Raw genomic sequence first — 230,686 nt, forward strand, 5'->3', positions numbered from 1 at the left:
ACCGATGAATCCTAAAGAATATGGCCGACTACTGGGCCTTAGAAGGGAAAAACTTAAAATTCAGGATGTCTCAGCATTTTTTAACGTAAGTTTAATGGCGAAGGAATATCAAACGAACCCGGAGTTTAAACGGATGTGGGACAGTGGTGAAGATTGCAGTAAAAAAACATATGTTCATAATGCACTTAAGACATACGGTGTAAGTGAGCGACTTAAAGAATTCATTGCCCCATTAAACCGTAAATAACCCCTCTTGAGAGGGGCTGAACTTTAAACTGTGTATCCATCGAGCTCAATGGTCGGCATTCTTACTGGTTCAGGTGGTGTTTGCTGCTCTTTATTGCGGTCGAACCATTCCTCGTATAGAGCTTTGACTTGTCGAACTTTCATTGAGACCAGTTCTTTCAGGCCATTTTCTAACGTTTCTGCATACTCATTAAGGTCAGGCAAATCTTTGCGCCATTTGCTTAACTTAGTGCGCTCAGCGCCTGTCAGTGCTTCATTACCAGACTGGCGGCGACCAGAGGGCTTAGATTCAAAATAAGCTTTCAGAGCGTCACTATCAAGGTAACTCACTTTCTCTTCGATGAGTTGCCTTTCATCAGTCCCCCAGAGCCCTTCAACTCTATCTAAGAAGTATTCAATCGAGCTCTTATCAGGAAACACTAACGTATTTGACCCTGTGCCATTAGCGATACGAAGGTCACACCGGAAAACGTTCTGCATGTGGACGTTGTGTTCATACCAGCGAGTTAACTCTTCACGGCTAATTCTAAGTTGCGACATGAGTGCTGAATAGACGGGTGATGGCTTTAAGCTGTACATCATGATTAGCGTGTCATAGTGCGTTAAGTCATTGCGTCCGTGCGTCATCGGGTTTAAGTCATCAACATTGTAACCCAGCACTTTTAGCTTGTTTATTGCATCACTGTTTTCCCGGCTTTCATTATTCAGGAGCCAGAGAGAGGCAAATAGGTTGCAATGTGAGGTTAACTCTTCAGCAATCGCATTTGAGAGCTCTGGTCGAGTATCCATTTTGTGCTTACTGAATACTTGGTCGGTAATTCCGATAATTTGGGTAATTCGGTGAGCAATTCCGCGTTCATGCCGCGTTGGAAGCCGTTCGATGTTCATTTCGACACCCTGAATGCGTTCCAGTAGCAGAGCAAAGATACTGTTCTCACAATCATCCGATAGCATGCGAACGTCCGCGAATTTGTCAAATACCTCAGCATTAAACAGTTCACATTTCGTAATAGTGACTCTGGGGGCAATGCTCAATGTCGAGCTGATATATGGGCTTTCACCTTCCACCAGTGTTTCTATATCGACATCTAGATATTGCGCAACCTCTGCATAGGCCCCGGTGCCTTTCTCTATAATAAGAAAATTCGTGTGATTGGCGTTACGCAATGTCTGGTCTATAAACGACCAGTAGCTCTTAACAGCTAGGTCGTATTTGTTCGACTTGTTATAGTAAAATCTGCGACCGGTTTCATTCAAATCATTAAGGTTGACGATGTAATAATCGCCGACCTCTTTAGATTCTGCATTGAAGTGGCCCAATAATATGCCTAAGTTGTCAGCTTGCATCTTTTCACTGTGAGTTTGAAATGCGTCGGGCACTTCATCGATGACTAGACGCGCATCAAGCCCATCCAACTCAAAGTTAAGCATGCTCAAAGCTCTGTGGGTAATGAAAATAACCCAATTCTTATCCTCATCGTCACATGACCGGTACTCTTCAACCGCTTTTTCAAACTGAAGCTTAATGGTTTCTGCAGCATCTTCGCTCTTAACTGTTCGAATTTCAGGTAGAGGTGCAGACTCATAGCGAGCCAATTCTCGGAGCATGGTTACTCGACTGTCATTGTGCTGATTCATCGCTTGCTTGTTGTGCACAGCATAAACGGTGAGCCCAGTATTACGTAAGATGCGCAAGCTCTCATGGTGAGACTTACCAGAGCCGGGAGGTGCTGAGACGAGCGTCATAGAGCGCTGTGAGTCGCACAGTAACGGCGCTCTATCTTGTTCTATCCGCTCAATTTCGGCCTCTAGAAAGGCTTTGGCAGCATCGATACCGATATCCTGTCGCATCTCATCAATATCTTTGTGGCTAATCGGGAAAAGTGCGTCAAGGCCGGATTGCTCAGCACTTTTGCGTCCGGCGTCATCATTGTCACCGATAAGAATAAGCTCCGGTCGGTTAACGGCAATGTTTTTAATGTTTTGCGCATTTAATCCAATGGCAACAGGTCGGTCTAAGCACATATTTGCCGAGATGGCATCTGCAAATCCCTCAACGATAAACTCGGGCTCTCCATTACCGACTGTTGCAAAGGCTCCCTTCAGAGCTCCCGATTCTCTAATGATATTGAACTTATCTTGACGTTTACCGTTCAGTGTCAGCTTATCTGGTGTGATGACCTGATAGGCATCATCACTAAGTTTATAAATGAGCAGTTCTAACGGTTTGTCTGTTTGGAATAGAAGAGCATGAACAACTCGGTATTCAATTTGAACAGACTCTGGTTCGATACCTTTACGCTCTAGATAAGGATGAGCAGCATTTGGTGTGCCCGTTTGATAAGCCTTTTCAATCCTAAGGAAGCGCTCTAGGCTTTGTTCTTTCTTGCGTTGTTGCTTGACTTGGCGCTCTGTACGAATGCGCTCTCGGCGTTCCTGAGCAGCTTCGTAGTCATACTCACCATCAACGGCTGAAAACCCAGATTCATAGTCAGAAAAGCTAAAGTAAGTCTTAAGGTCATCACAGTCCATGTCGTATGCTACCGAATTTAGCTTGAAGCCATCAGTGGTGCGATACACTCGAACAACTGGTCTGTCATCGGTATCGTGAAGCTGTTCGAATTCTTCAGGGTCTAACGTTAATACGATATCAAGGATTTCATCGGCTTGCTCAAGAATCCATGCGTCATCCACGGTTTGCTGTAAGTCATTCAGTAATTCTTCGTTTTGTAGCAGTTGTGTCATTAATCAGTTCCTTTGATTTGGTAGTAGCCAACTCATCCAGTGTGGCCAGTAGGTGTTTAGAGTAAGAAAGGCCGAGTTCGTCGGCTTCTTTCTGTAGTGCGTCGGTGATAGAGCGAGGCAGCTTTAGTGTCATTTCATGCATGTCTGCCGTACTCCGTTAGTAGGCTCATGGCTATCCTTGCCATTGAGCAGTTAGAGTGACGGGCAAGCCTTTCTAAGTGCTTGCGCGTCCGTTTGTTCGGTCGTATCAATATGCGCATGGAAATACATCCCTCGTGATGAATTTCATAGTACGAATAGACAACGGCTTCGCTTCCATAAAACGCTGAATATCTTCAAGTTCCCAGTACTCAAAGAGCTTGCGAATCATACGGTCTCTACGCTTACGCGATTCGCTCTTTAGGATTTTATTCAGTGTGCGAGTAGACAAAGATTTCAGTCCCATGAAATGCTGAATTTGGTCTAACTCCCAATAGTCATACAATGTACGAATCATTCGGTTGCGGCGTAGTTTGGTTAATCTGCGTAGTGGTTGTGTCATTGTTGCTTCTCCTTTAAACGAGTGAAATGAGCCGTTTGGGTGGCTCTAATCTTATTTTAAGGTGATGGCAAAGATGACGATGGTTTTAGGAAGAAAGCTGCTGTTTATCCCTTATGTAGTAAGGGATTGAAGATGAAAAATAATGGAAATATTTACGCAAAGTTTAGGTAAAGAGAGGAAGTGACTTTAGATTAGAAGGTATGGATTTTAGTTACCACTATAGGGTCAGCTAGAGAAAGGTAACGTTTGGTTTCCCATTCCCTTTTAATGTGAACGTTACCTTTTTTGAGGTAGATGAGCTTTGAGGGGAAGAGTTGGTAATTTGGTAATTAAGCTGTTGCGAATAACTATATGAATCTGTTGGTTATTACATGGATTACCGAAATTACCAAGAATAATGGTGCGGATAACATTCAGGTGCGGATAACATTCTGAAACTCAGAAGTGGACAGAAGCATGTTAGTGCTAATAATCTAGTTCAGTTCCGTCAGATTAGGAAAAGTATCTTGAAGCCTTAAATGAGAAAGATGGTTGTGATCTTAAATTCGATGTTCAGAGACGGTGTAATGTGGGATAACAATAGCGCCAGAAATTAACTATTGACGCCATAGTCTCTTGTTAGAAGAACACTTGCGACAGTAATAATTTATCTATGATGCTAAGTGGAAAAATATCATGATTTCTCGTCATAATATCGTTTGTATGCTCATCAAGACTAGCACTAAAATGGTGAGAAAAAACAAAGTGTTCTTTGTGGTTAAGCATCATTTCACTTAACAACCATAGCTCATGATTCCCTTTTGGCTCAAGATCAGAAGACAAAGTTCTACTTATATCATTTTTTATATGTGCAAGAACAAACTTGGACATTTGGTCATGTTCTAGTTTTATAATAAATAAAACTGCGAATTCTTCGTCTGAATCTAGAGTAAAGTCGAACATTTTGCTAAAGCAATATCCTGCCTTTTTCACGTCGAATTCATGAAACTCTAAGTAAGACTTTTGGTTTTCGATAGAGTCAAAAAGCTCATTATAAATAGCAAGAGCACGTTCTTTTCTCTTTAAGTTAAGCTCTTTTTTCTGTTCAATTTGATTTATGAATAGCTTAGTTTCGTCGTTCTCAACCCCACAAACATTGCTAATCAACTCATTGCACATTTTAATTTTTCTGTCTAGTTCAAACAAGTCACGTCGAATCAACCTGAGACAATATTTAGCATAAAAATGTTCTGTAAAGCCCGGAAAAGGCGCTTCAATATCTTCAAAAATGCTTCTATCATGTTCTCGACAATATCCAGGGAAATTAGTCGCGTTTCCTTTATGAACTGGCTTAAACCACGACTTTAGTGCATTTTTTTTAAAATCAGGTGTCAGTTCAAGGACCATGCCTTGATTATCAGCCAATTGCGTCAAGAAAACACTTTCTGTCATTTCATGGGAAAATATAGACTTATCTGTGCAACCTTGATGACCACATACGTATAGCGATTTATTCTTTGTTTTAAACATTTCGTTCAGAGCATTTCGAACCTCATTATTAACTTGATTAGAAGGAAAATTAAACATATGCTCAGTCAGAAAGCCTCTGCCTAAATCATCATCTTCGGTCTTTTCGAGAATATCCAATAAAGTATCAACAAACTCCATGCTACCTCCGTTTTTCTAACAGTATCTTTAACTAGGTACATTCCTTATAAATGCAGAGAGAAACGCCGAATGCAATCACTTATCTTATTGTTTTATTGAATTAACAATAAATCCAAAATGAAGACGGTGTCGGTATAACCCCTCATACAGAAGTGACTACATAGTTAGTTATTAGAAAAAATAGGTCAAATCATGATAAAGGAAGTGTGTCCTAAATCTTAGGTTTACACACAATGGGGCAAAAGTGTTTTTGCTAAAGTTAAAAACTTTAGGCTGGTTATTGGTAATCAGGTAATTTCACACCCGATTACCAAATTACCAAATTACCCAATTACCATTCATCAAGCAGACTTTCTTTCTCGCCTAACTAGATTCAGTGGCACTCTCAATCGCTGACTTATTACTTCCTCCGACACACCAGAGCTAACAGCTTGGCTAATTAAAGCATGTTGTTCATTACTCAGTTTGCATCTTGGATTATTAGGCCCAGAAAAGTCGTACTGAACCGTTCCCACCTCTCGGCTTAAACTATTCATCTCACGCAACCGCATACTATGAACGTACAGAGGCCTGTCACCACCTAAGATATCGAGCAAGTTCAGTATCTGAAGCATGGCGACTTTCACTTTATTGCCGGAGAGGTCTTCACCCATGAGATTCAAGCGAGATACAGCACTGGCACCACCATCAAGGAACGTCTGGTGGATATAAGCGAGAGTGAGTGAGCCACTGCCCATGCAGATATCAGCGAAGTCTTCTAAGCGAGAGCTTCCGCCCATCATCTTTGCCATTAACAAGCTAACCGATGGCGGGGTTCGGAAGAATGACAAGTGGCCTGAACCACCAGACTCTTCAATGACATGCCCAAGGAAATCCTCTCCGGGAGCAGCTTCCCAAGCTGCTCTTATTGTGTGTGAAAGGTTACTTGCAATAGTCTCAACCTCTTCTCTGAGTGGTCTGGAGGGCTCATGTAACCCTGTTTGACGGTACGCCCAGTCATCAATGAAGTCGGCAAAGAAGCGCCCATGTCCGTAGTACCGATCGCCATCTTGAATCAGTGATACGGCTTTCTTTAAGTAATCCATTTTCTTTTCTCCGGATATGAAAAAGGCTCCCGAAGGAGCCTTGTAGGTAGGTGGGTTAGTGTTAAAGTAGGTCGGCTAATGCTGAGTACTGGTGATAGCAGAACTCGATACAATCCGCCTTGTTGAGCCAGAGCACATGACGGCCCTCAATGAAATCTTTGTCATAATCCATTGAGTCATCGATAAACTCTTCGACAGCGTCTTGGCAAATCCAAACGAAGTGCTCGGCAAATTTGGCAAGTTGAAGTAGGTCGTATCGTCCTCTCTGGTCAATCCGAAAGTTTTCAGCAAAGCCGTCAAGTTCGATATATCGATGTCGAGCTACTTTGGATGGCGGTTGTTCAAACCATCGTGAACGTCGTTTGGTTTCTATCGGTTGTGGTTGGTAAGTTGCAGGAATTGGTGAAGATGAAGAGGTCGCTCCGGCTGGAACGACTTCTTCGATAATCTCAAACAGAGACCAGAGTTCTTTGGCCCATCGAATGAGCGTGTTGAGTAGTTTTCGAAACATGGTGCACCTTTTTGTTGTAGTGGATACCCATGTCTCTTATGCCAGATTTATAGCGGGTTATTGATTAGCTAAACCATTCTTTGAGCTTGTTTTTAGCTTTTTCTTTTACTTCTTCATCAATACACATAGAAACCGCGGCGAGAGCAGCCGCAACAACGCCCATATCGTCGGTGTAGCCTAGTACGGGAGTTAAGTCGGGAATGGCATCAATAGGAGACACCAAGTACGCTAAGGCACCATAGATAATTGTTTTATGTTTAGCAGAGCATTTATCCGATTCAAGTGCGTAATAAAGCTGAAGTACTTTCTCAACCAACTCTTCGCCAATGGTTTTTGCGTATTTCTTCAGTTTTCCCCAAAAGCCACTTTCTGAGTAGCCTTCAATATGTATCTGTTCTGACATGCTATTTATCCATGAAGCTAAAAAGAAGCAAGCAAGTGCTTCTTTGGTGTAAGTAGTATTGAGTAAGCGCTAATATGTGCCTAATTGGTAATGTTCATATTGCATCTCGCAAAATTTTAACGCGTCAGAGCCATTTGTGATTTTTGAATTGAGTTCGGTTTGTATTGCCTCCCCCATATCAATAGCTTGCATACGGGACGTATAAGGCATTGCTTCTACTTTATCCAAAAGCATATCTCGCCCCCATTTAAATCCTTCAGCGTAATTATGCCAACCGTTGAGTTTTACATAACAAACGTCGAATGTAGCTAATGTCACGCCCACTTGCTCAGCATTGGTTAGAGCTTTTGCTGGTGAGGCAGCAAAAGCTATCGAAAGCACTAACAAAAGTTTTTTCATATGAAATGCCATACTTAGGGATGTGAAATATCATTTATACAAGATTGAGATCTATCCACATTTGAGTTATCCCACTCGTTAGATAATTCTTCTGCGGATTGAATAAGGGCTGCTCGTCTATATTGAACTGGGTATTCCTTAATTACTTCCTCAATAACTTGCTTTCCTTTAGTCGATAGAGTTTCTTTTTGTTCTTCACTAAGATTACTTTTAATAACGCAATAATGATAGAACGCCAGTTTTTCTATGTACTTTTCTCTTTTTGCTTCTGCTAATGCTTCCGCTTTAGCTTCTCGCTCATCTTTATCTTGTTCGCAAAAGTATTTCTTTAGCAGATATCCATGAACCTTTATCTCATTGTCGACTTCTCGATAAAATGCATTGTGATATGAAGTGTTGCAATCTTCAAAATTCATACTGGTAGTTGCCCAGTAATAACCATATGAAAATGCGTAGATACAATACAAAGTGGCAGCACTAATAAATATCAGGATAGTTTTTTTCCTGCTCGGTAGCTTTGGTTTGTTAAATTCTATTGTGAATTTCATTCTGAATCCTTACTTCGGCACGCGGAATTTACTTTCGTTCATACATTCGAACGTGTAGTAGCGCTCGGATTCATGAAATCGCTTAAACCCCGTCTGTTCGCAATAGCTTGCGTTAAGCTCTTGGCTGATATCGACACGTTGGTACACGACGTTAGTGTCAGGATTTGGCATGGAATCGGCATATTCAGGCTCTGATGAACAACCTGCGAGTAGGGCTACTGGTAGTAGCATGACAACCATTTTATTCATTGTAATTTCCCTTAGAACTGAGTTGTAGTTTTAAAGCCATCACGGCAAGTGAATGTTGCTTGCTTTGTGTTGGTGAGTTTGGCGGTAAGAGACGCAAAGCCAGAGTAATCGCAGTGCAAAGCGTTTAAATCAGCTACGTCATCGGGCGTAATGCCTTTTGGGATGCTGTATTTGGCATCACCGCAGGTGAACTTGTAAGTTATGTTTCGTGGAGACTTTCGTGTGATATTAATTAGCTTGAAAGGCTCATCCTCACAGTAGTCTTCTAGGCCTAGACTGGTTTCCACCTGCTTTTCTATATCATCAAAGAAGCTGGTTTCAACCATAAAGCGCCCCGACACCTTGCAGGCCACGTTGTATTGAAGTCCTTGCTTGTTGCGGGTAATGATTAATGTACTTACCGAGTCTTCCGCGCCTGGACAGCTGCTCTCTTCAATCAGTAAAAGCTCATCGTAGTATTTGCTAATGTACTCTTCATCGGATTGGAAGATGGTTTGACTTGGAAGGTTAACGGATAGTCCGTTCTTACAACTAAACCAAGTGGGTTGGCCCGCTCTGGTAGCAGGGTTGAAGCGATTCAAGCCACTACCGTCGCAGAAAGTCATATCAATGGCCGTTCTCATGTCGACTTGACTGTCAATGCCATTGCTCTGGCAACCAGCCAACAGGCTCATTAATGCAATAGTGCAATACTTCTTCATTTGCAGTCCTTGTTTGCCCTGAGTATCCGATAAACACTCGTTCGGCTGATGTTCAGCATTTCTGCTATTTCCTGTTTGGAGTGACCTTCCGCGTCAAGTGATGCAATCTCTTCCGATTTTTCCTGAGCTGTTGCTTTGCGTCCTGTGTAGCGTCCTTTGGCTTTTGCCAGAGCAATCCCTTCAGCCTGCCGTTCAAGTAGCAATGAACGTTCAAAAGCAGCGACAGCACCGATAAGCGTTAGCATTAGACGACCTGTTGAAGTCTTAGTGTCAATGCCAAGATTCAGTATCTTTAGGCTCACTTCTTGTTCGTCAAAATACTCGACAATCTCTAGTAAGTGCCGCGTGTTCCTTGCCAAGCGACAGAGTTTGGTAACAACTACGACATCGCCGGGATGAAGGCTTTCAAGTAAGTTGTCCAGTTCAGGTCTGGATTTAGAAGCTCCGGAGACTTTCTCTCGGAAGATATGGTCACAGTCAGAAAGCGCTTTGAGCTGAACGTCTAGGTTTTGCCCGGTCGTACTGACGCGCGCATATCCATAAACGGCCATAAGACCTCCGCTAATTGTGATGTGCCAAAAGGTGTAATTGGTGGCACAGTTGGTAAAATCGTTAAAACAACGGGATTATGAAGTGATTTGAAGTGAACTTGCGTGTGCCAATAGGGTACAAGCTATTGATACGCAATAAGTATGATGTGTGACTAGGCTGATATTCGGTAGTTAGGTAGTCCTGTGATTAATGGTCTTACCTAACTTATAACCGGTGTGAACTTAGATGTTGGAAGTTCGACTTACCAAGTCGGCTCCCTAGTTGACATGCGGATTGAACTTATTCATATTAATGGCTCTTCTGCGTGTACAAAAAAGGTGTACAAATCAAGCATAAAGAGGTTGTTTAACTAATTGATTTTGCTTGGTTTTGTGGTGGTTCTCCTTGAATCGAGAGTTCGAATCTCTTGCTCACCGCCACATTCATGTCAAGAGACGCCCAAGGGCGTCTTTTTTCTTTTCTAACTTTTAAGAAAATCAGACAGTTAGTATCAACACTTGTCCACTCGTATCAATTTCTAACCATTTCCTTATGTAATGCTAAAAGTAATGCTTTTAAAATAGATCAAAATTCAGCATTACTTTTGGGAAAGAAATCGGCATTACTTGTAATCGAAGGAGAAGGATTGAAGTCGGCTCCTGAATCTTGTAACTGATTGATATCTATCAGTCCTGTGAAAAAGCATTACTCGAAAAACGAGGAGCAGGATTGGCCCAAAAAAAGCATTACTTTTGGGATCAGAATGGCCAAGCTAACCGCTAAAGAAGTTTCTAACGCAAAACCTAAAGATAAACCTTACCGCCTTGGTGATGGTGGGGGACTATTTTTGTACGTTCGTAAGAGTGGTGCAAAGTCTTGGGAGTGCCGTTACCTTAAACCAGCTACGGGTAAACCGACATATACAGGTATAGGTTCATTTCCTGATGTATCGTTAGCTGAAGCTCGGTTAAAAGCAACTGAAGTAAGAAAGCTGGTGGCAGATGGAATTGATCCACAGTTAGTGAAAGCAGAACAAAAAGCAAAAACCACCAGCGAACAAAACAACACATTTAGAGCTGTCGCTACGCTTTGGATGGACACAAAGCGAAATAGAATCAAAGAAAAGACAATCGAAGGGAACTGGCGCAAGCTGGAGCTATATGCTTTTCCTGAAATTGGCTCGATTCCCGTAACAATGCTTACAGCACCTATGGCGATTGCAGCTCTAAAACCAGTAGAGAAAAAAGGGCAGCTCGAAACCGTAAGGCGCACAGCACAACTTATCAATGAAGTAATGACCTATGCGGTCAACGCTGGTCTTATCCACTCAAATCCGTTAAGCGGTATCAAAGAAGTATTCCGTAAGCCGAAAGTACAGCATATGTTGGCGTTAGCCCCTCAGGAGCTTCCAGAGCTAGTACAAACTGTCGCGCGTGCAAGTAACAACCAAATGCCTAATTGAATGGCAGCTCAATACAATGACTCGTCCTAATGAAGCGGCAGGTACTCGCTGGTCTGAAATTGATATTGAAAACGCAGTCTGGACGATTCCAGCTGATCGAATGAAGATGAACCGAGAGCATCAAATACCGCTTACCGAGCAAACTCTAGCGATTCTCGAAGCTGTGAAACCTGTCAGCGGACATAGAGAGTTTGTTTTCCCATCTATACGCGATCCGAAGAAACCTACCGATGCAGAGAGTATCAACAAAGCATTAAGCAGAATTGGCTTTAAAGGACGCACAACCGCTCATGGGTTACGTTCTCTTGCCTCACAACGCTAAATGAGCAGGGCTTCAATGCTGACGTGATAGAGGCGGCACTTGCTCATACGGATAAGAACGCCATTCGCAAAGCATATAACCGCACAAGCTATTTTGAGCAACGCCGACCGTTGATGAAATGGTGGAGCGATCATATCGAACAGGCTAGCTATGGTTCTTTGTCTGTTACTGGCTTTCGTCAGTTAAAGGTGGTGAATAATGAATAAAAGACAATTAATACTTAACGGGGAACATTTTTCTATTGAGCAATCAGCTGAGGCTTTGGGATGTTCAATCGAGGATATAGAACATTATTTGGAAATAAGAACGATAGGAGCTTACGTTAGCTTACTTGGTTACGAAGCCCGAAGTGACATTGCGATTACAAGCTTAGATAAAGTGCAGATAGAAGGGGCATCTGTACCTGAAGAATTAATTCAAAAAATTATTAATTCGGATTTATCGGTTGTAAATGGTATTAAATTGCTCGAAAACGATAGTGAAATAATGTTAACCGTTCAGGCAAACTTGGAAGGATTGTGGGCTTTAGACCACAGGTCTACGGTCTTACTTTTACGGGAAATACCGTTATGTCAACCCAGATTACATTCAGCGAAAAGAACACCTAATCCAATAAACTACCTTGGGGGGACATTACCCTTTGTATACGGCTTTAGTGCCCCTAAAGGCATAACAAAGCACGATATTAGGATTTTAAAAAAGGACCTGTTTAACCTCTATGAATCGCTTCATACTAAGAAGAAACCGTTACCTAATATCTATAGCATCCAATCAGATACAGAATTTACTTCCCAGAATCTAAAATCGCGGATAGAAGCGGGCCAAACAGATATGATTTCTGCACTCATCCATTGCTTACCCGATTTAAAAGCTCTGTTGGACAAAACGCCATCTAATGCGCCCGATATCATAGATGATTATCTCCAAGCTAGGGGACTACCTCCAGTTAGGGTTGGTAGGAATACTTACGAAAACTGGATGAAGAAAGAAAAATACTCAAAAAAATTAAATGCAAAAAAACAAAGTTAGCTCAACAAATACAAAGTTAGCGTAATTTTGTAGCGCTTTATTATCCGGTTTCTTAAATTTCCCCTTGTCCAACGGAACAAATACACGACAAGGGGCAACCATGACTCAAATCGAAACCAATCAAGCTTTAAATATTGATCCTGTTTTGCGCTTTCCTGAAGTTCTTGCGCTAACAGGAGCACGCTCACGTCAAACTATCTACAACTGGGTAGAACGAGGCACATTTCCTAAACCGATTAAAATCGGTCCCAGTGCTATCGGGTGGCTAAAGTCTGAATGTGATTTATGGAAACAGCAGTTACTTGGCGCAAGAGAGGTTCGGACATGAAAAATAATGTTACGACCTTGCGAAAGGGTCAACCTCATAAACAAAACGCTCCTAGAAATTTTAAAGCTGAGCAATGGGCTTATTATGACAAAGCAAAAATATTTCTTACGAAGGGGCGTCAGAATAATTTCTTACGGGCGCTCATTACTTTTGCCAATAGGGATAACTGTTGCTGGAAGTCAATAGCAACGTTTGCGAGGGAGATGGGGGTAAGTGAAAAAACGGTAAGTCGCGCAATTAGGGAGTTAGAAGAACTTGATCTAATAGTGGTTTTCCGTAACCGAAAAACAAGCAGCAGGTCTCATCCTAATACGTACTATCTTAATTTTGGGTGTGAACTTTTTGATACGGTTAATAACATTGATGCGTGTGGACAAGCTAGGAAAAATTACGGTGACACCTCATTAGATGCGGTCAATTTGTCATCTGAGATACGGTCAGATTGTCCTCAAGATACGGTCAATATGACCCCCGAATATAAAGGGATTATTCATACAAATACAAAAACAGGGGAAGAACCTGATTTAATGAAGATGTGGTCACATTTGAAAGGTTTCGTAAAATGGAAAAATGACCGATCTTTGCCAAGTTTACCTAGTGAAGATGATCTTAACGCTATGCTATGGACTATTGATAATTTTTCTGTGAATCCTAAAAGCCAAAAGGATTGTTTAGCGATATTTGAATTTGTCATAAATGAATTAGGAGAGTCACAGGCAGTGTTGAATCCATTAGTTAGGCTAAAAAAGGCTAATAAAGAAAACTCGCAAGGAAAAAATCCATTTATTGGTCGTTTTAAAGAATGGCGAAAAAACCGATTTTAACGCGAGTTTTTCAAAATATCAGAAATTTGTCTTTTTAGGTTGTATGTCAGGTACAACCAAAGCGAAATTTTTATCTATTACAATTCATTGAGTTAAACGGTTTTAGGGTTTTTAGTTGTATCTATTACTGAAAAATGAAACAGAAATGGCAAATTTTGGCTTTTTTACGAGGTTTTTCGGTTGATTTTTAAGCCAGCAATTAAGTAGAAATTTGCTAGCGTTCATATTTTCTATAATCGATGGTTTAGGGTTTGGATTAATTTGTTCAGTTCAATTAATATGAAATAATGTGTTTATTAAGCTGGTGGAATATTTTTGTTCACGTTCCAGACCTGTTTTAGGTTAATTGCATTGAGAGATATTTTTTGATTGAGAGTCTGAGAATAAGGGTGGTTTCTAAGCTACAGTTTTGGAAGTTTCGCTCAAGGTGGGGAAGGGTTCGCTTTGTTCTCGAACGTAACGCTTATAAAAGAAATTCTATAGTTGCTAAATTGTATTAGTTCCGACTAGATCTGACACTTCAATTTGAAAAGAAGAGAGTTACCCACTTTGATTAAAGGTGCTTAATCACTAATCAAAGACAAAAAGAGGTAACTCTCATGCTTCATACTAGCAATCCAATTATCAAACACAAAGCGGGCCTTCTCAATCTTGCAGAAGAACTCGGTAATGTATCTAGAGCCTGTAAGGTTATGGGGGTATCAAGAGATACTTTCTACCGTTATCAAGAGTTGGTTGAGACGGGGGGTATTGATGCTCTGATTAACCGTAGCCGAAGAGCACCGAATTTGAAGAACCGTGTTGATAGTGAAACTGAGCAAGCCGTTATCAAATACGCCATCGACTTCCCAGCTCATGGACAAGTTAGAACGAGTAATGAATTACGTAAATTGGGAGTGTTTATCTCTCCAAGTGGCGTACGCTCAATCTGGCTTCGCAATGACCTAGAGAACTTCAAGAAACGTCTTATCGCACTGGAGAAACAGGTCGCAGAGAACGGTATTATCCTAACAGACGAGCAAGTTGCGGCTCTTGAGCGTAAGAAGCACGATGATGAGGCTTGTGGTGAGATAGAAACAGCGCATCCAGGTTATCTCGGCTCTCAAGACACATTCTATGTTGGCAACTTGAAAGGTGTTGGTCGCATCTATCAACAAACCTTCGTTGATACCTACAGTAAAGTCGCCTTTGCCAAGCTCTACACAACGAAAACACCAATCACCGCAGCGGATATATTGAATGATAAGGTTCTACCGTTCTTTGAGGCGCATGAACTGCCAATGCTGCGAATCTTGACTGACCGAGGCACTGAATACTGTGGTCGTGTTGAGCAGCACGATTACCAGCTCTACCTAGCCATTAATGATATCGACCACACGAAAACTAAAGCGATGTCACCACAAACAAATGGTATCTGCGAGCGCTTCCACAAGACCATATTGAATGAGTTCTACCAAGTGACATTCAGAAAGAAACTGTATGGTTCTATCGAAGAGTTGCAGAAAGATCTGGACGAATGGATGGACTACTACAACAATCACCGTACTCATCAAGGAAAAATGTGCTGTGGCAGAACGCCGATAGAAACATTAGAGGATGGGAAATCAATCTGGGCTGAAAAGAATCTAGCCCAGATATAATCTGACAGGCACCAAGTCGAAAAGTGGGTAACTGTCAGATCAGGTCTGAATTAGTACAGCTAAATCGAAGGACAGTATTCACATTTTAAGCTCTTTCACTTGGATAGGTGTAAAAAGCTTAATATGGGTCTTGTTATTGATAGCGACTCTGATTTTTGTCGAAACTTATGTTCGTACTAACTTATCTTGGCTGCCAGCACTGAAGACAAACGAGAAAACTTTTAACATTGAACAGCTCAGGTTGTACGCTCAGATACTAACCACAGTATTCTCCATCTATTTTGCAACAATTGGTATCATACTGAGTGCAGGTTATACAAAACTTCGTCGTGATATAATTCAGATGCTTACCAACGAACAGGTCGGGAGCGTTTATTCACGAGTTTTGGTGTTCGCCGCAATGTTTTGTTTGACAGCAACTGCATTACCATTATTTGGATATGACCCCGGTTTGTTTGTATATGCCGCTGGATCAATTCTAACTTTATTAAGTGCCTTTACCCTGTTTCCATTAGGTCAGAGATTATTTAATTTTTTTGATCTTAACTTACTCGTTAGCAGTGAGATTCTTCCTATTATTGCGCGCCATATAGATGGTGCTGCAAACCATAAGAATTCAGTATCATTATCCAATCATCATTCAAAGATTGCACGACTATCTTTAGAACAGCTTTTTTATATAGATGACCGAATAAAAGAAAATAAAGTAGATTTGGAAGATAATTTACCTGCGTTAACTCGTCAATATACAGGCTTGCTTCTTCACTACATGCAGAGTAAGCTGCGTATTCCGGAGCAATCCAGCCACCGTTTCCGGGATTCCCCGGACACCCATTCCGTTTTAATCCGGACACTATTTCCGGCATAAACCAGCCATTTTTCCACTAACTCCGGAATCACTGTCCGGTTAAGCGGAAACCCTGTCCGGTTACTCCGGAATATCCCTCTTTTCTCTTTTAAATCAATCACTCACTATTCTTGTTATGCATATTAACGTAGCAAGGAAGTGATAATGCCGAAAAAGAGAACATCTATGACAAACATCAAAGAGGTATTACGCCTTAAATATGAGTGCCATCTGTCGACCAGAAAGATCGCTTCCTGCACGAAAGTAAGTCGTTCAACCATCTCAGAAATACTGACCCGTTTTGAGCAAAGCGCAATGAGTTGGCCTCTCCCTGAAAGCTGCTCTGATACTGAACTGGCTCAGACTCTCTATCGTGACAAAACAATCAGCGACACAAAGGTGATGCCGGACTTCGCCCAGTGCTTTGTCGAACTGAAACGTAAGGGCATGAGCAAACATCTGCTGTGGGAAGAGTATCTGGCTGAATATCAGGAGAGAGCTTATCGTTACAGCCAGTTCTGCGAGCATTACACTCGTTGGTTAAAGAAGCAGAAACGCAGTATGCGTCAGAGCCACCTGGCCGGTGACAAACTGTTCATCGACTACTGTGGACCAACCATCCCGGTGGTAAACCCTGAAACCGGAGAAATCCGCAACGCTCAGATCTTCGTGGCGACGTTAGGTGCGTCCAACTACACCTATGTTGAAGCCTGTGAAAGCCAGCGACTTGAGCACTGGCTGGAAGCTCATGCCAATGCCTTTGAACACTTCGGCGGCGTTCCGGCGTTGCTTGTACCTGATAACCTAAAATCCGCGGTGACCAAAACGGACCGCTACGAACCCAAGCTCAACGATAGTTACCGCAAGTTGGCGTACCATTACCGCACGGCCGTTATGCCAGCACGCCCTTATAAACCCAAAGATAAAGCCAAGGCTGAGAATGCCGTCCTTATCGTTGAGCGTTGGATCATGATGCGGCTTCGTCACCGAACCTTCCATACCTTCAAAGAGCTAAACCTCTCTATCCGGGAGTTAATGGACTCACTGAACCAAAGACAGATGAAACAACTGGGAGCCAGCCGAAAGGAGCTGTTCGATACTCTGGATAAGCCGGCACTAAAACCTCTCCCCGTACAACGTTATCTCTACACAGAAATCAAACGCGCCAAAGTGGGGCCGGATTATCACATCGAATACAAAAGGCATTATTACTCTGTTCCCCATCAGTTAGTGGGCCAATACGTTGAGCTTGAAGCCACTTCCAGGCTGATACAGATATACCATCAGGGTAATCTGATCTCTCAGCACCCAGCCAGTAAAAAAGAGCATGGGATCAGTACTTATCCGGAGCATATGCCCAGCAATCATCAATATCAAAAATGGTCACCAGAGCGGTTACTTAACTGGGGAGGCCGGATCGGCGCAGCGACACAAGAAGTGGTCAACCGATTACTCATGTCGAAAGCGCATCCTGCGCAAGCCAATCGCAGTTGCCTTGGGCTTCTCAACCTGACGAAAAAATACGGTGACGCTCGCTTAGAGCAGGCATGTAAAGATGCTCTGATGGTGAACAAACCCTATCTCAGGTTCATCAGAAACTTGCTTGAAAATCACCGGGAAGGCCTGTTGTCTTCGACTCCGGAATCCACCCCTGACATCCAACACAGCAATGTGCGCGGACCCAACAGTTATCACTAGGAGAGAATGATGAACACAATAAGCGAACAACTCAAATCACTGCGTCTGAGCCATGCCGCCTCGGCTCTGGAGCAACAACAAGAGCAGTTATCGACCTATGCAGAGCTGAGCTTCGAAGAGCGGTTAAGCCTGCTGCTTGAAAGCGAAGTGTTGGGACGAAATCAGGCCAAAATCCAACGCCTGAAGTGGCAAGCTAAACTCCGGGTCGATGCTCTGCCAAGTCAGATTATCTACAAAGAAGGACGAGGACTTAAGCGTACTCAAATGAGTGAGCTATTAACCGGGAGCTACTTGCACAAAAAACAAAACGTTCTGATCACCGGACCGACGGGAGCAGGAAAAACCTACGTTGCCTGTGCGCTTGCAGCTCAAGCTTGCGACCAGCTCTACAGTGTCCGTTATCACAGGCTCAGCCGTTTACTTGATGACCTGAGTTCAGGTCGCCTTGACGGGACTTACCAAAAGCAACTTCTGGCTCTGTCGAGAAAACAACTTCTGATCTTGGATGACTGGGGAATGGAAAAGTTGAGTCCGGATCATGCGGGTCACTTGCTGGAGCTTCTGGAGGATCGTTATCAAACCAGCAGCACCATTATGATAAGCCAGCTTCCGGTTAAAGAATGGTACAACATGATAGGCAATGCCACGGTTGCTGACGCCTTATTGGATAGGTTAATCCACAACAGTCACCGAATAGAACTCGGAGGAGAATCAATGAGAAAACTGGCGCAATCCGGACAGGTAGAGTAAAAATAGGGTTAGAGAAAAGTTAGGGATATGAGGCGTCCGGTTAAACCGGAGCCGGTGTCCGGAATCACCGGAATACGCAGTAAGCCAAGAATACGGCAAGATAGCTACTGGTTCCCTAGAAGAAACTCTCATAAACAGTGGTTTTTGGCTGGTGACACAAAAACGTCTTCTGCTTTGGACATGAGTAGCCAACAATTATTAGTTGAAGAAAAGATAGACCACCAATGGTTTGAAAATGAATTAGCTGATAGGTTGGCTGCCCACTTTGAGCTAGCATTCCAAGAGAAAGACCTTAAGCTCGTACTCAAATTGCTTAGTAATTTATCTAGCCGTATTTCCATTTACGCAGAGCAGTTTCAGTCTGAAGCCGGTATAAAAGAGCTCAAAAGGTTTAAAGAGATTATTGAGAATTCTTTAACTTCTTCGAAGGCGGATGACCGCGAAACGCTGAAGCTGATGGTTGGAATTGCAGATGCTTGGGCTGCGATGGCAAGCAACCTTTGTCTAGAGTCTTTACGTCGAACAATGACTTTTGAAGCAGAACTGAAGGATTTCTTTAACAGTGACAAGTGGGACAAGAAATCAATAAGTAAGCTACCTCCTTTTTTGCAAGTCGATTTAGATTTTATTGTTGAGCGGATTGAGTTTGAAAAGGAAATTGAGGGGCGACGCCTATCTAAGCCCAAATACGTTCAGCAGTTAGCCGTTTTAAAATTGTTGCAACACTACGCTAAATTATTACCTTTGATTTGCGAAACTCAGAAAGATTTAATTCCTGCTTTTGTTGATTCATTGACAGAATATAAGATGTCGGAGGCTGCTACTCAGGTTGTTCTTGCTAGTTTGCATAGTCATTGGAAGTTACCAAGATGGTGTGATGAATTTGGCGATCTTATTCAGCGGTATAATAAGTATGAGCATTACACTGAAAAGCAATACAAATTTCCTGATATAGATGTTGATGGCATGGGAGAGCTAATTGGTTCTGTAAGAGATGACGCAATTTCTTGGCTTGGTAATAGAGAAAAAGTAACACATATTTTTGAGGCCAAACACAATGATGAACTTCCTGACCATTTTGGCCAGATATACTTCGAGCTGGCTGAAGCATGCATTAGCGCTTTAGAAAAAAATGACGAAAATAAGCTGAATAAGGTTCTTCCATTATTTATGCATTTGACTTTTTTAGCTGCAGATTTGAAATTTATCGATCCAACACTTGATGTTAATCATGAGTATAGATTGCACCTTATTTCAAGTGTAATTAATGACTTAGCTTCTGTTTTAGGTTTTGCCATCTTGTATGGGGAGTACTTTGATAATAAAAATTTGTCGGAGAAACCATTAGCACTTTTCAATAGATGGATTGACCTAATGCCTGACAAGCAGCAGTATTTTAAGCGAATGATTGTACTGTCGAATCCATACAGTTTTAGTATGAGTTCATCACCACGTGGAATGATCCGTATTAAGTGGAAAATGTCTTTTGAGCATAGGGCTAGACAAGATGGTTATGGTGATCAAATGGGACTCGAAAGGCGGAGGACCACACACCCAAATAAAATTGTTCGTGAGTTCCTTAGGTCAATTAGCGATGCGTCGCATTTGTTCTTTGCGCAAGTTATCATGCCGCAACTTACTTCTAATGATTTTGATATCGACCATCATATAGAGAGCCTCTCTCGTAGGTTGAATAACGGCGATGAGAGGTAATAGCATGATAATTTTTGGTGGTGAACCTCTATTTAGACACTATAACCAAGATGTAAACCTAAAGTTGATTGACCGACTTATACTGAAAACCGAAGGAGGATTTGATTTTAACCTTCAGATGTTTAATGAGGACTTCACACTATTGTTTCGCTCAGTCGATCGCCGAGGAGGGAACCTTTTTGACATCGAATCTAATGATAATGCTTTGTTACAGGTATTGCTTGGAAATGTGAGGGCTCTCTATAGTGAGCATACGATTGACTCAACAATATGTGAATTAGTAAAGGATATAGCCAAGTCTCTAATCTGGTCTGGAAGAGCGTATTACTTCGTAAAAAAGGATATAGATAATGGTAAGGTCTATGTTGTCCCGCTAAGCTCCGTGGGTGTATTTCAGCTATTAGGAAAGTACATCCAATGGATACCAGAGCGCTTGGAAAGGCATTGGAATAAGGATGATGAGGAATTACCGCGCGAAATCCGCATATTGGAAACAACTCAAATAATGCGCTTTGATTTGCCCAAATCGATGAAACGTTTATTATCAGCACAAAACAAAATCTTGTCTGTTATTGACCAATATAGGCATGCAGGAATCAATTTCTTACCTCATGCTACTTATGAGAACCCATCCCCAACAAACTTTTTCGATTTTGGAGCTTGGAATAATATTCAAGAGCACATTTTCTATCGGGCCACACAGGAAACTGGGTGGAATGGCAGACAATATGATTCATCAAAGCGGTCTGACTTTTTTGATTGTTTTAGGTTAATTCGATTTCGTCGAAACCAACTTAAGTTACGAGATCACATTCTGCATCAGGTTAGTAGTGAGTTAACTAAGATAGGTAAAATTTATAAACCTGATTTTTTTGTTGAGATATCGGGATCAGATGATTTACTTAGCATAGCTGAATTGAATGAGCTAGAGTCGAGACTTGAAAATGAGGAAGTCGGATTTAGCGAAATCATAGACTACTGCTACAAACGTTAAGTTACGTACTAATGATAGTGGTTTTAGGTTTTTTGGATTGAATATACTCTTGATTTAAAGTAATGCTTTTTGTAATGCTTTTGATACTCTACTTGGTAAGTTTTTATAAATTTCATTATGTTATAAATTAAGGTCGGATTCCTTGCTCCGCCATATTAATGTTAAAAGACGCCTGATGGCGTCTTTTTTCTTATCTGAAAAAGAAAGGTACGCATTGCGTACCTTTCTTTGTATCTAGCCTTTAGGTCTGCTTAACCTAAAAACGATATGTAGCCCTGCAGTATGATCAGGTTAACAATGTCGATGAAGAATGCGCCGACAATCGGAACCACCATGAACGCCTGGGGTGATGGTCCAAAACGGTTAACGATAGAACCCATATTCATCACCGCTGTAGGCGTTGCTCCTAAACCGAAACCGCAGTGTCCCCCCGAAATAACCGCCGCGTCATAGTTGCTGCCCATGACTTTAAACGTCACATAATAGGTAAATACCGCAAGCATGGCTGACTGAACCGCCAAAATGACTAAGAATGGAATAGCAAGGTCGAAAATGTTCCACAGTTTAAGGCTCATTAGCGCCATGGCTAGGAACAAGGCTAAAGATACTGTACCCAACATATCGATGGTTTCAGCGTCTAATTTTCGGATTTTAGTGACTTCTAAGAAGTTGGTAATGATGACACCAATAAACAAAGCGTAGACAAAGTCGGGAATCATCAGCCATGAGATTTCATAAGAGCTGACCCAAAGTTCCAAATACTTTGCTCCAGTCACGCAGATAAGTAGAAAGAACAGCTTCTCAATGACTTTCTTTGCTGTCACTTTATCTTCTTCATACTCATTGTAGGTAACCAATTCTGGGAATTTCTCGTGTGTTTTAGAACCTCTGCCGTACTCAGACTCAATGTTATTCTTTTCCACCAGACGTTGTGCAACAGGGCTGCCGATAATGCCGCCGATGATCAGACCAAAAGTAGCCGATGCCATTGCGATTTCGAGAACGTTATTCATGCCATAGACGTCTTGGAAAGTCTGAGACCAAGCCGCTCCTGTGCCGTGGCCGCCAGACAACGTAATTGAACCTGCTATTAAGCCCATTAGTGGCTCTAAACCCAAGGCCGTTGCCAGTGACACCCCCACGGCGTTTTGGATGATGATATAGACGGATGCGATAGCTAAGAAAATAAACACTTTTGCTCCGCCTTTCATCAGCTGTGTATAGTTGGCCGCAAGACCCACCGTGGCGAAGAACATCAACATGAATGTGTTTTGTAGTGGTAAATCAAACTCTAAATCAACGCCATAAAAATGCAGTACTGTAATAGCGCAGGCGATAATCAAGCCGCCAACAATTGGCTCTGGAATGTTAAATTTGTTGAGAATTGGCAACTTGGCATTAATGAAATGCCCTAGGAAAAGTACACTGATTGCAACTAAAAATGACTCAAGTGCACTTACTGATATCAAATGATTCATATTGCCCCTTATTCGTGGTTATATTCATCGTTCTTGAGGTGAGAGTGTTATGCGTCTTGTAGGGTAATAGCAAGCCCTTACCAGCATTTTCCGAAAAAATTGATGGCAAATGTAAGACTTTCATCGGTTTTATCATCAGATGAGAAGAAAGGAATCAATAAATGACCAGAGAAGAGCTTTTAAATGAACTCACGAACGCTGAATGCCTAGACTTGGTAAAGCTCTATCAAGCTAACCCTTCCCAACATTTTTACACTCTGGTCGAACAGCTATATACATTACGTGATGAATACGATTTAACTACTCGAATTTCGAGATTTAAAACAGACGTTGAGAAGCTAACCCAATCACTTGAAGATTTCAATATTGCTCCAGAGCAGTTTAAGCAGATTGCTCAGTCGCTCGATCTTAATCAACGTACTCAAAAGGTGATCCGATTTATGCAAACCCAAGATAACCACATAGCTTTTGCTAAACCTGTCGAACTGGTGATGTATGGTGATTCCATAACAGAATGGGGGCCTTGGCACGATGGTATTCAAGGCGTGACGTTAGCAAACCGTGGTTTGAGTGGCGATACAACGGATGGAATGAAGTATCGAATCGAAAGCACCACCGCCTGTCAGCCAAAACTCATCTGCATGATGGCTGGAATTAACGATTTGTCTCAAGGCTATCGAGTTGACGAAATTATGGAGAACTATAGCCAGATGCTGAACTACTGGCATGAGAGAGATATCGAGGTATGGGTACAATCGACGTTATTTGTTGGTGAGCGATTAAACGAGTTAAATCCTCTGGTGGCACAGTTAAACCAAGAACTCATCAAACTGTGTAACAACACTGGAGCAAAGTACATCGATTTGAATGCAGTAATATGCCCGCAAGGTGTCTTGCCATTAACATGCAGTGCAGACGACCTTCACCTTAATTCGTATGCGTATGGAAAGTGGCTATCACTATTAACGCCAATGTTGGACAAGTATTTCAAGCATGTTTAGCAATGAATTCAGAATGAAGTTATCTCTGTGTTGAAAGTGGATAGAAGGTATTAGCTAATTGAAAATTTGCAGCAGTCTCTAACTTCGGTGACTCGGCTTTATCACAATTGAGTAATCAAAGATTTCATCGATTTTTCGGTTAATGCTCTGTGTAATTATCCGGCTTTTCTATTAGTGAACAGGGATAAACAATGAAAAAAACGCTAGTGGCTGCTGCAATGATTCTTGCTTCAATGAGCCAAGTTCAAGCTTCTGATTGGGGATATCACGGGGAGCATGCGCCTGAGCATTGGGGTAAGGTTTCAGCGATATGTGCTCAAGGGCAAAACCAAAGTCCTATCGACATCAGCGCTGTAACAAAAGCAGAACTGAAAAACCTTAAGTTTGATTATTCGGGGCAGGCAGTGTCTATCACTAACAATGGTCACACTCTGCAAGCATCTGTTTCTGAGCAGAATACATTGTGGGTTGATAATAAGGCTTTTGAGCTAAAGCAGTTCCATTTTCATACCCCTTCAGAAAACCACATCGATGGGCAGTCTTATCCGTTAGAAGCGCATTATGTTCATGCAGATAAAGACGGTCACTTAGCGGTTGTTTCTCTGTTTTTTAAACTGGGTGAGCAGAATGCTGAGTTGGCAAAATTACTGGCTGTAGCGCCGAAAGAAGAAGCAAAAGCGGATCTGTCGAAACCGTTTGACGTGACGTCTCTGTTACCAAAAGAAAAGCAGTACTACCGTTTTAATGGCTCATTAACTACGCCGCCGTGTTCTGAAGGTGTGCGTTGGTTGGTATTAAAGCAGCCATTAACCATTTCAGCCGATCAGGTCGAGAAGTTTGAACAGTTGATGGGACATAACAACCGTCCGATTCAAGCAATTAATGCTCGTGTAGTCATGGGGCAATAATTATCTAGAAGCCTACTTTGATCGGTTTGGTATCGAGTAGGCTTCTTCATTTCACACATTAATCACTCTTTGTGAGACTTCTTTTCATTGTTGAGTTGAACCCACTTTAACTGCCCGTTAGTTTCAAAGTTGTTTGCTGCTTGGCAAATCATGTATAGCTCTCCGACCTGCAATAGTGCGCCTTCTGAATATGCTTGGTCTTGATAGTAGCAAACGCGTTTACCTACATTGCCATCGACAACCACAGGGACGGGAGTTGCCGGAGTTGAGATCGTTTTAGCCATCGAGATAGGGCTAACAAGTACCAACAATAGGGCAAAATATTTAGGCATAAAGCTGTTCCTTATAGGTCAAATAGACGTTGGTAACGAGGAAGCATGCTCTCATTACCTAACAGACCACCCTGATGAATATAGATGAGTGCAGGGCGTTTTTCAGTTTGTATATCAGCGTTTGCAAATGACTCTTTTTGCAGCCAAGAGATTAAGCAGCGCCACATTAGAGGGTCATAGAGCAAATCAAACTCTACATGAGTTTGTTCATGAAGCTGTTGCCAGATATCAAAATCTTCACGATAGAGATGGCCAAAGTAGTGTTTGCTATCAAGTTGCAGTATCTCTGGATGGCTTGTTTCACCCAGCTCGTGGAACTGTTCTGTAAGGTATTCGGCACCACCGACACAAGGGCAGGTGACAACCTGGACCCCATGAGGTTGAAGTGCTTTGTGCAAAAAGAGCGCCGTAGTGCCTGTTCCCGAAGGCAGTGCGACACACCACTCTTGTTTAGGTTGCATGCGAATCCATTCCAGTATCTCTGATGCCAGTTGTTTAACACCGGCTTCGGCTAATTTTGAACGTCCACCTTCAGGCACAGACAAACAGCTTTCATCTGGCTGTCGAATCTGTTCAATATACTCTCTTGGATGCAGACCAAATGGACGGGTCTCTATGATGTTAGCGTTAAGTTCCAGAGCGCCACGGTAGTTGCCAATTGGGCGCTGTTTTAGCCATGCAGGAATATGGTCAACATAAAACTCTAGCTGCCAGCCACGAATGCGAGCTAAAGCTGCCATAGAGTACAACGAGTTAGCCTGCGCAGAGCCATAGCCAATCAGTGTTGTTACTAGAGGCAAATCAGCGTCCAGTAGAGACATGAATTTTCTGGCTTTATTACCACTAAACTGTGAGTGCAACTGGTCATCACGTTTGAGATAAAAATGATGACCGTTGAAATGGTGCTCAGTAATAGGGCTGTTTGCGAGTTTCATAACTCTTCCTGTTGCAATGAAATAGCCAAGGGAAGCGCATTATAACCTTAACAACTTCGCTCAGACGTAAGTTTATTGCCCAAAACTGATTAAGGCTTCGCAGCCTGTAGTAGGACGATTCTTAATCGAAAAATGCCAGTGATATCGGCGACATAAGTCTTCTACTATCAGCAAACCTAAGCCATGCCCGTCTTGATTTTTTGCCTGATTAAGACCGGGGCCATTGTCTCTGACGCACAAAGAGTCAGCAGAGACTTCCAGCGTGATCTCTCCTTGATGTGTGGCGGCTATGGCGTTTCGCAGCAGGTTTCCTACCACCATATTTAAAACAGCGGGTGCCGCTTTGAGCTGAGGCATTTGGTGGAAAACCAAAGCAATGTCGATATCTTTGTCTTTAGCCTGAGCACTGTTGAGTTCAATAATGGTTTCAAATTCAGTTTTACTCACTTCTCTGACAACGGCTTCCTCTTCACTGCGTTCATAGCGCACAAGGCCAAGCAAAGCGTCAACCATGGTACTCATCTGAGCGGTGGCTTCATTGATACGCACGATTTGACGTTTCTGGAAATCATCAGAGGCATTGCGTTCCAACAATTTGCTAGCACCTTTTACTATGGTTAACGGTGTTCTTAGCTCGTGGCTGGCATAACGGGCAAACGCTTGTTCACGCTTAATTAGACTGTGAATTTCATGGCGATATTGATTGAGCTCGTCGGCTAGAATTTTAAATTCACTCGCACCGCCGCTAGGTATTTCAAATACGTGAGCAGCGTTGCCACTGTGTTCTGTCAGTTGCTGTGTGAGGTTATTAATTGGTTCAATCAAACGTTGCGAGAGTCGTAACAATAGGCCGCCAAAGATAAGCAGAAGTCCCGCGACACTGGTAACAACAATAAGACCTGAGAATAAGGTTTCATTTTTCCCAAACTCTATCTGGTTGATATCCGACAGCAAGATGACGGGTTTTCTTGAACCATCTTTATAGTAGTAGCTGAAAAACACCATACGTGAATCTGGGTCGCTGCCGACTTCACCAACAAAGCTATCTCTGCCTTCAAAATATTTATGGTATTCGGCTGGAACTAGGCTGATATCGTTATAGGCAGTGGTAAGGACATCAATGGTGATTTTGCCTTCTTCACCATTCATAAAGCGAGCGATGGCTTCGTTCTTATCTATTTCGATACGTCTTTCACCCACTTTGTCTTCTGACCAGTGCAGGGCGGTATAAAAAATAATGTAACTGGCTAAGCCCATAACCAAAGCGACACCAGTAAAAAATAGGGCTAATTGACCAGTAAGAGTACGGGTATTGGCAAAACTTATGGTGTTCATTATACCTTCTCCAAACGGAAGCCAATTTTAGGCACGGTGACCAGCATAGGAGACTCGAAAGGTTTATCTAACTGGTTACGGAGTTGGTAAATATGGCTACGCAGTACATCGTTGTTTGGCTCGTTATCCTGCCAAAGCATATCCGTAATTTCTTCGCGAGTGACCACATCGGGAGCACGTTGGCAAAGCAGTTCCAAAATGGAATAGGTGGTTGGATTTAATGAAAGCTTGATGCCGTCTCGATACGCTTGATGTGTCTTTTGATCGATGCGTAGGCTAGCGAATTCGAAAGACGTTTCAGTTACTGTCCTTCTATAACGCTTAATTAACGCGTGCAGGCGAGCTTCAAGAATTTCGAGATCAAAAGGTTTGGTCAGGTAGTCATCGGCGCCGTATTTAAATCCGCTCAGCATATCTTCACGGCTATCCAGAGCAGTCAGCATTAGCACTGGTGTGGTATTACCGGCCTCTCTGAGTTTCTCACAGACGGTTAATCCATCCATACGCGGTAGCATCAGATCTAAAATGATGGCGTCAAACGGGGTTTCTAAAGCCAGCTTGAGGCCTAGCTCGCCATTGTCGGCATAGTCGAGCTCCATCCCTTCACTTTCAAAGTAATCAAACAATATTCCCGCCACTTCTCGATTATCTTCAACCAGCAATATTTTTTTCATTTCAACGCTCGTTCATTTGCATCGCTTACCGCCTAAAGCAACAAGCCTAGACCTATTTGGTTCTATCTTGCATCTATTCATCGTCGAAGAAAAGTCATATCCCTTAGTGCATTTAACCCGTGGGTGTTTGAAATGAATAAAAAAAAAGCCCAGAACATAAGCGATCTGGGCGGATACAAAAATGGAGTTAAATATGAAAAGCAGTGGTGTTCGTGTTGTTAGAAGAAAAACAGTTTGACGGCCTGTGAAACTCTTAATGCGCTAACAACGGACACTAATTAGGACTATGCATTTTGGGTTTAGTTCCTTGGGGAATGAAAAAAAGATTAAGTTTTTTGTTTTTCTCTATCGATGACAAGGGGATGCAAGGAAATGGCAAAGTAAGATCAAGAAGTGTGATGTTAATCTGTTGTTAATTTTGTGTATCAGAAGTATATTTCAAACAGGTGTTTGATTTAAGTGTTTCCTGTGAGTGATGAATGGCGTCGAGAAGTAGTACCAAAGAAAAAATACTGGATGTAGCTGAAGGACTTTTCGCTGAACAAGGTTTTAATGATACCTCGTTAAGAACGATTACCGGCAAAGCCGGAGTCAATTTGGCTTCAGTGAATTATCACTTCGGTGATAAGAAAACTTTGGTTCGCGCAGTGCTGAACCGTTACTTAGAGGCGTTTATGCCCGAAGTACATAAAGCTCTTATTGCGTTGAATCAACGTGAGTCTTACTCAATGGAGGAAGTGTTTGAATCGTTGCGTGAACCTTTGAAGAACCTCAACAAGGTCAGTACACACGGTACCAGCCGCTTTATGCTGTTGATCGGAAGAGGTTATACCGATGTGCAGGGGCATCTGCGCTGGTTTATCACCACTCGTTACCAAGATGTATTGAAATTGTTTACAGACTCGGTAATGAAAGCGAACCCTGAATTAACACGCGAAACTCTGTTTTGGCGTCTGCACTTTACCTTAGGCACATGTGTTTTCACTATGGCTTCAAGTAAGGCGCTGGCAGAAATCGCAGAAAATGATTTTGGAAGTAAGGTCGATGCAAAAGTCGTTGTTGACCAGATCATTCCATATCTTGCTGCTGGCGTTGCAGCGAAAATATAAGCTAAAAATAATAATAAAGTCCCGTGAACAAAAGGATCTGAACAATGAGCTCTCTACGACAAAAATGGATAAGTGACCCTGCCTTTAAGTTGTTTAAGAAGGTATTGCCACCGCTGTCTAGTACTGAAAAAGAAGCAATGGAAGCGGGCAGTGTTTGGTGGGATGGTGAGCTGTTTTCTGGTCAGCCAGATTTTCAAAAGCTTCACCATTACCCAAAACCGTCGTTTACTGCTGAAGAACAGTCATTTATGGATAACGAGCTGGAAACCCTGCTTGAAATGCTTGATGACCATAAAATAGTAAAAGAAGACCGCGACTTGCCAGAGGATGTCTGGACATTCATGCGCAAAGAGCGTTTCTTCTCTCTAAACATCTCTGCTGAATATGGCGGTCGTGAGTTCTCTGCTTTAGCAAATTCAACCATCGTTTCACGCATTGCGACACGTTCAATCAGTGCAGCAGTAACCGTCATGGTTCCCAACTCTTTAGGTCCAGGTGAGTTACTTTCTCACTACGGCACTCAAGAGCAAAAAGACTACTGGTTGCCGCGCCTTGCTGACGGTACAGACATTCCATGTTTCGCACTAACAGGACCAGAAGCTGGTTCTGATGCGGGTGGTATTCCTGACCAAGGCGTAGTGTGTTACGGCAAACACGAAGGTAAAGAAGTTCTGGGTATTCGTTTAAGCTGGAACAAACGCTATATCACGCTTGCACCCGTGGCAACAGTGGTTGGCTTGGCATTCAAACTGAGCGACCCTGAAAAGTTACTCGGTGACAAAGAAGATATCGGTATTACCTGTGCGTTGATTCCTGCGAGTCACGAAGGGGTAGAGATTGGTGAACGTCATGATCCGCTCGGACTTGCGTTTATGAATGGACCAACACGCGGTAACGATGTGTTTATCCCTATGGATTGGCTGATTGGCGGCTCAGATTACGCAGGTAAAGGTTGGCGTATGCTGGTGGAATGCCTGTCAGCAGGTCGCGGTATCTCGCTTCCTGCATTAGGTACAGCGATTGGTCATCTAACAGCTCGTACTACAGGTGCTTATGCCTACGTTCGTAAGCAGTTTGGTATGCCGATTGGTAAATTTGAAGGTGTTGCTGAATCTCTAGGCCGAATTGGTGGTTTAACTTATCTGCTAGAGGCGACTCGAACACTGACGACCACTTCTCTGGATCTGAAAGAGAAACCGGGTATTGTTACTGCAATTGCAAAGTACCACATGACCGAAATCGCTCGTACTATTCTGAATGACTCTATGGACATTCATTCTGGTCGCGCAATTCAAGACGGCCCGATGAACTATCTGGCGAGCCATTACTTAGGTATTCCGGTCGCAATTACCGTAGAAGGTGCAAACATTCTTACTCGTAACCTGATGATTTTCGGTCAAGGTGCGACGCGCTGTCACCCATATGTATTGAAAGAGATGGAAGCGGCGGCGAACTCTGATGAAAAAGAAGGGGCGAAAGAGTTTGATAAGTTGCTGTTCAAGCATATCGGTCATGCAACGAAAAACTCAATTGGTGCACTTACTGCGGCGTTAACAGGTTCTGCATTTGTTAAAGTGCATATGAGTGGCCCAACAAAAACCTACTACAAACAACTTACTCGCCTAAGCCGCGTTTTGGCAGTGAGTGCTGATATGGCGATGTTAACGCTTGGCGGTGAACTGAAACGTAAAGAGATGATCTCTGCCCGCTTGGGTGACGGCTTGAGCTACTTATACATGGCGTCAGCGGTACTGAAGAAATACGAAGATGACGGTCGTCAGCAGTCTGACCTAAACTATGTTCATTACGCAATGCAACACTGTTTGTACCATGCTGCGAAGTCTATGAACGAAGTGTACCGAAACTACCCGACTAAAGCGGTAGGTAAGCTGCTGAAAGGTCTACTGTTCCCGCTGGGTAATCATTATCAAGCGCCTAGCAACGATTTAACGCTTGCTGTGGCTGAAAGCTTAATGATTCCAGGCGCTCATCGTGATCGTCTGACACATCTTTGCTATATCGGAAAGAGTGAGGATGACAGTGTTGGCTTGATGGAAAAAGCATTCCTGTCGCTTTACGCTATTCAAGGCCTTGAGAAGAAACTCTATCGCGGCGTGAAAGAGGGTAAAGTGGCTCGTAAAGGTTTACTCGCAGACCGTTTAATTCAAGCCAAAGAAGCGGGTGTGCTCACTGCTGATGAAATTGATGCCATTTTGGCGGCTGAAAAACTGCGTTATAAGGCGATTCAAGTGGATCACTTTAGCCATGATTTTTCAAAAGTTTTGACCAATCAGACAGTGAAACCTAAGCTAAACAACGTAGCTTAAGGATAAGAGTGATCACTATATAAAGGCTTCCATAGTGAAGCCTTTTTTATGTCGCTTGGAAAATGTTGATGGAAAGTGATCCAACCACTTGCTAAATCGGACTATTTTTACAGAAATAGGGTGCGAATTGTGGTTGAACCTTTTATCCTAGCGAAGATTTTTGAAGGAAGTTGAATATGATCATCAAACCTAAAATTCGCGGATTTATCTGTACAACAACGCACCCAGTGGGTTGTGAAGCTAATGTAAAAGAACAAATTGCTTACACTAAAGCACAAGGTCCAATCAAGAATGCGCCTAAGCGCGTGCTTGTTGTCGGTTCTTCTAGTGGCTACGGTATGTCTTCTCGTATTGCTGCTGCGTTTGGCGGCGGTGCTGCAACTATCGGTGTTTTCTTTGAAAAACCGGGTTCAGAGAAGAAGACTGGTACTGCAGGTTTCTACAATGCAGCTGCATTTGACAAACTTGCTCACGAAGAAGGTCTATATGCGAAAAGCCTGAACGGCGATGCATTCTCAAACGAAGCTAAACAAAAAGCTGTAGAGCTTATTAAGCAAGACCTAGGTCAAATTGACTTAGTTGTTTACTCTCTTGCGTCTCCAGTTCGTAAAATGCCTGAAACAGGCGAAGTGGTTCGTTCTTCACTAAAACCAATTGGTGAGACTTACACCTCAACAGCGGTTGACACCAATAAAGATGTCATCATTGAAGCAAGCGTTGAGCCTGCAACTGAAGAAGAAATCCAAGACACGATTACTGTAATGGGTGGTCAGGATTGGGAACTTTGGATGCAAGCGCTTGAAGAAGGTGGTGTTCTAGCTGAAGGCTGTAAAACAGTTGCCTATAGCTACATCGGTACTGAACTAACTTGGCCAATCTATTGGGATGGTGCGTTAGGTCGTGCGAAGATGGACTTAGATCGTGCAGCAGCAGCTCTGAACGAGAAGCTATCTGCAACAGGCGGTACTGCAAACGTAGCGGTTCTTAAATCTGTTGTGACTCAAGCAAGTTCTGCAATTCCGGTAATGCCTCTGTACATTGCGATGGTATTCAAGAAAATGCGTGAAGAAGGCATCCATGAAGGCTGTATGGAGCAAATCTACCGCATGTTCAGCCAGCGTCTATATAAAGAAGACGGCACAGCGCCAGAAACAGACGAGAAAAACCGTCTGCGTCTAGATGACTGGGAACTTCGTGAAGATATCCAAAAACACTGTAGCGACCTATGGCCTCAAATTACTACTGAGAACCTAAAAGAGCTGACAGACTACGAACTCTACAAAGAAGAGTTCCTAAAACTGTTTGGTTTCGGTGTTGAAGGTGTGGATTACGATGCAGACGTTAACCCAGAAGTGGCATTTGACGTTATCGATATATAATCCCTCGGATTCGAAATAAACAAAAGGCGCTTATTAAAAGCGCCTTTTTTCTTTTCATCGATTTTTGCATTGATTGTTCAGGTCATCGCTTTAAACCGCTACCTAAGCAGCGGTATTTGAAAGCTAGAACAAGAGAATAACGATGGTACCTGTCAGCGTCATCAGAACGTTGGCAATCGCATAAGTGCCAGCATAGCCCAGTGCTGGAATGGTCGACTTAGCGTAGTCGTTCACGATATCCATCGCAGGGGCACAAGTACGTGCGCCGATGATGGCACCGAAAAGAAGTGCTCGGTTCATCTTAAGCAAGTAAGCACCAACGAGATAAGCAAACACAACGGGTACAAAGCTAACCAAGAACGCAAGGCCAAGCACTTGCACACCTACTTCAGATAAATGCTGGAACATGTTTCCACCGGCGCTTAAACCTATGCCAGCCATAAAAAACATCAAGCCTAAGTCTTTCACCATGTTCAGTGCACCCTGCGGAACATACCCGAAGGTAGGGTGGTTTGCTCGTAAGAAGCCTAGCGTAATACCTGATAGTAAAAGACCGACAGCATTACCTAAACCAAATGAGACCTGACCGAAAGTCATGGTAACTAAACCGAACAGTATGCCCAAGATGAAGAAGCTACAGAATGCCAGCAAATCTGCCATTTGGCTGTGAATCGAAATGAAACCGATTTTGTCAGCTAAACCTAACACTTTGCTTTTTTCGCCACTCACCTGAAGGATGTCACCTTTGGCAAGCACGATATCTAAATCCATCGGCATTTCTACCTGCGCACGGACAACTCGGTTTAGGAAACAGCCGTATTCAGATAAATTCAAATCGGATAAACGCTTCTGAGCATATTTGTCGTTCTTAACCACGATTTCCTCTTCAGAAATACGCAAATCCAGCAAGTTACGGTCGAAGACTTCTTTACCTTCGCGGAAACTGGAATCAAGACGAGCGTGGCTATCAGGGTAACCAACCAGTGCGATTTCATCGCCTTCTTGCAAAATAGCTTCACCGTCTGGATGCGCTAGTATGCCGTTACGGCGGATTCGTTCGATGTAACAGCCTGTTTGACCATAGATACCTAGTTCGCGAAGGTTACGACCATCGACCCATTTAATCAGTTCAGGACCAACGCGATATGCACGAATAATTGGTAGATAGACTTTGCGTTGGCTGTTACCGCCAATGCCTCGTTCTTGAGCAATCTGTTGTGCGGAGTCGGATAAGTTCTGTTTTTGCAGTCTAGGCAATAGCTTGGCAAACAGAATCATACTGATTAAACCAATCAGATATGCCATCGCATAACCGACAGACATATTTTCCAGAATGGTTGATAGTTCCATGTTCCGTGGTGCGGTAGCTAACCCAGAGTTCAATGCATCTTGAGCACCGACTAGAACGGGTGTAGAGGTGAGGGCGCCTGCCATCATTCCGGCAGCGAGTCCAAAATCGAGGTTGAGATAATAACCGCCGAAATAGGTGATCCATGTTGCTGTCGTCAGTACGACGATACTGAGAATGAGATAATCTTTACCGTCACGGAAGAAGATACCGAAAAAGTTCGGTCCAGCTTCAATACCGACACAGTAGATAAAGAGCATAAAACCGATAGTTAACGTTTCAGGGTTAATGTAAAACCCTAAATGTCCCATCAACAAAGAAGTGATGAGTACACCGATTGAGTTGCCTAACTGCAGGCTGCCAAAACGAATTTTGCCGATAGTTAAGCCAAGTGCTAATACGACAAAAATTAGCAATATCGGATTTTGTTCAAGTAAAAGGACGACGTCGATGTTCACAAATTATCTCAATTATTACATGTGCAACAGTAGAACTATAAAGTGTGACGATTCTAACGTAATAACAAAAAAAAATAAGTAAATTCTTGAGCAAACCTGTCGATTATCAATAAAAAAAGCCCGCTTAATATTGCGGGCTATTTAGTCATTGTTTTTATGCAGCAATTTGCATTGTTACTCGTCGAAAAGACCTAGGTGTTCTTTCGCGTAAGCTTCAAATTCTGTACAGCCACCAATGTGTTCTTGGTCAAGGAAGATCTGAGGAACTGTTTCTACTGGCTTACCTACAGTCTTTTCCAAATCTGCTTTTGAGATACCTTCCGCATGAATATCAACATAACGGTAGTTAAAATCGTCACGTTTTGCTTTTAGCGTTTCAGCGTGCTCTTTAGCACGAACACAATAAGGGCAGGCTGGGCGACCAAAAATAACTGCGAACATATCTTTCTCCTATAATTCATTTGAGACTACTATGCCCGATCCCACATAGAAAATAAAGCTGCATTTATCACTTGTTTTAATAGTTAAAACCTATCGAAAGAAGTGCGTTTTGAACGTGTTACTGATGAACTAAAAAAATGCCTAAAAAGACGACTTTTTACGATTAATTATTATTCTGTTAATGCAGAGCTGAAAGTAGCATTCACCATTGAGTCTTGGCATACGTGATTTGGAGCATATTCTCAGGTAAAAAAAGTGGTTATTGCTTATGAATTGCCCTGCGTCAAAAAAAACCGTTTTGGATAGGGGCAATCTAGTTGCAACTTATTGTAGCGGAATGGAGTTCCACTATGTTTCAGTTCATGACGTCCAGCCGAATTATCTTTGGGGAAGGGGCTCTCGAAAATTCCCTCTCATTGATCAAACAATTTGGTTACAGCGTTCTCTTAGTCTCTGGTAAGCAGAGTGAACGTACTCGACCAGTTGTCGACTATCTCAATCAACAAAAGCTCCGTTATCAGCATGTATCTATTTCGGGTGAGCCGAATATCACCATGGTAGAAGAAACGGCCATCATCGGCCGTCGTTTTTCTCCGAATCTCGTCGTAGCAATAGGTGGTGGTAGTGTTCTTGATATGGGAAAAGCGTTAGCGGCAATTATTCCCAATCAAGGCAACGTTTATGATTATGTTGAAGTGCTGGGTCGTTGTGTTCCCCTAAAAACTAAACCTCTACCTATGATTGCGATCCCCACTACCGCCAGCACAGGTTCGGAAGTCACGCGTAAAGCCGTTTTAAAATCTGGTCAGGATAAGGTGAAAGTGAGCCTGCGCAGTCCTGATATGATTCCTGATGTTGCGATAGTTGATCCGACGTTAACCTACGGTACAGAGCCACTTATCTCTGGACGAGGAGCTATGGAAACCTTTACGCATCTTATGGAATCGTATGTTTGCGGAGACCCAAATCCACTCACGGATATGGTCTGTGAGGAGGGGATGCGCAAGCTTTCTCGGGCAGTGCTACCTGCATGCCTGCAAGATGATAGAACTGCTCGTGCTGATCTGTCTTTTGCGGCCATGTTGGGCGGGATGGCATCAACCAATGCTAAGTTGGGTGCTGCTCACGGGTTAGCGTCGGCACTGTGTGGCAAGTTGGAAGCTCCGCACAGCGTAATTACTGCTCGTCTTTCGCCGTATGTCATGCTTGAAAACATCAATGCTGCGCGACTAGCTGGCCGAGATGACATTCTTCATCGATACACGCACTTAGCGGAACTGCTTACAGGCAACAGTCAGGCAAAAATAGAAGACGGAGTTGCTTGGGTTGAAGCTATGCTCGACACGTTAGGATTGCCGTTACTAAGTAGCTTTGGTGTATGCAATACCTCTTTTGAAAAAGTGGCTCAAGATGCATTGAAATCCAATTCGATAAAGGGAAACCCGATCCCACTGACCAAAGAGCGTTTGGTGTATATTTTGAATCAAGTTTGTGAGTGCAGTGGTGTTTGCCAAGAGCCAGCTGAGGTTCAGATGAGTGGCAAGGTTGAACTGCTCTACAATTCTATGAGAGAAGAAGGTTCAAAAACGGAATAGTTAATGCAATCAAGGGAAAGAAAAACGGAGCCTAAGCTCCGTTTTTTTTAGAATTGTGAAGACTTGTCATAACGAGAGTCTTTCAGTACTTCTTTTACTCTCTTCAAGTTTTCGCGGAAACCTGAGCCTCTGCGTAATGTAAAGCCTGTAGCCAAAACATCGATGATCGTCATCTGAACAACGCGACTCGCCATTGGCATATACACATCAGTATCTTCTGGAATATCCAGACAGATAGATAAAGACGCCGCTTTATCAAGAGGTGAATCTTTTGCTGTAATCGCAATAACAGTTGCGCCATTTTCACGAGCGAGATTAGCGATCTCAACTTGGCTCTTTGTTCTGCCAGTATGCGAGATAAGAACGATAACGTCATTATCAGTACAGTTAATGCAGCTCATACGTTGCATTACAATGTCTTCAAAGCAGCTGATCGGAATATTAAAACGAATGAACTTGTTTTGCGCATCACGAGCGACTGCTGACGAAGCCCCTAATCCGAAAAACGAAATACGCTTCGCCTGTGTCAGAAGGTCAACGGCACGATTAATTTGCATTGGCTCTAAGCTGTTTTTCGCTACATCTAAACACGCCATAGTTGATTCGAAAATCTTATGGGTATAAGCATCCGGACCATCGTCTTCTTCAACATTACGATTGACGTAAGGTGTTCCGTTAGCAAGGCTTTGCGCTAAATGTAGTTTGAAATCAGGAAAACCTTTTGTGTCTAGGCGACGACAAAAACGGTTTACAGTCGGTTCACTCACATCAGCCATTTTCGCTAATGTTGCAATGCTAGAGTGAATGGCAGTCTGTGGTGAAGCCATAATAACTTCAGCGACTTTGCGCTCTGACTTGCTAAAATTTTCCAGATTTTTTTGAATTTTTTCTAATGTATTCATAGTGTTCACGCAGGCATAGAGAACAACTTGTTGGTTTCATGGATAAACCATTTAAAAATAAGGAAATAATAAATTTCCTAATACCAACGCCATGATGTCAGTATAAACCTAAGCTGTAGGAATCCCGAAACGAAAAATCCACGGGATGATGAGAATATGACAAGCCTCAAACTAAAAATTAAAAAAAACTACAGTTTTTAGCTGCGATTTGTCGATATAAGAGAATATTAGCGAGTGAATGATGAAAAAGTTACAGCAAATCGAAAGTAATTTTCAATTTCACTGTAACTTTTAAAGCTTTTACGCGCTTAGGATACTTTGCGCCATCTGTTCAATTTGGCGCATTAAGTTAGGCGCCTGTTGAACAATCTTACGTTGCTCATCTAGCACCGAATGCAGAATATCGTGCGTCGTTAACGGGTTTGCCAACACCACACGGAAAACGATCGTATTAAGTTGATCCCAACATTTTGGATTTAACTGAGTACGTGATACGAATGATTTACCCGTTTCACGTTGAGTTTTTTGCACAAACTTGGTCAACTCATTGAGCAATTCATTAAGAGCGAGCTTCTGCTTAGCATCCGCTTTTTCTAATGCCTGTTTAATATGTGCTGGCAAATAACGATATGTCAGAAGGCATAGCTCTGGTTCTGATACCAACTCAAAATCAGGTTGAGCTTTAATTAAATCAGCAAAATAGCGTGCTTTAGCGATACTTTGGTCGATCAGAAGTTCATAACCAGCTCGGCTAATAATGTGCATGCTTGCATAAACCAGCATTGCCATACCCGAGCGAGAACCTTCTAATGTATGACTACCGAGATCTTTTGAGCCTTTACGCAAGATATATTGAGCGTGGTGTTCAATCGACTTCATCGCGTCAGGGTCTTTAAACAACACCATACCCGCACCCATAGGGATGTAGAGCTGTTTATGGGCGTCAATCGTTACTGAATCCGCCAGTTCGATACCGTCGAGTAGGTGACGGTGGTTATTCGACATTAATGTCGCGCCGCCCCAAGCTGCATCGATGTGGAAGTGGCAGCCTTCGTCTTGGCAAACTTTCGCAATTTCTCTTAACGGGTCGATATTACCTGTTTCGGTCGTACCAGCGACACCAATAACCGCAAACGGTTTGATGTTTTGTTGTTTAAGCTGGGCGATTTTATCTTGTAGGTCTTTAGGGCAGATGCGGTTGTTATCCGCAGTTTTTACGGACACTAAGCCTTCTTGCCCGATACCAAGAACATCTGCTGCCTTCTTGAGAGAGTAGTGACCACGTTCGGAAACGAGAACAGCCAAGCCTTCATAACCATAATGCTTCATGGCTTTGAACAGACCTTCTTTTTCTACGCCTTTAAAGCTGCCTTGCGCTTTTAATGCTTTGTTGCGTGCGACCCAAAGTGCAGTGATGTTGGCGATGGTTCCGCCAGAGCAGAAAGCACCTAAAGAATGTTCTGCACTGTGCATCCAAGAGGAGTAGAAGCCGTCATCACGGTTGTAAATCAAGCGATGTAACATACCTAAAACCTGACGCTCTAAAGGCGTGAAAGCTTTCGATGTTTCAATTTTTACCAAGTTTTGGTTTAAGGCAATCATGATTTTTGACAGCGGCATTAAGAAGTAAGGCAAAGCCGACGTCATATGACCAATAAAACTTGGTGAAGCGGTATGAACAGAGTGAGACACAAGGGTGTCTAGCAGATGCTGCGTATGGTCAGACACAAATTCCGGCTGCTCCGGAATGTGAGCATCGGAGAAATCTTTTTCGATATCCTTGAGAGATTTCTCTTCGGCAACGATATGCTCTCGCAAAAACTTGTTTAGATTGCGTGAGAGTTCTTCTTCTATTCTGGTCAGCGTTGAGTCTGGCCCTTCTGGTACGGTGAAGATTCGAAGCAGAGATTCGAAATTCGCATCAGCGGTTCTTTGTTCTGATACCATGTCGCGTCTATATATAGTTGTAGTTTTAGGGTTGCAGCGGGACAATCTAAACGAAAACGGGACTAATGTCCCGTCTTAATTCGGAAAGCCTAAATTACGAAAATTATGAGCTAAAAAATGTACTTTTACTTACATTCAATTTTTTCTAGTTTCGCAATCGCATTATTGTAACGGTTAAGCGCAGTGTCGATTTGTTTCGGGTGGCTTAAAAGCTCTGCAAATGCGGAACGTAACTCATAATTTTTTTCGTGCGGTTTTGATTGGCGATCATCGAAGGTGGTTTTGGCGATTTTTCCTAGCTCATCACTGCGTGATGCCAGTACTTTAATGTCGTGTTGTTCAAGCTTTAGCCAAGCTTCAACAGGTTGGCTTGTTGCTACTTTTGATGCATCGTTATCCAGATAGTAGTGTACTGCTGCACGGTTAAGTTCGAAGTGGTTTTTACGACCTTCTAGAAACCATTGGCTAACATCCGCCAGCTCTGGGTAACTATCTGTAGTGAGTTGTGCAAGATCCTCATACCACCCTAAAGAAGCATCAATGTATGCGTCATACTTACCAGCGAAGCACTGATTATCTGCGGCAGCCGCACTTAGAGAAGTGGCGGAAAGAAGTAGTGTGGATAGAAGGCGTTTCATAACTGTTCCTTTGTTAACTATTGTTATTATGCTCTCGCGGACCTTGTTTTGACGCGCTGGCATTTCTTTTTTATGTTGGGCTGACAAATTCGTCTTTTATAAGCGTTGCATAATGTACATAAATTCTCATGCAATTAGTGCGAGAGAGATACAAAAAATAGCATCAAAACTGGAACGAGCAAGCTTAGTATAAATCCGCTGACGATAGCGACAGGAACACAACGAACTCCCCCGGTAGTTTGAATCACCGGAAGCGTAAAGTCCATCGCCGTTGCGCCAGCATATCCAATCGATGTGCAAGGCATACGGCCAATAAACATAGGGATAAGAACTAAAGATATCAGTTCACGCAGCAATTCAATCAGGAAAGAAGCACCACCAAAAACAGGGCCGAATGCATCGCCCATCAGAATGCCTGCTAAAGAATACCAGCCAAAACCTGATGCCATCGCAAGCCCTTGGTAGAGAGAAATATCCAAAATGAATGAAGCGATTACGCCGCCAACAAGGCTAGTGACTACGATGACACTGGCGATAACCATGCCATGTTTATTCAGCAAAATTTGACCAAGCGATAAGCCACTATTTCTTAACTGAATGCCAATAAAGAACAGCAGAACAAATAGAATCCACTCACTTGCGGTGTCTACCCAACTCAGATCAAAGCCAAGTACGATACCTATGACTAATCCTCCTCCGACAACTAAAATCAGCTTTGCAGATTCCAGAGCCATTCGGGATAGAGGTAATTTGGTGTGGCTAACATCGGTTTCTAATGGCAGAAGTTTATCGACAAATGGCAAAACAGCTAGGTTGCAGCTACCAATCACGAGGAAGAACACCGCTGTATATTTAATGATGAGCTGTAAGTTGTCACCCAGATTGTCTAGAGATGCAAGACTTAATCCCATAAGGAATAAGATGACATAAACAAGCGATGCAGTCGCACTGTTAAGTTTTGCTAGCCAATTTTTATTGTCAATAGAGAACAGATACCCCACCACAAGTGGGGCAAAGATAAACAACATCCCTGAAAGCATACATTCCTCGAAATAAGGTCTAGAAACCGCTGGCGTTTATAACCGCTCTAAGTTTTGAATTAAATTCCATATCGCTAAGATTGCTCAGGTTAAAGAGAACTTCCGCACCAGTCGTATTGATTTCTACTTCGTGATCATCAATAGCATCGTCTTGTTTTCTAAACATAAGCAAGTGGTTTGATATTCGTGCTACATCAAGGTAACTGACTTCGAAAGAATGTTCCACACTTTGTTTGTTGCAACATACGTCTAAAAAGTCAGCATCGAAGCCCCAATGCTTTAATACCAAATGACTGGTGTCTGAACAGCGGGAGTGAAAAATCTGTAGAGCAATGTCTTGATTAAGGTAGTTACCGTTTTCCAGATACTGATGGTACTCGTTGACCAAGCAAAACAATCCAATGTCAGCCAGTAAACCAACAAGCAGGGATTTTTCCTGCTCCAGATGATGATAGTGTTCCGGGTCGAGTTCTTTAAAGGCCTGTGTTACCAACACCATGGTCGCACCCAACTCCCGAGAAACGGTAGCACTGTGCATCAATATGTTGTTGCACTCTTTACTCAAGTTTGTGGCGTGTTTTAACTGCTCAATAGCTTGAGCTGTCACGATATCTCTAACGCGCAAAATACCTAGCCGTGAAACGGCAGTGGTCAAGTCATTGCAGGTAATATTACGGCGGTTAAAAATCACGGAGTTCGCAATGCGAATCACAACGGCGGCAAGGCTAGGATCATCGGCAAGGCAATTTGCTACATCAGAAACTGTGGTCGATTCTTGTGACGACATTTTTTGTATTTGCAATACCACATCTGGTATCGGTGGGAGGGTAATTCTCCCTGTATTGATCGAGGTTTCTACAAGTTTCGCAAACTCGCTCTCGACTCCCTTGATCAGAAGTTGTTTGTTGTCTGGAAGCCAGTAAAAAGATAAGTGATTCATAAAAATTATTAGTAGGCAGAAGTCGGCATATTTTAACTTTCGCTAATGTGTATAAGCAACCGATTCCCTCTCAGTGCCGCTAATTTCTTCTATTGCAAGTCGAAAATCGGAATGTGGAAGGAATTTTTAAATCTTAAATACTTAAAAACGTACCAATGCGAGTCGATTCTCATTTTTGATAAATAAAAAGTGGTCGAGTGTGAGATATGCCCTGACTTAATTCGCTTCGTTAACTATCATAGTCGAATAACAAAGTAGGTATCCTCATAGCTATGAGGTGCTAATAATTAAATCATTAATTTTATTCGCTAAATTGTACTGCTATCTGGTGATCTTTCTTAATCGGGGAATTTGATTAAAGGGTCAATGACTATGGTAGAGCGAACATTTTTCGACTATGTAAATAAGTTTGGTGAAAGCCAACAGCGTTCAATGTTTGGTGGTATAGGTTTATTCCAAGAAGATGCTATGTATGCGTTGTTAACTAACGATTGCATATATATCCGCGGTGGAGAGGAGTTAGACGATCAGTTAACCGCGTTAGGTTGTGAAAAGTACCGTCATGTGAAGAAACAAACTGTAGCGACAGTTAACTACTATGACATCACAGACCTTTACTCGAGTAATTATCAAGAATTAGATGCCATTGTTGGTACGTCAATTAAAAACGCAGTTTCTCAACGTGTTGTGCAAAAGTCGTCGCTGAACCGTCGTCTGCGCGATTTGCCTAACATGCAGCTTACATTGGAGAGAATGGTTAAAAAATCCGGTGTCGATGATGTAGATACATTTATAAAGCTAGGTGCTCCAACGGTGTTTAATAAAGTTTGTCAGACCTATGGTAATGACGTTGATATTAAACTGTTGTGGAAATTTGCTGGGGCGATTGAAGGGATTCATTGGAAACTACTGCAAGAGCCTCGTAAACGTCAGTTATTAGAGAGTTGCCAGCGTTAATCCAATTAAAAAGCCGAAGTGTTAAACTTCGGCTTTTCTTTTTCATGTGGCTACTAGATTCAAATTAAAGCTTGAAGCGAGTAGTAAACATAATTTGGTCACCATAAGAGTCGTTGAAACGAGCTTCAGCACCAATTGAGAATAACTCTGTTGAGTGGAATCGTGCGTAGAAAGAAGCAATCCAGTCATCGTTGTCTTCAATTGAAACGTAACCGCCTTTGCCACCCACTTCAAGTTGTGGACCTAACCATTGGCGAATACCCAAATTTAGCTCCATACCAGTATCTGCACTTGCGCCGTCTTTTTTATCTTCAATGCGGAAAAGCATTTCACCAGTGAAATCAGCCCAGTTATTTACTGGTGCGTGGAAGCCAAAACCGGCAGCGGCAGCGTAATCGCTCTCAAGTTCAGAATCGATTCGGCCAATTACGTGAGCGTTTGGGTGAATTGATTTGCTGATACCAGCACCAAAAGTCATTGGGCTCGCACCAATTCGAGCTTCTGCATAGTCATAACTAAAGTTGCTCATAATTGATGGGCTGTTACGGTCAACTTCGGCTAAGCTTTGTCCCGAAGCAATTAGTAGTGCTGCTGCAATGATTGTTTTACGCATAGTTACGGTAAACCTGTTTTTATCGTTAATTCCATGGTTTTAAAGAAGGATTCGTATTTTCTCCTGAATCCAGCTTCAACTCTTTTGACATCATAAAGCATTGATGTATAGAGAAACCATCAAAAAATGTCATAGTTTTGTCGTTTGTAGAATTCTAGCAATTTAAATGCCAGCTTATTAGAGAAGGTTACTCTCCAAAATCCATACGCTTCTCTGCGATAGCGTTGAGTATTTTCTCGGTATCCAGAACTCTCACCCAAGGCATAAGATCTTTCTCATTTTCAATTACATAGTGGGTAAGCTGTTCTTTAACTACTTGTCTCAGTTGTTCGCCCATCCATGGCTTAGCAATAAAAAAGTCTAGACTTGCATGGTTAACCGCTTCTACGGTGTCGTTGAGTCCGGCTTGCCCTGTTAACAAAACCTTACGAGTTTTTGCTGTATCTGGTTCATCATTCAGTTCAATTAAAAAACTAATTCCGGTCTGTTCTGGCATGATGTGGTCACATAGGATCAATGCTAATGCGACTTCTTGCTCGCGGTAGTCTTCAATAACTGACTTGGCTTCGCTAACAGACTGTGCGGCTTCAACAATGAAGTGTTCTTCAAAGCAATCAATATCCTGCATGACGCTATCAAGTACTTCTCGTTCATCATCGACACATAAAATCATGAATTTGTTCATGTTATTTTCCTTATTAATCAGTGCTGGCGAGGAGTAAAGGAAGCCATACTCGCATGTTTGTGTATTCGCCGAGCTTAGACTCAACGTCAATCCAGCCGTTATGTTGATGCATAATTTGCTGGCAAATAGAAAGCCCAATACCTAAGCCAAAATTACCTTCACGTTTCGTTGTGTAATTAAGTTCGAAAATCTTCTCTCTGGTTTCTTCTGAAATACCGTGCCCGTTATCTTTGAAGCTAACAACGGCATAGGTTTGCCCGTCTTTCTCTCCCAAATAAGAGTGTATTTCTAACACGCCTCTGTCAGGGAAAGCGTCTATCGCGTTAGAAATTAAGTTCGTCCACACTTGTTGAAGTGCAATTGGTAGGCAGCGCACGGGCGGGATAGATGAATACTCTTTAACTAATTTATGAAGTTTCAATCGGTTTTCAAAAATGACCAGCGTATCCTCGATACCTTCATGGATATCAACCACATGGAAGGTTTCATCATCCGCTCGTGCATAGCCTTTTAGGCTCTTAACCATATCGGTAATTCTTTGCGCACACACCTTGATGGAACGAAGAGTGCTACCGGTCAGATGGTAGCGCTCTAATGATTCCAAGTTCTTCAACATGGCATCTGGATTTGATTTGGCCTGTTTGATGGACTCTTCGTTATTATTAAGGCCAAGTTTAACCATTTTCTTAGCGAGAAGACGGTTGTGTATTTGGTTTTCCAGCAGTTTAGCGAGCTCACGTTCTTCTGAAGTCGACATAGGTTTTGCCACCAGAGCCGCTTTGAGCATTTGTGAGCCTTGATGATTGGTTACTGAATCAGCGTATGACTCGACAATATTTTCAATATTATTGGAGAGAGTGTCGGTACCGCGCAAAATTGCTGACACTGGGTTATTGAGTTCATGGGCAACACCGGCGACTAACTGCCCAAGCATCGCCATTTTTTCACCTTCAATTAATTGTTGATGCGCAGATTCCAGTGATTCGAGGGTTTCTTGTAACTGTATTTTCGTGTTGATGCTTCTTTGTAAGCGTCGATTGAAGTGACGCAATAACAGGTTGGTAAAAAGCGGCAATAAGCTGGTGTTGGTGTGCATGACTTTGGCAAATACATCTCTGTCTAGTTTAATCACCTCAGTTTTAGTCAACGTGATTGCGGTAGAGAAGGAGTTTTCGCCAGTCACAAATGACATCCCTCCAACGATATTCCCTTTTTGGTGCCTAACGACCTCGCGCTGTTGACCATGTTTATCTTTTTTATAAAGAGCAACTTCTCCTTCAGTGATAAACCATAAAAAGCGGTTTTCCTGACCTTCGACAGTGAGCAAGTGCTCGGCGGAATATGTCCGACAAGCCTTAGTGTCATCGTGCTTATCAAAAAACTGATATAACGCGCCAATGACCTGATCAGCCAGTTCAGCGTCGGTTAACTGATGGTACTCAGAGATAAAACCTTGCCGGTAAGAGTGCATTTTGTTGTCGATATGTGAACGCAAAAGCCTTTGCTGATCAAGAACACTGCTGTAGTGAAGAGCGTTATCTTTGTCATTTTCTAACACATAGGTGGTGAGTTCTTGGACGACAGTTTTATAAAGCACGTTGTCTTGCAGGGGCTTAGTTAAGCAGTAATCCAGTCGACCTTCATTGACAGCACTGACGATCGCCTGAATATCTTGACCGCAACTGATCAGAACTTTACGAGCTGTCTTGGTGTTGTCCATTCTGTCCAGATGAATCAAAAAGTCCGCACCGTTTAAATTCTCGTTATGGCTGGCGATGACTAACGCTACCGTTTGATTCTGAGATTCCAGATACTCCAGCGCCTGCTGAGCTTCTTCAAAAGAATCGGCGGTATGAAGGTCAAACTTAGTGGCGAACGAGCGCAGTTCATGTCGCCATTGTTCGATACTAATAGGGTTGTTATCTAAGCAGAGTAGGGCGTATTGATTCACGTTGCTCTCATCATATTGAAATCTGACAGCATTACTCTATCAAGTGAGCGCAAAACGAACTGAGAGCGAGGTTTTAGAATGCTAAATCAGCGGCAACTATCGACTCATATTCTGGAAGGACAAACACTTTTACAATCAATTCACTAAGTGCCGCCTTGAGCTCGTTGAACCTTGTCGGTAGACTGCATGAAACAGGATAGGAACCTACTTATATGAAAAAACTAAAATTAATTGGTGCAGTTGGTGGCGCAGTCTCGCTGGCGTTATGTTGGCCTTTAGCTGTGGGACAAATTGGTCAGAATGTGATTAGCGATGGCTTAAAACACGTCAGCAATAACGATATCTCTGCAGAACTGTTCAGTTATGACCGTGGTTACCTGTCTTCGCATGCGCAAACACGTTTTACTGTTACCAACCCGGTTCTTAAGTTGCAAATGCAGAACGAAGGTTTACCAACCGAAGTTATCGTGGACAGCGATATTCGCCATGGGTTGGCGAGTATTTCTTCTGTGTCGACGTTCCCTGATTATCCAGAGTCTCCGCTGGTGGTTAACAGTACCACGCAACTGAATGGAAACACCCGTTTCTCTTCCACACTAGATAACTGGCATTATCAAAGTGAAGGCCCAGATTCTGTAGCGATTTCTATTCTATCTTCTCAAGTAACGGGCACTGTTACAGCTTTGGGACAAATGGATTTCAACGTTACTATCCCGTCTATTGCTTTGAATTTTGAAACTGGCGAGAACATGTTGATTTCTGATTTCTCAGGACAGGGTAATGGTAAACAAGATTCAGGATTTTGGATTGGAAAGCAAAACATCACACTCGGAAGTTTAACTGTTGACGATGGTCAGGGTTCGACTCTGTTTTCTGCCGAGAGTACTTCATATCAGTTTGAGTCTGAGTTCAACACTGAAAAATCGCGTTTTACCAGCAATCATAAGATGAATGTTGGCAAGGTTATGGTTGATGACGGTGAAGTGAACAATGTTCAACTCGATTTCACTTTGGGTGACGCAGACCGTGAGGCTTTCCTTGCACTGTCAAACATCTATCAAAGTAATCCCTATTTAGAAGCGGAAGACCTTGAAAAAGCGATGCCACACGTTGATTCGCTATTTTCTCAAGGGTTCTTTGTCAGCATCAAACCTTTTGCTCTTAATCTTGGCGAGGGAGAGTTTTCGTCAAAGATTACTCTTAACATTCCTGAAGGCACCAATGACGTACAGAAAGATCCGAGTGTGATTATGTCTGCGTTAACGGGTGATCTTGAAGCGTTTGTATCGAATCAACTGGTTGATGATTACCCAACCATTCAACAGGGCGTGGATGAGCTACTTATGATGGAAATGATGACGCAAGACGACAAAGGCTATCAATTAAAAGCAGATATAAAGGAAGGGAATATTGTTTTCTCCAATGGTCATAAGGTTCCTCTTTTTGCTCTGTTTATGTATGGAATGATGGCGCGTTAATTCGCTAAGGCAATCTAAACTCTTTGAAATTTAGATTAGTTGAAGAAAAGAGGTCGAAAGACCTCTTTTCTTGCTTTTTATCCGATGAAAAAAGTGGTATTAATCACACTCATCATCGATAGCAGGAGCAAGGAACACATGGAGCCGAAAACGGACACTGTTTATAACTTTAGTGCTGGTCCAGCAGCGTTACCAAAAGCCGTGATGGAAAAAGCACAGGCTGAGTTTGTTAATTGGAACGGCATGGGCGTTTCGGTTATGGAAATTAGCCACCGCAGCAAACCTTTCATTAAGGTGGCAGAAGAAGCAGAGCAGGATTTGCGCGATCTTCTAAATATCCCAGATAACTATAAAGTACTATTTTGCCAAGGTGGCGCACGTGCACAATTTGCAGCTGTGCCTCTGAACCTGATGGGTAACGCGAAGAAAGCAACCTATATTGATGGTGGATACTGGGCAGAAAGCGCAGTTAAAGAAGCAAAAAAATATTGCGAAACAGATGTTTTTGACGCGAAAGTAGAAAAAGACGGCAAAATTGCTATTTTGCCAGCAAGCGAGTGGAAGATTGATCCAGAAGCGGCATATGTTCACTTCTGTCCAAACGAAACCATCGACGGTATTGAGATTAATGATTTACCAGTAACGGATAAACCAATCGTTGCTGACATGTCTTCAACGATTCTTTCTCGTGAAATTGATGTTTCGAAATACGGTGTTATCTACGCGGGTGCGCAGAAAAACATTGGCCCTGCGGGCATTTGTATCGCGATTGTACGTGATGATTTGCTAGAGCTAGCAAGTGACCTTGTTCCTGGCATCCTGAACTACAAGCTGTTGGCAGAACAAGGTTCAATGTTCAACACACCACCTACTTACGCTTGGTATTTGTCAGGCTTGGTATTCAAGTGGTTAAAAGAGCAGGGTGGCGTGAAAGCGATTGAGAAAATCAACCGTGAAAAAGCGGCACTGCTTTATGACTATGTTGATTCATCTGATTTCTACCGTAATGGTGTTCACCCAGACAACCGTTCGCTAATGAACGTGCCATTCCAGTTAGCGAAGCCTGAACTAGACGGTACTTTCCTTGAGTTAGCTGAAGCTCGTGGTTTAACTTCACTGAAAGGTCACCGTGTTGTTGGTGGTATGCGTGCATCAATCTATAACGCAATGACGCTTGAAGGTGTTCAAGCACTTGTTTCGTTTATGAAAGAGTTTGAAGAGCAGTACGCGTAATTCGCGTTAGTTTCTGCTTATAAAAACCAACAGATAATTGACTAAAAAGCGCAGCCTGAGAGCTGCGCTTTTTTATGCTTTGCGATTAACTAAGCTTTATTGTGTGCGTTGAGAAGGTCGGTTTTGCCCTTTGCCTTTGTTCGCATTTGGTCGAGCACTGCTTTGCGGGCGGCCGTTACCTTGACCTTGTGGACGACTGCTGCCTTGTGAACTGCCGTAGGAACCTTTTGCACCTGATTTGTTGTTGCCCGATGCTTTGTTTCCACGTGGATTATCGCCACGATTGTTCTCTTTACGGCCATTTTCACCACGACCGCTATCACCACGACTATTGTCACCGCGAAGTGCATCAAATCCCGGTTGTGACTTGGTATGCTTGGTAGCAAATCGGTTTGAACCGTGACGACCTGACTTACGACGCTGCGCTGGCGTGAGTTTGTCACCATCTTCAGCAGGAACTAAACAGTTTGGTTTATCACCAATCAAATGTTTCTTGCCCATGTTGATTAGAGCTTCGCGGATCAGCGGCCAGTTTAGTGGGTCGTGATAGCGAAGAAGGGCTTTGTGCAAACGTCTTTGACGGTCACCTTTCGGTACAGTGACATCTTCACGTTTTTTGTATTTCACACGTTTTAAAGGGTTCACTTCAGAGTGATACATCGCCGTTGCGTTACACATTGGTGATGGATAGAAGTTCTGTACTTGGTCACACTCGTAGTTGTGGCTTTTCAGCCATAGCGCCAAGTTCACCATATCTTCATCTTCTGTACCTGGGTGAGCAGAGATGAAATAAGGAATTAAGTATTGCTTCTTGCCCGCTTCCGCACTGTATTTATCAAACATTTCTTTGAAACGGTCGAATGTACCCATACCCGGTTTCATCATCAGATCAAGCGGGCTCTTTTCTGTATGCTCTGGAGCAATTTTCAGATAGCCACCTACGTGGTGAGTCACAAGCTCTTTGACATATTCAGGTGACTCAATGGCGAGGTCGTAGCGAACACCAGACGCGATCATCACTTTCTTAATGCCTTCCACTTTACGCGCTTCACGATATAAATCGATGGTGTGCTTGTGGTCGGTATTGAGTTTATGACAGATGCCCGGGAACACACAGGAAGGTCGACGACAGTTGGCTTCCGCTTTAGGATCTGAACAACCTAAACGGTACATGTTTGCTGTTGGGCCACCTAAATCCGAGATAGTGCCAGTAAAGCCCGGTACTTTATCGCGGATCTCTTTGAGTTCGTTGATGATCGATTCTTTCGAACGGTTCTGAATGATTCGCCCTTCGTGTTCGGTAATAGAACAGAAAGAACAGCCACCAAAACATCCACGCATAATGTTGACTGACGTTTTAATCATGTCATACGCAGGGATCTTATCTTTACCGTATTTAGGATGCGGTACACGTGCATACGGTAGGTCAAACACATAATCCATCTCTTCAGTAGACAATGGGATTGGTGCCTGGTTAACCCAAAGCTCACGGTTACCGTGGCTTTGAATCAGAGCACGGCCGGAATACGGGTTGGTTTCTAAATGCAGTACACGGCTTGCATGAGCATAAAGAATACGGTCATTAATCAGTTTCTCGTAAGAAGGCAAACGCACAGCTGTGGTTTTTGAATCATGACGGGAAGGGCGAACGGTAATCGGTTTCGCTTCTTCTTCCTCTTTCTTAGTTTCACACTGTGTTTCAACTTCGTACGGGTTGGTCGGTACAAATGGCGTACTTGGTTTATCAATTCTTGATGAATCAATAACCTTGAAACCTTCAGGTACTGCCGCTAGGTTCACTGCTGTGCCGCGTACGTTAGTCAGATCGCTGATTGATTCCCCGTCAGCTAAGCGGTGTGCCACTTCTACCAGAGCGCGTTCTGCGTTACCAAATAACAGAATGTCGGCTTTCGCATCAAATAGCACTGAACGGCGAACTTTGTCTGACCAATAGTCATAGTGCGCAACACGACGCAGGCTTGCTTCAATACCACCCAGTACAATTGGCACATCTTTATAAGCTTCACGACAACGCTGAGAGTAAACCAGTGTTGCACGATCAGGACGCTTACCGCCTTCATTGTTCGGAGTGTAGGCATCATCATGACGCAATTTTCTGTCTGACGTGTAACGGTTGATCATCGAGTCCATGTTGCCTGCTGTAACGCCGAAGAATAAGTTCGGTTTACCCAGCGCCATAAACGCGTCTTTATTTTGCCATTCTGGTTGCGCAATGATGCCGACGCGGAAACCTTGTGCTTCCAACAGACGACCAATGATAGCCATACCAAAACTTGGGTGATCAACATAAGCGTCACCGGTCACAATGATAATGTCGCAGCTATCCCATCCAAGCGCATCCATCTCTTTACGGCTGGTAGGTAAAAAGCGTGCGGTACCGAAGCATTCTGCCCAGTACTTTTTGTGTTGATGGATAGGAGTGATATCGCTGTACATATTTTGACCTTGTATTTGAGAGGTGCGCATTATAGCGGCTTGAAGATGGAGTATCTAGCGGAACATCACCTCATCTTTGTTGGGGATTTTGTTAAGTCTACAGAGATAGGAAAGAGAACTGCGCTTTGCTATTATCGCCCTCTATTAAAACTTGGCTCACTTATTTGAAATTATGGTTTATTCACTACTTTCTGTTTTCGCTCCTATGCTTTTGGGCGCTCAAATTATTCTGACGATGATTTTGGTCAAAGGTGATATTTGTCCGGGTCAACGTGGGCGCATACATAAGATATTGCCTTCAATAGGTGTGCTTTGGTTGGCCGTCGCTTCGATTAAGATTGAAGCATTTTTGGTGGTATTTGCCATTTTTTACTTCTATTCCCGAGTGCAGACGACCAAAACTCGTGATGAAGGACCTATATGGGTTCTTTATCTGGCCAACGGTTTATCACTGGCATATGTCGGTGTATTGATTAGTGAAGCGGCAAGCTGGAGTGCTTCTTTATCACTGTTCATGATGATATTTCTGCTTGGCTCGGTATTCGCGAACATGCTTTTGTCCATTGCTCGTAGCAGGCTAGATGCGTTTCATCGTATTCTGCCTGTGGTAGGAATTTTGTCTGCAATGGCTACAACGTTGTGCATTGTTCCATTTGCTTACTCACTTGAAAGCGAACAGTTAGCCGAGTTAACCATGCCATTGATCATCAGTTTCAGTTTACTGATTGTCGGTATCGTTTTTTGGAGCTGGCATATTATTACGGCCAAGAAGCCGGAGAAAGGTCAGTTAGCGGTAGCATTCTTGCTGGTGTTGCTGGCGAGCACAGGTTTTCACAGTCTCTATCTGATTCAATAATCAGAATTTAGCTCCCTAGAGCAAAATCACTTTTTTTGTGTGAAATCCCGACTAGGCTTAATAGGTGGGTTTTGTTCAAAGGAGTGCCGATATGGATCTGAGCAATGTTAATAAGCTGGATAGTATTATTCTTTTAGGCATAGTGAATGAGAAGCTACGCTTGGAGTGTGACAGCTTAGATGAGCTGGTTTCCACTTATGAAATGGATGTTGAAAGCGTGGTTGGTAAATTGAGTCATCTTGGCTTTCGCTATGATCCATTAACCAACCAGTTCAAATCATCAGGTCGTTAAGTTTAATCGCATTTTTAAGCCATCTTGATTCCGTCAAGGTGGCTTTTACATTGCTGTTTTGCCGTTGCAAAGAATGTTTGTAAGTAGCGTTTGTCTTTATCGCTATTACGCACCGCCGCAAACAGTCGACGCCATAAGCCATTGCCCAATGGTTTACTGGTGATCAATCCCTGACGCGAAAACTCGCTGATGGCCCAATTAGGTAGAGCAGCAACGCCTAAGCCTGCCGACACCATCTGTACCAACATCAATGTATTATCTGCTTGTTTCCATTTTGCTGGCTCTACACCTGCGGGGTGTAAGAAGTGTTTCACTACATCTAAACGCTGCTTCTGCACTGGGTAGCTCAACAGTGTTTGTTCTGCCAAATCTTCTGGTGCAATAGACTCTTTGATGGCGAGAGGATGGTTAGTGGCAGTGATTAAGCGCATTTCAAAATCAAACAGAGGTTCGTAGTGCACTTCTGAGCGCGGAAGAATGTCGGAAGTAATCACTAAGTCCAGTTCGCCAGCAAGCAGTGCCGGCAGAGGTTCAAAACCGAAGCCAGATGAAAAGTCTAATGCGACGCTTGGCCAAGCCACTTGATACTCTCTTAACGCGGGCATAAGCCATTGGAAACAGGAATGGCACTCAATCGCCATATGCAGCCTGCCGTTCACGTCTTCTTTTAAGCTCGCCAGTTCATTTTCTCCTTTGGCGATTCTCGGCAAAATGTCATCGGCAAGCTTAAGCAGTATTTCACCCTCGGAAGTAAACTTTACCGGTCTTGTTTTTCGTAAGAAAAGTTGGCTACCAAGTCTCGCTTCAAGGTCTTTAATCTGATGAGAAAGGGCTGATTGAGTCAAATGGAGTGAAGTCGCTGTTGACGTCAATGATCCTGTGTCTCTCAGCGAAGCAATCGTTCTTAAATGTTTTAGCTCTATCATGAGATTTCCTCATCATTCCGTAAGCATCATGAATTTAAAAACTAACTTACGCCCTTTTTTTGGAGCTGTAAACATCTAGACGTCTATTTCTTGGTTTGGTTTGAAGTATTGTTCATTAAGCAGGTTTGGTGTGTATGAATATTTTTAATAAACAAGTTGAATATTAGTTGATTGTTTCATTGAGCGGTTAGCGAGATAGTTTGGCCATCCAGACATCTTTAGTGTCTAACCTCAGCTTAATAGAAGGAACGATCATATGGCGACAATTACACATATTTTGGGCTATCCACGTATTGGTGAAAAACGCGAACTTAAATTTGCACTAGAGAAATACTGGCGTGGTGATATTACTCAGCAAGAGCTAAAAGCGGTAGGTAGCGAAATCCGCCACAACAACTGGGCTTTACAAAAAGAAGCGAGTTTAAGCTTTACGACAGCAGGCGATTTTGCATGGTATGACCATGTTCTTACAACTACTTTGCTGCTTGGACATGTTCCTGCTCGTCATCATCTATCTCATAACAAAGATAGCTTTCCAGATCTCGATACGCTTTTCCGCGTTGGGCGTGGTCAGTCGCAAAACTCGTGCGGTTGTAGCGGCAGTGCGGCGTCCGACATGACCAAATGGTTCAATACTAACTATCACTACATCGTTCCTGAATTCAGTTCTGATGATAAGTTCGAAGTGAGCTGGCCGCAGCTATTTGAAGAAGTCAACGAAGCGGTGAAAACAGGTGCAAACGTAAAACCTGTGCTTTTGGGGCCTGTGAGTTATCTCTACTTGGGTAAAGAAGTGGAAGATAATTTTGACCGTTTAACTTTGCTTCCACGTTTGCTGACGGCTTATCAAAACATTTTGTCTAAGTTGGCTAAACAAGGGGTAGAGTGGGTTCAAATCGACGAGCCAGTACTGTCACTTGAGTTAGAAAGCCAATGGCAAGATGCATTTAAGCTGGCGTATCAGGTACTGCAAGGCGATGTAAAAGTGCTTCTAACAACGTACTTTGATTCGGTGATTGATACATTGGACAAAATCGTTGCACTGCCTGTAAACGGTCTTCACATCGACATTTCAGCCGCGCCACAGCAGTTAGAAAGTGTACTAGAGAAATTGCCACAACAGTGGGTGTTGTCAGTGGGTGCTATCAACGGCAGGAACGTTTGGCGTGCAGATTTAGGTAACCTGCGTAACAGATTGCAGCCAGTAAAAGATAAGCTGGGTGATCGCCTTTGGATTGCGAGTTCATGCTCACTGCTGCACAGCCCGGTGAATTTAGAACTCGAACAAAACCTCTCAGCAGAAGTACGTAGCTGGTTTGCGTTTGCCAAGCAAAAAGTCACCGAAGTCGCGCTACTTGGACGAGCATTAGATGGCGACCAAGAAGCGATTCTGGCTTGTGATACTTACAGCTTGCCTATCGTTGATAGAAAAACCGCAACGCATGTGAATAAGCCTCAAGTGCAATCGCGAGTGAACGCTATCACTGCATCATTAGCGCAGCGTAGTGAGCCGTACGAACAGCGTGCAGTGACACAAGCGAAGCAACTGGGTTTACCATTGTTCCCAACCACGACCATAGGTTCATTCCCGCAAACCAACGAAATTCGCACTCAACGCAGTGCATTCCGAACAGGGGTATTACCAGAAGCCGAGTATATTTCAGCATTGAAAGGACACATTGCAGATGCAGTGAAGCGTCAGGAGGTGTTGGGGCTGGATGTCTTAGTACATGGCGAAGCGGAACGTAACGACATGGTTGAATATTTTGCTGAAAATCTATCAGGCTTCCAAACCACTCAGTTTGGTTGGGTGCAAAGTTACGGCTCTCGCTGTGTTAAGCCAGCGATTGTGGTTGCCGATATTGAACGTGAAAAACCAATCACTGTTGAATGGTCAAGCTATGCTCAATCACTAACCAATAAGAAGATGAAAGGGATGTTAACGGGGCCTGTCACAATCTTGTGCTGGACTTTCCCTCGTGAAGATATCAGCCGCAAAGAAATCACACAGCAACTGGCACTGGCATTACGTGACGAAGTCTCTGACTTACAAGATGCAGGGATTAATATCATTCAGATTGATGAACCGGCGATTCGCGAAGGATTGCCTCTGAAGAAGCGTGACCACAAGGCATACTTAGATTGGGCAGTGGAAGCATTCAAGATCTCTGCGGCAAGCGCCACACCGCAAACACAGATTCATACACATATGTGCTACAGCGAATTCAATGAAATCATTGACTCAGTGGCAGCGCTGGATGCAGATGTGATTACTATTGAAACCTCACGCTCGAACATGGAACTTCTGAAAGCCTTTGAAGATTTCAATTATCCGAACGAAATTGGTCCGGGTGTCTACGATATTCACTCGCCAAACATTCCAACACAGGAATGGATTGAAGGCCTATTGCGTAAAGCTTCTGCCAAGATCCCAGCAGAACGACTATGGGTAAACCCTGATTGTGGTCTGAAAACTCGTAACTGGAAAGAAGTGGAAGCATCCTTGATCAACATGGTGTTAGCGGCAAAAACCTTGCGCGAAGAAGCACAAAGTAATGCAGCTTAATTGCAAGTTGGAATAACAAACAAGGGGCTCATGTGAGCCCCTTGTTTGTAGAACAAAGTATTTATAGAGAAACACTATTGTGAAGCGCAAGTTTGCTGCGTGATGGTTTCATCCACCATCAGTTGTCCGCGAGTGTTACGCATTTTAATACGGTAACTTAAACCCACTTCGAGGTTTGCTTTGATATTTTTGTCTGAGCAAAAGGTTTTGATGCTACTTTGCATAACCTGAGTTACAGGTTTGGCATTTTTATCATCAGCGTTATAAACCATCATCATTTCAATGGTGGTGCCTTTGGCAGTCGCACGCATGATATTGAGAGGACCGTACTCTAAAGGCAGTTCAGCGCTCAGTAGGCTGGCTCTATTATCCGCGAGTAGTTCAAGGTTTCTCTGGTTGTCTGAATTAGAGCTACAACCTGAGAGCAGAACTAAGCCGAAAGCGATAATTCCAGCGGTACTTTTTTTCATACTAAAATACTTTTTTGAACGGTTTGATGATGACATTAGCATAAACACCTGCTGCCACATAGGGATCTGCGTCTGCCCATGCTTTTGCTTCTTCTAATGAGTCGAAATCAGCAATAACGGTTGAACCAGTGAAACCTGCTTCACCTGGGCTTTCAGAATCGATGGCAGGCAGTGGACCCGCTGTCAGCAAACGGCCTTCATCTTGAAGAACTTGTAAGCGTTCTAAGTGCGCAGCACGAACACTCATGCGTTTTTCCAGAGAGTCCTCAACGTCTTGAGAAAAAATGACATACAACATAATCCATATCCTTATTAATGACTGAAACTGCAAGTTACCGGCAACTAATGTACTGAAACTTGGCAATATTTAAACCTTGATGGTGATATTTCTGTGATCAGTTCCCTGCGTTAATCGGGCGAGGGCGTCCGTCGGAATCAATCGCGACATAATTAAATGTGGCTTCACACACTTGGAAACGGTCTCCGATGCCGTCAACTTTAACGGGTTTCACCCAAACTTCTAAGTTAATCGACATAGAGGTGCGGCCAATTTTAGTACACTCACCGTAACAGCAGACCACGTCACCCACTTTCACTGGCTTTTTAAACGCGATACTGGAAACAGAGACGGTAACGATACGACCAGAAGAAATCTCTTTCGCTAATATACCGCCAGCCAAGTCCAACTGAGACATAATCCAACCACCAAAGATATCACCATTTGCATTGGTATCTGCTGGCATAGCAACGGTTCTAAGTAATAGTTGGCCTTTAGGGGAACTGACTTCCTGACTCATTTCAAATTCCGTAGTAAACAAAACAGCGACTGTGTTACCAAGTCGCTGTCAGAAAAGAGGGCATTATAGCAGTAAATTCTGCTGCTTATTAACCCCTAAGAGTCATGTAGAACCATCTATTGGTTAGAATTTTTCTGCTCTTTAGGAAGATGTTTGTAAATATAAACGCCAGTCAGCAGGGTGTAGACAAATGTTGCGATAAGAAGACCGAACACCTTGAAATTAACCCAGACATCCAAAGGCAATTGATAAGCTATGTAGATATTAACGACTGCACAGATAGTGAAGAAGGCAACCCATGCCCAGTTTACTTTCGCCCATACACTGTCAGGCAAAGTGATTTCCTTTCCTAACATACCTTTGATTGCTGATTTACCCATCAAATGACTGATAGTCAGGCCGAGCGCAAACACTGTGTAAACAATGGTCACTTTCCATTTAATGAAGTTGTCATCGTGAAGGAAAATCGTCATACCACCAAAGATGGCGACAACAGCAAAGGTAATAAGCTGCATTTTTTCCACTTTCTTGTACACGAAGTACGAAATAGCGACTTGAATGGCTGTTGCAGCGATCAACGCAGCAGTCGCGACATAAATATCGTATAGCTTAAAAAGCGCGAAGAAGATAATTAGAGGAATAAACTCAATCAGTTGTTTCATTATGTAGGTACATCCAAACTTTTCGTTGCCGACAGTCTACTCAATTTGCTCTGTCATCTGAATAGCCATTAGCGATTTAGTTACAAATTTGGCTATCTTGTTGCTGAAAGCAAAAAACCGCTCATCAGAGCGGTTTTTACTAGAGATTCAGCCGTTAAGCTTGCTGATCTTGATAAACTTTTTCAGCATCAGAATCTTCAATCATAGAATCAACGATCACTGCACAAGCTGCATCACCAGTGATGTTTAGTGCAGTACGGATCATATCGAAGACACGGTCTAGAGCGAATAGTAGTGGTAGGCCTTCAATTGGAATGCCAGCAGCAAGAAGAACCGCTACAACCAAGAATGAAGGACCAGGTACACCAGCTTGACCTACAGCACCTAGTGTTGCAGTCACGATGATTGCAATGTAAGCACCCATTGATAGGTCAATGTGGAACAGTTGAGCAAAGAAAACTGCAACTAAACCGTAGTAGATTGCGTTACCAGACATGTTGATCGTTGCGCCTAGAGGCAAAACGAATGACGCTGTCGAGTTACGTACACCTAGGTCTTTCTCAACGGTATCCATAGTAACAGGAAGAGTTGCCATAGAAGATGCTGTTGAAAGCGCAACCGCTTGTGGCTTCTTCATTGCGCTGATGAATTTCTTAGCTGACGTTTTGCTGAAGAAATGAATCATTGCTGGGTAAACGATGAAACCAAAAATCAGGATAGCGGCTGTGTAAACAACAAACAGTTTGAATACCACCATTAGAGCGCCAAAACCGAATGTACCCACAGCTTCGGCCATCAGACCGAATACGCCGATTGGAGCGATAACCATCACTTTGTTGATCATCCACACCATTGAATCAACGATAGTGTTTACACCGTTGATTACTGGATCGCGTTTCTCTGGGCTTTGTTTTGAAATGGCAATACCTAAGAACAAGCAGAAAACGAGGATTTGCAGAATGTTTGCGTCGTTCAAAGATTGGAACACGTTAGTCGGAATCATACCGATAACTGTTGCCCAAAATGTAGGTAGTTCACCTTTTGATGCGTATTCTGCTGAGAACATGCCTTCAACACCAGAAACATCAATACCCATACCTGGTTGGAATACTTCACCCATAACCAGTGCAAGAACAACCGCTAGAGCAGAAGTCACTGCAAAGTAACCTAGAGTAACGAAACCAACTTTACCTGCTGAGTGGCTATTGCCTAGGCCAGCTGCACCTGAAATCAGAGCAACAGCGACCAAAGGAATAACTAACATCTTGATTAAGTTAATAAAGATGGCACCCAATGGAGAAAACATTGTCGCATCGTGACCCATGACAGCACCGATGAGGGTACCGAGTACCATGGCAATCACAACTTGAACACCAATGTTCTGTAGTAAATTCTTTTGTTTTAACACTTCCTTAACCCCTGTGCTAATAATGTGTAAATTTCTAGACATAACCACTAACCAATCCTCGATTAATGGAAAATTATGTTGCTCGGTTTTTTACACTTATATTTCACAATTGGCAATATGCATCTGCGTCGGATTTGACGTAATCACCCATTTTTGCTGATGAAGTGGTCATTTATTCGTCATGGAAAACGTTTGCTTTAGGTTTTGGAACAGAAATGGGTAATGGCGGAGTGAGGGATATTTTGAACGAAATAGTCGGTTAAATGTTAAAAAAATGATCAATTCCTAAACTGGCTAGCCTTGAATAGCTATAAAATTGCCAGTTTAAAATTGATCATTAGAAGTAGGTGGTAGGGTCACCAAACCCTACCTATTGTAACTATTTTATGGTCGCTTGTTTCATTGGTGTTATAAAACCAGCTAATGATTTCAGCAGCGCTTCAGGGTCGTTTTGGTTTGTTTCGATAATCTTCACTACAGCAGAACCGGAGATCGCGCCAGCCGCGCCAGCTGCAATCGCTTGTTTAACCTGTTCCGGTTGGGAAATACCAAAACCAAGAAGTGCAGGTGGTGCATCAAACTGATTTAAACGCTCTAACAGCTCATGCACTGGCATATTGGCTTTTGTTTCCGCACCAGTCACACCCGCACGAGAAAGCAGATAAGTATAGCCTTTGCTCAATGACGCGACAGATTTCAGCGTTTCATCATTGGCCGTTGGTGGTGCAATGAAAATAGGCTTGATGCCGAACTTTTCCGCAGCCGCAACGAATTCAGCGCTTTCTGTGGTTGGTACATCGGCGACTAGCACTGAATCAACACCCGCTTCCTGACAACGTTGATAGAAGTTTTCAATACCGCGAGAGAACACCAAGTTCGCGTACATTAACAAACCGATTGGCGTGTCTGGATTCTTAACACGGATTTGCTTGATAAGGTCAAAACAGATATCCGGAGTAGTACCCGCCTGAAGGGCACGATTGTTTGCTCCTTGAATCGTTGGACCATCTGCCAACGGATCTGAGAACGGAAATCCTAGCTCAAGAGCATCTGCGCCAGCATCAATTAATGTCTGCATAATTTGCAGAGAAAGCTCAGGAGAAGGGTCACCAATCGTTACAAACGGAACAAATGCGCCTTGGTTTTCCTCAGCTAAGCGCTGAAAAAGAGATTGATAACGATCCATTACAGCACTCCTTTATCTTGTAAAATTTTGTCCACGGTGAAGATATCTTTGTCTCCACGGCCAGACAGGTTAACCACTAATAACTGCTCTTTTTCTGGCTCAGCAAACGCCATTTTCAATGCGTGCGCTAATGCATGTGAAGATTCCAGCGCAGGAATGATGCCTTCTTTACGAGCAAGCAGTTGGAAAGCGTCCAGTGCTTCATCGTCAGTAATGCTGTCGTATTCTGCACGGCCGATTGAGTTCAGATACGCATGTTGTGGACCCACAGAAGGGAAGTCCAGACCAGCAGAAATTGAGTAAGACTCTTCAACTTGACCGTATTCATCTTGCATCAATGGAGCTTTCATTCCTAAGTAGATGCCTGTCTTACCATGTTTTAGAGGTGCGCCGTGTTGGTCGGTATCAATACCTTTACCCGCAGGCTCTACACCGATGAGACGAACTGATTCTTCTTCGATGAAATCAGCGAACATGCCGATTGCATTAGAACCGCCGCCGACACAAGCAATCACCGCATCTGGTAAACGACCTTCACGGGCTAAAATCTGATTCTTAGTCTCTTCACCAATGATGTGCTGGAATTCACGAACAATGGTAGGGAATGGGTGAGGACCCGCTGCAGTGCCTAATAAGTAGTGGGTGTTTTCATAACTTGCAGACCAGTCACGCATTGCTTCATTACAAGCATCTTTTAAGGTCGCTGAACCAGAGTGTACAGGGATTACTTCTGCACCCATTAAGCGCATGCGGAAAACGTTCGGGCTTTGGCGCTCAACATCTTTTGCACCCATGTATACGCGGCATTTCAAATCTAACAGTGCACAAGCCAGAGCCGTTGCTACACCATGTTGACCAGCGCCGGTTTCAGCGATGATTTCGGTTTTGCCCATACGTTTTGCTAGTAGTGCCTGACCAAGAACTTGGTTGGTTTTATGCGCGCCGCCGTGAAGCAAATCTTCACGTTTCAGATACAGTTTAGTTTTCGTGCCTTTGGTGATGTTGCGCGTTAGAGTTAGTGCCGTAGGGCGTCCCGCGTATTCCTGCAAAAGAGTCATGAACTCCGAACGAAACTCTGGGTCTTCTTGAGCATCAATAAAAGCTTGTTCTAGCTGATCTAGAGCGGGTACTAAAATCTGAGGTACGTACTGACCACCGTACTCTCCAAAATAGGCGTTAAGTTTTGCCATGTTCATTATCCCTTAATTGCGATCCCCGTTGGTGTGTTCGGGGATACGATAATAGTCGTCGATGTGTTCGTATTTTCTAAAATTTAGTAATTTCTAATCGCACTGAAGGCTTGCTTCAATTTTGCTGCGTCTTTTTTGCCGGGTTCGGATTCAACACCTGAGTTGAGGTCTAATCCCATACATCCTAGTGTTGTCGCATGTTGTGCATTCTCTGGAGAAAGTCCGCCAGCCAGCATGACATTGGGAACCGAAGCTTTTGCCAGTAATGACCAATCAAATGAAGTTCCGGTGCCACCGCTTTGTGTGCCAACTTTGGCATCCAGTAAATGGCGGTCTACATGGTTTTCAATAAATGCAGGTAATTGATCGGTGACCCCGTAGGCTTTCCAGATTTCTACCTGTTCAGGCAGAGCACTTTTCAGCTCATCGATAAATGCTTGCGATTCATCACCGTGCAATTGCACTGCGAATAATCCGAGCTGAGCGGCGGTGTCCGCCACTTCTTTCACGGAGTGATTCTGAAATACACCCACATATTGCAAAGGTGCACCAGCCATGGTTAAACGTGCTGCTTCTGTATCAACATAGCGTTTTGATTTAGGAACAAAAATCAGACCACCAAATACCGCGCCTGCTTGGTAGGCTTTCACTGCATCATCAGGGTGAGTCAGTCCGCATACTTTGTTTTCGCCCAGAACCACTTTACGTACCGCCAATTCGAGGTTTTCCTGCGCCATTAACGCGCTGCCAATCAAAAAGCCGCTTGCGTATGGCACCAAGTCACGCACCTGCTGGTGGGTGTAAATACCAGACTCCGAGATAACCGTTGTACCTTCTGGCAGCAGCGGTGCGAGTTCTTTCGTGCGGTTAAGGTCGGTTGATAGGTCGCGTAAGTTGCGGTTGTTAATTCCGATCACTTTTGCTTCTAGCGCAACGGCTCTGTGAATTTCTTCTTCGTTGCTGGTCTCGGTCAGAATGCCCATACCGAGTTCATGAGCCACAGCAGCCAGTTCTTTATATTGCTCATCATTGAGAACAGAAAGCATCAGCAGAATTGCGTCTGCGCCGTAATGACGAGCCAGATAAACCTGATAAGGGCTGATCATAAAGTCTTTGCACAGTATAGGCTGTGTTACCTGAGAACGAATGCGTGGCAGAAACTCAAAGTTACCCTGAAAGTATTTTTCGTCTGTCAGAACAGAAATTGCGTTCGCGTACTGGTTGTACACCGATGCGATGTAATCCAAATCAAAATGCTGACGAATCAAACCTTTTGATGGCGATGCTTTTTTGCATTCCAGAATGAAAGCGGTTTTGCCGTTGTCCGAATTTTGATGCCCTAAAGCTTGGTAGAAATCACGATCAGATGTGGTCAGAAGATTTTTAAAGCTCTCAAGCGGCTGCTCTTTCTGGCGATCTTCAACCCATACAGCTTTGTCTTTGACGATTTTGGCTAACACTTCCGCCATTTTCGTATTTTCAACGGAAATATGTTCAGAGAGTTGTTGTGGTTGTCCGCTCTCAGCTTTCTCGTTAGCAAGAAGTTCGTTACTGACGTTGGTTTCGTTAGACATGTCGACGTTAACCTCGATTCGCTAATTGTTGAACTAATTCGTAAGCTTTACCTGAGTTCATAACGTCAATGGCTTGCGCCGCGTTCGCTTTGAGGTCTTCTTTCCCAAATAGTCGTAAAAGAAGAGCAACGTTGACAGCAACAGCAGCGAGTTGTGCAGGCGTTCCCTTGCCATTGAGGATATCAGTGATGATGGCGCGGTTTTCTTCAGGCTCCCCACCTTTGATTGCGTCTAGCGGGTAAGTCTCTAATCCAAAATCTTGCGGTGTCAGAGTGTATTCAACAATCTTACCGTCTTTGATCTCTGCAACATGGGTTTCACCATGTACAGCCACTTCATCTAATCCTGAGCCATGAACTACAGCGGCTCTTTTGAGACCCATTTGTAACATGGTTTCCGCAATAGGACGAACCAAATCTAAGCTATAAACACCCATTAATTCGATATTGGGTCTCGCAGGGTTAATCAGCGGACCTAAAATGTTGAATATGGTGCGAGTTTTCATGGTTTGACGCACAGGCATCGCATGGCGAACACCACCGTGATACTGAGGTGCAAACAAGAAAGCGACACCCAAATCGTCCAGTGCTTGACGAGTGTCTTCAGCACTCATTGCTAGGTTGATACCGAATGAATCGAGAAGATCAGAAGAACCGGATTTGCTAGAAACGCCACGGTTACCGTGTTTTGCGACTTTTACGCCACACGCGGCTGCAACAAATGCTGAAGTGGTTGAGATATTGATGGTATTGGAACCATCGCCACCAGTACCAACAATGTCAGCGAAGTCATAATCCGGGCGCGGGAAAGGATTGGCGTTCGCCAGCAAAGCTTTAGCTGCACCCGCAATTTCATCCGGCGTTTCGCCTTTAATTTTCAAAGCTGTCAGTACCGCAGACATCAGAATCGGGTCCATTTCGCCACGAATTATGTGGTCGAAAAGCTCTTGGCTTTCGCTTTGGCTTAGTGACTGTTGCTCGTAAAGTTTGTTGATGATGTTTTGCATGTTTCTATTCCTTATCCTTTTCGCCACTGTCTTGTTGGGCTCTAATCTTTTTCGTTGAATGCGCTTGTGATAGTTAACTGAGCGCCCAATCAATCGCGTTTTCTAACAGTGTTGCTCCCTGCGTAGTCATGATGGATTCTGGGTGAAACTGGAATCCACACACCTTATCTTGTTCATGCACAACCGACATGACTAATCCATCAACCTCTGCTGTTACGGTTAACTCTTCACTCACATGAGTCGCGACCAGTGAGTGATAACGAGCAATTGCCAGTGGCGACGGTAGCCCTTGGTAAAGCGCGTGGTTTTGATGTTCCATCATGGATACTTTGCCGTGAACGATTTCACCAGCGCCGGCAACCGTACCGCCATAAGCTTCAACAATCGCCTGATGACCAAGGCAGATACCAATCATTGGCACTTTACCTTTCAGACGTTTTAGAATTTCTGGCATGATGCCGGCTTCAGAAGGCGCGCCCGGACCTGGCGATAAAACGATAACTGGCTGCTCTAAGGCTTCCACTGCATTTTGAATGGTGTCTGCCGCAATATGGTTACGGTAAATCGTGACCTGATGACCCAATGAACGGAACTGATCAACCAAGTTGTAGGTGAATGAATCAAAGTTGTCGATGAATACGATATTCGCCATGAGTTATTCCTCCTACTTACGCTTTATTTAAAGAAGATTGCGCTTGGTGAGCGTGTTGAATCGCTGAAATGACGGCTTGAGCTTTACCGCGTGTTTCATCTGCTTCTGCTTGTGGATCGGAGTCGAAGACCACGCCAGCACCGGCTTGAACTTGAGCTATACCGTTTTCCACATAAGCAGAGCGAATCACGATACAAGTATCCAAATCGCCTTCACCTGTCAGGTAACCCACCGCGCCACCGTAGCTACCGCGACGTTCTTTCTCAACGTTGCGAATCAGCTGCATAGCGCGGATTTTTGGTGCGCCAGTCAGCGTGCCCATGTTCATACATGCTTGGTAAGCGTGCAGAGCATCTAAGTCCTGACGAAGCTGACCAACCACGCGAGAAACCAAGTGCATCACATGGCTGTAACGGTCTACTTTAAGTAAGTCGGCCACATGACGAGTACCCGCTTGCGAGATACGAGCCACATCGTTACGTGCTAAATCGACCAACATCATGTGTTCCGCGTTTTCTTTCTTATCCAGACGCAGTTCCAGTTCGATACGGCTATCCAAATCAAAATCAATACTGCCATCGGCACGTTTGCCACGACGACGAGTTCCCGCAATAGGGTAGATTTCAATTTGGTTGGTCTCTTTTTCGTACTTAAGAGCACTTTCTGGCGAAGCGCCGAACAGAGTGAAATGTTCGTCCTGCATGTAGAACATGTAAGGGCTAGGGTTACTCTTTTTGAGCTGCTCATACGCTGCAAGTGGAGAAGGGCACGGAAGCGTAAAGCGGCGAGACGGTACCACCTGGAAGATGTCGCCTTTCACGACGTAGTCTTTCAAGTCTCGAACTATGGAGCAAAACTCTTCATCGCTGATGTTAGTGTTAACCGACACGTCTGCAATTTTTTGAGCTTGTGGCTGCAATTGAGGAATCGCAGCTTGCTCAGTAATGACAGCAAGACGACTGATGAGAGCTGTATGTGTTTCTGTGGTGCGTGAGAATGCGGTTGCTTGAAGTTGACAAGTCTCAGTCTGGTGGTCGACAACCATTAATGTCTCTGCCACATAAAAAACATAATCAGGGCATTGGTTACTTTGAGTCGCATCACCGAGCGGTTCAAAGTTGGCAACTAGGTCGTAAGCAAATAAACCACCAATGAAAATGGCGTGTTTGTCTTGTTTGCTGAGATCAAAACTATGCTGAACAAGGCGTAATGCATCGAATGAAGACGCTTCTTTTAAACGCGAATCTTCATCTAACGTATCGCACGGCGCTTCAAAGTTCAGAGTAAGAAGCGAGCCTTCCAGTGTAGCTGGAATGGCATCAACAAAGTTCTGCTTTAAAATTTCAACCAACTGCATGCCATTGTCGGTTAAAGCTTGGAAAGTCACTTTATGACCTAAACAAGTGATTCGCACGGCGGCGTCAATCAGCAGCAAGCTTTTGAGGTTCTGTTTTGAATCAATTTCAGCAGACTCAAGCAATAAACAGTCTGTTTTGCCTTCGCACAGTGCGTGAAATAGTGCTGTAGGATCTTGCGTATAAGGGATAGAGGTCTTGATGACTTCTAACTGTGCAAGTTTTTTGATTTCAATGGCCTTGTTCACAAGACCTCCTTATTAAATCGTCTGAATTTGTTCTCTAACCAGTTGAAAGTAGAGGATGTGATATGTCAACTGATAAAATAAAAGCCCGCTAATTGCGGGCTTTATGAATGCGTTTCTCTGAATTAGAAGTGCACGTTTGCCCGCCATGAATCTGACCACATACGCCACCAATTAATATTAAGCTCAGCAGAAGCTGTGCTTAAATTAGAATATGGGTTTGTGTTGATTTCTTGTAACATAGCAAGCCTTAATTTGTGCTCTCGTATTTGTGTACTAGTAAACTAGTGCGAGAGGTGAAAGTCAAGCCTTAAAAACAGGCAAAATTAAAAAATATGAAAATAGACTTACATAGTCACACGACAGCGTCTGATGGCCGCATGTCTCACGAAGAACTGATTGAACGCGCTATCGGGTTTAATGTTGATGTTCTTGCGATTACAGATCACGACACCATTGAGGCGTTAGCGCCAGCACGCGCTTATATTGAAGAGAAACAGCATCCGATTACGCTTATCAATGGTATTGAAATCTCGACGGTTTGGCAGAATAAAGACATTCATATTGTTGGTTTAAATATCGACCCATTGAATCCACATCTGCAAGGTTTAATTGAGCAACAGAAAGCACACCGAGTCGGACGTGCGGAGCTGATTGCTCATCGATTAGAGAAATCAACCCGAGAAGGCGTACTTGAGGAAGTTAAAGCGATTGCAGGCGATGCACCGATCACGCGTGCCCATTTTGCTAAATGGCTGGTGGATGCGGGTTATGCGAAAAATCTTCAGCAGGTCTTTAAGAAATTTTTAACGCGCGATAATCCGGGCTATGTACCACCGAACTGGTGTTCAATGGCGGATGCGGTTAACGCGATTCATGCCGCCGGAGGGCTGGCGGTGCTTGCTCATCCGGCTCGATATAACTTGACGGCTAAGTGGCTTAAGCGCTTAATTGCTGCGTTTGTAGAAGCCGGTGGTGACGCAATGGAAGTTGCTCAACCTCAACAAGCGCCACAAGAAAGGCGCACTTTGGCTGATTATGCTATACAATACAACCTATTAGCTTCTCAAGGCAGTGACTTTCATTACCCGTCTCCGTGGATGGAGTTAGGGCGAAATTTATGGCTGCCTTCTGGCGTGGAACCAGTCTGGAAAGACTGGGAAATACTCTCTAAAGACACAGCTGAGAGACTAGGGCAAGAGACCCTAGGTAAAGAGGAATAATAATGAGCCAGTTTTTTTATGTTCATCCAGAAAATCCACAAGCGCGTTTAATCAATCAAGCGGTTGCTATTATTCGTAATGGTGGTGTGATTGTTTACCCAACTGATTCCGGTTATGCATTAGGCTGCCAGTTAGAAAATAAACAGGCATTAGAGCGTATTTGTCAGATTCGTCGTTTAGACGACAAGCACAATTTCACATTGCTGTGCCGCGATTTGTCTGAGATTTCACTTTATGCACGGGTGGATAATACGGCTTTCCGTTTGTTGAAGAACAATACGCCTGGGCCTTACACCTTTATTTTTAAAGGTACGAAAGAAGTACCGCGTCGTTTAATGAACCCTAAGCGTAAAACCATTGGTATCCGTATTCCGGACAACAAAATCGCGTTGGATCTGCTTGAAGCATTGGGCGAGCCTTTGATGTCGACTTCACTTATTTTACCGGGCAATGAGACGACGGAATCGGATCCTGAAGAAATTCGTGATCGTCTTGAACACGCGGTGGATGTGATTCTCAATGGCGGATTTTTGGGTGAACAGCCGACAACAGTGATTGATTTCAGCGATGATGAGCCACAAGTTGTTCGTGTTGGTTCGGGTGATCCAATACCGTTCGAATAAGCGGTGAAACGAGACAAGTTTCTTTTTTGTTCACGCTCGCGTCCACTCAGGTTTGCCTTGTGAAATCTCTACTTAGTTTGGGGATAAACTGGGTGCTTTTGTCGGTGTAATCTGTAATAATACGCGACCGCGATTTTTGCCAGAAAAACTGGTACTGAAGTCAGATCGCATACTAATATTTCGACGTCTGAGAAGACGACACAAAGGTAGATAAATGAGCGAAAAGTTACAAAAGGTTTTAGCACGCGCCGGTCATGGTTCTCGTCGTGAGTTAGAAGCTCTGATTAGAGCTGGTCGTGTTAGTGTTAATGGCAAGGTAGCTGCGTTGGGTGAGCGCTTAGAAGATGAAAGCGCTGTTGTACGTATTGACGGGCATACCGTATCTGCAAAAGCACAAGAAGAAGTTGTATGTCGCGTACTTGCGTATTACAAACCAGAAGGTGAGTTATGTACTCGTCATGACCCTGATGGTCGCCGTACGGTTTTTGATCGTCTACCGAAAATTCGCGGTTCGCGCTGGATTTCAGTAGGTCGTCTGGATGCAAACACTTCAGGTCTGCTTCTGTTCACTACTGATGGTGAGTTGGCCAACCGTTTGATGCACCCAAGCCGTCAAGTGGAACGTGAATACTTAGTGCGTGTTTTCGGTGAAGTAACTGAAGATAAAGTACGCAACCTTGTTCGTGGCGTTCAACTTGATGACGGTTTAGCACGTTTCGAAGACGTGGTATACGCTGGTGGTGAAGGTATGAACCACACCTTCTACGTTGTTATCAACGAAGGCCGTAACCGCGAAGTTCGTCGTCTTTGGGAATCTCAAGAGACCACAGTTAGCCGTCTTAAACGTGTACGTTATGGTGATATCTTCCTAGATAAGAAATTGCCTCGTGGTGGTTGGATGGAACTAGACCTTAAGCAAGTAAACTACTTGCGTGAACTGGTTGATCTACGTCCAGAAGACGAAACGATGCTTGATGTGTCTAAAGACAACACTTCTCGCAAGCGTGAGCGTTCTCGTAGTCAGAAAATTCGTCGTGCAGTACGCCGCCATGAAGAGCGCGTAACAGCACCGGCACCGAAGGGGCGCCGTAAGCCAACAGCTGCGACAAACAAGCCATCATCTGGTGAGCACGGCTCTCGCGCAAAAGCGGGTACAGCTGGTAAAACTCAAGCAGGTGGCAAAGGCAGAACGGGCGGAAGACCAGCGCAAAAGAATACGCCTCGTACGCGTAAGTAACCTGAATTTATCAGACTCTCTAATTTGAAAAATCCCGAGCTTAGCTTGGGATTTTTTGTTTTCTACCCCTAAACCACCTTCTATGAAGGTGGTGATCGTTCCTTTGGGCTATGCCCGAAGAACGCTCATGTTCAATATATCCAGTGTTTGTAACCAGCAAATCAAGGAGATAAAGAACATGAGCAGATATGATTCAAGCTCACACGTTTACTATAGATGTCAGTATCACATAGTTTGGACGCCCAAATTCAGGCTGAAAATCATTTCTGGCAGCGAGGTTACTTTGTTGATTCGGTAGGAATGAACGAGGAAATTATTCGAAGATATGTCAGGTACCAAGATCGTGTGGGAAAGGAAGAAGAAGCGCGCCAAATGCTTTTAGGGTCAGAGAACTAACAGTGAGCCCCCTTATAGGGGGCCATTCAAAGCCACCTGCTATGCAGGTGGATTTTTACATCTGAAGCCGGCATATTTTCGCTGGCTGGAGAAGAGAATGAAAAGCCCTTTAGGAAACTAAAGGGCTTTGTCTTTTATAGCGTTTGGTTAAGCTGATAGTAGCGACCTTGCTGCGCTAGTAACTCTTCATGGTTACCATGTTCGACAACTTCACCCTGTTCAATCAGGCATATCGTATCCATTTGATCCAAATTAATCAGACGGTGCGTAATGAATATGACCGTTTTACCCGAGAAATGAGACTTAAACAGATCCATGATTTGCTGTTCTGTTTGTTTATCCAAACCTTCGGTAGGCTCATCCAACAATAGGATAGGGGCGTTATGCAAAATAGCGCGTGAGATACCAATACGGCGTTTCTCACCGCCTGAAAGCTGACGTCCACCGTCACCCAACCAAGCATCTAACCCCGGAGCTTCAAGTAGCTTTTGTAATCCCACGCTCTCTAGAATTGCGCACAATTCTTCGTCCGTAGCTTGCGGTTTCGCCATTAGCAGGTTGTCGCGTAAGGTGCCATTCAAAATATCGACACGTTGACTCACCACACTGATGGATGCACGCAGGTCACTTTCACTCCAGTTTTTCAGAGGCGTTCCGGCGATTTTAATCTCACCTTGGTTAGCATCCCAGTAACGGCAGAGCAATTGGATCAGTGTTGATTTACCAGAACCGGTTTGACCAACAATAGCAAGTTTGTGGCCGGCTGGAACCGAAACTTGGACATTGTTCAGCACTTGCTGTTCGCTGTCTGGGTATTGGAACGATACGCCGTCGAACTCAACTGAAAACTCACCTGAATGCGGTGCATTTTGTTTAGGGAATACAACGTCTGGCTCACTAAGAATGACTTCATTCAAACGACGGGCAGAAGTCAGTGTTTGGCCTAAATGTTGGAATGCTCCTGCAATCGGCATAAGTAGCTCAAAGCTTGCCATGGTTGCGAAGATCATCAGAGCGATCATAGGGTCAGGTGCCTGACCATTCACACCGTCAGCAGCTAGCCACAGCATCAGAACGAGTGTCCAGCCGTTTGCCAATAACAGAAGGGCTTGGGCTAAACCAGTAAAGCTCGCATTGATTTTCTGATTGGTCAGCAGTTTTTCTTGCGCGGTGTAAATGGCTTCGCGGTAACGAGATTCCGCACCAAAGATAGTAAGTTCGCTATAGCCTTGCAGCCAGTCCATGGTTGCAATACGCATGTCTGCTTTATTTTGGGTAAGTTCAGCACCGTTACGTTTGCCAAGCTTGTAGAACATAACTGGCCAAAGCAGTAAAAGTATAAATAACACGGAACCCAGAACTAAGCCTAAGCTTGAGTCAAACCAGCAGAGTAGGGCCGTGATTGCCGCAATACCGAGTACACCAACGGTCACTGGGCTGATAAGGCGTAAGTAAACATGGTCCATTGCATCAATGTCGGCAACAAGACGGTTTAAAAGGTCTGCATCACGCAGGTTTGAGATTCGGCCTGGAATCATAGGTGCGAGTTTTTCAAAAAAGAAAATTCGCAAGTCAGTCAGCAGTTTGAACGTGGCGTTATGGCTTACGACTCGCTCGCCCCAGCGTCCCGCCGTGCGTCCCATGGCGAAACCGCGAACGAATGCGCCCGGCAACATATAGTTGAAGGTTTCACGGGCAATCGTCAAGCCAGCTACCGCTGCGGCAGAGAGGAACCAGCCTGAAAGCGTAAGCAAACCAATGGATGCTAATAGGGTTAGAAACGCCAGCAACATCCCGAGAGACAAACCAAACCAGTGCTTTTTATACAGTTTTAAGTATGGCAGTAAATCACGCATCGAGATTCCCCTTATCAGCTTCTTGAACGGCTTGATTGGACGCTAACATTGAGGCAAAAAGACCTTGTTGTTGGCTGAGCGTATTGAAATCTCCGGATTGCTCAAGCAAACCATCGCGCATGACGAGGATTTGATTGACGGATTTCAACGGGAGTAGTTGGTGAGTGACAAGCAGCGCTGTTTTGTCTGCAATTTGAGTATTAAGACCTTGCATGACCAACTGTTCGCTGCGTGCATCTAAACTCGCAGTTGGTTCATCCAGTAACCAGAAACGGCCTTTTTGTAGCATCGCACGGGCTAAGGCTAAGCGTTGTGCCTGACCTACAGACAAGCCTCCAGAGCGGTCACTGATCATATAATCCAGACCTTGCTTATTAACAAACTCTGAGGCATAAGCATTATCGAGCACTTCTTGAACGGCTTGGTCAGTAATATCGTTCTTACCTAGAGTGACGTTGTCACGAATTGTGCCGTGTACCAGTAACGGGTTTTGGCCAACCCAGCTAATCGCTTTGCGCCAACTTGTATGATCGAGTTGGCTGAGCTCGATGCCATTAATCGTCAAACTGCCTTGATATGGCATAAACCCTAAAATTGCATTTATCAGGCTGGTTTTACCTGCGCCGCTTGGGCCAACTAACGCTGTGGTTTCATGGCTGTTCAAAGTGAAAGAAACAGGACCAACTAAGCGTTTACCTTCAGGGCTAAGCACTTCCAAATCACGAGCAACGATCTCAACAGAATCATTGGTCGATTGATGATTCGTCGGAAGAGGTGTTGACCCCGAAGCCACTTTGCTCACGTCGGTTTGTAAAAACTCAACAATACTTTCAGCCGCACCCACCGCTTGCTGTTTTGCATGATAATAAGTGCCTAGCTCACGCAGTGGCTGATAAAACTCAGGAGCGAGAATAAGAATAAACAAACCGGAGAACAAGGTGACGCCTGCACCGTAGTAACCAAATTCTAATTCGCCAATAAAGCTGAAACCGAAGTAAACCGCAGTAATCGCAATTGAAATCGATGTAAAGAACTCAAGTACGGCGGAAGACAAGAATGCTATGCGTAAAACATCCATAGTTCGTTTACGGAATACTTCAGATGCACCGCGCATATGCTCTGTTTCTGCTGCTGTACGGTCAAACAGACGAATTGTCGTCATTGACTGTAAGCGGTCATAGAAGTGACCAGAAAGACGTTGCAGTGCTTTAAAGTTTTTTCTGCCTGCGTCAGCGGCTTTAATACCAACCAGCGCCATAAATAGCGGAACAAGGGGAGCAGTGATCAGGAAAATCAAACCCGCAGCCCAGTTGACTGGAAAGACGACAATGAGAATAACAAACGGGATCAATACAGAAAGCGACATCTGCGGTAAGTAACGAGCAAAGAAGTCGTGCATGTTTTCAACTTGCTCAAGTGTCAGCGTCGCCCATGCGCCAGCAGGCTTGCCTTTGATATAAGCAGGGCCTAACTCACGCAGTTTATCGAAGATTAACTGGCGGATATAAATTCGGATTTCTTTACCGGCTTTAAAGCCTGCGATCTCTCGTCCCCAAGTACATCCAGCGCGTGCAGCAACAGTTACCACTAAGCCCAAAAAGTAAGGGATTAGCGAGTATTTATCTGCATGCTCGATAATCAGCTGATGCAAAATTGTCGCGAGCAGAGCCGCTTGGGCAAGTAGAAATAGGCTCGAAAGTACCCCAAGCCCAACAGCAATAATAAGCCAGCGTTTGGCTAATTTACTTTGCTGCTTGAGCCATGCGTTCAAGCTACGTTGTTTTTTCTTATCCATTATGTAAAGGCTTAATAATGTTTCTTCTTATATGTTGAGGGCAGGTAGTATACAAAAGAAAACCCAGAGGATATACCGCTGGGTTTTATGAGTTAGATATTAATATTGTAAATTCTTATGCTTATTTATCATTAAGACTATCTAGGTAACGCTCTGCGTCTAACGCAGCCATACAACCAGTACCCGCAGAAGTAATCGCCTGACGGTAGTTGTGGTCCATAACGTCACCTGCTGCAAAGATACCTTCGATGCTGGTTTGAGTGGCATTACCTTCCAGACCTGATTTCACGATAATATAGCCGTCTTTCATTTCAAGCTTGCCTTCAAAAATCGCTGTATTCGGCTGGTGACCAATCGCGATGAATGCACCCATGACTTCAAGGTCTTCAGTTTTGTCTGACTGCGTATCTTTCAGGCGAACACCTGTTACACCCATCTCATCACCCAATACTTCATCAAGAGTACGATCGGTGTGCAGAACGATATTGCCGTTCTCTACTTTGTCCATCAGACGGTTGATTAAAATCTTTTCTGCACGGAAGCTATCGCGACGGTGAATCAGATGAACTTCAGATGCGATGTTTGATAGGTACAGCGCTTCTTCAACCGCAGTATTACCACCGCCGACAACCGCAACTTTCTGGTTACGATAGAAGAAACCGTCACACGTCGCGCAAGCCGATACGCCACGACCTTTAAAGGCTTCTTCAGAATCTAGACCGAGATATTTCGCTGATGCACCAGTTGAAATAATTAACGCATCACAGGTGTATTCGCCTGAATCACCTTTTAGACGGAAAGGACGCTGGCTGAAATCCACTTCGTTGATGTGGTCGAACACGATCTCTGTTTCAAATCGCTCTGCGTGTTCTTTCATTCTTTCCATTAGTGCTGGGCCTGTTAGACCTTCAGCGTCACCCGGCCAGTTTTCGACTTCAGTTGTCGTAGTCAACTGACCGCCTTGTTGCATGCCAGTTACTAACACAGGGTTTAAATTCGCGCGCGCTGCATATACCGCTGCGGTATAGCCAGCAGGGCCCGAACCTAAGATAAGAAGTTTGCAATGTTTAACGTCGCTCATTATTGCTCCAATCGTTAAATGATCGAAAAGTTAACTCGATTGTAGGGATAAATTACTAGGAATAAAAGGAGAAACAGCCGAATAAATGGTTATAGTTTAGAATTATAAATAGGGTTGAATTCCTTGTTTTTAAAAGGGATTTGAGCCATTAACTGGAGAATGGAGTAAAAATGGCGGGAATAACAGACTTACAACAACTACTTAGTTCAATGCAGCCACATTTAGTTGAAGAGGAATTTGTGTTTTGCACACTAACTGGCAAGGTAGATGAGTACCTGCACTGGCGACCCGTTGCGACTTTCTGTGAACAAGAAGGCTTAAGTTTGGTGATACGTAAACAGACAGCTTTGGAGAATCACATCAAGTTTGAAAACACATACCGACAAATCACTTTAACGGTGCATTCCAGTCTCGATTCTGTTGGGTTGACGGCTGCTGTGTCTACCAAATTAGCTTCTCATGGTATTAGCGCGAATGTGATTGCCGCTTTTTATCACGATCATATTTTTGTTCAATCCTGTCATGCCGAGACGGCATTAACGCTTCTATCAAATTGGTAGCTTGAAGTGAAATGACCGGAATTTTTTCGGTCTTCTTCGCTTATCTCGCCTGACATTAAATGACTTCATATTGACTTGAATCTAGGGCTTTTACACTAGGCTTTCCTCTCTTCGTTTGACCTGTGGCATAGCGAAAAATTCTTCACCCTTTAAATCAGCGATGTTAAGCGAATTCGCCTTAGGAAATGAAAAATAATAGTTTTAAATGAGTATGTTAGGTGAGTTTAAGGGAAAGCGTTCAAATTTAGCCTACCTAAAGGTTGCGGGTTGAAGTAATAGACCGCTATTTTGATAATTATTAGTGTATTGTTCTTTTTTGTTTGAATGTGTGGGTTTTATTGCCGTAAAAACTGGAATTCACCAAATTAATGCGTACTATAAATGTAAAATAATTGTTAAATATAATAATAACAAAAGTGTCTTCATTAAGGAGTCGATGATGTTGCACTCACACTTAAATACCCTACATATAACTCAATTGAGTCAAAACGCTTTATCTCAGCTTGCGCCATCCTTTGTTAACTTGCCACGTACTGATCATGCTGACGGGCAGTATCGACTACGTCGCTACTCTGTGGTTCGGTTTATCGAAGGTAAAGTGGTTCCGACGGACAAACACGACTTTATGCAATCCGACGACATTAACCATTTCCAAGGCAATGTCGTTCGTCATTTCGAACCGATCTTATCCTCGACTTTGAAAAGCGAAGGTATGAGAGAAATGTGCGAGCTGTTTGTATCGAGCAATGAGCTGCCAGACGGTCAAGAAATCGAAATTCACCAGATGCGTATAGCGGCTATTTACGATGAAACCCAAGTCGCACCTGAAGGTGTTCATCAAGATGGCTTTGACCATATCGCCATTATTGGTATCGACCGACACAACATTGTGGGCGGGGAAATCATGCTTTACCAAGACTGCCATGACGCGCCGTTTTTCCGCAAAGTGCTAGATAACGGTGAAGTTGCGATGCTGGCAGACAACATACTTTGGCACAACGCTCGTCCGATTCGTTCAGTCGAACATGGTGAAGAAGGGCATATGGACGTATTCGTATTAACCGCGAAAGGAGCAAAGAATGCCCTCCAATCTTAATGCATTCAGTTTAGAAGCCGTGAGAGGGCAGTTTTCTGCTCTCTCTCAAATGCATAACGACAAACCTGTCATTTTCTTTGATGGGCCGGGTGGTTCTCAGGTACCGCAATCTGTAATTAAACAGATGTCGCACTACCTTGGTCACTACAATTCCAATTTGGGTGGACACTATTTTTCCAGCCGAATTACTACCGATTTGATGCAACAGGCTCGCGAACATGCACAGGCACTTTTAAATGCAGAGTCTTCAGGCAACATTGTGTTTGGCGCAAACATGACGTCACTGACTTTTCATCTTAGCCGAGCCATCAGTCGAGAGTGGAATGAAGGTGATGAAATCATAGTGACGTCACTTGACCATTACTCGAATGTTTCAAGCTGGCAACAAGCCGCACAGGGCAAAGGGGTTGTTGTTCATCAGGCACAAGTGGATATCACAGACTGCACTTTGGATACCGAACACTTGCTGTCTTTAATCAACTCTAAAACTAAGCTGGTGGCGGTGACTTATGCTTCGAATACCACTGGCTCAATTGTTGATGTGAAACGAATTGTCGATGAAGCGCATCGCTTTGGCGCTATCGTCTATGTTGATGCGGTTCACTATGCGCCGCATCACCTGATTGATGTTCAGCAGTTGGGTTGTGATTTTCTTGCGTGTTCTGCCTATAAGTTCTTCGGCCCACATGTGGGCATTGCTTATGTGGCGCCTCACTGGTTGCATGCATTGAAGCCTTATAAGGTTGAACCGGCAACCAATATTGGTCCGGGGCGCTATGAAACGGGTACGCAAAGCTTTGAAGGTTTAGCAGGTGTAATTGCGGCGATTGAATATCTCGCCCAATGGGGAAACCCCGGGGACAGTTTGCGCCAACGGTTGGTCACGAGCTTTGAGCAGTATAATCACCATGAACAACAATTAAGTGCTTACTTTCTGGAAAAATTAAGCCAGCTTAATGGCGTGACACTTTATGGTTTACCGTGTTCGGATAGTGACAAACGTACCCCAACGTTTGCCATTAGAATGAATCACTTCCCTCCGGAATTTGTCGCAAAAACCTTAGGTGAGCACAACATCTGTGTCTGGAACGGCCACTTTTATGCTCTGGGATTGGTTCGTCAGCTAGGGTTGGAACAAAATGGTGGTGTGATTCGTATAGGCTTTATGCACTACAACACCAAAAGCGAAATTGACGAGCTGTTTAAAGTGCTCTCAAGCTTGTAGGTTCTGAAATAACAAAGTCTTAAAACGAAGGGCTCGGTACTTACACCGAGCCCTTCTTCTTTATAAATAGAGCTTATTCTGCACTTACTTCGACTTCGTAAGAGGTGAATTTACGAATGTTAATAACACCCGTATCCAAAATGAGGTATTGACCTTTTATACCTTGCAGTACGCCGCTAACAACCGGTTCTTTATCAAAATTATGCGAGGTGATCTTGCTTGGAAACACTTCTACAGGGTATTGAATCTCGGTGATTTGAGCGTTGACTTCTTCGACGGCATCGTGACCGAATCGTTGTTTAATCTCTGCGATCTTTTCTTCAACCAGCGGACGCAGCTTAGCAAACTGTTCTTCTAAAGGTAGCGGGTCACCATTGCCTTTTAACAGCGTACGCCAGTTTGTTTTGTCGGCGATGTGCTTCGCCAATTCAACTTCAACCAAGCCAGAGATATGACGAGTTTTCACCTTATAGATAGGCAGACCTTGAGTGGCTCCTTGATCTATCCAGCGGGTTGGAATTTGCGTATGACGCGTGATGCCCACTTTTAAACTTGAAGTGTTTGATAGGTAAACATAATGCTCAACCATGCAGTGATCTTGTGCCCAATCAGGTTCACGGCAGGTGCCTTGATCATAATGACAAGTTTCCGGCTTCATAATACACATGTCGCAGCTCGCCAGTTTAGTCATGCACACATAGCAATGGCCTTGCGAATAACTTTTCTTGGTTTTCTTGCCGCATGAACAACAGAAAATATTGCCCGTGTGCTTTAGCGTGATGGGTTTATTGATGAACGGATTCAGGTCGACAGAACCTTCGCCGACAGGCAATTGGTAGTGGACATTTTCGCCCAGTTGAGCGCGCATTTTGTTTAGTACGCCCGATGCGATGACTGACATGACATTACTCGTGTTTTATTAGTTTGCGCCAACTGTAACAAAAAAAAGTGTCAACAATAAATAATGGCGGTAAAAAACCAAGAATTGGCAGCTAAAAGCTATTGCGAGTCGTTGTGTGTCGGTTGCTCTGCCTGTTCTTCAACCATTTGATCTTGTGGTGTTGAGTCTGTGGTCAGTTCTGAATCAGTTGTGGCTTCTAGCTCAGTGGTTGGTTCTGACTCAATAATGATCGGCTCTTTAGGACCTAAAAACTTAGGCTGTGTGTTGAAAATGTAGAGATCGAAAAATGCTTTGGTGCGCGCAAAAACTTCCCGAGTACGAGTCTTAATTCCAGAATGATTAACAGGATCTGACACCGCTAGGCAGGTGGCATTGATGTCGTGATACTTAGCAATAAACAGCGCACGCTCACAATGGAAGCGTTGCGTGATGATCAAGAAGTTATCGGTATCAAAAATGCGTTTTGCGCGAACAATCGAATCTAGAGTTCTGAATCCAGCGTAATCCAAGAAAATACTGCCATCAGGTATACCCGCTTTGAGCAAATCCCGTTTCATTGTCCAAGGTTCATTGTAGGAACGGTGCGCATTGTCGCCACTGAGTAAGAAGCGATTTACTTTACCCAAGTCATAAAGTGAGATAGCTGCATTGATGCGGTGTGCATAGTATTCGTTAAGCGTTTTGCCCAGATACTTACTGGTGCCCAAAACCACAGCTACCTGAAATTCAGGAACCTGTGTGATATCGCTGATGATATGGTCTTCACTTCTCAAGCTTACCCAGCGATCGATTCCATAGATGGAGAGTGCGCTTAAGATAATCAAGACAGAGAGAAGTCGTAGACCACGCTTAAGTAACGACATGCCTTTAAACTTACCGTTTTTACATTTACGCATGCGCATACTGAGCGAATTTGATTTTAGATGTGACGATGTTTTTGAGCCCATAATCCAATTACAACGAAACTGCCTGTGACTAAACAAAACATCATGCCCTGTTCTAAGTTTGCGAGTGTCCGAGTTAAGTAAGGGCTTGCTTTGATGATGATTAATCCGTAACCAAACGCATTGACTAAGATAAAGGCGACCGTTCTAAAAATAAAGTGCTGATTACGCATTACACGGCGTAATAAAGCATTAATCTCACCACCGAGCATCACCAGTAAGCAGGCGATTAACGCAACGGAAATGTCACTCAGATACGGGGCAATATAATGTCCGGCAGGTGCGAAGAAACTTAACATAGGTATTTACCAAACAGAAGATTATTTATTGGGTGAATGGTTGTGTTATACAAAAAGCCCCCGCATTTGGGTTTGTGGGGGCTTAGGTCTGTCGAATTAGAACGCAGTGCGCTTGTAGCGGCGGTATGTAGGTTGCCAGAAATGGTTTTCGATAGCCAGTTCTAGAGCTTCATCCGTAATTTCTAGTGCTACACCTTGCTCAATGGCTTTTTTCGCCACTGCAAAGGCAATTTTCTTCGATACAGAATGGATAGCTTCCAAAGGTGGTAACAATGGGCCGTGACCATTAATCGCTAATGGTGAACACGTTGCTAACGCACGGCTTGATTCCATCAGCATGGCATCTGTTACACGTTTTGCACCCACTGCAAGAACACCAAGGCCAATACCCGGGAAGATGTAGCTGTTGTTACATTGTGCAATTGGGTAAGTTTTACCTTCATGAACCACAGGATCAAATGGGCTGCCTGTTGCTACTAGGGCTTCACCATTTGTCCAACGAATAATGTCGTTTGGTGTCGCTTCTACGCGGCTTGTTGGATTCGAAAGCGGGAACACAATCGGACGAGGGCAGTGAAGGTGCATTTCTTTAATCACTTCTTCACTGAACAAGCCTGGTGCGCCAGAAACACCAACAAGAACAGTTGGTTTAGCATTGCGAACCACTTCAAGTAATGAATAGCCGTTGTTTTCTGAAACCCAGTCTTTAGTGTTTGATTTTTTCTGAACAAGTCGTTGTTGGAAGTCCAGCAGATTAGGCATACCTTCTTCCAGTAGGCCCCAACGGTCAACCATGTAAACTTGTGAACGAGCTTGCTGATCGGAAATACCTTCAGAAACCATTTGAGCAATGATGGCTTCCGCGATACCACAACCGGCAGAACCTGCGCCAAGGAAAGTGATACGTTGTTCACATAGTTGTGTCCCTGCCGCTTTACAAGCCGCTAGCAGAGAACCAACAGTAATGGCCGCAGTACCTTGAATATCATCATTGAAGCAACAGATACGATTTTTATAACGCTCAAGCAGAGGCATCGCGTTTTTCTGTGCAAAATCTTCAAACTGGATAAGTGCATCTGGCCAACGGTGTTGAACCGCTTGAATGAATTCGTCGACAAACTGATCGTATTCCGCACCCGTAATACGAGGATGACGCCAGCCCATGTACATAGGGTCTGCTAAACGTTGTGGATTGTTTGTACCCACATCAAGCACGATCGGCAAAGTGTAAGCCGGACTGATACCGCCACATGCTGTGTACAGAGATAGTTTACCGATTGGAATACCCATACCGCCGATGCCTTGGTCGCCCAAACCTAGGATACGTTCACCATCGGTAACAACGATGACTTTCACGTTGTGGTTTGCAGCGTTGTTAAGCAGGTCATCAATACGATCACGGTTAGAGTAAGAAATGAATAGGCCACGACCACGACGATAGATATTAGAGAAATTTTCACATGCAGCGCCAACGGTCGGCGTGTAGATGATTGGCATCATCTCTGAAATGTGGTTTTGCACTAAGCGGTAAAAGAGCGTTTCGTTTGTGTCTTGAATGTTGCGCAGATAGATGTGCTTATCCATATCGTTGTCAAAGCTACAATATTGCTGGTAGGCACGAACCACTTGTTCCTGTATTGTTTCGGTTGTTTCAGGCAGTAGCCCTTCTAGATTGAACTGTGCACGTTCTTCCGCTGAGAAACCGCTACCTTTATTTAGTAGAGGTGTGCTCAATAGAGCAGGCCCAGCATATGAAATATACAGAGGGCGTTTGTCGTTATTCATTTTTGGCCTATGGATTTATGTGAAAAGGTTGACACAAAAATGATAACGGCTTGGTGACTGTCTTGTAAATAGACAACCGCTAGACTTCAGAACATTATGCTGCTTTATTCGAGGACGGGATGAAGCGAATCGTTATTGGTGCGTTGATGTTAAGCTGCGATTAGAATATATATTCATCTAAATACATTCATCCATTATTTCTTTTTTCTTGTTATTTATTATGCCATTACTTCCCATTCAGCCTTTAAAATCCGCCTTTTTAAGCACGCTTAGCCAATCACCTGTCATTGTTGAAGCAGAAACGGGTTCAGGAAAGTCAACGTGTTTGCCTCTTTGGGCTGCAGAACAAGGCAGAGTACTCGTTATCGAGCCACGCAGAATTGCGTGTACCTCTCTGGCGGAATATTTGGCGTTACAGCGTCAAGAGCGAATCGGGGAAAGCATTGGTTATTCCATAAAGCTGGAAAATCGCTTTAGCGAAGAATCTCAGGTGGTTTTTGTTACCCCCGGTGTGGCATTACGTTGGTTTGCTGAAGATAAGCTGGCGAGTTTTGATATTGTCATGGTGGATGAATTTCATGAAAGACGCTGGGACACAGATTTACTTGTCGCCTTACTTAAACAGCAACAAAAGATCCGCTTGATTGTTACCTCGGCAACCTTAGAAGGGGAGCGTTTAGCGGACTATTTAGGAGCGGTGAGGCTAAAAGCCGAAGGGCGAGTTTATGATGTTGCGGTCGAGTACAGAGCCGCTGATTCAAGGCAGTTACCTGACGCTCGTTACCTTGCTGATCGCGTAAAGCAAGAAGTGACCGAGGTACTGACAAGAACCAGCGCAGATATTTTGGTTTTTCTTCCCGGACGTAAAGAAATTCAGCAATGCCAGCAAATGCTCAGCAATATTGAAAATATTCTGGTCGCTCCGCTGCATGCTTCTGTTTCTGATAAAGAGCGCAACCTCGCTCTCACCCCGCAAAGCCAGCAGAAAGTGGTGCTGGCGACCAACGTCGCTGAAACGTCGCTGACTATCCCCAATATTGGAGCCGTAATTGATAGCGGATTAGAACGCAGAAATGTGCAGCGTAACGGGCGAACCACACTCACGCTAAAACAGATTTCACAAGCAAGCGCCAAACAGAGAAGCGGTCGTGCAGGACGAGTGATGAATGGTATCGCTATTCGTCTCTATGGGCAGCATGCGGCGCTGGAGGCAGCAACACCTCCCTCTATGCAGCGAGAAGAGCTGGTGGAACCTATGCTGGCCGCAGCGAGCTGTGGTCATCGTCTATCGGATTTACATTTTCTAGAGCCGTTACCAGAAAAAACGCGAGTACAAGCAACGGATATTCTCACAGGCATGAAAGCGATCGATGAGCATGGCAACATTACGGAGCATGGTGTACAGATAGCGCCGCTTCCGGTCGATGCCCTTTATGCCGATCTGGTTGCGCGTATAGAACCCAAGCCTTTAAAAGAGGCGATGATCGACCTCGCTGCCGCGCTTTCCGTTCCGGCTTCGGTTTATAAACTCTCATCGAACGAAGAGGCTTTAGAAAAGCTCAATCAAGAAGAACCTCAGTGCTGTGATGGTCAATTGTTGATTCAACTGGTTCGAGGAAAAGAGTATTCGGCGGTTAACCTTGATCTTGAAGCATTAAAAGAGGCTCAAGGATTGTCTGAGCAAATGAGAGAGATCTACGGACTACCGCAACTGGAAGTGGCTTCTCGATATCAACATCATGCGTTGGCTCATGCGATTGCCGCGCTTCACCCTGAGTTGGTGTTTGTGCGCAGAGAGCGACGCAAAGAAGCACTGGCTAATGGACAGATGGAAGTGCTGATTGGGCGAAACAGTCGATTTTCCACTAAAGCAGAAGCGGCATTGGTGCTTGATCAGCACAGCTTGCCAGGACGGGGAGTGAAGCAGACATTGACACTAGCGACAGTGATGATGCCTGTCTCTTTTGATTTGATAGAGGAACTGCAACTCGGGCATTGGACGCAGGTGGAAGCTAGCCTTGATAATGGTGTGCTGATGTCTGAGCAACATCTTATTTATGCCGGTCGCGTAATCAAATCTAAAAACGTAGAAGCCAGTGGCGAGTTTGCCATTCAATCAATCGTAAACGCCGTTATGGCTGAAGAGTGTTTTGCTGGATTTGCTAAACAGCGTACAGCCGAGATTGAATTATGGAAAATCTACGTTGAATTGGGTTTGGATGAAAAGACAAAAAAACATAATGGCCTGACTTTCGAAACATGGTTTGAACAACAATTGACGGCTCTAGGTATTCGCTCACTTGAAGAGTTGGAGATGTTCAGCGGCGACGATTTCCCGTTTGAAGGTATACCATATTGGGAAAAAGAAGAGTTCGCCGAGTTATACCCGCTCGAAATAACCCTCAGTGATATCCAACTTAAGGTTGAGTATTTTGTGCAACGAAAACTGGTGTGCGTCATTTATCAAGGTGGCTTACGCAAAGGTGACCCAAAACGCTGGGAGTTACCTCGTTGGTCTGGTTATCGGGTTCAATACCGCAAAGCCAGCAGAGTGGTCGATATCCGATAAATATGTTTTAAACCTAAAATATTAATCATTAACACATAGGTTGTTGAACTCTATAGCTACTTTTTGTTACCAGTTTGGTTTTTATATATCAGTGCCTCTGAAAATAAGGGTATAAAAGAACGTTTTTTTATATCGTATTGCTATAAAGTTAGGGATGTCTAATATTGATAACACTGTGTTGCCAATTATGTCGGGGGACAGAATGGATAAACCACAACGAATTTGCGCAGTGTTTGATTATACCTCTTTTTTAGGAACCTCAAGTTCTAAGAAATGGACCTTTTCTGAAGCGCTGAAATCGTTTGCTCCGGTTTTTGGTACTGTCTGGAATGAATCTGTAAAAGAAAGAATGAGCCCCGAAGACAGGCTTTGGGAAATAGCTCTTAATCGTTTATCGAGTAACCACAGCGATGAGTCCAATCTCATTGAGCTGGTGAAGTTAGCGAAACGCGAAGGAATTGAAGAAATTAAACTTGTTATGCCATATGCATTAGATGAACAACAGATTGAGTCTATCCAATCTCATTGTGAAGCTCATATTAAAGCGGGCAAGCAAGACGAGTTTATTATCACTCTGTGATAAATTATTCAGAAATAAAAAGGGCGCTTAACTAATTAGTTTCTTTTGGAAACTGGTAGTTAAGCGCCCTTTTTGCTGATCAGAGGATTAATCAATCAGACCATATTGCTCGTCAAGAATCTTGATGATCTCTTGCTTTGGATTGTCACTTAGCTCAATTTTGTGGCCGACAACTTTCTCAGCAATACCCAAGTAAGTGCGTGAAATATCCATTAGCGCTTCTAGTGGTAAAGCATTGTCACGTGCCAGTGCTTCACGCTCGGGCATACGATCTTTGTTGAGAAGGATATCTGGGTCAGGGAAGTAGTTTAGCAGGAACTGGCGGAAGCCTTCTTTCGAGTTTTCAACGATGTTGCCTTGCAAGTACTGCGCTTCATCCCAGATGCGTGATGAGTCTGGTGTACCCACTTCATCCATGTAGATCAGTTTTTCTGCGCCGTTAGCATCAGTGACATAACCAAATTCAAATTTGGTGTCTACGAAAATCTGGCCGATTTCTTTGAGTGCTTGGCTAATCACCCCGAAGCCTTCTTTAAGAAGTTTTTCGTACAGTGCAATGTCTTCCGCTTTGCTGAAATTGAACGCCGCGAAGTTGTCTTCGATATTTTTACGAGTGATGTTCACGTCGTCGGCTTCAGGAACTCCCGGAATGCCTTTAAGGATGCCTTTGGTTGAAGGTGTCATTAGCAGTTCAGGAAGTGCTTTGTCTTTTTCTAAACCTTCAGGAAGCTCAATACCGCAGAACTCACGTTCGCCTTTTGCGTACGCACGCCACATGGAACCTGTGATGTATTGACGACAAATGGCTTCAATCTTAATTGGCTTAGCTTTTTGAACAATCCAAACAAATGGGTGTGGGATATCCAGAATATGGCTATCTGCTAGACCGTTGTCTTTGAAAAGTTTGAACCAGTGGTTAGAGATCGCATTCAGTGCCGCGCCTTTACCCGGAACGCCTGCAATACCGCCTTCAGCATGCCAGATACAATCGAACGCCGAGATACGGTCGCTGATCACCATGATGGCAAGTGGTGCATCTTCAGCGACATCATAGCCTTTCTCTTTGATAAGGCGACGGCTGTCTTCTTCAGTTAGCCAGTACACAGAGCGAACTTTACCGCTATGAACAGGCTGATGGGTACGAATTGGGAGATCGTCATTGACGGCAAGAACTTGGTCAGCAAGGCTCATGGAGACATTCCTATCTTATTTCAAACGTCATATACCCATCCTACTTATAGACTGGCGCAATGGCAGAGCTAAGAGATTCGGGTATAGAAAGAAGATATCTAAGCACGGTGAGATATCAATTACTGCGCGCATCATACCAGAACTATTTTATGTCGCCATATAAAAAGCAAACGTTTGCTTAAATATCTTTTTGTTCGTAGATATGGTGTAAAAATAGAGTCATACAAACATGCGCAAAATGAAATGCTAGAGAGTGGGGATGTAAAACATTCAGTGAAAAAGCAGAAAAAGCCCTCTCATCGAGAGGGCAAAAGGCAGTGATAGAGATTAGTGAAATTGTGGTGCTGCAGGTTCTAGGAAAAACACTTCACAACGGTATTCTGTTGCCATTTGTTTGAGTAGTTTCTGGCTAACGATATCGATGTTACCAGAGGCAACCACGGCACTCGCGTTACCCGATTGGATAGCTTTCATCACAATGGTGATTTCTGATTGCGATTGCGATGGCTTCATATGAATGATTCTACTGCAATGTATTTGGTGAGCTGCTAGCTCGTGATACTGAGGACGCGGACATTCACCAGTAAACAGGATCCATTGTTTGTGCTCGGATAGACTTGAAAGGCGAACAAACATATCTGCAGCTTGCGTAGCTGAAAATGAATGATGTTTACTCGTTGGATTTCCAAAGCGAGTTACGTTTGATTCAACACCGAATGATTTGTTAACTAGCAATTCACTATTTAGCATAACACTGTCCTTTTATACATGCTGTATGTGTATACAGTAGTATTAAACCAAATACTGATCAAGAAGAAATTTGTGTTTTTGTGGGAAATTTGAGCAAAAAGTTATGATTGATTTTGTAACTTATTGATAAGTAAATGTGGTTTAAGTGAGTAGAGTTTGGCGACTGGTCAATCGTACATTCAAATTCTGCGGAAGTTAGTGACAGCGGTTAGTCTTACGAATTCTGTACAGGATTAATCGCTGGATCGCTATTTTTATCAAGAAGTTGGAGTTGCGACTATTCAGCGGTTTTATATGCTGTACAGTTATATTTCCCTGAGTCATCAAGATTTAAAGAATTTTCCTACGAGAGCCTCTATAGGCTGGCCTGCCTTGTTTCATTAAACTTGCTGTTGTAATCATTGAGTCGAAGCAGCGAATGAAAGTTGTCCAGCGTTTTTATCATCTCATCTTATTTTTATGTTTGTTGGCCAAGCTAACAGGCAATGCTGTTGCGGCTGACAAATCCACTTATAGTATCGCTATCAGTACTGAAGATATTATTGCTGAAACTCTTTTAGAAAGAGTTGCTCAGGAACTGTCTGTAAATTTCGAGCTGGTCCGTTTTGCTGAATATGCACCAAGATTAGATGCCGTTATTTCTGGTGAGGTTGATTTTGCTTCCAGCGTTACCTATACCGATGAGCGAGCAAAGAACCTGATATTTTCAGCACCAACCAACCTTGAATACACTTATCTTTTTAGTTCAACAAAAACCAATATTAAGGATATTTCAACGCTCGCTGTGCCCAGTGGAACAGTGTTTGCCGAGTTAATGCGAACGCAAAACCCAAATCTTCAGGTTGTTGAGTTCAACACGATCGCTGAAGCCAAAGATTTACTCTTCAGTGGTAAAGTGGAAGGTGTTGTCGATTCTGCGGTTCAATTGAAAGTTATGGCATTAGCGGGTATGAATGCCCAACTGCTCAACTATCAATTTCCGTTAAAGCCAGTTTCTCTAGTGACTGCGAAACCTGAGAACATCGAACTGCTAAAAAAAATGGAGCAGTATTTACACCAGCCAGAACGGCAACGCCTAATCAGGACTACTGCTGAGAACTATCAGTTTGAGGTTCAACGCCAAGCGTTACGAAAACGAGTGCTATTTAGTGGTGTTGATTTAAGCCGCCCATTTAAAGTTATTGTCGAGGATTACCGCCGTTATGGCGTACAAAATGACAACGGGAAGGTCATTGGGATTGCTGCTGATGTAATCTTTGAAGCATGTCAGCTTATGCGTCTTGAGTGTGATGTTCAAACCGCTACAGAAGGCGATTGGCAATCCATGTATGAAAGCTTGCGAAGTGGAGAGATAGATATTCTATCGCCGATAGCAATAGTTCCGGGACGGGAAGAACTGGTTCATATCAGTGACCGTTTTTATAAAACAGAAAGCATTGTTGTTAAGCGTAATGGCTATAAAGACGGTGTCTATCGTACTGTTTCTGAACTCATCTCTGAAAGAATAGGGGTGATTAAAGGCGGAATGACGGCAAAGGTTCTTCACCGAAGGCTTCCACACAAGTCATTCCGCACTTATACAACCGCCAAGGAGCAACTGAAAGCGCTGTTGGCCAATGAAGTGGATTATATTGCCATGCCTCGTTTGACTTACAACGAATTGGTTCGCGACACTCGAACAATTCTCCCTATTGTAGAAGATCATACGATAGGCACTGTCTTCAGTTATGGAATTGGCATTGCTTTCAGAAAGAATGATGAAGGTAAAAAACTTTCTGAACTGTTCAATGAAGCTATTCGACTCATTGATATGAATAACGTCATAAAAAAATACGATTACCAACCAGATTGGCAACAGACTCTGTTCAGTCAAAAAAAGTTCACTAAGCAGAGTCAGCAACTCTTTCTAGTAATAACGCTGACATTAGTTGTCCTTTCGTACATATGGCATAAACAGTCGATCACAGACAGTTTAACCAAGCTGAAGAATCGTTTGGCTTTATATAAAAAATACAAACATGGTTTGTACCCTGGTCAGATTTTGGTTTATTTCGATGTAAACAAATTTAAAACGGTAAATGATACCTACGGTCATGCCGTAGGAGACGAGGTGCTCAAGAAAATCTCTGAAAATATACGTCATTATTGGAACTGTGACAGCTATCGTATCGGTGGTGATGAATTTATTTTAATCGGCAGAATTCGCGAACAAGATATTGAACGAATGTTGTTAAATATTGGTTGCTTTGAGTTTACTGACCATAGTTGCCGAAAATTTAATGTGACAATTTCTTACGGTTATTATTTGTCTAGCAATGATGGTTTATTACTTGATGACTGTATTCATATCGCCGATACTCAAATGTATAAAGCCAAGATGGCTTGAATCTATAAAAATAAGGCAGTCGATGTTTAAGTTTCAATATATTTTATTGCTTGTTATTTTCTTGTGTTCATTCGGAGTGTTAGCAAATAATGAAAGCAGATATTTAGTTGCAACGGAAACCGATGATATTATGACAAAGATATTGTTTGATTCGGTATCTAAGAAAAATAATATACATTTTGAATATATAGAATTTGAAAATTTCGCTGATGCATTAGAAGCTGTTGAGCTAGGTTATGTCGATTTTCTTTCGAATGTTACTTATATACCAGAAAGAGCTAGAGCCTTAGATTTTTCTCTGCCGATCGGTATTGAATATATTTATCTCTTTACTTTAGGTAGCGTTGAACTTGATAAAATATCCATACTGGCTGTACCTGAAGGTACCACAATTAAGAGCACCATTGCGGAAGATTTTCCTAATTTAAAGTTTGTTGAATTTCATAGCATTGACGAAGCAATTGCTATGTTGCAGTCTCGACAGGTTGATGGGGTCGTTGATGCGATAAACCAGTTAGAAAAGATGATGTTGTCTGGTGTGGATGAACGATTATTCAATGACCATCTCTCTCTACATCCAGTATCAGTTGTTACCCCAAAAGGAAAACATCAGCAATTGCTGCGCCTTATTGAAGCTCATGCGCACACTACAGATTTTCAAAAACTGTTGCGAGAGTCCATTGACAACTATCAGTTGTCTGTACGCAAGCAAGCTCTGCGTAAGCAAGTAATCCAAAGTGGTGTCAATGTATTAGAGCCGCTTAAAATAAAGCTAGAAAACATGCCATTATTTGCTAACTATCATACTGACGGCAACGCTGATGGTATTGCTGCTGACATATTGTTCGAAGCCTGTGATGTACTACAGATTGACTGTCAGCTTGTCAGTCAGGCTGATGAATCTTGGGCAAGTATGTACGGCAGTTTAAAAGATCAGACTATTGATGTTTTGTCACCGCTTGCAATTACAGATAAACGTAAGGAACTGTTCTATTTCAGCGAAGGGTATTACAGTCCAGAAGCGATTCTAGTTAAACGTAAATATTATAATGACGGAGTGTATCGTTCTATTTCCGAAATGTTCATTGAAAGAATCGGTGTGGTAGAAGGCAACTTTCTGGCTTCAACTCTTAATCAAATGTTGCCGGAGAAAAAGTTTATATACTATAAAACGCAAGATGACTTATTAAACGGTTTACTGAAAAATGAAGTAGACTATATTGCAATAATTAGAGCAACACTTAATGATAAGTTGCGTCGTTCGAAAAATGTTCTTTCTATTATCGAAGATAAAGATGTGGGTGTTTTCTATTCCTACAACTTGGGGTTTGGGTTCCAGAAAAATGAGAAAGGTAAAAAATTAGCCGAGCTGTTCTCAAAAGCAATAAATTTGATCGATGTTAAAGGTACGATTGAAAAATATGATTATCCGCCAGATTGGTATACAACGATACAAACACAAAAGAAAATAAGAAGAAATAGTGTTGTTCGGTTTATGTTTATTATTTCTGTTTTAATCAGTGTGGTTTTTATTTTCCATCGACGTTCGATTACTGATGAATTAACACGATTAAGGAACAGACTGGCTCTCTACAAGAAATATGGAAACGTGTTTCCTAAGAATAAAGTTCTTGTCTACTTGGACATCAACAAGTTTAAACTCATTAACGATACTTATGGTCATAGTGTTGGCGATAAAGTACTTAAGCAGCTTGGTAGCAACATTAAACGCTTATGGAAAGGGGATGCATACCGAATCGGTGGGGATGAGTTTGTGTTGATCACCCGCGTTGATGTGCAACAGGCCGAACAAATGCTCGAGAACATTAAGCAGTTTACACTTTCTAACTGCGGTACTGGTGTTGAGTTATTAGTGAGTGTTTCAACGGGGATGGCTTTTGAATTTGAGAAAAACCTTCCCCTCGATGATGTGTTAAATATTGCAGACCAGTCTATGTATCATTCTAAGCACAGATTTCGTCATGCCAATAGAAGCTAATCATTTATAAACTCACAGGGAGTGGGGCTGTTGTCGCTCCCTCATTGCTTGTTCTGCGATGTTGAATTGTCTTACATCCATACGTGCAAAGTCATTGCAACGCTCACATGAATGATGGGCTTTGCCATCTACATATTCGTGTTTTGTCAGTAGTAAACTTGGTCTTTTGCACCAGTCACACACGCCTTCAATAGTAAACATTTCTTCTCCTTACTGGTAATTAAAAGACTCGTCACTCAACTTCTCACTAAGCATGAGAGTGATAGGACAAGGCTCTTAGCTGTTAGGCGCTAATTTCGCGCGGATTATGCCACAGTAAATTGAATAAGGTTAATGAAATGTTGTGATATTGAGAGTGTTATCGATTGCAAAATCTAAGTATTTAAAAGGGCTGGAGATATTTCTCGATTCTAGTTGTAACTAATTGTTAACTTTATTTAGGATGGTTTTGAGAGCGCCATTTAAACGCTTCATCTCTTCGTCGCTACCTTTCATATCTGGATGGTAGATCTTGGATAACTGCTTATAGCGAACCTTAATAGCTTTCTCATCAGGTACTTGACTCGGGTGATAGCCAAACACTGCGCAGGCGAGTTGAAACTTCTGATCTTGATTTGTGTTCGCTTGGTTTTTTTGTGACCGCTTTAATTCCTGATAAAGAACTTCAAGTTGCCTTTTTTGCTTCTTAATCACGGCGATATTGTCGGCTAGCTTTTGCTCTAGCTTTTGCTCTAGCTGTTGTTGCTCTGTTAACTGGTCTGACGCATCTGCCTCATGCTTTTGTCTTTTTTGGCGCTGATTGAGTGAGGTAACAAGCATTAGTAGAGCAATCGACGCCAGTATCACGACATAAACCCAATTCAGTTTATCTAAGTCTAAACGGGAAGGCGTAGGAAGTGTTTCTTGCTGAGAATTTGCTTCGTTGTCGAGCTGATCAATCGCAGATACCTGTTTTGCTCTTTGCTGGTTGAACTTATCTTCCAATATTTGACTGTATGCTTGCTCGGCTTCAGGAAGTGATTCGGCGGCTGTACGAAACCAAATCTCTGCCATCTGTTGTGACGTCGGGGAGTTCTTTATAGCCTGATACTGCTTGCCTAACTCAAATTGCGCCTTAGCGTTCCCTTGCGTAGCCAGTTTGGTTAGCCAGTAGATGCCTTCAGCAGTATTGATTTCAGTGCCTTGCCCTCGTATATACATTTTAGCCAGTTGATGCATTGCTTGAGGCTGATTTCTTTCAGAGGATTGTTGAAACCAGTAAAAGGCTTCGCTTAGATTTTGAGGAATTCCGTCACCAGATTGGTAGCGAAGGGCTAACTGATATTGTGCCACCGCATCGTTATTGCTGGCTTTACTCAATAACTCAGCTATTTGAGGATCCGAGGATGTATCTGCATACGAGGAGAAAGCCCAGCAGAGAGAAACAAGCCCTATTAGCAATCGATTCAAGATGACCTTCCGTGTTCTACTTCAGAGAATATACTCTTCCTACTTGAAGCTGCAGCTGTGTTGCCTACGTTCGTTCACCCCAATCACATAATTTATCTATGCTCATGGGGATTCACTCACTTGTCGCCTACCTGCAACTCCAAGTAGTTTGAGTAAAATCCCAGCCTTAAAGCTGGGATTTAAACTAAGTCTATCTTAACGCTAGTCGTTGACGAGTTAAACGGAGTTATCTTTTAAAGCCAATCAAACTCCGTTTTCTGCTACTTCAGCGTCTTTCTCGATGGCTTATTTCAACGGTAGAATTTGGATCTCTACACGGCGGTTACATGAACGACCTTGCGTAGTGCTGTTTGAACAAAGCGGGTAGCGTTCGCCATTTCCGCGAGCAATTGCACGACCTGTCGCAACACCTTGTGAGATTAGGAATGAGCGAACAGATTCAGCACGACGCTCAGACAGAACTTGGTTGGTGTTGTCACTGCCAGTGCTATCTGTGTGACCATCAATGACAAGGCTTGTATCAGGGTATTCAACAAGAATACGGGCAACACCGCGTAGTGTGTTGTGAATGCTTGAGTCTAGTTGGTAGGAGTTGCTAGAGAAACCAATACCGTTTTCCAGACGAAGAAGCAGTTGGTTTTCGCCCACACGCTCCACTTGTACGCCTGAATTTAAAAGTTCTTTACGAAGCACGGCTTCTTGCTGGTCAAAGTAGTAACCAACGCCACCACCGACAGCAGCGCCGCCTGCTGCACCAATCAGTGCGTATTTACGACGCTCTTTTGCGTCATCACCTGTCGCTAAACCTGCAGCTGCACCAGCTAGAGCACCGAGCAAAGCACCTTTGGTTGCAGAGTTTGTTTCTGTTTCACCGGTTGTCGCGTTTTGGCGTTGAGTTGCCTGACAGCCAGATAATGCAATTGCCACTGCTAGGGCCAATGTGATTTTTTTCAAGGTATCTACTCCATGTCTTGTTTTTTTGCCGCATGCATCAGACGAAATTCGAAGGAGAAGATCAACTAGGAAAAGTCTGATTTGACGTAGGACTGACGAAAAACTTTCAACGAAAGGTCTACTTCAATAGTTTAGGTGCTTGTGCGCCATTTATCGGGCGATTGACAGAAACTCTGCGACCTTTTTTTAAACCTACTTCATAATCCGCAGTCAGGTTTTTCATTGCCTCACGCAGCTGTTGCTTGAACGTTTCGCGGTCAACGTTCTTAAATTCTTTATCAATGTAGTCGTTGATTTTGTTTGCAGAGTCTTCATCCGGCGATATGACAGGAAGTTTTTCCAGCGCACCTTCAATCCATCCAGACACAAAAGAACCGACACGTCTATTTACTTCAAGTGTCGATGTCCCGCTGCCGGCAAAGCTGTTGCGGAATTGTCCTGTATGTTCGTTCATTTCTCTGTAAACAATATCAAAAGCAAATGCGGCGAAGATGGCTCTATCGGCTTCACCAATGAACTCTACGCGTTTTAAACCTTTGTGATTGATAAGCACAGCTTCTACACCAAACTTAGTATTGATACCACGAATGATGCGTAATATACCTGAGCTGATAGAGGCGGGCAGTAAGTGGCTAGACTGTGTTTTACCCAGTTTAATGAATTCAATATCATCTTTATCAAGACCATATTTCAGCATTAAACGGTGCGCCATTTTTATCGCATTGGCGGCTTCGTTTACGTTTGCTGAGTTTCCAAGCTCTAAACACTTGGCAATTTTTTTCAGGGCTTTCTTTTTATCAATCGACATTCAAAAACTTTAGGGTCTGTTGACCTATTACCGAGATTAGAAAAGTCCGATATTTTAACGTTTTTGCAGCATTAGGGGAAGGGAAGAAGCCACCTTTGTGGGTGGCAACTAATACTATAAGCCTAGTTCGTCCAACAGGTCTGACGCAATGTCATCCTCTTGCTTATCTTCTTTCTTTGCCGTTAAACCTTTCTGAGTACTTTCAAGAATAGAATCTGGACTTTCGTCTTCGGCCATTTCGAAGTCTTCAAGTTGGATAAACTCTGTTTTATCCATGGCGAGTTCTAAGTAGAAAATGTTGTTTTTCTCAGTAGAGAAAGTCACTCGTCTCACTTGAGGTCTGTCGAGGTTGGTATCGACAGATAGAATAACCTGCTTATTCAAAGACAACATTTTTGGTTGGTTCTGGGTGATGTTGGTTTGTAGCTCTTTACGGATCTTGTTGGTGAAGTCTCCAACCAACTGGTTCATCAGTTCGCCCAGTACGTCACCCACTTCGTCAGAAGTGTGCAGAATAGCCAGTTCTTCTTCAGGCATACCCATGCTACGCATGTAGTTTGTGTAAACCTCAAGGGCAGCTTTTGCGGTAAAGTTGATAACGACTAGTCCCGAAAAGCCACCATCAAATAGCACAAAACAACCAAAATCTGGTTTAAGAGAGGTTTTGTTGATTTTCTGCACCATCGCCGAATAGTTGATGTTGGAGTTGGTTGCGGAAGTAAGAACTGAAGAGACGGATTGACACAGCTTTAGCAAGATATCTTCCGTGGTTACGATTTTGTTTTTTCTCATGGTGTATCCGTAAAGGCCAATCGGCCTTGGTAATGCATAACAACTTTTTAGCCCAGCTTTTTGGCAAACGTTTGCACAGCTGTAACTTTATGTTTTCAAGCGAATCGAATTTGAACAGTTAGAAAAATGTATTTGATTCGCTCTGTCAACGAGATTCTGATTTGATCACCTTTTCAAATGTTGTAAAGTGACCGAATTCATATAATTAACCTATAAACCCATAGCTGATTGGATCAGCGACTTACGGGCAGGAAGCAAATGTTACCAAGACTTCACTTTCAATCTGATGTCGATCCGGTTGTATTAACGTTTTTACATGAACTAGAAGCTGCTGGTTTTACTGGCGATATCGAAACTCAATATTCTAGCCGTCTGGCAGTAGCCACTGATAACAGTGTATACCAACAACTCCCCCAAGCTGTGATTTTGCCTAAATCCACGGAAGATGTTGCCCTAATCGGTAAGATGAGTGCTAAACCTGAATTTGAAAGAGTGACTTTTTCCCCACGCGGTGGTGGTACCGGTACTAACGGTCAGGCTCTGACTAAAGGTATCGTGGTCGATCTTTCTCGTTACATGAATCAGATTCTTGAAATTAATGCTGAAGAAGGCTGGGTTCGTGTTCAAAGCGGTGTGATTAAAGATCAGCTCAATGACGCTGTTCGTCCATACGGCTTTTTCTTCTCTCCTGATCTTTCTACCAGTAACCGTGCAACGATAGGCGGTATGGTGAACACTGACGCCTCTGGTCAGGGTTCATTGAAATACGGTAAAACTTCTGATCACGTATTGTCTCTGCAAGCCGTATTCGCGGATGGTTCGATTCTTGAAACCGACATGTCACGCGGCACGCCAGAAGAAGGTAATTACGCTTATCAAGCGATGCAGGTGACCGAAGCAGTATGTCGTGACAAGCGTCAGCAGATTGTCGATAAGTTTCCTCCTCTTAATCGATTCCTCACCGGTTATGACCTGAAAAATGCCATCAACGAAGAAACGGGAGAGTTTAATATCACTCGCGTTCTTTGTGGTGCCGAAGGTTCATTGGCATTTATTACCGAAGCCAAACTTAACCTGACTCGTATTCCTAAAGCACGTACCTTAGTGAACGTGAAATACGACAGCTTTGATTCCGCCTTACGTAATGCACCGCTTATGGTCGAAGCGGAAGCGTTATCTGTTGAAACGGTCGATTCTAAAGTTCTTAACCTTGCCAAAGAAGATATCGTCTGGCATAGCGTCAGTGACCTTATCACGGACGTTCCGGGCAAAGAGATGCAAGGCATCAATATCGTTGAGTTCGCCGATCAGGATGAAGCAACGGTAGAGTCTTTAGTGGCAAAGCTAACGGCAAGTCTTGATGAAGCTTTGGCTAATCAGCGAGGTGGCATTATCGGCTACCAAGTGTGCACGGATTTAGCCAGCATCAACCGTATCTACAACATGCGTAAAAAAGCGGTAGGTTTGTTGGGCGCAGCGAAAGGGCGAGCTAAACCTGTACCGTTTACCGAAGATACTTGTGTTCCGCCAGAAAACTTAGCGGACTTTATTGCTGAATTCCGTGAACTATTAGATTCGAAACAACTTGCTTATGGCATGTTTGGTCACGTCGATGCGGGTGTATTGCACGTTCGCCCAGCGTTGGATCTTTGCGATCCGAAGCAAGAGCTGATGATGCACGAAATCTCTGATGAAGTGGTCAAGCTGGTGGCGAAATATGGTGGTTTGATGTGGGGTGAACACGGCAAAGGTTACCGCTCGGAGTACGGCCCTGCATTCTTTGGTGAAGAGCTGTTTACCGAACTGCGCCGCGTGAAAGAAGCCTTCGACCCGCACAATAAGATGAACCCAGGCAAAATCTGTACGCCGCTCAACACTAATTTTGAACTGGTTAAAGTGTCAGACAGAAAACGTGGTTATTACGATCGACAAATCGATGTTCAAGTGCGTGACAGCTTTAAACAAGCGATGGAATGTAATGGTAACGGCTTGTGTTTCAACTACGAAACCAGCTCACCTATGTGTCCGTCAATGAAAGTCACGGCGGATCGTCGTCACTCGCCGAAAGGTCGTGCGGGTCTGGTGCGTGAATGGCTGCGTCAGCTTACAGAGCAGGGTATTGATATTCTGGATCTGGAAAATCAAACACTGACCAAGACGGCCAGCATCAAAACCATGATTGACCGAATTCGCAATCGCATCAACCAACGTCACGAATATGACTTCTCACATGAAGTGTATGAAGCGATGAATGGCTGTTTGGCGTGTAAAGCGTGTGCAAGCCAGTGTCCCATCAAAGTTGATGTTCCTAGTTTCCGTTCGCGTTTCTTAAATATCTATCACTCACGCTATCAGCGTCCGGTGAAAGACTATTTGGTGGCAAATATCGAAACTATGTTACCGCTGATGGGCAAAGCACCGAAACTGGTCAATGGTGTGTTGGAACAAAAATGGGTTCAAAGCCTAACCGCAAAAACGGTTGGCTATGTGGATGCGCCATTGCTGACAGTTCCTACGCTTGCACAGCGTACTCGTCGTCACCCAGTTGCTACTTTTGATATGCAGTATTTGGCTGGCATCTCTAAAGATGAGCGTGAGCAACATGTCATCATCGTTCAAGACCCATTCACCAGTTATTACGATGCTGAAGTGGTGGAAGACTTCATCGCATTAGCCATTAAACTGGGTAAGAAGCCGGTGTTGTTACCGTTCAAGCCAAACGGCAAAGCACAGCACATCAAAGGTTTCCTGAAGCAGTTTAAAGCAACGGCAGAAAGTACAGCGGCTTTCCTAGAGAAGGTGGCGGATCTTGAAATTCCTATGGTTGGCGTTGATCCGGCGTTGGTACTTTGCTATCGCGATGAATACGCAGAAGTGCTTGGTGACAAGCGTGGAGATTTCTCTGTGTTAACGGTTCATGAATGGATGAAACCGCGTTTGTCTGAGTTTGCAACCACAGACAGCACCAACGGCGAAGCGTGGTATTTACTCGCGCACTGTACTGAAAAAACCAAGTTACCGAACGCTGAAAAAGAGTGGGGAGAAATTTTTGCTCACTTTGGCGGACTGTTAAAAACAGTACCTGTTGGTTGTTGTGGTATGGCGGGTACGTTTGGTCATGAGCTTGATAAGCTGCAAATCTCGAAAGATATTTACGGGCTAAGCTGGAAACCAAGTTTAGAAAAACTGCCAAAAGAACGCTGCTTGATCACGGGCTACTCTTGCCGAAGTCAGGTGAAACGTTTTGAGCACATTAAGCCTAAACATCCGTTACAGGCGTTATTAGAGTTAATCTAGTTCTGAATATGAATAATTAAGCCCGACATTGTCGGGCTTAATTTTATCTATCATTATTAGACAATTAAGTTTATCAATTGAATGTGTGCTAACGGAGAAAACCAATGCATCGACTGGAACTCAAAATTCCGCCAGTAGCCGTGTTTTTGATTGCTATGGTACTGATTAATCGCTTTGCTCATATCTTTACGTTTGCTCATGTACCATTGCCCTATGTCGGCGTAGTCTGGAGCATCTGTTTTGTGCTTTCGGGTTTTATTGGTATTGCTGGTATTTATGAGTTTCGTAAAGCGAAAACAACGGTAAACCCGACAAAACCCCATCAAGCCACGAGCATAGTAGAAAGCGGCATCTTTCACTATTCACGTAATCCCATGTATTTAGGGTTGCTGCTGTTATTAATTGGTTTTGCTTACTGGCAACAGAATGGTTTGAGTTTTCTTACCTGTGTTGGTTTCGTTTGGTATATGAACCGTTTTCAGATAGAGCCAGAAGAGCGCACCTTAACGCAGATTTTTGGTCAGCCTTATGTTGACTATAAAACCCGTGTCCGGCGCTGGATTTAAAGCAAATCTGCTTGTGAGGTAAATAAAAAGCCCCACTCAATGGAGTAGGGCTAGGTTATTCTTTAGGACGATTTAAGCTGCAAGCTGAGCTAAAAAGGTCTCTTTGCGTTCGTTAAAGCGATTCACTAGATCGTCAATTTCACTTTGTTCGTAAGGTTTCAGACCACTTGCAACCATGCGTTTCACGCCGTGACCGACAACCACGCCTTCTTCTTTAAATGCGAAAGTCATTGTAACTACGCCGCGCTTACCATCCACATCGAAAGTTGCGCCAGTGTATTCCACTTCTGGGTGTGTCAGGTCTAGACGATCAAATTCCACTTCCATGCTTTCATAGATAACCAACGGACGCTGAGGGTTAATCATCATCTGTTGTTCTTCCATCAAAGGCACCATGATATGGGGGAAGTTCATACCAGAGAACTGAACGTAATTAGTAACAACGTGTTCAATGAATGCTGGATTGTGGCTAACTTCACCTTCTCGGCTCATGTGCAGATATTCTTTACCTGCTTCATCAACCACGGCGCTCTCTTTTTCGCACTTGTTTTCAATGTGCAGAGCAATACCGTCGTTCACCATGCCAGAAAACTTAAAGCGCATCTTTTTGCTGATGCCTTCTTTTTGTAGCAACACTGCGAATAGGAGATCACCCGGTACACAGAAGCGCTTGCTGTCTTCATCGTGAATAGGGTTGTAGTCACCCGCCACTTTTTTCGCGAAATGGCTAGCTTGTTCGCGAGTGAATTGGAATTGTTTATCTTGGCTTGAGAAGTATGGTGTTAGAAACATAATTTACGCTATTTCACAAAAACTGCGTGGATTATAACTGCTAAAGTTTTTTTAATGGTCCAATCAGTCAAATTAGGTGCAGAACAGTTAAAAAAGAGCCCCGAAGGGCTCTAGTTACCGGTTTAGATTATTGAAGACTTGGTAAAATATTTGCTGGCATCAGGTGGTTGTGAACCGCCAGTTCAAGCAACGTATTCGCTTGTTCAATATCTGGTGAGAAGTAACGGTCTTTATCATAGAACGGTACTTTATCACGCAGGATTTGCTTCGCTTCTTCAACGCGAGCTGAAGATTTATTCGGTGCGCGGAAATCCAAACCTTGAGCCGACGATAAGTATTCAACCGCCAAGATACCGCGAGTGTTCTCACTCATATCGCGTAGGCGGCGACCAGCAAAGGTAGCCATAGAGACGTGGTCTTCTTGGTTTGCTGAGGTTGGCAAACTGTCTACAGATGCAGGGTGAGCCAGTGTTTTGTTCTCACTTGCAAGTGCTGCGGCAGTAACCTGCGCAATCATAAAGCCTGAGTTTACACCGCCGTTATCGACTAGGAACGGAGGCAGTTTGCTCAGTGCGCTGTCGATAAGCAGAGCCATACGGCGCTCTGACAAGCTACCAATTTCAGCGATAGCAAGCGCTAGGTTATCTGCTGCCATTGCCACAGGTTCAGCGTGGAAGTTACCACCAGAGATGATGTCGCCATCTTCTGCAAATACCAATGGGTTGTCTGAAACAGAGTTTGCTTCCGTTTGCAGAATATCTGCCGCGTTACGGATTTGAGTTAAGCATGCACCCATCACCTGAGGCTGGCAACGCAGTGAATATGGGTCCTGAACCTTTTCACATGAAGTATGTGACTGACCAATTTCACTGGTTTCATCCAGCAAGTGACGGTATGCCGCTGCTGCGTCAATTTGACCTTGGTGACCGCGTACTTCGTGGATACGGTGATCAAAAGGACGACGGCTGCCGAGTGCGGCTTCAACTGACATCGCACCACATACGGTTGCGGAGGCAAACAAGTCTTCTGCCATAAATAGGCCTTCAAGCGCAAACGCTGTTGATGCTTGAGTACCATTGAGCAGAGCAAGACCTTCTTTTGGAGCAAGAGTGATTGGAGACAAACCAGCAAGCTTCAGTGCTTCTAAGCCCGAGATAATTTCACCATTATGACGCGCTTGACCTTCGCCAAGAAGAACTGTGCTCATATGAGCCAGAGGTGCTAGGTCACCGGATGCACCGACAGAACCTTTTTTAGGAACACATGGGTAAACTTGGTTGTTAACCAGCGTCATCAGTGCTTCTAGAACTTCTAAACGAATACCAGAAAAACCACGCGCTAAGCTGTTGATTTTCAGAACCATCATCAGGCGAACGGTTTCGTCTGACATGAATTTCCCAATACCTGCCGCGTGAGACAGAACAATACTTCTTTGTAGCGTTTCTAAATCTTCAGGGGCAATTTTGGTGTTTGCTAGCAAACCAAAACCTGTGTTGATGCCGTAAACAGTGCGACCTTCAGCAATCACTTGTTCAACTACTTTAGTGCTGCGCTCGATAGCTGGAATGGCTTCTGGATCAAGAGAAAGAATCACAGGAGAACGGCTAACGTTACGCAGTTGGTTTAGCGTTAGAGTGCCCGGTTTAATGACTAAATTTAACATTTATGATGTCCTTACTTCAGTTTAGCCAGCTCTTCATTGAGCATTGGTAGGTCAAGTTTTTGCTCTTTTGCACAGCGTTTTGCGATATCGTAACCGGCATCTGCGTGACGCATAACACCCGTTGCTGGGTCGTTGTGAAGAACGCGAGCGATACGCTCAGAAGCGTCTTGAGTACCGTCACAACAAATCACCATACCAGAATGTTGAGAGAAACCCATGCCTACGCCACCACCGTGGTGCAGAGAAACCCAAGTTGCGCCGCCTGCCGTGTTAAGCAGTGCGTTCAGTAGTGGCCAGTCAGAAACCGCATCTGAACCATCCATCATACCTTCGGTTTCACGGTTAGGGCTTGCTACTGAACCTGAGTCTAGATGGTCACGACCAATGACGATAGGGGCTTTAAGTTCGCCATTCTTCACCATTTCGTTAAATGCCTGACCTAGACGCTCACGATCTTTCAGACCAACCCAACAGATACGAGCTGGTAGGCCTTGGAAGCTGATGCGCTCACGAGCCATATCCAGCCAGTTGTGTAGGTGAGGGTTATCTGGGATCAGTTCTTTAACTTTTTGGTCTGTTTTGTAGATATCTTCTGGGTCACCAGACAGCGCAGCCCAACGGAATGGACCAATACCTTCACAGAATAGTGGGCGGATATAAGCTGGAACGAAACCTGGGAAGTCGAATGCGTTTTCTACGCCTTCTTCCAACGCCATTTGACGGATGTTGTTGCCGTAGTCCAGAGTCGCAGCGCCGCGAGCTTGTAGCTCAAGCATTGCACGTACTTGTACCGCCATTGATGCTTTTGCTGCTTTCACTACTTTTGCTTCGTCGCTGTTACGCATTTCAGCAGCGTATTCCATGCTCCAACCTTGTGGTAGGTAGCCATTTAGCGGGTCGTGTGCAGACGTTTGGTCTGTTACTACGTCTGGTGTGATGTTGCGATCAACCAACTTTTGGAAAATATCCGCAGCGTTACCTAGTAGACCGACAGATACTGGCTCATCAGATTCGTTGATGATCGCTAATGCTTCATCTAGGCTTGTTGCTTTCTTATCAACGTAACGTGTACGTAGTCGGTAATCGATACGTGATTCATCACATTCAACAGCGATCATAGAGAAACCAGCCATGGTCGCCGCTAGAGGCTGAGCACCACCCATACCGCCAAGACCGCCAGTCAGAACCCAACGACCTTTTGCTTCGCCGTTGAAGTGCTTTTTAGCAACCGCAACGAAAGTCTCGTAAGTACCTTGGACGATGCCTTGTGAACCGATGTAGATCCAAGAACCTGCGGTCATTTGTCCGTACATCATCAAGCCTTCTTTATCCAGCTTGTTGAAGTGCTCCCAGTTTGCCCAGTGAGGAACAAGGTTTGAGTTTGCAATCAGTACGCGTGGGGCATTTTTGTGTGTAGGGAACACACCCACAGGTTTACCTGATTGAACAACCAAAGTTTGGTCTTCTTCTAGGCGCTCTAGAACTTCAACGATTTTGTCGTAACATTCCCAGTTACGCGCAGCGCGGCCGATACCACCATAAACCACAAGTGCATGTGGGTGTTCGGCTACATCTGGGTCTAAGTTGTTCATCAACATACGAAGCGGCGCTTCAGTTAACCAAGATTTTGCACGAAGTGTGGTTCCGTGTGGTGCACGAATAGTGCGGCTAGTATCAAGACGTGAACCTTGGTTTTGGTGCTGCGTCATGTGAGACTCCTTTTCATCATTAATCGATTTGGCCTTTTGAGTGCCAAACATCATTTGGTTTAAGCTCGGTTTCCGTGGAGCTTGAGTAAATCGTTTCTCTGCGTAAGCTGAGATTTAACTGCGTAGCGGTGAGGGTTTAGCCACTACGCGCAAAAAATTTGTTTAGAGTTAGTCGTTGCAGATGGCGCCATCCACGATGCGAGCGTACAAGCGTGGTACGCCCACTTGGTAACTGAGATCTGCAGGGTGATCGATGTTCCAGATGGATAGGTCAGCGTCGAAACCAACAGAAACCTGACCGCGAGAATCGCCATAACCCAGAGCTTTTGCTGCATGGCAAGTCACACCACGCAAACTCTCTTCAGGTGTTAATCCAAACAGAGTGCAGCCCATATTCATCATCAGCGTTAAGTCTGCAAAGGGAGAGGTGCCTGGGTTGATATCCGTAGCCAAAGCCATAGGAACCTTATGTTGGCGAAGCAGTTCAATCGGTGGCTTTTGCGTTTCGCGTAGGAAATAGAATGCGCCAGGAAGCAGCATTGCAACCGTGCCCGACTGTGCCAGTGCTTCAACACCCTGTTCATCAAGATATTCAATATGGTCTGCGGATAAGCCGTTATAGCGAGCGGTTAAAGCTGTTCCGCCGAGGTTAGAAAGCTGCTCTGTGTGACCTTTCACCTTTAAGCCATGCTCGATAGCGCTGCGGAATACTTTTTCGGTCTGCTCTAGATTAAAGCCAATCGACTCACAGAACACATCCACGCTGGTGGCGAGCTCTTGCTCTGCAACCAGAGGGATTATCTTTTGGCAGATATGCTCGATGTAATCGTCTGGGCGGTCTTTATATTCAGGAGGGAGTGCGTGAGCCGCCAGTAACGTTGTTGTGATTTTTATTCGACGATGCTGCTCAAGCTCTTTCGCGGCTTTCAGCATCTTAATTTCATCTTCCAGTGTCAGGCCATAACCAGATTTCACTTCAACAGAAGTGACACCACTTTGCAGCAGTCCGTCTAATCTTGGCAGAGCCGTTTCCACTAACTGGCAAATTGAAGCTTTACGTGTGGCGTTAACGGTAGAAAGAATACCGCCACCTTGCGCTGCGATGGTCTGATAAGGCACACCTTGCAGACGCATTTCGAATTCATTGGCGCGATTACCTTCAAAGATAAGGTGGGTATGAGCATCAATAAGACCCGGAGTAACCAGCTTACCTGTGCAATCAACCACAAAGCTATGTATCGTATCGACGCTTTGATTGGTAATGGCTTCAATACGTCCATTCTTGATGACGATCGTTTTCGGCTGACTTGGTTGGTAGCCTTCGGTTCCAGCTTCCATGCTGGCGATGCGAGCGTTAGTTAAAACGAGTTCCATAACATTCCTACTTCTTTAGACGATCGTTATCGAGTGGGTCGTAACGTATTGCAGTTTTATTTGTATGTTTAAATGTATATACAATTAATAGTGCAATTGAATGTTTTTATCAAGAAGAATGTTGTGAAAATGTGAGAATTTTATTTCTCGTTTAATAAAACCTTTGACGTGAGTTTATATTTTGAACCCGGATGGTAGAGAAGTGCAGAGCTAACCAACTTGTCTTCACTCCAAGTGCGACGGTTAAGAAGTAAACACGGCTCATTGCTGCTCAGTTCCAGAGAGGCTTTGATGTGGCTATCAGGAACGATAGCTTCAACGGTGTGCTCGATAGCGCTTAACGGACAGTTCGCTGACAGGTATTGGTTAGGGGTGATTTGCGAAAAATCCTGTTCGAGATAATTCGGCGCATAACGACTGTTTACCCAACGGATTTCAAGTTGCAATGGTGTGTCATTGGCGTAATGCAGAATTTCACTGTAAAACACATTGCTGCCGACCATAATGCCTAACTTTATCGCGACATTTTCATCAGCAACGATAGCACGTTGTTGTAAAACCTTACTGTGGTATTGCTTACCACGGCTTAATACTTCGTCAGCAATATTGCGGATATCTAACAGGGGTGATTCAGCTTTCTCTTCAGGTACACACACAAAAGTACCTAGGCGAGGGCGGCGTTGCAGTTTACCTTCAGACACCAAATCTCGGATCGCTTTATTCACCGTCATACGGCTGACATTAAATTGCTCGGTCAGTTCAAGTTCAGTACTGATGCGGTGACCAACAGGCCAATGACCAGAATTAATCTTGTCGAGAATATAGTGTTTGATCTGTGTATAAAGTGGTGATGAAGACATGCTGTGCTCAAAGTTTAATTGAATATACAAATACTTTACGACTTAAAAGAAAAATGCAATGGCAGATTTTCTCTTTATGCAATTGAAGTAAATAAATTTTTATTTATGTGATAGGGCACAAAGTATCATCTAATTGTATACTCCTTCAATTGTTTGTTTTTGTTCCCGTCCAGCTTAGCTTTGTTCTATCAAGCTGGATGAGTCACTCCTTTTGCGCTAGAGATAAGTTATGCAATTTCCTACCACAATGACATTTTTCGCCCGTTTTGAAGCCGATATTCTCTCAGGCAAAAAAGTAATTACTATTCGTGATGAAAGTGAAAAAGACTATCAACCCGGTTCAGTGGTTGATGTAAGCACATTGGAAGAGGGGCGTTGGTTCTGCCGTTTAAAGATTAAGTCAGTTGACCCCGTACTGTTTTCTGATCTCAATGAATTTCACGCTGAGCAGGAGAACATGACTTTGCCTCAGTTAAAGCAAGTGATTAATGATATTTATCCGGGAATTGAATCGTTGTACGTGATCCAATACGAGCTAGTGGAATAATGCGCTCACTGTTACAGAGATAAAGTTACAGAGATAAAAAAACGCCAACCCTAGGGCTGGCGTTTGACACTTGATGATACGGAGATTGCGATTAATCGCGTTTCCACATCATATGACAAGCTTTATGGTCTGGATCGAGGCTGATGAGCATTCGTGCGAATACGTCATCCAGTTCATCATTGTCTTCATTGACGAGGCCAATACGGACTTCCGCGTAAGTTTCTTTATCAAATTCAAAACCTACTTGTTCTACCCAGTCGTCGCCAATTTCTACGACTTCTGCTGCACCGCGATCATCAAATTGAGCGGTGAACAGAATCACATCAACGGGTTCCAGATTGTCAGGAGCCATTTCTAAGAAAATGTCGTATGCAGCTTCGATTGCGTCGTCTAATGAGATCAATTCAGACATATTATGCTCGGCTCATGAACTTACGTTCAGTCGTGTTGATAACAACGCGCTCGCCACTAGCGATGTATTCTGGAACTTGAACAGTTAAACCAGTAGCAAAACGTGCTGGTTTAGAACGAGCTGAAGCTGAAGCACCTTTGATTGAAGGGTCAGTTTCTTCGATAACCATTTCAACAGAAGAAGGCAGTTCGATAGCAACAGGTTTGCCATCAACAAGCACAACTTGCATACCTTGAATTTCTTCAGTGATGAACAAGCACTCTTCTTCGATGTCTGCTTTCTTGAAGTTGAATTGAGAGTAATCTTCATTGTCCATGAAGATGTACTCGTCGCCATCAACGTAAGAAAAAGAGATGTTACGTTTGTTCATGTCAACGGTATCTAGGAAGTCGTCTGACTTGTAACGCTCATCAACACGAGCGCCAGTGTTTAGATCTGTACAACGTAGTTTGTAGATCTTAGAACCACCACGGCCACCCGGTGTTGTTACTTCGATATCTTTGATTAGTAATGTTTTGCCGTTTGATACGATCGCAAAACCTTTTTTAAGTTCACTTGCCTTTGGCATGGAGTCTTATCCTTCGTTTTTCGTTTCGGCGCATTATACATATAGCCAAGCTAGAAAAGGAATATCTGACTGCAACTTGAGATGAGAATAATGCATTAAATTTGTATTTCACGCTTCACAAAGCGTCTAAGCTATTGATTCACGCCCGTGCTTAAGGGAACATAAACGGCCTCTTCACTCTATGGAGCTAACACTCGTTCATGACGCTTATGGTTATTGACCCTAAACAGCCTTTTCAACCTGAGTTCCAACCCGCTGTTGACGACTTAGTTCGTTTCTTACGCGCGGGAGTGGGGGACGCATTGCACAGTATCTATCTGTACGGCAGTGTTGCGAGGAAAACAGCAGTAGCGGGTCAGTCAAATATGGACGTGGTGATTGTTACCAAACGACCTTTTGAAGATCGTAAAGTGACTTTGCTTAATACGATTCGCTGGCGATTCCAAAAGAGCTTCCCGTTTATAACCGATGTCAATATCAAGACGGCTCTGGTCGACGAGATAGCTACCTTAGACAGCATTTTTACTTGGGGTTTTATGCTCAGACACTGTTGTGTCTGTGTTTACGGCGACAACTTGGCGGAATGTTTTGGCGATTTTGAACCGAGCTGGGAAATCGCCAAGCACTGGAATATGGATATCTCGGATTGGGTACCAGCACTTCGCGCTAAAATAGTGAAAGCCAATACACCTCAAGAGCAGCTAAAAGCACAAAAGCAGATGGCGAAAAAACTGCTGAGAGCAAGTTACTCTCTTGTTATGTACAAAGATAAGAAGTGGTTTGATGATCCTGTCGAGTGTGGTCAGAACTTCCTCCGCTACCATCCCGAAATGAAGCTAGAAGTTGACCGCTTAGGTCTGCTATTGAAAGACCGAGTTATCCCCAAGCGCTCTGTGATTGGCTTGCTGGATAGCTTTGGACCTTGGTTGGTTCAGCAGTATCAAAAAACGGAATTTCGCATCGGTTAATGATTCGATTAGAAATAAATTTCTCAATATAACGAACTAATTCGATAGTTAATTTTTTGCTGTGCTAACTTTAGAGAGTAGGGGTTGGTGGAGCAGTTGTATGCCAGTTAGTCTCAAAGAAAAGCCAAGTTATCTGTTCGGTCGTGTACTGAAATATGGGCATTCCTCTATGCATGCCATTCGACAGGGTATGATTTGGCTAATTCCCTGTTTGATGCTCTCTTCGCTCGCTCTTTTTGTCGCTTGTATCGCTGAGTTCTACATCGGAAGTCGCCCGACATGGGTACAAGCTTTCTATGACATGAACAGCGCGGTCGGTGATGTCTTTCCCTATCTGATGACGGCAACGATATCTTACTTGCTTGCAATGCAGTGGCGAATTCCCAGACCACCGATGGCTTTGTTGAGCATTCTTTATCTGGTGATTAGCGCTTCGTTGATCAAAACCGATAGCACGCTTGAAATGCTCTATATTGTTATGGCAATCGTGACGCCGCTATACGCTATCCCTTTGATTGCCTATCTGTTTTCTCTCAAAGCTTTGCATGTTACTTCATCAGAAAGCGCTGGTGCCATGGTGAAGGAATCGCTAAACCTTGTGCTGCCTGCAATCATTACCTTGGCGATGGTGATACTGGTGAACTTTGTCATTCTCAAAGGACTGTCGCTTTTTTCTTTCGATAATCTGCTGACCTTCGATTATGCCAATAATCCTTATATCTTTGGCTCCGTGTTTGCAGTGTTAAATTCAACCTTGTGGTTTTTGGGTATTCATGGCTATTACGCCTTACTGCCCATGGTTGAGTTATTACAACAAGCCAGCGACTTAACTTATTCCACGGTAGCGGCAGGAGGCACTGCGCCTTATGTTATGAACCTGTCGTTTATGGGCACATTTGTATTTATTGGCGGAAGTGGCTCGACCTTGTCTTTGGTGATTGCTCTACTGTTGTTTTCCAGACAAAAAACACTGCGTCTTATAGCGATAGCGAGCATCCCCATCGGTTTAATCAACGTGAATGAGATTTTGCTATTTGGTTTACCCATCATCTTTAACCCTCGTCTGTTTTTACCATTTTTATTGGCTCCACTGGCGAATGTCATCATCGGTTTAACCGCGGTTAATCTTGGTTGGGTGCCAATTCCTTCCGTCTCTGTGCCTTTTAACGCTCCAGTGTTGGTCAATGCACTGATCGCCACTCACGGTGATTGGCACTCTGTGGCTTTACAGGCTCTTAATCTTGCGGTGGGAATTTTGATTTATCTGCCTGCGGTAAAAGCGACCAATAAGGTGTTGGGTGAACGAGAGATTCGTATTGCCTCACTCGACACTACCTATATGCGCCGTCAGGAAGAAGCCAAAACGTTAACGGATGATCCAATTATCCTTGCACAGCAAAAAGAGCATCATCAAGCGCGTGTTGAAAAACAAATCCAGAACATGAGCCAAAAAGAGTTTTGTTTGGAGTATCAACCTCAGGTTGCAAAACATAGCGGTGCGGTAGTCGGTTGTGAGGCGCTGGTAAGAGCGATGGATGACCAAGGAAATCTGTTACCACCGAGCAGTTTTCTGCCTTGGTTAGAAAGCGCCGGATTGATGAAAGATATGGATTTGTGGGTATTCAAACGAGTGGCAAAAGACATAGTGTATTGGAACCAATTGGGCATTTATGTGCCTGTGAGCGTTAATATCACTCCCCACACATTGGTTGATGATGAGTATCTGGAGAAAATTATCTCTGCGATTGGTGAGGTCAGTGATCAGATCCACGTTGAAATTACCGAAGAGACATTGCTGGTGGAAGAACAAGCGCTGCAACGTGCATTAGAACGTCTGCACGCTATGAAAGTGAAAATCTACATTGATGATTTTGGTACGGGTTACTCGTCGCTTAGCTATCTCAATCGCTTTGATATTGATGCGATCAAAATTGACCGCTCGTTTGTGCTGGCTTTGGATACGCAAAGAGGGAGAAAGGTCTTTGCCAGTTTGCAATCTGTCGCTACAGAGCTTGATTTAGCGGTTGTGGTTGAAGGGGTAGAAACCCAGCAGCAGTTAGATGCTATTACCGATCACCCGAACTTATCCATTCAAGGCTGGTTGTTCAGCCGTTCTTTGAAGCCTGAGGATTTTATCAACTACGTACAAACCTCTCCTCCCAAAACACAAGCCTAGAAAGTCAGTTAGAAGAGCCCTAACTGCGGCAGACTAATGGCTTCGAACTGCAAACCGACAAAGGGCAAAATTGCATCCGCGACAGGCTTTAGCTGCTTATCAATGTAGTGCTGATAATCAATGCGGCTTTTTAGGTACTCTTTTGGCTCTGGGCCGTTGAGAGTCATCATATATTCTATTCTTCCACGGTTTTGATACTGTAACGGTCTGCCTAACTGAGCGTTGATCTCATCAGCCATGCGGGCTGCACGTACTTGTGGTGGCACGTTTTTCTGATACTCATGAAGTTTTCTGCGCAAACGTTTCTGATAGACCAGTTCATCATCAAATTTACCCGCAAGGGTATCTTCAACGACTTGACGAACATAGCTATCAGGGCTTTCGCCGTGGAAAATCATTGAGTATAAGGTGTGTTGAAAGCGCTGTGCGAGTGGTGTCCAATCGGTTCTGGCACTTTCAAGTCCTTTGAATACCATTCGCTCTTGGTCACCCTCACCAATCAGGCCTGCATAGCGTTTTTTAGAGCCAGTTTCTGAGCCGCGGATCGTCGGCATCAAAAATTTGCGATAGTGAGTTTCGTATTCGATTTCCAATTTAGAGGTAAGCGCATAGTTCTGCTTTAAATGCGATGTCCACCACTGGTTAATATGAGCGACCAGCTTTTTACCGATTTCGTCCGCATCAGCTTGGCTGTGCTCATGCCCAAGTGAGACAAAGGTTGAGTCCGTATCGCCATAAATCACTTGGTAACCTTGCTCCTCAACCAGAACTTTGGTCTGTTTCATGATTTCATGACCGCGCATGGTAATGCTGGAAGCAAGGCGAGTATCGAAGAAACGGCAACCTGAAGAACCCAATACACCATAGAAAGAGTTCATGATGATTTTAATCGCTTGAGAGAAGGCTTTGTCGTTGTTCTTCTTGGCAATATCTCTGGCAGCCCACAGGTTTTCAATCATCTGTGGTAGAAAATGTTTGCTGCGGTGGAATTGACCACCACGAAAACCCGGTACAGCTTGGTCATCGCCATTACCTATTTCCAATTTTAGACCTTCGATTAAACCTAATGGGTCTATTAGGAATGAGCGAATAATCGATGGATATAGACTTTTAAAATCCAGCACCAGCACAGAGTCATATAACCCTGGCAGGGAATCCATAACATAGCCGCCCGGACTTGCTAACCAGTTTTCTGAATGTAAGTTTGGTGCGGCGTAGCCAGCACGATGTAGCTGTGGAAGATATAAGTTGGTAAATGCGGCAACAGAACCACCGATGCGATCCAATTCAACGCCAGTCAGTTTTGAGCGCTCAATAGCGAAATCGAGTAGGTGAGTGTGCTGGAAAATCTTATTTACCAGCACGCAGTCTTGTAAGTTGTATTTTGCTAGTGAAGGCTTGTCGTGCCGATACATACGGTTAATTTCATCCATACGATCGTGAACATTGTGAATGTCTTTGCCTTCGCCAAGCAGCTCCTGAGAAACCGATTCTAGCGACCAAGAACGAAACTGATACGTGGCGGTTTTCAGCGTATCTATACCATCCAAGACCACACGTCCAGGTATGGTAATAAACCCTTGTTGAGTTTGGCTCGCGCTGCGGAAAAAGCTCGGCTGATTGCCTCTGCCGAGCATCAGCTTCATGTTGTGCCACTCCGCTCGCTTGTGCAGCAGTCGAAAGTCAAAATCGATAACACTCCAGCCGACAATAACGTCTGGATCATATTGTTCAAACCAAGCACACAATGCTTGCAGCAATTCATATTCGCTTGATACCCACTGAATATTGGTCTCTGCATCTTGCGGTTCGCCGATCATGATAACGCGGCTATCCATCGGGCTATCTAGACCAATAGAATAGAGAATGCCTTTCTCAGAACACTCTAAATCCAACGAAACTACTTTCAGCTTTGGCGTGTAATCTCCCGCTTTACACTTGGCGTTGAAGACTCTCTGATAGTTCGGGTAGCGTGTGAAATCACCGGTAAAGGTAATACCGCCTTGGATGAATCGTTCCATAAGAAAACGATCAGCCAGTTTGATATCCGACTCAAGAATCAGGATGTCTGCTTGTTCAAACAGTGTCTTTAAGGCATTGGCTTGTTGAATTGTGTCGCAATAGCAGGCCGCCAACGGTTGTTGTTCAAACGACAACATTTCAAGGTTACGAATGTTTGCGGAGAGTTTGTTTGCTGCAAGAAGTTGATTTGCCTGCTCTACAGACGTTTGCTCAAGAAAAAACACCGGCTTTTCATCTTTGATGATTAATTGAGTCGGCCCTGAGTCCGTAGCAAGCCAAAGCTCGATGTGAGTTTTACCTTGTATGTCTCGTGATTGCCTTGTAAGCAGAAAGCCTTGCTGAATAGTCAAATGGTTGTTCCGAGCGAGAGAGTGAGCCTGCGGTTTATCTTGGTGGGCATAATAGCAAAAAGTTAACTAAATAGCAGAATCGATACGTCTTGCTTAAAACGTATGCGATAAGGTAACGATCTCTTGAACAGAACAAGAGCTCGCTCAAACTTCCTATAAAAGTCACTTTTAATGTAAGAATACCCTGATATGTTTGTCTGGTTGTTCAAAGAGTTGATATTTTTATAAATTCTCAATTTGTGGCAATGCCTATAAATAAGTGCTTGCTAAAGTTTGGGTTTGAGCACATATTCAGTGTGAGAAAAAATCCAATTTTAAGTTAGACTAGGCAGCCAAGCTGTTATCCACTACCTCGGTGGGTGCAGAGCCAAATAGATAAGTGTGGAGATACAAGAGTGATTAGTGTTTTCCTTGTAGATGATCACGAGCTGGTTCGCACAGGGATACGACGTATTATTGAAGACGTCCGTGGAATGAACATAGCAGGGGAAGCTGATAGCGGTGAAGAAGCGGTAAAATGGTGTCGTAACAACCATGCTGATGTCGTGTTAATGGATATGAACATGCCGGGCATTGGTGGGTTAGAGGCTACCAAGAAAATTTTACGCGTGAATCCAGACGTAAAAATCATCGTATTAACAGTACATACTGAAAACCCGTTCCCAACAAAAGTCATGCAGGCTGGGGCAGCGGGCTATTTAACAAAAGGTGCCGCTCCAGACGAAATGGTTAACGCTATTCGTGTTGTGAACAGTGGCCAACGTTATATCTCTCCAGAAATAGCGCAGCAAATGGCTTTAAGTCAATTTTCACCTGCTTCTGAAAACCCATTTGCCGATTTGTCTGAACGTGAACTTCAGATCATGATGATGATCACCAAAGGACAAAAAGTTACCGATATTTCTGAGCAGTTGAATCTGAGTCCAAAAACGGTCAACAGTTACCGCTATCGCTTGTTTGCCAAGCTGGATATCGGTGGTGATGTAGAGTTGACTCACTTAGCTATTCGACATGGAATGCTAGACACAGAGAAACTCTAGTGTCAGAAGTGTTCGACTCGGTCTCTTTTCTAAAGACAGTAACTGATCAGCCCGGCGTTTATCGTATGTATAACGCCGATGCTGATGTTATTTATGTCGGTAAAGCCAAAGACCTTAAAAAACGCCTTTCCAGTTATTTCCGTAAAAAAATCGACAGTGAAAAAACGCGTGCTCTGGTCAGTAACATTGCCAAGATTGACGTAACGGTTACTCATACCGAAACGGAAGCGTTGATCCTCGAACATAACTACATCAAGCAGTATTTGCCGAAATACAACGTATTACTGCGTGATGATAAGTCATACCCTTATATTTTTATCAGCGGACACAAACACCCGCGTTTGTCACTGCATCGTGGTGCTAAAAAGCGCAAAGGTGAATACTTCGGTCCTTATCCTGATGCTGGAGCAGTGCGCGAAACATTGCACTTGATTCAGAAAATATTTCCAGTACGCCAATGTGAAGATACGGTTTATAGCAACCGAACCCGTCCATGCTTGATGTATCAGATTGGCCGCTGTGCTGGCCCGTGCGTAAAAAGCATTATTTCCGATCAAGAGTATGCTGAGCTAGTGGATTATGTCCGTTACTTTCTGCAAGGGAAGGATAAACAGGTTCTCGAAATTCTTATCGAGAAGATGGAAAACGCCAGCCAACAGTTACGGTTTGAGCAGGCGGCAAAATATCGCGATCAGATTCAGGCTATCCGCCGTGTTCAAGAACAGCAGTTTGTTTCTGAAGACAGCATGGATGATATGGATGTGCTGGGTTTTGCGCAGGAAAATGGCATCGCCTGTATTCATATCTTAATGATTCGTCAGGGGAAAATTCTCGGTAGTCGCAGCCACTTCCCCAAAATTCCAAACAATACTTCTCAAGAGGAAGTGTTTGAGAGTTTTCTCAGTCAGTACTACTTGAATCACAATGAAGCGCGGACGATACCAACTCGAATCATCCTCAATGAAGGTCTGTTAGAAGATTCTGTTCCTTTGCGCGAGGCATTACAGCAAGTTGCAGGCAGAAAGATCACTTTCCATGTGAATCCTACTGGAACACGAGCCCGTTATTTGAAATTGTCGAATACCAATGCGTTAACGGCGATTACGACCAAGATTAACCACAAGATGACGATCAACCAGCGCTTTAAAGCGCTGCAAGAAGAACTCGACATGGATAACATCAGCCGTATGGAGTGTTTTGATATTTCCCATACCATGGGTGAGAGTACCATTGCGTCTTGCGTTGTGTTTAACCATGAAGGGCCTCTGAAACAGGAATATCGTCGTTACAACATCACGGGTATTACCGGTGGTGATGACTATGCCGCGATGGGGCAGGTGTTAGAACGTCGATATTCAAAACAGCTAGATGTTGAAAAAATTCCCGACATTATATTTATTGATGGTGGCAAAGGTCAGCTTAACCGTGCCCATGAAGTAATTGCTAAGTGTTGGGAAGATTGGCCCAAACGCCCAAGGCTGATTGGTATTGCCAAAGGTGTTACCCGTAAACCGGGGCTTGAGACGCTGATTACCGTTGATGGCGATGAATTCAATATGCCGAGTGATGCGCCTGCGCTGCATTTAATTCAGCATATTCGCGACGAAAGCCATAACCATGCTATCGCCGGACACAGAGCGAAACGAGGCAAAACTCGCCGCACCAGTGCGTTAGAAGGTATTGAAGGGGTAGGTCCAAAACGTCGCCAAGCTTTGCTCAAATATATGGGTGGGCTTCAAGAGTTGAAACGAGCAACTGTCGAAGAAATTGCCAAAGTGCCAGGAATCAGTAATTCTTTGGCAGAAAATATTTATCAGGCATTGAAACAATAACGAAAATACAGCACCATTAAGCGGCAGCCGACAAGAGCCTTATAATATGCGTTTTAATATTCCCAACATTCTGTCTTTACTACGACTTTTTCTGATCCCAGTATTTGTTGTCGTGTTCTATCTTCCGTATCAATGGGCTCCTTTTGCTGCTGCAATGGTGTTCTGGGTAGCTGGTTTTACTGACTGGCTTGATGGGATGTTGGCACGTAAACTAGGTCAAACTTCGCGTTTCGGCGCATTTATTGACCCAGTGGCCGATAAAGTACTTGTAGCAACAGCTTTAATTTTAATTACTGAGTACTACCACAATATCTGGATTACCATTCCGGCAGTGACCATGATCGCCCGTGAAATCATTATTTCCGCGTTGCGTGAATGGATGGCAGAAATAGGCAAGCGCGCAAGTGTCGCTGTTTCTTGGATTGGTAAAGTAAAGACCTTAACGCAAATGTTTGCCCTCTGGGTACTTATCTGGCGCTACGATGACTGGATGGTTTGGTTAGGTTACGGTGCACTGTATATTGCAACTTTCTTAACTTACTGGTCGATGGCGCAATATTTGATGGCTGCCAAAGACGATCTTCTCGACGAAGAAAACCACTAGACAGATAGAAACGGGCGTAAGCCCGTTTTTTTATTCTCGGCGTTTTAGCTTTCGTTGTATCAGGGGATGCAAGCGCTAGTTTCGTGGTTGTCTATTTCAGTTATCTCGTGGAAAACATAAGCTTTTTTGCTAACAAATTGACCAATTTGGTGCTTTTTGAACGCAAAATAGACAAACGATTTAAAATCAAAAAAATTGTGTTGACTCATTCCATCGAATCCGTAGAATGCATCCCGTACTCAAGAGGAACGCTAGATTAAAGCGAGCTTCTTGAAGTCGAAGGCGCGTTAGCAGAGTGGTTATGCACCGGATTGCAAATCCGTGTACATCGGTTCGATTCCGGTACGCGCCTCCATTGCGACACTAGCTCAGTTGGTAGAGCGCAACCTTGCCAAGGTTGAGGTCACGAGTTCGAACCTCGTGTGTCGCTCCAAATTAAATTGATATGGCATAACGCGGTATCAAGATGGCAAAAGTCATCAAAAAGAATTGTGTGCCCTGGTGGTGAAATTGGTAGACACAAGGGATTTAAAATCCCTCGACTTTCGAGTCGTGCCGGTTCAAGTCCGGCCCGGGGCACCATACAAATTGCGACACTAGCTCAGTTGGTAGAGCGCAACCTTGCCAAGGTTGAGGTCACGAGTTCGAACCTCGTGTGTCGCTCCAGAATAAGAAAGCCTCGATTGTTTCGAGGTTTTTTTATGCCTAAAATTCAGAGTCGACAATCTCATTTGGTAGAGCGCAAACCTTGCCAAGGTTGAGGTCACGCCTATTAGTTCAAAAGAATGGGAACCTCGTGCGTTGCTCCAGAATAAAAAAGCCTCGATTGTTTCGAGGTTTTTTTATGCCTAAAATTCAGAGTCGACAATCTCATTTAGTAGAGCGCAAACCTTGCCAAGGTTGAGGTCACGCCTATTAGTTCAAAAGAACGGGAACCTCGTGTGTCGCTACAGAATAAAAAAGCCTCGATTATTTCGAGGTTTTTTTATGTCTGTAATTTATCATTCATTTTAACTGTCAGGCATTAGGCGATATATGTTGCCGCTGTCGGTAGTGAAATAGATCCAGCCGTCAGGGGAGAGTTTGATATCTCTGATTCGCTCTTGCAGATCTTCCAGTAATCTCTCTTCTTTAATCGCTGATTGGTTCTCATCCATGGTAATTACATTGATGTGTGTGAGTTTCAAAGCTCCGGTTAAGAGTTTGCCGTTGAGTTTAGGGTAGCGATCGCCTCGGTAGAGTAATAAACCACTTGGAGCGATGGAAGGAATATAAACCTTGGCGGGGGATTCAATACCTTCCGCTTCTTTGCTTTCGCCCACATCTAATGGTCCCCAATACTCCTTACCATAAGAGGTTTTTGCCCAGCCGTAGTTAGCGCCTTTCTTGATGAGGTTTATTTCATCACCACCGCGAGGGCCGTGTTCAATTTCCCATAAGTGTTGAGTTTGTGGATCAAAGAACAAGCCTTGAGGATTTCGGTGTCCATAACTCCAGATCTCTGGGCGTGCATTTCTGACTCCGACAAACGGGTTATCCTGAGGAACCGTACCATCTAAATTGAGACGAAGAATACTTCCTGCATGGGTAGAAAGATCCTGACCATTGGGCCTTTTACCTCTATCTCCCACGGTGAAAAACAGATGCTTATCAATAAAACTGATCCGGCTGCCAAAGTGGCGGGAAGTGTCAGAGTTTGACGTGGTGACCAACAAATTATTCCACTGGGTCACTTTATCGCCATTGAATTTTGCTACGGCTAATGTGGTATCTGCGCCAGTATTCGTTCGTTTACTGTAAGTGAAGTAAAACGTTTGGGGATCATAGGGAGAGAGGGCAATGTCAAGCAGGCCGCCTTGTCCTTGTGCTGCAACATCTTCAATTTGAAGTAATTCCGTCTTTGTCCCTTTGCTCAAATCAACGAGCAAAATTTTCCCATTGCGTTCGGTCACAAAGGCTTGGCTTTCATTTAAGAAACTTATACTCCACGGTACCAATAAACTTTCCATCACCTTTTCTGCTCGATATTGTGCCTGAGCTGTAATGGAAATTACGCAGAGTAATAGAAGCCCAAATCTTTTTTTCATCAAACGTGCTCTTATCTTTGGTTAATACCTGAAAAAGCATAGCTAGGAATGGAAAGAGATGCTTGGTGTGGCGACTTCGAATTTGTGTGTAAGTATTTCAAATCTGTCGTATCAAGCAGATAGGAGTGAGCCAATCTGTGCTTCAAATACAAAATTTTAAACATTGCTTAACGTATAGTGCTTAACTATAAGACGTTAACATTACATATTTTATGGATATATGAGTGTGAATATTTCGCACTGGTGAAAGGAACAGAAACACAGATGAAGTCGTTTGAGTGGGATAAGCATTTTGAAACGGGTCTCAGCGAAGTTGACGAACAGCACTTGTATTTGGTCGGGTTCGTTAACCAATACGGAGGACTGCTGTCAGAGAATAACGTGTCAACAGATGATGTGCGTAAGGCACTGTTTGAATTAGCACGCTATGCCGAGTTTCATTTCAAAGAAGAAGAACAATTGATGCGTAATGCTGGCATCGCTGAAGAGCATCTCAGTGAACATATTCAGGTTCATCGCTCTTTTATGCTTGAGATTAATAGCATGCAGGCTTTTATTGCCGACGACGATCACCGACCAGCAGTTCTGCTACTCGAATTCCTTATTCATTGGTTGGCCTATCATATTTTGGGTATCGATCAGAGTATGGCTCGACAGGTGAAGGCGATTGAAGCAGGAGAAGATCCTTTCGAAGCCTATAAGCGAGAACAACGCGAAAGAGATGCGGCTATTGAACCACTTCTTAATGCGTTGAATGGTTTGTTTCAGCAAGTCTCTGCTCGCAACAAAGAGCTGGTACGTTTGAACCAGTCACTTGAAGATAAAGTTGAAGAGCGCACTCGTCAGTTGCATCGCGCCAACAAACAGCTGGAAAAGCTTTCTTTAACTGACAGCCTGACTTCTTTGCCCAATCGCCGACAAGCGATGCAGCAGCTCCAAGAGTTTTGGTTACGCTCGGTAGAGGAGGGTACCAACCTTACCTGTATGATGATCGACGCGGATCATTTCAAACACGTCAATGACACGTGGGGACATGATGCAGGAGACTCTGTGTTGATAGCGGTTTCCCGCTGTCTAAAACAGAGATTTCGCAACGATGATATTGTTTGCCGCTTAGGCGGTGATGAGTTCTTTGTTATCTGTCCTAATACCGATCTAGAGGGTGGGTTATATATCGCACAGCAAGTATTGGAGGAGATTAATCAACTTAAAGTGTCAGTTGGAGAAGACAGTTGGCAAGGCAGTATCAGCGTTGGTGTGGCTCAGTGTGATTCAGACATGAAGGAATACACAGCGCTAATGAGCCTTGCAGATAAAGCTTTGTACAAAGCCAAACAGCATGGACGAAATCAAGTCTGTTTCGCAAAATTTGAAAGCATTTAAATTGGGGTCAACAGACCCTAATTTTATGGCTTAAATAGGCCTGACATTTCATGATTCGAATATTCCTCTTTTTTGTCTAACTTCTATCAAATTTTCTTGTTTAATATTTAAACGAAAGTGCAGCTGAAGCGTATTTCAATTTGGCTTTGACGCCAGCTTTCGATACTATGTACAGCTATTTGAGATATCCCAAGAAACCCATTCGGTAACTCTTTGTGGCTCCCTTTTTTGGAGTCGAAGGAACCCTTTTGGGCTCCTTATGGAAACTGCTAATCAGCAGACGAGGAAACGATGCAACATCTACAAGAGATTATTGCTAATGCGACAACAGCGATTGAAGCTGCGTCGTCGTTAGTTGCACTTGATGAAGTGCGTGTTCAGTATCTGGGTAAGAAAGGTGAACTAACGGTTCAACTTCAAAGCCTAGGTAAGCTACCACCAGAAGAACGTCGTACAGCTGGCCAAGAAATCAACGTGGCTAAAGCTGAAGTTCAAAAAGCGATCGCATTGCGTAAAGACGCTCTGCAAAGCGCAGAACTTGAAGCTAAGCTAGCGGCAGAAACTATCGATGTGACACTACCTGGTCGTCGTATCGAAAATGGTGGTCTTCACCCAGTGACTCGCACTGTCGAGCGTATCGAGAAGTTCTTCGGCGAACTAGGCTTTAGCACTGAATCTGGCCCTGAAATCGAAGATGCATTCCATAACTTTGATGCGCTTAACATTGCAGAAGATCACCCAGCTCGTACTGACCACGATACATTCTTCTTCAACCCAGATTTGATGTTGCGTACTCACACTTCAGGTGTACAAATCCGTACGATGGAAAATGGTAAGCCACCATTCCGTTTCATCGCTCCGGGCCGTGTATACCGTAATGACTACGACCAAACACATACGCCAATGTTCCACCAAGTGGAAGGTATGTTGGTTGATGAGAACGTAAACTTCGCTCAGCTAAAAGGCATCTTGAACGATTTCCTATGCAATTTCTTCGAAGAAGAAGTTGAAGTCCGTTTCCGTCCTTCATACTTCCCATTCACTGAACCTTCAGCAGAAGTTGACGTGAAAGGCAAAAACGGCAAATGGCTAGAAGTACTAGGTTGTGGCATGGTTCACCCTAACGTACTGCGCAGTGTTGGTATCGACCCTGAAAAATACTCTGGTTTCGCCTTCGGTATGGGCGTAGAGCGTTTAACTATGCTTCGTTACGGCGTTAACGACCTACGAGCGTTCTTCGAAAACGATCTTCGTTTCCTTAAACAGTTCAAGTAATTCAAGGGTAAATACACAATGAAATTCAGCGAATCATGGCTTCGTGAGTGGGTAAACCCAGCGGTTACTACTGACGAACTAACGCACCAAATCACTATGGCTGGTCTAGAAGTCGATGACGTACTTCCAGTGGCTGGCGAATTCACTGGCGTAAAAGTCGGTTACGTTGTTGAGTGTGGTCAGCATCCAGATGCAGACAAACTGCGCGTGACTAAAGTTGACGTGGGTGAAGAAGAACTTTTAGACATCGTTTGTGGCGCACCAAACTGCCGTCAAGGCCTTAAAGTTGCTGTAGCAACTGTAGGTGCTGTACTTCCGGGCGATTTCAAAATCAAAAAAGCAAAACTACGTGGTCAACCTTCGCACGGCATGCTTTGTTCATTCTCTGAACTAGGTATCGACGTTGAGTCTGAAGGCATCATGGAGTTGGCAGAAGACGCAGTTATCGGCACTGATTTCCGTCAGTTCCTAAGCCTAGATGACGTAACGGTTGATGTTGACCTGACTGCAAACCGCGCTGACTGTTTCAGCATTCGTGGTATGGCTCGTGAAGTCGGTGTTCTAAACCGCGCAGACGTCACTGAACCTTCAGTAGCGCCAGTTGCACCTTCAATCGACGATGTTGTATCAATCGAAGTGAAAGCACCAGCGGCATGTCCACGTTACCTTGGTCGTGTAATCAAGAACGTAAACGTTCAAGCTGAAACACCACTTTGGATGCAAGAAAAGCTACGTCGTTGTGGTATTCGTTCAATCGATCCAGTTGTAGACATCACAAACTACATTCTTCTAGAGCAAGGTCAGCCAATGCACGCATTCGACCTAGCGAAAATTGAAGGTGGTATTGTTGTTCGTCTTGCTGAGCAAGGTGAAAAGCTAACTCTGCTAGATGGCACAGAAGCAGAACTTAATGCGAATACCCTAGTTGTTGCTGACCACAAACAAGCACTAGCTATTGCTGGTATCTTCGGTGGTGAAGGTTCTGGTGTAAATGCTGAGACTAAAGACGTTCTATTAGAATGTGCATTCTTTGCTCCAGACCATATCCGTGGTCGCGCTCGTGGCTACGGTCTGCACACGGATTCTTCAATGCGTTTTGAACGTGGTGTGGATTTCGCACTACAAGTAAACGCAATGGAACGTGCAACTCAGCTTCTTGTTGACATCTGTGGTGGTGAAGTAGCACCTGTTGTTGCTGTTGAGTCTGAAGCAGACCTACCTAAGCCAAATACAGTAACACTGCGTCGCACTAAACTGGATAGCCTGTTAGGTCACCACATTGTGGATGCAGAAGTGGTTGAGATCCTTGAACGCCTAGGTATGTCTGTTGAAGCAACAGAAGCAGGTTGGACTGCAACAGCGCCAACATGGCGTTTTGATATTGCGATTGAGCAAGATTTGATTGAAGAAGTTGGCCGTATCTACGGTTACAACAAGATTCCAAACCAAGCGCCGATTGCAGCACTAAACATGAACGCTCAAAATGAAGCGAACCTTCCGCTTAAGCGTGTTCGTGATCTTCTTGTTGACCGTGGTTACCACGAAGCAATCACATACAGCTTCGTTGAACCTGAGCAGCAAAAACTGATCGTTAACGATGTTGAACCTCTAATTCTGCCATTCCCAATTTCTGCGGACATGTCAGCAATGCGTTTAGGCCTTATCCAAGGTCTGCTAAACACTGTGGTTCACAACCAAAAACGTCAACAACCACGTGTTCGTCTGTTCGAATATGGTCTGCGTTTCATCCCATGTGAGACCGCAGAAAACGGCATGCGCCAAGAGCCGATGCTTGCAGGTGTTATAGCGGGTACTCGCGGTGAAGAACACTGGGGTATGGAAACAGCAACGGTTGATTTCTTCGATCTGAAAGGCGATCTAGAAGCGATTCTTGAGCTCTCTTCGAATGAAAAAGCGTACAGCTTTGTTGCGACTCGTCATCCTGCTCTACACCCAGGTCAATCTGCTGCGATTATCGTAGATGGCAAACAAGTAGGTGTGATTGGTACTGTTCACCCTGAGCTTGAACGCAAGTTTGGTCTGAATGGCCGCACAGTTGTGTTCGAAATCGAGTGGAATGCAATTAACTCACGTGTGATTCCTGAAGCAGCTTCAGTATCGAAGTTCCCTTCAAACCGTCGTGACATTGCAGTCGTTGTTGACGAAAACATTGCTTCTGGCGATATCGTAGCGGCATGTTTTGCCTCTGGTGGTGAACTTCTTAAAGATGCAAAACTGTTCGACGTATACGTAGGTAAAGGTGTTGAAGAAGGTAAGAAGAGCCTTGCTATCGCACTGACGCTGCAATCCGTTGAACGTACGCTAGAAGAAGCGGATATTGCTGCAGCAGTAGAAGCTATCGTTAAAGCGGTATCTGAGCAGTTTGGCGCGAGTCTACGCGACTAATAAGTACTAAAGCAGTTCACGCATTAAAAGCAGGTTATATAACCTGCTTTTTTTCGCCGCTATGATGAGAAACTGACGTGAAATTGTCTCCAGTTTAGGAAAAATGTAATTTATTGATAAATAGCTAAATTGTTCTGGTCTGGACGCAAAATTTTTTAAAATCACACAATAAGATGAAAATTCTTTAAATTTAAATTATTTAAGGATTTTAATGTTGTTTTTGTTTTTCATTATCGGTTTTATAGTTTTAAATTATGCTTATATGGGTATTATATGTGTGTGATTTAATGCTGTTGGAAGTTAAGCTTAAATAAAAAAGTTGGCGAAAATCATAAGCTTGGCATACACTTTTCTCGTAAAGCCGATATGTCGTTGATTGGCTAAGCAAAATTGCTCTGGCGCTGTCGTTAGACAGCAAGGTTTAACATAGCTTTGAGGGAAGTTTTATGGCGCTCACAAAGGCCGAATTGGCTGAAAACCTGTTCGAAAAACTCGGGTTTAGCAAACGGGATGCCAAGGAAACGGTTGAAGTGTTTTTTGAAGAAATTCGTAAAGCACTAGAAAGTGGCGAACAGGTAAAACTCTCCGGTTTTGGTAATTTTGATTTACGAGACAAGAATGAACGTCCTGGTCGAAATCCAAAAACGGGTGAAGACATTCCGATTACCGCTCGACGAGTTGTTACGTTCCGTCCGGGGCAAAAATTAAAAGCCCGCGTAGAGAACATAAAAGTCGCGAAATAGTCGCCAGTATTAGACCACGCCATATCGCGTGGTCTTTTGTTTATATGAAGTGTTATATTAAGTTTCAACCACCCCTGACGGTGGTTGATGTTTTTATGCTGCTTGAATATGTGTGGTGATATAAGGCTGCCAAGCCTGTTGGTAAAGGTTTTTCGATTCACTACGCATACGTTTTATCTTGGCTGTTTCGAGTGAGGTTAGTGGACGTTGTTCGCGTTTTGCCACACGCTCAATGTGCTGGATTTGTTCATAAAGCTTATGTTCTGCACCATTTTTCACATTTGCAATCGCTTTTAAGTGAAACTGCACTTCCGCAATAATACCCGTCTTAGGTAACTCGATCAGAATATTCAAATCACGATAGCCAGAAGGGGCCGGTGATTTAAAACGATTCTTCACTTTGACAATGGTTGCTTCTTTACTCAGTGACTCATAAGCATCCATAAGGCTGGATACATCGTTCGCTACAATGGTTGCTCGCGCTAAATCAGTGATTCGGGCAGCGTTACCATCAAGTTCGGTAATCACTTTTTCTTTGGCTCTGTGGGCGGATTTCACTCCTGCAAAGTAGGCTTCGGTGGATGTTAATAGCGCGGTACTTTTACATAAGGTTTCGAGTTCTGCCTGCGCATAGTGTGACTTGCTGTAGAGGATATCGAAGTCGTTATAGGGTTGATATATGGCTTCTTTCGAAGTGGCAATAGAATACAAGCCGCTTAAGCTGTGTTTAAAGCGCTTAGAGGTGAGTTGATTTTCAAATTCACCGCCTTGTGCCTCTGCTGGCATGGTAGGGGGCACAGCCGCGAATGCCGGTGCTCGGCTCAATACTAGAAGCATTAGGGCCGCAGTACGTAGGAACTGGCTCATTCACTCTCCTTGGTTTGTGCTGAAAAATCAAAAGTGGCATTTAAGGGCGCGTTTTTCAGATAGCAAATTTCAAGAAGCTGTAATAATCAAATGGGGCTGTAAGCTTTGAATTCAATGCAGTTTGCCGACTCAATATGGTTATTGTCTATCAGTTCACATTTTTAGCGTGTGTAGGTAAGAGCATTGATGAGCACTTATAGTTCCTTACCCGGTTGTAAATGAATGTTTCTGATTATGCGAAATGAGATTTGACTATCTCTGTGAATGAGAAATGGTTACCCTTATGGGCCGAATAAAACCAAACACATTTAGAGAGCGTTGATGAAAGATCCAGAATTCTGGCATAGCAAATGGGCGTCCAATCAAATTGGTTTCCACCTTGATGACGTGAATCCGTTATTGATAGAACACTGGCACAGAACAGAGCCCAAAAGAGAAGATAAAATCTTTGTTCCTTTATGTGGTAAAAGTGAAGACTTAGTGTGGCTGGCGACAAAGCATAATCAAGTGCATGGCGTAGAACTAAGCTCTATTGCTGTTCGTTCTTTTTTTGCTGAGCATTTCTATACTCCGTTAGTGATTCAACTGAATGCGCACCATGAGTTATATCAGTTTGATGAGCTATCAATTTATACCGGCGACTATTTCACAGCACCTGTAGAGACATATGATATTGTTTACGATAGAGCTGCGCTTGTTGCTCTGCCAGAAGATATGCGTAAAGAGTATGTAGAACGACTCAAGTCGTTGTTAAATCCGGGTGGACGCATTCTGCTCGTCACATTGGATTACGAACAACACGAAATGGCTGGGCCTCCTTTCAGTGTTCCTCAAGAGGAAATAGAGCAATTGTTTGCAGAGTTCTCTGTCGAAAGGTTGCATCAGGACAGTGCCAATCCACAGCATCCTAAAAGAGCCAAAAAAGGTTTATCTCGATTTGCAGAAGAGGTTTGGTTGATCAAAAGCTGAACCCTGAAACAAAAATAACCCAGCAATGCTGGGTTATTTTTTAGCGCTTAGCCTTCACCGAGAGTGGTGTTGATGGCTTCAGGCGTTTGGATTAGTAAACAATCTTCACGGCTTTCGCGCATTCTAATGCTTTGTCTACCGCTTCGGTTGTATCTTTACCACGCGCAAGTGCAACACCTAAGCGACGACGACCATCAATGTCTGGTTTGCCAAACAGGCGAATTTGGGATTGAGGTACTGACAGCGCTTCACCAATGCCTTCGAAGCGAATGTTGGTTGACGTACCTTGACCAAGAATCGCAACTGAAGCCGATGGACCATATTGGGTAATTTGACCGATAGGCATACCTGTGAATGCACGAACGTGCAGAGCAAACTCAGACACATCTTGAGACATCAAGGTCACTAAACCGGTATCGTGCGGGCGAGGAGAGACTTCGTTAAAGATAACGTGGTCACCTTTGACAAACAGTTCAACACCGAAGATACCGTATCCGCCGAGTGCATTAACAATTTGCTCTGCCACATATTCTGCCGCTTTAAGAGCGTTTTCAGACATCGCTTGTGGCTGCCATGATTCACGATAGTCACCATCTTCCTGACGGTGGCCTATTGGCGCACAGAAATGAACGCCATCTATAGCGCGTACGGTTAATAGAGTAATTTCATAATCGAAGTCGATGAAGCCTTCAACGATAACGCGACCAGCGCCAGTGCGACCACCTTCTTGCGCATATTTCCACGCAGTCTCAATGTCTGCTTCCGTTTTAATGACGCTCTGGCCTTTGCCTGAAGAGCTCATTACCGGTTTACAGACACATGGAATACCCACATGTTGAACCGCTGCGACGAAATCCTCATAGTTATCAGCAAACTTAAACGGAGAGGTCGGCAAAGAAAGCTCTTCAGCGGCAAGACGACGAATACCTTCACGGTTCATGGTAAGGCGTGCTGCTCTCGCTGTCGGAACTACATTCAAGCCTTGTGCTTCAAGTTCAACCAACTTTTGAGTTGCGATAGCTTCAATTTCAGGAACTACGTAGTCAGGCTTTTCTAGTTCGATGATCTTTTGAAGTGCTTCACCATCAAGCATGTTAAGAACATGGCTGCGATGAGCGACTTGCATTGCCGGGGCATCAGCATAGCGGTCGCATGCAATCACTTCCAGACCTAAGCGTTGACATTCAATTGCCACTTCTTTGCCAAGTTCACCAGAGCCAAGTAAAAGTACACGGGTTGCATTGTCACGTGTAGCAGTCCCAAACATAGTTATTCCTTTTTAATTCTGTAGTAGTCACTAAAAACTGCCGTCATCATACTGGAATATCTCGCAAAAGCAAACGTTTGCGCGGTTTTCCTCTACTAGCGATATCATCGCATTACAAACCGTTCTGAATGATAGTTTTGTTTATTAAGCCCTAAGCCTAAAAGCCTATTTTTCAGTGTGTTACCAAAGTTAATCGGCCCACAAAAACTGACGCTGGCTTGAGACAAATCAACGTGCTGAGCGACTCGGTCTGCACATAGGAACTCATTATGGCTGGCGGTATAGATATGCAGCTTCACACAAGACGACTTGCTGACTAATTTTTCCAGCAAGTGAACAAAGTATGTCTGGTCATCATTGTCACGACAGTAGAACAAATCGATGTGTCTGCTGGTTGAATGAGGCAGGTGAGTCAAGTAGTGTAGCCACGCTATAAAAGGTACGATACCGATACCAGCACCAATCCAAACTTGGTTTGATGATTTTGGTATTTGGAAGCGACCATAGCCACCTTCAACAGCAACTGCTCTGCCCACCGACAAAGAGTCATAGAGCGCATGAGTGTAGTCACCGAGATCTTTTATTGCGAACTCTATTTCTTGGTTGTGGGAATCGTAGTTAAGCACCGAAAACGGGTGTGGAGCTTCGCCATCATTGAAGTTGAGATAAGCAAACTGTCCTGCACGATACTTAATCATTTCGTTGAGCTTTATTTTTACATGCAACACCCGAGATTGGCTTGCTTGATCATGAATGCGTTGAATAGCAGTCACTTGACCATTGACTATGCGAGCACGCCCAATTGAACCTGTTAACGAAACAAACGCACAGATAGAACCTACAATTGCGGCTAGCCAAATTACTGAGTTAAGGCCAGCTGAACTCCATTGATAATCAAGCAAAAACACACTGTGAAACGATCCTGCGAGGAAAATAGCGCCACCTAGTTTATGTGTAAAACGGAATTTCCGATAACTGATCGCTTGGATAAGACTAATGGCGACAAACGCAAGAAAGACATAAAAAGTGTATTCGCCAACCACTTTTGCCCAGTGGGTCCAATTAATACCTTCAACAAGTTGTCCCAGACGTTGCCTTTTCTGTTGACCTTCAATGAGTTCTAGGCTGACCAACCATTTCGCTGATTTAACTAATACCCAATGCATAACCATGGTGACTAGAGCACCAATACCCATCTGTTTATGAATGGCATAGCCTTTATCTAGCCCGTTTACATATTCTTCGACTCTTGGAATACGCATCGCCAGCAGCATTGCCACTGCCATATAAGCAAAGCCAAGTGCGCCTGTAAACATGGTGAGTTGATGACGCCAGAAGAAGTAATTGGCATCGGGTTGCCATGTAAGCCATACGGATGGAAGCCATAACAGTATGATGAGTAGCGTGATTTTTTTCATGACAATTATTCCACGTGTTTCTTATGGTTTAATTGTAGTTCTGCGGCTTCGGCTAGGACATCGACTTTATCTAGTTTTACTTTGGTTGACCTAAGTTTACATATCGCATTCTCTATAGTGAGAAGGCAAAAATGAGTAACAGAGGCAGGGTGAAAATACTGAGGAAATTACCAAACAACACCATTGAGGCGACGTTGGTTGCTTCAATCTTGTATCGCTCCGCAAACAGATAGTTCATGACTGCTGGTGGAAGCATAGTGAATAACACCATCATTTTTAACTGCATGGGCGGTAAAGGAATGAAGTAGTAAATACAGCTAAATGCGATAGCACCAGTAAACAGTGATTGAGCGGTAGAGATCAGTCCCACTTTGAAGCCAGCCATTTTCATATTGGTCATCTGTGCGCCTAATGACAGCAACATCACAGGCACTGCAGCCTGACCAAGTAGCTTTGTTGCTTCATATAACGGTTCCCAGACATGAGTTCCTGACAAGTTAAGGCACATGGCAACAGTAGCAGCGATAAACACAGGAGCCGTAAAGATCTGCTTAAATGAACCTCCTTTACTTAATACCGCAAGCCCGATACTGATGTGTAAACAGGCAGAAACAACAAATAGCAGCACCGCAGAAGAAAGAGCTTGCTGGCCGAATGCGTAGGTGAAGAGTGGGATGGCTAAGTTACCGCTGTTTCTGAACATATGCAGTGGAGCCCATGCTTTAAAGTTCCAACCACCAAGTTTGCATATCGGAATCATAATCAAGCCGGGAATGAGCACAGATATTAAAGAGGCATAAATCAGGGGAAGCTCTGAGCGGCTAAGTGGCATGGTGGACAATGAAGAGAATACCAATGCTGGAACAAAGGCATCCATATTGATTCTGTTAATCGGGCGGAAATCAGGTTTGAGCCAACGACCAATGAGATAGCCAATAATGACCAGTGCCATTACAGGGAAAAGTATCCGAACGACTTGTTCAAACATAGGTATCCTTACGAGTGTTTGACACGAAGAAAGTCCAAATTATCAGGCTATTAACCAATCGTCATTGGCGTAGACGTCAATCTGTGCGCTTCGTATATAAATGCTGAAAAGTACGGCGCTACAGAGTTGAACAAGCTAAATGACCGGCAGATGAGTATGTAAACGATGGTTTACACAGCAAATTAATACTCAAAAAGAGGTATTGGTTCCAAATATTGATGAGATTTATAATTTATTTCATTTTGTAATTAGACATATATCATTAAATTCTTATGTGATATGTGTTATTTGTATCGCAAATAATAACTTGAGAGTTGATGCGCTCCTTGAATAAATCATCCCGCTTACGCTTTGTTACGCTACACACGAAAACTGCATTTTTATTTGCAGTTGGACTGGCTAGCATCATTTTCAGCAGTCTTTTTCTTACCCGTTATTTCTTTTTATACAGTCTGAATGAACTAGAAAATATTGAGATCCACAGGGCGAGCTCACAAGCCTATGCTGTTATTGATTCGTTAAGTGTTAGGCAGGAAGAAGCTTCCCATGACTGGGCTTACTGGACTGAGACTTACGATCTTCTCACTCAATCTGATACCGGTTTTGAAGAACGCAACTTGTATATGGAAAGCCTTGATTCGCTTGGGCTAGATTTCATGTCCTTTATTAATAGTCAGCATGAGTATGTGGCTGGCCTTGGGCGGGACATTGAAGACCCCAACGCATTCACACAAACACTGCTAAAAGATAAGGGCGTTGCTCAACATCTGAACAAAATGAAACGGGTTCTGGATAGCGGGAAAAGCGGTACTTATGGATTAATTCGTGAGGGTGACGATATTTGGGTGGTTAGTGTTACACCAGTGCGTAACGGAACCAGTGAAGCAGAGTTTGCAGGATGGATGTTGTGGGGACAGCATTTAACTGACCGTTTCCCATCAGACTTTGCTGGCATCTTAACGGCTCAAAACTCCATCATTACTGATCTCGATGAGACGAAGCATCTTGATGAACATATTCATGAAGAGGGTATAGATGAGCACGATGACATCGATGTTTTCCATACAGATTCAGAGCTTTACCACTATACATCGTTAACCAATATTTATGGTGAAGAGATTGCGGTTTTAAAATCACGTGAACCGCGTACCTATTATCAAAAAGGTGAATCGGTCTTTTACTATCTCATCATTGCTATTGGTGTGGTCACCACTCTTGTTTCTATCGTTATTTTCATTTTGTTCCGTAACAACGTGGGTAAAAGATTCAGCTACTTTGAACAAGACATAAAAGCACTGATATCGAGTGATGAAGTGAATCTTGAAGGTCATCGAGATGAGTTTGAACGCATCACGACTTTAGTACAGTTTTTGGCTAATAACTCCTCAAAAACTGAAGGCAAGCTAAAAGATACGCTGCAAAAATTCGAAGCGCTATACCACAGTCAAACACTGGGTATGGTACTTGTCGTCGATCAAATGATCGCTGACGTGAACCAAGCATTATTAGATTTGCTTGGCTATCAGCGTAGTGATTTGGTTGGTCAGCATGTAGAAACGCTGTGTGCTCACAGTAGTGATTCTATTTGCAGCGCTGAACAATTATTTATCAATTTGAGTCAGGGCTTACGTCAGTTTGAAGCGGGGCTTAACAACTGTTATGGCGAAACCGTGCACTGTGTGATTGAAGCGACCCAATTTGAACAAGACGACAAGATGGCTGTTATGTTGTCGATAAAAGATATCAGTGAGCAGAAACAGCAAGCGGTATTAATAGACTCCCTCACTCACCGAGATTCGGCAACAGGACTATTGAATCGACCAACAGTGATCAATCTTATTAAGGGATTTTTCCAAGGTTCAGATCAAGAACAGAACTACTCAATCGTCTATTTCAACGCTTCTAGGCTCAAAGAAATCGATGAAGTCTACGGACATCTGGTTCATGACAGTGTTTTAAAACACCTTGCTGACAACTTGCTGATAACTTGCTGATTCGATTTGGTGACGAGTTCACAGGGCGTATCAGTGAAAATGAATTCTTAGTTTGGTGCGTAGAAAAGGATTATCGACAGCTGGAAAGAATGGCAAACCGGTTGCTAGAAAGTTATTCATCGAAGATCAGTGTTTCTGGTTTTGAGTTCGATATTGGCTTAAAAGCAGTGTTTGTTCGTTCTTCTTCAAGTTTTGCTAACTTTGAGGATTTCAGCTATGTCGGCCTTTATGCTCTGACAGAAATAAAATCGACGGGTAAAAGAGGGCTTGTGACGGTTGATGAGAGTCTGATTAAAAGATCACAAGAGTCACTTGCTCTAAATCGCGACATAATGAAAGCACTTAAAAGTGGTGAAATCGTTGCTCATTATCAACCTATTGTTCACGCGAGTACTGGACAGGTCGTAGGTTTCGAAGCGCTCGCAAGGTGGCGCCATCCAACATTAGGAATGGTCTCTCCGGGACTGTTTGTCCCGCTGGCGGAACAACGTCGATTGATTGTTGAGTTAGGCGAAGTGATTCTTGAGCAGGCGTGCGAGTTTATCAGTGATATACAGCAAAAGAGCGACAGTTCTTCGCAAAATAGAATGAGTATTCATGTGAATCTGTCGACACCTCATTTCCATCATAAGAGCTTGGTGGAGACTTTGGTCAACCTGATAGAGAAATACCAATTGTTACCGGGGCAACTGGTACTGGAGTTAACAGAAAGTATTCTTTTAGGTGCTGAAGATGAGATCGTTGAACGTATGGAGGCGATTAAATCTTTGGGTGTTCAATTGGCACTCGATGACTTTGGTACGGGATACTCTTCATTTAGCTCACTATGTAACTTCCCGCTTGATATTATCAAGCTTGATAAATCATATATTGATAATTTGGATGTCAACGACAAAGCAAAAACCTTAGTCAGGAACATCATTCACATGTCGCAGGAGCTCGGTATGACAACGGTGGCTGAAGGGGTTGAAACGGCTTCACAGCTTCGTAAGCTCAATGTCTGGAACGTGGATGAAATTCAAGGATATTACTTCTTCAAACCTATGGATAAACACCAAGCTTTAGAAAAGTTTGCCAAGTAGGTTCAAAGAGGCCGTTGCTGAGAACAAAAAAGCCAGACAAAAGTCTGGCTTTTACATGACTGAGGTACTGTTAAAGTGCGATGTAGCTTAGTTGCAAAGAAGAACTCAGTGATGCAAGCGTAGCTTGAGTATCGACAAAGTGACTCACACTGCCTTTCTCGAGTTCAGCCAGTGTCGCAGCTTCGATGTTGTCAAAAGATTCGCCAGCCATTCTCATCTGAATTAAAGCGACTTGAAGTGGCGGTAAGCTTGGGTTAAACGCCGCGTTTTCAGCATATGCACCCAAATAAGTTTTACCGGACGATGATTTCAATGCCACACCACTTAAATTTTCAGAGTATGGGGCATAGCTGCCGTTGAGTGCCGCTACGGCCGATTGCATCAGCGGGTCTAATTCCTCGCACTTGTAACCGTGGTCGCTTTTGTTCATCAGCACTTGAGTGATACCTAGGTCAGCAGGGCCAAAAGATTCTGGCAAGTAGTATTGCAGAGAGTTGGCATCACGTTTTGGTAACTGAATCATCAAGCTTTTAGAGGTGGTAAGTTCGTTCATGAATTGACGACAGTGACCGCAAGGACTGTAGTTCACAGTGATATCACTGATACCTTCCTCACCCTTCATCCAAGCATGGCTGATAGCTGCTTGTTCTGCGTGAATGGTTTGCCCCATCTGAACTTTTGAGAATTCCATGTTGCCGCCGAAATAGATGCGGCCAGACAATCCACGAGCTAGAGCTCCAACATAAAATTTCGAAATAGGTACGTAAGCATATGCTGCCGCAAGAGGCAGTAATTCAATACGAAGGTCTGCGTCACTCATTCCTGTAACGGAAAGTAGTTGCTTAAATTGGTCAGGAGATAGAGTAGCGTCAAAATCATCAGCTAATACGATTGGCGATAAAAACTCCGCCATCGGTCGTTGCATGTCTGCTAATGCCTGTTCAATACGGCCTTTCATAGATATTCCTAATTAATACATTGAGCTTTAGTTTAGGGGAATACACTAGATTTACTGCGATCAAAATCTCATTATTAGATGCAACGTGTTACATGTTTACATAATTAGAGTGATGTCACACATGAGAGGCGAGGTAAGGAAGAATTTGGCTCAGACTCTATGGGAAATGCAGTCTGAGCCTAAATTAGATAGAGATGACAATGAGTTAGTGAACAAACCAAAGTACAAAAGCAAATAAGCTAGGCGCTAGAACTGAGGTTATGACACCACAGACAACCAGAGCGAGTGAACTAAAAGCCGCGTCTTTCTGATCTTTTTCCGCACAAGTCGCTGTGCCGAGGGCGTGGGAGACATTACCCATGGTTAATCCTCGAGCAATAGGATGCGTGATATTCAGTAAGTTATAAATTGGGTACGCCACAATGGCGCCAAATACACCGACCAGCAGAACCATGATGGCTGCAATAGCTGGTTCTCCACCTAAATTGTTTGCGACTTCCATCGCTATCGGTGTGGTGACAGATTTACCCATTAGTGCTGCAATTAAAGCGATATCAACATTCATTAACGCGGCAATGATCCCTGTTGTCAGCATAGAAAGCACGCTTCCGACACCACAGGCAAGCATGATGATTTTCCAGTTTGCACGAATCTGAGGAAGTTGTTCATACAAAGGGTAAGCTAAAGCAACGACGGCAGGCTGAAGCATATAGTTCACCCATAGGTTGTCTAGCTCGTAAGTCTCGTAGGGGACTTTTAGCAACATGAGCACAGGTATAATAATGCCAATGCTTATCAACAGTGGATTGGCAAACGGTGAATTCAGTTTACGAGCGATCCATCTAGAAAGAAAGAACACCGCTATAGTGACTAGCAACCACATCATTTGCCTCCTTTTTTCAAAATGCGATCAAGAGAGAAGGCTAGGATCACAAGTACTAACGTAGTGCCACCGATGGCGCTAGCTAAGATAGACCAGATGTTGTTTACCAATATGTCGAAGTGCACCATTAGACCGACACTGGTCGGGATGAAAAGCAGAACCATATAGCGAATGAATAAACTCGCACTTGGTTTCACCCAAGATGACGGTAAGAGTCCGCTCGACATGAGGCCAAACAGGATCAGCATGCCAATAATACTGCCAGGAATAGAAATACCTAACCAAGATTGAAGATTATTACCTGCCAGCAAACAGAGAAATATCATTCCCATTGATACCAGGTATTTAAGTGCGGTTTGAGCCATGAAACGTTGTTGCCATTTATATGTATAGAAAAACCTAGGGGGTTAGCCTCTAGGAAACGAGTTTTGAGACGTATTGATAGACGGATTTTAAAATAGCAATTTTCTTTTCGTCACTCTCATGCTCATGAACTAAGTTTTCTAAATTGAGCATGTAACCTTCAATTCGCGACTCATAAAAATCACGGCAGTGATTCGCCCAGCGACGCTGTTCATTTTCATCCAGTGTCCATGGGAAGTGACGGGCACGATAACGGAATAATAAAGGTTCAATTCTCTTGTCCGCAAAAGTGATATCCAGTGCTGCCAAATTTTCTGGTGGTGTACCGCGGATAATTTCCATCGACGCTTTATCCGCCGGAGAGAAGAAACCGTCGTACAACTGCGTATCGACATCGGAGCTCTGTTCATATTCACGCTCAATCGAAAACAGAGAAACTAGCTTTTCTCTGATCTCTGGATGCTGGCGAATCAGTGCTAAGTTCGCTAAACACTGTTCGCGATTGATGCCTATTTTGTCTGCATTTTCGGCGGTAAGCGTTTTTGCAGGTGCAAGAATAGGGCACTTGTTGAGATGAACCAATTTGACAGGGACAGGCAGTTCGTCTGGAGCGAGTTCATCGCGTTTTGTATAAAGACGCGTATGCAATTCTTCACTGGAAAGTTCTAGTAATGGCTGAGGATCTTTGGCTAAGTCAGCCACAATCACAGCATTTTGATTGGTTGGATGCCAAGCAATAGGAACAATCCAACTGGTGTATTGGCATTCTCTGCCTAACATTCCGGAGACATGCATTAGTGGTGTCATATTGACGATATCCACCAACTCATTGAGTTTGCGCTTATGGCGCATAGTAAAGAAATAATCAAATAGCTTTGGTTGTGCGGCTTTGACTTTCTTAGCCAGTTCGATAGTGGCGATCACGTCAGCCATCGCATCATGCGCATTTTCGTGTTCAATACCATTGGCTTTTGACAGATGTTCAAGTTTGAAACTGGTAAAACCCTCTTCGTTTTCAGGCCAAACAATGCCTTCTGGACGAAGGGCATGGCAAGCACGCATCACATCGAGTAAGTCCCAACGTGAGTTACTGTTCTGCCAGCTCCAAGAATACGGATCAAAAAAGTTGCGATAGCAAGTATAACGCGTGACTTCGTCATCGAACCGAATGCTGTTGTAACCAAGGCTGGTGGTATTTGGCTGAGAAAGTTCGTGATGAATACGAGCAATGAACTCTGGCTCTGGTAGACCTTGAGCCATCGCCTTTTGTGGCGTGATACCTGTAATCAGTGCCGCTTCAGGTGCAGGTAAATAATCGCTAGGTAGTTGGCAGTAGATAACTAATGGTTCACCGATAATATTAAAATCCATATCGGTACGTACGCCAGCAAACTGACTAGGACGATCTTTCGCTGGGTTAGTGCCCCAAGTCTCATAATCGAAGAAGAAGTAAGTTGGCGAGTTTTCCTGCTGCATGTGTGATTACCAAATCGCTGAAAGATTTACAGGTATTAGAACATCCCCCATACGACTAAGCAATCACCATGGCGTGTCGCAACCGTTTGTTCAGTAACTTATCTCATCGTCTGGCTAACTATTGGGCAAGTTACGGTCTGATGTTAACGGTACTTTTCCAGCATAAGTCGCATGGCGATGCTATCGAGTACGGTCACATGCTTTGAATCTGTATCGAACAAGCTGTAAAGCATGCTTCTGGCCACTGCCTCTGCGCTTATTGGGATGAGATTTCTTAGTTTTCCAAACATTAGGTATTTGCCGACTTTCATAAAGTTTTGCAGTAGAACTTCATCTGGGCGAGTGATGGTTCTGCTGCCTACTAAAGGACCTGGCCTGACGAACGTGACCTGCGAAAAGCCGATTTGACGAATGGTTTCTTCCATTCGACCTTTGCAGCGTAAATAGTGGGAGCCAGATCTTGGATGCGCGCCGTAACTAGAAACAACCGCTAACCTTTCAACTCCGAGCAATTTCATTTGCTGAGCGACATGACAAACGAGTTCGAAATCGATTTTTTCCAATCCTTGCTTTGAACCAGCCAGTTTTAACGTCGTGCCCAGTGCGATGATCCCCAATGTTGGGCGACTGTTTGAGTTTTCCCAATGTTTTATGTTCAGTTCTGCATCTATAAGCTGGGTTAACTTACCATTTGCTGTTGAGAGAGACTCTGGCGCAAGTGGCTTTCTGCTCAAGGTAAAAATATGTTCAAGTGCGTGCTCATTTAAAGCAATGTCTAGACAAGATGAACCGACTAAACCTGATGCTCCCGCGATAATGAGAACGGGTTTGTTTGTTGCTGTAAAAGGGGCGTCTTTCATCGTTGCTTCCCAGTTGTTTAATGTCATGCTGTGAAATTAAGCTAATTACTCGACAATATACAAGTATTTCATTTATTGGCGCTTTGTAGGTTTGGCGTCGGATGGATTTTGTGAGTAGACTGCGTCATCTCTTTTGAAATTTAAGCATTGTTCAAGGAATCAATAATGTTAGATCTATCGTTTAACGATGCAATTTGGCACCGTATTAATCAAAAAACCAAACCACTAGGTGCTTTAGGGCAATTAGAGCAAGTTGCTCATCAACTGGCGTTAATTCAAAGTCAGGGGCAGCAACAAGCGGTTGAACATATTGCGATTCAACAGCCAACGGTATTGGTATTTGCCGGTGACCATGGCATTGCGGATGAAGGGGTCAGTATTGCTCCTAGCGCTGTAACACAACAGATGGTACTGAACTTTTTGGCGGGTGGTGCTGCTATCAATTGTTTCTGCCGAGCGAATAATGTGGCAATGAAAGTCATTGATACAGGGATATTGTTGCCAGTAGATGCGCAGCATCCTGATTTTATTGTTCAACGTTTAGGTGTTCGCACCGAGAATTTTGCTAACCAGCCAGCTATGTCGTTAGAGCAAGTTGAGCAAGGATTAGATCACGGTCAGTCACTGGTTGAAAGTGTGATTGATGCTGGCAGCAACTTAGTGATGTTCGGTGAGATGGGCATTGCTAATACTTCAAGTGCTGCCGCTCTGTTAGCCAGCTTGTCTGATTTGCCTGTTGAAGAGTGTGTTGGTAAAGGCACGGGTATTTCTGATCAGCAGCTTGAGAAAAAGTATCAACTGGTCGCGAAAGGCGTAGAACGCTCTAAAGGCAAGGGCGTGAAAGAGGTGCTTGCCGAGGTTGGTGGATACGAGATCGTTCAAATGGTAGGCGCATTTTTGGGTGCTTATCGTAAGCGTACACCTGTGCTCGTTGATGGGTTTATTGTCACGGTCGCCGCTTATGTTGCCACGCTTATTGAACCAGAGTGCAGAGACTATATGATATTTGCACACTGTTCTGACGAATCGGGGCACAAAAAAGTGCTGAACTTATTAGAAGCAACGCCTCTGTTGAACCTACATTTGAGACTCGGTGAAGGTACAGGCGCGGTTCTCGCAGTTCCACTCATTAAGGCGGCAGCCGAGTTTTACAACAACATGGCGAGTTTTGCTGAGGCAGGAGTGACAGTGTAATGCTGCCCAGACTCAAATATCAGTTTGAACTGTTTCTTTTGGCGCTCAGTTTCTTTTCTCGAATTCCTGTGCCCGCCAATTTGCCGTATAGCAGTGAAAGGATGAATCAGTCTGGCCGATATTTTGCGTTGGTTGGAATACTTCTTGGGGCAATTTGCGCTGGCTTCTATGCTTTAGCTGATCTGCTTTTGACACCTGAAATCAGCATTTTTTTGACCATGGTGCTGAGCTTGATGCTGACCGGAGCCTTCCATGAAGATGGACTTGCCGATATGGCGGATGGTGTTGGTGGAGGAATGACGGTAGAGCGTCGTTTAAGCATCATGAAAGATAGCCGGATCGGCACTTATGGTTCGGCCGCGTTAATAATGGCTCTGTTGGGTAAATATGTGTTGCTGGTTGCGGCCAGCGACATTATTTCCCTTATCCCCATTTGGTTGGTGGGCTACACGTTAAGTCGCGCTGTCGCGTCATCCTTCATCTTCAATACGCCCTATGTGTCCGACAGTGATACTAGCAAAAGTAAACCGTTAGCCCACAAACAGAGCTACAACGAATTGGCTGTGGTTGTCATCACTGGTTTAGTGCCTTGCGTGTTGTTAGATGGTTATTTGACTCTGGCCCTTATTGCTTTAGCGGTTGTTTTTCGTCAGCTATTCAGACGTTGGTTGATCCGCCGACTTGGAGGGTTTACCGGTGACTGTCTGGGGGCTGCACAACAGCTCATGGAATTGATGATCTATCTTGTGGTTGTCGTTTTTGCGCAAAATGGTTTACCCGTTTTAGGAGCTGAGTGGTGACAGTACGCTTGATACTTGGTGGGGCAAGAAGCGGAAAATCCAGTTTTGCTGAGCAATTAGCAAAGAGCAAAGTGCGTTTTGATAGTACAAAAGCGTTGCACTACGTAGCGACAGCGATCGCATTTGATGAGGAGATGGAGACCCGAATACAACATCACCAAAATCAGCGCGGAAATGGCTGGATTGAACATGAATGCCCTTACGAATTGGCGCAAACTCTTGAGCAGTTATCTAGTGATGATGTAGTGCTGGTGGACTGCCTGACACTTTGGTTGAATAACGTGATTTACAATCACGGTCAAATGCGCGATTCGAAACAAATAGAGTTGGTAATCCGGCATCTTATCGATGTGTTAAAACAGAGTCGGGCAGATATTACGTTGGTATCCAATGAAGTCGGCATGGGGCTAACACCTGAAGGTGAAGTATCGCGTCTATTTATTGAATATGCAGGTTTGATGAATCAATGGATTGGAGAGCTCTCTTCTGAGGTAATTTTCGTCGCCGCTGGTTTAGCAAAAGTACTAAAGGGACCAAACTCAGAGTTGTAAACTGCGGTGTGTGATAAAAGAAAATCCAAAATTGAGATTTAAGACAAGCGTTTCAACGAATTGGAACTGATAGGGTATAGAGTCTCAATAACAGTTAGGATAGAATTCGCCTTCAATGTCATTCAGTTAATAGTCGAACAGGTTATCAAAGTACAGCAGGCATATTTCATTTTATATTGAAGTTCAGCTCAATAAGTGAGATCGCTTCAACATAAATTGTTTGCTCAATTCTTTAACATACCGCTGTGCAATAAAGGAGTAGCGCATGACGAAGTCTCTATTTCGCCAATCTTTTCTCTTCGACAGTCTAGATCTTGAACAATCCGTAAAGTGTACAGCGGTGACTACACCGGCAGGCGTCACTCTCAAATTGCTTCAACGCGGTATTTTAGAAGTTGTGCCAGCTAAACACGACGACGATACCAAAAACATCGTTATTTCTTGTGGTATTCATGGCGACGAAACGGCTCCAATGGAGCTTATCGATAAACTCGTGAATGATATTTTGAGTGGCTTCCAGACGGTAAACGAAAGATGTTTATTCATCATCGCGAATCCTGAAGCAACCAAGCTGCATAAACGTTCATTAGATGAAGATTTGAATCATCTGTTTGACGAAAAAGCCCACGAAGAAAGCAAAGAACTAGCCATAGCAGATAACCTTAAACTGGTGATTAAGGATTTCTATGCTGAGAGCGATGTAAAGTCTCGCTGGCATTTAGATCTGCATTGCGCTTATCGTGATTCAAAACATTATTCATTTGCGGTCAGCCCTAAATCGCGTCATCCAGTGCGCAGTAAAGAGCTATTGGATTTTGTCGAGAATGGTCACATTGATGCAGTGATGTTCTCTAATGCGCCAGCAAGTACTTTTAGTTGGTACAGTGCGGAAACCTACGCTGCACAAGCCATGATGATTGAACTCGGTCGTGTCGCTGAAATCGGCTCTAACGATTTACAGTGCCTAACGGCATTTGATTTGTCGCTACGTGATTTGGTTTCCAGAAGCCAATCTGAGCATTTACCTAGAAAGGCTACGATGTACCGCGTGAGCCGAACGATTGTTCGTATTCATGACGACTTTGATTTCTTGTTTGACGATAATATCTCCAACTTTACGAGCTTTATGCATGGCGAAGTTTTTGGTCATGATGGCGATAAACCACTGATGGCGAAAAATGAAGAGGAAGCGATCGTGTTTCCCAATCGTCATGCAGCGGTGGGCGAACGTGCTGCATTAATGGTGTGTAAAGTAAAAATTCGTTATGAAGACGGTCAAGCGGTATACGATTAAAAGGTTTATCACTCGTCTTTTATATTGAAGCTTTATATTTGAATGGCTTAACGGTAAGGTTAAGCCATTCTTTTTTGAACCGTTATTTTTTACATGAACGTCTATGGATTTTAGTCAACTCATGCTGCTTAAGCAGCAGCGCTGGATACGAGCAGGCTATCTTTTGCTCGCATTGTTAGCATTAGCCAGCGTGGTCTATCTGATGGTTGGTGAAATCTTTATCTCGCCTTTCAGTTCCTTTGATACACTCGAAACTCGTTTGGTGTTTGATTTACGTTTGCCAAGGCTTTTTGCTGCCATGATGATTGGCGCTGCATTAGCGGTTTCCGGTGCAACTCTTCAAGTGTTACTTGGTAACGTGCTGGCAGAGCCGGGGATTATAGGTATCTCTGGCGGTGCAAGCGTTGCGATGGTGATCCTGCTGTTCTTCTTCCCGGCTATCGCTAGCCCTGAAGCTTTTATGATTTCTGCAATTATAGGGGCTCTGATCTTTACTTTATTGCTGGTGTTTATCGCCAACGCAATGAGGCTTACAACAACCCGACTGCTTTTGGTGGGGGTTGCGCTGGGTATCTTGTCTGGTTCTGTCGTCACATGGGCATTTTATTTCAGTGATGAACTGAGCTTACGTCAACTTATGTACTGGCTTATGGGGAGTATTGGCGGTGCTAGTTGGTATCAACACACTCTTACTCTTATCGCATTGCCTGTTATGGGATGGTTGCTTTATCAGGGATCCGTATTGGACAAACTGATGCTTGGAGAAACCCATGCTAAACAGCTAGGTGTAGATGTTGCCAGCATTCGCTGGAAACTGATCATCGCCGTATCCGTTTTAGTAGGTGCTGCGGTTGCTCTAGGAGGCGTGATAGGCTTTGTTGGCTTGGTGGTGCCCCATTTATTGCGCTTAGCTCTAGGCTCTGAAAACCGCATGCTATTGCCACTGAGTGCTGTCAGCGGCGCTCTTCTGATGGTATTAGCTGATATTGTTGCGCGCTTGGCTCTGGATTCTGCAGAGCTGCCATTAGGCGTTGTCACTACCACTATTGGCGCACCCATTTTTATTTGGATGCTGGTAAGAAATCATGATTCGCGTTAATAGCCTGCACGTTAAAGAACGTTTACTACCTTTGTCATTCCAATGCCAAGCAGGGGAAATACTTCATGTTGTTGGTCCTAATGGCAGTGGTAAAAGCACGCTTCTCTCTGCATTGGCTGGGGTGATTGACTGTGCAGGAGATGTTTTCCTCGGCGATTTTGATATCAAGAAAAACTCTTTGAGTGAGTTGGCTTTGCGCAGAGCTTACCTATCTCAGAGTGAGAAGCCCGCTTTTAATCTCGATGTCTTCCAATACCTCGCGTTATCTCTCCCCATTAATAGTTCACTGCATGACTCTAAAGTTAAAGAAGCGGTGAAGCTGTTTACTCATTTATTGAAGATTGACGATAAGCTTCACCGCTCTATTCATCAGTTATCTGGTGGAGAATGGCAACGCGTGCGACTCGCAGGTAGCTGTCTGCAAGTTTGGCCTGCTATTAATCCTTATGCTCAACTCCTTATTCTTGATGAACCAGGTGCACCATTAGATATCGCCCAAGAAGGGATGCTTTATCAATTGATTGCGAAAATGGCGCAAGAGGGATTGGCTGTTGTTATGGCGAACCACGATTTGAACCGAAGCTTGCAGAACGCAAACAAAGTGTTGCTGCTTGAGCAAGGTGTCGTACAGAGTATCGGTGAGCCGAAAGAAGTCTTAAGTGAAGATAATTTACGTAATGTGTTTAACACTTCTGTGAGATGTGTCTCTCTTGATGGTAAACCATACTTGGTTTTCGATTAGTTTTGGTGCACTGAGCACAAATCTGGGTCAGTTTCAAAAGGTCTTGTGTACTAACTTATTGTTTATATTAAGGGTGAAAGATTAATTTCTTTAAATATCAATTAGTTATTATTTATTTAAAAGTTGGCACACTATTAGCATTAATAAGAGTGATACATTCTCGTTCTTGTTAGGCTTTTTATAGTCTCATTAGCCACCTTGCTCCCAAGGTGGCCTTTTTTTATCTGCAATTCCGCTAGCCTAAAGGCTGCCGACATTCAAAAAGCAGTTAAAAACTATTGAGTTAGAGCTTCTAGGTTTGCTGGACGGTAATAAACGGACTTCAGGACTTTACCTTGACGAATGGTTTTGCTTTCAGACACGAAGTCTTCTGCACATTTCGCGATGAGATAATCGCCTTTTTGTACAGCCATTAGTTTAATACCTTGCTCAGCGTAGAACGCTTCTGTATCGCCATATTCTTTTTCGTTGCGACAAACTTTGCTCATGTTGGAGCTATGAACCTCATCCCAACAAGGAAGGAAATCAATACCACGATTGACCGCAACATTCAGTAGTAGGTCGATCAAGTAGCTGATGGCGATGTTGTCATTGATATTGCGATGACCAAGGTGCACGAGGCGACCCATAAGTACATATACGCTGTCCACAATCGCATCCGCTTGTTCAGTTTTGCTGTCTGCTTCAGCCAGTTCGGTCAGTTCTTCGATGGCTAATGAGGTATGAAGGGTATCTGCTTTTGCATCTAAGCTTGCTGGGTCCGCTACTGGTAAGTCAAAAGTGCTACGGAATTCGTTGATGTCGCGGTATAGGTGATCGTAAATTTCTTGTGTCAGCTTAGATAAATGCATGGGTTCAATCCAGTTGAAAATAAACAGGTCGTCATAGTACCAAAGCTCGTACTACAAATACAAAACAAGACGCTAATCGCGTCTTGTTTAAGTGGTCATGAAAGGGCTATGCCAATTCACTTAAAGATACATTTTTGCCAGTTCTGAAGGCTCAAGTTCTTTTCCGTCTAAAGTTTGGTTCCAGTTAGTGCCAACAAGAACGCCGTCTTCATCAAGAGTGATCAGCCAATCTTCAACGAAAATATCCAGTGGGATCTCTAGAACTTCGAAGTCTGCCCATTCTTCAACATTGTGCAGCTCAGCGTCTTCTTTTGAAGACCAGAAAGGCATTACTTCGCTTTCTTCAAATTCTGTTGATTCACAAGATAACCAACCTTCTTCATTACGCAAACCCCAAACCAGTTGGTTTTCTTGGGTTTCTTTGATGAAAAGTTCTAGGTTAGCTTGAACATCTGCTGTTAATTTGCTCATTTTATTTTCTCATTAAGAATGATGCACGAAGGGTAGCACTTTGAGGCATTTTTTCCCATTAAGATTTGGATAACTCACAATAAAAAGGCGGCTAATCGGCCGCCTTTACTGATATGTAGGTTTATTTAGGCAGTGCCGTAAATATGCTCCACTCTTTGACGATTGCACCTTTGTAGCCAACCACCGTCGCTGTCACTCGACGATTTAGTGCATGAGCGACTTGTGTATCACCATGAGAAGCAAGTTCAGTGTCGCCGAAACCAACAATTCTCACTCTGTTGCGCTCAACACCGTAGCGTAGTAATTGAGCTTCTACTGCTTCAGAACGTCGTTTAGATAGGTTGAGGTTATATTCTTCGCTACCGACTTTACTTGCATAGCCTTTGATTTCAATAGAAGCAGAAGGGTAGGTGTTTAAAAATTCTGCCATTTGACGAATCTGACTAACAAACACCGGAGGAATATCACTAGAATCATTAGCAAATAGGATGTGTAAGCTTTGTAGCTTCGACGTTTTAACAAAGGTACCACACCCGTCATTATCGATTTCCGATAGTGAAGGAGTATCTGGGCAAAGATCCCGAGCGTTGATTACACCATCGTTATCATCATCTTCAAGATCTGCGACTTGATTGATCTGCGGTAGAGCAATGTAATCATATTCATCGCTAGCTACATTTTCTTCAGCATAAGCGAACATCGCAGCACTTAACGTCGCTGTAAGAATAACAAATGTGCCTTTCATCTTAGTATTTCACCTTCTCTGTCCATTCCGGAGCGACATCAACTCGCAATGCATCTAGTAAATTACCTGTAGCGTTCATAACGCGATACTTTGCATATTGCTCAGCGTATTTCGCATCCAAATAGTCTTTACGGGCTTCAAACAGTTCATTTTCTGTATTGAGTAAGTCAAGAAGCGTACGTTGACCAATCAAATACTGTTTGCGATATGAAGCAACGGTTTGGGAAGTTGAATCCACATGGTCAGCTAAAAATTCTTTTTGCTGCAGCGTCAGATCGAGAGCGCTCCATGACAAACGTAAGCCTTCCTCTACGGCACGGAATGTATTTTCACGTAAATCTTTTGCTTTATTGAGTTGATAAGCGGCGCTTTCGGATTGATCACTATCGCTACCACCATTGAAAATGTTATAGCGTAATCTCACCATTGCACTGAGTTCATCACCACTGCCTTCCTTACCTCCCGCATCGTCATACCAACGTTGAGATGCTTCCAACGAAATAGTTGGATAGTAGGGCGCTTTTGACTGTTTATATTGAAAACGAGCTGCGTCTACATCTGTTTGCGCCACTTTAATGACTGGATGTTCATCGAATGCTTTTTTCAGAGCGTCATCAATAGTGTAAGAAATTGCAGTACTGTCCGCTCGAGGAAAGGTTAAACCTAAAGGCTCTTGACCGACTAAACGGCGAAATTGAGTATGCGTATCGTACAAATTGTTTTGTGCCGCAAGTAAGTTACCCATTGCTTTAGCGATGCGAGCTTCAACTTGAGTTACATCGGCGATAGACCCTACACCAGAATCAGCACGTTTTTTTATATCACGATAGATTTCTTTATGCGTTGCCAGGTTTTTTTCTGAAAGTACGAGAATTTCGTAAGCTTTGGTCGCTTCAAGATAAACATCAGTGACTTCTAGTGCTTTATTAGAAGCATCAGCAAGAAGTTGGTAGCGGTCTGATTCTGCTTCAGCAGCTGTACGATCCATATCATTTAATGTTGATGAGCCATCCCAAATAAGTTGATTAAGAGTGAGGGCTGCATCTTTACGAGTCATATCTGTATCAGGATTACCAGTAGACGAGGCGGGATTTATACCTTCGTATCCAATACCAGCATCGAGGTCGATTTTAGGTAAATATGCCCCAGAAGAAGCATTTGAATCAGATAAGCGACTTTTATATTGGTTAAACGCACTTTTCAATTCAGGGTTTGCAGCAAGAGTCAATGACACAGCTTGTTCAAGTGTCTGTGCAGACACGGATCCTGCGAGCACTAAAGAGCAGAAAAGTGTTTTAGTTGGTAACCCTTTCAAGATGAACTCCATCAAAAATGACATGTACAACGGACATCGAGTCTAAGGCAAAAGGAGTCTCATTGATAAGACGAGTACTTAGATGTGTCAAAAATGTGACTAAAAATGTGATGAATATAGGTTTTTTGCATAGTTTTAGGTTGATGTATAACAAATGCTTTATGTAACACATTAATGAATAAGTATTTTCTGTATGTAATGCGGTAAGAAAAACCTTACACAAATGCTATCATGAAATGTGATGTTAATTCATGGAATTATTTGTCGTAAAAATAAGAAGTGTCAATAAAATGTTATTTTGATGCAATTTTCACCTTTGTTAGACGGTTTAACGATGATATCGTAAGTCAGATTTTTCCCACAAAATATTCGGGGTTATATCGAATATTAGACGGTTAAATATATAACTGTTTGTAACGTGTATTTTGAGGCTTATATGGCAAAAGGTTCTTTATTTTCAATCGCAAGTCTTGCTGTAAATCAAATGATAGTGATTGACAAAAATGGCGATATAAAAATAGCGACGATTGGCGAAAAATTGCCAGAAGGAGCCGTGATCATCCAAAGAGGAGATGAAGCTGGTTTCAATAACGAAGCTACTACTCAACTCGTTGATCAAAATAATGAGCTTCAAGATGTTACAGATGATGTTGCGCAGTTACTTGCAGCCTTAGAAGAAGGTCAAGACCCTACTCAACTTGATGAAGAATTAGCTCCTGCTGCGGGTGGGAGTAATGGTTCCGCACCTACTGATAGTGCAAGCATTGACCGTGTGGGTTCAGAAATTATTGCTAGTACAAATTTCAGTACAACTGGATTTGAATCATTAGGTTTTTCTCAAACTCAAAGCCTCGCCTTAATCAATCTTAATCGTTCAAACTCGAATGTTATTACAGAAGCCGCAGACAGAAACTCAGATCCAAAAGCCCAAAATGACACTATCTCAGTAGATGAAGACACTTCAGTAACCATTGATGTATTAAGCAATGACTCAGACAAAGATGGCGATACGTTAACCATCGTTTCTGCAACAGTTCCTCTAGAACAAGGATCTGTTGAAATCGTTGGCGGGAAACTCGTATTCACTCCAGCGGAAAACTACAACGGCCAAACGAACATCGAATACACCATTAGTGACGGTCAAGGTGGTTTGGATACCGCGAAGGTGACCGTGACGGTCAATCCGGTGAACGATGCACCAGTGGCGTACGCAGACAGTCAGACAACGAACGAAGACACGGTACTGAATGAACAAGTACCGGAAGCGACGGACGTGGATGGCACCATCAACGTCAACGGCTACGCACTGGTCACGGGCGTTGGTGAAGGCAACGGTCATTTGGTGTTCAATCCGGATGGCAGTTACAGCTTCACGCCGGGCAGCGATTTTGACAGTTTGTCGGTGGGTGACAGTCGTGAGGTGAGCTTCACGTACACGGCGAGCGATAACGACAATGGCGTGAGTGAGCCGAAGACCATCACGATCACTGTGACGGGTACCAACGACATTCCGGTGGCGTACGCAGACAGTCAGACAACGAACGAAGACACGGTACTGAATGAGCAAGTACCGGAAGCGACGGACGTGGATGGCACCATTAACGTCAACGGCTACGCACTGGTAGAGGGCGTTGGTGAAGGCAACGGTCATTTGGTGTTCAATCCGGATGGCAGTTACAGCTTCACGCCGGGCAGCGATTTTGACAGTTTGTCGGTGGGTGACAGTCGTGAGGTGAGCTTCACGTACACGGCGAGCGATAACGACAATGGCGTGAGTGAGCCGAAGACCATCACGATCACTGTGACGGGCACCAACGACATTCCGGTGGCGTACGCAGACAGTCAGACAACGAACGAAGACACGGTACTGAATGAGCAAGTACCGGAAGCGACGGACGTGGATGGCACCATTAACGTCAACGGCTACGCACTGGTAGAGGGCGTTGGAGAAGGCAACGGTCATTTGGTGTTCAATCCGGATGGCAGTTACAGCTTCACGCCGGGCAGCGATTTTGACAGTTTGTCGGTGGGTGACAGCCGTGAGGTGAGCTTCACGTACACGGCGAGCGATAACGACAATGGCGTGAGTGAGCCGAAGACCATCACGATCACTGTGACGGGCACCAACGACATTCCGGTGGCGTACGCAGACAGTCAGACAACGAACGAAGACACGGTACTGAATGAGCAAGTACCGGAAGCGACGGACGTGGATGGCACCATTAACGTCAACGGCTACGCACTGGTAGAGGGCGTTGGTGAAGGCAACGGTCATTTGGTGTTCAATCCGGATGGCAGTTACAGCTTCACGCCGGGCAGCGATTTTGACAGTTTGTCGGTGGGTGACAGTCGTGAGGTGAGCTTCACGTACACGGCGAGCGATAACGACAATGGCGTGAGTGAGCCGAAGACCATCACGATCACTGTGACGGGCACCAACGACATTCCGGTGGCGTACGCAGACAGTCAGACAACGAACGAAGACACGGTACTGAATGAGCAAGTACCGGAAGCGACGGACGTGGATGGCACCATTAACGTCAACGGCTACGCACTGGTAGAGGGCGTTGGTGAAGGCAACGGTCATTTGGTGTTCAATCCGGATGGCAGTTACAGCTTCACGCCGGGCAGCGATTTTGACAGTTTGTCGGTGGGTGACAGTCGTGAGGTGAGCTTCACGTACACGGCGAGCGATAACGACAATGGCGTGAGTGAGCCGAAGACCATCACGATCACTGTGACGGGCACCAACGACATTCCGGTGGCGTACGCAGACAGTCAGACAACGAACGAAGACACGGTACTGAATGAGCAAGTACCGGAAGCGACGGACGTGGATGGCACCATTAACGTCAACGGCTACGCACTGGTAGAGGGCGTTGGAGAAGGCAACGGTCATTTGGTGTTCAATCCGGATGGCAGTTACAGCTTCACGCCGGGCAGCGATTTTGACAGTTTGTCGGTGGGTGACAGCCGTGAGGTGAGCTTCACGTACACGGCGAGCGATAACGACAATGGCGTGAGTGAGCCGAAGACCATCACGATCACTGTGACGGGCACCAACGACATTCCGGTGGCGTACGCAGACAGTCAGACAACGAACGAAGACACGGTACTGAATGAGCAAGTACCGGAAGCGACGGACGTGGATGGCACCATTAACGTCAACGGCTACGCACTGGTAGAGGGCGTTGGTGAAGGCAACGGTCATTTGGTGTTCAATCCGGATGGCAGTTACAGCTTCACGCCGGGCAGCGATTTTGACAGTTTGTCGGTGGGTGACAGTCGTGAGGTGAGCTTCACGTACACGGCGAGCGATAACGACAATGGCGTGAGTGAGCCGAAGACCATCACGATCACTGTGACGGGCACCAACGACATTCCGGTGGCGTACGCAGACAGTCAGACAACGAACGAAGACACGGTACTGAATGAGCAAGTACCGGAAGCGACGGACGTGGATGGCACCATTAACGTCAACGGCTACGCACTGGTAGAGGGCGTTGGAGAAGGCAACGGTCATTTGGTGTTCAATCCGGATGGCAGTTACAGCTTCACGCCGGGCAGCGATTTTGACAGTTTGTCGGTGGGTGACAGTCGTGAGGTGAGCTTCACGTACACGGCGAGCGATAACGACAATGGCGTGAGTGAGCCGAAGACCATCACGATCACTGTGACGGGCACCAACGACATTCCGGTGGCGTACGCAGACAGTCAGACAACGAACGAAGACACGGTACTGAATGAGCAAGTACCGGAAGCGACGGACGTGGATGGCACCATTAACGTCAACGGCTACGCACTGGTAGAGGGCGTTGGAGAAGGCAACGGTCATTTGGTGTTCAATCCGGATGGCAGTTACAGCTTCACGCCGGGCAGCGATTTTGACAGTTTGTCGGTGGGTGACAGTCGTGAGGTGAGCTTCACGTACACGGCGAGCGATAACGACAATGGCGTGAGTGAGCCGAAGACCATCACGATCACTGTGACGGGCACCAACGACATTCCGGTGGCGTACGCAGACAGTCAGACAACGAACGAAGACACGGTACTGAATGAGCAAGTACCGGAAGCGACGGACGTGGATGGCACCATTAACGTCAACGGCTACGCACTGGTAGAGGGCGTTGGAGAAGGCAACGGTCATTTGGTGTTCAATCCGGATGGCAGTTACAGCTTCACGCCGGGCAGCGATTTTGACAGTTTGTCGGTGGGTGACAGTCGTGAGGTGAGCTTCACGTACACGGCGAGCGATAACGACAATGGCGTGAGTGAGCCGAAGACCATCACGATCACTGTGACGGGCACCAACGACATTCCGGTGGCGTACGCAGACAGTCAGACAACGAACGAAGACACGGTACTGAATGAGCAAGTACCGGAAGCGACGGACGTGGATGGCACCATTAACGTCAACGGCTACGCACTGGTAGAGGGCGTTGGAGAAGGCAACGGTCATTTGGTGTTCAATCCGGATGGCAGTTACAGCTTCACGCCGGGCAGCGATTTTGACAGTTTGTCGGTGGGTGACAGCCGTGAGGTGAGCTTCACGTACACGGCGAGCGATAACGACAATGGCGTGAGTGAGCCAAAAACCATCACGATCACTGTGACGGGCACCAACGACGTGCCTATAGCAGTAGACGACATCTACTCATCTTCTCAAGAGACAGTACTGTTTACTGAATCTTTTGAGGAAATGGTTTCGTTATCATCCGGTCGTTGGACAATTCTGTCTAACGAGGAATTAGAAGCAACCAGTGCATGGCAGTCAAGCCGTGGTTTAGAAATTCAAACTGATGGTGTGGTAACTAATGCTAGTGATGGCAACTATTATGCAGAGCTGGATGCTAATGTTAATACTTCAATAAAGACAACAATTGATACCACTGGACAAGACAGTGTTCGAGTAGAGTTTGACTACAACCCTCGTCATGATGGTAATTCGTCTTCAAATATGACATTTGCTGTTGGAACAGTTTTAGTATTTGTTTCTGCTGACGGTACTGTTAGTGCATCTCATGATGGAGTTTCTGTTGCAATCCAGGGACCAGATAATAATGGTTGGTACCATATCAGCGGAACTTTTCCAATATCGGAAGATGGTAGTACAGATTTGATTCTATCCGGTTCAGGTAAAAGTGATAGCTATGGTGCACTGGTAGATAATATTGTTGTAACTGGTGTTATAGATGCTGATCTAGTGACAACTGAGGACACAGCTTTAACGATTGATGTCGCTGAATTGTTAGCAAATGACTCTGACCCAGATGGTGATGCGATCTCAATTACATCGGTTTCAGCGACTTCTCAACATAACGGTACGGTCACTTTAGTGAACGGCACTATTGTTTATCAGCCAAACAGTAATTTTAGTGGTGTAGATAGCTTTACCTACACAATAAGTGACGGTAAGGGCGGTGTTGATACAGCTACTGTTACAGTGAAAGTGACTCCTGAAAATGATTCACCTGTCACTGAATCTGATGTTTCATTGGTTAATGAAGGCTCAACAATATCAGTTGAACAAAGCGTATTGCTAAATGATTCGGATGCAGACAAAGATTCATTAACTGTTGTTGGAGTAGCAAAAGATTCAAGCGGAAATGGCGAAGTAACTGCGGATCCTGATGATGGCAGTTTTACAATCGTGACTAGTTTAGGTGGTATTGTTGTTATGCAATCTAACGGTACATATACCTATACCGCTCCAGTTTTAGACCACAGTAATTCAGAGACGATTCAAGACAGTTTTACTTATTTAGCAAGTGATGGTGTAGATACTTCAGCTTGGACAACGGTTACGGTTGACGTTGTTGATACAGGAATAACAGCTATAGATGACTATGCCGAGATTGCTGAAGATACTAATTCTGTTGTTGGCAATGTTCTTACTAATGATCTTCAACCTGATACAGATCCTGATGCTGTAGTAACATCCGTCACCTATAACGGCGAAAAACACAGCATGCCTGAATCTGGTGTTCTTACGATAGATGCAGAAACGGGAACATTAGTTATTAATAGTAATGGTAGTTATACCTTTGTTGCTGCTGAAAGTAAGCCTTCCACGATAAGTATTGCTCCCAAAGACCTATCCGATAGTTCAGTAGTTTTAGTTTATGGCACCAAGTCTTCACAAAGTTTGATTGATAGCGATGGGAAAATAGTCCAATACAGTGAAAGCTTAAAAAACAACGTTACATCTACTTCTGGTCTAGGGGTTTCTAGCAAATCGAATAATCATGGCGATAGTCAAATCGACGTTGGTGAGTCTTTAATTGTTAAATTTAACTCATCAGTTAGCGCCGCTATTTTTGATTTGATAAATGTTCAGCAGGGCAACTCCAAAGGTACAGATGGTTCAATATTGATCACTGTTTACGACAGCTCAGGTAAAGTTGATTCGAGTGCAACCATTAGTTTCACAGATAACGACACAGTTGTTGTTACTGGTGATGATATTGGTTACGTTGTATTTGGTGCCTCTGATTCTGATACTAAGTATCGCTTAGGTGACAATATTGAAGTCACTTACGAGAATAACAACACAGCCGAAGAAGTGTTCACTTATACCGTAAAAGATGGTGATGGGGATTCATCAAGTGCTCAACTTACGATTAACGGTATTGATACTGTTAACGAAACTCCAGAAATTACCTTCTCTTCAGGGACAGATAACGTGGTTGTTTCAGAAGAAGGCTTGTCTGCTCTGAATGCTAACCCAGATTCTGAAGGTACTCCTGACACAACTAACGATTCTATTGCTCAAGGTACATTTTCTGTAAGTGATGTTGACACAGATAGTAGCGATCTGTCGGTCTCTCTGACTGCTCCAGATGTGGCTTTATACTCCAACAATGTCGCCATTGAATGGTCAACTGAAAATGGAAATCTAGTCGGTAAAGCTGGTAATGAAACCATACTGGTAATCAGCCTATCTCAGGATTCTTCGAATCCTAGTTCATACAGCTACACTGTCACTTTGTTGGGTTCATTAGATCACGCAGATAAAACAGCAGAAGATACGTTGTCTTTTGATGTTGGTGTAGAAGTTTCTGATGGTACAAATACTGTCAAAGATTCTATTACAGTGACAGTAGAAGACGATTCTCCAGATGTGCCAGTAAATATCGTCGTCAATGCTGTTGAACATAATGAAACCACGACGGTTTCGTTGGGTGAATTCAACTTTACTCAACGACCAAATGATTCAGGTTGTCACAATAATAATGCGTACACATTTGCTGATACAAATTCAGGAAACTCAGTCTTTGTATATGCAGTTGGCTTGCCTGGAACTTATCATCATGAAGAGTTAACCTTCTCCAATAACAGTGGTATGGGCGTCAAATCGTCATCAGTCTCTGGAATGATTAACGACAGAACTGATAGTGAAATCGATTATCAGTATGGTAATTCAGAAAAGATAGTCATGAAGTTGGGTGATAAAGTCGCCTATGGAATGCAAGTGAGTTTGGCTGAGTTCTACTCCAATGAGGGTGAGAAAGGTAAGATCATCTTCTTATTAGAGGGCAAAGTTGTACAGGAAGAAGACCTGATTGCCACTCATAGTAATGGCAGTTATTCGGCTAGCTTTAATGTTGCATCTGGTTTCGATGAAGTACGATTTGAAGCGGTAACAAACGGTAATGGTTGGTGTTCAGACAACAGTGATTACTCAATTAAATCTGTATCGTTTGAAAGTTTAATTGTCGATCCTGTAATTGCGACCGATGAAGGAACTATTACCGCTGATTTTGGTGCGGATGGCGCTGGTGTAATTACGTTAACAGGTGTAGCCGATACAAATATTAAAACGGCGGATGGTTTACCTGTAACCTTAGGGTCTACTGATGTTGTGGATGGGGTGAAAACTCAAGTCTGGGTAGATAGCCATGGCGATAAGGTTTTTGAAATAGAACTTAATTCGAGCACAGGTGAGTGGTCTTATAGACAGTTCGCTGAACTGGCAGAGGGTGATTCCGTTGAGATAACCTATGATGTCGTTGATGCAGATGGAGATATCGTATCGTCTACTTCACCAAATACCGGAACAGACAACGATTTCACATCTGGATTAAAAGGTGAGTTCTATAACGTAGGTTATCAACTTGGCACTATTGCTCAAGCTGTCTACGTAACCGAACATCAGAACGCTAATGCTACGTTTACTTCTTCTGAAATCAGTTACATTGGGCAGGACTGGGATGATCTTGGCGATTACGATTGGAGAAACGAGTCCACGAATCTCGAATCATGGCTGGGTGATGATGCTCAATCAGTAGAGTTTAAGAATAAGACAGATTCAAATGATGCTGTGGTTCGCCTTACTGGTGGTGTTGCGCTAGATGCGGGAACATATTCAATAAAAGTAAATGCAGATGACGGCTATAGAATCATTATTGATGGGCATACTGTTGCCTCATTTGATTCGAACACGCCTGTGAGGTCGGAAGAATTTACTTTTAGTGTCGATGAAAATGGTATTCACCAAATTGAAGTTATTTATTGGGACCAGGGCGGCGCGTATGTCCTGGAGGTTTCCCTAAATGATGGTTCTGGTTATGAACTACTTGGTAGTGAAGCGTATCCAACTTATTCAGGCTACAACGTAGAAATTACCGATTACGTTAACTCAGTAGGTACAAGCAACAACGATCATTTAGTGGGTACCGCAGCCAATGATCATATTCAAGGTTTAGGTGCTCAAGACCATTTGTCTGGTGATGCTGGTGATGACTGGCTGGAAGGTGGAGAGGGTGATGATCACTTGATCGGAGGCAGTGGCAAGGACATCTTAGATGGCGGCTCGGGTCAGGATTCACTGGCAGGTGGCTCTGGTGATGACAAGCTTTATGGCCAGCAAGGTGATGATTTATTGTCGGGAGAATCTGGTAGTGATTATCTAGAAGGTGGGCAAGGTCAAGATTACCTCTATGGTGGTTTGGGCAATGATATTCTTGTCGGTGGTGATGGCGATGACGTTCTCATTGGCGGCAACGGACATGACCAACTAACAGGTGGATCTGGTAGCGATGTATTTGTTATAGAAGGTTCAAATAGCTCAGATACGATTATGGACTTTAACATCCAAGAAGATATTGTTGATATTTCAGAACTTCTTAATATTGATAGCTCTAGTGATCATGATGCAATTCAAGCCTATCTAGACTCAGAGAGTTCTTCATTATCCATTACCGCTAATGGGGATGGTTCCGCGACCATCAGTGTTGCTGATCAGAACCATGCAATCCACTCAGCAGGCAGCTTCGGTGCGGATTCACACATTGTGTCGGGTGATATTGTATCTGTTCTGTTTAACAATCAAGAGTACACTCTAAAAGTGGATTAGCCCTTTAGCTAAACAAAAAGACCGGAGTTATCTCCGGTCTTTTCACATTTAACTACTCCAAAAATCAAAACAAGTAAGGAAACAGCTTCTTTCTTTCTTCGGGGCTGAGGTTACTTACTCGCTCAATATTGATATCCGGAATATCTTCTGGATTTGGGTAGTGCTTGAGAACCTTTTCCATGCTCTCTTCACGAATAAGGTGAAAGATTGGGTATGGCGAACGGTTAGTTAGGTTCTCAGTGTCTTCAGGATCGGTTCCTGCGAAATAGTAATCTGGATGGAAAGTCGCAACCTGGAAAATACCTTCCCAATCTTGCTGCTTGATCAGTGCTTCAACCCAATCAATGAAAAAGTTGTAGTCAACAAAGTCACTTAGCATATTCGGAACCACTACGAGAGTGGTTTCAAGCTCACTGGGTTCTTTGGTATCTAATTCTAGTAACTGGTCTAGGATATCTTGCAGCAAGCTCTCTTCGCTAGCCGCTTCACTAACGAAGATTTTAATTTGCTTGTTGCGTTGTGGTTTGGCGGCAAAAGGGCAGAGGTTTAGCCCTATTACCACGTCATTCAACCATTGATTAACTTGTTGAGTGATAGTTTGATTATCAGTTGCTGAGCTCATATTTCTGTGTCGGTGCTATTATTTGCCGCAAGCATAACACAGTTTAGTGAGTTGAATTGAGCACCACTGATTGCCCTGTTATTGGGGTACGTGCGGTCTGGCTTAGTTTCCAACATAAGGCAAACATCAAGGCATAGATAACCAAACCCGCTGCTGCAACCATAGTCCATCCACCGTGTTGCCAAAAATAGAGTAAGTAGAATCCACCCAAACTACCACCGATATAATAATGAGAAAGATATAAAGCCGTTGCAGTCGCTTTTGCTTCGGTTGCTTTTTGACTTACCCAAGCATAAGCCAGAGTATGAGTGAAGAACGCCCCAAAGCTAATCAACATCAAGCCAATAAGCATCATAGGAATGGAATCGATAATCGCTAAGATCATGCCGCTAAGACTGATAAAACCGCCAGTGACCATACCTGAAACCGGAGAAAAGCGTTTGCTCCAGTTGGAGGTTAATTTCGAGCTCAAGGTGCCGGCCAAGTAACAAACGAAGATCAGTGACGCTAAACCGATAGGCAGGTTATAAGGTTCACTCACCAGTCTGAAACCCATAACCGAATAAAGATTGACGAACAAAGCGAAGTTAGCGCCACCAATCAGCATCGCAAACCAAAGTGTTTTGTTTGATAGGTGTTTTACCAAAGCGCGATTGTGGTGGAAGAAAAGACCGCGCTGTGGTTTGAAATTCTTCTGAACAGGTAAAAGAATTAAAACCAAAACCGCACCCAGCAAAGTGAAGATAGCCGCAATAATAAGGGCTTGTTGCCAACCCAAAGCGTCGGTCAGCAAACCACCGAATATACGTCCGCTGATCCCACCTAATGAATTCGCCGCAATATATCCACCAATGGCTTTGCTAAATGCCTGAGGTGAAAGTTCTTCCACCATATAGGCAACGGCGACAGAAGCGAAGGCTGCTAGTGCGACGCCAAGTAGTGCTCTTGCAGCAACCATTACCCAAAATTCGCCGCTGATTAACATCACTAGGCTGATAAAAGGCATGGCGAATAAACCTAGTAACATGACTCTTCGACGTCCTATCGCTTCTGAGGTAATAGCCCAAGGTACTAAACAGACTGAAAGTGCGAACGTGGAAGCAGCAAACAGCCAGTTGATCTGCGTTTCAGATACCGCAAAGTGCTTAGCCATATAGGGAAGCATGGGTTGAAACAGATAGAGATTGCAGAATACGAGGAATGAGCCAAATGCGAGAGCAAAAGTAACTTTCTTGTACTGCGGACTTTGTAATTCGATCATAGTGCTCTCAACAAACCATCAGGTGAGTAAAACTGGAAGACGATCACAAATTATCAGTGAAAAAGAAATTAATAAAATATATTAAAACTATAATTGCGATATAAATAATTTATAGTTAACTGCTCGCTGATATTATGGAAACTCGTCACCTTAAATATTTTGTCGAAGTCGCACAGCATCAAAGCTTCACCCATGCTGCAAGTGCTTTGCATATTGCTCAACCCGCTTTAAGTATTGCGATTAAGAAGTTTGAACAACAATTGGGTGTTACTTTATTTAGGCGTGATGAAAGAAAGGTCAGTCTTACTCATGAAGGTGAAGTGCTGCTTGAACACGCATTAAGGATATTACGGCAACTGGAAGACGCGCAACTGGCGGTAGACGAGCTAAAAGGGTTAGTGAAGGGAGAAGTGCGGCTTGGTACACCCAGTATGATGGGCTCGTACTTCTTTCCCGAAATCATCATGGCGTTTAAAAGTTATTTTCCCAACTTAAAGATGACCATGGTAGAGGCGGGTACTCAGTCGATTCGCAAAATGCTGCTCAATGGTGAACTCGACATTGGCGTTATCCTCAATCATGATCTTCCGTCAGATCTTGAAGTTGACCCTCTTTTGTCTTCCCAAATGGTTGCTGTGGTGGGTAAAGAACACGAGCTTGCCGAAAAGAAAGAAATTGAATTTAAAGATTTTTTTGACCATGAATTGGTGATGTTTAAGCCGGGCTATTTCCATCGCGACTTCATCGACAACACGTGTAAAGAACACAAGTTAACAGCCAATATATCGTTTGAAACCAACTTATTGCCCATGATTCTTAGCATTGTGAAACATGAGTACGCGATTACCGCATTACTAGAGTTGGTGACTGACCACGAATCAGAAATTCGGGCGATACCGTTTAATCCGCCCGTCTATTTAGATTTGGCACTGGCTTGGAGAAAAGAAGGTTACTTGTCGAATGCGGACAGAACCTTTATAGAGTTCGTGAAAAAATACGTTTAGGTCTTTAAGGCACAGTAAGCGTTAGCCTTTTCCATACATACGGTCGAAATTGTTCGGGTTCCAGCCAATCATTACACGATCGCCAATTTTCAGCACCGGCACACTACGAGCACCCATAGCGTCGAGTTCTTTACGCCCACGTTCCATTTTTGCGTTACATAAGCGGTATTTTATCCCTTTAGAATCAAGGTATCGTTGTGCGTCTTTGCAATGTGGGCATTTGTCTTTGACGTATAAAACAACTCGTTTCATGGTATTCGCTCTGCTCGTAAAGTGGCTTAGTTAAGGTGGCGTAGAAAAGCGGCAAAGTTTACCGATACACAGATAATGATGCAAACCTATCTCTGCATTGACGATAGTCTAATGCGCGAATCTTCACCAAATTTCCGCAACTGTGGAGGCTTTATTTTAAAGCTTCCAACTCACTTAAATCAGAAAGAAGAAGTAAAGGAAATAGATGAACGACAGCAGCGTCGCTGTGATAGTCGGATAAATGATATAGGTTTCGTATTTGGTGGTTTGCATGAAGCAAAGGCCAGTCAATATGACATTGTATAAAACAAGTAGAAGACTTATCGAAGTGCCACTATTGATAGTTAAATGGGTTAGCTGGAAAAGAAAGGTAGCCAGTAAAAAATAATCAACAACAATGAGCCATAAAAGCGTTTTTTTAAGATTGGCTTTTTCACAGCTCTCGTTGTTGTGTCGATCCATGGTGTACTCAGTAAAGTTATAAGACGCTTAAAAAGATCACCCTCTGGTGTGTAATTAGGGCCCAGAGGGTAATGATATGTTTAAGATTTTTGGAGATTTCTGTTTGTGCTATCAACTTCTACAGGGTAGTTAATTGCTTCCTGACGTAAGACAGGTTGATTAAAGTCGGCTTTGTCCTTCGCCTTTTCAAGCTCATTGTCTTCGCTTTTAAACAGTGTTTCCAATACTAGTGATGCGGTCGTAGTGAGGATGAACAGCTCAATTCGGCGGTTTTCACTGCCATTAGGATTTTCTGGATTAAGTAGCGCTCGATTTGACATCCCGGTCACTTGTAACACGCGTTCTTCCGGCATGCCTCCAGCAACTAAAGTTTGACGAGCGATATTGGCTCGATTCGCTGATAATTCCCAGTTGGTGTTATGACTAAATGCGCGCTTAAAAGCAACAGAGTCAGTGTGTCCACTGATAATCAAAGAGTTTTTCACGCGTTGAAATATCGGAGCCAGAGCCAACAGTAAATCTTCAAAGTACGGTGTTAATTCTGTACCGCCACGATCAAACATATGTTGTCGGAAGTCATCTTGTAGAACGATGCGTAAACCTTGTGGTGTGACGGAAACGAACACATTACCTTCGGCATTTATCTGTTTGATCATGTTTTCGATCACTTTAGCGAGTAATGCCAACTCTTCTTGCGTATCGAAGGTTCCATCAATCAGTGAATCAGATTCAGGTCCTTCACCGTCGCCACTATAAAACGAAGTAACAGTATGATTGGAATCTGCTTTGCTTGGCACTGTCGATGAATTGGTTTCCAAATCAATAGGAGACAAACTTTGTGACGTGTCAAAAGGGTTTCCTGCGCTTTCAAAAATGCTGGCTTTCGCGATTTGAGCGACGATAGCTTGTCTTTCTTTCTCGTTGGAAACCTGCATGATCCACAGTACGAGGAATAGCGCCATTAAGGCGATCATGAAATCTGCGAACGCAACTTTCCAGGCTCCTCCGTGGTATTCATCGTGTTCATGCGCCTTAGCGCGTTTGAACACTATATGCTCCTTTTGCATTATACCTCCTGCTCAGTTAGCCATTTTTCCATTTCATTAAACGTTGGCTTGATGTCTAACTGAATGTGTTTACGGCCAGCATCAATCGAAAGTAGCGTAGGTTTTTTTGCAACGTATGCCACAAGGCTTGCCCGAATACATTCGAAAGCAGACATATTGCGTTTAACTCTTTGAGCCATAGCATTACTTAGTGGGTCTAAGCAGCAGTAACAACCAAAAATACCAATAAAGGTGCCAACAAGTGCAGCTGCAACATGATGTCCGATAAGGGCGATAGAACCGTCAATTGATTGCATTGTAATGATAATGCCGCCTACAGCCGCCAAAATACCAAATCCCGGTAAAGCTTCGGCTGTACGTTGAATCGATCTTGATGGCACCATTAAATCCGCCTGAACAGCGTCTATTTCCTGTTCGAGTAATCCCTCAAGCTCATGAGGTGACATCTGTCCCATTGCCATAAGACGAAGGTTGTCTGCAATGAAGGCGACGACTCTATAGTCTTGAGCAATACGGGGATAGCGAGAAAATATGGCACTGCTCTGCGGGTTTTCAATATGTTGGTCCAGAGATTTAAATCCGCTGGTACGTACAGTCTCCAGAAGAATCTGTAGTAAAGCCATCAGCTCCATGTAGTATTTCTGTTCGTCTTTGGGTTGACGCAAAATCATACGTAACTGAAGACGTATTTCCTTAATCACATGAGGCGGATTACCAATGATAATTGAACCTAAAGCTGCACCAATAATGATAAGGAATTCAGCCGGTTGCCAAATAGCGATTAGGCTGCCGCCAGCCCACATATAGCCGCCAAATACACATAATAAAATAATGACGGCGCCAAGAAACTTTTGCATAAGTGACTCCTAAGAAGACAAATGATGATTGAGTTGGTTGAGCGCCTGTTTGTGTAACTGACAAACACGGGCCGGTGTTAAATCGAGTACGAGCGCAATTTCGTTAAGGTTAAGTTCATGTTGATAAAACAGCGTTAGCAGTAGTTGGTCGCGTTTATTAAGCTGTTCTACTGATCGTTCCAAGCTTCGACGAGTATGTTCATGTGAAATGCTGTCGTAGCCGTCTTCGGAAAAATGCTCAACGCCGTTTTCAATCAGTTGATCGAGGCTTTGCATTTCACCTGCAACTAACGCATTTAGACGATAATGATAGTCTTCCCCGTTGGTTCCCAAGGCCTGAATAATCTCACTTTCAGACGGTTGTCTTCCGAGTTTTCTCGTTAAGTCACGAGTAATATCATTAAGTTGGTGTGCATCTTGTCGTGTCTTTCTTGATCGCCAGTCTAGCCGACGCAGTTCATCTAGAATCGCTCCTCGGATACGGCATACGGCGAACGCCGGAAAGTTGGGGTCATCAATGTCACCATAGCGGCGTCCTGCTTCGAGCAAGCCGATTAACCCGATTTGTTGCATATCTTCGACACTGCAATGGGTATTGGCATGAACGCGTAATTGGTTAGAAACCCTTTTCACTAGATGTTGATATTGATTGAGTAGGTAATTTTCATCAATGGCAACAGCAGGAGTGTTTATGTCTTCTGAGTGACTGTAAGCGTCTTGATACTGCATGTCCAACATACGTTCCGACCTTACTGCACGACAAATTTAGTAAGAAGTACATCATCGATGTTATGAAGAATATCTGTTTTATCAAACGCTGAAAGAACGGACTGTTTCACTTCGTTCTGCAATTTGTCGATGATGCCGTCTTGCTGAATGTCCTCATAGGTTTTATCACTAAACAGTTTGATCATTGAGTTGTGAACAACAGGCATATAATCATTTATGTTTTCAATGGCTTCCGGGTATCTGGTTTCCACGGCAATTTCAAGCATAAGGAAATGATTTTGTTTTTCCCCTTTAATACTGAGTACTACTTTCTCTAGCGAACGAAAGCTTGGAGCTTGAGCACCTTCTGGCGAGTTGTAGGTTAGAAAAGACAATGGGGATTGAGCAAACCAGTTATTTGATTCGCCATTGTTCGGGGATTTTAGATACATAATACCGCCAAAAACGATACCACTTGTAACGAGCATGTTAGTGACAAGTAGCATGATAAACATTGTGATAATTTGTTTTTTGGACATAACTATTTCCTAGGATATTCGCTTTAGGCTTGTGCACTGAGCCAATGTTCAGACGTTGGTGTATAGTCTTGGTCTGAAGAGGTTTCTTTCGCTTTATAAATTCTGCCGTTTTGCTCTTCAAAGGTTTGACTTTGTTGTTGATTGCGTTGATCTGAGCCCACGTTGACATCAACATTGACGAAATTTTGTTCCTGAAGTTCAGCACGTAAACGGTCCGAAACCTGCATCAGGGCTTCTCGTGTCGCTGCATTATTTGCATTGATTTGTACACTTAGACGATCTCCTTCTATTCGAACGACCAAATCCAGTTTTCCAAGATCCGGTGGGTCGAGACGAATCTTTGCTTCCTGAAGGTTTTGCTGCGCTTGTAGCGTGACACGATCATGCAGTACCTGAAGCATTTGCTCGCCCCATTTACCCGCTTGAGTATCAATGCGTAAGGTAGCCCATTCTGGTCGGTTTTCACCTGCTGTTACGTTTGTAGTAGATGAAGAGTGTAGGGGGGCTGATTGTGCAGTTGGAGGTAGCGGCGAGGCTCCTATGTTACTGAGCTCACTGTTGATTGCACTGACAAGTTTGATGTCTGCAATAGGCGTATTTGATGTCCTACCGTTAACTTCTGGGTTTGTTAACGGAGTTTGCAATACATTCGTGCTTGTAACTTGATCCGCGTTTGTAGCTTGGGGAACTGATATCTGGTTGTTTAATGTGCCAGCTTCAGCCCCTGTTATATTTCTGCCTTGAGTATATTGTCCATTGGCAAAATTAAACCCAGATACAATTACACCTTGTGCTTGTGCGTTGCTTCTGGATTCAGGTTTGTTCATCTCTTGCACAATATTAACTGTAGGCGGAACCAACATGTTTAACTCTTGCTGAGTATCATCACTGACTTGTTGCTCGTTTGACGCTATGGCGTGTGGATTATCATCCACAGCAAGCTTATGTTCCGTTTTGGACAATGCGGAATTAAATGGAATTTGAACAAGAGTAAAGACTTCAGAGTTCGCTTGCCCATCGCTATTAAAACTACGCGCCTGGTGCACTGATTTAGTAAAAGAGGCATTCTCTTTTACAGGTGATGTTGCTTGTTGAGTTGTGGTTAGTCCCTGCAAAAACTAGTCCTCCATTGACATCGCTAACTGATAGGCCAAAGTGCCTTCCTGTTGCTCGTTAACCTTGGACATTTGAGCTTCCAATTTTGAACTCGCTTCTTTTAGAGCGTGATAAGCCGCTTTATGTGCAGCTTTTACATCAGCAACATGCGGGGCAATACGTGGATCTGTTAGAGAGTCTCTGCCCGCACTTAAAAGTTCACTAAGCTCAGAATCGTAGCGGGCAATAGCACGCCAATCCTGCATCTTTGTTGCTATGGTTATCCGTTGAGTCAGAAAGCGGAAACGCTCCGCTGAAACCTTACGCATGTTGCCCAAAATTAACCCATCCTTCTCTAATGTTGCCCATCACAGTTTCAACATTAGTTAAGCGTTGCACGTCTTTCTGTACGCTTGCTTGATACAGCTCAATTTGGCAGAAGTCGTATAACTGATGTAGGTTTTCAGCGAGCTCGCCGCCGTTCTCCATGTCGAGAGCACTGTCTAAACCAATTAAAATGTTCATACATTTACTTATGCCTGCGCCTTTGGCCGCTAAACGACCCTCAGCTAGGTGGCCACGGATGCGTTCTACTTCATCGAGTAGACCGTCGATAAGCATAACGACTAACTGGTGTGGAGTTGCTGCTGCGGCTTGAGCGTTTAAGTCCACTTGTTGGTATGAGTCATAACCAGAATCCATTAACATAAAGTCTCTCCTAGATCAGACTTAGCCGAACATCGACATTGTCTGATTCATTTGGGTAATAATTTGGTTCATTTGGGTATATTGTTTTAGGTAGCGGTTATAAGACATCTCATATTTTCGTTCTAAGGCTTCTTGTCTATCGCTGATACGATCGAGAGTTTGGCGTAACGCGTCTTTACGTGATGAAAACATACCTGTTGAAAACTGGAGATAGGGCTCCATCATTTCATCGATAGAATCTAAAAGATTACCGTCACCATTGAAGAAGGTGTTCAAAGCCTGACTATTGGTCGTCTGAGCTTCTTTGAACTTGTCGCTATCAATACTCATACTTCCATCACGACTGATTTCAATGCCAAGATCAGCGAGGCGTATTCCAGAAAATTGCTCACGTACAATCGTTTTGAGCTGAGTTTCTATGGAACGAACGGTTGAATCTCCTGCGAGTACACCACGGGCAGTGTCTTCTCCACCGATTGTGGTGTATTTGTCTATGGTCGACATTAAGCTGTTATAAGCTTTGATAATCGAATTCATCTGTTCAGTAGTGCCTTCCTGATCCGGCGCAACTGTCATCGATATTGGCGTCTCACCCGATGTTTGTGCTTTAGATACCGTGATATCGACACCATCAACAACGTTTTCGAAAGTATTACTACTACTGGTTAACTGAAGACCGGATCCTTGGGCACCGGCCCAAATGATCGCATCTTGTGGTGCGGTAATTTCTGTCAGATTAGCGAAAGCATTTTCAAACCATGCTTGGCCTGTACCTGAAGCACTAACATTAATCGCGTTGCTAACGCCGGTTTCTTCACTGGAAAGCATAAAGTAGGTTTGGCCGTTCGAGCGTACCAATGTGGCGTGAACGCCGGGGTTGCTACTATCACTGTTAATCGCAGTGACGAGTTCCGCCATGGTTGATACACCGTCACTATTACTATCAATAGTGGATAGGTCTAAAGACATAGTTTCGCCATTGATACTAAAATTGAGCGTTCCTGTTGAAGGCACTACGGTGCTAGCATCTAAGTTAACTGGCATATCGGCGGACACTTGGTGAGCCGTTGCAATTTGTTCAACAAAAAACTGGTAACTACCTGAAAGTGCGGTAGCGTCAGCTGTCGCAGAAAGATAACCATCAGAAGAGGCGGTCGCACTATTTTTTACGATGCTGCTAGTCGAACTGTTTATTTCATTAATAGCGGTGCGAAAATCTCTGAGAGCCGTTTCAATCTTGCCCAGTGCTGTCAGTTGAGATTGATACTTAGTGTTCTGTGTATCATAACGAGTTTGAAATGCCTGCACGTCGTAGGTCGCAAGCTGTGTTGCCATAGTTATTGGATCTATCGAACTCATTTGTTTTCTCCCTGATATCAGTCTGAGTGCTACTTATATCTGGCTATACATATCTGATTTGAATAAACGTATATTTCAAGATGCGTGCCAGTTAAATTATTTATATAAAACAAATAGATAGGTGTGATAATTAATAAAGGCGGAAGCTCTGTTTCCATAGGATGAGTTCCGCTTTTCCACTTAAAATCACATGCTATTCAATAACGTTAGGCGACATAGTCTTGAATAAAATTAAATGCAACGTGGTGAAACGTAAGTCGGCGAGTGAAAAAAAAACCTCCCATAAAGGGAGGTTCTATTAAGGTATATGGTTGAGCAATTAGCGTAGTAGAGAAACAGCCATGCCTGGAATTTGGTTAGTTTGAGACAGTACCGTTGTACCAGCTTGCATCAACATTTGGTTCTTAGTCATGTTTGAAGATTCTGCAGCGAAGTCTGCATCCATGATACGACCTTTAGCTGCTGTTGTATTTTCAGAAACGTTCGCTAAGTTGTTAACTGTATGTTCTAAACGGTTGATGTTTGCACCCAATGTACCGCGTAGGTTACTGATTGTGTCGAACATGCCTTCCATAACAGTAATTTCGCCATTCGCACCAGCTTGAGTAGTTAAAGCACCTAAACCAGTGATTGCTGTTTCGATTGCTGTAATACCAGTAGACGCATCAACTTGTAGTGTTTCTGCTGCAGACGCACCGATTTGGAATTGAAGAGTTGCATTGCTACCCATAATGCCGTCAGTGGTGTTAAGCAGGTGTGTACCTGAACCGTAAGTTGTTTGATCGATGATACGTGTCATTTCGGTAGCAAGTTGTTGGTATTCTGCATCCAGTGCAGTTTGTTCTGTACCACCATCGGCATAAGTACCGTTAGCTGCTTGAGTTGCTAGATCTTTCATACGGTAAGCGATGTTAGATAATTCATCTAAAGCACCGTCAGCAGTTTCGAGCATAGAGATTGCGTCTTGAGAGTTACGCATTGCAACCGACATACCACGAGTCTGAGCTTCTAGTTTAGTTGCAATAGCCAAGCCTGCTGCGTCATCAGCTGCAGAGTTGATGCGATAACCTGTGCTTAAACGTTCTAGCGCAGTATTAAGTAGGTTGTTCGTACCGCTGATCGTGTTTTGCGCAACGAGTGAAGCATAGTTAGTTTGCATTGATAAAGCCATGTTCGATTCCTCAAGTGGTTTCAATATGTTATTGGGTTCGGGATACTTCCCTGTTCACTAATTAGAGGCGGATGATCGAGTGAGAAAATTAATTAAAAATTAAGAGAAATTAAGAAATTTTTTAAAAGTGATTAAAATTCAATAGCTTATGTGTTTTCTTTGTGAGGGTTATTATTTAGATTATTTTGATTCCCCCTTTACTAACAACTGATGTGTCAGTGATGCGGAAAGTGTAGGGGGAATAGAGGCAGACTGTAACTTTGCTAATTAAATGTCACGTCGTTAATTAATAGGTATCATTATCCGCATCGCTAAAGTTTCTAAATGACATAGACATTGGGATATCGCTGAAGTAACCAAAATAGTAACTAGCGCCAAGCAACTTATATTGGTTTAGTTCTATTTTGCTGGAAACTCTACCTGCAACCCATTTGTAACGTGATTGTCGAAGGAAACGTGCGATTGGCAAAAAAGCTTGCCTGTCTTCTTTATTTTCCAATGACACGGCAAGTTTGATCATGTCTGGTTTGAACAGCGCTACTTGTTCGAATTGGTCACATGGAGCATAGAGCTCAAACCAAACCGCATACGCAGTCTTTTGAACTTGTTTTACTAATTCCTGAAGTTCATCAGGAGAGGTTAATGGAAAGTCTACCTGTATTGATGGCACTATGTGCGCAAATGTCTGCTGATGATGCTCAAGAGCTTGTTCGATAAATAGTTTACCTTCTGGCCACAGTATTGTTTCACCTTTAATAGGGACGACGACATTACTGATGAGATCCGGGTGAAAAGTTTCTAATTGGAATTTAGTTTGACGAAGTGCTAGGTATAGGCTGTATAAGTCTAGGCAGTACGCCATTTTCTCTGATAATTGAAACTGATAAACACTCTGTTCGCCATGGCTACCAAATCGCAAAGTTAGGTGTTGAAACTCAACTTCACCAGTATTCGCTTCACGGATTGCCTGACAGGCGTGACGAATATCGTTGTGTTTGAATGCTTCAAATACCAAAGCGTCGTCATTGGTAGTGACGTTGTTTTCGATAAGATCGCTGAGATATTGGAACAGCGTCTGAAAAGAAAATAGCTTAACCAAGGTTACCTACCACACTTATCTGTTTGTTTTCTGGAATCTCATTGTATGACAGCACAGCTAGCCCATGCGCGAACGTTCTTGCGTATCTTGCAACTAACGGTCTTAATTGCGGCATAACCAGCAGAATAGAAGGAATACCTTGCTGTTTCATTTGTTGCCTAATGAGAGGTAAATTCTGTTGGAATTGTCCCAGAATGTTAGGTTCAACAGGAAAACTATCTAGCATCACGGTGCCACGAGCTTGAGCCTGTTGCAAAGAAGTCATGAGCATTTGCTCAAGTTCGTCAGATAATGCATAGACTTTAATTTCCTGTTTTTGACCCGCTAAAAGGTTAATCAAAGTCCGGCGTAATGCACAGCGAATATCGGCGGCCAATAAGATTGGGTCTTTTGTATTTTCACAAGACTCAAGCATGGTGTTCGCAATGGTTCGAATATCTTTCAGGGGAACCTGATCTAACAAAAGCTGACGATAAACTTTGAGTTGTTGCGCAGGGCGCAAGGCCGCAGCAAGTGCTTCAGCGAGTTTCGGTGCTTGAACGGTTAAACGTTGATTCATCGCGTCTACATCATCATGATTAAACAGTTCAGCAAGGTTGGTTTTCATAACTTTACTAATATGCGTAGCAACGACTGTCGCATCATCGACAACCTGATAACCCATATTAAGTGCCCGAGCTTTTTGCTTATGTTCTATCCATACCGCTGGTAATTGATATGCAGGATCGCTACCGATGATACCGTCGATCTCACCGTAGGTTTCTCCTACCGCAATTGCCATCAAGCGTTCTGGTTCTATAAAACCTTCTTCTATCGTTTCCCCGTTTAGGGAAATAGTGTACTGATTCGGTTTAAGATTGAGGTTATCTCTAATGCCCACTTCTGGAAGCAGGAACCCGACTTGCTCTGATAAATTGCGGCGTACGCCTCTGATTCGTTGCGTTAGGGGCGCGCCTTGTTGTTTATTGATTAGATGAACGAGTCGATAACCGAGGGAAAGCCCTAAAGTCTGCACGTGAGGTATATCTTCCCAGCTTAGCGGTGTGTCTTCTTCCTGTCGCATTGCTTTTGCAAGGGCAGTCACTTCTTCAAGCTGCGAGTCTTCAACCGGCAGTTTGCTCTGACGCCATCCGGCAAAAGCGACAACAACAGCAAAAGTGAAGAAAGCTAAGTGTGGCATACCTGGAACAATACCGATAACAAACATAATGCACGCTACGGTATAAAGCGTCGAAGGTGTCGCGAGCAACTGCTTGTGCATTGTTTGCGACATATCGTTATCGCTATCGTTAATGCGCGTAACAATAATCGCTGCTGACGTTGCTAATAGAAGAGATGGGATCTGAGCAACTAAACCGTCACCTATGGTAAGTAGAGCATAAGTTTTAAAGGCTTCGGCTGCAGCCATACCGTGTTCAAATACACCAATAGCGACACCGCCAATAATGTTTATGAACAAGATCATCAATCCTGCGATAGCATCACCACGGACAAACTTAGATGCACCGTCCATTGAGCCGTGGAAATCTGCTTCATTCGCTACTTCTCGGCGGCGTTGACGAGCGGACTCTTGATCGATCACCCCGGCATTCATATCAGCATCTATTGCCATCTGTTTGCCAGGTAAAGCATCTAGAGTGAATCGAGCAGAAACTTCAGAAATTCGTTCTCCACCTTTGGTAATGACGACAAAGTTAATGATCATTAGGATGATAAAGACCACCATACCAACGACATAATTTCCGCCGATTACCACTTCACCAAATGCTTGAATGACTTTACCTGCAGACTCGGCACCATTATGTCCTTCAAGCAGTACAATCCGCGTAGATGCTACGTTTAGAGTCAAACGTAGTAGGGTTGCGACAAGCAATATGGTTGGAAATATGGAAAAGTCCAACGGACGTTTTGCCGTTGTACTCACTAATAAAACCAGAATCGCAAGCACGATATTGAAAGTGAACAAAGAGTCCAACAGCAAAGGCGGTAAGGGCAGGATAACCATTGCCAAGATCATCAGTAAAACGATTGGAATACCAATATAAGATTTACTTGTACTTTGTAGTTGTTTTAACCGGTTTAACATCGGTACAGTCCTTATTACTGATTAATGCTGCAAGTTCTTAGGAATGGAAAAATGAGGGAGTGGCATCGGTTCTTCCCCTTTACCATTGCGAAAAGATTTCAACTGCAACACGTACGTCAAAATGTGTGCTACCGCGATATAAAGCTGGCTTGGAACAGCCTGTTCAATGGCGGTTGTATAGTAAATTGAACGAGTTAACGGAGGAGAGTTAATGATTTCTACGTTATTTTCTCTAGCAATACGCTGAATATGCATTGCGGTCTCATCAATACCTTTAGCGACCACGAAAGGGGCATCGGATAAAGAGAGATCGTATTTTAGTGCAACGGCATAGTGTGTTGGGTTGACGATTACTACATCAGCCTTTGGTACCATTTTATCGGCACGGCGTCGGGCAAATTGTTGTTGGATTTGGCGAATACGTTGTTTAACTTCTGGACGACCTTCATTGCTTTTATATTCTTCCTTCAATTCCTGCTTGGTCATCTTGAGTTCTTTCATATGCTCCCATCTTTGGTAGGGAATATCGACCAGTCCAAAAAGCAATAACACGCCCCCCATTAAAAGAAGACCGTCAAACAGGATACTCATTATTAATTTCACACCCTGATTGAGAGGGAGTTGCTGCATTCCCAATAGAGACTGTAGATTTGAGTCCATATACCAATACAATGCGAAAGAGATAACCACGACTTTCAGCGTGGATTTGAGAAGCTCGACCAATGAGCGGGTAGAGAACATCCGCTTAATTCCAGTTAAAGGATTAAGCTTACTCAGTTTGGGTAACATGTTCGCAGGACGAAACAGCCATCCTCCGAGAACCATGTTAGAGCCTGCGGCTGTAACAACAATGACTACAAACATAGGAATTAACAGTTCGACTAAAATACCTAAGCTGTGCATCAACTTTTCAATCATCGTGATTGGGTTTTCAAGATCTTGATGAGTGAGAGACATGTTGTAGCGAAACACACCCGTAATGGTGTGCCAAATCGTAGGGAGTTGTGCTGAGAAATAGAAAGCCACAGCGAGAAAAATAAGCGCGGTGGTAAATTCTTTGGCTCGAGGTATTTGGCCTTGTTCTCTGGCTTTTTTGACCTTTTGGGGTGACGCTTTTTCGGTTTTATCCTGAGAAGACGATTCGCTCATGCTCTTCCCACCATAAATTGATTTAGAAAACGTAATGTGTCATGAACTAATCCTGTGTAGCTGCCGGGTATACCGCTAACGGATAGCAATACGGTGAATAGCCCCAATAGCATTGTCATTGGAAAACCGAGAGCGTAAACATTGAGGCTTGGCGCTGCTCGGTTCATTACACCAAAGCTAATGTTCGCCAGAAGCATAGCGACGATTGCCGGCAGGGCGAGAGCGAGAGCTGCCGAAAACATCCAGCCAAATACGAAGATAAGTGTTTTTACCGATAAGATTGTAATGCCCGAACCAACGGGCCAAACCTCAAAACTTTGAATTAAGATATCGATAACTAAAAGGTGCCCTTCGAGAGCTAAGAATAATAGAGTGGAAAAAATGAGAAAAATTCGGCTAAGAATCGGTACCGACATTCCATTCACAGGGTCATTCATAACAGCCATACCAAGTCCCATTTGTAGAGAGACAATTTGACCAAGCATGGTAAAAACCGTGAACAGCATATGAATGATTAATCCAAACAATAAGCCCCAAACGGCTTGCTCAAATGCAAGAAAAAGTGACGTCATCGAAAAAAGTTCCACTTCTGGCATTGTTGGCATAAGAGGAGCTGTTATCACAGTAATGGAAAGTGCAAGTAGTGTTCTTATCCACACAGGAATAAGCAAATCACCAAAAATTGGCATTGAAATAAACGCTGCGCCAATCCGGAAAAACGGCCACCAAAGTTGACCTAACCAACTGGATATTTCGCTGAAACTCAACTCCATTAGCCAAGCATTCCGGGTATATTGAGGAACAGGTAATCAAACAACTCCATAATTTGGCGTATCATCCAATGGCCAGCAAATATGACCATTAACATAGTCACGATGAGTCGGGGAAGAAAACTGAGTGTCTGTTCGTTAATCTGAGTTGCGGCCTGAAAAACAGCAACACCTAGTCCCACAATTAAACCAGGAACAACCAATACAGCGACAATTAGGATGATCAACCAAACGGCTTGAGAAATGAGGGTTACGACATACTCAGGAGTCATTTAATAATCCTCAATTTATGGAGCGAAACTGGCGGAAAGAGTACCGACGGTCATTGCCCATCCATCCACGAGAACGAAAATAATTAGCTTAAATGGTAATGAAACAATAAGCGGGGATAGCATCATCATACCCATTGCCATCAATACACTGGCAATCACCAGATCAATGACCAAGAAAGGAATAAACAGCATAAATCCTATCTGAAAAGCAGTTTTCAACTCACTGATAACAAAAGCGGGCAGTACAACAGCAAAAGAAATGTCTTCTACGTTCTGATCTAACGGTTCATTAGCGATACGAAGCATTTGCTCGAGAGAGCTTTGATGTGTTTGAGCAAGCATAAAATGTCGTACAGGTTTTTCGGCAACAGAGAATGCTTGCATCAAGGTTATCTCACCTTGGTCGTAAGGCTTAAATGCGTGTTCATATACGTCAGTCCAGACGGGGCGCATTATGAGGATAGTAAGCGCGAGTGCTATACCAACTAATACACGATTGGGAGGGCTTTGTTGCAGACCAAGAGCCTGACGCAAAATAGCAAGCACAACAATAATACGCGTAAAGCTGGTAGCCATCATAATAAAGGCCGGTATAAAACTTAGCGCTGTCATCAACAACAGAATCTGCAGTTTTACACTGTATTCCTGTTGAGTATTGCCGTCAGTGACACTGAACATAGTAAGACCGTTTTCTGCTGCAAGCGTTGGCATCGATAACAATGACAGCAACAACACCATTATGCTTAAGCGGTATAAAGAAAGCGGCTTATTCATTTTTATAACCTGAGATTAACCAACGGATGTTAAAGCTGAATCAATCACGTCAATGAGACGCAGACCATACTTCTCATTTACGATAACGACTTCCGCATGGCCCAGTAATGAACCGTTCACTTTTACGTCTAAAGGCTCGCCATTTAGCTTATCCAATTCAATGACAGAGCCTTCACCCGCTTTCATTAAATCGCCTAAAGAAAGTTCTTTACTGGCAACCTCTAACGTTACGGTTACGGGAATATTTTTGAAAAAACTTAAATCCCTTTCGCTTTTGGGTGCTTCTTCATTTACAGCACTTTCTTCAGATTCATCGAGGTGAAATTGACCAAAATTCAGGTCATCGTCATCGAAGTTCAAAGCGTCCAAAGAGTCACTCATTTGTTAGGAATCCTTATCTTGGTTCAAAATTAAAACTAATTGCCCGTCTTGTTCTGCAACTCGACCAGTAAAGAGATTGGCATTGCCGATACTGACAGGAGGGGATGACAACAGATCGATGGGAAGTATGTCTTGCGGCGATAAACTTAATACTTCGCTTAGAGTCATGGTTTTCTTGCTCAAAAGAACATTGAGTCTCACTGGCGTAGTTTTTAGCGATTCATAAAACTGAGGCTTTAAGTTTTCGTTTGACTGCAAATCAAGCTGGTTGATCAGCGTTTGAACCAGGCGATTATCAAAGAATACAGCCAGCTCACCGTTATGTTCACCACTAGTCACACTCAAATCAGCCTTAATGCCTGTACCGAAAGCCACATCTTCTCCGCTGGTTCGCCACATTTCTTTTGGGGCTACCCATTGACTGATTAACTTGCCTATACGGTCTTGAAGACGTTTGTCACTACTAGTAATTACGGTTTGTTTACGTTCAATATCTGTGCCATAAAAACGGTCAGAAAATCTAATTAATGATTTGTCATCTAGATTGATAAATAAAGAGCCACCGCTTTCATGACTGTACTGAGAAACCGTTTTCATATTGAAGGATAAATTGCTTAATTCGAATATTTCAACCGACTTGATATTAATATCTATATATGGGCCACTCAGCCAAGATTGAAGTTCTGTAATTAGGCCATTGGTTGAGTCATTTATGATTTTTGCTAACTTTTCTCGGACGATATGAATTGGTTTGCCTAGTAATTCTACATTTAAAGGTTTTACATCGGTATTTAAATTTTCAATTAGTTCTGACATTTATATTTTACCGTTTCATGACAATTCATTTTTAGTCGTATTGAGCAGCATTCTAATCAATAAAACTAATATTTTTTTACCTATAAAAATCATATTTGTGATATTTATTCCAAAATGAATCTTGTGATGTTTTTCACTTATTTTTGGTGGTTAATTATTGATTTGATTGTGCAAATTCTGGGCGATTAATAATCTTTGGTTATCAATTTTTAGTGGGTTTTTGAATTAAGTTGTTGTAAATAAATGGATTGATGGCGGGGATTTAGATGGTTCCTAGTACAAGAACATACATAACAACGGCTTATGTTACGGTTGTTAAGGTTTCTAGGCGTTATGTATGGTTCGTTGTCTCTCCTAGGTTTTGCATGTCTAATAAAATAAAATTACGAGTATTTTATGAGAGGTAAAATGTGCATTTGTTCCAGTTTTCAATTTAAGTTTGAGTTAAATATATAAAGCTTTTGAAATATAGAAATCTTTATGTAAATTGTTTTTTTCTAATGAAATGTGTGTCAGAGTAGTGTCAGTTAAAGTTTTGAACGGCTATTTTTGGATGTTTGTAAAATGTTTCGCTCAGTTGTTTTCTTTTTAATTGTAGTTTTATCGTTCGAATCTTATGCGAATGAAAAAATTGAAGTGCCAATGGATATGTCTTCTTGGATCTATAAAGAGGAACCAACGGCTTGCAATTTAATTCATGCGGAAGTTCCGCAGGGGAAGTTTTATTTCCGCTCTGAGACAAATAATCAGGTCACATTTGAATATGAATTGGCGAATACATTGAATGTTTGGAAAACAGCGGAACTTTCTTTGTTGGAGCCGCCTTGGTCAGAACTGCATAAAGTCATTGAAATGAGTCAGGGATATAAGCGGGCAGCGTCTCACTTTTTATTTCGAGATCATATAAGCGAAACACTAAAGTCCGCAGAACAAGGAAAGTGGTTGCAGCTTTCACTTCATGACAGCTCTCGTTCAAAACGACTCGATATCATTGTTCCGACCATTCGGGCTCAATCTCCTATTGCTGAGTTTATCGAATGTAAGAATCGTCTGCCTTCAATGACGTATTCCGATGCGAAAGATACATTTATTTATTATCGAAGTGGCCAAAAAACACTGAGTCAAAACCAGCGTGCGCAGCTAAGCGCGTTGGCAGAATACATCCACTGGGACGCTTTGGTTACCAAGGTATTGATCGACGGCTATACAGACAGTGTCGGATCAAGGTTGGGTAACATTCAAATTTCAAAAGAACGTGCAGAAGAAGTGGCACAGTATTTGGATAAATTAGGTATAGGTAAAGAAAACATGCAGATACGAGCACATGGTTCCCGGTATCCGATGATGACTAACAACACAGAAAAGGGGCGTTCCAAAAACCGCCGCGTAATGATTCGCATCGTTAGAAATAACGAGACTGTTGTTAAAACACTCACCCAACACCAAGTAACCAGTGAAGGTCAGTAATGTCTACGTTAGATATATTATTAGTCGAGCCGAATGAGCTTTTGGCTCAATCTGTTATAGAAGTGTTGACTGACGCTGGTTATAACGTACGTCATGAACGCACAGGCCGAAACGCTCTACTACAGAGTCCGGCTTCAATTACAATCGTTAGCTCCAATTTATGTGATATTTCAGTACACGATTGGGTTGCATGCCATCAGAAGCAAAGTCGCTCTGGGGTTGCCATCGCGATTGTAGAACAAGATCAAGGTGTTTTGGCTGCCGAAACCATGAAGGCTGGCGCGACAGACTATTTGTTACGTCCGTTTGAATCCAATCAGCTTCTTAACCTAATTCATAGAGTTGAAGCTCTCAAAAAACCAATGGCTAACATTGTTGCAGAATCTTGGCGTAGTAAACAGGTTCTGCAGCTAGCTCACAGAGCAGCTTGTACAAACGCGAGTGTATTGATTACTGGTGAATCTGGTACAGGTAAAGAGGTTCTCGCTCGCTATGTTCATGAGCAATCATCAAGATCAAACGGGGCATTTGTTGGCGTTAACTGTGCTGCAATACCCGAATCAATGCTAGAAGCGGTTCTATTTGGTCACGTAAAAGGTGCGTTCACAGGTGCGTTGGCGTCGCAAAGTGGTAAATTCGAAGAGGCTAACGGAGGAACCATACTGCTGGACGAAATTGGAGAAATGTCCCCAGCAGTTCAGGCTAAACTTCTACGTGTACTTCAGGAGCGTGAAGTAGAAAGAGTGGGCAGTCACAAGGCTATTAAACTTGATATCCGTGTGATAGCTGCAACCAATAAAGATCTTCGAGAAGCCGTACAAAAGGGGCAGTTTCGCGAGGACTTATACTACCGCTTAGACGTATTACCTTTACATTGGCCTCCGCTACGTGAACGTAAAGAGGACATACTTCCAATTAGTCAGTTCTTTATCAAAAAATATCAGGAAGCAAGTTCTTGCTTTCTTTCTCAAGACGCCAAAATAGCGCTCAGTCAATACGACTGGCCAGGCAATATACGCGAACTTGAAAATGTAATTCAACGTGCTTTAGTCATGCGTCACGGAGACTATATTACTGCGCAGGACCTCATGCTTCCCGTTGAAGTCAGTTCAATAAACCATAGTTCTACATCAGATCAAACGTTTGGTCACGTTGAAGCAAAAAAACAGGCTGAGTATCAATACATATTAGAAAAGTTACGTCAGTTCGGTGGCAACCGAACCAAGACAGCTAGCGCGTTAGGTGTTTCAACCCGAGCATTACGATACAAATTGGCGGCAATGAGAGATCAAGGTATTGATCTTCAGTCAATACTTGGCTCAGCGGCATAAAAAGGAGAATAGAAATGGCAGATTTACCTTTTGGGAATGTAATGTCAGCCGAGCAATTGATGCTCACGAAAATGGATGCAATGCGAATACAAGCCTCTCCAGAGTTTGTCGTGACTGCTAACCCTGTTGATATTCATACCGTAAATGAACCTATGTCGTTTTCAACTGCAATGACGGATGTACTTAACAAAGTTAATGATCATCAGTCGCTCGCAAGTAGCAAGATGACGGCGGTAGAAACCGGGGAAAGTGATGATCTGGTGGGCGCAATGATTGCGAGCCAGAAAGCGAGTCTGTCATTCAATGCATTATTGCAGGTACGCAATAAAGTGGTTGGTTCATTTGAAGATATTATGAAAATGCCGGTGTAAAACATGTCTGAACTTCAAACTCAAACGGCTGGTGCGCTTAGCCTCAGTTCTAATCAGCCAAGAGCCTCTTCAGCGAAAGGAATGGACGACTTTGGTAATAAGCTAAAGCAGCTATGGTCAAGCAGTCAGCGAAATTTAGTACTGTCTGCGGTGCTGGCTGCCATTGTTGCGGCTTTAATTGTTGTTGCGTTGTGGAGTTCATCACAAGGCTTTCGCCCTTTATACGGGCACAACGAGCAATTCGATGTAGGCGAAGTTGTATCGGTACTGGAAGCTGAAGGTATCGATTACCGTTTGCAGGACCAAAACGGACAAGTTTTGGTCTCTGAAGATGAAGTAGCACGAGCGCGTATGCTATTAGCTGCTAAAGGTATTAAAGCTAAACTTCCTACTGGCCTTGATTCACTTAAAGAGGACAGCTCATTAGGAACGAGCCAGTTTATGGAAACGGCTCGATATCGTCACGGATTAGAAGGTGAATTGGTTAGGACAATTATTGCATTAAATGCCGTTTCTAATGCTCGTGTTCATTTAGCGATTCCTCGCCAAACATTGTTTGTGCGTCAACAAGGTGAAGCACCATCAGCCTCTGTCATGGTTGAGTTAAAACCTGGGTCAGATTTAAAACCAGAGCAGGTTGAAGCCATTGTGAATCTGGTCGTTGGTAGCGTCATCGGTATGAAACCAGAATCGGTATCTGTTATTGATCAATATGGTCGCTTACTAAGTGCTGACGTCGGCTCGACTGAATCTGGCAAAGTAAATGCCAAATATCTTGAGTACCAGAGAAATGTTGAACAGCAGATTATCAAACGTGCTGCTGACATGTTGACGCCTATATTGGGTTCAAGCAACTTTCGTGTTCAGGTCGCTGCGGATATGGATTTTAGCCGAGTAGAGGAAACCCAAGAAATCCTAGATAACAATCCAGTCGTCAGTAACGAACATACAGTTCATGATAATTCGATTGATCAGATTGCTCTTGGTGTGCCAGGGTCGTTAAGTAACCAACCTCCGGTTACGGGTGAGCAACCCACTCAGGACAGTCAAAACACAAATGCACGCGCAGAAATTAAACGTCAGTATGCTGTGGGTTCAAGTGTAAGAAGAACACAGTTTCAACAGGGACAGATTAAGAAACTCAATGTATCTGTATTGTTGAATTCTGTGGTAGCTCCAGATGGGAGTGCTTGGACTAATCAAGAGAAATCAGAGCTTTCTGAAATGATTATGGAAGCGGTCGGCATCAATGCTGAGCGCGGTGATAGCTTCAGTTTAAGTAGCTTTAACTTTACACCAATAGAGATCGAAGCTCCGCCAGAAATACCTTGGTGGCAGGACCCAACCATTCAACAACCGCTACGTTACGTTATAGGTGGAATGTTAGGTTTGGCCATGATTATGTTTGTTCTACGACCATTGGTTATGCACCTAACCGGAGCAGACCGACGTAATCTGGAACTTGAAGTACCTTCATTGCTAGATGAACCGTCTTACGAAGATGTACAAACTAAGTCTGATCGTGAATATGAAGAAAATCTCAATCGACGATTAGCAGAAAAAGGCATTAGTACATCCAATGGATTAGATGTGAGTAGTGAACTATTACCACCTCCAGGTTCTCCATTAGAAATCCAATTGAAGCATCTGCAGCTTATCGCGAATGAAGAGCCGCAGCGTGTCGCCGAGATATTGAAACAGTGGGTAAATGTGAATGAGCACAGCACAGTCAATGCAGAACCAAGAGCTTGAATACGTAGAGCAAACAGCGTTAGTGCTGTTGGGGATGGGTGAAGACGCCGCAGCCAAAGTGCTACGTCATTTCTCTCGAGACGAAACACAACGTGTCACTCGCGCTATGGCGAAGTTGAGTGGTATTAAAAGCGAAAAAGCGAAAAATGTCATACAGAAGTTTTTCGAAGATTTTCGCCAGCACAGTGGTATACGTGGTGCATCGAAAGATTACTTGTCTAATACCCTTCGTAAAGCGTTGGGTAACGATTTAGCCAAGGGATTATTAAATGATCTTTATGGTGATGAGATTCGCAATAATATGCAGCGTCTGCAATGGGTAGATTCCGAGATACTTGCCCGTTTTATTGCAAACGAGCACCCACAAATGCAAGCCATATTCCTTGCCTATTTGCCACCAGAGAGTTCTTCTGCGGTTTTAAAAAGTTTACCTCAGGATTACCACGATGAATTATTGTTCCGAATTGCACGCATTCAAGATATCGACCATCAGGTGGCTGGTGATTTGAACGAACTGATTGAGCGTTGTATTGAGCAAATCTCAGTGACGCAAAGTGCACCTTTGTCAGGCGTTAAGCAAGTCGCTGACATCATTAACCGTTTTGATGGTGATAGAGCGTCATTGATGGAGATGCTTCGTTTACACGACGAAGATGTGGTTAATGAAATTGAACAAAATATGTTTGATTTCATGGTGTTGGGGCGTCAAAGCGAAGACACCATGGATCGTCTGGTTCAACAAATACCGATGGAACTTTGGGCGGCCGCACTTAAAGGCGCCGAAATTACGTTGCAGCAAGCGATTAAGCGTTCCATGCCTCAACGTATGATTAAGACTCTCGAAGATGAGATGCAAGTGCGTGGAGCGATTCCTCGCAGTCGTGTAGAAAGTGCTCGTCAGGAAATTATGCAGACTGTTCGTGAACTCAATGAAATGAATGAGATTGATCTGCAGCTCTATCAGGAACCGACGGTGGAGTAAGTCATGAATAAAAAAAAGGTCATGCGCCTTCCTTCCGATAGCTATCGGGTTCATCGTTTTCCACCGCTGGCACAGCCAATACAGGGAAATGATGAATTCGTTTCTGAGAAAGAAACTCAAGGTTTGAAAGCAGATGTACAACAACAGCTAGAAGTAGGCTTTCAGCAGGGTCTGCAGCAAGGCTTTGATGAAGGCTTACGACAAGGAATTGAACAGGGAAAACAGCAGGGTGCAGTTGAAGGTCAGAAAGAGGGCTTTCAGAAAGGATTTCTTAACGGTGAGCAGTCAGGAAAAAAACTGTTTGCAGAAGCAGCTAAGCCAGTTAATGAGATATTGAAATCATTATCGCAGTGGCAGATTGAGCAGGAGCAGCAACAGCGCCACATTATTTGCGAACTGGTACAAAAAGTCGCCCAGCAAGTTATTCGTGCAGAACTCACGTTAATGCCGCAACAAATTCTGTCATTGGTTGATGAAACGCTACAAGCGATGCCAGGTAAACCTCAAAGGGTCGTTATACATTTAAATCCTCAAGATTTGGAGCGCATCAAGCAGGTGAGTACTGAACTACCAGACGATTGGAAGCTGATTGCCAATAAAGACTTACCCGTTGGAGGTTGTCATTTGGTGACTGATGACGCCGAAGCAGATGTCAGTTGCGACTCGAGGTTAGAGTCATGCATGGACAACGTGAAACAGCACTTACTTGAAGAATCGTCTGAATCTGAGAACCAATATGAGCAATAATGTTCGAACTCATAGTTTTTTATCAGAACGTCTTAATGATGCAATTGCTTCCCTAGATGCCATACCTGTGGCACGGGTTACTGGTAGATTGGTCAAAGTTAATGGATTAATGCTCCAAGCGGTCGGTTGTCGTTTTAAATTGGAGCAACGTTGTATGGTTGAGACCGCTGAAGGAAGCATGATTGAGGCTCAGGTTGTGGGTTTTGATCATAACGTGGCTTATTTAATGCCCATAAGACGCCTTGGTGGATTGTTCGCAGGAGCGAAAGTTGTCCCTTTGGAAGGGGACAGCACTGTTCAAATGAGCAATCAATGGCTTGGACGTGTCGTAAATGGCTTGGGTGAAGCGCTTGATGGTGGACCTGAGTTACGTGGTGGTGAACGAATCTCTTTAGAGGCAAATCCGATCAACCCGTTAAAACGTAGGCCTGTTGATACGCCATTAGATGTTGGCGTGAAAACAATTAACGGACTTCTAACCGTCGGTAAAGGACAACGTATTGGTTTGATGGCTGGCAGTGGCGTTGGTAAAAGTGTTTTATTAGGCATGATCTCTCAAAACACTCAGGCTGATGTTATTGTCGTTGGACTTATTGGTGAGAGGGGAAGGGAGGTTCGTGAGTTTATTGAGCGAAATCTTACCGAAGAAGCCCGTCAAAAAGCGATTATTATCGCGGCTCCTGCTGATGAATCGCCACTCATGAGATTACGTGCAACATTACTTTGTCACCGTGCTGCTGAATATTTTAGGGATAAAGGCAAAGATGTACTTCTGATGATGGATTCGTTAACGCGATACGCTATGGCACAAAGGGAAATATCACTCTCTTTAGGTGAACCGCCGGCGTCTCGAGGATATCCACCTTCTGTTTTTAGCGTACTGCCCCAATTGCTAGAGCGCGCTGGTAACAGCGAAAATCAGGAAGGCAGTTTAACAGCTATTTATACCGTCTTGGCAGAAGGAGATGACCAGCAAGATCCTGTGGTCGACTCTGCTAGAGCTATTCTCGATGGGCATGTGGTACTTTCTCGCCAATTGGCGGAACAAGGCCATTACCCTGCAATTGATGTCAATGCGTCAATCAGTCGGTGTATGTCATCCTGTACCCAAGAGGCGCACCAAACCGTAGCAAATCAATTCCGTCAGTTATATTCGAATTATCTGCAAGTTAAAGAACTATTGCCTCTTGGTGGATATCAACCCGGACAAGATCCCGACTTAGATCGTGCTGTTGCTATGTACCCGAGTTTAAGCGCTTATCTGCAGCAGTCAGCTCACGAGTCGGTGAGTTATGAGGAAAGTTTGACACAATTGGCGACTCTGTTTCAGGGGCGCTGATTCTATAAATTTTGAGGTTGTTTAGGTAAGCGGTTATGAAAAATAAAATCCGGGCAGTTGGCAAATTGCAGCAAGTAGAGGAACAAAAGCGTGACCGTATTGGTCAGCGACTGGATTCAATGCGTCAACAGCATCAGCATTTAACACATCAGCTGGAACTCTTAAGCCACTTAAAATCTGCTACATGTCAGTCAACCTTTGGTGCTTTGACACTTAACAGCGCAATATTAATGAACTTAAATCGTGTAGATATCATGCTGCACAAAATGCTATGTCACCATGAAGAAGAGCAAGCGGTGATGGAAGCGGAATGTAATTCTGTACAGGAAGTATTAGAGCATAAACATGCGCGTGTGAAAGGATTAGAACAAGTGTTAGATCGCTGGAAGAAAAAGCAAAGTTATGAAAAAGCGCGCAAAGAGCAAAAACACATAGAAGATATTATAAACTCACGCCTTCGTTACAAAACTCTGTAATGTTAACTTCATTTTGATTGCCAAGTACTGATTGCTCACCATTCAACGAGAATGTGTACAAATCATGATTGATCATTTAATCAGATTACACTCATTACAACTGAATGAGAGGTGGCAGAGGTTGCAGGTTAATAATAGGCTGAGCATTTAGCTGATTATTAGAGCTAAACAACATAAGTGGTTGAAATGAGCTTTGGTTTATCGAAGAAACAGTAACCAGATTTGCGAGCGCATAAAAACGGTGAACATACTGGATGGTTTCTTGTGGCAAACGTAATTTTTGAAACTCGTTACTGCCAGCTTGCTTTATCGCTCTCTCTACACGTCCTTCTCCGGCATTGTATGCGGCTAGTGTCAGCGTTAAGTTCCCGTCAAACTTTTTGTAAAGAAACTTCAGATAACGTAGTGCTGCGCCAGTACTGGCAGAAATATTTAGCCGTTGATCATTCGGGGTTGTGGTGAGGCCGAAACGTTGCGCAGTCGCGGGCATTAATTGCCATAATCCACGCGCACCTGCATGTGATATCGCCTGTGCGTTGTATGAAGATTCAAGCATGGGTAATAAGACCAATTGTTTAGGTAACGAATAATGTTCCAATTGGCCTAGAATAAGTTCGGTAATAGGTTGATGAGCCTGTATGCGTGAACGTATCTGGTTTTTATATGGCAGCAAAAGAAGCTGTTGATTCTCCACTTCTTTGGTAAAGGTTTGTGCCATACACACGCTACTACTGAATAACAGGGCTAATCCAGTCGCTATCAGACGCCTTTTATTTAACGATAACCTACGCTTGTTTATCATAATGCTTCGGTTAGTCGCTCTTCGTATGTAACAGACGTCTGAGTAAGTTCGGTTAAAAGCTCATGGAAAGCTGCAGAACTTTGACCGTTTTCTTGATTGAGCTTGCGACATTGTTCTATCACAGAATTAAGCGATTTCCACTGAGTGGCGAATCGACCTCTTACGCTTTCTGGTAATGCATTTAAAATACGAACCACGGATTGAGAGTTATTGGGTAAGCCTAAACTTCTAAGACATTGAGTTCGTTGTGATGCGTTTTTATTTAATCGATTGAGTAAAGGAACTTGCTGCTTAAGGTTTTTCGCCAGTTCATCTCCTTTAAACTCAAGATACAGTAATCTTTGCTCTATGATGAGCGTATGAAGCAGACCATAAAGTTTTAGATCTTCACTAATCGTTGCCATAAAAGCCTGAATGTGTTGCCCACGGTTACTTGACATGAGGACTCCTTATTACTCGTGTCCTGTGTGAAACTGCATCATAGCCTGAGACAAAGCTTTGCTATCCAGTTCAAGTTTGCCATTCGCGAGTGCTTCACGGACTCGTGCTACTTTTTCGATATCCACATCTGAAAGTGCAGCCATTGCCATTTGTGCTTTTTCCAAGGCAACCGTATTGGCGTTCATTTCAGGTTCACTTGTTTTGGTCTGTGGACTTGATTCAACTGGCTTTTTAGCTTGTTGCAGCGTTGGTTGCTGGACGTGAGCGCCCGAAACTTTATCGATTTTCATGCTTTGACTCTTGGCTTAAATTTCGTTGTTACTATTAGTAGGCGACAACGGTTTTTAATTCATTAAATAAAAAACGAAAATTTTTTAAATTTAGAATTGTGTTTGAACTTGGTTTAATCCAGTGACTACAGCGTGAATTACGGTATGAGATGAACTATTTTGCACTTCTATTTGCTCTCCTAATCCACCATCTTCTAATGCGACACCTTGTGTCGATGCATTAACCCCGTTTTTAGATGCGATGATGATAACTTCATTACCTTTGGTAACGATTGGAGGAGCAGTCACAAGAGTGGGTTCTAAAATTTGTCCGACACGCATACGACGCATCGCTTGTTTGCCAATCGCATCGGATAGTTTGGTAAAGAAATCATCTTGATGCGTCAGAGTTCGCATTTCCATTTTAAGCATTGAAGCATCAATTTTTTGATCTCGGGACAAAGGCGTACTCACCACAACAACGGGGAGTGATAACGAAGCTTTTATGGTGACGTTTATGCTCCAACTAGAGTTATCGTCATAACAATCAACAGACCGTTTTAAATTGCCAACCGGAAGTAATTGGTTGTCTTGACCAGAAATAACCAGAGGGGTTTCACAAACTTTGAGATGTTTAACTGAGCCAGGAATCCACATCTGCCATTGAGGTTGAAAATTCTGCCACTCTCTTTGTTTCGCTAATAGCGCCAATTCTTTATCAAGATGGTTTTCTATGACCTGCTGTAACGCCTGTTCTGTCATGTTGTTTGCTTGGGTGGCGCCACTCACGATGAGCAAGCTTATTAAGATTAGAAACTTATTAAAAATAGAGGAAATATACACTTCCTCCTTCCTGTAATTTGCTTCCGATGGGCGGAAGCTGCTCTTCCTTGCTTTAATGTAAGTCATTGAATTTAATTGATAATTTATGTGGCATGCATCTTGTTATATGTATCTGAAGTGTAAGGCAATCAGCAAGGACAATAGCATGGCTATTTCATTTGAAACCGCGTTAGGCGTACATCCCGATGCGCTTAACTTTCGCGTTCAGCGTACCAAAGTTCTCGCGGGTAACCTAGCGAATGTTGACACTCCGGGATATTTGGCAAAGGACTTGAGTTTTACAACCGTCATGAATTCTGTCAGTAAGTTGGGCGTTGATCCTTCGATACCCTCTCTTCGTGTTGAGAGCCAATATTCAATTCCTTATCAGAATAGTAAAAATGGTAATACCGTCGAACTGGGTGTGGAACAAGGCAAGTTTGCTCAGAACAACATGGATTTTCAAACAAGCCTGACGTTTCTCAATATGAAATTTCAGGGCTTAGCTAAAGCAATTGAAGGACGCTAATCATGTCATTTACTGATATTTATTCGATAGCGGGTTCGGCAATGAATGCACAGACTGTTCGCTTGAATACAGTTGCCAGTAACTTGGCGAATGCGGACGCAGTATCTGCAAACCCGAATGATGCCTATAAAGCTTTGAAGCCAGTTTTTGCGACTGTCTATAACAAGACTCAACTCACCGCCAGCCACAATGATTACCCGAGTGCAGAAGTTCGCATTGTTGATGTCGTTCAAGCGCAGGGACAAGCAGAAAAACGTTTTGAGCCTAATAGTCCATTGGCTGATATAGACGGTTATGTCTACTACCCAGACATCGATGTTGTGGCAGAAATGGCTGACATGATGTCAGCAACACGCAGTTTTGAAACCAATGTTGAAGTACTCACCAACGTAAAAAGTATGCAGCAAGGGCTGTTGAAACTAGGGCAGGGTAGCTAATGACAATTGCAAGCTATACAGCACTTTCTGGTGACACTACAGGTAGTGCAACAATGACAAATACAAGCGTGAGTAGTAACTCTCTGGACGCAAATAGCGCTACGTCACTTGAAAATGAGTTTATCAGTTTGATGGTTGCTCAGATCCAAAATCAGGATCCGCTAAACCCAATGGATGGTACTGAATATGTTGGTCAGTTAGCCCAGTTTTCTCAAGTTCAAAGTATGGAAAACATGTCCAGCGTACTGCAGAACAACACAGTATTGCTGGATAACATGCAGGTGCTATCGACCGCAGGGTTAGTAGGTCAGACCGTTTATATTTCAGGTAATGAGTTTGAGCTTGATGAAAATCCACAGAAAGGAAAAGTCGAGCTCAATTACGCTTCTAGCCAAGTTAACTTAATCGTTACAGACCAGTATGGAGAAACAGTGAAAGTGCCACTGGGTGCTCATCCTGCTGGTGAAGTTGAATTTTCAATAGACCCTGAAGCGTTAGGACTAACCGCCGGTAAATATAACGTTACCGTGCAAGTACAAGATGGCCTGCCAACACCGAATGTGTTGCTGGCTGGTGAAGTGGAACAAATTCGTATCCCCGCTTCAGGCGGCTCTGCAATGGTCAATGTCGCTGGTGTAGGTAGCGTACCTTTTTATCAAATTACTCAATTTGGCGCTTAACGCCTTATAAGGAAACTGAGGTTATTTATGAGTTTTAATATTGCTCTTAGTGGCTTGGATGCAACCAATACTGAACTAAACACAATCAGCCATAACATTGCCAATGCGTCAACGTATGGATTTAAGGGTGCGAGGACTGAATTTGCAGCTGTTTATAATGGTCTACAGCCAGGTGGCGTAGAGGTTGCAGCCACTTCACAGGATTTTGATACAAATGGGTCTGTAACAAACACTGGCCGAGCAATGGATTTGGCGATTAACGGCGGTGGTTTCTTTGTGACACAAGATTCTGCGGGTCAGATTCAATACACGCGTTCTGGTGTCTTCGGAACCGATAAGAACAACAATGTTGTTAGCAATACGGGTGCTGCGCTACAGGGTTACAGCGTAGATGCCAATAACACACTTATGAGCGGATCTGTTGGTGATATAAAAATTCGCACATCTTCATTGGCGGCGAAGGCGACTGATTCACTTGAATTTGTTTCCAATTTCAACGCCAGTGCAGGCGTAATTGATCAAGCGGTATATCCGTTTGATGTTACCGATCCTAATTCATTTAATTCTTCATACACCTCCAAAGTTTATGATTCTCTCGGCAACAGCCATACGGTTACACAGTACTTTACCAAAACTGCAGATAATACCTGGGAAGTGAATGTTCAAGTGGATGGCAGCGCTACACCAGTAACAACACAAGCAGTGACTTTTAATACTGACGGAACATTGTTATCACCTACTGGCACATATAACGTTGCTTTCCCTGCCGCGGGTGCTAACGCGATGAGTATTGACATCAGTATGACGGGTAGTACGCAGTTTGGTGCGGAGTTCAGTGTTAGTACCAATAACCCTAACGGCTATACCTCAGGTGAACTCAGTGGTGTGCGTATTGAAGACAACGGCATGGTGTATGCCACATACACAAATGGCGAATCTCAATTACAGGGACAAGTTGTGTTAGCCAACTTTGCTAACCCGCAAGGCTTAGCAAAAGTGAGTGGTACCGCTTGGACGCAAAGTTTCAGTTCAGGTGCTCCGATTATTGGCGTACCGGGTACGGGTACTTTAGGTGATTTATCTGCAGGTGCTCTGGAAGGCTCAAATGTCGATTTGACTGGAGAGTTGGTCAGTCTGATGACGGCTCAGCGTAACTATCAGGCAAACGCAAAGACCATCTCAACAGAAGATAAGCTTACTCAGGCGTTATTCAACGCAATCTAGTTAATGAATTTCAACAGGATCATAAATGGATAGTTTGCTATACACCGCGACTTCTGGAGCCAGCCGAGTACTTAAAGCTCAGCACGTACGTTCAAATAACTTATCAAACGCAGATACTTCGGGTTTTCGTGCGGATATGGAACGCGTCAGCAGTGTGCCGCTAAAAGGTTCAGGGTATGACGGACGAACCATGGTTGTAACCAACTCTGCTTCTACGCGTTTTGACAGTGGTGACATCGTTAGAACTGGACGGTCACTTGATGTTGCCATCATGGGAGATGGTTATTTAACCGTTGAATCTCCAGATGGCGGCGAAGCTTATACACGAGCGGGCAATATGGCTGTCGATACCAATGGTGCCCTGAGCATTAACGGGTTTGCAGTATTAGATGATGGTGGCGCGCCAATTGTCCTGCCTGAATATGAAAAAGTGGAAGTTAGTGAGCGCGGAGTTATTTCTGTCACACCTCCTGGAGGCGGTGCTGAAATCAACGTTGGGACACTCAAACTGGTGAACCCGGCGGATGGCCAACTGCAAAAGGAAAGTGACAGTTTATTGCATACCACTGATGGCACAGTGTTAGCGGTAGATGCAACGATACAACTTAATCCTGAACATATTGAAGGAAGTAATGTTTCGGCAATTGACGAGTTACTGAGTGTTATGTCTTTAACTCGTAATTTTGAAATGCAAGTGCGCATGATGAAAACCGCAGAAACATTGGCTCAAGCCGGAAATAAATTAGTAAGCGCGCGATAAATGTCGGCGTTGTAAGGAGAATCTTTAATGCATTCAGCACTATGGGTCAGTAAAACTGGCATGGCGGCTCAAGATACTAAGATGACCGCTATTTCAAACAATCTCGCGAACGTGAACACGGTTGGTTTTAAACGTGATCGTGTTGTTTTTGAAGACTTGTTTTACAGCATTCAACGTCAGCCCGGCGCTCAGGTTGATCAGGTAAACCAGCTTCCAACGGGTGTTCAGTTAGGTAGCGGCGTACGCGTAGTGGGTACGCAAAAAGTCTTCACTCAGGGTAATACTCAGAACACAGGTCAGGAAATGGACCTCGCTGTCATGGGGCAGGGTTTTTTCCAGATCGAAAATTCTGACGGCCAAATCATGTACAGCAGAAATGGTCAGTTCCATGTGAACTCTGAAGGTTTGATAGTGAACAGTCAGGGTTTGCCTTTGCAACCACAAATACAGATCCCAGAGGATGCGACATCTTTGTCGATTGGTGTTGACGGCACAGTCACTACAACAAGTGCAACGGATTCTACACCACAGACGTTAGGGCAAATTACGCTGGCAAGGTTTATTAACCCGGCAGGCTTAGAAGCATTAGGTGGAAACCTCTTCCGTGAAACGGATGCTAGTGGTCAGGCTGAGGAACTTGTTGCTGGTGAAGATGGTGTAGGCAGCATTAAACAAGGTGTGCTCGAAGGTTCTAACGTTCAGGTTGTAGAAGAAATGGTAGACATGATCACCACACAACGAGCGTACGAGATGAATGCCAAAGTCGTATCTGCGGCTGATGACATGCTGAAGTATGTGTCACAGTCTGTGTAAGGAAGCATAGTTAATGAAACATAGAGTAATGACAAAGCTAAACACGGTCGGGTTATTGAGCGTTTTAATATTATCGGGTTGCGCTGGGCGGGATGAGTTTATTCCGCCATCACCCGATGATGAAAAATATGGGCCACCGGCTTTGGATTACTCTTTACCTACACCTCACTCAGGCAGTCTTTATCGCCACAACTACTCAATGACTCTATTTCAAGACCGCCGTGCTTATCGTGTCGGCGATGTTTTGACCGTACTTTTGTCGGAAGAAACAGAATCCAGTAAAAGTGCAGATACTAAATATGGAAAAACGTCGAGTGTTGGACTCGGTGTCCCCACAATAGGGAACAGCACATACGATCAATTTAGTGCATCTGTAGATGGTGAGCGAAAATTTGATGGCACAGCTTCTAGTTCTCAAGGTAATAAACTTGAAGGAGCAATAACGGTCACCGTCGGTGAGGTTCTTCCTAATGGAGTATTAAGAATCCGCGGAGAAAAATGGCTTCGATTGAATCAGGGGGATGAGTTTATTCGTCTGACCGGAATCGTCCGTGTCGAAGATATTACACGTAGTAATCAAGTCTCTTCTCAACGCATTGGTGATGCAAGAATTACCTATTCAGGCCGTGGCGCACTGGCTGACAGTAACGCGTCCGGTTGGTTGACGCAGTTCTTTAATAGTCCATGGATGCCGTTTTAATGAAACAACACAATATATTTTTCACAACAGTATTACTGGTACTGTTTTTGGGTTCGTTCCCTACCGCGCGAGCTGAAACTCAAATTGCATTAATGGACTTGGTAGATGTTCAGGGAATACGTGAAAACCAATTAGTTGGTTACGGAATGGTTGTTGGCTTAGATGGCAATGGTGACCGTAACCAAGTGAAGTTTACCGCTCAGTCCATTACAAACATGTTGCGTCAGTTTGGTGTACAACTCGATGAATCGACCAACCCCAAGTTGCGTAACGTGGCTTCAGTGAGTGTGACGGCGACAGTCAATCCAATGGCTGGACCGGGTCAGAAACTGGATATTGTTGTTGCATCCATCGGCGATGCCAAAAGCCTCAGAGGCGGGACGTTATTAATGACACCATTGCGCGGTGTTGACGGCGAAGTGTATGCCGTAGCGCAAGGTAATGTTGTGGTTGGCGGTGTGTCTGCCGAAGGTAGAAGTGGTTCAAAAATTACCATCAATACAGCAACCACTGGCAGAGTACCTAACGGTGCAACACTCGAACGAGAAATACCCACAGACTTTAATGAACAAGACAAAATCACTCTAAATCTACGTGAGCCTAGCTTTACGACCGCAAAAAATATTGTTCGTGAAATTAATAATACGTTTGGACCTAAGGTTGCGACGGCAATCAATAAGGGCAAAGTCGAAATGCGTGCCCCTAAGGATACCCAACAACGAGTGACTATGATGTCTATGTTAGAAGAGCTCAGTGTTACCGAAGGTCGTAAACCTGCACGAATCGTCTTTAACTCTCGCACTGGAACAGTCGTAATAGGTAAGAATGTGAAGGTGGGAGAGGCTGCTGTCAGTCACGGCAACTTAACGGTCAGTATTAACGAATCTCAACTGGTGAGTCAGCCAAATGCGTTTGCAGATTCAGGGCAAACGGAAGTTGTCCAGCAGTCGGATATTAATATTGATGAAATGAGAGCGAATATGATGATCTGGCCTGTGGGCACCGAACTCAACACCATAGTGAGTGCGGTAAACAGCCTCGGAGCGACACCCACTGATCTAATGTCGATATTGCAAGCCTTACATGAGGCTGGGGCATTAAACGCCGAGTTAGTCGTTATATAGGGAAAGCACAATGAAAATAGATCTTTCTAACGATAGAACACAGATGGGTTCAGTTCTTTATCACGACAACACAACACTGACGAACATTAAACATGCTTCCGACGAAAAAGGCGCATTAGAAACTGTCGCTAAACAATTTGAGGCAATGTTCCTGCAATTAGTATTACGTCAAATGCGTAGCAGCAGTGATGTTATGGCTGATGAAGACAGCCCGTTTTCTAGCAAGCAACAGGGTGTTTTTCGCGATATGTATGATGGCCAGATGGCTATTGAAATGGCGAAAAAACAGAGCTCGGGAATTGCAGATATGTTAGTTGAACAATTGGGTTCGAATGAGAGCTCGGCTTCAAACATTGTGGACTTTTCTTTAGCTTCTCAACGTGTAGAACACGATGAGTCAAAATTGGCAAAAAATGTCATCACACCAGTTAATCATTCTTCACAAACGGTCGCATCTAACTTCCAAGAAAGAAATGAATTAACAGCGACTAATGCATTTAGTCAGTCTTTGATTCGTAAATTGGAGCGTTAACGAATATGAACCTGGTTAATATCGCATTAAGCGGACTCAATGCAAACCGCGTAGCACTAGATGTTACAGCTCAGAACGTCGCGAACGTAAATACTCCTGGTTATAGTCGCCAACAAGCACTAATGGCAACCGTTGGCGGTTCTCAGTATGACAGACTTAGTGCAGGGACGGGCGTAGAGGTGACGAGTATTCGCCGAGTAACAGATCAGTTTATTGTTAAGCAGACGTGGACGACCAGCAGTGCAGAATCTTATGCATCACGGTATACAGAGAGTTTAAGCTACCTAGAAAACACATTAGATTCTGAAGGATTTAGTTTGTCAGCGGGTTTGGATAACTTATTTGCTGCACTTCATGATGCGACTTCGAAACCGGAATCTATGCCATTACGTCAGCAAATTATTAATGAAGCTGAAGCGCTATCCCGCCGTTTTAACACTCTGAATGAGTCCCTTTATACCCAACATAAAAACTTAAGCGATCAGCGCACTGCTGCAGTTGCAGAAGCGAATAGTCTTATGAGTAATATTGCTGATATAAATAAGCAGATAGTTGAGAGTAAAGGCGTTGGCGCAAATGCAGCGCAACTACTAGACACACGTGATACGTTGGTTGGGGAGCTATCAAAATTGGTGGAAGTAAAAACCACTGATCAGGCTAACGGGAGCATTCAAGTAACACTGACGTCTGGTCAACCTCTGATCATGGGCAGTGAGGCGGGTGTTCTTAAAGCAATACCTGATGTAAATGATGCTTATATAGCAACGTTACAAGTCGATTTTGATAAACAAAGCTTTTCAATACCCGGTGATGTCGGCAGTAACCTTGGCGCAATATCAAACTACCAAACTAACATTCTCAAACCGTACATGACGGCGCTTGATGAGATGGCTGTTTCCATGGCTGATGCGTTCAACACGGAACTGGCAATGGGCTTAGATCTTAACGGAATCGCGGGAAAAGCGTTATTTAGTTATGACGCAGCGAACGCTGCTGCAAGTCTAACTATTACGGACATTACTCCGAATGAACTGGGTTTATCTGGTGATGGAAATCCAGGGAACAGCGACAACTTGATTTCCATAATAGAGATAAGTAACCAGACATTTTCGATTAATGGCTTTGGGAATGTCTCACTGAATGATGCATTTACAGGAATGGTGGGTAATGTCGCAATAAAAGCACGACAGGCCGAATCGGACTATCAGGCTAAAAGCAGCATGAACAGCCAGGCAATTACCGCCAGAGATAATATTAGTGCAGTCAACAGTGACGAAGAAGCAGCAAACCTAATGAATTTTGCTAATGCGCACAATGCCAATATGAAAGTTATCAGTACCGCCAACCAGCTGTTTGATTCAGTGCTGCAGTTATTTTAGAGGGACATCATGAGAATCAGTGACACACAGTTTAGCCAGATGATGCTGCAAAGCTTGCAGACAAACAATGCAGGGTTAGGAAAGGTCATGCAGCAAATGTCGACAGGTGAAAGGATGACGAAGTTGTCCGACGATCCTATGGCATCAATCAAGTTATTGAACCTCGAGCGTGAAGACAGCGCTATTACCCAATACCAAAACAATATTGCCAATGTAAAAACGATACTTTCCAGCCAGGAAGTGTATTTAGATTCCGTGACGGATAGCTTGCAGAACATGCGTGACCGAATTCTCTGGGGAGCGAATGGCACGATGACAACAGACGACCGTGCCGGGATTATTACCGAGTTAAACAATCTACGAGATTCGATTACTTCGGCATTTAACGCTCAAGATGAAGAAGGGGTTCATTTATTCTCGGGAACGGCAACAGATACCCCGTCTTTAGATGCGAATTACAATATTTTGGGTAACAGTGATAAACGAGTCGTGACTGTCGCAAAAGGCGTTACGATGGAAACGAACATTACAGCGCTAGATGTTTTGGATCTGGGCGGTGGCAATAATATTTTAAAATCCATAGACGGATTAATCGCCGAGTTTCAGGCTCCTACTGCAAATTTCCAAAATGAAGTCAGCAACACAATTAATGATCTTGATATAACCGCAAATAACGTTCTCTCGGCAATCACAGAAATGGGCGGACGTCATAACAATTTGGATTTAATGAACAGTTCGCATACCGATAATAAACTCTTTGTCGAAAAAGTGAACGATGAGTTATCTGCTTTAGATTACAGTGAAGCCTCTGTGCGTTTAAACAGTTTTATGGCTGCTTTACAGGCTACACAAGCCAGCTATGTCAAAATAGACGGCTTATCACTATTTGACCGTATTTAGGTAGTATTTAGATGGCTTTAAGCACAAGTGAAGTTCGTGCGCATGGTATTCGACTAACTGGGCAGGAAAGAACAACAGTTACACCGTCTCTAAATGCTGGCGATGTAAAACGTATTGCGTCTAACCCCGCTAGTTATTCGAACAGAGGTAATACCTCGACTTATTCTGTGTCTGGAATATTGCTTACTCAGGGGCAACAACAAGCGACTGCTGTACAAATAGCGGCTAAGTCTTTGCAGCTAGTTGGGAAAGAGTTAGGTAGCATTAAGCGTCAATTAACTCAGGCAATGAATCAGGGCGTAGATAACGTTCCAAATATTAAAGAGAACTTAACGCGTTCAAAAATTCAAATTGATACCGTGTTACAGGAGTCTCGTTTCGATGGTCATCGTGTTATTGATAATGAGTTGAACTTAAAACTCAATGGAACAGATGTCCGCCGATTTTCAATTCCTGGTCTCAATGTGAATCGCTTACAAGGTAAAGCTGAACAAATACGTTTGGATTTTCCTCATGGTAGCTCGGTAATGATCCAGTTTGATTCAGCGAAAGATGGAGTTAGAACCGTTAAAATGTTGGATAGAAGTCTTATACCTTTGGGGATGAGAGCCAGCATTAGTGAAGACGGTACCGTACTATTTGAAGCGAGTGAGCAAGCTTACAAACAAATGGACCATAAAGTCGCAGTTACAGGCCAAGGCCATCGTTTTCCGGCTGGTCAGGCTAACATGCTCAATTTAAAATCAGAACCAGATGGCGTTGCTGAGCTTCGTTTCGATTTAAGCTCGCGTGACGGTATTAAGCAGAGCATCATTAAAGTTAATAAACATCTTCAGCAAACACACGCTAGCTTAGAACAAGCTAACCAATATCAAGTCGATATCGATACACAAATGCAGACAATGAAGAGTCAACTGAATGTGCCTAGCAGTCAGCAGATTTCACAAAAGCTCACACATTTTAATAGAGCTTCGGAAGATTTTTCTTCGGCGTTTGAAGCATTAAATGCACAAGCGAATGTGCGTCGCCATACTGTGGTTGCGTTGCTCAGTTAGACCTAGCTCATACCTTTTTAAAACAATGGAAAATCGTCTGGTGTCTAGATTTTCCATGTTCCAGTTTCATTCAGACTTGATACAAACCTACCTCTGCATTTGCCAAAGCCTAATACGTGAATCATTATCGACTTTCCGCTACACTGTGCGGCTTCATTTTAAGGCTTTCAAAAATACGTATGAATTCAGTACTCAGATACATTCAAGGCTATCCTGCTCACATTGTCGAGTCAGTCCAAAAGTTGGTTGATAACGATAAGCTCATTCCTTGGTTCGAGCAGCGTTACCCTGAACGTCATTCAATTCAAAGTGAGAAAGCACTGTTTGAATATACGATGGCGATTAAGAACCAGTATATGAAGAAAACTGCGCCGCTGAGCAAGGTGGTTTACGACAGCAAAATACACCTAATCAACAATGCTCTGGGCCTTCACACTTATGTATCAAAAGTCCATGGTAATAAGATCAAATCTAAAAATGAAATACGTATTGCCAGTATGTTTAAAAACGCGCCTGAGCCTTTATTAAGAATGCTGGTTGTTCACGAGCTTGCGCATCTGAGAGAAAAAGATCACAACAAATCCTTCTATCAACTTTGTTGTCATATGGAACCGAATTATCACCAGTATGAACTGGATGCACGCATTTACATGATGGTCTTAGAGTTAAGCCGAGGTAACGGATGAACAGTCAAGCTCCTACTGAGAAGACCCGAGGGAAAACACGCAGTAAAAATACAGTGAAAGAAAAAGCTGCTAATGAAAAAAAGGTGAGCAGTAAGAAATCGTATTCTGCATCTAAGGCTTCAAAGTCTAAACCACTAGCACAACCGAAATCTAGCGGAGCGGCAAAACCAACCGTTAGATCAAACCCAGTGACTAAGGGCAAAGAGGGGTTACACAGTAGAAATCGCCACAAAGGCAATTATGACTTTATGGCGTTGTGCAAAGTGTTACCGGAATTAAAACCCCACCTGATTAAAAACCCTAAAGGTGATTGGAGTATTTCTTTCTCAGACCCGACAGCCGTTAAGCTACTGAACAAAGCGTTACTTGCACTGCATTATGGTGTGTCGTTCTGGGATATTCCGCAGGGCTACTTGTGTCCGCCGATTCCGGGACGTGCAGACTACATCCACCGCGTGGCTGATTTGCTGCAATCAGAGAACTCGTCGCTCAAACAAGACGGTATTCGCGCACTTGATATAGGAGTCGGTGCAAACTGCATTTATCCGATCATTGGTGTCACGGAATACGCTTGGAACTATGTAGGTAGCGATGTTGACCCCGTGTCTGTGAAGCAAGCTAATAACATTGCTCAGCACAATGACAATCTGAGAGGCCGAATAGAGTGCCGTTTACAGACTGACAGCAAATCGATATTTGCTGGCATTATTCAGCCAAATGAAAAATACCATGTGACGACCTGCAATCCGCCGTTTCATGCTTCTCTTGCCGAAGCAGAACAGGGGACTCAGCGAAAGCTGAAAAACCTTCAAGCGAACAAAAAGAAGAAAGGTTTAACAAGTCAGCCGATGCTTTCAAAGCAAGAGGAAAAGCCGACTCTCAATTTTGGTGGACAAAAAGCTGAGCTTTGGTGTCCCGGCGGTGAAGCGGCATTTATTAAGAACATGGCGTTTGAAAGTCAGCGGTTTGGTCAGCAGGTTTTGTGGTTCACAACGCTGATATCAAAAAGTGATAATGTTCGTTGGATGAAAAAACAACTTCAGAAAGTTGGCGCCGAGTCGATAAAAGTAGTAGAGATGCAGCAAGGACAAAAGATAAGTCGTTTTATTGCATGGACTTTTCAAAATGCTGAACAGCGCAAGCTGTGGATTAAAGACAGTTGCTAATATAACAGTAGTGGAATAACTCTATAGAGAAGGAGGTAAGTATGGACTTTGTGTTCTTTCAACCTTGCCAACCGGATTGGTTATGCAAACCATTCTTGAGTGTATTTTCACTATTGTTGCTTGTCGGACTGGTTTTGTTTATCCGTATCGTTTATCGCGAATACCAGAAAATACAACGGGCGAAACAAGTACGACGCCTACGCCGAGTGCATTATCGCGATAGAAAAGGCGGCAATAATGGCCGCCCGAAAAACGCTAAATGACAATGAGCCTACAGTTGTTTGAGTAGCGATAAATATTTCTGTTCCAACCTTTTGTTTCCGGCTCGCCTTTCTAAATTTGCCAACAAGTGCAGTGATGCTTTTTGATAACCATGGTTTTGATGAAACTGCAAAAGCCTCACTCGCGCCTGAGAAAACTCTCCTGAATCTATTTCTAGCTTCGACAATTGTAAGATTGAGCGAAATCGCTGTGGATCATGATCTATGGCGCGGCTAAAGTACTTTTTTGCTTTGCTCAAGTTGCCATACTTCGCTGCACACAAACCGGCATTTTCGTAGCTTTCCGCCACTAAGTAATAATTGGGTTGTTCTACGGCTTGATTGAAATATTTATCGGCTTGTCGGTAGTCGCCTATCTTGCACAGGAAAGCACCATAATTGTTGAGCACTTGGCCATTGTCGTCATGTTCACTCAATGCGTCTTCGTAAGCTTCAAGTGCTTTATCTTTTTCGCCGACGACATCGTAATAATGAGCGATCGCAAGCATGGCTCTGTAGTATTCCGGCGCGTGTTCTAACGCTTTCTCAAGGTTTTCTCGTGCTTTGGGCATGTTGCCATTTTCTAAATAGCCCAAGCCTAATGTGATTCTCGATTCCGCTTTTTCAATCGGGTCGCTGTTTTGTTGGAGACTGTCTTGTTGTTCAACCATCATGCAGCCCAAGAGGAGAGATGATAGCAAAATACTGAGTATTGATTTCATTGACTTACTCCTTGAATTTTGAAGGTATGATAATGAAATCAATTAATTATCGAAGTTATGGTGAAAATTTATGCGACAGGTTCTGCATATTCAATGGAGTGAATAAAAAAGCCCGCTAGTGATAGCGGGCTTAGAAGTGTGTGCTGAAATACAGCTTTGATCTTCGACTAGTCGTCTTTTGTGAACTTGTCTTCGCTAAAGTGTTCCAGATCAAACGGTGTTTGTTGGTATACACAATAGTTAAGCCAATTCGCGAACAACAGGTGCCCATGACTTCGCCAACTTGCTCTCGGTTGATTATCCGGATTGTCATTCGGGTAGTAGTTCACAGGAATCATTGGTTCCATACCTTCACCCAGATCGCGAACATACTCATTGTGCAGTGTATTAGCATCGTACTCCGGGTGACCGGTAACGAACACGTTACGCTTGTCTTTCGTTGATGCTAAGTACACGCCCGCAACGTCAGAAGTCGCGAGTATATCTAAGTCGGTATGTTGATCTAAAAAGTCGGCTTCAAAATCTGCATAACGAGAATGAGGAGCCAAAAAGGTATCATCAAAACCACGCAAGATTGGGTGGAATGGCTGATGGATGTCGTGATGGTAAACTCCGGAGAGTTTTTCCTTACGTGTTCTCTTTGGCAAGTTATACAGCAGCTTCAAGCCAGCTTGAGCAGCCCAGCACACATAAAGTGTTGAAGTAACATGGCTTTTTGCCCAAGTCATAATGGTCTGTAAATGATCCCAGTAAGCCACGTCTTCAAACTGAACTAAGCCCAGTGGAGCTCCGGTGATGATCAGACCATCAAAGTTACGATCCTTAATTTTGTCAAACTGACGATAGAAAGCATTAAGGTGTTCTTCCGGTGTGTTTTTGCTTGGGCGATCATCAATGCGTAACAGTTCGATATCCAATTGCAGAGGTGAATTGGAGAGTAGGCGTAAAAATTGAGTCTCGGTCTCAATTTTTTTCGGCATCAGATTCAAGATCAAAATTTTAAGTGGGCGTATTTCCTGCGTTGACGCACGAGATTCTGGCATTACGAAGATGTTCTCTTTACGTAATACATCACTTGCAGGCAGTTGATCGGGGATCCTAATTGGCACAGCTTTCTCCCTTAGCTAACATTTTGGACGTCTAAACATCTAGACTTATAGCCTAACTATTTACAGATGTCGATAGCAAAATGCAGACAACCTTAAATTAAGTTAATATTCACGCCCAACGCGGTTATTTCATAATTTTATATCTTATTAACGGGTTCAACATGCTGACTCTCACTCTTATCCGAGGTTTACCGGGTTCAGGTAAATCAACGCTGGCAAAAACATTACCAGCCGTTCATTTAGAAGCGGATATGTACTTTGTGGATGAGCAGGGAGAGTATCAATACCGTGCTGAGGAAATTGGGGATGCACACCAATGGTGCCAGCAACAGACGGATTACTGGCTTCAAGAGGGCAAGAGCGTGGTGGTATCAAACACCTTTGTTAAGCAGTGGGAGATGACCGTCTATAAGAAGTTAGCCAGAAAACATAAAGCTAAGCTGAATATCATTGTGTGTCGAGAGCTTTACGGGAATATCCACGGTGTCGATGATGAAGTCATCAAGCGGATGCGAAAAGACTGGCAAGAATAACTTGTTTGCCAGCCGTTTCTTCTACTTTTCTATTCTGGTGCAGTTGCGTTGCGCTTTGCTAAGCTGCCACCAAGCCAGCATGAACCAAACTATCACTTGTCCCCACAGCAAAGTCCATTGAGATGCTATTTGACGCCATTCAGCACTCATTTGATTGAGAGCTAAGAAGCCTTGTATTGCCGGAGTACTTGGAAACAGTTTCGATGCCCATACAATTGGCTGTGGAATCGCCTCGACAGGCCATATAAAGCCTGCTGAAAAAATCAAAGGCATTGAGCTAAGCAAAACCACCAAAGTTACCAGCTCCCGTCTTGGAGTAATAGAACCAAGCCAGATGCCGATAAAACATGAAGAAAGTAAAAATGGCAGTAACAGCGTCAGCAGTTCGGATGCGTGTGCCAGTGTGTTGACACCATGCAGGCTAAAACTTGCGCCGAAATAATACATACTCAGCAGGTAGTAAATCGGGATGAGCACAACACTTCTTAAAGCGATGAGTTTGAAACTGGATATGTGGCTCCAATAACCAATACCGTGTTTCTGCGTGCCAACCATCATGCCTGAAGCAATCAGCATCGTTTGCTGCAAAATAAGAACAAACACGGCTGGTACTACATAGTCTACATATCCCATACGTGCATTAAACGTGGGTTTCAGGTTTTGTCCGGTCGGCGAGTAGTGTTTAGCGGCAAGTGAAAGTGGCTCTCCGTCTACGACAAGACGAGCGACTTTGGTTTTGGCTGCTAATGTTCCGCCTGCCTGAGCCAGACCTTCAACTAATGTGCCGTAAACCAAAAAGTAGGAAGCATCACCCGCATAAGCAAGAGTGGTGCTTTTCCCTAGCATTAAGTCTTTGTAGAAATGTTCCGGAATAACCAAAATTCCGCTCACTTGCTTATCTAGAAAGGCCTGCTTTGCTTCTTCAATGGTCGCATTTCGTTGAACGACTTTGACCTGTGGCGTTGCATCAACCATGCGTTCGAGTTGATAGCTGGCTTGACTCTTATCCAAATTTACTACGGTAAGCGTTTGTTCTCTTGGCGTTTGCTGACTGTAGGGAAGCGGGTAAAGAAAAGAATAGAAAAATACGCCACCAAACACGGTCAATACCACCACAGGGTTGGTAAACAGTGCTTTAATTTCCGCTTTCAGTAAGTTAAACCAGCTCATGGTCACTCCTCACTTTTTTTTCAGCTCGCAGGTGTTTTTTAATCAACAGGAGGGTTAATCCAAGTGGTAGAAGATAGCCAAGCATCGGCCACAAAGATGCAAGAGCAGAATAAGCATCGAGTCCATAGCTGACTTGGCTTACCTGCACATCAATATAATGACTGACAGGTAGCAAGCTGCGCCATATCTGAGCCAAAGTACCCATATCCGTTGTCGGGAATGTTATTCCCATAAAAGCGAAGCTTGGTGCGGTATATGCAGCGGCGAAGCTCATCGCTCGTGCTGGGTCTAATGTAATAAAGAAAAAGAACGAGCCCATAATCATACAGGCCACAATCGTAAAGCACTGAGCAATGACCATGGTCGACATAGAACCGTGCATAGGCCAATCCAGCCCGTGATAAAACCAGCTAAGAAAGCCGGCACCTTGCAAGACGAAGACAAGTGAATAGGGGGCAAGTGTTGCTATCAAACGAGAGAAAGTATTGGGTTGCGCCCAAATGCTTAAACCGTGAGTTCGGTGATTGGCGGCCAGTATCATAATGGTGGTCACCACTATGGCAATTTGCCAAATGGCAGGAACAACCGCCGAAACCAAAAATTGCGCGTAGTTTGTGTTTTTATTAAATAGCGGTGTGATTTGAGTACGTATCGGTAACACGTGGCTCATTGCACCCAGCGTGGTTTGTTGGCCCTTGGCGAGCGTTTTTACCACTTCAACCTGTGCATTAAATGTAGATTGCGCTTGCACGACGGCAGAATTGATTAGCCTTCCAACCAGAATCATTTGGCTGTTGTAGAAGGTGGTAACCTGTGGTTGTTCTCCACGATAAATGGTCTTATCGAATTGGTTCGGAATAACCACATAAGCATAAATGCCAGTGCTCTTTAGATCCTCTGTCGCTTCTGCCACATTGGCGTAACTGCGAAGTACCGAAAGGGTGGAGGTTGCATCCAGTTCGCGGCTAAGCTGACGTGAAAGGCGACTATTGGATAGATCTACAACGCCAATAGGTAAATCGCGGACAATGGCTTGGGAGAATATCCACCAGATAGTGACAACCAATACGATCGGAACCCATGTCAGACAGGAGAGTAACCAGCGATCTCTCCTTAATATCTGCCATTGTGTCTCTAAAGAAGGTGAAGCCACAGCGTGATCCATTTACAGTTCAACCACCACGCTCATACCCATGCGTAAACCTTCAACAGGTTCAACGGGACGAGCCTCAACTTCAAAAGTGCGCAAGTCAAAACCTTGTGTTGCATCGGTAGAGCGCCATGTTGCGAAGTCGCCCATTACCGCAATATGAGTGACTTTAAACGCCAGCGTTTTATTCAGTGCTGGAACAAAAGCATTGAACTGAGAATCCTTAGCAAAATGGCTGAGCAGGTCTTCTCGAACATTGAGAACCGCCCAAGAATCTTGTGTATCGACTACCGTCACAACAGGGAAACCTTGTGGGGCGAGTTCTCCACTTTGCATTAATACTTGTGCAACTTCTCCATCAAACCAGCTCGAAATTTCAGTGTCTGCGGCGTATGCTTCCACTTCAGCAACCGCACCTTCAGCCATACGAACTTTTTCTGCTGCGGCTTGTTTGGTTTCTTCACGAGCGCCTTCTTGAGCCATGTTGTACATCTGCTGTGCTGAGCTTTCAGTGTATTTCGCTGCTTGCCATTGCGTTAAAGCTTCATCTCTTTTCTGCTCAGCAACGACGCCATCTTTATATAGGTTATTGACGCGTAAATAAGTCTTCTCAGCTAACTGAGAAGCGGCGCGCGCTTTTAACCATTGATCTTTTGCTGCTTGAATCTGTTGTTCACGAGCACCGTTTTCCGCTTCCTGAGCCAAGGCTCCAGCGGCTTTTTTTCCAGCAATCGCTTGATCAAGTTTGGCTTCAATTTCTGGGCTGTGAATAGTGAATATCAGCTGTCCTTTTTCGACCATATCACCTTTGCGAACATACACTTGGTCTATACGCCCCGGTACTTTTGAGGAAATGCTGTATTGCTGTGATTCTATCTGACCCTGCAAATGAATAGGCTTTGGCTGATAAGCTTGATAAAAGCCATAACCGATCCATGAAACCAAAGCTAGGGTGGATACAGCAACTAGTGTCGTTTTTACAGCCTTCATGATGGATCCTTTTCATTCACAAGAGTTTGAGTTTCAGCGCTTGTCAGAGGAATTGCTGAATTTTTGTAGTTATCAAATGTGTCCATTTCACTGGTCAGTGCGAGCAATTTATTGAGTGAAATAAGGTAATTAAAGCTGGCAACGTATTGCTGAGTTTTAACGCTCGCTAAATACAGTTCGGCATCTACCACATCAAGAGAGGTAGATAAGCCTTGGGTGAATGCTTTCTGACGCAGTTTAAGGTTTTCTTGAGCAAGATTGAGGCTGGAGTTTAGCCCTGTCACTTCTTCAAGTGCTTGCTCTGCTTCGAGATAGGTTTTCTTCACTAATACTTGCAGATCTTGTCTTGCTTGTGCCTTCAAGTATTTGACTTGTGAGACTGCACTATGCGCTGCCTTAATCTGATCACTACGCCCTGTATTTTCAAGCAAAGGGACGCTGACACCAATACCAACTAACCAATCTGGCTTCATCTGACTTGCTAATGAATCGTCTTCATAGAGACTGTAGTCGCCGTATAGGTAAACCTCTGGGTAATATTTGCCTTTCTCCGCATTGATTAAGCTGCTGGCTTGTTTTTCTTTGGCGTCGAGCAAATCAAGGCCCGGATAAGTATTGAGTGTCTGTTCGACAAAGGCACTCATTGAAGGAAGACTTTGGTTTACAAACAACTCACCATCGGGTTCTACGAGGGTGGTTTGTCCTAGAATTTCCGTTAAAGCATTTTGAGCAATATCGAGGTCTTTTTGTGCTTTCTTACGTTCAACCGCCGCTTTATCTAATGAAGCTTCAGCCTGAAGTCGCTCAACGTGGGCTATTTGCCCTTGTTGCTCTAGTTTTAAAGCGTTATCTCTGTGTTTGGTTAATCCCGCTTCAACGGAAGAGCGAGTTTCTAAAACTTGCTGAGCCAAAACTACGCTGTAATAGTATTTCGCTAAGTCTTCGTAGCGAGCTTGAGTTTCCATAGCAAGCTGACTTTGAGCTTCCTCTTTCTTTCCAATCGCGGCATCTTGGGCTGCTGAAATTCTGCCACCGGTAAAAATAGGCCAGACAGCTCGAATAGAAGAGCTGAAGATATCTCTTTCAGTAACCGTTGAAGTTATTGAACCAATGGAACTTAGTAGTGCAGCAGGGAGAGGGAGGGTTTGACCTGTACTCTCCATAATTTGCTGGCCGGAGAGCGTCACGTCGTTATCTAAGCGAGTGAAGTTCGCTCCCACGCTAATGGAAGGTAAGTTGAGGTTACCTTTAGAATTTTTAAGATGTTCGTAACGCTCTACATTGGCACGTTCTGCTGCGAGGGAATTGTTGTTCTGTTTCAGCAGTTCCCAAGCTTGTTGAAACGAAATTGGCGCAGAATAAGCAGTTTGACTACCAAGCAGAGAGCATACAAAAAGAGCGATAGTTTTTGTCTTCATGTTCAGCTCAGCAATAAAAAATAATTAGAGCATATGCTCTAATTATTTATGTGTTAAGTCAACGGGTTTTAGAAAGCATACTCTTTTAAAAAGAATAGTCTTGTAAAAAGCACGGTGTTGTAAACGTATCGTTGCTTATCAGCAAATCGCTGTCTGTGACAAAACAAACCGTATTTGTTAGAAGTGATGATCCGCAGGGCAAAAATAATCTGCTCTCCAAACCAACTTTTTGCTGCTTTGCATTGTGCTCAGCAATTCTCTTCCTGACATCTGAGGAAAAGAGAGAAGCACTAACATTTCATCTGAGCAGGTATCTTTCGGATCATACGCTCTTACGTGGGTGAACGTAGAACACAGTTGTCTCGATAACATGTCTTTGGAAAGACAAATCCCTAAGTCGTCCCGTTTCATAAAAATGCCCCATCAAATTGTTGAGTTTTACTTCCTAAAAAACTCATTTTCCGATAAACGATTCACATAGAATTTCACTAGCCAGAATGCTCCTGATTGCTTATTAATTATACAGCTCAAGTTTTGACTCTGTCGAAGTAAAGCACCCCCGCACTCTGTGATTCCTGCCAAATTTAGGCGATGTAATAAAACTTTGTTACTAGCTCTTTAGAAGTAGTTATCATTCGAATTTTCAGGGGCAAAATTTTGGTTATTTTCGAGGGTATTTTATTGCGATAAGTTGTTCACACTATTCGATACCTATTTAGCGCTGATGTTAATTAAGTGTTACTTTCAGCCCGGAGGTAACACATGACTTGGAACAGCATCAGCTTTCGTAAACGCCTGCTCATTATTATGACCCTATCAGGCCTGATAGAGCTGTTACTTTTAGTGGCAGCGGGCTTCGCTTATGTGAAACATAGCCAAGAGGAAGAAGTCGGGCTGAAAGCGCTCGGGGTCGCCTCATTTTTAGCCCAGTCACCAAGCGTTATTAATATGCTGCAGAGCGGTCAGGCTACGGCTGAACAACAAGAGCAGTTTCGAGATCTGACCCAATTGATTGGAGCCGCGTTTATCTCTATTGGCGATAATCAGGGTATCCGACTGGTTCACCCGCTGGATGAGCGTATTGGTAAACCGATGGTTGGTGGCGACAACTATAGAGCGCTGATTTCCGGTGAATCTTACGTTTCCTATGCCAAAGGCTCTCTTGGTAAATCGGTTCGAGGAAAGTCTGCAATACGCGATGCGAATGACCAAATTATCGGTGTGGTCTCTGTCGGCTATCTGATTGAGCGTTTACAAAATCGAATTGAACCGTTTCTTATCTATCTTACTGGCATGGCACTGCTTGTCGTTGTAGCGAACGTAGTCGTTTCCAGTTATGCCTCTCGTCGATTTCAAAGAGCAATTCTGGGCTTTGAGCCAGAAGAAATCGGACGTCTTTACGTCGAACTTGATGTGACCATGAGTACCATAAAAGAAGGTATTTTAAGCATCGATTCAAAAGGATATTTAAGGTCAATCAATAAAAGTGCCTGCGAAATTTTAGGCTTAGACAAAGAGAAAGCGCTTAATCGATTGTTAACCGATTCTCTGCCGGACAGTGACCTGTATACCGTACTGGAAACCGGCGAAACAGATAAAGATATAGAGCTGTTTTTGAATAACCAAAGGCTGATTGCAAACCGCAGCGCAATCATCGTCGACGGCGAAGTTGTCGGCGCGGTATCGAGCTTTCGTTTAAGGGATGAAATTAACGATCTTACTGAGCAGTTATCACAAACCAAAGAGTACGCAGAGATGCTCAGGTCCCAAACCCATGAACACCGAAATAAACTGAACACGATAAGCGGATTGGTTCAGATGGGTGAACTTGAAGCGGTACAACAGCTGATAGGTCAGGAAACGGCGCTGTATCAAAACTTGATAGAGTTTCTTCGCGAGACTGTGAAAGACCCATTGATCGCTGGATTGCTATTAGGCAAAACCGAAAGAGCCCGCGAGCTTGGACTTGAACTGTTTGTTGAACAAGGTTCGAAGCTAGAAAACTTGCCAGAGAAAATCAAAGCAGAAGACATTGTCACCATTCTGGGCAATTTGATTGATAACGCTTTTGATGCCTGTCTTTCATCTATCCGAACAGGGACATACATCTCGCCAGAGCGTCGTACTATTCAAGTGTCCATTAGTGACTATGGGCATGAAGTGATTTTAGAAGTGGAAGATCAAGGCTGTGGTCTACCAAAAGGGCTAAGCCAAGATCAATTGTTACAGAAAGGTGTTTCAAGCAAAGCTAAGCATAACAGGGGTGTTGGATTGTATTTAGTTAAGCAGCTTACCGATCGTTATCTTGGACATTTGGAAATGGTGGCGAATACCCCATTCGGGACACGTACAACGGTTTATCTACCAAAGGAACAACAATGAATACTCGGGTTTTGATCGTGGAAGACGATGTAGCCATTGCTCAGCTTCATAATAAGTACTTAGATAAAATCGAAGGCTTTGAAGTGGTGGGAATCGCCACTAGCCAATCGGAAGCAGAGATGCAGCTTGATGTTCTTAAGCCTAATCTGGTTCTTTTGGATGTATACCTACCTGATGGTACGGGATTAGATCTCATCCAGCGAATGAGAGGGAAGAACGACAGTTGCGACGTTATATTGATCACTGCGGCGAGAGAAGTCGAAACGTTGCAACAAGCGATGAGAGGTGGCGTGGTTGATTATCTGTTAAAGCCAGTGATATTCCCACGTTTAGAAGCCGCTTTGAATAAATACCGTTTAAGGCAGGCAGAGCTAGGGCGCATGGCCGATTTAGATCAGAACCTTGTCGATAAAATGATGACGGCGAATCTTGGTGATGAACCTAAACTCTACCGGCTTCCTAAAGGCATTGATTCTGTCACTTTGGATAAGATTCGTTTTCTATTTCAAACACCAATCAGCTTAACGGCAGATGAAGCCGGAGAAAAAATTGGCGCAAGCCGAACTACCGCCCGAAGATATCTTGAGTACTTGATTAGCACAGGTGAATTGCTAGCAGATCTTAAATACGGAACGGTCGGAAGACCAGAACGCAGCTATAAAAAGCTCGTGCGATAATGCGCAAATGCACTGCATTCTCGTCATAACCATCTAAAGTATAAGAAACCAATAGGTGAATATTGCTTCGGGGGAGAGTCAAATGTTTCGAAACTTTTTGATATCTTTGTGTTTGCTTCTGTCTGCAAATGTCGCAATAGTCGAAGCTCATCCTCTTGAGTCTTTGGTTTATTACACTGAAGACTATCCCCCTTTCAACTTTCGGGAAAACGGGGTAATTAAAGGCATTTCTGTCGACTTACTACACGAAATGACCTCAGCTTCTGGCGTAGAGATTCCCAAAAACAACATCATTTTACTGCCATGGTCACGTTCATATCGATCTGCTCTGATTCAAAAGAATAGCGGGCTGTTTTCCACGACGAAAACATCACACAGAGAAGACCTATTTCAATGGATCGGGCCAATTGATATCGCCAAGGTAGCTGTCATGGCGCGTAAAGGAAGCAACATAGTTATTAACTCGCCAATAGATATGGCGAAGTATCGCATAGGAGTCATGAGGGACGATGTAGGTGAACAGATGCTGTTTTCTTTAGGTGTCCCGAGAGAATCCATGCAAGAAGCAACACATATTAGCCGCTTAATTGAACTGCTTTATAAAAATCGAATAGATTTGTTGGTGTACGATGAACGCTCGGCAGGCTGGTTAATCGAAAGAGCCGGTTATGGAACGGGCAGCTTCGAGAGCGTATACACACTTGAGCAAAGTGAAATCTATTATGCTTTCAACAAAAGCGTAGATAAAACAGTGATTAAAGAGCTACAAAAAAATCTCGACAACATTAAAAATACAACAGATTCTCTGGGAAAAACTCGTTATCAGTCCATCGTCGAAAAATATCAGTAGCCATCGTTTTTAAAGTTCAAACGCTAGGCGATGAACGGCTGGTTCGGCATTGCTGTATCAACATCTCTCAAAAGTAACCATCAGTACTGGTTTTTCTACATAACTTCGGTTATGAATTAACGTGTTAGCGTCGTTTAGCTTAGGAGTCGGCTTTTTATCATGACCAACATTTTTATTGTTGTTGCCATTTTGGTTTTGTTTTTCTATATCATTCAGAAAACAGTTACTCGTCGTGACGAAACAAAAGACTTTGCATACAAGTCAAAGGGGGCAGCCCTGAATATGACAGAAAGTGCTTTTTATAACGCTCTGAAGACGGCAGTAGGTGATCATGGTGTAGTGCTAGCAAAAGTGAGTATGGCGAATCTCGTTGCCCCTACAAAAACTATTAATAAGAAAGAGTGGTTTATCGCCTACAACCGAATCGCGAAAAGTTATTTTGACTTTGTTGTTTGTGATGCTCGTACATTAGAGCCAAGAGTGATCATTGAACTTGATGACGGGAAGGAACTGAAAAAAGGCAAAGTTGAACGTGAAAAATTGCTTATTCACGTATGCAAATCCGCCAACATCCCACTGATTGGCACCAATGTGAAACTGAGTTACCAGGTAAGTAAACTGAGACGTTTGCTCGCTGCACATATTGACCTTATTGAATCAGATAAAGAAGTGCGTTTTTGTAAACGCTGTGGTAGCCCTATGGTGATAAAAACGGCTAGCCAAGGTGATTTTAAAGGGCGTCGATTCTTTACTTGCAGCCGTCAGCCACACTGCACATACACAGAAAACTACAACGTGGTGTTTGAGCAGGACAACTTTGATGACGACCCAAATATAGAGCGCCTAAACTAAGTTGATTTAATGGTTAACAGGTGCTGGTATCTTCTGTGAGATCTTTTGAAGCGCGACTCAAACGGACTTGATTACGTCCGTTTTCTTTTGCTTTATAGAGCTGAAGATCTGCGAGCTTCAAGAGATCACTGAGTTTGTCTCCGTCACTATATTCGCAGATGCCGACACTGAGTGTAATGTGAATTCTTTTATCACCAAAAGCGAACAAGTGCTGGCTCATCATTGAGCGGACTCGCTCTCCAACTTGCTCTGCTAGTTCAATCGGATGATCAAAAAGAGTAACGCAGAATTCCTCGCCGCCAATCCGATAAAGATTATCGTCACCGACCACTTGGCAAAGCAGGCGGGTGGTTTCCATCAATACTTTGTCACCAGCATCATGGCCATATTGGTCATTCACTTTCTTGAAATAGTCCAAATCAATAAAAAGCAGACAAAGTGTTGTTTCATCGTCTTTATGAGTTTCAAAATGCTTAAAAGTCGAAGTCAGGGACAAGCGGTTGTGTGCACCGGTTAATGAGTCTCGAGATGCTAGATAAGTAAGTGAATTTTCAATGTTTCTTCGGTTGAACTCGTAGATGTGAGCAATGATCCATATGCACACGTAACAAGCAATAAGGTTGGTAAAAGTCGGAAGTGCTTGCAACACTTGGTTCGAGTCTACTTTGTGGTAAATGCTGGTTAGGTGAATAAGAAGCACAGCAAAACAGAAAGCGCGGCCTTGTTTTATCCCCAATAGAGAATAAAAGAAAATAGGGAACAGCATTGTCCATACATAAGTACCATGTTCAATCGGCTGTGTATAAATAGAGGTCGATGCCACGAAGGTAAATAAGTAGACGAAGATTTGAATGTGATGTTTTTTATGCTTGTTTTTCTTAGCTAATTGATAAGCATAAAAAGAGTATCCCCCTAAAATGAGATCTAGCCCTGAGTGAAAATATTTACCAGTCACATGGAAGTGAAAAACCGCAAAACAAAGTGCAATAACAGACATGAAAAGACTGACTCCCGTTAAGACGGAAGCTCGTAGAGTGTGTGAGTTATCGAAAATATGAACGTCCATTCACTACTTTGATATCGGTTGTTATTGGTTATTTTTGGGTAAATTCAATATTACGTTTTTAGAGTAATCAATCAATCAGTATTTTGGGTCGGTGTCACAAAATTAAAGAGAAGTGGTTTACGAGCGTCTTATTAATAAGAAGCTATTTAGCGCGTATTAAGCGTGACTTTATAAGCACGGATAAAAAAACACCAAACTGTCTATAGAAGAGCCAATTAGTTCAAAAACATAGAAATTGCACTTGCATGCCTCAGGTTCAGTCGCTAATATCGCTTTCGTTCTAAAGCAGTGCGTCCGTAGCTCAGTTGGTTAGAGTATCGCCTTGACATGGCGGGGGTCGGTGGTTCGAGTCCACTCGGACGCACCATTCTTAAATCATTAAGAACAATAGAACACAGAATTTGGGTCTATAGCTCAGTTGGTTAGAGTACTACCTTGACATGGTAGGGGTCGGCAGTTCGAGTCTGCCTAGACCCACCAAATTTTATGCAGAGCCCGCTTTTTAGCGGGCTTTGTTATTTCTAGGTTTTACTTAGCTTCCATCAAGTCTTCTTATTTGAATTTTGCATATATATGCATTCAATATTCACTGAACTATACCTGATTGGGCACAGATGGTCACAATTGTGACCATCTGGTGACCATGCGATGTGCGATTCTATATATTTTCTAGTTATATTTAGCGCCATCTATTTAGCCAATAGATTTTCTTTTTAAAATCAGGTCGGTTATTAAACCATCCTCTGTCTTAAATTATTTATGAAATAAGTTGTATTTGTAAATGATTTAGGAAGTGGAGGAATTGTCCTGCTGACCATAATCTAGTCCAGTCTACACATTAGTAATGTTCATCCAACCAAGGAGATTATGAACATGAAAAAGCAATTCAATGAACAACAAATCATTACTATTTTAAAGGTAGCGGATGCGGGTATTCCCGCCCGAGAGCTTTGCCGTAAATATGGGTTCTCAGATACAACGTTCTACACATGGCGCAAAAAAATACGTAGGGGTGGATGTCTCTGAAGTCCGTCGGCTAAAAGCGCTGGAAGACGAAAATGCTCGATTCAAAACGTTGTTGGCTGAAACGCTACTGGATGCATCAGCCCAGAAAATTGCTCTCAGCCAAAGCTACTGACCGTCTAGGACAAGCGCAAGGCTATTAAAGTGATTCAGGAAGGCACACAGTTTTCAGAACGCAGAGCCTGTTTACTCGTTGATATTCAACGCGCATCAATTCGATATCAACCTCTGATTAACCGTGAAGATAATAAGCTTCAGCCTCGGATAAAGGAGTTGGCACTGGAGCGGCGTCGATTTTGTTATCGTCGTATTCATCGTCTTTTGAGACGAGAAGGATTTGATGTTAACCATAAGCGCATTTATCGCTTGTACTGTGAGTTGGGCTTAATGGTCAGCAAGCAGAGACGCAGAAAATCACGGTGGGCGGAGCGCGAGCCTCTCTTGCTTGCTTCCTTTCGTACCGAATCACAAGTGGTCTATGGACTTTGTGATAGATGCTCTGAATAACGACCGACGGATTAAATGCCTGACGATTGTGGATGATTACACAAAAGAGTGCCTGGATATTACTGTTGTTACGGGGAGCTCGGGTGATGAAGTCGTGATCTCGCTAGAGTCTATCGCTGCGTTTCGAGGTTATCCTTCTGCGATACGAACGGATCAACGGCCAGAATTTACAGGAAAAACCCTAGACCAATGGGTTTATCAGCATGGTGTGATTTAAAATTAATCCAAGCAGGGAGACCGAAGCCGAATGTTTGTATCGACATTTTTAACGGAAAATTCCGCGATGAATGCTTAAACGAACATTGGTTTAGCGAGCTAAATCATGCCTGTGACTTATCAGTGGCTGGCGAATGGATTGCAATGAAAACCGCTCCCACTCAGCATTGGATTAGTTACTGGGAGCAAGTCAAGTGAGTCATTTGCGACGTAATGCAAATGCGTCCGGATGGTAGGGCAAAAATGGATTAACTAAGCTAATGATTTTTTCATTACATTTCATATTGGTATAAAACATATGTTTATACCTACATAACTCATCGTTATTCTTTAGGTTTTCACATTCTTTTTTAAACGTTGTGTAAATGTCGTATCTTTTAGGGTTTATATAGTATACGACTGGTAGGTCGTAATAAATTGCTGTTGATTCTACTATATGAAAATTATTGATTTTAAGTTCATTTTCAGATATCAACTCAGAAATCTCAACTTTTCCTAGAGGTATATAATCTATTTCTCTTGTTTTAAGCAAGGTAACACAATGCTCAATGCTTTCACATTCTTTAACGTTATATCCATTAAATTTAAAAATTTCTTTATCCAACCAACATGAGGGTAAGCCAGCTCTAAGCTGTTGTAGTTTCTTTTTCTCAATAAAATGGAACGCTGAAGAATCATTTTCATTTATCAGAAAATTTCTAAATCCTAGATAATCACCGCATAGCGATATAGGTATTTCTAAGAAAGAGTTTGGTGTGAACTTAGTATTTCCAGAAATTGTGGTTGTTATATCAAATCCAAATTTGAAAATTTGTCCTTCAGAACTTTTAGTAGAGTAATTACTTTTGTTCTCAATGAGTTCATTGCCCGGAAATGCTTTTTCTATGATCTTTTCGGTGATAAATAGCTCATGCTTTTGCCTAATAAGTGATTTATTTCCGTTCCAGTACTTTATCATTACCAACTCTCCTTTTGATTCATCCCCAGTTAATGAATGTTAGCCAATTCATATTTGTAAAGAAAGCGATTTCTCAGTGAGCGAGGCTGAAAAATTACTTCTAATAGCAGACTCTAGTTTATAAAACATTAAGTCATGACTTTAAATTATTGATATATATGGCTAAAATTGTTGTTTTATCATTTTTGTGTGATCGTTGGTTTGTTTTGGGGATAAATTGATTGAAGTATCTTATCAAGATGACAAAATTACAGAAAGAAAGCGCTTTCTTGTTTTGAAGTGACAATAATTCAAGGACAATATATGAAACAGAAGATGACAATGCTAACGGCTTTACTAGCTTCTTCTCTACTAGCTGCGGGCTCTGCTAATGCCAACGAAATAAAGCATGGAGGAACACTTACAGTACCTATTATAAACACAGGTTTTGTAGAGAACTTCAATCCTTACACCACCAAAGATCTTTTGCACGGAGTGATGTATGAACCTCTTTTAGTATTTAACAATATGACTGGTAAAACCGATTTCCGTTTGGCTCAATCGTTCTCTTATTCTGATGATTTAAAGACTCTAACTCTAAAGCTGCGAGATGGTCTGAAGTGGTCAGATGGCACTTCTCTTACTGCAGATGACGTAGTCTACAGTTTTATGTTAACCAAAGACTTCCCTGCGTTCGACCAGAAAGGAATTTGGACCGGAAACAACTTACAAACCATTTCTGCGAAAGACAATACAACGGTTGTGTTTACGCTGAATGATGCAGACTCCACTTTTGTGTGGAACTTGGAGCGCTACCACATAGTGCCTAAGCATGTTTGGTCAACAGTGAAAGATTTGACTACTTTTACAAACCCAAACCCTGTCGGCAGCGGCCCGATGACTGTTGTTAAATACCTAAAACCACAACAAATGGAACTATGTCGTAACCCTAACTATTACCTAGAAGGGCGCCCATATCTGGATTGTATCAATTTCCGTTCCTACAACGATAACTCGCAAATTCAACCTGCGTTGATTAAGGGGGAAATTGACTGGGGTTCAAACTTCATTGCTGATGTTGAATCAACGTTCGTTGAGCAAGATAAAGCCAATAACCATTTCTGGTACCCGGCGAACGATGCAATTCACCTTTATGTAAATACTAAGAAGGCGCCGTTTGACGATCTGCGTGTACGCCAAGCTCTTTCTATGGCGCTTGATCGCCAAGAGATTGTTGACATTGGTGCTTATGGTTATCCAACACCTAATTACAACGTGGGCGGTATTGGTGAGTTGTACAAAACATATATTGATCCAAAAATTGAGCAAAAATATAGTTATGTAACACAATACAACGTCGAAAAAGCAAAACAGCTGCTTGAAAAGGCAGGTATCGTCGACCGCAATGGTGATGGTTTCCGCGATAATCAAGATGGTTCAGCCCTAGAATTTGACATCGAAGTGGTCAATGGCTGGACAGATTGGATTCAAGTGGTACAGATGGTCACTGAATACTTTGAAGATGTTGGCATCAAAGCCAACGTAAAAACAGTTGACTGGGCCGTGTATGACGCCAACTTGAAAGAAAGCAAGTACACAATGTCGATTAACTGGTCGATGGTAGCTACGAACCCAATTCTAGCTTACCAAGAATATTTCTTAACATCACGTATCGGCAAGACCTGGCATGCGGGACACGGTATTCACTCTCCGGAGATCGACAAACTGATTGAAAGCTTCGGTAAGACTGGTGATGCGCAGGAACAACAAGCGATTATTTCGAAGTTGCAGGAGTACACTGCAGAAAACCTACCATTTATCCCACTGTTTTCCAACCCAACCTGGTTCCAATACAGCACCAAAAAAATTGTTGGTTGGCCGAACTCAGAAAACCCATATGTTCAGCCAGTGTGGTACGACGGTGGTAAACGTGTGATTATTATCAACAATTTACACCTGAAATAAATAGTTTGTTTTTTTGTTGTCAGGAGCTATCACTACGTTGATAGCTCCTAAGTTAAAGGTGTGTTATGTCGTTTTTAGTTCGCCGTTTTGGCTTTTATTTTACTGCTTTCCTGATTGCGATTTCATTCAACTTTATGTTGCCACGTTTAATGCCAGGGGATCCGGTGGATGCTTTGTTTGCTGCAGCACAAGGTCGTATGGATCCGGCTCAGATGGATGCCGTTCGTGAGATGTATGGCTTTGTCGATGGAAACCTGTTTGAACAGTATCTGGCTTACATGAAGAGTGTGTTTACACTGGAGTTAGGCCCGTCGGTGCTTATGTTTCCTGTTAGTGTATTGGATGTGATTGCTATGGCTTTGCCTTGGACCATGTTCCTCGCTCTGGGATCTTTAATTGTAGCGCTGATCATCGGGGTGAGTATTGGGACTTACTCATCGTATTATCGTCAGGGTTTGTTTGGTCAAGTGGTACCACCAGTGTTGGCTTTCATCAGTAACTTTCCTTATGTCGTTACTGCACTGTTGCTGTTCTACTTCTTTGGTTTGAAGCTGGAGCTGCTGCCACTGGCGTACACCTACGATCCCTCGCTAGAGCCAGGTTTCAACCTAGAGTTTATTGGTAGTGTTGCCAAGCACGCCATATTGCCAGTGGGTTCAATGGTTGTCGTCGGAATTTCGACGTGGGTGTTTAACATGCGAAACGCGATGATAAACGTGTTGGGTGAAGATTACGTCACCATGGCAGAAGCGAAAGGACTCAGCAGTTTCCGTGTGATGTATCGCTATGCAGGCCGCAACGCCATTCTTCCTGTGGCTACCGCAATAGCGATGGCGATTGGTTTCTCATTCGCAGGCTCGATCATGACGGAAGTGGTTTTCAACTATCAAGGTTTGGGCAACATCTTACTTAAAGGCATTGTTGCACGTGATTACCCGTTAATCCAAGCCATCCTGTTGATTCTCGTCACAGCAGTACTGACGGCGAACTTCATTGCTGATTTGCTCTACGTCTGGCTTGACCCCCGCATTTCAAACTAAGGTGTACCATGGACAAGACAATCAATACTAATAATGCGTCCGAACCCAGTGAAATGATCGCTCGTGAGCCTCGTTTCTCTTGGAAAAAGACCAAAAAAACACTGGGTAAAATTTACGCATTTTTCTATGGCAACCCGCCAGCCATTATCGGTGGCTTGTTGCTGAGCATCATTCTCTGCGGTGCGTTGTTTGCGCCAGTATTGGCGACGCACAACCCAGAAAAGCGCGTTGCTCGCCCGCACGTTGCGCCAAATGCAGAATACGTACTTGGTACCACGCGCAGTGGCCGTGATGTTTACAGCCAAGTGCTGCATGGTGCGCGCAAATCACTGACAGTGGCCATTGCCGCAGGTGTGATTGCCATGAGCCTCGCCGTGATCATCGGTGTTTCGTCCGGCTACTTTGGCGGCAAAATCGATGAGCGCCTTAACTTTCTGACTAACGTTTTTCTGGTATTCCCACAACTGCCCTTGCTGATTGTTCTCGCGGCTTTTCTCGGCCAGGTCGGATCCTTAGTCATTACGGTTCTGCTCGGCATTACCTCCTGGCCTTGGGGGGCGCGCGTAATACGTTCGCAAACCATGGCGATTCGAAACAAAGAATTCATCATCTCGGCAGAAGTGATGGGCGAGTCAAAAATTCGCATCATCTTGGTCGAAATTCTGCCGAACCTCGTTTCAATCGTATTCGGTGGCTTCTTAGGCACCGTGATTTACGCCATGGGCGCGGAAGCAGGCCTAGGCATTCTTGGTTTAGGTGATGCAACCGAAGTGAGCTGGGGCTCCATGCTTTACTGGGCGCAAACTTCCTCGTCGCTCTACACGGGGGCATGGTGGGAGATGCTGGTTCCGGCGTCGGCACTGGCGATTACTGGCGGCGCGTTGGCACTGATCAACATGTCGATTGACCAAGTTAGTAACCCGAAACTGCGCACCGGTCCACACATCAAACTGTGGCATCAATTGGAAAAGCAAGCCGATAAACGTCGAGGTCTACTATGAGTCATTTACTTGAAATCAATAACTTGTGTGTAGATTACGTCTCACCAAACGGCGTTGCGCGTGCAGTGAACAACGTTAGCCTAACCATTTCACCGGGTGAAACCGTGGGTTTAGCGGGCGAGTCGGGTTGCGGCAAAAGTACCTTGGCTTTCGCGATTTCGCGTCTGCATAAAGCGCCAGCGCTGATCTCGGAGGGTGAGATCCTCTACAAAGGGCAAGATGTGCTGAAGATGAACGATCGCCAATTACGCGATTTCCGCTGGAACGATGTTTCGGTGGTGTTCCAAAGTGCGATGAACTCACTCAACCCAGTCATTACAATTGGTGAGCAACTGACGGATGTGATTTTGGCGCACCGTAAAGTGCCGTACAAACAAGCCCATGAGCGAGCGATTGAGTTACTGAAAATTGTCGGGATTCATGGCGATCGTATGAGCAGCTTTCCGCATCAACTCAGTGGCGGCATGAGGCAGCGTGTGGTGATTGCGGTTGCATTGGCGCTTGAGCCAAAACTGATCATCATGGACGAACCAACCACGGCGCTCGATGTGGTGGTTGAGCGAGAGATTCTCAACGAGCTGTATGAACTCAAGAACAAGTTTGGTTTTTCAATCTTGTTCATCAGCCACGATTTGAGCTTGATGGGTGAAATCGCCGACCGCATCGGCGTGATGTACGCCGGCAACCTGATTGAGTTGGGCGAAGCGAAGCAAGTGTTTGGCAATCCGCAACATCCTTATACCAAAGGGCTTATCTCATCGTTCCCGACCATTCACGGGCCGAAAGAGCGCCTTTACGGTATTCAGGGCAACCCAGTGAACCTGCTCAATATCCCAACAGGGTGTAATTTCCAAGAGCGTTGCGGTGTTTGCACATCGGTTTGTAAGCAGCAAGACCCCCATTTAATGCGTGCCGATAACGGCAGCCTTGTCTCGTGTCATTTGGTGTAGGGAGCGGAAACATGCAACAAGTAAACACACCTGAAGTGATTCTTTCGATTAAGAATTTGGTGAAAGATTTCCCGCTTGGCCAGTCGGTCAAAAGCAATCTCATGCGCGCGGTGAACGACGTATCGTTTGATCTGTGCAAAGGCGAAGCGCTGGCGATTGTGGGCGAATCCGGCTCGGGCAAAAGCACGGGGGCGCGTATTTTAACCCGCATCTACGATAAAACCGCTGGGGAAGTGACCTTTAAAGGCCAGCCGCTGGCTGATTACATTAAAGAAAATGGCGAGTTGGAATACGCGCGTCAGGTGCAGATGATTTTCCAAGATCCTTTTGGCTCACTCAACCCGGTTCACACCATTTACCACCACATTGCGCGCCCATTGCAGATTCATAAGCGCGCCGATAACGCCGCGATTCCTAAGTTGGTGTACGAGCTGTTGGAACTGGTGGGTTTGTCGCCAGCGAAAGAGACGGCGGAAAAATACCCGCACGAACTCAGTGGTGGCCAGCGTCAGCGCGTTGCGATTGCCCGTGCTATCGCCGTTGACCCTGAAGTGATTTTGGCCGATGAGCCTATCTCTATGCTGGATGTGTCTGTACGCCTAGGTATTTTGAACTTGATGGCGGATCTAAAAGATAAGCACGGCATCTCATTTATGTACATCACTCACGACATTGCAACGGCACGTTACTTCGCTGAAAAAACCGCAGTGATGTATGTTGGCCACATGGTGGAGTGGGGTGACAGCGACAGCGTGACGCAAAACCCGCAGCACCCGTATTCGCAACTGCTGCTCTCTGCCGTGCCAGAAGTAGGCAACTCTGGTAAACGCGAACTGCAGGCGAAAAAAGGTGAAATCCCACTGTGGAAGCCAAGCAGTGTGGGTTGCCCCTTTGCCGCCCGTTGCCTTAAAGCCACCGAGTTGTGTACGCGTTCTCTGCCTGAGCCGACACAAATTGCGGAAAACCACTTTGCGCGCTGCCATCACCTTGCTGGGTGATGGCCAGTTAACTTTTTAAAAAAGCGATAAAGAAAGCGATTTCTTTTTGTTGGAATGAAATTATGAAGCTAGAACATCAAAAAAATCAGAACGTTGAAGGCTCATTTGTCGATTTGCTCGGTGAGCGTTACTACAAAATTGCCAATGTTGACAAAATGGCCCCATTTTTCATTAGCGTGGTGTCCTCCAGCGACCATTGGCTGTTTATCTCATCAACAGGCAGTTTATCGGCGGGCCGCATTCGCCCTGAAAATGCTCTTTTCCCGTACAAGTCGGTGGATCATATTCATGAAAGCGCGGAAAACACCGGCTCGAAAACCATTGTTCGTGTGCAGCAAGATGGCCGCTGGGTACTGTGGGAACCGTTCAACCGTTTCCACGATGGCTTGTACCAAGTAGAGCGCAATCTCTACAAAAACAGCATAGGTGACAAAATCGTTTTTGAAGAGATTAACCACACGTTAAAACTGAAGTTCCAATACGCTTGGGCCAGCAGCGACGATTTTGGCTTTGTTCGCCGTGCGCAAATCAGTGATCTCTCTGACCAAGACCGTGAGCTGGATATTCTCGACGGATTGCAAAACCTGTTGCCATCGGGCGCGCCATTGGCAGCGTTACAAACGCGCAGTGCCTTAGTGGATGCATATAAGTGGAATGAACAAGTGGAAGGCACGTCACTGGCGCTCTACACCATGTACGCTAAGTTGAGTGATCGCGCAGAGCCTGCCGAATCACTGTTGGCGACCACGGTGTTTAGCATTGACAATGACAACGGTCAAATTCTTCTCAGCAGTGAACAGCTAGGTGCGTTCCGCTGTGGTGAGCCGATTGCCAACGAGCCACTGACACGTGGTGTGCGCGGTAGTTACTTGATCAACAAAACAATCAAGCTCCCTGCGGGGCAGAGTAAGCACTGGTTGATCGTTGCCGATATCGACAAAAACCATTGTGATGTGCGTGCCTTAGAGCAGCAGTTGGCGACGCCGGTCAAAGTGGAACAGCAGATCGAGGCGAGTATCGCGCGAAATCAGCAAGAGCTGATTGCTCTGATGTCGGGCGGGGATGCTTGGCAAGTGACCGCAGAGGAAACCACGTTTGTGCACCACTACGCTAATGTGCTGTTCAACAGCATGCGTGGCGGCGTGATTGAAAACAACTACCAACTCGAAAGGCAAGACGTACTGAAAACCATGCGCAAAACCAACCAACAAGTGGTGGCACGTCAGCAAACCTTCTTTGCCGATCTTCCGGCGAGCTTTACCCATGCTGAACTGGTTCGCCTGGCGAAGCTCACGGGTGACGCGCAGTTGGTACGTTTAAGCTATGAGTACTTGCCACTAACGTTTGGTCGTCGTCATGGCGATCCAAGCCGCCCTTGGAACCACTATGAAATCAAACTGAAAGATGAAAAAGGTGATCGTTTACTCTCTTACCAAGGTAACTGGCGCGATATTTTCCAAAACTGGGAAGCGCTGGCGTTGAGCTATCCGGGTTTCATCTCTTCATTCATGGCGAAGTTTGTTAACGCCTCGACCATGGATGGTTACAACCCATATCGTATCACCAAAGAGGGCATCGATTGGGAACTGCTGGAAGCGGATGATCCATGGAGCAACATCGGTTACTGGGGCGATCACCAGATCATCTACTTGTTGAAGTTCCTTGAGTTGGCGAAGAAATATCAACGTGAAGAGTTTAGCGAGTTGCTCACCAGTGATCTATATAGCTACGCCAATGTGCCTTACGAGCTGTGTGGCGTGGACAAGTTGTTCGCCAATCCAAAAGACACGGTGTCGTTTAACCACGAACTGCAAAAGCGTATCGAAGAAAGAGTGGCGAAGCTGGGCAGTGATGGCCGTTTGATCCTCGAAGGCGAAGACAGCGTTTACATGGTGAACTTGTGCGAAAAAGTGCTGGTGCCTTTGTTGTCGAAACTGAGCAATTTGGTGCTGGATGGCGGTATTTGGCTCAACACTCAACGTCCGGAATGGAACGATGCCAACAACGCGATTGTCGGTAATGGTCTCTCTATGGTTACTTTGTACTACATGCGTCGTTATGTGGCCTTCTTGCAGGGATTGATGAGCGAACTGCCATCATCTGTCTCGATGTCGAAAGAAGTGTTTGATTGGATGCTCTCCATCACCCGCATTCTGCAAGACGCGACCAAAGAGATCCGCCAAGGCACGGTGAATCGTCAAACACGCAAAGCGATGTTGACGCTGCTTGAAAAATCCGCCGACGAGTTCAGACAACGTGTTTACCGCATGAACGGTTTCTCTGGTAAAACCAAAGTGGAGAAAAGTGCGCTCGAGAAACTACTGGAAGCCAGCCTTGTGGTGCTCGATTCCAGCATCGAAAATAACTTGCGTGAAGATGGTTTGTACAACGCCTACAACATCCTGACTTACTCGGGTGAAAGCTTAAATATCGAAAATCTCTACCCAATGCTAGAAGGGCAAGTGGCGGTATTGAGCGCGGGTGTGCTCACACCAAAACAAGCTGTTAAGTTGTTGGATAAGCTGTTTAACAGCGATATGTACCGTGACGATCAGCAAAGCTTCATGCTCTACCCAGATCGCGAATTGCCAGCATTTGTTGCGCGCAACCGCATTGCGCCTGCACAAGTGGAAACCAACCGTGTGATCAGTGAAATGCTGGCCAAGGGCGATCAACGCATTGTGCAACGCGACATTCAAGGCGACTGCCATTTCCACGCGACGTTTGAAAACGTCGATGGACTGCGTAAAGCGGTCGCGCAAGTGAAAATGGACTACCCAGAGCTTAGCAAAGAACAATGGGACGAGCTCGATGCTCTTTATGAGCAGGTGTTTAACCACCGTGCGTTTACTGGCCGTTCTGGCACCATGTTTGGTTACGAAGGTTTGGGTTGTATCTACTGGCACATGGTCTCCAAACTGCTGCTGGCAGTACAAGAAAACTACCAGTTTGCGTTGGAACAAGATGCAAACAGCGAAGAAACCAAGCAGTTGGCACACTACTACTACCGCGTTCGTCAGGGCATTGGCTTTAACAAGACGCCGCAAAATTACGGTGCGTTTCCAACCGACCCGTACTCGCATACGCCAAAACACGCTGGCGCGCAGCAGCCAGGCATGACAGGCCAAGTCAAAGAAGAAGTGCTGACGCGTTTTGCCGAGCTGGGTATCAAAGTGAACGCGCAGCGCATTCGTATTGAGCCAACGCTATTGAGAAAGCAAGAGTTCCTCACTCAAGCAACCACCTTTAGCTGCTTAGATGTGTCTGGTGAGAAATGCATCTACGTAGTGGATGCCGGTGAGTTAGCTTTCACTTACTGTCAAGTTCCGTTTATCTATGAGCTCAGCGAGCAAGCACAAGGCCACATTGAAGTGATGATGCGTGACGACAGCGTGCAGTTGTTTGAGCAACTTGAGCTCGATGAACGCATCAGCCAAGCGATTTTCGCTCGCACAGGCGAGGTGGAGAAAGTGGTGGTGAGCTTGCCGGAATCGATGCTGTATAGCGGTTAATCACTAAGTACTAATGGCTAATCGTTAAGCTTTAAGCGCTTAACCAACTAGCCACTCAAACAGAAACATGGCCTCGTGGTTGAGGCCATGTGAGAGAAATAAAGAACCCCACCTTTTGGTGGGGTTCTTTATTTCCGTGTGTTAGCCACGAAAGTCAGCGCAAAAAACAGCGAGCAGAGTCAAGGCTTGGGGAGCTCACTACGGACTTCGCTGACAGAAAGGAAGGCGAGCTTGCTCTACTTGGCCTTCGACTGGTGTGGTTTTACCGAATCTCGCACAACCAGCTCTGGCGTTAGCTTGTGCTTTAATGGGTAACACTGCTTGTTGACCAAGGCCAATACCCCTTTGGCAGCTTCGCAGCCCATTTCCATCACAGGGAAGTTCACCGTGGTTAAGCGTGGGCGAATGTGCTGGCTGTGAGTATCATTATCAAAACCGACCACAGAAAGATCGTCGCCAATCGCCAATCCGCGTTCTGCGGCCACATCGTAAACCGCCAGAGCAATGTTGTCGTTTTGGCAGAAAATAGCGCTGATTTGTGGATCGCGATCGAGCAGACGACGCGCCGCCTCGTGGTTGCCTTGATGGTCAAAACGTCCTTCGACGATCAAACTCGCGTCATACGCAATACCAAATTCAGCCAAAGCGTTGCGATAACCTTGTAAGCGATCGCGGCTATCGACTTTGCTCAGTTGACCGGTGATGCACGCCACTTTCTTGTGGCCATGTTCCAACAGGTGCTTGGTGGCTAGATACCCACCAAGTTCGTTATCGATAAAAATGCAGTGATCGGCAATTTCTGGAATGTAGCGGTTCAACACAATCGTGGCATTTTGACGCTTAACCACGTCAATCAGTTCATCGTCAGAAAGGGTATCGGAATGGACAATCAAACCGTCCACCAGCTTTGAGCGCAGGAAGTTGATCGAATCTTGCTCTTTGGTGTGAGATTCCTGACCACTGGTGACGATCAAGTGAATGTTGTTTTGTCTTACCGTGTTTTCGGCATGGTGCATCAGTGGGCCATAAAACGGGCCGTCTAGCGAGCCTACCAACATGCCAATGCTGTTAGAACGACTGGATGCCAGCGCCTGTGCAAAGGCGTTCGGTTTATAGCCTAACTTTTCAATCGCCTCTAAGACTTTTTTTCGATTGGCTTCTTTCACCGTTGGGTGGCCGTTCAGGGCACGTGATACGGTGGATTGAGAGACATTCGCCAACTCGGATACTTCTTTAATGGTGATCAATGGAACTCTCCTTATATTGCCTTTTGAGTTCAATAGGACAGTGTACCTGTGTTCTGTTCCCTCACCTAGAACTCTGATGACGAAGATAACAAAACTCTGAACTACATAACGTCCTGTGAAAAGGGATGTTCACACTTTGAGCAATTTAACTGTGTTGGAGGGGATTATAATGTGAACTACGCACAAAGAAAGCGCTTGCTTGTTGGTGGTGCTCACGTTTTTCATCCTTATTTGTTTCTAAAATGGTTTTATCGACTGAGAACATTGCAAGCTATGGGGTTGTCAACTTTCTTGCCGTCTTTTAGCGAGAGCGCTCTGTCTTCTTGACCCGTTTTCTCGCTCTTTTTTTAAAACAAAAGAAAGCGCTATCTTTTACTTTTGTTCTAAGGACACTAAGAATGAATCTGATCAAAACATCATCAAGTACGCGTTACTGCTCGGTTTCTCTGGCTTGTTGGTCGCGTGTGGAAGTAACAGCAAAACAGAAGCATCCAGTGATAATGGAACGCCAAATGAGGTGATGCTTGCGCCTCAGCCAGTGCCTGAGAGCAACTACCCAACCGAACACTATGCTGATTATTGGGTAACGCCAATTGTCTAGCCATTTCTTATGGCGCATTCGACGGCATCTCTCGTGCTTGCTTAAACATCGTGAAAAGCCACGGAGGTGTGGAACAAAACGTATTGGACAACTCGCTCGCACCCAATGCCAAACCATTGGTTGATCAACAGTTTGACGCCTATCAATTAATTATGCTCGACAGTGCCTTTTTTCTTGGTGGCGAAGCGATTGCATGGGAAGGCACGGCCTGCCTTGCTGAAAAGTCGTGTGTGCTGACGCTTACTACGCCACAAACGGTGGGTACCGAGAAAGATAGGGCTGGGTTGCAGGCGTTGTGCTGGTAGGTCAAGCAGGTGTGAAGCTAAAAGGCTTTGAAAACGGTAGCCTATCGTTTGAGCTCAAAGGCACGACAGATCCGGCTCTTAACATCAGTTTTCAAACGGGTTTATGGGGGAACAACGATTGCCCTCAAACCATTAACTTTGTACCGTTTGGTCCAACATGCAGCGCCATTAGCACCGAATGGACGGCTTACACCATCCCAATGAGCGAGATGATCAAGTGTAACCCCGATTTTAGCGACGTTACCTCACTGTGCTACTTCAGTGGCACTGCCGACATTGATGGCGGTGTTGTGGAAATGCGCAATGTGGCCTTCAACAAATAATCGTTAATCCGCGACAAAAATGGCATAGCTTGTTTATCGTTCAGCGGATTTCACACTGACAACGCAGTCACGGGGTACCCCGTGCGGAGGAATCATGACATCGAACAACCGTAATAGTATTAACCAGCTTGCTTTGGCCGTTTCTCTTGGCTTATTAGCGGGTTGTAGCCAAACGGGTGACAGCTCATCCGGAACCGACTTAGTTCAAACCAAAAAGCCAGTGATGCTGCTAGATCAACCTACACCACCGAGTGCACAGTGGCAATTGGTGTGGGCCGATGAGTTTGATGGTGACAAAATCAACAAACGTAACTGGAGCCTAGAAGAAAACTGTTGGGGCGGTGGCAATAACGAGCAGCAGTGCTACACCAAACGTGCGCGTAATGCCTATGTAAAAGATGGCTATTTGCACATTGTGGCGCACAAAGAGAGCTACAGTGGGCCAGATAATCCAGAAGGCAAAGTTGGCGCCGGGGCTAATAAAACCCTGCCATTTACTTCGGCACGTCTGCGCTCTAAAGACAAGCGTGACCACAAATATGGCCGCTTTGAAATCCGCGCCAAATTGCCATCTGGGCAGGGAACGTGGCCAGCAATTTGGATGCTACCGACCGATAACAAATATGGCACTTGGGCGGCCTCTGGTGAAATCGACATCATGGAAGCGGTCAACCTGAAAGCGCAATCTGATGCGCCAGGAGCACAAGCGGGCGATGGTGAAAACCGCATATACGGCAGTCTGCACTATGGCAAAGCATGGCCAGATAACGTCTACAGTGGTCAAGGTGCTTCGCTGCCCAACAACATCAACCCAGCGGATGACTTCCACACCTATGCGATTGAGTGGGAAGAAGGGGAAATTCGTTGGTATGTCGACAACATTCACTACGCGATACAAACGCAAGATGAGTGGTACAACCAATATAAAGTCGATGACGCTTTGGTTAACGCCAAAGGCGCAGCACCGTTTGACGAACGTTTCCACCTGCTGCTCAACCTTGCTGTGGGCGGCTCTTGGTCGGCCAATGCCAACCAAAAAGGAATTGATAAATCGGACTTTCCAAAAACCATGCTGGTGGATTACGTGAGAGTGTATCGCTGCTCAGCAGATCGCTGGAAAGGCAAAGGCTGTGCGACTATCGGTGAGCAAGCGGTGAAGGTCAAAGGGCATCAAGCGCCTGCGATTTTGGCGCAAGATGACCGTTACGCCGATGGGACAAACTTAGATATTTTCTCTGAAAGTCTCAACAGTAACTTGGCGTATGGCAGTTACGATCCAATGGACATCGTTTCGCACCAAGAAGTGGCCGATGGTGATCACGGCCAAGTGCTGAAAATCACCAAGAAAAACGGCGCGGGTAACCTTTATTTCCGTTCACCCACGACTGACGTGAGCCATTGGTTAGAGAGTGGAGAGCTGATCTTTGATATCAAAGTGGAGTCGATGACTGACGGCAGTGAACTGATGGTGAAAATCGACAGTGGTTGGCCAAAAACCAGTGACATGACGGTGGCGTTGCCAGCGATGGGGCAATGGGGCGAAGTGCGCATCAAGCTGGCGGATTTACTCGCTCAGTCAAACCGCTTTGTTGCTGGCAATCAAGCGGATCCAACCATGATCAACAACTTATTGGTGTTTGAACCTACGGCTGCGATGACATTCAGTTTGGATAACATTCGTTTCGAAAAACGCTGATCAGTACGCACTCGATCGAGCTCGTGGTGAACATCACGGGCTTTTTCGTTTTTAAGGTAAAAAACGGCTTGAAAGTGTTTCTTCCATTCATTGATCAGTGAAATATCAAATTGTGATGAGTATCCGAGAAAGCGCTTTCTTTAATGAGGGTGATCACGGTTTTATCTTAGAAGATCCTTTTATACTTCTCTTGCACTGAACAAGGCGGTTGAAGCTGATATTTTATTAGCTTCATTGCATAGTTGAACGTGAATTATTGGTTTGCGTTCGCCATTGATGTTCAGTTTTTTATAAATAACAAAGAAAGCGCTTTCTCTTAAGGGCTAATGATGGAACATGGAGTTAATATGAAACTTTCTAAGCTTACCCTCGCTTGTCTAGTTGCGACTGCGGGTTTATCCGCAACGCCAGTTGTTCATGCTGAAAAATCTGATGGTTTTGAGTTCCACGGTTACTTCCGTGCGGGGGCTCTCTACAGCAAAAACGACGATTTCAAACGTTCAAAATTCCCAGCATCTAAAGAGCGCCTAGGTCGCTTGGGTATTGAATCGGACAACCATTTTGAGCTTGCGCTGCAAAAAAACTTTGAGAATGATGACGGTCAAAAAATCCGTATCAAGACGCGTGCCGGAGCAGACAACGCACAGTCTGAAGGTAAAAACCAGCTCAGTACGAGCGCAGATGCAGCAAACGGTAGTATTGGTATGGTGGAAACCTTTGTTGAGTTTGATGGTGTTAGCGATACGGGTACTATTTGGGGAGGGAAACGTTTTTACGGTAAAGACAACTATATCTTTATGACAGACTTCTTCTATACCGATATGTCCGGCACTGGTGTGGGTATTGAAGGTATTGAACTTGGCGGAAACAAATGGGATTTTGCGTATATCGCCAGTGATAACGCAGAAGATTCATTCTGGGCAACCAACTCGAACAACCCAATGCACTCGGTGCACGTAGGCGTTGATTTTGATGGTGTTGAACTGCACGCCATGGGTAAATATCTGCCAGACAACTTCGTCGATGGTACAGAATACGCTAGCAACGGTGTTGAGATGACCGCGATTGTTCATTCAGACAAAGTGTTTGGTCTATCTGACAAAGGCTTTACCAAGTACATCGCTCAGGCAGGTAAAGGCCTTGGCTCAGGTCAGCTACTTGGCGGCACGCTGACTACTTACAACGCATGGAAACCTGGCAATGGTTCGTTGGAAGGCCCTGCAAAAATGAAAAAAGTCGAAAGCGGTGATGTCTCTGCGCGTGCGTTGGTATGGGGGGGGTACTTCTTTGAAAATGGCGTGAGCATCTTCCACTCTATCCAAGGTCAATACAACGATCTCGATAACGGTGGCAAAGACAGCTGGGCATCGGCGATGATCCGTCCATCTTTCCCAGTAACACAAAACTTCGTTATCGCGACAGAAGCGGGCTTCCAGTACAACAAATGGGAAGATTCAAACGGTGTGGGTGACGATGCAACCAACTACAAACTGACGGTTGCGCCAACCATTATAGTCCCAACTGGTTTTGGCCCAGCACCTGAAATTCGTTTTCTAGCGACTTACCTAGATGGATCAATGCGTGACAAAGCAGACGTCCTTGTGGGTATCCAAGCAGACATGTGGTGGTAATCCACCTGTAGGGAGTGGTTCTTTAGGGGGATCGCCACTCCTGATTTTGCAACTGGCAAGTCGGGCTACACGGGAGAACTTGTTTTTGTTGCATGAATGCACACCACTGCCATTCATTATGCCGCTGACAACAGCGGCTTTTTTTTTGAGTCATGTATTGGCGTGGGCTTTGGCCAAATTTCTGCTTAAAGCACTTTGAAAAATAGTTGCTGTCATTGAATCCGCACCGTTCCGCTATTTGCTGAATCGAAACACTAGGGTCATTACTTAATAGATCACGTCCATAGTTGAGCTGCATTTCACGCAAGTAAAGATTGGGTGAGGTGTTGAGAAACTGCTTAAACAGCCGCTCGAGTTGTCGCTGGCTGACAAACGCCGCTTGGGCAATTTCTCCGCTGTGAAGGCAGGCATCGGTAAAGTGCTGTTCAATAAAAATTAACGCTCGGCTAAGTGCCAGTGTGGTTTTCGGCAGATCGTGCGTTTGTTGCTGGTACATGCGTGCAAGGATAATGACCAATTGCTGCATCAAACTGGTGAGCATGGTTTCAAAGCCGTTTTCCCCTTGTTGGTATTCAATCCGAATCGCGTCAATCAACCGCACTATTTGCGGCAGTTGCCTGCTATCAAGCGTGAGTTTAGCCCGATATTCACCGGTTTGGCGGGCAATCGGTTCGACCTTAAACATCGCCTGATAGCCCGACAACATCCTCAATGAGGGCGTTTCGAAAAAGGGCGTGCCTGCTTCAAACATCAAGTTAATGATTTCCAACTGCTCAACATCTTGAAAGGCGTGCTCAATGTCACCGTTAATCACAAACACATCCCCCGTTCTGAGGGGATAAACGTGCGATGCCACGACATGATTGCCTTTGCCACTGACGACCAAAAACAGCTCAGAAAAGTCGTGTTTGTGCAGGCCAAAATCACTGTGATGGTGGCCATCAACGCAAGCAAATTTTACATGCGGATATCGCAGATGCTCCTGCAGTTGATAAATGACGTTCATGTCGTTATTTTCCTTTTATTGGTCGGTATGTTGGTAGAAATACGCACTTGGCAAGCTTACACTGAAGCTCATTCAATGAGAATGCCAAAAGCAAAATAAAGCGATAGAGCGATGAGAAATCCAGCGATAGACAAAGCGCAGCAAGAACTGGTGTCGGTGAGCCGTAAAGCGGCGACAGAAGGCATCGTCTTGCTAAAAAATGACGACCAAGCCCTTCCTATTCAGCCATCAGAGGTGGTTTCTCTGTTTGGCCGCTGTCAAGTGGATACCTACCGCAGTGGCACAGGGTCTGGCGGGGCGGTCAATGTGCCGTATGCCGTTAATGCACTGCAAGGGCTGCAATCCAATGCATCGTTTACGCTGAATCAGGCGCTGATCGCGACCTATCAAGCTTGGCTGTCGCATCATCCATTTGATGACGGCGGCGGTGGTTGGGCGGCTGAGCCGTGGTTTCAACATGAAATGCCATTGACCGATGAGGTGGTGGCACAGGCTGCGTTGCAGTCTGACAAAGCGATCGTGTTTATTGGTCGCACTGCCGGTGAAGATAAAGATTACGCCGATGAAGCAGGCAGCTACCGCTTAACCGAGCTGGAATCGGACATGCTAACCAAAGTGTGCCGTCACTTTACGGCGGTGATCGTGGTGATGAACGTGACCAATATTATCGATATGTCGTGGTTAACTGACCTTGAAAACCATCAATCGATCAAAGCAGTTCTCTACAGCTGGGCGGCGGGGATGGAAGGGGGCCACGCGCTGGCCGATGTGCTCTCTGGCGCTGTTTCTCCCAGTGGTCGTTTGACCGACACCATTGCCTATCGTTTGCAAGATTACCCTTCATCTGCCCATTTTGGCCGCAAAGACTTCAACCCCTATGCTGAAGATATATACGTCGGCTATCGATACTTTGAAACCTTTGCCCCAGAGGAGGTGCAGTTTGAGTTTGGTGCTGGGTTATCTTACACCCAATTTGAACGCCGTTTGGTTCAGTGCTCTGTTGACGTAGCCGATGCTGGCGGCGATCTCAGCAATGCCAACGCGCTGACGTTTGATATTGAGGTTCGTAATGTAGGCCAACAATTTAGCAGCAAAGAAGTAGTGCAGGTCTATGTGGAAGCGCCGCAAGGAAAACTCGGTAAACCCGCACGTGTGCTGTGTGGTTTTGATAAAAGCGGTGAAATTGCACCGAATGGCCGTGAAAGAGTGAAAATTACCGTGCCTTTATGGGCCTTGGCTTCCTTTGACGACAGCGGTGTGACAGGGTACAAAAACAGTTATGTGTTGGAAGCGGGTGAATACCGTTTCTACCTTGGGGGGAGCGTACGCCAAGCCGAGCTGGTTGATGCCGTGTGGCAACTCGACCAACTGCGGGTGCTAGAAACCCTTTCAGAAGCCTGTGCCCCAACGCGTGAGTTTGAACGCCTAGTGCCAGCCGAGCGCCAAGCCAATGGCGTCTATAAAACTAGGTATCAGCCTGTGCCACTGCGTACGGTGGAGCTGGCGCAACGAATTGAAGCCAACTTGCCGCCAACCTATGCTTTTACGGGCGATCAAGGGATTAAGTTGGTCGATGTTGCAAAAGGACACGCTGATTTAGAAGCCTTCATTGCCCAACTGACGCCAGCGCAATTGGCGACTCTTGTTCGTGGAGAAGGCATGTGCAGCCCGAAAGTGACACCGGGCACTGCGGCTGCATTTGGCGGGGTGTGTGATTCGCTATTTGGACTGGGCATTCCGGCGGCCGCGGCGGCCGATGGTCCGTCGGGGATTCGCATGGACAGCGGTCATCAAGCGACGCAAGTACCGATTGGAACGCTGCTTGCCTGCACGTGGAACTCGGCGCTCAATCAGCTACTGTATTATCTGGTTGGCCAAGAATTGCAAGCTTACCAAATCGATACGTTACTTGGCCCAGGCATCAATATTCATCGCCATCCACTCAATGGCCGTAATTTCGAATATTTCTCCGAAGATCCGTTATTAACGGGTTGGATCGCGGCTGCGCAAACCACAGGTTTAAAACAAGCGGGCGTTTC

General features: G+C 43.9%; 209 protein-coding genes, 6 tRNA genes and 3 pseudogenes (2 of these 218 running past the window's edge). 106 read left to right on the forward strand and 112 right to left on the reverse strand.

Annotated elements, in window-relative coordinates; translation table 11 throughout:
* Window positions 1-247, forward strand: partial view of a hypothetical protein gene (locus tag AAGA51_RS05470; RefSeq protein WP_042486560.1) — the 3' portion only. 521 nt of this gene lie to the left of the window's left edge; only the last 247 of its 768 coding nucleotides appear in the window; its start codon lies beyond the left edge, outside the window; the stop codon is at window positions 245-247.
* A 23-nt stretch (window positions 248-270) separates the two neighbouring features.
* On the opposite strand, the gene AAGA51_RS05475 is transcribed toward AAGA51_RS05470, so the two are convergent.
* The 12 genes from AAGA51_RS05475 to AAGA51_RS05530 all read right to left on the reverse strand — a co-directional run bounded on the left by AAGA51_RS05475 (window position 271) and on the right by AAGA51_RS05530 (window position 9,626).
* Window positions 271-2,991 carry a hypothetical protein gene (locus tag AAGA51_RS05475; RefSeq protein WP_042486558.1) on the reverse strand — a complete coding sequence of 907 codons (2,721 nt, stop codon included), beginning with the start codon at window positions 2,989-2,991 and terminating at the stop codon, window positions 271-273.
* Window positions 2,954-3,133 (reverse strand): hypothetical protein, encoded by a 180-nt coding sequence (locus tag AAGA51_RS05480; RefSeq protein WP_042486555.1) that lies wholly within the window; start codon window positions 3,131-3,133, stop codon window positions 2,954-2,956. Before AAGA51_RS05480 ends, AAGA51_RS05475 begins: the two co-directional genes overlap by 38 nt.
* Before the next feature lie 105 nt (window positions 3,134-3,238).
* Window positions 3,239-3,532, reverse strand: a complete 294-nt coding sequence (locus tag AAGA51_RS05485) for a hypothetical protein (protein WP_042486552.1) — start codon at window positions 3,530-3,532, stop codon at window positions 3,239-3,241.
* A 618-nt stretch (window positions 3,533-4,150) separates the two neighbouring features.
* A complete protein-coding gene (locus AAGA51_RS05490; protein WP_042486549.1) occupies window positions 4,151-5,179 on the reverse strand; it encodes a hypothetical protein in 1,029 nt (342 codons plus the stop codon).
* Between the two features lie 341 nt (window positions 5,180-5,520).
* On the reverse strand, window positions 5,521-6,264 hold the full coding sequence (locus tag AAGA51_RS05495; RefSeq protein ID WP_042486548.1) for a hypothetical protein: 744 nt from the start codon (window positions 6,262-6,264) through the stop codon (window positions 5,521-5,523).
* Between the two features lie 61 nt (window positions 6,265-6,325).
* The gene (locus AAGA51_RS05500; RefSeq protein ID WP_042486546.1) at window positions 6,326-6,775 is read right to left on the reverse strand and encodes a hypothetical protein; all 450 of its coding nucleotides are present in this window, start codon (window positions 6,773-6,775) and stop codon (window positions 6,326-6,328) included.
* Between the two features lie 64 nt (window positions 6,776-6,839).
* Window positions 6,840-7,178, reverse strand: a complete 339-nt coding sequence (locus AAGA51_RS05505; protein WP_042486543.1) for a YkvA family protein — start codon at window positions 7,176-7,178, stop codon at window positions 6,840-6,842.
* Between the two features lie 69 nt (window positions 7,179-7,247).
* On the reverse strand, window positions 7,248-7,577 hold the full coding sequence (locus AAGA51_RS05510; RefSeq protein WP_042486540.1) for a hypothetical protein: 330 nt from the start codon (window positions 7,575-7,577) through the stop codon (window positions 7,248-7,250).
* Window positions 7,578-7,591: 14 nt separating this feature from the next.
* Window positions 7,592-8,125: a hypothetical protein gene (locus tag AAGA51_RS05515; RefSeq protein WP_042486537.1), complete on the reverse strand. Its 534-nt coding sequence runs from the start codon at window positions 8,123-8,125 to the stop codon at window positions 7,592-7,594.
* A gap of 9 nt (window positions 8,126-8,134) precedes the next feature.
* Window positions 8,135-8,374 (reverse strand): hypothetical protein, encoded by a 240-nt coding sequence (locus tag AAGA51_RS05520; RefSeq protein ID WP_042486534.1) that lies wholly within the window; start codon window positions 8,372-8,374, stop codon window positions 8,135-8,137.
* An 11-nt stretch (window positions 8,375-8,385) separates the two neighbouring features.
* On the reverse strand, window positions 8,386-9,075 hold the full coding sequence (locus AAGA51_RS05525) for a hypothetical protein (RefSeq protein WP_042486531.1): 690 nt from the start codon (window positions 9,073-9,075) through the stop codon (window positions 8,386-8,388).
* Window positions 9,072-9,626: a recombinase family protein gene (locus tag AAGA51_RS05530; protein WP_042486528.1), complete on the reverse strand. Its 555-nt coding sequence runs from the start codon at window positions 9,624-9,626 to the stop codon at window positions 9,072-9,074. Before AAGA51_RS05530 ends, AAGA51_RS05525 begins: the two co-directional genes overlap by 4 nt.
* 743 nt (window positions 9,627-10,369) lie before the next feature.
* Here AAGA51_RS05530 and AAGA51_RS05535 point away from each other — a divergent pair.
* The 10 genes and pseudogenes from AAGA51_RS05535 to AAGA51_RS05580 all read left to right on the forward strand — a co-directional run bounded on the left by AAGA51_RS05535 (window position 10,370) and on the right by AAGA51_RS05580 (window position 21,213).
* A pseudogene (locus AAGA51_RS05535) lies at window positions 10,370-11,596 on the forward strand (integrase domain-containing protein).
* Window positions 11,589-12,419: a hypothetical protein gene (locus AAGA51_RS05540; RefSeq protein ID WP_042486526.1), complete on the forward strand. Its 831-nt coding sequence runs from the start codon at window positions 11,589-11,591 to the stop codon at window positions 12,417-12,419. The pseudogene AAGA51_RS05535 and the gene AAGA51_RS05540 overlap by 8 nt, the downstream one beginning before the upstream one ends.
* Before the next feature lie 100 nt (window positions 12,420-12,519).
* Window positions 12,520-12,747 (forward strand): helix-turn-helix transcriptional regulator, encoded by a 228-nt coding sequence (locus AAGA51_RS05545; RefSeq protein ID WP_042486523.1) that lies wholly within the window; start codon window positions 12,520-12,522, stop codon window positions 12,745-12,747.
* On the forward strand, window positions 12,744-13,571 hold the full coding sequence (locus AAGA51_RS05550) for a helix-turn-helix domain-containing protein (RefSeq protein ID WP_042486519.1): 828 nt from the start codon (window positions 12,744-12,746) through the stop codon (window positions 13,569-13,571). The genes AAGA51_RS05545 and AAGA51_RS05550 overlap by 4 nt, the downstream gene beginning before the upstream one ends.
* Window positions 13,572-14,170: 599 nt before the next feature.
* Window positions 14,171-15,211, forward strand: a complete 1,041-nt coding sequence (locus tag AAGA51_RS05555; protein ID WP_000903432.1) for an IS481-like element ISVvu4 family transposase — start codon at window positions 14,171-14,173, stop codon at window positions 15,209-15,211.
* A gap of 136 nt (window positions 15,212-15,347) precedes the next feature.
* Window positions 15,348-16,079 carry a hypothetical protein gene (locus AAGA51_RS05560; protein WP_342291547.1) on the forward strand — a complete coding sequence of 244 codons (732 nt, stop codon included), beginning with the start codon at window positions 15,348-15,350 and terminating at the stop codon, window positions 16,077-16,079.
* A gap of 144 nt (window positions 16,080-16,223) precedes the next feature.
* A complete protein-coding gene (gene istA / locus AAGA51_RS05565; RefSeq protein WP_337165989.1) occupies window positions 16,224-17,756 on the forward strand; it encodes an IS21 family transposase in 1,533 nt (510 codons plus the stop codon).
* A gap of 9 nt (window positions 17,757-17,765) precedes the next feature.
* Window positions 17,766-18,506 (forward strand): IS21-like element helper ATPase IstB, encoded by a 741-nt coding sequence (istB, locus tag AAGA51_RS05570; RefSeq protein WP_337165987.1) that lies wholly within the window; start codon window positions 17,766-17,768, stop codon window positions 18,504-18,506.
* A 27-nt stretch (window positions 18,507-18,533) separates the two neighbouring features.
* Window positions 18,534-20,219 (forward strand): hypothetical protein, encoded by a 1,686-nt coding sequence (locus AAGA51_RS05575; RefSeq protein ID WP_342291548.1) that lies wholly within the window; start codon window positions 18,534-18,536, stop codon window positions 20,217-20,219.
* Between the two features lie 4 nt (window positions 20,220-20,223).
* Window positions 20,224-21,213, forward strand: a complete 990-nt coding sequence (locus AAGA51_RS05580; RefSeq protein WP_042488224.1) for a hypothetical protein — start codon at window positions 20,224-20,226, stop codon at window positions 21,211-21,213.
* Window positions 21,214-21,464: 251 nt separating this feature from the next.
* Here the strand turns inward: AAGA51_RS05580 and gltS are convergent, their stop codons facing one another.
* A complete protein-coding gene (gltS, locus tag AAGA51_RS05585; RefSeq protein WP_042488227.1) occupies window positions 21,465-22,691 on the reverse strand; it encodes a sodium/glutamate symporter in 1,227 nt (408 codons plus the stop codon).
* A gap of 161 nt (window positions 22,692-22,852) precedes the next feature.
* Here gltS and AAGA51_RS05590 point away from each other — a divergent pair, with 161 nt between their 5' ends.
* Window positions 22,853-23,692: an SGNH/GDSL hydrolase family protein gene (locus AAGA51_RS05590; RefSeq protein WP_042488230.1), complete on the forward strand. Its 840-nt coding sequence runs from the start codon at window positions 22,853-22,855 to the stop codon at window positions 23,690-23,692.
* Window positions 23,693-23,883: 191 nt separating this feature from the next.
* Entirely contained in the window at window positions 23,884-24,600 is a 717-nt protein-coding gene (locus tag AAGA51_RS05595) for a carbonic anhydrase (protein WP_042488232.1), read from the forward strand.
* A 62-nt stretch (window positions 24,601-24,662) separates the two neighbouring features.
* Here the strand turns inward: AAGA51_RS05595 and AAGA51_RS05600 are convergent, their stop codons facing one another.
* The 4 genes from AAGA51_RS05600 to AAGA51_RS05615 all read right to left on the reverse strand — a co-directional run bounded on the left by AAGA51_RS05600 (window position 24,663) and on the right by AAGA51_RS05615 (window position 27,876).
* On the reverse strand, window positions 24,663-24,932 hold the full coding sequence (locus AAGA51_RS05600) for a DUF1496 domain-containing protein (RefSeq protein ID WP_042488236.1): 270 nt from the start codon (window positions 24,930-24,932) through the stop codon (window positions 24,663-24,665).
* A gap of 11 nt (window positions 24,933-24,943) precedes the next feature.
* The gene (locus tag AAGA51_RS05605; protein WP_042488240.1) at window positions 24,944-25,867 is read right to left on the reverse strand and encodes a 1-aminocyclopropane-1-carboxylate deaminase/D-cysteine desulfhydrase; all 924 of its coding nucleotides are present in this window, start codon (window positions 25,865-25,867) and stop codon (window positions 24,944-24,946) included.
* Window positions 25,868-25,939: 72 nt separating this feature from the next.
* A complete protein-coding gene (locus AAGA51_RS05610; RefSeq protein WP_042488243.1) occupies window positions 25,940-27,202 on the reverse strand; it encodes a sensor histidine kinase in 1,263 nt (420 codons plus the stop codon).
* Window positions 27,202-27,876, reverse strand: a complete 675-nt coding sequence (locus AAGA51_RS05615; RefSeq protein ID WP_042488245.1) for a response regulator transcription factor — start codon at window positions 27,874-27,876, stop codon at window positions 27,202-27,204. The genes AAGA51_RS05610 and AAGA51_RS05615 overlap by 1 nt, the downstream gene beginning before the upstream one ends.
* A gap of 479 nt (window positions 27,877-28,355) precedes the next feature.
* On the opposite strand from AAGA51_RS05615, the gene AAGA51_RS05620 reads away from it, so the two are divergent.
* From AAGA51_RS05620 to fabV, 3 genes are all read left to right on the forward strand, one after another.
* The gene (locus tag AAGA51_RS05620; protein WP_042488247.1) at window positions 28,356-28,985 is read left to right on the forward strand and encodes a TetR/AcrR family transcriptional regulator; all 630 of its coding nucleotides are present in this window, start codon (window positions 28,356-28,358) and stop codon (window positions 28,983-28,985) included.
* 44 nt (window positions 28,986-29,029) lie between these two features.
* A complete protein-coding gene (locus tag AAGA51_RS05625; RefSeq protein ID WP_042488249.1) occupies window positions 29,030-31,312 on the forward strand; it encodes an acyl-CoA dehydrogenase in 2,283 nt (760 codons plus the stop codon).
* A gap of 176 nt (window positions 31,313-31,488) precedes the next feature.
* Window positions 31,489-32,691: an enoyl-ACP reductase FabV gene (gene fabV / locus AAGA51_RS05630; RefSeq protein ID WP_042488251.1), complete on the forward strand. Its 1,203-nt coding sequence runs from the start codon at window positions 31,489-31,491 to the stop codon at window positions 32,689-32,691.
* A 123-nt stretch (window positions 32,692-32,814) separates the two neighbouring features.
* On the opposite strand, the gene AAGA51_RS05635 is transcribed toward fabV, so the two are convergent.
* Both AAGA51_RS05635 and AAGA51_RS05640 read right to left on the reverse strand, forming a co-directional pair.
* On the reverse strand, window positions 32,815-34,497 hold the full coding sequence (locus AAGA51_RS05635) for an aspartate:alanine antiporter (RefSeq protein ID WP_042488254.1): 1,683 nt from the start codon (window positions 34,495-34,497) through the stop codon (window positions 32,815-32,817).
* Window positions 34,498-34,671: 174 nt separating this feature from the next.
* Window positions 34,672-34,938, reverse strand: coding sequence for a GrxA family glutaredoxin (locus AAGA51_RS05640; RefSeq protein WP_042488255.1), 267 nt, complete (start codon window positions 34,936-34,938; stop codon window positions 34,672-34,674).
* Between the two features lie 350 nt (window positions 34,939-35,288).
* Between AAGA51_RS05640 and AAGA51_RS05645 the strand changes: the two genes are divergently transcribed.
* Entirely contained in the window at window positions 35,289-36,533 is a 1,245-nt protein-coding gene (locus tag AAGA51_RS05645; RefSeq protein WP_042488257.1) for an iron-containing alcohol dehydrogenase, read from the forward strand.
* Window positions 36,534-36,580: 47 nt separating this feature from the next.
* On the opposite strand, the gene AAGA51_RS05650 is transcribed toward AAGA51_RS05645, so the two are convergent.
* From AAGA51_RS05650 to AAGA51_RS05670, 5 genes are all read right to left on the reverse strand, one after another.
* Window positions 36,581-37,435, reverse strand: a complete 855-nt coding sequence (locus AAGA51_RS05650) for a MurR/RpiR family transcriptional regulator (RefSeq protein ID WP_042488260.1) — start codon at window positions 37,433-37,435, stop codon at window positions 36,581-36,583.
* Window positions 37,436-37,735: 300 nt separating this feature from the next.
* Complete coding sequence (panP, locus tag AAGA51_RS05655) at window positions 37,736-39,382, reverse strand: pyridoxal-dependent aspartate 1-decarboxylase PanP (RefSeq protein WP_042488263.1); 1,647 nt, start codon at window positions 39,380-39,382, stop codon at window positions 37,736-37,738.
* Between the two features lie 125 nt (window positions 39,383-39,507).
* Window positions 39,508-40,020 (reverse strand): hypothetical protein, encoded by a 513-nt coding sequence (locus tag AAGA51_RS05660; protein ID WP_042488266.1) that lies wholly within the window; start codon window positions 40,018-40,020, stop codon window positions 39,508-39,510.
* 134 nt (window positions 40,021-40,154) lie between these two features.
* Window positions 40,155-41,060 (reverse strand): lysine exporter LysO family protein, encoded by a 906-nt coding sequence (locus tag AAGA51_RS05665; RefSeq protein ID WP_042488269.1) that lies wholly within the window; start codon window positions 41,058-41,060, stop codon window positions 40,155-40,157.
* A 19-nt stretch (window positions 41,061-41,079) separates the two neighbouring features.
* On the reverse strand, window positions 41,080-42,000 hold the full coding sequence (locus tag AAGA51_RS05670) for an HDOD domain-containing protein (RefSeq protein WP_042488272.1): 921 nt from the start codon (window positions 41,998-42,000) through the stop codon (window positions 41,080-41,082).
* Window positions 42,001-42,372: 372 nt separating this feature from the next.
* Between AAGA51_RS05670 and AAGA51_RS05675 the strand changes: the two genes are divergently transcribed.
* Window positions 42,373-42,957 (forward strand): TfoX/Sxy family DNA transformation protein, encoded by a 585-nt coding sequence (locus tag AAGA51_RS05675; RefSeq protein WP_042488274.1) that lies wholly within the window; start codon window positions 42,373-42,375, stop codon window positions 42,955-42,957.
* 64 nt (window positions 42,958-43,021) lie between these two features.
* Here AAGA51_RS05675 and AAGA51_RS05680 read toward each other — a convergent pair whose 3' ends face one another.
* From AAGA51_RS05680 to AAGA51_RS05690, 3 genes are all read right to left on the reverse strand, one after another.
* Window positions 43,022-43,570 (reverse strand): hypothetical protein, encoded by a 549-nt coding sequence (locus AAGA51_RS05680; protein ID WP_042488276.1) that lies wholly within the window; start codon window positions 43,568-43,570, stop codon window positions 43,022-43,024.
* Between the two features lie 187 nt (window positions 43,571-43,757).
* Window positions 43,758-44,255 (reverse strand): response regulator, encoded by a 498-nt coding sequence (locus AAGA51_RS05685; protein ID WP_042488278.1) that lies wholly within the window; start codon window positions 44,253-44,255, stop codon window positions 43,758-43,760.
* Between the two features lie 13 nt (window positions 44,256-44,268).
* Window positions 44,269-46,206 carry an ATP-binding protein gene (locus tag AAGA51_RS05690; protein ID WP_042488280.1) on the reverse strand — a complete coding sequence of 646 codons (1,938 nt, stop codon included), beginning with the start codon at window positions 46,204-46,206 and terminating at the stop codon, window positions 44,269-44,271.
* Between the two features lie 212 nt (window positions 46,207-46,418).
* Between AAGA51_RS05690 and AAGA51_RS05695 the strand changes: the two genes are divergently transcribed.
* Window positions 46,419-47,684, forward strand: a complete 1,266-nt coding sequence (locus tag AAGA51_RS05695) for a DUF945 family protein (protein ID WP_042488282.1) — start codon at window positions 46,419-46,421, stop codon at window positions 47,682-47,684.
* A gap of 138 nt (window positions 47,685-47,822) precedes the next feature.
* Window positions 47,823-48,917 (forward strand): 3-phosphoserine/phosphohydroxythreonine transaminase, encoded by a 1,095-nt coding sequence (gene serC, locus AAGA51_RS05700; protein ID WP_042488284.1) that lies wholly within the window; start codon window positions 47,823-47,825, stop codon window positions 48,915-48,917.
* A gap of 96 nt (window positions 48,918-49,013) precedes the next feature.
* On the opposite strand, the gene AAGA51_RS05705 is transcribed toward serC, so the two are convergent.
* The gene (locus AAGA51_RS05705; RefSeq protein ID WP_042488287.1) at window positions 49,014-51,374 is read right to left on the reverse strand and encodes a YgiQ family radical SAM protein; all 2,361 of its coding nucleotides are present in this window, start codon (window positions 51,372-51,374) and stop codon (window positions 49,014-49,016) included.
* A gap of 172 nt (window positions 51,375-51,546) precedes the next feature.
* Between AAGA51_RS05705 and AAGA51_RS05710 the strand changes: the two genes are divergently transcribed.
* Window positions 51,547-52,230 carry a hypothetical protein gene (locus tag AAGA51_RS05710; RefSeq protein WP_042488499.1) on the forward strand — a complete coding sequence of 228 codons (684 nt, stop codon included), beginning with the start codon at window positions 51,547-51,549 and terminating at the stop codon, window positions 52,228-52,230.
* Window positions 52,231-52,321: 91 nt separating this feature from the next.
* On the forward strand, window positions 52,322-52,522 hold the full coding sequence (locus AAGA51_RS05715) for a DUF4250 domain-containing protein (protein WP_042488289.1): 201 nt from the start codon (window positions 52,322-52,324) through the stop codon (window positions 52,520-52,522).
* 14 nt (window positions 52,523-52,536) lie between these two features.
* Here the strand turns inward: AAGA51_RS05715 and metR are convergent, their stop codons facing one another.
* On the reverse strand, window positions 52,537-53,448 hold the full coding sequence (gene metR, locus AAGA51_RS05720; RefSeq protein WP_042488292.1) for an HTH-type transcriptional regulator MetR: 912 nt from the start codon (window positions 53,446-53,448) through the stop codon (window positions 52,537-52,539).
* 256 nt (window positions 53,449-53,704) lie between these two features.
* On the opposite strand from metR, the gene metE reads away from it, so the two are divergent.
* On the forward strand, window positions 53,705-56,014 hold the full coding sequence (gene metE / locus AAGA51_RS05725; RefSeq protein WP_042488295.1) for a 5-methyltetrahydropteroyltriglutamate--homocysteine S-methyltransferase: 2,310 nt from the start codon (window positions 53,705-53,707) through the stop codon (window positions 56,012-56,014).
* Between the two features lie 74 nt (window positions 56,015-56,088).
* Here the strand turns inward: metE and AAGA51_RS05730 are convergent, their stop codons facing one another.
* The 11 genes from AAGA51_RS05730 to AAGA51_RS05780 form a co-directional block, all read right to left on the reverse strand.
* The gene (locus AAGA51_RS05730; protein ID WP_042488298.1) at window positions 56,089-56,484 is read right to left on the reverse strand and encodes a GspS/AspS pilotin family protein; all 396 of its coding nucleotides are present in this window, start codon (window positions 56,482-56,484) and stop codon (window positions 56,089-56,091) included.
* A 1-nt stretch (window position 56,485) separates the two neighbouring features.
* Window positions 56,486-56,782: a YciI family protein gene (locus tag AAGA51_RS05735; RefSeq protein WP_042488301.1), complete on the reverse strand. Its 297-nt coding sequence runs from the start codon at window positions 56,780-56,782 to the stop codon at window positions 56,486-56,488.
* Window positions 56,783-56,879: 97 nt separating this feature from the next.
* Window positions 56,880-57,281, reverse strand: a complete 402-nt coding sequence (gene yciA, locus AAGA51_RS05740; RefSeq protein WP_042488304.1) for an acyl-CoA thioester hydrolase YciA — start codon at window positions 57,279-57,281, stop codon at window positions 56,880-56,882.
* 116 nt (window positions 57,282-57,397) lie between these two features.
* Window positions 57,398-57,943 carry a septation protein A gene (locus tag AAGA51_RS05745; RefSeq protein WP_042488305.1) on the reverse strand — a complete coding sequence of 182 codons (546 nt, stop codon included), beginning with the start codon at window positions 57,941-57,943 and terminating at the stop codon, window positions 57,398-57,400.
* 154 nt (window positions 57,944-58,097) lie between these two features.
* On the reverse strand, window positions 58,098-59,393 hold the full coding sequence (locus tag AAGA51_RS05750; protein ID WP_042488308.1) for a dicarboxylate/amino acid:cation symporter: 1,296 nt from the start codon (window positions 59,391-59,393) through the stop codon (window positions 58,098-58,100).
* A 337-nt stretch (window positions 59,394-59,730) separates the two neighbouring features.
* Window positions 59,731-60,537 (reverse strand): tryptophan synthase subunit alpha, encoded by an 807-nt coding sequence (gene trpA / locus AAGA51_RS05755; protein WP_042488311.1) that lies wholly within the window; start codon window positions 60,535-60,537, stop codon window positions 59,731-59,733.
* Window positions 60,537-61,727, reverse strand: coding sequence for a tryptophan synthase subunit beta (trpB, locus tag AAGA51_RS05760; RefSeq protein WP_042488314.1), 1,191 nt, complete (start codon window positions 61,725-61,727; stop codon window positions 60,537-60,539). Before trpB ends, trpA begins: the two co-directional genes overlap by 1 nt.
* Window positions 61,728-61,810: 83 nt before the next feature.
* Window positions 61,811-63,196: a bifunctional indole-3-glycerol-phosphate synthase TrpC/phosphoribosylanthranilate isomerase TrpF gene (gene trpCF / locus AAGA51_RS05765; RefSeq protein WP_042488501.1), complete on the reverse strand. Its 1,386-nt coding sequence runs from the start codon at window positions 63,194-63,196 to the stop codon at window positions 61,811-61,813.
* A 112-nt stretch (window positions 63,197-63,308) separates the two neighbouring features.
* Window positions 63,309-64,307 carry an anthranilate phosphoribosyltransferase gene (gene trpD, locus AAGA51_RS05770; RefSeq protein WP_042488317.1) on the reverse strand — a complete coding sequence of 333 codons (999 nt, stop codon included), beginning with the start codon at window positions 64,305-64,307 and terminating at the stop codon, window positions 63,309-63,311.
* 73 nt (window positions 64,308-64,380) lie between these two features.
* On the reverse strand, window positions 64,381-64,959 hold the full coding sequence (locus tag AAGA51_RS05775; protein WP_042488321.1) for an aminodeoxychorismate/anthranilate synthase component II: 579 nt from the start codon (window positions 64,957-64,959) through the stop codon (window positions 64,381-64,383).
* Between the two features lie 16 nt (window positions 64,960-64,975).
* Window positions 64,976-66,562: an anthranilate synthase component 1 gene (locus AAGA51_RS05780; RefSeq protein WP_042488324.1), complete on the reverse strand. Its 1,587-nt coding sequence runs from the start codon at window positions 66,560-66,562 to the stop codon at window positions 64,976-64,978.
* Between the two features lie 332 nt (window positions 66,563-66,894).
* On the opposite strand from AAGA51_RS05780, the gene rnm reads away from it, so the two are divergent.
* The 4 genes and pseudogenes from rnm to AAGA51_RS05805 all read left to right on the forward strand — a co-directional run bounded on the left by rnm (window position 66,895) and on the right by AAGA51_RS05805 (window position 70,038).
* Window positions 66,895-67,782, forward strand: coding sequence for an RNase RNM (gene rnm, locus AAGA51_RS05790; RefSeq protein ID WP_042488327.1), 888 nt, complete (start codon window positions 66,895-66,897; stop codon window positions 67,780-67,782).
* Window positions 67,783-67,784: 2 nt separating this feature from the next.
* Window positions 67,785-68,405 carry an L-threonylcarbamoyladenylate synthase gene (locus tag AAGA51_RS05795; protein ID WP_042488330.1) on the forward strand — a complete coding sequence of 207 codons (621 nt, stop codon included), beginning with the start codon at window positions 67,785-67,787 and terminating at the stop codon, window positions 68,403-68,405.
* Window positions 68,406-68,619: 214 nt separating this feature from the next.
* Window positions 68,620-69,642, forward strand: a complete 1,023-nt coding sequence (gene rluB / locus AAGA51_RS05800; RefSeq protein ID WP_042488333.1) for a 23S rRNA pseudouridine(2605) synthase RluB — start codon at window positions 68,620-68,622, stop codon at window positions 69,640-69,642.
* A gap of 178 nt (window positions 69,643-69,820) precedes the next feature.
* Window positions 69,821-70,038 (forward strand): annotated as a pseudogene (locus AAGA51_RS05805) (transposase).
* A gap of 134 nt (window positions 70,039-70,172) precedes the next feature.
* Here AAGA51_RS05805 and cydC read toward each other — a convergent pair.
* From cydC to trxB, 3 genes are all read right to left on the reverse strand, one after another.
* Window positions 70,173-71,894 (reverse strand): heme ABC transporter ATP-binding protein/permease CydC, encoded by a 1,722-nt coding sequence (cydC, locus tag AAGA51_RS05810; protein WP_042488335.1) that lies wholly within the window; start codon window positions 71,892-71,894, stop codon window positions 70,173-70,175.
* Entirely contained in the window at window positions 71,887-73,689 is a 1,803-nt protein-coding gene (cydD, locus tag AAGA51_RS05815; RefSeq protein WP_042488337.1) for a heme ABC transporter permease/ATP-binding protein CydD, read from the reverse strand. Before cydD ends, cydC begins: the two co-directional genes overlap by 8 nt.
* 121 nt (window positions 73,690-73,810) lie before the next feature.
* A complete protein-coding gene (trxB, locus tag AAGA51_RS05820) occupies window positions 73,811-74,770 on the reverse strand; it encodes a thioredoxin-disulfide reductase (protein ID WP_042488339.1) in 960 nt (319 codons plus the stop codon).
* A 170-nt stretch (window positions 74,771-74,940) separates the two neighbouring features.
* Between trxB and AAGA51_RS05825 the strand changes: the two genes are divergently transcribed.
* From AAGA51_RS05825 to AAGA51_RS05835, 3 genes are all read left to right on the forward strand, one after another.
* Window positions 74,941-75,330 (forward strand): ACT domain-containing protein, encoded by a 390-nt coding sequence (locus AAGA51_RS05825; protein ID WP_042488342.1) that lies wholly within the window; start codon window positions 74,941-74,943, stop codon window positions 75,328-75,330.
* Window positions 75,331-75,769: 439 nt separating this feature from the next.
* Complete coding sequence (locus AAGA51_RS05830) at window positions 75,770-76,426, forward strand: 2OG-Fe dioxygenase family protein (RefSeq protein WP_042488345.1); 657 nt, start codon at window positions 75,770-75,772, stop codon at window positions 76,424-76,426.
* Window positions 76,410-77,651, forward strand: coding sequence for a cysteine desulfurase-like protein (locus AAGA51_RS05835; RefSeq protein WP_042488348.1), 1,242 nt, complete (start codon window positions 76,410-76,412; stop codon window positions 77,649-77,651). The genes AAGA51_RS05830 and AAGA51_RS05835 overlap by 17 nt, the downstream gene beginning before the upstream one ends.
* 73 nt (window positions 77,652-77,724) lie before the next feature.
* On the opposite strand, the gene AAGA51_RS05840 is transcribed toward AAGA51_RS05835, so the two are convergent.
* From AAGA51_RS05840 to AAGA51_RS05855, 4 genes are all read right to left on the reverse strand, one after another.
* Entirely contained in the window at window positions 77,725-78,552 is an 828-nt protein-coding gene (locus tag AAGA51_RS05840; RefSeq protein ID WP_042488351.1) for a DUF2797 domain-containing protein, read from the reverse strand.
* A 98-nt stretch (window positions 78,553-78,650) separates the two neighbouring features.
* Window positions 78,651-79,448: a SanA/YdcF family protein gene (locus AAGA51_RS05845; RefSeq protein WP_415679595.1), complete on the reverse strand. Its 798-nt coding sequence runs from the start codon at window positions 79,446-79,448 to the stop codon at window positions 78,651-78,653.
* Window positions 79,449-79,471: 23 nt separating this feature from the next.
* Window positions 79,472-79,795: a DUF3392 domain-containing protein gene (locus AAGA51_RS05850; RefSeq protein WP_042488356.1), complete on the reverse strand. Its 324-nt coding sequence runs from the start codon at window positions 79,793-79,795 to the stop codon at window positions 79,472-79,474.
* A 96-nt stretch (window positions 79,796-79,891) separates the two neighbouring features.
* On the reverse strand, window positions 79,892-81,580 hold the full coding sequence (locus AAGA51_RS05855; protein WP_042488360.1) for an NAD-dependent malic enzyme: 1,689 nt from the start codon (window positions 81,578-81,580) through the stop codon (window positions 79,892-79,894).
* Window positions 81,581-81,800: 220 nt separating this feature from the next.
* On the opposite strand from AAGA51_RS05855, the gene AAGA51_RS05860 reads away from it, so the two are divergent.
* On the forward strand, window positions 81,801-84,149 hold the full coding sequence (locus AAGA51_RS05860) for a helicase-related protein (protein ID WP_042488364.1): 2,349 nt from the start codon (window positions 81,801-81,803) through the stop codon (window positions 84,147-84,149).
* Between the two features lie 187 nt (window positions 84,150-84,336).
* A complete protein-coding gene (locus AAGA51_RS05865; RefSeq protein WP_042488507.1) occupies window positions 84,337-84,729 on the forward strand; it encodes a hypothetical protein in 393 nt (130 codons plus the stop codon).
* A gap of 87 nt (window positions 84,730-84,816) precedes the next feature.
* Here the strand turns inward: AAGA51_RS05865 and AAGA51_RS05870 are convergent, their stop codons facing one another.
* On the reverse strand, window positions 84,817-85,920 hold the full coding sequence (locus tag AAGA51_RS05870; protein WP_042488367.1) for a phosphoribosylaminoimidazolesuccinocarboxamide synthase: 1,104 nt from the start codon (window positions 85,918-85,920) through the stop codon (window positions 84,817-84,819).
* 327 nt (window positions 85,921-86,247) lie between these two features.
* Window positions 86,248-86,556, reverse strand: a complete 309-nt coding sequence (locus AAGA51_RS05875) for a 50S ribosomal protein L7ae (RefSeq protein WP_042488509.1) — start codon at window positions 86,554-86,556, stop codon at window positions 86,248-86,250.
* Window positions 86,557-87,088: 532 nt separating this feature from the next.
* On the opposite strand from AAGA51_RS05875, the gene AAGA51_RS05880 reads away from it, so the two are divergent.
* Both AAGA51_RS05880 and AAGA51_RS05885 read left to right on the forward strand, forming a co-directional pair.
* A complete protein-coding gene (locus AAGA51_RS05880) occupies window positions 87,089-89,056 on the forward strand; it encodes a GGDEF domain-containing protein (protein ID WP_042488370.1) in 1,968 nt (655 codons plus the stop codon).
* 22 nt (window positions 89,057-89,078) lie between these two features.
* The gene (locus tag AAGA51_RS05885; protein WP_042488372.1) at window positions 89,079-91,055 is read left to right on the forward strand and encodes a GGDEF domain-containing protein; all 1,977 of its coding nucleotides are present in this window, start codon (window positions 89,079-89,081) and stop codon (window positions 91,053-91,055) included.
* A 12-nt stretch (window positions 91,056-91,067) separates the two neighbouring features.
* Here the strand turns inward: AAGA51_RS05885 and AAGA51_RS05890 are convergent, their stop codons facing one another.
* The 5 genes from AAGA51_RS05890 to AAGA51_RS05910 form a co-directional block, all read right to left on the reverse strand.
* Entirely contained in the window at window positions 91,068-91,256 is a 189-nt protein-coding gene (locus tag AAGA51_RS05890; protein WP_042488375.1) for a hypothetical protein, read from the reverse strand.
* Between the two features lie 219 nt (window positions 91,257-91,475).
* Window positions 91,476-92,504: a J domain-containing protein gene (locus AAGA51_RS05895; protein WP_042488378.1), complete on the reverse strand. Its 1,029-nt coding sequence runs from the start codon at window positions 92,502-92,504 to the stop codon at window positions 91,476-91,478.
* A gap of 285 nt (window positions 92,505-92,789) precedes the next feature.
* Window positions 92,790-93,458, reverse strand: coding sequence for an OmpA family protein (locus tag AAGA51_RS05900; RefSeq protein ID WP_042488382.1), 669 nt, complete (start codon window positions 93,456-93,458; stop codon window positions 92,790-92,792).
* Window positions 93,459-93,576: 118 nt separating this feature from the next.
* Window positions 93,577-94,260, reverse strand: coding sequence for a DUF2786 domain-containing protein (locus AAGA51_RS05905; protein ID WP_042488512.1), 684 nt, complete (start codon window positions 94,258-94,260; stop codon window positions 93,577-93,579).
* Window positions 94,261-94,380: 120 nt separating this feature from the next.
* Window positions 94,381-95,058: a DUF3334 family protein gene (locus tag AAGA51_RS05910; RefSeq protein ID WP_042488384.1), complete on the reverse strand. Its 678-nt coding sequence runs from the start codon at window positions 95,056-95,058 to the stop codon at window positions 94,381-94,383.
* Between the two features lie 258 nt (window positions 95,059-95,316).
* Here AAGA51_RS05910 and ydiJ point away from each other — a divergent pair, with 258 nt between their 5' ends.
* Entirely contained in the window at window positions 95,317-98,355 is a 3,039-nt protein-coding gene (gene ydiJ / locus AAGA51_RS05915; protein ID WP_042488388.1) for a D-2-hydroxyglutarate dehydrogenase YdiJ, read from the forward strand.
* Window positions 98,356-98,459: 104 nt separating this feature from the next.
* Window positions 98,460-98,921 carry a methyltransferase family protein gene (locus tag AAGA51_RS05920; protein ID WP_042488391.1) on the forward strand — a complete coding sequence of 154 codons (462 nt, stop codon included), beginning with the start codon at window positions 98,460-98,462 and terminating at the stop codon, window positions 98,919-98,921.
* A gap of 72 nt (window positions 98,922-98,993) precedes the next feature.
* On the opposite strand, the gene AAGA51_RS05925 is transcribed toward AAGA51_RS05920, so the two are convergent.
* The 5 genes from AAGA51_RS05925 to hutC form a co-directional block, all read right to left on the reverse strand.
* A complete protein-coding gene (locus AAGA51_RS05925) occupies window positions 98,994-99,713 on the reverse strand; it encodes a DUF3581 domain-containing protein (protein ID WP_042488394.1) in 720 nt (239 codons plus the stop codon).
* A gap of 127 nt (window positions 99,714-99,840) precedes the next feature.
* Window positions 99,841-101,376: a histidine ammonia-lyase gene (gene hutH / locus AAGA51_RS05930; RefSeq protein ID WP_042488395.1), complete on the reverse strand. Its 1,536-nt coding sequence runs from the start codon at window positions 101,374-101,376 to the stop codon at window positions 99,841-99,843.
* Between the two features lie 11 nt (window positions 101,377-101,387).
* Complete coding sequence (hutU, locus tag AAGA51_RS05935) at window positions 101,388-103,085, reverse strand: urocanate hydratase (RefSeq protein WP_042488398.1); 1,698 nt, start codon at window positions 103,083-103,085, stop codon at window positions 101,388-101,390.
* 168 nt (window positions 103,086-103,253) lie between these two features.
* The gene (hutI, locus tag AAGA51_RS05940) at window positions 103,254-104,459 is read right to left on the reverse strand and encodes an imidazolonepropionase (RefSeq protein WP_042488401.1); all 1,206 of its coding nucleotides are present in this window, start codon (window positions 104,457-104,459) and stop codon (window positions 103,254-103,256) included.
* Between the two features lie 140 nt (window positions 104,460-104,599).
* A complete protein-coding gene (hutC, locus tag AAGA51_RS05945) occupies window positions 104,600-105,319 on the reverse strand; it encodes a histidine utilization repressor (RefSeq protein WP_042488404.1) in 720 nt (239 codons plus the stop codon).
* A gap of 229 nt (window positions 105,320-105,548) precedes the next feature.
* On the opposite strand from hutC, the gene yqfB reads away from it, so the two are divergent.
* Window positions 105,549-105,866 (forward strand): N(4)-acetylcytidine aminohydrolase, encoded by a 318-nt coding sequence (gene yqfB, locus AAGA51_RS05950; protein ID WP_042488408.1) that lies wholly within the window; start codon window positions 105,549-105,551, stop codon window positions 105,864-105,866.
* Window positions 105,867-105,957: 91 nt separating this feature from the next.
* Here the strand turns inward: yqfB and AAGA51_RS05955 are convergent, their stop codons facing one another.
* On the reverse strand, window positions 105,958-106,278 hold the full coding sequence (locus AAGA51_RS05955; RefSeq protein ID WP_042488411.1) for an HI1450 family dsDNA-mimic protein: 321 nt from the start codon (window positions 106,276-106,278) through the stop codon (window positions 105,958-105,960).
* A gap of 1 nt (window position 106,279) precedes the next feature.
* On the reverse strand, window positions 106,280-106,846 hold the full coding sequence (gene yeiP / locus AAGA51_RS05960) for an elongation factor P-like protein YeiP (protein WP_042488415.1): 567 nt from the start codon (window positions 106,844-106,846) through the stop codon (window positions 106,280-106,282).
* A 200-nt stretch (window positions 106,847-107,046) separates the two neighbouring features.
* Here yeiP and AAGA51_RS05965 point away from each other — a divergent pair, with 200 nt between their 5' ends.
* Both AAGA51_RS05965 and AAGA51_RS05970 read left to right on the forward strand, forming a co-directional pair.
* The gene (locus tag AAGA51_RS05965) at window positions 107,047-107,814 is read left to right on the forward strand and encodes a nucleotidyltransferase domain-containing protein (protein ID WP_042488418.1); all 768 of its coding nucleotides are present in this window, start codon (window positions 107,047-107,049) and stop codon (window positions 107,812-107,814) included.
* Window positions 107,815-107,983: 169 nt separating this feature from the next.
* Entirely contained in the window at window positions 107,984-109,990 is a 2,007-nt protein-coding gene (locus AAGA51_RS05970) for an EAL domain-containing protein (protein WP_081878751.1), read from the forward strand.
* A gap of 8 nt (window positions 109,991-109,998) precedes the next feature.
* On the opposite strand, the gene AAGA51_RS05975 is transcribed toward AAGA51_RS05970, so the two are convergent.
* The gene (locus AAGA51_RS05975) at window positions 109,999-112,362 is read right to left on the reverse strand and encodes a DNA polymerase II (RefSeq protein WP_042488424.1); all 2,364 of its coding nucleotides are present in this window, start codon (window positions 112,360-112,362) and stop codon (window positions 109,999-110,001) included.
* 395 nt (window positions 112,363-112,757) lie between these two features.
* On the opposite strand from AAGA51_RS05975, the gene uvrY reads away from it, so the two are divergent.
* The 7 genes from uvrY (at window position 112,758) to AAGA51_RS06010 (ending at window position 116,504) form a co-directional block, all read left to right on the forward strand.
* A complete protein-coding gene (uvrY, locus tag AAGA51_RS05980) occupies window positions 112,758-113,402 on the forward strand; it encodes a UvrY/SirA/GacA family response regulator transcription factor (protein ID WP_042488427.1) in 645 nt (214 codons plus the stop codon).
* Window positions 113,402-115,234: an excinuclease ABC subunit UvrC gene (gene uvrC, locus AAGA51_RS05985; protein WP_042488429.1), complete on the forward strand. Its 1,833-nt coding sequence runs from the start codon at window positions 113,402-113,404 to the stop codon at window positions 115,232-115,234. Before uvrY ends, uvrC begins: the two co-directional genes overlap by 1 nt.
* A gap of 46 nt (window positions 115,235-115,280) precedes the next feature.
* A complete protein-coding gene (pgsA, locus tag AAGA51_RS05990; protein ID WP_042488433.1) occupies window positions 115,281-115,838 on the forward strand; it encodes a CDP-diacylglycerol--glycerol-3-phosphate 3-phosphatidyltransferase in 558 nt (185 codons plus the stop codon).
* Window positions 115,839-116,119: 281 nt separating this feature from the next.
* Window positions 116,120-116,193: transfer RNA gene (locus tag AAGA51_RS05995), tRNA-Cys, on the forward strand.
* Window positions 116,194-116,195: 2 nt separating this feature from the next.
* Window positions 116,196-116,271, forward strand: a tRNA-Gly gene (locus tag AAGA51_RS06000).
* A 62-nt stretch (window positions 116,272-116,333) separates the two neighbouring features.
* Window positions 116,334-116,420, forward strand: a tRNA-Leu gene (locus AAGA51_RS06005).
* Between the two features lie 8 nt (window positions 116,421-116,428).
* Window positions 116,429-116,504: transfer RNA gene (locus AAGA51_RS06010), tRNA-Gly, on the forward strand.
* A 344-nt stretch (window positions 116,505-116,848) separates the two neighbouring features.
* Here AAGA51_RS06010 and AAGA51_RS06015 read toward each other — a convergent pair.
* Window positions 116,849-117,925: a PQQ-dependent sugar dehydrogenase gene (locus AAGA51_RS06015; protein ID WP_042488436.1), complete on the reverse strand. Its 1,077-nt coding sequence runs from the start codon at window positions 117,923-117,925 to the stop codon at window positions 116,849-116,851.
* A gap of 264 nt (window positions 117,926-118,189) precedes the next feature.
* Between AAGA51_RS06015 and AAGA51_RS06020 the strand changes: the two genes are divergently transcribed.
* From AAGA51_RS06020 to ihfA, 4 genes are all read left to right on the forward strand, one after another.
* On the forward strand, window positions 118,190-119,308 hold the full coding sequence (locus AAGA51_RS06020; RefSeq protein WP_042488439.1) for a GGDEF domain-containing protein: 1,119 nt from the start codon (window positions 118,190-118,192) through the stop codon (window positions 119,306-119,308).
* 291 nt (window positions 119,309-119,599) lie between these two features.
* The gene (gene pheS, locus AAGA51_RS06025) at window positions 119,600-120,583 is read left to right on the forward strand and encodes a phenylalanine--tRNA ligase subunit alpha (protein WP_042488441.1); all 984 of its coding nucleotides are present in this window, start codon (window positions 119,600-119,602) and stop codon (window positions 120,581-120,583) included.
* 18 nt (window positions 120,584-120,601) lie between these two features.
* Window positions 120,602-122,989 (forward strand): phenylalanine--tRNA ligase subunit beta, encoded by a 2,388-nt coding sequence (gene pheT, locus AAGA51_RS06030; RefSeq protein WP_042488442.1) that lies wholly within the window; start codon window positions 120,602-120,604, stop codon window positions 122,987-122,989.
* A gap of 446 nt (window positions 122,990-123,435) precedes the next feature.
* A complete protein-coding gene (ihfA, locus tag AAGA51_RS06035; RefSeq protein ID WP_042488443.1) occupies window positions 123,436-123,732 on the forward strand; it encodes an integration host factor subunit alpha in 297 nt (98 codons plus the stop codon).
* A gap of 93 nt (window positions 123,733-123,825) precedes the next feature.
* Here the strand turns inward: ihfA and AAGA51_RS06040 are convergent, their stop codons facing one another.
* Window positions 123,826-124,599, reverse strand: coding sequence for a phosphoribosylglycinamide formyltransferase (locus AAGA51_RS06040; RefSeq protein ID WP_042488445.1), 774 nt, complete (start codon window positions 124,597-124,599; stop codon window positions 123,826-123,828).
* Between the two features lie 321 nt (window positions 124,600-124,920).
* Here AAGA51_RS06040 and AAGA51_RS06045 point away from each other — a divergent pair, with 321 nt between their 5' ends.
* Window positions 124,921-125,568, forward strand: a complete 648-nt coding sequence (locus AAGA51_RS06045) for a thiopurine S-methyltransferase (RefSeq protein ID WP_042488447.1) — start codon at window positions 124,921-124,923, stop codon at window positions 125,566-125,568.
* A 91-nt stretch (window positions 125,569-125,659) separates the two neighbouring features.
* Here the strand turns inward: AAGA51_RS06045 and purT are convergent, their stop codons facing one another.
* The 3 genes from purT to AAGA51_RS06060 form a co-directional block, all read right to left on the reverse strand.
* Window positions 125,660-126,835 (reverse strand): formate-dependent phosphoribosylglycinamide formyltransferase, encoded by a 1,176-nt coding sequence (purT, locus tag AAGA51_RS06050; protein ID WP_042488450.1) that lies wholly within the window; start codon window positions 126,833-126,835, stop codon window positions 125,660-125,662.
* A gap of 104 nt (window positions 126,836-126,939) precedes the next feature.
* Window positions 126,940-128,253 carry a ferredoxin reductase family protein gene (locus tag AAGA51_RS06055; RefSeq protein WP_042488452.1) on the reverse strand — a complete coding sequence of 438 codons (1,314 nt, stop codon included), beginning with the start codon at window positions 128,251-128,253 and terminating at the stop codon, window positions 126,940-126,942.
* 112 nt (window positions 128,254-128,365) lie between these two features.
* A complete protein-coding gene (locus AAGA51_RS06060; protein ID WP_042488455.1) occupies window positions 128,366-129,241 on the reverse strand; it encodes an AEC family transporter in 876 nt (291 codons plus the stop codon).
* A gap of 326 nt (window positions 129,242-129,567) precedes the next feature.
* Between AAGA51_RS06060 and AAGA51_RS06065 the strand changes: the two genes are divergently transcribed.
* Both AAGA51_RS06065 and AAGA51_RS06070 read left to right on the forward strand, forming a co-directional pair.
* On the forward strand, window positions 129,568-131,235 hold the full coding sequence (locus AAGA51_RS06065) for a CHASE4 domain-containing protein (protein ID WP_255209403.1): 1,668 nt from the start codon (window positions 129,568-129,570) through the stop codon (window positions 131,233-131,235).
* Between the two features lie 89 nt (window positions 131,236-131,324).
* A complete protein-coding gene (locus tag AAGA51_RS06070) occupies window positions 131,325-132,317 on the forward strand; it encodes an EAL domain-containing protein (RefSeq protein WP_342291552.1) in 993 nt (330 codons plus the stop codon).
* A 70-nt stretch (window positions 132,318-132,387) separates the two neighbouring features.
* Here AAGA51_RS06070 and cdd read toward each other — a convergent pair whose 3' ends face one another.
* The 5 genes from cdd to AAGA51_RS06095 form a co-directional block, all read right to left on the reverse strand.
* Window positions 132,388-133,275 carry a cytidine deaminase gene (cdd, locus tag AAGA51_RS06075; RefSeq protein ID WP_042488459.1) on the reverse strand — a complete coding sequence of 296 codons (888 nt, stop codon included), beginning with the start codon at window positions 133,273-133,275 and terminating at the stop codon, window positions 132,388-132,390.
* 205 nt (window positions 133,276-133,480) lie between these two features.
* Window positions 133,481-134,158, reverse strand: coding sequence for an LrgB family protein (locus AAGA51_RS06080; RefSeq protein ID WP_042488461.1), 678 nt, complete (start codon window positions 134,156-134,158; stop codon window positions 133,481-133,483).
* Window positions 134,158-134,523 (reverse strand): CidA/LrgA family protein, encoded by a 366-nt coding sequence (locus AAGA51_RS06085; RefSeq protein WP_042488464.1) that lies wholly within the window; start codon window positions 134,521-134,523, stop codon window positions 134,158-134,160. Before AAGA51_RS06085 ends, AAGA51_RS06080 begins: the two co-directional genes overlap by 1 nt.
* Before the next feature lie 49 nt (window positions 134,524-134,572).
* On the reverse strand, window positions 134,573-135,997 hold the full coding sequence (gene sbcB / locus AAGA51_RS06090) for an exodeoxyribonuclease I (protein ID WP_042488467.1): 1,425 nt from the start codon (window positions 135,995-135,997) through the stop codon (window positions 134,573-134,575).
* A gap of 143 nt (window positions 135,998-136,140) precedes the next feature.
* A complete protein-coding gene (locus AAGA51_RS06095) occupies window positions 136,141-136,857 on the reverse strand; it encodes an NAD(P)H-binding protein (protein ID WP_042488470.1) in 717 nt (238 codons plus the stop codon).
* Window positions 136,858-137,022: 165 nt separating this feature from the next.
* Here AAGA51_RS06095 and cobT point away from each other — a divergent pair, with 165 nt between their 5' ends.
* The 6 genes from cobT to btuD all read left to right on the forward strand — a co-directional run bounded on the left by cobT (window position 137,023) and on the right by btuD (window position 142,537).
* On the forward strand, window positions 137,023-138,051 hold the full coding sequence (cobT, locus tag AAGA51_RS06100) for a nicotinate-nucleotide--dimethylbenzimidazole phosphoribosyltransferase (protein WP_042488475.1): 1,029 nt from the start codon (window positions 137,023-137,025) through the stop codon (window positions 138,049-138,051).
* A complete protein-coding gene (locus AAGA51_RS06105) occupies window positions 138,051-138,851 on the forward strand; it encodes an adenosylcobinamide-GDP ribazoletransferase (protein WP_042488477.1) in 801 nt (266 codons plus the stop codon). The genes cobT and AAGA51_RS06105 overlap by 1 nt, the downstream gene beginning before the upstream one ends.
* Entirely contained in the window at window positions 138,848-139,402 is a 555-nt protein-coding gene (gene cobU, locus AAGA51_RS06110; protein ID WP_042488480.1) for a bifunctional adenosylcobinamide kinase/adenosylcobinamide-phosphate guanylyltransferase, read from the forward strand. Before AAGA51_RS06105 ends, cobU begins: the two co-directional genes overlap by 4 nt.
* A gap of 265 nt (window positions 139,403-139,667) precedes the next feature.
* Complete coding sequence (locus tag AAGA51_RS06115) at window positions 139,668-140,696, forward strand: succinylglutamate desuccinylase (protein ID WP_042488482.1); 1,029 nt, start codon at window positions 139,668-139,670, stop codon at window positions 140,694-140,696.
* A 103-nt stretch (window positions 140,697-140,799) separates the two neighbouring features.
* Window positions 140,800-141,795 carry a vitamin B12 ABC transporter permease BtuC gene (btuC, locus tag AAGA51_RS06120; protein ID WP_042488485.1) on the forward strand — a complete coding sequence of 332 codons (996 nt, stop codon included), beginning with the start codon at window positions 140,800-140,802 and terminating at the stop codon, window positions 141,793-141,795.
* Window positions 141,782-142,537 (forward strand): vitamin B12 ABC transporter ATP-binding protein BtuD, encoded by a 756-nt coding sequence (btuD, locus tag AAGA51_RS06125; RefSeq protein WP_042488488.1) that lies wholly within the window; start codon window positions 141,782-141,784, stop codon window positions 142,535-142,537. Before btuC ends, btuD begins: the two co-directional genes overlap by 14 nt.
* A 275-nt stretch (window positions 142,538-142,812) precedes the next feature.
* On the opposite strand, the gene AAGA51_RS06130 is transcribed toward btuD, so the two are convergent.
* The 4 genes from AAGA51_RS06130 to AAGA51_RS06145 form a co-directional block, all read right to left on the reverse strand.
* Window positions 142,813-143,388 (reverse strand): nucleoside triphosphate pyrophosphohydrolase family protein, encoded by a 576-nt coding sequence (locus AAGA51_RS06130; RefSeq protein ID WP_042488492.1) that lies wholly within the window; start codon window positions 143,386-143,388, stop codon window positions 142,813-142,815.
* A 120-nt stretch (window positions 143,389-143,508) separates the two neighbouring features.
* Window positions 143,509-143,859 carry a DUF2750 domain-containing protein gene (locus AAGA51_RS06135; protein WP_042488495.1) on the reverse strand — a complete coding sequence of 117 codons (351 nt, stop codon included), beginning with the start codon at window positions 143,857-143,859 and terminating at the stop codon, window positions 143,509-143,511.
* Between the two features lie 121 nt (window positions 143,860-143,980).
* On the reverse strand, window positions 143,981-144,604 hold the full coding sequence (locus AAGA51_RS06140; RefSeq protein WP_081878748.1) for an OmpA family protein: 624 nt from the start codon (window positions 144,602-144,604) through the stop codon (window positions 143,981-143,983).
* Between the two features lies 1 nt (window position 144,605).
* On the reverse strand, window positions 144,606-145,919 hold the full coding sequence (locus AAGA51_RS06145) for a TolC family outer membrane protein (protein ID WP_042488517.1): 1,314 nt from the start codon (window positions 145,917-145,919) through the stop codon (window positions 144,606-144,608).
* 436 nt (window positions 145,920-146,355) lie between these two features.
* On the opposite strand from AAGA51_RS06145, the gene AAGA51_RS06150 reads away from it, so the two are divergent.
* Window positions 146,356-155,274: a tandem-95 repeat protein gene (locus AAGA51_RS06150; RefSeq protein ID WP_342291553.1), complete on the forward strand. Its 8,919-nt coding sequence runs from the start codon at window positions 146,356-146,358 to the stop codon at window positions 155,272-155,274.
* A 64-nt stretch (window positions 155,275-155,338) separates the two neighbouring features.
* Here AAGA51_RS06150 and AAGA51_RS06155 read toward each other — a convergent pair whose 3' ends face one another.
* Window positions 155,339-155,896 (reverse strand): DUF1415 domain-containing protein, encoded by a 558-nt coding sequence (locus tag AAGA51_RS06155; protein WP_042488845.1) that lies wholly within the window; start codon window positions 155,894-155,896, stop codon window positions 155,339-155,341.
* A gap of 43 nt (window positions 155,897-155,939) precedes the next feature.
* Window positions 155,940-157,157, reverse strand: coding sequence for an MFS transporter (locus tag AAGA51_RS06160; RefSeq protein WP_042488843.1), 1,218 nt, complete (start codon window positions 157,155-157,157; stop codon window positions 155,940-155,942).
* A 134-nt stretch (window positions 157,158-157,291) separates the two neighbouring features.
* Here AAGA51_RS06160 and AAGA51_RS06165 point away from each other — a divergent pair, with 134 nt between their 5' ends.
* Window positions 157,292-158,161, forward strand: coding sequence for a LysR family transcriptional regulator (locus tag AAGA51_RS06165; RefSeq protein WP_042488840.1), 870 nt, complete (start codon window positions 157,292-157,294; stop codon window positions 158,159-158,161).
* Between the two features lie 21 nt (window positions 158,162-158,182).
* Here the strand turns inward: AAGA51_RS06165 and AAGA51_RS06170 are convergent, their stop codons facing one another.
* From AAGA51_RS06170 to AAGA51_RS06260, 19 genes are all read right to left on the reverse strand, one after another.
* Complete coding sequence (locus AAGA51_RS06170) at window positions 158,183-158,413, reverse strand: glutaredoxin family protein (protein WP_042488833.1); 231 nt, start codon at window positions 158,411-158,413, stop codon at window positions 158,183-158,185.
* A 174-nt stretch (window positions 158,414-158,587) separates the two neighbouring features.
* The gene (locus tag AAGA51_RS06175; RefSeq protein ID WP_042488830.1) at window positions 158,588-158,875 is read right to left on the reverse strand and encodes a hypothetical protein; all 288 of its coding nucleotides are present in this window, start codon (window positions 158,873-158,875) and stop codon (window positions 158,588-158,590) included.
* Window positions 158,876-158,955: 80 nt separating this feature from the next.
* On the reverse strand, window positions 158,956-159,942 hold the full coding sequence (locus tag AAGA51_RS06180; RefSeq protein WP_042488827.1) for a flagellar motor protein MotB: 987 nt from the start codon (window positions 159,940-159,942) through the stop codon (window positions 158,956-158,958).
* Window positions 159,942-160,799 carry a flagellar motor stator protein MotA gene (motA, locus tag AAGA51_RS06185; RefSeq protein WP_042488823.1) on the reverse strand — a complete coding sequence of 286 codons (858 nt, stop codon included), beginning with the start codon at window positions 160,797-160,799 and terminating at the stop codon, window positions 159,942-159,944. Before motA ends, AAGA51_RS06180 begins: the two co-directional genes overlap by 1 nt.
* A gap of 9 nt (window positions 160,800-160,808) precedes the next feature.
* On the reverse strand, window positions 160,809-161,537 hold the full coding sequence (locus AAGA51_RS06190; protein WP_042488822.1) for a FliA/WhiG family RNA polymerase sigma factor: 729 nt from the start codon (window positions 161,535-161,537) through the stop codon (window positions 160,809-160,811).
* An 11-nt stretch (window positions 161,538-161,548) separates the two neighbouring features.
* Window positions 161,549-162,046: a flagellar basal body-associated FliL family protein gene (locus tag AAGA51_RS06195; RefSeq protein ID WP_042488818.1), complete on the reverse strand. Its 498-nt coding sequence runs from the start codon at window positions 162,044-162,046 to the stop codon at window positions 161,549-161,551.
* A gap of 23 nt (window positions 162,047-162,069) precedes the next feature.
* A complete protein-coding gene (locus AAGA51_RS06200) occupies window positions 162,070-163,161 on the reverse strand; it encodes a flagellar hook-length control protein FliK (RefSeq protein WP_042488815.1) in 1,092 nt (363 codons plus the stop codon).
* A 3-nt stretch (window positions 163,162-163,164) separates the two neighbouring features.
* Window positions 163,165-163,470, reverse strand: a complete 306-nt coding sequence (locus tag AAGA51_RS06205) for a LafD (protein ID WP_373279442.1) — start codon at window positions 163,468-163,470, stop codon at window positions 163,165-163,167.
* Window positions 163,463-163,849: a flagellar export chaperone FliS gene (gene fliS, locus AAGA51_RS06210; RefSeq protein ID WP_042488807.1), complete on the reverse strand. Its 387-nt coding sequence runs from the start codon at window positions 163,847-163,849 to the stop codon at window positions 163,463-163,465. The genes AAGA51_RS06205 and fliS overlap by 8 nt, the downstream gene beginning before the upstream one ends.
* A gap of 21 nt (window positions 163,850-163,870) precedes the next feature.
* Complete coding sequence (gene fliD, locus AAGA51_RS06215; RefSeq protein WP_042488804.1) at window positions 163,871-165,208, reverse strand: flagellar filament capping protein FliD; 1,338 nt, start codon at window positions 165,206-165,208, stop codon at window positions 163,871-163,873.
* A 319-nt stretch (window positions 165,209-165,527) separates the two neighbouring features.
* The gene (gene lafA / locus AAGA51_RS06220) at window positions 165,528-166,379 is read right to left on the reverse strand and encodes a lateral flagellin LafA (RefSeq protein WP_042488801.1); all 852 of its coding nucleotides are present in this window, start codon (window positions 166,377-166,379) and stop codon (window positions 165,528-165,530) included.
* A gap of 286 nt (window positions 166,380-166,665) precedes the next feature.
* Entirely contained in the window at window positions 166,666-167,478 is an 813-nt protein-coding gene (locus AAGA51_RS06225) for an EAL domain-containing protein (protein WP_042488797.1), read from the reverse strand.
* Window positions 167,471-169,564, reverse strand: coding sequence for a flagellar biosynthesis protein FlhA (locus AAGA51_RS06230; protein ID WP_042488794.1), 2,094 nt, complete (start codon window positions 169,562-169,564; stop codon window positions 167,471-167,473). The genes AAGA51_RS06225 and AAGA51_RS06230 overlap by 8 nt, the downstream gene beginning before the upstream one ends.
* A gap of 21 nt (window positions 169,565-169,585) precedes the next feature.
* Window positions 169,586-170,713 carry a flagellar biosynthesis protein FlhB gene (flhB, locus tag AAGA51_RS06235; RefSeq protein ID WP_042488791.1) on the reverse strand — a complete coding sequence of 376 codons (1,128 nt, stop codon included), beginning with the start codon at window positions 170,711-170,713 and terminating at the stop codon, window positions 169,586-169,588.
* Window positions 170,710-171,486 carry a flagellar biosynthetic protein FliR gene (gene fliR, locus AAGA51_RS06240; protein WP_042488787.1) on the reverse strand — a complete coding sequence of 259 codons (777 nt, stop codon included), beginning with the start codon at window positions 171,484-171,486 and terminating at the stop codon, window positions 170,710-170,712. The genes flhB and fliR overlap by 4 nt, the downstream gene beginning before the upstream one ends.
* Window positions 171,486-171,755 (reverse strand): flagellar biosynthesis protein FliQ, encoded by a 270-nt coding sequence (gene fliQ, locus AAGA51_RS06245; protein ID WP_042488784.1) that lies wholly within the window; start codon window positions 171,753-171,755, stop codon window positions 171,486-171,488. Before fliQ ends, fliR begins: the two co-directional genes overlap by 1 nt.
* A gap of 15 nt (window positions 171,756-171,770) precedes the next feature.
* Window positions 171,771-172,529 carry a flagellar type III secretion system pore protein FliP gene (gene fliP / locus AAGA51_RS06250; RefSeq protein WP_042488780.1) on the reverse strand — a complete coding sequence of 253 codons (759 nt, stop codon included), beginning with the start codon at window positions 172,527-172,529 and terminating at the stop codon, window positions 171,771-171,773.
* Window positions 172,530-172,544: 15 nt separating this feature from the next.
* Window positions 172,545-172,910 carry a flagellar motor switch protein FliN gene (gene fliN, locus AAGA51_RS06255; protein WP_042488777.1) on the reverse strand — a complete coding sequence of 122 codons (366 nt, stop codon included), beginning with the start codon at window positions 172,908-172,910 and terminating at the stop codon, window positions 172,545-172,547.
* Between the two features lie 3 nt (window positions 172,911-172,913).
* Entirely contained in the window at window positions 172,914-173,726 is an 813-nt protein-coding gene (locus tag AAGA51_RS06260; RefSeq protein WP_042488774.1) for a FliM/FliN family flagellar motor switch protein, read from the reverse strand.
* 642 nt (window positions 173,727-174,368) lie between these two features.
* Here AAGA51_RS06260 and AAGA51_RS06265 point away from each other — a divergent pair.
* Genes AAGA51_RS06265 through fliJ form a run of 8 tightly spaced genes read left to right on the forward strand, consistent with a single transcriptional unit; the run spans window position 174,369 to window position 182,191 of the window.
* Window positions 174,369-175,193 carry an OmpA family protein gene (locus AAGA51_RS06265; RefSeq protein WP_217995519.1) on the forward strand — a complete coding sequence of 275 codons (825 nt, stop codon included), beginning with the start codon at window positions 174,369-174,371 and terminating at the stop codon, window positions 175,191-175,193.
* A complete protein-coding gene (locus tag AAGA51_RS06270; protein ID WP_042488771.1) occupies window positions 175,193-176,524 on the forward strand; it encodes a sigma-54-dependent transcriptional regulator in 1,332 nt (443 codons plus the stop codon). Before AAGA51_RS06265 ends, AAGA51_RS06270 begins: the two co-directional genes overlap by 1 nt.
* 14 nt (window positions 176,525-176,538) lie before the next feature.
* Window positions 176,539-176,895, forward strand: coding sequence for a flagellar hook-basal body complex protein FliE (gene fliE / locus AAGA51_RS06275; protein WP_042488766.1), 357 nt, complete (start codon window positions 176,539-176,541; stop codon window positions 176,893-176,895).
* Between the two features lie 3 nt (window positions 176,896-176,898).
* Window positions 176,899-178,647: a flagellar basal-body MS-ring/collar protein FliF gene (fliF, locus tag AAGA51_RS06280; protein WP_042488764.1), complete on the forward strand. Its 1,749-nt coding sequence runs from the start codon at window positions 176,899-176,901 to the stop codon at window positions 178,645-178,647.
* A complete protein-coding gene (locus AAGA51_RS06285; RefSeq protein ID WP_042488762.1) occupies window positions 178,610-179,629 on the forward strand; it encodes a flagellar motor switch protein FliG in 1,020 nt (339 codons plus the stop codon). The genes fliF and AAGA51_RS06285 overlap by 38 nt, the downstream gene beginning before the upstream one ends.
* A 3-nt stretch (window positions 179,630-179,632) precedes the next feature.
* Complete coding sequence (gene fliH, locus AAGA51_RS06290) at window positions 179,633-180,376, forward strand: flagellar assembly protein FliH (protein ID WP_042488760.1); 744 nt, start codon at window positions 179,633-179,635, stop codon at window positions 180,374-180,376.
* Window positions 180,366-181,715, forward strand: a complete 1,350-nt coding sequence (gene fliI / locus AAGA51_RS06295) for a flagellar protein export ATPase FliI (protein ID WP_042488756.1) — start codon at window positions 180,366-180,368, stop codon at window positions 181,713-181,715. The genes fliH and fliI overlap by 11 nt, the downstream gene beginning before the upstream one ends.
* Before the next feature lie 35 nt (window positions 181,716-181,750).
* The gene (gene fliJ / locus AAGA51_RS06300) at window positions 181,751-182,191 is read left to right on the forward strand and encodes a flagellar export protein FliJ (protein ID WP_042488753.1); all 441 of its coding nucleotides are present in this window, start codon (window positions 181,751-181,753) and stop codon (window positions 182,189-182,191) included.
* A 94-nt stretch (window positions 182,192-182,285) separates the two neighbouring features.
* On the opposite strand, the gene AAGA51_RS06305 is transcribed toward fliJ, so the two are convergent.
* The 4 genes from AAGA51_RS06305 to flgA all read right to left on the reverse strand — a co-directional run bounded on the left by AAGA51_RS06305 (window position 182,286) and on the right by flgA (window position 184,612).
* The gene (locus tag AAGA51_RS06305; protein WP_042488750.1) at window positions 182,286-182,909 is read right to left on the reverse strand and encodes a lytic transglycosylase domain-containing protein; all 624 of its coding nucleotides are present in this window, start codon (window positions 182,907-182,909) and stop codon (window positions 182,286-182,288) included.
* Window positions 182,910-182,989: 80 nt separating this feature from the next.
* Window positions 182,990-183,433 carry a flagellar export chaperone FlgN gene (gene flgN, locus AAGA51_RS06310; protein WP_042488747.1) on the reverse strand — a complete coding sequence of 148 codons (444 nt, stop codon included), beginning with the start codon at window positions 183,431-183,433 and terminating at the stop codon, window positions 182,990-182,992.
* A gap of 12 nt (window positions 183,434-183,445) precedes the next feature.
* Window positions 183,446-183,724: a flagellar biosynthesis anti-sigma factor FlgM gene (flgM, locus tag AAGA51_RS06315; RefSeq protein ID WP_042488744.1), complete on the reverse strand. Its 279-nt coding sequence runs from the start codon at window positions 183,722-183,724 to the stop codon at window positions 183,446-183,448.
* Window positions 183,725-183,814: 90 nt separating this feature from the next.
* Window positions 183,815-184,612 (reverse strand): flagellar basal body P-ring formation chaperone FlgA, encoded by a 798-nt coding sequence (flgA, locus tag AAGA51_RS06320; protein WP_081878763.1) that lies wholly within the window; start codon window positions 184,610-184,612, stop codon window positions 183,815-183,817.
* A 79-nt stretch (window positions 184,613-184,691) separates the two neighbouring features.
* Between flgA and flgB the strand changes: the two genes are divergently transcribed.
* From flgB to AAGA51_RS06395, 15 genes are all read left to right on the forward strand, one after another.
* Window positions 184,692-185,054 carry a flagellar basal body rod protein FlgB gene (gene flgB, locus AAGA51_RS06325; RefSeq protein ID WP_042488741.1) on the forward strand — a complete coding sequence of 121 codons (363 nt, stop codon included), beginning with the start codon at window positions 184,692-184,694 and terminating at the stop codon, window positions 185,052-185,054.
* 2 nt (window positions 185,055-185,056) lie between these two features.
* Window positions 185,057-185,491, forward strand: coding sequence for a flagellar basal body rod protein FlgC (gene flgC / locus AAGA51_RS06330; RefSeq protein ID WP_042488738.1), 435 nt, complete (start codon window positions 185,057-185,059; stop codon window positions 185,489-185,491).
* A complete protein-coding gene (gene flgD, locus AAGA51_RS06335; RefSeq protein WP_042488735.1) occupies window positions 185,491-186,171 on the forward strand; it encodes a flagellar hook assembly protein FlgD in 681 nt (226 codons plus the stop codon). Before flgC ends, flgD begins: the two co-directional genes overlap by 1 nt.
* 27 nt (window positions 186,172-186,198) lie before the next feature.
* Window positions 186,199-187,395 carry a flagellar hook protein FlgE gene (gene flgE / locus AAGA51_RS06340; RefSeq protein WP_042488731.1) on the forward strand — a complete coding sequence of 399 codons (1,197 nt, stop codon included), beginning with the start codon at window positions 186,199-186,201 and terminating at the stop codon, window positions 187,393-187,395.
* 25 nt (window positions 187,396-187,420) lie between these two features.
* Window positions 187,421-188,155, forward strand: coding sequence for a flagellar basal-body rod protein FlgF (flgF, locus tag AAGA51_RS06345; protein WP_042488728.1), 735 nt, complete (start codon window positions 187,421-187,423; stop codon window positions 188,153-188,155).
* 27 nt (window positions 188,156-188,182) lie between these two features.
* A complete protein-coding gene (gene flgG, locus AAGA51_RS06350) occupies window positions 188,183-188,968 on the forward strand; it encodes a flagellar basal-body rod protein FlgG (RefSeq protein ID WP_042488725.1) in 786 nt (261 codons plus the stop codon).
* Window positions 188,969-188,996: 28 nt separating this feature from the next.
* On the forward strand, window positions 188,997-189,668 hold the full coding sequence (gene flgH, locus AAGA51_RS06355; RefSeq protein ID WP_042488857.1) for a flagellar basal body L-ring protein FlgH: 672 nt from the start codon (window positions 188,997-188,999) through the stop codon (window positions 189,666-189,668).
* Window positions 189,668-190,792, forward strand: a complete 1,125-nt coding sequence (locus AAGA51_RS06360) for a flagellar basal body P-ring protein FlgI (RefSeq protein ID WP_042488722.1) — start codon at window positions 189,668-189,670, stop codon at window positions 190,790-190,792. The genes flgH and AAGA51_RS06360 overlap by 1 nt, the downstream gene beginning before the upstream one ends.
* A 10-nt stretch (window positions 190,793-190,802) precedes the next feature.
* A complete protein-coding gene (locus tag AAGA51_RS06365) occupies window positions 190,803-191,324 on the forward strand; it encodes a rod-binding protein (RefSeq protein ID WP_042488720.1) in 522 nt (173 codons plus the stop codon).
* 5 nt (window positions 191,325-191,329) lie between these two features.
* Window positions 191,330-192,703, forward strand: a complete 1,374-nt coding sequence (gene flgK, locus AAGA51_RS06370) for a flagellar hook-associated protein FlgK (RefSeq protein ID WP_042488718.1) — start codon at window positions 191,330-191,332, stop codon at window positions 192,701-192,703.
* Window positions 192,704-192,712: 9 nt separating this feature from the next.
* Window positions 192,713-193,603 carry a flagellar hook-associated protein FlgL gene (gene flgL / locus AAGA51_RS06375; protein WP_042488717.1) on the forward strand — a complete coding sequence of 297 codons (891 nt, stop codon included), beginning with the start codon at window positions 192,713-192,715 and terminating at the stop codon, window positions 193,601-193,603.
* Window positions 193,604-193,614: 11 nt separating this feature from the next.
* Window positions 193,615-194,658: a hypothetical protein gene (locus AAGA51_RS06380; protein ID WP_042488713.1), complete on the forward strand. Its 1,044-nt coding sequence runs from the start codon at window positions 193,615-193,617 to the stop codon at window positions 194,656-194,658.
* Between the two features lie 179 nt (window positions 194,659-194,837).
* Window positions 194,838-195,344, forward strand: coding sequence for a M48 family metallopeptidase (locus AAGA51_RS06385; RefSeq protein WP_042488710.1), 507 nt, complete (start codon window positions 194,838-194,840; stop codon window positions 195,342-195,344).
* Entirely contained in the window at window positions 195,341-196,510 is a 1,170-nt protein-coding gene (rlmF, locus tag AAGA51_RS06390) for a 23S rRNA (adenine(1618)-N(6))-methyltransferase RlmF (protein WP_081878762.1), read from the forward strand. The genes AAGA51_RS06385 and rlmF overlap by 4 nt, the downstream gene beginning before the upstream one ends.
* Before the next feature lie 41 nt (window positions 196,511-196,551).
* On the forward strand, window positions 196,552-196,773 hold the full coding sequence (locus tag AAGA51_RS06395; protein WP_042488708.1) for a hypothetical protein: 222 nt from the start codon (window positions 196,552-196,554) through the stop codon (window positions 196,771-196,773).
* 8 nt (window positions 196,774-196,781) lie between these two features.
* Here AAGA51_RS06395 and pilW read toward each other — a convergent pair whose 3' ends face one another.
* Window positions 196,782-197,492, reverse strand: coding sequence for a type IV pilus biogenesis/stability protein PilW (gene pilW, locus AAGA51_RS06400; RefSeq protein WP_042488706.1), 711 nt, complete (start codon window positions 197,490-197,492; stop codon window positions 196,782-196,784).
* Window positions 197,493-197,659: 167 nt separating this feature from the next.
* A complete protein-coding gene (gene metA / locus AAGA51_RS06405) occupies window positions 197,660-198,601 on the reverse strand; it encodes a homoserine O-acetyltransferase MetA (protein WP_042488702.1) in 942 nt (313 codons plus the stop codon).
* A 161-nt stretch (window positions 198,602-198,762) separates the two neighbouring features.
* On the opposite strand from metA, the gene AAGA51_RS06410 reads away from it, so the two are divergent.
* Window positions 198,763-199,134, forward strand: coding sequence for an ATP-binding protein (locus tag AAGA51_RS06410; protein WP_042488699.1), 372 nt, complete (start codon window positions 198,763-198,765; stop codon window positions 199,132-199,134).
* Between the two features lie 21 nt (window positions 199,135-199,155).
* On the opposite strand, the gene AAGA51_RS06415 is transcribed toward AAGA51_RS06410, so the two are convergent.
* The 5 genes from AAGA51_RS06415 to AAGA51_RS06435 form a co-directional block, all read right to left on the reverse strand.
* Window positions 199,156-200,304: an ABC transporter permease gene (locus AAGA51_RS06415; RefSeq protein WP_042488697.1), complete on the reverse strand. Its 1,149-nt coding sequence runs from the start codon at window positions 200,302-200,304 to the stop codon at window positions 199,156-199,158.
* Window positions 200,291-201,469: an ABC transporter permease gene (locus AAGA51_RS06420; RefSeq protein ID WP_042488693.1), complete on the reverse strand. Its 1,179-nt coding sequence runs from the start codon at window positions 201,467-201,469 to the stop codon at window positions 200,291-200,293. Before AAGA51_RS06420 ends, AAGA51_RS06415 begins: the two co-directional genes overlap by 14 nt.
* A complete protein-coding gene (locus AAGA51_RS06425; RefSeq protein ID WP_042488690.1) occupies window positions 201,470-202,444 on the reverse strand; it encodes an HlyD family secretion protein in 975 nt (324 codons plus the stop codon).
* Window positions 202,441-203,862: a TolC family protein gene (locus AAGA51_RS06430; RefSeq protein WP_042488688.1), complete on the reverse strand. Its 1,422-nt coding sequence runs from the start codon at window positions 203,860-203,862 to the stop codon at window positions 202,441-202,443. The genes AAGA51_RS06425 and AAGA51_RS06430 overlap by 4 nt, the downstream gene beginning before the upstream one ends.
* A gap of 177 nt (window positions 203,863-204,039) precedes the next feature.
* Complete coding sequence (locus tag AAGA51_RS06435) at window positions 204,040-204,273, reverse strand: hypothetical protein (RefSeq protein ID WP_081878761.1); 234 nt, start codon at window positions 204,271-204,273, stop codon at window positions 204,040-204,042.
* A gap of 351 nt (window positions 204,274-204,624) precedes the next feature.
* Here AAGA51_RS06435 and AAGA51_RS06440 point away from each other — a divergent pair, with 351 nt between their 5' ends.
* The 4 genes from AAGA51_RS06440 to AAGA51_RS06455 all read left to right on the forward strand — a co-directional run bounded on the left by AAGA51_RS06440 (window position 204,625) and on the right by AAGA51_RS06455 (window position 208,623).
* Window positions 204,625-206,244: an ATP-binding protein gene (locus tag AAGA51_RS06440; RefSeq protein ID WP_042488685.1), complete on the forward strand. Its 1,620-nt coding sequence runs from the start codon at window positions 204,625-204,627 to the stop codon at window positions 206,242-206,244.
* Complete coding sequence (locus tag AAGA51_RS06445; RefSeq protein ID WP_042488682.1) at window positions 206,241-206,921, forward strand: response regulator; 681 nt, start codon at window positions 206,241-206,243, stop codon at window positions 206,919-206,921. Before AAGA51_RS06440 ends, AAGA51_RS06445 begins: the two co-directional genes overlap by 4 nt.
* 82 nt (window positions 206,922-207,003) lie before the next feature.
* A complete protein-coding gene (locus AAGA51_RS06450) occupies window positions 207,004-207,771 on the forward strand; it encodes a substrate-binding periplasmic protein (protein ID WP_042488679.1) in 768 nt (255 codons plus the stop codon).
* Window positions 207,772-207,930: 159 nt separating this feature from the next.
* Window positions 207,931-208,623, forward strand: coding sequence for a DUF2726 domain-containing protein (locus tag AAGA51_RS06455; protein ID WP_042488674.1), 693 nt, complete (start codon window positions 207,931-207,933; stop codon window positions 208,621-208,623).
* A 13-nt stretch (window positions 208,624-208,636) separates the two neighbouring features.
* On the opposite strand, the gene AAGA51_RS06460 is transcribed toward AAGA51_RS06455, so the two are convergent.
* Complete coding sequence (locus tag AAGA51_RS06460; protein ID WP_042488671.1) at window positions 208,637-209,689, reverse strand: GGDEF domain-containing protein; 1,053 nt, start codon at window positions 209,687-209,689, stop codon at window positions 208,637-208,639.
* 290 nt (window positions 209,690-209,979) lie between these two features.
* Between AAGA51_RS06460 and AAGA51_RS06465 the strand changes: the two genes are divergently transcribed.
* From AAGA51_RS06465 to AAGA51_RS22025, 5 genes and pseudogenes are all read left to right on the forward strand, one after another.
* Window positions 209,980-210,056 (forward strand) — tRNA-Val (locus tag AAGA51_RS06465).
* Window positions 210,057-210,092: 36 nt separating this feature from the next.
* Window positions 210,093-210,169 (forward strand) — tRNA-Val (locus AAGA51_RS06470).
* Between the two features lie 393 nt (window positions 210,170-210,562).
* Window positions 210,563-210,715, forward strand: coding sequence for a transposase (locus tag AAGA51_RS22020; protein ID WP_167828619.1), 153 nt, complete (start codon window positions 210,563-210,565; stop codon window positions 210,713-210,715).
* On the forward strand, window positions 210,651-210,827 hold the full coding sequence (locus tag AAGA51_RS06475) for a hypothetical protein (RefSeq protein WP_342291555.1): 177 nt from the start codon (window positions 210,651-210,653) through the stop codon (window positions 210,825-210,827). Before AAGA51_RS22020 ends, AAGA51_RS06475 begins: the two co-directional genes overlap by 65 nt.
* Before the next feature lie 29 nt (window positions 210,828-210,856).
* Window positions 210,857-211,608 (forward strand): annotated as a pseudogene (locus AAGA51_RS22025) (IS3 family transposase); the annotation flags it as partial.
* Between the two features lie 26 nt (window positions 211,609-211,634).
* On the opposite strand, the gene AAGA51_RS06485 reads toward AAGA51_RS22025, so the two are convergent.
* On the reverse strand, window positions 211,635-212,393 hold the full coding sequence (locus tag AAGA51_RS06485) for a hypothetical protein (RefSeq protein WP_042488669.1): 759 nt from the start codon (window positions 212,391-212,393) through the stop codon (window positions 211,635-211,637).
* A gap of 303 nt (window positions 212,394-212,696) precedes the next feature.
* Here AAGA51_RS06485 and AAGA51_RS06490 point away from each other — a divergent pair, with 303 nt between their 5' ends.
* The 6 genes from AAGA51_RS06490 to AAGA51_RS06515 all read left to right on the forward strand — a co-directional run bounded on the left by AAGA51_RS06490 (window position 212,697) and on the right by AAGA51_RS06515 (window position 221,838).
* Window positions 212,697-214,337 carry an ABC transporter substrate-binding protein gene (locus tag AAGA51_RS06490; RefSeq protein ID WP_042488665.1) on the forward strand — a complete coding sequence of 547 codons (1,641 nt, stop codon included), beginning with the start codon at window positions 212,697-212,699 and terminating at the stop codon, window positions 214,335-214,337.
* Between the two features lie 65 nt (window positions 214,338-214,402).
* Window positions 214,403-215,377 carry an ABC transporter permease gene (locus tag AAGA51_RS06495; RefSeq protein WP_042488662.1) on the forward strand — a complete coding sequence of 325 codons (975 nt, stop codon included), beginning with the start codon at window positions 214,403-214,405 and terminating at the stop codon, window positions 215,375-215,377.
* 8 nt (window positions 215,378-215,385) lie between these two features.
* A complete protein-coding gene (locus AAGA51_RS06500) occupies window positions 215,386-216,378 on the forward strand; it encodes an ABC transporter permease (RefSeq protein ID WP_042488659.1) in 993 nt (330 codons plus the stop codon).
* Entirely contained in the window at window positions 216,375-217,328 is a 954-nt protein-coding gene (locus tag AAGA51_RS06505; protein WP_042488655.1) for an ABC transporter ATP-binding protein, read from the forward strand. The genes AAGA51_RS06500 and AAGA51_RS06505 overlap by 4 nt, the downstream gene beginning before the upstream one ends.
* An 11-nt stretch (window positions 217,329-217,339) precedes the next feature.
* Entirely contained in the window at window positions 217,340-218,326 is a 987-nt protein-coding gene (locus tag AAGA51_RS06510) for an ABC transporter ATP-binding protein (RefSeq protein WP_042488652.1), read from the forward strand.
* A gap of 62 nt (window positions 218,327-218,388) precedes the next feature.
* Complete coding sequence (locus AAGA51_RS06515) at window positions 218,389-221,838, forward strand: hypothetical protein (protein ID WP_042488649.1); 3,450 nt, start codon at window positions 218,389-218,391, stop codon at window positions 221,836-221,838.
* A 236-nt stretch (window positions 221,839-222,074) separates the two neighbouring features.
* Here AAGA51_RS06515 and AAGA51_RS06520 read toward each other — a convergent pair whose 3' ends face one another.
* Window positions 222,075-223,085 carry a LacI family DNA-binding transcriptional regulator gene (locus tag AAGA51_RS06520; protein WP_042488645.1) on the reverse strand — a complete coding sequence of 337 codons (1,011 nt, stop codon included), beginning with the start codon at window positions 223,083-223,085 and terminating at the stop codon, window positions 222,075-222,077.
* A gap of 451 nt (window positions 223,086-223,536) precedes the next feature.
* Between AAGA51_RS06520 and AAGA51_RS06525 the strand changes: the two genes are divergently transcribed.
* The 5 genes from AAGA51_RS06525 to AAGA51_RS06545 all read left to right on the forward strand — a co-directional run bounded on the left by AAGA51_RS06525 (window position 223,537) and on the right by AAGA51_RS06545 (window position 227,641).
* On the forward strand, window positions 223,537-223,686 hold the full coding sequence (locus AAGA51_RS06525; protein WP_167828617.1) for a hypothetical protein: 150 nt from the start codon (window positions 223,537-223,539) through the stop codon (window positions 223,684-223,686).
* A 50-nt stretch (window positions 223,687-223,736) separates the two neighbouring features.
* Window positions 223,737-223,991, forward strand: a complete 255-nt coding sequence (locus AAGA51_RS06530) for a hypothetical protein (RefSeq protein WP_255209408.1) — start codon at window positions 223,737-223,739, stop codon at window positions 223,989-223,991.
* Window positions 223,982-224,314 (forward strand): hypothetical protein, encoded by a 333-nt coding sequence (locus AAGA51_RS06535; protein WP_255209407.1) that lies wholly within the window; start codon window positions 223,982-223,984, stop codon window positions 224,312-224,314. Before AAGA51_RS06530 ends, AAGA51_RS06535 begins: the two co-directional genes overlap by 10 nt.
* Before the next feature lie 94 nt (window positions 224,315-224,408).
* A complete protein-coding gene (locus tag AAGA51_RS06540) occupies window positions 224,409-226,010 on the forward strand; it encodes a glycoside hydrolase family 16 protein (protein ID WP_042488643.1) in 1,602 nt (533 codons plus the stop codon).
* Window positions 226,011-226,357: 347 nt separating this feature from the next.
* Complete coding sequence (locus AAGA51_RS06545; protein WP_042488640.1) at window positions 226,358-227,641, forward strand: carbohydrate porin; 1,284 nt, start codon at window positions 226,358-226,360, stop codon at window positions 227,639-227,641.
* A gap of 22 nt (window positions 227,642-227,663) precedes the next feature.
* On the opposite strand, the gene AAGA51_RS06550 is transcribed toward AAGA51_RS06545, so the two are convergent.
* On the reverse strand, window positions 227,664-228,647 hold the full coding sequence (locus tag AAGA51_RS06550) for a helix-turn-helix domain-containing protein (RefSeq protein WP_255209406.1): 984 nt from the start codon (window positions 228,645-228,647) through the stop codon (window positions 227,664-227,666).
* A 111-nt stretch (window positions 228,648-228,758) separates the two neighbouring features.
* Between AAGA51_RS06550 and AAGA51_RS06555 the strand changes: the two genes are divergently transcribed.
* Window positions 228,759-230,686 carry the 5' portion of a glycoside hydrolase family 3 protein gene (locus AAGA51_RS06555; protein ID WP_042488637.1) on the forward strand. The gene runs 889 nt beyond the window's last position, so 1,928 of the gene's 2,817 nt are visible here — the first part of the coding sequence; the start codon lies at window positions 228,759-228,761; the stop codon falls past the right edge of the window.

Source organism: Vibrio diazotrophicus (assembly GCF_038452265.1).
Classification (GTDB): Bacteria; Pseudomonadota; Gammaproteobacteria; order Enterobacterales; family Vibrionaceae; genus Vibrio; species Vibrio diazotrophicus.

Excerpts from the sequence above, each read along its gene's own strand:
- AAGA51_RS06515 (WP_042488649.1), top strand. The coding sequence starts at position 218,389 with ATGAAGCTAGAACATCAAAAAAATCAGAACGTTGAAGGCTCATTTGTC.
- AAGA51_RS05775 (WP_042488321.1), bottom strand. The coding sequence starts at position 64,959 with ATGGCGAATATCGTATTCATCGACAACTTTGATTCATTCACCTACAAC.
- AAGA51_RS05865 (WP_042488507.1), top strand. The coding sequence starts at position 84,337 with ATGTCGGGGGACAGAATGGATAAACCACAACGAATTTGCGCAGTGTTT.
- AAGA51_RS05920 (WP_042488391.1), top strand. The coding sequence starts at position 98,460 with ATGCATCGACTGGAACTCAAAATTCCGCCAGTAGCCGTGTTTTTGATT.
- AAGA51_RS06455 (WP_042488674.1), top strand. The coding sequence starts at position 207,931 with ATGACCAACATTTTTATTGTTGTTGCCATTTTGGTTTTGTTTTTCTAT.
- AAGA51_RS05615 (WP_042488245.1), bottom strand. The coding sequence starts at position 27,876 with ATGAAAAAAATATTGCTGGTTGAAGATAATCGAGAAGTGGCGGGAATA.
- AAGA51_RS05705 (WP_042488287.1), bottom strand. The coding sequence starts at position 51,374 with ATGTACAGCGATATCACTCCTATCCATCAACACAAAAAGTACTGGGCA.
- flgN (WP_042488747.1), bottom strand. The coding sequence starts at position 183,433 with ATGTCAAGTAACCGTGGGCAACACATTCAGGCTTTTATGGCAACGATT.
- gltS (WP_042488227.1), bottom strand. The coding sequence starts at position 22,691 with ATGAATCATTTGATATCAGTAAGTGCACTTGAGTCATTTTTAGTTGCA.
- AAGA51_RS05910 (WP_042488384.1), bottom strand. The coding sequence starts at position 95,058 with ATGAGAAAAAACAAAATCGTAACCACGGAAGATATCTTGCTAAAGCTG.
- trxB (WP_042488339.1), bottom strand. The coding sequence starts at position 74,770 with ATGAGCGACGTTAAACATTGCAAACTTCTTATCTTAGGTTCGGGCCCT.
- AAGA51_RS05610 (WP_042488243.1), bottom strand. The coding sequence starts at position 27,202 with ATGAACACCATAAGTTTTGCCAATACCCGTACTCTTACTGGTCAATTA.
- ihfA (WP_042488443.1), top strand. The coding sequence starts at position 123,436 with ATGGCGCTCACAAAGGCCGAATTGGCTGAAAACCTGTTCGAAAAACTC.
- AAGA51_RS06415 (WP_042488697.1), bottom strand. The coding sequence starts at position 200,304 with ATGAGCTGGTTTAACTTACTGAAAGCGGAAATTAAAGCACTGTTTACC.
- AAGA51_RS06150 (WP_342291553.1), top strand. The coding sequence starts at position 146,356 with ATGGCAAAAGGTTCTTTATTTTCAATCGCAAGTCTTGCTGTAAATCAA.
- AAGA51_RS05695 (WP_042488282.1), top strand. The coding sequence starts at position 46,419 with ATGAAAAAACTAAAATTAATTGGTGCAGTTGGTGGCGCAGTCTCGCTG.
- AAGA51_RS06495 (WP_042488662.1), top strand. The coding sequence starts at position 214,403 with ATGTCGTTTTTAGTTCGCCGTTTTGGCTTTTATTTTACTGCTTTCCTG.
- AAGA51_RS06105 (WP_042488477.1), top strand. The coding sequence starts at position 138,051 with ATGCTGCCCAGACTCAAATATCAGTTTGAACTGTTTCTTTTGGCGCTC.
- flgK (WP_042488718.1), top strand. The coding sequence starts at position 191,330 with ATGAACCTGGTTAATATCGCATTAAGCGGACTCAATGCAAACCGCGTA.
- AAGA51_RS05970 (WP_081878751.1), top strand. The coding sequence starts at position 107,984 with ATGCATGCCATTCGACAGGGTATGATTTGGCTAATTCCCTGTTTGATG.
- AAGA51_RS06080 (WP_042488461.1), bottom strand. The coding sequence starts at position 134,158 with ATGTGGTTGCTAGTCACTATAGCGGTGTTCTTTCTTTCTAGATGGATC.
- AAGA51_RS06260 (WP_042488774.1), bottom strand. The coding sequence starts at position 173,726 with ATGTCAGAACTAATTGAAAATTTAAATACCGATGTAAAACCTTTAAAT.
- flgL (WP_042488717.1), top strand. The coding sequence starts at position 192,713 with ATGAGAATCAGTGACACACAGTTTAGCCAGATGATGCTGCAAAGCTTG.
- lafA (WP_042488801.1), bottom strand. The coding sequence starts at position 166,379 with ATGGCTTTATCAATGCAAACTAACTATGCTTCACTCGTTGCGCAAAAC.
- AAGA51_RS05620 (WP_042488247.1), top strand. The coding sequence starts at position 28,356 with ATGGCGTCGAGAAGTAGTACCAAAGAAAAAATACTGGATGTAGCTGAA.
- cobT (WP_042488475.1), top strand. The coding sequence starts at position 137,023 with ATGTTAGATCTATCGTTTAACGATGCAATTTGGCACCGTATTAATCAA.
- AAGA51_RS05530 (WP_042486528.1), bottom strand. The coding sequence starts at position 9,626 with ATGGCCGTTTATGGATATGCGCGCGTCAGTACGACCGGGCAAAACCTA.
- AAGA51_RS06420 (WP_042488693.1), bottom strand. The coding sequence starts at position 201,469 with ATGGATCACGCTGTGGCTTCACCTTCTTTAGAGACACAATGGCAGATA.
- ydiJ (WP_042488388.1), top strand. The coding sequence starts at position 95,317 with ATGTTACCAAGACTTCACTTTCAATCTGATGTCGATCCGGTTGTATTA.
- fliN (WP_042488777.1), bottom strand. The coding sequence starts at position 172,910 with ATGAGTGACTCTTTGGACGCTTTGAACTTCGATGACGATGACCTGAAT.
- AAGA51_RS05860 (WP_042488364.1), top strand. The coding sequence starts at position 81,801 with ATGCCATTACTTCCCATTCAGCCTTTAAAATCCGCCTTTTTAAGCACG.
- AAGA51_RS05490 (WP_042486549.1), bottom strand. The coding sequence starts at position 5,179 with ATGGAGTTTGTTGATACTTTATTGGATATTCTCGAAAAGACCGAAGAT.
- AAGA51_RS05595 (WP_042488232.1), top strand. The coding sequence starts at position 23,884 with ATGAAAAAAACGCTAGTGGCTGCTGCAATGATTCTTGCTTCAATGAGC.
- yqfB (WP_042488408.1), top strand. The coding sequence starts at position 105,549 with ATGCAATTTCCTACCACAATGACATTTTTCGCCCGTTTTGAAGCCGAT.
- AAGA51_RS06410 (WP_042488699.1), top strand. The coding sequence starts at position 198,763 with ATGCTGACTCTCACTCTTATCCGAGGTTTACCGGGTTCAGGTAAATCA.
- AAGA51_RS05745 (WP_042488305.1), bottom strand. The coding sequence starts at position 57,943 with ATGAAACAACTGATTGAGTTTATTCCTCTAATTATCTTCTTCGCGCTT.
- rluB (WP_042488333.1), top strand. The coding sequence starts at position 68,620 with ATGAGCGAAAAGTTACAAAAGGTTTTAGCACGCGCCGGTCATGGTTCT.
- pilW (WP_042488706.1), bottom strand. The coding sequence starts at position 197,492 with ATGAAATCAATACTCAGTATTTTGCTATCATCTCTCCTCTTGGGCTGC.
- AAGA51_RS05500 (WP_042486546.1), bottom strand. The coding sequence starts at position 6,775 with ATGTTTCGAAAACTACTCAACACGCTCATTCGATGGGCCAAAGAACTC.
- AAGA51_RS05670 (WP_042488272.1), bottom strand. The coding sequence starts at position 42,000 with ATGAATCACTTATCTTTTTACTGGCTTCCAGACAACAAACAACTTCTG.
- AAGA51_RS05955 (WP_042488411.1), bottom strand. The coding sequence starts at position 106,278 with ATGTCTGAATTGATCTCATTAGACGACGCAATCGAAGCTGCATACGAC.
- flgE (WP_042488731.1), top strand. The coding sequence starts at position 186,199 with ATGAGTTTTAATATTGCTCTTAGTGGCTTGGATGCAACCAATACTGAA.
- AAGA51_RS06045 (WP_042488447.1), top strand. The coding sequence starts at position 124,921 with ATGAAAGATCCAGAATTCTGGCATAGCAAATGGGCGTCCAATCAAATT.
- flgM (WP_042488744.1), bottom strand. The coding sequence starts at position 183,724 with ATGAAAATCGATAAAGTTTCGGGCGCTCACGTCCAGCAACCAACGCTG.
- flgF (WP_042488728.1), top strand. The coding sequence starts at position 187,421 with ATGGATAGTTTGCTATACACCGCGACTTCTGGAGCCAGCCGAGTACTT.
- AAGA51_RS05575 (WP_342291548.1), top strand. The coding sequence starts at position 18,534 with ATGAGGCGTCCGGTTAAACCGGAGCCGGTGTCCGGAATCACCGGAATA.
- metR (WP_042488292.1), bottom strand. The coding sequence starts at position 53,448 with ATGATAGAGCTAAAACATTTAAGAACGATTGCTTCGCTGAGAGACACA.
- AAGA51_RS05645 (WP_042488257.1), top strand. The coding sequence starts at position 35,289 with ATGTTTCAGTTCATGACGTCCAGCCGAATTATCTTTGGGGAAGGGGCT.
- fliJ (WP_042488753.1), top strand. The coding sequence starts at position 181,751 with ATGAAAAATAAAATCCGGGCAGTTGGCAAATTGCAGCAAGTAGAGGAA.
- cydD (WP_042488337.1), bottom strand. The coding sequence starts at position 73,689 with ATGGATAAGAAAAAACAACGTAGCTTGAACGCATGGCTCAAGCAGCAA.
- trpCF (WP_042488501.1), bottom strand. The coding sequence starts at position 63,196 with ATGGCGGAAGTGTTAGCCAAAATCGTCAAAGACAAAGCTGTATGGGTT.
- AAGA51_RS06385 (WP_042488710.1), top strand. The coding sequence starts at position 194,838 with ATGAATTCAGTACTCAGATACATTCAAGGCTATCCTGCTCACATTGTC.
- AAGA51_RS05580 (WP_042488224.1), top strand. The coding sequence starts at position 20,224 with ATGATAATTTTTGGTGGTGAACCTCTATTTAGACACTATAACCAAGAT.
- AAGA51_RS06230 (WP_042488794.1), bottom strand. The coding sequence starts at position 169,564 with ATGTTAAACCGGTTAAAACAACTACAAAGTACAAGTAAATCTTATATT.
- AAGA51_RS06430 (WP_042488688.1), bottom strand. The coding sequence starts at position 203,862 with ATGAAGACAAAAACTATCGCTCTTTTTGTATGCTCTCTGCTTGGTAGT.
- AAGA51_RS06545 (WP_042488640.1), top strand. The coding sequence starts at position 226,358 with ATGAAACTTTCTAAGCTTACCCTCGCTTGTCTAGTTGCGACTGCGGGT.
- AAGA51_RS06135 (WP_042488495.1), bottom strand. The coding sequence starts at position 143,859 with ATGAGCAAATTAACAGCAGATGTTCAAGCTAACCTAGAACTTTTCATC.
- AAGA51_RS05660 (WP_042488266.1), bottom strand. The coding sequence starts at position 40,020 with ATGAAACGCCTTCTATCCACACTACTTCTTTCCGCCACTTCTCTAAGT.
- hutU (WP_042488398.1), bottom strand. The coding sequence starts at position 103,085 with ATGACGCAGCACCAAAACCAAGGTTCACGTCTTGATACTAGCCGCACT.
- fliR (WP_042488787.1), bottom strand. The coding sequence starts at position 171,486 with ATGGAGTTGAGTTTCAGCGAAATATCCAGTTGGTTAGGTCAACTTTGG.
- AAGA51_RS06440 (WP_042488685.1), top strand. The coding sequence starts at position 204,625 with ATGACTTGGAACAGCATCAGCTTTCGTAAACGCCTGCTCATTATTATG.
- fliQ (WP_042488784.1), bottom strand. The coding sequence starts at position 171,755 with ATGACTCCTGAGTATGTCGTAACCCTCATTTCTCAAGCCGTTTGGTTG.
- AAGA51_RS05540 (WP_042486526.1), top strand. The coding sequence starts at position 11,589 with ATGAATAAAAGACAATTAATACTTAACGGGGAACATTTTTCTATTGAG.
- AAGA51_RS06060 (WP_042488455.1), bottom strand. The coding sequence starts at position 129,241 with ATGTTTGAACAAGTCGTTCGGATACTTTTCCCTGTAATGGCACTGGTC.
- AAGA51_RS05485 (WP_042486552.1), bottom strand. The coding sequence starts at position 3,532 with ATGACACAACCACTACGCAGATTAACCAAACTACGCCGCAACCGAATG.
- AAGA51_RS05605 (WP_042488240.1), bottom strand. The coding sequence starts at position 25,867 with ATGAAACTCGCAAACAGCCCTATTACTGAGCACCATTTCAACGGTCAT.
- AAGA51_RS05665 (WP_042488269.1), bottom strand. The coding sequence starts at position 41,060 with ATGCTTTCAGGGATGTTGTTTATCTTTGCCCCACTTGTGGTGGGGTAT.
- AAGA51_RS06175 (WP_042488830.1), bottom strand. The coding sequence starts at position 158,875 with ATGGATCGACACAACAACGAGAGCTGTGAAAAAGCCAATCTTAAAAAA.
- AAGA51_RS05520 (WP_042486534.1), bottom strand. The coding sequence starts at position 8,374 with ATGAATAAAATGGTTGTCATGCTACTACCAGTAGCCCTACTCGCAGGT.
- pgsA (WP_042488433.1), top strand. The coding sequence starts at position 115,281 with ATGCGTTTTAATATTCCCAACATTCTGTCTTTACTACGACTTTTTCTG.
- AAGA51_RS06085 (WP_042488464.1), bottom strand. The coding sequence starts at position 134,523 with ATGGCTCAAACCGCACTTAAATACCTGGTATCAATGGGAATGATATTT.
- AAGA51_RS05835 (WP_042488348.1), top strand. The coding sequence starts at position 76,410 with ATGCCCTCCAATCTTAATGCATTCAGTTTAGAAGCCGTGAGAGGGCAG.
- fliH (WP_042488760.1), top strand. The coding sequence starts at position 179,633 with ATGAATAAAAAAAAGGTCATGCGCCTTCCTTCCGATAGCTATCGGGTT.
- AAGA51_RS05965 (WP_042488418.1), top strand. The coding sequence starts at position 107,047 with ATGACGCTTATGGTTATTGACCCTAAACAGCCTTTTCAACCTGAGTTC.
- AAGA51_RS06435 (WP_081878761.1), bottom strand. The coding sequence starts at position 204,273 with ATGAAACGGGACGACTTAGGGATTTGTCTTTCCAAAGACATGTTATCG.
- flgB (WP_042488741.1), top strand. The coding sequence starts at position 184,692 with ATGGCTATTTCATTTGAAACCGCGTTAGGCGTACATCCCGATGCGCTT.
- AAGA51_RS05590 (WP_042488230.1), top strand. The coding sequence starts at position 22,853 with ATGACCAGAGAAGAGCTTTTAAATGAACTCACGAACGCTGAATGCCTA.
- trpA (WP_042488311.1), bottom strand. The coding sequence starts at position 60,537 with ATGGATCGTTATCAATCTCTTTTTCAGCGCTTAGCTGAGGAAAACCAA.
- AAGA51_RS06040 (WP_042488445.1), bottom strand. The coding sequence starts at position 124,599 with ATGAGCCAGTTCCTACGTACTGCGGCCCTAATGCTTCTAGTATTGAGC.
- AAGA51_RS05710 (WP_042488499.1), top strand. The coding sequence starts at position 51,547 with ATGGTTTATTCACTACTTTCTGTTTTCGCTCCTATGCTTTTGGGCGCT.
- AAGA51_RS06165 (WP_042488840.1), top strand. The coding sequence starts at position 157,292 with ATGGAAACTCGTCACCTTAAATATTTTGTCGAAGTCGCACAGCATCAA.
- AAGA51_RS06195 (WP_042488818.1), bottom strand. The coding sequence starts at position 162,046 with ATGTCCAAAAAACAAATTATCACAATGTTTATCATGCTACTTGTCACT.
- AAGA51_RS06205 (WP_373279442.1), bottom strand. The coding sequence starts at position 163,470 with ATGCGTAAGGTTTCAGCGGAGCGTTTCCGCTTTCTGACTCAACGGATA.
- AAGA51_RS05495 (WP_042486548.1), bottom strand. The coding sequence starts at position 6,264 with ATGGATTACTTAAAGAAAGCCGTATCACTGATTCAAGATGGCGATCGG.
- fliP (WP_042488780.1), bottom strand. The coding sequence starts at position 172,529 with ATGAATAAGCCGCTTTCTTTATACCGCTTAAGCATAATGGTGTTGTTG.
- cdd (WP_042488459.1), bottom strand. The coding sequence starts at position 133,275 with ATGAAAGGCCGTATTGAACAGGCATTAGCAGACATGCAACGACCGATG.
- AAGA51_RS05885 (WP_042488372.1), top strand. The coding sequence starts at position 89,079 with ATGTTTAAGTTTCAATATATTTTATTGCTTGTTATTTTCTTGTGTTCA.
- flgG (WP_042488725.1), top strand. The coding sequence starts at position 188,183 with ATGCATTCAGCACTATGGGTCAGTAAAACTGGCATGGCGGCTCAAGAT.
- hutH (WP_042488395.1), bottom strand. The coding sequence starts at position 101,376 with ATGTTAAATTTAGTCATTAAACCGGGCACTCTAACGCTAAACCAACTG.
- flgD (WP_042488735.1), top strand. The coding sequence starts at position 185,491 with ATGACAATTGCAAGCTATACAGCACTTTCTGGTGACACTACAGGTAGT.
- btuD (WP_042488488.1), top strand. The coding sequence starts at position 141,782 with ATGATTCGCGTTAATAGCCTGCACGTTAAAGAACGTTTACTACCTTTG.
- pheT (WP_042488442.1), top strand. The coding sequence starts at position 120,602 with ATGAAATTCAGCGAATCATGGCTTCGTGAGTGGGTAAACCCAGCGGTT.
- rnm (WP_042488327.1), top strand. The coding sequence starts at position 66,895 with ATGAAAATAGACTTACATAGTCACACGACAGCGTCTGATGGCCGCATG.
- rlmF (WP_081878762.1), top strand. The coding sequence starts at position 195,341 with ATGAACAGTCAAGCTCCTACTGAGAAGACCCGAGGGAAAACACGCAGT.
- AAGA51_RS05750 (WP_042488308.1), bottom strand. The coding sequence starts at position 59,393 with ATGTCTAGAAATTTACACATTATTAGCACAGGGGTTAAGGAAGTGTTA.
- AAGA51_RS05625 (WP_042488249.1), top strand. The coding sequence starts at position 29,030 with ATGAGCTCTCTACGACAAAAATGGATAAGTGACCCTGCCTTTAAGTTG.
- AAGA51_RS05480 (WP_042486555.1), bottom strand. The coding sequence starts at position 3,133 with ATGCATGAAATGACACTAAAGCTGCCTCGCTCTATCACCGACGCACTA.
- AAGA51_RS05730 (WP_042488298.1), bottom strand. The coding sequence starts at position 56,484 with ATGAAAAAAAGTACCGCTGGAATTATCGCTTTCGGCTTAGTTCTGCTC.
- AAGA51_RS05875 (WP_042488509.1), bottom strand. The coding sequence starts at position 86,556 with ATGTTTGTTCGCCTTTCAAGTCTATCCGAGCACAAACAATGGATCCTG.
- AAGA51_RS06160 (WP_042488843.1), bottom strand. The coding sequence starts at position 157,157 with ATGATCGAATTACAAAGTCCGCAGTACAAGAAAGTTACTTTTGCTCTC.
- fabV (WP_042488251.1), top strand. The coding sequence starts at position 31,489 with ATGATCATCAAACCTAAAATTCGCGGATTTATCTGTACAACAACGCAC.
- AAGA51_RS05855 (WP_042488360.1), bottom strand. The coding sequence starts at position 81,580 with ATGAATAACGACAAACGCCCTCTGTATATTTCATATGCTGGGCCTGCT.
- yeiP (WP_042488415.1), bottom strand. The coding sequence starts at position 106,846 with ATGCCAAAGGCAAGTGAACTTAAAAAAGGTTTTGCGATCGTATCAAAC.
- hutI (WP_042488401.1), bottom strand. The coding sequence starts at position 104,459 with ATGGAACTCGTTTTAACTAACGCTCGCATCGCCAGCATGGAAGCTGGA.
- AAGA51_RS06425 (WP_042488690.1), bottom strand. The coding sequence starts at position 202,444 with ATGAAGGCTGTAAAAACGACACTAGTTGCTGTATCCACCCTAGCTTTG.
- AAGA51_RS05830 (WP_042488345.1), top strand. The coding sequence starts at position 75,770 with ATGTTGCACTCACACTTAAATACCCTACATATAACTCAATTGAGTCAA.
- AAGA51_RS06070 (WP_342291552.1), top strand. The coding sequence starts at position 131,325 with ATGGCAAACCGGTTGCTAGAAAGTTATTCATCGAAGATCAGTGTTTCT.
- AAGA51_RS06550 (WP_255209406.1), bottom strand. The coding sequence starts at position 228,647 with ATGAACGTCATTTATCAACTGCAGGAGCATCTGCGATATCCGCATGTA.
- AAGA51_RS05795 (WP_042488330.1), top strand. The coding sequence starts at position 67,785 with ATGAGCCAGTTTTTTTATGTTCATCCAGAAAATCCACAAGCGCGTTTA.
- AAGA51_RS22020 (WP_167828619.1), top strand. The coding sequence starts at position 210,563 with ATGAAAAAGCAATTCAATGAACAACAAATCATTACTATTTTAAAGGTA.
- AAGA51_RS05525 (WP_042486531.1), bottom strand. The coding sequence starts at position 9,075 with ATGAAGAAGTATTGCACTATTGCATTAATGAGCCTGTTGGCTGGTTGC.
- AAGA51_RS05675 (WP_042488274.1), top strand. The coding sequence starts at position 42,373 with ATGGTAGAGCGAACATTTTTCGACTATGTAAATAAGTTTGGTGAAAGC.
- AAGA51_RS06540 (WP_042488643.1), top strand. The coding sequence starts at position 224,409 with ATGACATCGAACAACCGTAATAGTATTAACCAGCTTGCTTTGGCCGTT.
- AAGA51_RS05550 (WP_042486519.1), top strand. The coding sequence starts at position 12,744 with ATGAAAAATAATGTTACGACCTTGCGAAAGGGTCAACCTCATAAACAA.
- AAGA51_RS06115 (WP_042488482.1), top strand. The coding sequence starts at position 139,668 with ATGACGAAGTCTCTATTTCGCCAATCTTTTCTCTTCGACAGTCTAGAT.
- flgH (WP_042488857.1), top strand. The coding sequence starts at position 188,997 with ATGACAAAGCTAAACACGGTCGGGTTATTGAGCGTTTTAATATTATCG.
- AAGA51_RS06270 (WP_042488771.1), top strand. The coding sequence starts at position 175,193 with ATGTCTACGTTAGATATATTATTAGTCGAGCCGAATGAGCTTTTGGCT.
- btuC (WP_042488485.1), top strand. The coding sequence starts at position 140,800 with ATGGATTTTAGTCAACTCATGCTGCTTAAGCAGCAGCGCTGGATACGA.
- AAGA51_RS05510 (WP_042486540.1), bottom strand. The coding sequence starts at position 7,577 with ATGAAAAAACTTTTGTTAGTGCTTTCGATAGCTTTTGCTGCCTCACCA.
- AAGA51_RS05715 (WP_042488289.1), top strand. The coding sequence starts at position 52,322 with ATGGATCTGAGCAATGTTAATAAGCTGGATAGTATTATTCTTTTAGGC.
- sbcB (WP_042488467.1), bottom strand. The coding sequence starts at position 135,997 with ATGCAGCAGGAAAACTCGCCAACTTACTTCTTCTTCGATTATGAGACT.
- flgA (WP_081878763.1), bottom strand. The coding sequence starts at position 184,612 with ATGACTTACATTAAAGCAAGGAAGAGCAGCTTCCGCCCATCGGAAGCA.
- AAGA51_RS05555 (WP_000903432.1), top strand. The coding sequence starts at position 14,171 with ATGCTTCATACTAGCAATCCAATTATCAAACACAAAGCGGGCCTTCTC.
- AAGA51_RS05685 (WP_042488278.1), bottom strand. The coding sequence starts at position 44,255 with ATGAACAAATTCATGATTTTATGTGTCGATGATGAACGAGAAGTACTT.
- istA (WP_337165989.1), top strand. The coding sequence starts at position 16,224 with ATGCCGAAAAAGAGAACATCTATGACAAACATCAAAGAGGTATTACGC.
- AAGA51_RS06380 (WP_042488713.1), top strand. The coding sequence starts at position 193,615 with ATGGCTTTAAGCACAAGTGAAGTTCGTGCGCATGGTATTCGACTAACT.
- fliE (WP_042488766.1), top strand. The coding sequence starts at position 176,539 with ATGGCAGATTTACCTTTTGGGAATGTAATGTCAGCCGAGCAATTGATG.
- AAGA51_RS06015 (WP_042488436.1), bottom strand. The coding sequence starts at position 117,925 with ATGAAAAAAAGATTTGGGCTTCTATTACTCTGCGTAATTTCCATTACA.
- AAGA51_RS06190 (WP_042488822.1), bottom strand. The coding sequence starts at position 161,537 with ATGTTGGACATGCAGTATCAAGACGCTTACAGTCACTCAGAAGACATA.
- AAGA51_RS05735 (WP_042488301.1), bottom strand. The coding sequence starts at position 56,782 with ATGTTGTATGTCATTTTTTCTCAAGACGTTGAGGACTCTCTGGAAAAA.
- AAGA51_RS06305 (WP_042488750.1), bottom strand. The coding sequence starts at position 182,909 with ATGGCACAAACCTTTACCAAAGAAGTGGAGAATCAACAGCTTCTTTTG.
- AAGA51_RS05925 (WP_042488394.1), bottom strand. The coding sequence starts at position 99,713 with ATGTTTCTAACACCATACTTCTCAAGCCAAGATAAACAATTCCAATTC.
- AAGA51_RS06475 (WP_342291555.1), top strand. The coding sequence starts at position 210,651 with ATGGGTTCTCAGATACAACGTTCTACACATGGCGCAAAAAAATACGTA.
- AAGA51_RS05650 (WP_042488260.1), bottom strand. The coding sequence starts at position 37,435 with ATGAATACATTAGAAAAAATTCAAAAAAATCTGGAAAATTTTAGCAAG.
- AAGA51_RS06265 (WP_217995519.1), top strand. The coding sequence starts at position 174,369 with ATGGATATGTCTTCTTGGATCTATAAAGAGGAACCAACGGCTTGCAAT.
- AAGA51_RS06180 (WP_042488827.1), bottom strand. The coding sequence starts at position 159,942 with ATGCAAAAGGAGCATATAGTGTTCAAACGCGCTAAGGCGCATGAACAC.
- AAGA51_RS05600 (WP_042488236.1), bottom strand. The coding sequence starts at position 24,932 with ATGCCTAAATATTTTGCCCTATTGTTGGTACTTGTTAGCCCTATCTCG.
- AAGA51_RS05850 (WP_042488356.1), bottom strand. The coding sequence starts at position 79,795 with ATGTTAAGTTTCTTCGCACCTGCCGGACATTATATTGCCCCGTATCTG.
- cydC (WP_042488335.1), bottom strand. The coding sequence starts at position 71,894 with ATGCGTGATTTACTGCCATACTTAAAACTGTATAAAAAGCACTGGTTT.
- AAGA51_RS06510 (WP_042488652.1), top strand. The coding sequence starts at position 217,340 with ATGCAACAAGTAAACACACCTGAAGTGATTCTTTCGATTAAGAATTTG.
- AAGA51_RS05515 (WP_042486537.1), bottom strand. The coding sequence starts at position 8,125 with ATGAAATTCACAATAGAATTTAACAAACCAAAGCTACCGAGCAGGAAA.
- AAGA51_RS05545 (WP_042486523.1), top strand. The coding sequence starts at position 12,520 with ATGACTCAAATCGAAACCAATCAAGCTTTAAATATTGATCCTGTTTTG.
- AAGA51_RS06460 (WP_042488671.1), bottom strand. The coding sequence starts at position 209,689 with ATGGACGTTCATATTTTCGATAACTCACACACTCTACGAGCTTCCGTC.
- AAGA51_RS06155 (WP_042488845.1), bottom strand. The coding sequence starts at position 155,896 with ATGAGCTCAGCAACTGATAATCAAACTATCACTCAACAAGTTAATCAA.
- AAGA51_RS05680 (WP_042488276.1), bottom strand. The coding sequence starts at position 43,570 with ATGCGTAAAACAATCATTGCAGCAGCACTACTAATTGCTTCGGGACAA.
- AAGA51_RS05870 (WP_042488367.1), bottom strand. The coding sequence starts at position 85,920 with ATGAGCCTTGCTGACCAAGTTCTTGCCGTCAATGACGATCTCCCAATT.
- AAGA51_RS05505 (WP_042486543.1), bottom strand. The coding sequence starts at position 7,178 with ATGTCAGAACAGATACATATTGAAGGCTACTCAGAAAGTGGCTTTTGG.
- purT (WP_042488450.1), bottom strand. The coding sequence starts at position 126,835 with ATGTTTGGGACTGCTACACGTGACAATGCAACCCGTGTACTTTTACTT.
- trpD (WP_042488317.1), bottom strand. The coding sequence starts at position 64,307 with ATGCAAAACATCATCAACAAACTTTACGAGCAACAGTCACTAAGCCAA.
- AAGA51_RS06505 (WP_042488655.1), top strand. The coding sequence starts at position 216,375 with ATGAGTCATTTACTTGAAATCAATAACTTGTGTGTAGATTACGTCTCA.
- fliS (WP_042488807.1), bottom strand. The coding sequence starts at position 163,849 with ATGTTAATGGATTCTGGTTATGACTCATACCAACAAGTGGACTTAAAC.
- AAGA51_RS06055 (WP_042488452.1), bottom strand. The coding sequence starts at position 128,253 with ATGAAAAAAATCACGCTACTCATCATACTGTTATGGCTTCCATCCGTA.
- pheS (WP_042488441.1), top strand. The coding sequence starts at position 119,600 with ATGCAACATCTACAAGAGATTATTGCTAATGCGACAACAGCGATTGAA.
- AAGA51_RS06140 (WP_081878748.1), bottom strand. The coding sequence starts at position 144,604 with ATGAAAGGCACATTTGTTATTCTTACAGCGACGTTAAGTGCTGCGATG.
- AAGA51_RS06020 (WP_042488439.1), top strand. The coding sequence starts at position 118,190 with ATGAAGTCGTTTGAGTGGGATAAGCATTTTGAAACGGGTCTCAGCGAA.
- fliF (WP_042488764.1), top strand. The coding sequence starts at position 176,899 with ATGTCTGAACTTCAAACTCAAACGGCTGGTGCGCTTAGCCTCAGTTCT.
- AAGA51_RS06095 (WP_042488470.1), bottom strand. The coding sequence starts at position 136,857 with ATGAAAGACGCCCCTTTTACAGCAACAAACAAACCCGTTCTCATTATC.
- AAGA51_RS05890 (WP_042488375.1), bottom strand. The coding sequence starts at position 91,256 with ATGTTTACTATTGAAGGCGTGTGTGACTGGTGCAAAAGACCAAGTTTA.
- fliD (WP_042488804.1), bottom strand. The coding sequence starts at position 165,208 with ATGAGTTCGATAGATCCAATAACTATGGCAACACAGCTTGCGACCTAC.
- AAGA51_RS06490 (WP_042488665.1), top strand. The coding sequence starts at position 212,697 with ATGAAACAGAAGATGACAATGCTAACGGCTTTACTAGCTTCTTCTCTA.
- AAGA51_RS06130 (WP_042488492.1), bottom strand. The coding sequence starts at position 143,388 with ATGCATTTATCTAAGCTGACACAAGAAATTTACGATCACCTATACCGC.
- AAGA51_RS06450 (WP_042488679.1), top strand. The coding sequence starts at position 207,004 with ATGTTTCGAAACTTTTTGATATCTTTGTGTTTGCTTCTGTCTGCAAAT.
- istB (WP_337165987.1), top strand. The coding sequence starts at position 17,766 with ATGAACACAATAAGCGAACAACTCAAATCACTGCGTCTGAGCCATGCC.
- AAGA51_RS05840 (WP_042488351.1), bottom strand. The coding sequence starts at position 78,552 with ATGTCAGTCATCGCATCGGGCGTACTAAACAAAATGCGCGCTCAACTG.
- flhB (WP_042488791.1), bottom strand. The coding sequence starts at position 170,713 with ATGAGCGAATCGTCTTCTCAGGATAAAACCGAAAAAGCGTCACCCCAA.
- AAGA51_RS06445 (WP_042488682.1), top strand. The coding sequence starts at position 206,241 with ATGAATACTCGGGTTTTGATCGTGGAAGACGATGTAGCCATTGCTCAG.
- AAGA51_RS06365 (WP_042488720.1), top strand. The coding sequence starts at position 190,803 with ATGAAAATAGATCTTTCTAACGATAGAACACAGATGGGTTCAGTTCTT.
- AAGA51_RS06485 (WP_042488669.1), bottom strand. The coding sequence starts at position 212,393 with ATGATAAAGTACTGGAACGGAAATAAATCACTTATTAGGCAAAAGCAT.
- AAGA51_RS05880 (WP_042488370.1), top strand. The coding sequence starts at position 87,089 with ATGAAAGTTGTCCAGCGTTTTTATCATCTCATCTTATTTTTATGTTTG.
- AAGA51_RS05825 (WP_042488342.1), top strand. The coding sequence starts at position 74,941 with ATGGCGGGAATAACAGACTTACAACAACTACTTAGTTCAATGCAGCCA.
- metE (WP_042488295.1), top strand. The coding sequence starts at position 53,705 with ATGGCGACAATTACACATATTTTGGGCTATCCACGTATTGGTGAAAAA.
- AAGA51_RS06285 (WP_042488762.1), top strand. The coding sequence starts at position 178,610 with ATGAGCACAGCACAGTCAATGCAGAACCAAGAGCTTGAATACGTAGAG.
- AAGA51_RS05845 (WP_415679595.1), bottom strand. The coding sequence starts at position 79,448 with ATGCGTAAATGTAAAAACGGTAAGTTTAAAGGCATGTCGTTACTTAAG.
- serC (WP_042488284.1), top strand. The coding sequence starts at position 47,823 with ATGGAGCCGAAAACGGACACTGTTTATAACTTTAGTGCTGGTCCAGCA.
- AAGA51_RS06395 (WP_042488708.1), top strand. The coding sequence starts at position 196,552 with ATGGACTTTGTGTTCTTTCAACCTTGCCAACCGGATTGGTTATGCAAA.
- AAGA51_RS06500 (WP_042488659.1), top strand. The coding sequence starts at position 215,386 with ATGGACAAGACAATCAATACTAATAATGCGTCCGAACCCAGTGAAATG.
- motA (WP_042488823.1), bottom strand. The coding sequence starts at position 160,799 with ATGCAAAAGTTTCTTGGCGCCGTCATTATTTTATTATGTGTATTTGGC.
- fliI (WP_042488756.1), top strand. The coding sequence starts at position 180,366 with ATGAGCAATAATGTTCGAACTCATAGTTTTTTATCAGAACGTCTTAAT.
- AAGA51_RS06360 (WP_042488722.1), top strand. The coding sequence starts at position 189,668 with ATGAAACAACACAATATATTTTTCACAACAGTATTACTGGTACTGTTT.
- hutC (WP_042488404.1), bottom strand. The coding sequence starts at position 105,319 with ATGTCTTCATCACCACTTTATACACAGATCAAACACTATATTCTCGAC.
- AAGA51_RS05640 (WP_042488255.1), bottom strand. The coding sequence starts at position 34,938 with ATGTTCGCAGTTATTTTTGGTCGCCCAGCCTGCCCTTATTGTGTTCGT.
- AAGA51_RS06170 (WP_042488833.1), bottom strand. The coding sequence starts at position 158,413 with ATGAAACGAGTTGTTTTATACGTCAAAGACAAATGCCCACATTGCAAA.
- yciA (WP_042488304.1), bottom strand. The coding sequence starts at position 57,281 with ATGAGTCAGGAAGTCAGTTCCCCTAAAGGCCAACTATTACTTAGAACC.
- panP (WP_042488263.1), bottom strand. The coding sequence starts at position 39,382 with ATGGTATCAGAACAAAGAACCGCTGATGCGAATTTCGAATCTCTGCTT.
- AAGA51_RS05475 (WP_042486558.1), bottom strand. The coding sequence starts at position 2,991 with ATGACACAACTGCTACAAAACGAAGAATTACTGAATGACTTACAGCAA.
- flgC (WP_042488738.1), top strand. The coding sequence starts at position 185,057 with ATGTCATTTACTGATATTTATTCGATAGCGGGTTCGGCAATGAATGCA.
- trpB (WP_042488314.1), bottom strand. The coding sequence starts at position 61,727 with ATGGCAAAACTTAACGCCTATTTTGGAGAGTACGGTGGTCAGTACGTA.